The following is a 224,109-nucleotide window of genomic DNA, read 5'->3' on the forward strand; positions in this document are numbered from 1 at the left end:
TGCGCTGGGTGGCCCGGTCAGGAGAGGGCTGTCCGTACTCGGCTCCTGCGACCGCGTCGGCTTCGGCAGACAGGAGCGAATTGATGATCGTCTGCAGCAGCTGCCGCATCAGATCGGGTGACGCGTCGCCGAGCGCTTCACGCAGGACGGTGGCAGAGTCGACAATGTGAGGAGCGGTCATCGTGTGTCTTCCGTTCGAGAGGCTGTAGGAGGTTTCCTCGAAGGATCACACGGTGACCGCGTCTACGTCAGAGACGAGGCAGGCCACCGCGCGTTACACCACTATGCGGGACTCCACTGGAACGAATAGGTGACAACTGATCGTTAGCGCTGAGAGGCGCTGGCGGGGAGGATGTCATCATGCCCGGTCCTTATCCCAGAGAGTTCCGCGAGGACGTTGTCGCGGTCGCACGGCGCCGTGAGAGCGGCGTCACCATCAAACAGATCGCCACCGACTTCGGGATCAGCGAAGCGACGTTGCAGAACTGGCTCCGCCAGGCCGACGTCGAAGACGGCAACCGTCCCGGTCAGACCGCTGCGGACGCGGCTGATGCCCGCGAGTTGAAGAAGCGGATCCGGCTACTCGAGCAGGAGAACGAGGTTCTCCGGCGGGCTGCGGCGTATCTGTCGCAGGCGAACCTGAAACTCGGTGGCTCCCCAAAATGACGTACCCGCTCGTATCTGAGCTCGCCGCGGACGGCATCCCCGTCTCGGTGTCGTGCCGGGTTCTGAAGCTCGCTCGCCAGCCCTACTATCGGTGGCGCAATGACCCGATCCGCGACGCGGACGTCCTCCGCGCGTATCGGATCAACGCCCTCCACGACGCGCATGAGGACGACCCGACGTTCGGTTACCGATACCTCGCTGACGAAGCGCGGCGGGCTGGGTGGCGGATGAGCCGCCGGACGGCGTGGAAGTTGTGTTCTCAGGCTGGGATCCTCTCGTCCGCGCAGCGCCGCCGGCGCGGGAAGGCAAGAAGGCTGGCCCTCCGGTGTTCGATGACCACGTGAAGCGCGTCTTCCGCGCCGACGCACCGAACCGGGTGTGGCTGACCGACATCACCGAGCACCGCACGACGACCGAAGGCAAGCTTTACTGCTGCGCGATCAAAGACATGTTCTCCAACCGCATCGTCGGTTACTCGATCTCGGATCGGATGACCGCGAAGCTGGCCGTCGACGCCGTCCGCAACGCCGTCACTCGCCGCGGTGAGGTTGCCGGCTGCATCCTGCACGCCGATAGGGGCAGCCAGTTTCGAAGCAGGGCGATGGCTCGCGAGTTGCGACTTCACGACATGGTCGGCTCGATGGGCCGCGTCGGCGCGGCCGGCGACAACGCGGCCATGGAGAGCTTCTGGTCCCTGCTTCAAACGAACGTGCTCAATCAGCAACGGTGGACGACGCGGCAGGAGCTGCGGCTGGCGATCGTCGTGTGGATCGAGAGGAAGTATCACCGCCAGCGAGCCCAGGACGCCCTCGGCGGCTTGACGCCCATCGAGTTCGAAGCGAAACTAACCGAGCCGCTCACGCTCGCGGCCTAAACCGAACCTGTCACCAGTTCGTTCCTCACGCCCAAGTTGTTTTCGCTGTCCATGAAGGGCACATGCACGGCGACAAAGTTATTTTCGTCGTTGACCGCGAACGAGTGCGAAATTGAGGCCAGTTCTGGCTGCTCTGACGACATAAATCGCCCCAATATCGCCCCATTTACCGCGGACTCACCACTGCCAACGTTGTCCTCAGACATAGCAAAAGCCCCGCATTCCCTTGGTAGTCAAGGAATCGCGGGGCTTCTTGCAGAGCCACCTGTCGGAATCGAACCGACGACCTATTCATTACGAGTGAATCGCTCTACCGACTGAGCTAAGGTGGCGTTTCCGTGCCGACCGTGCGGCACGAGAAGCTATATTACCTGGTCGATCCGGCGCGCGCGAATCGGGCTGACGCCCCGGGCGCGCCGAGAATCACCCCGGCTGACACGTGAGCCCGGCCTCCGGCATCTCGCCGTCGATCAGGTAGCTCTCGACCGCCTCGTCGACGCAGGAGCTGCCCGCGCCGTAGGCTGTATGGCCCTCCCCCTCGTACGTGATGAGCGTCGCATCGTCGAGCTGTTCGGCGAGCGATTCGGCCCATGCGAAGGGCGTTGCCGGATCTCCCGTCGTTCCCACGACGACGATCGGCGCCGCGCCCGTCGCCGAGATCTTCTCGCGCTCGCCCGAGGGCGGGTACGGCCAGAACTCGCACACGTCGGCACCCATCATGTACTTCCAGGTGACGGGCGCCTTCTCCTCGAGCTCTGCCTCGTCTTCGCCCGAGAGCTCCTCGGACTCCGACGGATAGTCCATGCAGTTGTACGCGTTGAAGGCCTCGGTCGAGTTCGACAGGTATTGCCCGCCCTGACGCTCGTTGTAGAAATCGGCGAGGAAGAGGGCCGAGGTCGGATCGCCTGCGAGCGCACCCGCGAACGCCTCCGTGAGGTACGGCCAGTTCTCCTCGCTGTACAGCGCGAAGATGACGGCCGTCATCATCGCGTCGCCGCCGAGCTCTCGCCCGTCCTGGCCCACGAGGGGCCGGCGATCGAGCGAGGCGAGCAGCTGCGATACCTCGCCGAGCGCCTGGTCGACCGAGCCGCGGAACGGGCACCCGGATCCGTCGAGGCACGCGTCGATGTAGGTGTGGAGCGACTGTTCGAACGCGATGACCTGCCTCATGCCGACCTCGGTTCCACTGACGGAAGGGTCGAGTGCTCCGTCGAGCACGAGGCGTCCGGTGTTCTCCGGGAACTGATCGGCGTAGGTCGCGCCGAGGAAGGTGCCGTACGAGAAGCCCAGGTAGTTGAGCTTCTCGTCGCCCAGCACCGCGCGGATGAGATCCATGTCGCGCGCCGCCTGGTCCGTCGTGATGAACTCGAGCAGCTCGCCCGAGTTCTCGGCGCACGCATCGGCGAACGTCTCGGCCTGCTCATCGAGCGCCTGCTCGCGCTCGTCCGAGCCTCTCTCCCCGTCGGGCACGCTGTACAGGTAGTCGTCCATGCCCGCCGTATCGAGGCACGTCACCGGTGTCGATCGCGCAACCCCGCGCGGGTCGAACCCGACGACGTCGAAGGCGTCGAGCAGGTCTTCGCCGATTCCGCCGTACTCGAGCGACTGCTGAAGGTAGTCGATGCCCGAGGCGCCCGGGCCGCCCGGGTTCACGAGCAGCGAGCCCTGCGGATCGGTCGGCCGATCCGCGGGCCGCGAGATCTCGAGCTCGATGTCGCCGGCCTGCGGCTCGTTCCAATCGAGCGGTGCCGTGATCGTCGCGCACTCGACCTCGACCTCGGTCATCGGATCGTCGCAGGCCCCCCACTCGGGCGGCTGATCGTAGAACTCGAGCAGCTCGTCGGCAATGCCGTCGGTGACCGGCGGCTTGTCGGTCGCTGTGTCGATGCGGAAGGGGTTCGCGCAGGCGACCGCGGATCCTCCGAGGACGGCGATGGCGCCGAGCGCGATCGCACGGCGGATGCGGGTTCTGACGGTCACGGCTTCCTTCCGGTGATGACGGTGATGAGCAGGCTCTCGAGCGCGAGCGCCGGCTGCACGTTGCGGTCGAGCGCGTCGCGCGTCTCGGACAGGTGCTCGAGCACGGTGAGGGTGTGCGCAGCAGATTTCGCCTCGGCGACGCGGCGCATGTCGTCGATGTACTCGACGTTGATGATGCCGGTCTCGCGCCCCAGCTGCAGCATGACGATGTCGCGGTAGAGCGACTGCAGGTCGGTGAGCACGCGGTCGAGGCCGTCGCGCACGCTGCGCTTCGCGCGCTGCTCCTGCTCCTTCTTCAGCGCGGTCAACTGCGAGCGCACGACGGGCGGCAGTTTCGCCCCGTCGGCCAACCCCACCGAACGCATGAACGCCGCTTGTTCGGCCTCGTCGCGCTCGGCCGTGAGCGCCTTCGCGTCGTCGTTCGCGACCTGCACGATGCGGCTGGCCACATCGACGACCCCGCCCACGCCGCGCAATCTCAACACGTCGCGCATCGTCTCGTCGCGCCTCTCGCGCGCGGCATCGTTCGTCACGAGCCGCTGCGCCATGCCGATGTGGCGCTGTGCATGCCGGGCCGACTGCTCCGCGATCGCCGGATCTGCCCCCGTGCGCTCGACCAGCAACCGCGCGACGTCGCCGGTCTCGAGCTCGCGCAGCCGCAGCGTGCGCACGCGGGATCGGATCGTCGGCAGCAGGTCGGCCTCGCTCGGCGCACACAGCACCCACACGGTGCGCTCGGGCGGCTCCTCGAGCGCCTTCAGCAGCACGTTCGACGTGCGCTCGGGCATGCGATCGGCGTCCTCGACGATGATCACGCGGTAGCGCCCGAGGCTCGGCGCGTAGTACGACCGGGCGGCGAGCTCGCGCGCGGCCTTGATCGCGATGACGGTGCCCTCGGTCTTCAGAATCGTGAGATCAGGGTGCGTGCCCGCGAGCACCTGCTTCATCGTCGCGACGTCGTGCTCGCCCTCGGCGATGAGCGCCGCCGCGAACGCCGTCGCGAGCGTCGAGCGCCCCGATCCGGGTGGGCCCGTGATGAGCCAGCCGTGCGTCAGCTTCGACGGGTCGGACGCCGCCTGGCGCAGCGCGTCGACGGCCGCCTCCTGCCCGAGCGCGTCTCCCCAGGGAACAGCGGGTGCGATGCTCGTGCCGGTCATGGATCCAGCCTACGGGGAACCACTGACACTCTTCCCCAGGCGGTACTGCGGCGAGCGGCGCGCTGGATCTCGAGTCGTCGACCACGGTTCTCGCGGCGCACGTCGAACCGCTCGAGGAGTTCAGGCTGTGACGACCTGCGCCGTGCCGGTGCGTGCGTCGGGGCCCATCTCGTCCGCGATGCGGTTCGCCTCGTCGATGAGCGTCTGCACGATCTCGTCTTCAGGGACCGTCTTGATGACCTCGCCCTTGACGAAGATCTGCCCCTTGCCGTTGCCGCTGGCCACGCCGAGGTCGGCATCGCGCGCCTCGCCCGGTCCGTTGACCACGCATCCCATGACGGCGACGCGCAGCGGAACCGTCATGTCCTTGAGCCCCTCCGTGACGTTCTCGGCGAGCGAGTAGACGTCGACCTGTGCGCGGCCGCACGACGGGCAGGAGACGATCTCGAGCGTGCGCTCGCGCAGGTTCAGCGACTGCAGGATCTGGTGGCCGACCTTGACCTCTTCGGCCGGCGGCGCCGACAGCGACACCCGAATGGTGTCTCCGATGCCCTCGCCGAGCAGGATGCCGAACGCGGTGGCCGATTTGATCGTGCCCTGGAACGAGGGGCCCGCCTCGGTCACGCCGAGGTGCAGCGGCCAGTCGCCGCGCTCGGCGAGCAGCCGGTACGCCTGAACCATCACGACGGGGTCATTGTGCTTCACCGAGATCTTGAAGTCGTGGAAGTCGTGCTCTTCGAACAGCGATGCTTCCCACACGGCCGACTCGGCGAGCGCCTCGGGCGTCGCCTTGCCGTACTTCTCGAGCAGCCGCCGGTCGAGGGATCCGGCGTTCACGCCGATACGCAGCGAGGTGCCGGCATCCTTCGCGGCCTTCGCGATCGCGCCGACCTGGTCGTCGAACTTGCGGATGTTGCCCGGGTTCACGCGCACCGCACCGCACCCGGCATCGATCGCCGCGAAAACGTACTTCGGCTGGAAGTGGATGTCGGCGATGACCGGGATCTGGCTCTTCATCGCGATGATCTTGAGCGCCTCGGCGTCCTTATCCGTCGGGCACGCGACGCGGACGATCTCGCAGCCGGACGCCGTCAGCTCGGCGATCTGCTGCAGCGTCGCATTGATGTCGTATGTCTTCGTCGTGGTCATCGACTGCACGCTGACGGGCGCGTCGCCACCGACCTTCACCTTGCCGACGTTGATCTGACGCGACTTGCGACGCGGGGCGAGAGTCTTGGCGCTGGGCATACCGAGGTTCACTGCTGGCACACCGATAGCCTACGCCGCGGCGGCGGGGATGCGCCGTAGTTGCAGGGATCCTCAGGGAGTGTGTAGCGTCTGTGGTGTGTTCGCGATGATCTCCTGGTGGCGCGCCTCATAGGCGGCCGACCTTTCGTGAACCCGATTTCCGACGACCGCCCCTCCCGAGGCGGTCGTTTCGCGTATGCGGGGCCTTCGCCCGATCTTCAAGAAGTGAGAACTCATGGCCGCCAGCCCCGCTGACCTCATCACCTCGCTCGCCGCGGACCCGACGCGATCCTTCGCACTGATCGCGCGCGACGGCGCGGAGACCGTCGAGGTGCTCACGGGTCCGATCGTCGACGTCGACCTGCTCGCCGACATCCCGCTGACCGCCGCCGACGGATCCCCGCAGGAGGTCCTCGCGATGGTGCCGTACCGGCAGGTTGTCGAGCGCGGGTTCGTCGCGCACGACGACGGCGCCCCCCTGCGCTGCCTGATCGTCGACGAGCGCGTGCGGATCCCCTCGGGCGATGTCCTCGCGACCCTCCCCTCCGAGGATGTGCCGCTCGCGGATGCCGGCTTCGACATCGACGACGCGCGCTACGCGGAGATCGTGCGCACCGTGATCCGCGATGAGATCGGCCGCGGCGAGGGCGCGAACTTCGTCATCCGCCGCGACTACCGCGCGACGGTCGACGCGGATCCGCGCATCGCCGCCCTGACCTGGTTCCGCGCGCTGCTCGAGCACGAGCGCGGCGCGTACTGGACGTTCGCGATCGTCACGCCCGACCACGTCGCGGTCGGCGCGAGCCCCGAGGCGCACGTCACAGCCACCAGCGACGGATCCGAATCGCGCGTCGTCGAGATGAATCCGATCTCGGGGACCTTCCGGCACCCGGCGGGGGGCGCGACCGCGGAGACGCTCGCGGCGTTCCTGCGCGACACGAAGGAGACGGAGGAGCTCTTCATGGTCGTCGATGAGGAGCTCAAGATGATGAGCGCGGTGTGCAGCGACGGCGGGCGCATCACCGGCCCGCACCTCAAGGAGATGTCGCGCCTGACGCACACCGAGTACGTGCTCCGCGGGCGTTCGCAGATGGATCCGCGCGACATCCTGCGCGAGACGATGTTCGCGCCCACGGTCACCGGATCCCCCATGCAGAACGCGTGCAGCGTGATCCGTCGCCATGAGACGGCGCCGCGCGGCTATTACTCCGGGGTGGCGGCACTGTTCACGCCGACCGGGCGCGGCCACGACCTCGACGCGCCGATCCTCATCCGCACCGCGTACATCGAAGAGGGCCGGCTGCGCGTGCCGGCGGGCGCGACGCTCGTGCGCCACAGCGACCCGTACAGCGAGGTCGCCGAGACGCACGGCAAGGCCGCGGGCGTGCTCAGCGCGATCGGCGCGATCCCGCGGGCGATGACCTCCGTCGCCGGCGTCGACGAGGACGACCCCGGATCCGCGCCGCGGCGGCTGTCCGAGGATCCGGCGATCGCGGAGCTGCTCGCCTCGCGCAACTCGCGGCTCGCGCCGTTCTGGATGGAGGAGCAGTCCGGGCCCTCATCCGCGCCCTTCACCGGGCGCCGCGCGCTCGTGGTCGACGCTGAGGACCGCTTCACGACGATGCTCGCGCACCAGCTGCGACACCTCGGCCTCGAGGTCGACATCGTCAATTGGTCGGACGCGGATGCCTCGGCCATCGACGCCGCGGACCTCGTGGTCGCGGGCCCCGGCCCCGGCGATCCGCGGTCGGAGTACAACGAGCGCGTGGCGCGGCTGAAGCACATCGTCGCGAGCCGGCTCTCGTCGCACCGGCCGCTGCTCGCCGTGTGCCTCAGCCACCAGGTGCTCGCGCACCACCTCGGCCTGACGCTCGCGCCGCTGTCGGCGCCCCACCAGGGGCTCCAGCTGACGGTCGACGTGTTCGGAGAGGACGCGGCGATCGGGTTCTACAACACCTTCACCGCCCGCGTGATGCCGGGCGTGACGGCGCTGACACCCAGCGCGACGCGGACCGAGGCGGGCGAGGTCGAGGTCGCGGCCTCCGAGACCGGCGACGTGTACGCGCTTCGCGGATCCGGTTTCGCGAGCGTGCAGGGCCACCTCGAATCGATCCTGTCGCGCGATGGCCTCCACACCCTCGAGCGCCTGATCAACCATGCGCTGGCATAGCAACCGTGTCCCACTTGGTGCGGCTCGGCCCGCCCCAAGCCCGCACCAGCTGGGACATGGTGGGCGACGCTAGGCTGAGCATATGAGCTCCTACGACGTCGACGCCGTCATCGTGGGGTCCGGCCCGAACGGGCTCGTCGCCGCCGTCACCCTCGCCGAGGCGGGCTGGCGCGTCGTCGTCTACGAGGCGCAGGACACCCCCGGCGGCGGCCTGCGCACCGAGGAGACCACCCTCCCCGGGTTCCTGCACGACATCTGCGCGTCGAACCACCCGATGGCGATGGCGAGCCCGGCATTCCGCGAGCTCGGCCTCGAACGTGAGGGTCTCGCCTTCGCGCAGAACGACGTGCCGCTCGCGCACCCGATCCGTCCCGGCGAGTCGGCGATCCTCCGCCGTAGCGCCGCTGAGACGGCCGCCGGCTTCGGCGCGGACGAGAAGCTCTGGCGCACCGTGATGGGCACCTTCGGATCGCGCTGGCGGCAGCTCGGCCGCGCGATCGGCAACCCCCTGCGCCCGACGCCCGATCTCATCGCCCTGGGCGCCGCGAGCGTGTGGCCGACGCCCTGGATCCTCTCCCTCCTGCGCGACGAGCGCTCGCGCGCCGTGCTCTCGGGCCTCGCCGCGCACGCCATCATCGACCTCCGGCAGCCGGCGAGCGCCCTCGTCGGCGTCGCGCTCGGCGCGTTCGCCCACGGCGTGGGATGGCCCGTCGCCGTCGGGGGCACGAGGTCGATCGCCGACGCGCTGATCGCGCGCCTCGGCTCGCTCGGCGGCGAAATCATCACGGGCACGCGCGTCTCACGCATCGAAGAGCTGCCCCGCGCACGCGCAGTCCTGCTCGATACCTCGCCGAAGGACGCCCTGCGGATCGCGGGGCACCGCTTCGCATCGCCCTACGCGAATGCGCTGCACAAGGTGCGATACGGATCGGCCGCGTACAAGGTCGACTGGGCACTCGAGGGCGCCGTACCGTGGCAGGATCCGTCGCTCGAGGAAGCCGGTTACCTGCACCTGGGCGGCACCGCGGAGCAGGTCATCGCCGCCGAGCGCGACGTCGCCCAGGGCCGCATGCCCGACGAGCCGTTCCTGCTGCTGTCGCAGGCGTCGCTGCTCGATCCGTCGCGCTCGCCCCAAGGCAAGACCGCGTTCGGCGGATACGCGCACGTGCCCTTCGGTTTCGACGGCGACATCACCGACGCGATCGAGGCGCGGATCGAGAAGTTCGCCCCCGGGTTCCGTGAGCGGATCCTCGCGCGGCACGTCATGGATCCGCGGGCGATGGAGGCGCACAACGCGAATCTCATCGGCGGCGCGATCGACGGCGGCATGCCCGACTTCCGCCAGCTGATCGCGCGCCCGCGGCTGAGCCTCAACCCGGCAGAGACCTCGGATCCGGGCATCTTCCTGTGCTCCGCGTCGACGGTCCCGGGCCCCGGCGTGACCGGCATGCCCGGGCGTCTCGCCGCGCAGCTCGCCCTCAAGCGCCTCGGCTGACGCGGCGCCGTCGCGATCGAGCGGGAATACTCCGCGCCTCTGCGCGCTGTACTGGATCATGCGCGCATTGATTCATCGGCAGTTCGGCAGTCCGGCACACGAGCTGCACGTCGAAGAGGTGCCGGATCCCGTCGCCGGACCCGGTGAGGTCGTCGTGCGGATGACCGCCTCAGCGATCCACAACCACGACCTGCTCACGGTTTCGGGAGACTACGGCTTCACACCATCGCTGCCGGCACGCGCGGGCACCGAGGCCACGGGCGTCGTCGAGTCGCTCGGTGAGGGCGTCACGAACCTCGCCGTCGGGCAGCGGGTGGCCGGAGGGGCCTTCGGGGCCTGGTCAGAGAAGTTCGTCGCTCGCGCCGCTGGCCTTGTTCCGGTACCCGATGTCCTCGACGACGACACGGCGGCGCAGCTCGTGTCGATGCCCGCCAGCGCACTTGCGCTGCTCAATGCGATCGGCGCATCCGAGGGCGAGTGGATCGCACAGAACGCCGCCGGAGGAACCGTCGGGCGCCTTGTGGCTCAGTTCGCGCAGAGCCGCGGCGTGAACGTCGTCGGACTCGTGCGTCGGCGCGACGGCATCGCCGAGCTGGCCGACGCCGGAATCGGGCGCATCGCCGCAACGAACGAAGACGGCTGGCGCGAGCGCGTCGCCGAGATCACGGGTGGTGCGGCGATCGTCCACGGCGTCGATTCGGTCGGCGGACCGGCGACCGGCGACATGCTGAGCATCCTCGCGGACGGTGCGCACCTCACGCTTTTCGGCGGAATGGGGTCCTGGCAGTTCGAGGGCTCGATGAACGACATCATCTTCCGCGGCATCACGATCGACGGGTTCTGGGGCAGCAAGGTTCTTCCGGCTCTCACACCCGACGAGCGCACGGCCTTGTTCGGCGAGGTCATCGCGAAGGCGGTCTCCGGCGACATCACGCTCGCGGTCGAGCAACGGTTCGCGCTCGCCGGCATCGCCGCAGCGGTCGAATCGCACGACCGACGGGGACGAACCGGCAAGGTGCTCCTGACGCCCTGACCCGGTCGGAAGCCCCGCGTGCCGAGCGTCACTGTCCGAAGAGATCCACGGGGTTGAAGATGTCGGCCGCGAACAGCAGCGCGCCCATGCCGATCATCAGCACCACGACCACGAGCGTCACGGGCACGAGCCGCGTCGCGTCCGCCGGCTTCGGATCCGCCCGTCCCGTCAGCTTCGCGAACAGGCGCTTGATGCCGTCCCACAGCGCAACCGCGACGTGCCCGCCGTCGAGCGGCAGCAGCGGGATGAGGTTGAACATCATGAGCGCGATGTTCACGGCGCCGAGGATGTTCAGCAGGAACGCCGCCCGATCGATGACCGGCGCCTCGGTCGCCGCGACCTCGCCCGCGATGCGGCCGACGCCGATCACGCTGATCGGGCCGTCGGGGTCGCGCTCCTGGCCGGTGACCAGGTCGACCGCGATGTCGTAGAGCTTCACGGGCAGCTGCACGATGACCTCGCCGACCGCGACGATGTTGTCGCCCGCCTGCTGCGCGCCGGCCCACAGCGGCTGCTTCACGCGCTCGGACGTCGGGCTGAACCCGACGAAGCCGACCTCGCCCGTGACGAGCTCGCCGTCGGCGTTCGTGTACTCGTTCTCCGCGAGGATCGGCGTGATCTCGAGCGTCTTGGCGGATCCGTCGCGCACGATATCGACGCGGATCGTCTCATCCGCGTGGTCGCGAATGATCGCCGAGGCCTCGTCGAATGTCGACACCGCGGTGCCGTCGACCGCCGTGATCGTGTCGCCCGGCTTCAGCCCGGCGTCCGCGGCGGGCGTCGGCTCATCCCCCGGCTCGCACGCCGTGCGCTCGGTTCCGGCCGGCACGACGCACTCCGACACCGTCGCGACGGTCGTCGTCGACGACATCACGCCGATCCCGCTCAGCAGGCCGGAGAAGATCGCGACGGCGAGCAGCAGGTTCATGAACGGGCCGCCGAGCATCACCACCACGCGCCTCCACGTCGCGCGCCGATACAGCGTGCGGTCGCCCGCCTCGGAGATCGTCTCGTCGTTCTGCTCGCGCGCGTCCTGCACGAGCGTCGACCAGACGCGCTTCTTCCGGCCGTCGACCTCGGGGCTCGGAGGGTACATGCCCGCGATCGAGATGAATCCGCCGAGCGGCAGCGCCTTGAATCCGTACTCGGTCTCGCCGATCTTCTTCGACCAGAGCGTGGGTCCGAACCCGATCATGTACTGCCCCACGCGCACGCCGAACGCCTTCGCGGGGATGATGTGGCCGAGCTCGTGCAGCGCGATCGACACGCCGAGGCCGACGAGCATGAACAGCACGCCGGCGATGAACAGCAGAACGGTCATCAGTCGCCGTACGGGTTCGGCCAGACCCGATCGGGGGCGTCCCAACCGGCGTCGATGAGTGCCCGGCGCGCGAGCTCGCGCGCGGAGTAGCCCCACTGCGTGCCCTCGATGTCGCGGTAGTTCTGGTGGCCGGGCCCGCACCACACGATCGCGTCGCCCTCGCCGACGAGCGAGACGGCCGTGACGATCGCGGCCTCGGGCGGCGAGACCTCGTGCAGCTCGTGATCCGGATCCACATCGCGCGCGGCCTCGACGAGCGTGCGGCGGATCGACGCGGCGTCCTCGAAGCGCGGGTGGTGATCGGTGATGACCGTGATGTCGCTGCCCTCGAGCGCCGTGCGCGACATGTCGTACCGCTTGGTCGTGTCGCGGTCGCCGTCGGCGCCGAACAGCATCACTACGCGCCCCGGCGTCACGCGGCGGACGGCCGCGAGCGTCTTCACGAACGCGTCGGGCGTGTGTCCGAAGTCGACGTACACGGCCGGCCCAACGGATCCGGAGACCAGCTGGGTGCGCCCGGGCACCCACGCACGGATCCCGTCAGCGAGCGCCGCGCGGATGCGGTCCCAGTCGTATCCCGCCTCGCACATCATCACGATACCGAGGCCCGCATTGGCGGCCATGTGCGCGCCGATCACGGGAACGGTCGTCGACAGCACACGGCCGTCGGGCCCTGTCAGCCGGAACCCGGTGCCGCTCTGTGCCTCGCTCGTGACCTCGACCTTCCAGTCGGCGCGCGCGTAGGCATCCAGGGTGGCGATGCCGAGGGTCGCGATCGTCGTCACGGGGATATCGGCCTCCGCCGCGATGCGCTCCCCGGGCGTCGAATCGAGCGAGATCACCGCGCGCTTGCTGCGATCGGACCGGAACAGCGGGGCCTTCGCCTGGTAGTAGGTCTCCATGTCGCCGTAGTCGTCGAAGTGCTCGTGCGTGAGGTTCGTGAACCCCATGACGTCCCAGATCACGCCCTCGACGCGGCGGCGCGTGACCGCCTGCGCGCTCACCTCGACCGCGAAGGCCTCGACCTCGCGCTCGCGCATGCGGGCGATGAGCGCGTGCAGCTCGCTCGGCTCGGGGCTCGTGAGCCCCGCCACGACCCGCTCGCCCGCGACGACGCGCTCCGCGGACGTCGATGCCCCCGCGACGACGCCGATCTGAGTGAGCATGCCCTCGAGGAGGTGCGTGACGCTCGTCTTGCCGTTCGTGCCGGTCGTGGCGAGCAGCAGTGGGATGTCGTCGTCCGGCCCCGTGCGGTAGACGGCCATCGCGGCGTCGCTCAGCACGCCGCGCGGGTCGTCGACGACGAGCGTCGGCAGCCCGGATCCCCTCGCGATCTCGGCGCCCTCGGCATCCGTGAGGATCGCGGACGCGCCGTTCTCGGCGGCCGTCTCGGCGAACTCGGCGCCGTGGCGGTTCAGCCCCCGGATCGCCACGAAGACGTCTCCGGGTGCGAGGTCGTTCGACGAGACGGTGATGCCGGTCACCTCCGCGTCGGAGGAGCAGGTGCCGCCGATGCGTGCGGCGAGGTCGATCAGGCGGCTGGGGGTGGGCCGCTCGGGGCGCGGCATCACGGGTGGTGTGCGGCGGATGCGAGGGGTATCGATCACGCTGACCATGCTCTCACGCGCGCGTGCGGGAACCGCTGAAAGAATCGGCCGCCCGCGATGCCGAATATCAGCCCGCGATGAGCTGATCGGCCGTCGCCCTCGCCCATGCTTCGGCGTCGGCCAGGCTCTCGAGGGTGAGGTCGGTCGGGGCGTCGTGGCGGTCCACGACGGCCTCGATCGTCTCGACGATTCCGAGGAACGACAGCCGGCCCTCGTGGAACGCGTCCACGGCCTGCTCGTTGGCCGCGTTGAACACGGCCGGGTACGTGGCGCCGGCGGCCCCCACGCACTTCGCCAGCTGCACGGCGGGGAAGGCCGCGTCGTCGAGGGGCTCGAACGTCCAGGCCGCGGCGGTGGTCCAGTCGATCGGCGCGCCGACGCCGGCGACCCGTCGCGGCCACGCCATGCCGAGCGCGATCGGCAGCCGCATGTCGGGCGGCGACGCCTGCGCGATCGTGGATCCGTCGATGAACTCCACCATCGAGTGCACGATCGACTGCGGGTGCACGGCGACGTCGATGCGGTCGAGCGGCACGTCGAACAGCAGGTGCGCCTCGATGACCTCGAGGCCCTTGTTCACGAGCGTGGCCGAGTTGGTCGTCACGACGCGGCCCATGTCCCACGTCGGGTGGTTGAGCGCCTGTGCGGGGGTCACGTCGACGAGCTCCTGGCGGCTGCGGCCGCGGAATGGACCGCCGGAGGCCGTGACGACGAGGCGCCGCACCTCGTCGACGGATCCGGAGCGGAGCGCCTGCGCGATCGCGGAGTGCTCCGAATCGACCGGGACGATCTGGCCGGGAGAAGCGAGCTTCTTCACGAGCGGGCCGCCGACGATGAGCGATTCCTTGTTCGCGAGCGCCAGCGTGCGCCGCGCCTCGAGCGCCGCGATCGTCGGGCCGAGCCCGACGGATCCGGTGATGCCGTTGAGCACCACGTCGGCGTCGACGTCGCGCACGAGCTGCGCGGCCTCGTCGGAGCCGAGGGCGGTGTGTTCGGTGCCGAACTCGGCGGCCTGCTCGGCGAGCAGCGCCGTCTGCGACCCGGCGGTGAGGCCCGCGACCTCGAACAGATCAGGGTTGTTCCGGATGACGTCGAGCGCCTGGGTGCCGATGGATCCGGTCGAGCCGAGGACGATCACGCGGCGCACGGCGCTACTCCGCGGTGTGCATGGCGCCGAGGATGTCGACGACGAAGATCAGGTCTTCTTCCTGCAGCTCGTGCCCCTCCGTCGGGCCGTAGCCCTCGGCCCTCGGGATGACGGCGATCACCTGCGAGCCGACCTTCTGGCCGATCATCGCCTTCGCGAAGCCCTCGACCACGCCGCCCGGGCCGGCGGTCGCGGGGAGCGCCGTCGGGGTGCCGCGCGACCAGCTGGAGTCGAACTCCTCGCCGTTGGACGCCTTCACGCCCTTGTACTGCAGGAAGACGCTGTCGCCGTCTTCGACCGTTGCGCCGTCGCCCGCGATGAGGGTCGTGACCTCGGTCTCCTCCGGCACCTCGAGGTCATCGGGAATCGTGATGGTCGGCTCGCCGTCCTCGGCGCGCTCGACGGCCGGGAGGCCCGCGGGCTCGTCCTCGGCCTCGCCCCAGGCCTTCGTCTCGGCGCGCGCGAGGAAGTCGAGCACGTAGACCTGCGACGACATCGTCGTGCCGTCCTGCGCGGTCTGCCCCGGGAAGGTGAAGGCGACGCGGGTGCCGGGCGTCGCGCAGCCGAGCGCCATGCCGAAGATGTTGTTCGCCTGCACGCCGGCGGGGAGCGCCGTCTGGTCGTCGTACCCCTCCGAGCCCACGTACTCGCCGGTCTCGGCGTCGTACACGGTCGCGGCGTAGGTGATGTACTCGCCCACCTCGAGCTTGTCGCCCGATCCCTCGGTGAGGACTTTGCGCTCGATCTCGGTGAGCTCCAGAGGGGCGTCGAAGGAGACCTCCGCCTCCTCGCCGAACTCGCCGGAGACCTTCACCGCGTCGATGTCGTCGCCGCCGGGCGCGGCCGAGTCGCACAGGTCGGCAGGCGCCTCGGTCGCATCGGCGCTGGGATCCGCGTCGGCCGTCGGCTCGGCGTCGCCGGCACACCCCGCGAGCACGAGCATGGACAGGGCGGCGGCGGAAAGGGCCGCGATGGAGCGATGACGCACGGTGATGACCTCGTTTTCGTGGGCGTACGCGCCCATCCTGCCGCATGTCGACTATGGATGGGCTGATCCCACACCCGGTGGACGGATTCCCGAGTCGGCATGTACGAGTCGTATCCTGAAAGGATGTCCGAACCTGACGAGGCTCGCCCCCACACCCCCAGTTGGGTTTACACGATCGGCCGCAGAGCCCTCGCGCCGCTCGCCCGCACCCTGTATCGGCCGCGCGTCGAGGGCAAGGACCTGATCCCGAAGTCCGGTCCGGTCATCTTCGCGAGCAATCACCTGTCGGTGATCGACTCGTTCGCGATCCCGATCGCGGCGGCCCCGCGGGCCGTGCACTTCCTTGCGAAGTCCGAGTACTTCACGGGCACCGGCGTCAAGGGGTGGCTGTCGCGCACGTTCTTCACGGCCGTCGGCGCCACGCCCGTCGATCGCGTCGTCGGGCAGGCCGCGATGGAGGCGCTCGATCAGCAGAAGGCGATCCTCGAATCCGGCGCCGCGATCGCGCTGCACCCCGAGGGCACCCGCTCGCGCGACGGCCGCCTCTACAAGGGCCGCACAGGCGTCGCGTTCCTCGCGCTCGAGACCGGCGCGCCCGTCGTCCCGATCGGTCTGACCGGCACGGATCGCGTGATGCCGGTCGGCGCGAAGATGCCGTCGTTCCGGGAGCGGGTCGTCGTGAAGTTCGGAGAGCCGCTCGACCTCTCGCACCACGGCGCGAACTCGGGGCGCGCGCGCCGCACCGCGACCGACGAGATCATGGCCGCGATCCACGAGCTCTCGGGCCAGGAGCTGGCGGGCGTCTACAACGAGCTGCCCGCGCAGGGCGCCGTCGAGAAGATCAGGCGGGCGTTCCCCCACGAGCGGAAGTGACGACCGGGTCGACCTCGACCGGAAAGCTGACGCTGTTCGCGATGAAGCACCACTCGTGTGCGTCCTCGTGGGCGCGCACGGCCGCCTCGATCATCGACGGATCCGCGACCGACACGCGCGGACGCAGCGTCGCCGATTCGAATCTCCCGGCGTTCCCGTCGACTCTCAGGGTGCCCTCGGCGTCGTCGACGTAGTCGGTCACGATCACCCCGCGCGCCGTGCAGGCGTGCAGGTAGCTCAGCAGGTGGCACTCGCTGAGCGCCGCGAGCAGCATGTCCTCGGGATTCCAGCGCGATCGGTCGCCGTGGAAGGCGCGGTCCGCGGAGGCCAGCAGGTCGTGCTTGCCCGAGACCGACACGGTGACGTCGCGCCGGTAGTCGCGATACCCCGTCGTGCCGGATCCGGTGTTGCCGGTCCACGTCGATCTCACGGCGTAGCGGTGTGTGCTCATGGCGCCGAGTTTAGGGTTGTCTGGTGACCTCCGCAGAAACGTTCCCCGCGTCCAGCGCCGCCGAGCTCGCCGTCGTCGAGCGCGGCGGCTTCGTCGAATCGCGCCACGTCGGATCCGCCATCGTGCTCGACGCCGACGGCGAGACCGTCGTCTCGCAGGGCAACCCCGACGCGCTCATCCTGCCGCGGTCGTCGCTGAAGCCGCTGCAGGCGATCGCCAGCGTGACGGCGGGCGCGGCGCTCGAGGGCGAGCGGCTTGCGATCGCGACGGCGAGCCACGACGGCACGGAGCGGCACGCCGCGATCGTGCGCGACATGCTCACCGAGATCGGCCTCAGCGAGGACGACCTCCAGTGCCCGCCCGCGTGGCCGGGCAGCGCCGAGGCGCGCCGCGAGATGGTGCGCGACCGCGAAGACAAGTCGCGGATCCGCCACAACTGCTCGGGCAAGCACGCCGCGATGCTGACGGCGTGCCGCGTGGCCGGTTGGGATACCGCCACGTACCTCGATCCCGCGCACCCGCTCCAGGTGCACATCCGCGAAGTGGTCGAGCGCCTCACCGGCACACGGATCGCGGGCACCGTGATCGACGGATGCGGCGCACCCGTCTATGCGATGTCGCTCGGATCCCTCGCGCGCGGGATGAATCGCGTCGGCACCTCGAGCGAGCGGTCGCCGTTCGCGCTGCACCGCGTGGGCGCCGCCCTGCTGCGCGCCGGCCGGGAGCACCCCTCGGTCGTCGAGGGACCGGGCGGTGATGACACGCTCACGATGGAGCGCTTCGGGGTCTTCTCGAAGAAGGGCGCCGAGGGCGTGCAGGTGCTCGTCGCCCCGGACGGCACGACCGTCGCGGTCAAGATGCTCGACGGATCGAACCGCGCCGCCTCCCTCGTCTCGCTCGCCCTGCTCGCCCGCGCGGGCTCGATCGCGGTCGAGGACGTCGCCCGCGCCGCCGCGGAGCGCCCGGGGCTGCGGATCACTGGCGGCGGGCAGACCGTCGGCGTGATCCGTTCGGTGGTCTAGGGCTCTGAGTCAGGGCAGCACGACCCGCGCGGGGGCCTCGCCGGCGACCAGCAGCCAGGCCCGCGCCGCGCGCGGCCGGGCGTAGGGCGGAAGTTCGCGCTCGCCGGCGAGCGTGCGCAGCTCGCTCGCGCAGTCGGCCCCGATGACCATGTCGCCCACCGCGCGCACCTTCTGCAGCAGTCCGAACTGGCGCTGCCATCCGTCGGCGTCGCCGCACAGAACAACCCGTCCCTCGGCCGCGAGGCGGTCGAACCCCTCGCCCGGCGGCACGTCATCGACGAGGATCACGGTGACGCCCGGCCCCCACGCGGCCGTCAGCGCGCCGATCCTCCGCGCCGCCGCTCGGACCACGAGCCCCGTGACCTGAGCGGTCGGCCGCCACCGGTCGACGGGATCGTCCGGTCGCGGATCGGGTTCGGCGGGCGGCAGGGCCAGCTGCGTGTCGTATCCGTCGAGCACCGCGCGCCCCGCGGGGCGGTCCGGATCGAACAGGCCGCGGTCGGCGCCCGCGGCGATGTGATCGTGCACGGTGGCGAGCGACAGCACCGCCCGGCGCGGCATCACGTCGGCGATCTTCGCGATCGCGCCCGACAGCCGCGCGGCCGTGAGCACGATCGTCGTTCCGGTCGCGCCCGCGTCCCGCACGATCGCCTCGAGCCTCTCCCCCGCAACCTGCGCGTACTCGGCCGGAAACCGCGTCAGAAGCGCGTCGGCGTCGTCGACGACGAACAGGTCGGGCGGGTCCTGCTCCGCCGAGGCCAGCGCATCCCATGCGCCCTCGTTGTCGCGCGGCACGGAGATCACGCGCCGGCCGTGCTCGCGCGCGACGCCCGCGACCCACCGCGCGAGCGAGGTCTTGCCAGATCCGGCGCCGCCGATCGCGAGAAGCCCGCGGTCGGTTCCGGGCCGCAGCACGAGCTCGACCTGCCGCTGTTCGGCGGGATCGTCGGCGAGCCCGAGGACGATGTGTGCCTCGGGCGTGAGCGGATCCACCGGGCGCCACTCGCGCGGAAGCGGCGGGAGGAGCGGGCCCGCCGCGGCGACCGAGCCCGGATGCATGCGCTCGATGCGCGCGACGTCGTCGGGCCGGGTCAGGGCGAAGCGCGCGATCACGGCAGTGACGTCCCCCGCGCGGCGCACGTAGCCGACCCCGCGGTGGGCCGCGTCTCCCGGGATCTTCGCGGCGAGATCGGTGCCGACGAGCTGCGAGCTCTCCCGGTCCTCCGCGACGCGCAGCGCCACGCGCAGGGGACTGTTCGCGAGCAGCGCGTCGCGGAGGATGCCGGAGGCGCGCTGGGTGCCGAGCACGAGGTGCATGCCGAGCGCCCGCCCCCGCGCGGCGACGTCGGTGAACACGGCGTGCAGGTCGGGATGCTCCTGCAGAAGCGCCGCGAACTCGTCGACGACGATCACGAGGCGCGCGAGTCCGGTGCGCGGATCCCCGATGTCGCGCGCCCCCGCGCCCGCGATCGCGCGCTCGCGCCGCCGGATCTCGGCCTTGAGGCCCTCGACCGCGCGCCGCGCCCCTCCGCCGTCGAGATCGGTGAGCACGCCCGTGACGTGCGGCAGGCTCTGCAGGTGGTCGAACGCCGTACCGCCCTTGAAATCGCCGAGGAGGAACACGACCTCCTCCGGCGCGTGGTTCGCCGCGATCGCCGCGATCCAGCTCGTGAGGAACTCGCTCTTGCCGGCCCCCGTCATGCCGACGACGACGGCGTGCGGGCCATCGACGACGAGGTCGAGCGCCACGAGGGCCGGGGCCTCGTCCGGCACGTGCGCCGCGAGACCCACGACGGCGTGGAGCCCGGCCGGCGCCCGCTCGACGTCGTGCTCGTCGATGCCGCGCGAGAGGACGTGCGCGAGGGGAATCGGGCCCTCGGGCAGGATCTGCGCCATCTGCCGCTCGCGCGACGCCATGCTGTTCGCGATCGCACGCGCCTGCTCGAGGGCCAGCGCCTCGAGCCGCAGCGGAACGTCGCCGCTGTCCGAGACGAGGCGGCCCTTCAGGCCCGCGCCCGCCTCGATGAGCGTCGCGCACTCGTGCGGGATGGGCTCGCCCCGACGCGCCAGCGCGATCACCGCGTCGGCGCTGGCCGGCACGGGATCGCCCGCGCCCAGGACAGCGACGAGCGTCGCGTCCGGGGCGACATCCGCCGCAAGGTGCGGCGCGGCCTCGGCCCACATCTCGCCGAGCGGACGCCCGACGAGCCGCACGGCCGACGGCGGGTGCCGCAGGATCAGCTGAGCGACGAGTGCCCGCACCACGGCCCGGGCCGCGACGTCATCGCCGCGCACGCACACGCCCCCAGCCCATTCGACCGTGACCGGGGCGCGGTCGAGGCCCTCCGCGTCACCACGGAGCCGCTCGGCCTCGTCGCCCTCCCCGCCCGTCACGCGCACGATGCTCTCAGCGCGCCCCGTACCGACGACGAGCGTGCCCTGGCGCCGCCACAGCCACCCGTCGTGCGAGACCGCGCGCGCGACGTCGGGCGACGCGGCCTGCCGCAGCGCCCGCTCCTCGCGGTGCCGATCGTCCACTTCTTTCCGCACGCGCTCGCACGCGACGGCGAGCTCGTGCTCCGCCTTGCGCCGTTCCCGCTTCGCCCCGCGCGCGCCGTCGACGAGGGAGGCGATCGCCATGAACGGGCCAAGGGCGGCGAACCACAGCATGAACACGGATCCCGTCACCTGCCACATCACCACGGCGCCCACGACGGGCACGATCGAGGCGACGAGCGGAAACGGCCGCCTCGCGGGCGCGGGCGGCAGATCGGGCAGCTCGAGCGGCTCGGCGAGCCGGCGCGTCACCGCCGCTGCGGAGGTCTCCACGGGTGCGAACGACATGCTCGCCATCCAACCGGATCCGCCGCTCGCACGTGCGGCGACGGCGCGCGAATGTGGACGGATCCGACGGATCCGCCCGTTGTGAGCGCGCTGGCCTACGCGGCTGCGTCGAAGGCGATGACGTCGACGATGACGATCGACACGTTGTCGCGTCCGCCGTTCTCGAGCGCGGCGGCCATCATTCCGGTTGCCGCATCGCCCGGATCCGCTCGCTCGTGCAGGAAGTGCAAGATGCCGTAGTCGGTCAGCTCTTTCGTGAGCCCGTCAGAGCAGATCACGTAGCGATCGCCCGGCTGGATGTCGATGCGCACATAGTCGGGCGACACCTGCTCGGTCGGTCCGACCGCGCGCGTGATGACGTTGCTGTACGGGTGCGTCTCAGCTTCCTCTTCGCTGAGGCGGCCCGCCGCCACGAGCTCCTGAACGAGCGAGTGGTCGGTGGTCACCTGCATGAGCTGGTCGCCGCGCTGCAGATACACGCGGGAGTCTCCGACGTTCAGCGCGACGATCGACGGCACGTCCTCGTCGGTGTCGAGGTAGATCCCGGTCAGCGTGGTGCCCGTGCCCTCGTCGGTCGTCTCGGGGTGGTCGGCGATATCGGCGACCGCGAGCGCGAGCGCCTCGTCGATGCCGTGCGGCTGAACCTCGCCCGACTCCGCGAGCGCGGTCAGGCGGTTCACGACGCTCTGGCTGGCGATCTCGCCGCCGATGTGGCCGCCCATGCCGTCGGCCACGATGAACATCGGATACGACGTCAGGAATGCGTCCTGGTTGTTCTCGCGCTTCCGGCCCGGATCGGTCATGCCTGCCCAGCGCAACGACAGCGTGGCGCCGCTCGGCAGCGAGACGTCACGGCTGTGGGTCTCGGGCCGCTGCGGCGCTGCGGAGATGGATTCGTCGGACACTCGTGGCCTTTCCGGCTGTCGATGTGAATCGCGGCGGGCACGATTCAGGTGCCGCCCAGTCTACGGGGAGATGCGTTCGGCCCCGACCGACACATGCCGGGCGGGGCCGAACGATGACTGCGACGTCAGACCTGCGGCGGGCGCGGCTCCTCGGGAGGACGCGGCGCCTCAGGCGGCTGCGGCGGGTTGTACGGCTCCTGCGCGGCCGGCGGCTGCGGCGGGGCGTACGGGTTCGCGGCCGGCGGCTGCTGACCGTACGGCGCCTGCTGCTGCGGGTATCCGGGCTGGGCGTAGCCCTGCTGCGGGTAGCCCGGCTGCTGCGGTGCGTTCGTGTTCGGAACGCCGGACCACTGGCCCTTGTCGCCGATCCAGTTGCCCGCCCAGCCGGCGCGCGCGATGTTCGGGTTGTACGGATCCTTCGTGAAGGCCATGATGCCGAGCCAGATGATCGAGCCGACACCGGTGAACACGGTGAGCGCAGCCCAGGCCGGCTCGCCCTTGGCCTTCTGACTGATGCGGATCGCCGCCATCGTCCAGAGCACGAGGCCCGCGGCGAGGCCCAGGGATCCGATCCAGATGAACGTGAGCAGCGCGCCGGCGACCACGAAGATCAGATAGGCCCACGGGTTCACATCGCCGAGCTTCAGGAAGATCATCTCGCGATAGATCGGCACCCACGAGCGCCACTTGCCCTGGACGCCGGCCTTTTCGAAGAGCTTCATGTAGAAGATCGAGAACAGGACGTAGACGATGAGCAGCGGAATGATCGCGATCGCGATCATGCCCGCGATCATTGCGCCGAATGCCGCACCGACTCCGGTGAGCGGGTCACCGTACCCCGGGTCATACATGGTGCCGAGCAGTTCGATCATGGTTTCTCTCCCCCGTATTGCTTCTCCCCCGGTGTGAGGGAGGTCGTCGTGACAAGACTAGCGGGGGCCGACCGCGTTGGCGAGAATTTCCCCGGCATGGCCGCTACTCAGCGAACAGCAGCAGTTCGTCCCCGGCGCGCTCGAGCACGAATCCCGAGGCCTCGCCCCAGGCCTCGAGATCGGCGACCGACTCGAGCGCGGGCCGCGATTCGGCGAGGGCGCGCACGAAGAGGCCCTTCGCCTTCTTGTTGAAGTGGTTGAGGGCGCGCACGGCGCCGCCTTCCGCCTCCGCCACGACGCGCACGTACGTCGCGCCGGGCACCGGGCCGAGCGCGCGATACGCCTCGGACCGCAGGTCCAGGACGAGGCCCGCGCGACCTGCGAGCGCCCGCTCGGTCTCCTCCGCCCAGTGCCGCTTCGCCGGCGGCAGGCCGGGAAGGCGGTGCCCCGCCGACAGACGGAACGCCGGGATCGGATCGAGCGCGGAGACGGGCCCGAGCAGCGCCGTCTGGATCACGGCATGCGCGCCGAGCCACGAGCGCGCGCCGTCGTCGAGGGACGCCGCGCCGAGGGCGTCGTAGAGCACGCCCGTGAACCGATCGACGGCCGCCATCGTCGGCGCGGTGCGCACCGTGCGATTCTGATCGACATCGCCTGCCTGGCGAGCGCTCAGCTTCAGCGCACGGACCATCTCATCGGGATCCGCGGACAGCGCGACGAGCGCGTCTAGGGCGCGTTCGCGCAGCGGCGCGAGCTCGCCGAACGCGAGCGCCGGAACCTCGAGCGATGCACCGGATCCGCCCGGACGCTTTGATTCGGACGGCGGCAGGAGCAGCAACATGGACAGATCACACCTCTTCGCGCGCGAAAGGGGCGGGGATCCTGTGATCCCCGCCCCTTTCGCGCTCAGCAATCAGGAAACGAGTTCGGCCTGGCCCGCGACGATGTTGATCGTGTTGCCGACCTCCATCGAGACGAAGCCGTCATTCGCGTTCGCGATGACCTTCGTGCCGTCGGCCTGCGTGATGCGAACCTGGCCGTCCGCGAGCACCGCGAGCGTGGGCTCGTGACCGGCCATGAAGCCGATCTCGCCCTCGACGGTCTTCGCCACGACAAGGTCTGCCTCGCCCGACCAGATCTCGGACTCCGCCGACACCAGGTTGACCTGCAGTGCCATGATCAGCCGTTCTCCTTCTGAATCCGATCCCAGTTCGCCTGGACGTCGCCGATGCCGCCGACGTTGAAGAACGCCTGCTCGGCGACGTGGTCGAATTCGCCCTTGACGATCGCGTCGAACGACTCGATCGTCTCCTTGAGCGGAACGGTCGATCCCTCAACACCGGTGAACTTCTTCGCCATGTAGGTGTTCTGCGAGAGGAACTGCTCGACACGGCGCGCACGCGAGACGACGATCTTGTCCTCTTCCGAGAGCTCGTCGACGCCGAGGATCGCGATGATCTCCTGGAGCTCCTTGTTCTTCTGGAGCACCTGCTTCACGCTCGTCGCGACGCGGTAGTGGTCCTCGCCGAGGTAGCGGGGGTCCATGATGCGGCTCGTCGAGGTGAGCGGGTCGATCGCGGGGTACAGACCGCGCGACGCGATGTCACGCGACAGCTCGGTCGTCGCATCGAGGTGCGCGAACGTCGTCGCCGGAGCCGGGTCGGTGTAGTCATCGGCCGGCACGTAGATCGCCTGCATCGAGGTGATCGAGTGACCGCGCGTCGAGGTGATGCGCTCCTGAAGAACACCCATCTCGTCGGCGAGGTTCGGCTGATAGCCCACGGCCGAAGGCATGCGTCCGAGCAGCGTCGACACCTCGGAGCCCGCCTGCGTGAAGCGGAAGATGTTGTCGATGAACAGCAGCACGTCCTGCTTCTTGACGTCGCGGAAGTACTCCGCCATCGTCAGCGCCGACAGCGCCACGCGAAGACGCGTTCCCGGGGGCTCGTCCATCTGGCCGAAGACCAGGGCCGTCTTGTCGAAGACGCCCGCCTCTTCCATCTCGACGATGAGGTCGTTGCCCTCACGCGTGCGCTCGCCGACACCGGCGAACACCGACACACCACCGTGGTCCTGCGCGACGCGCTGGATCATCTCCTGAATGAGGACGGTCTTGCCGACGCCCGCGCCGCCGAACAGGCCGATCTTTCCACCCTGCACGTACGGCGTGAGGAGGTCGATCGACTTGATGCCGGTCTCGAACATCGTGGTCTTCGACTCGAGCTGGTCGAAGTTCGGCGCCTTGCGGTGGATGGGCCAGCGCTCGGTGACCTCGATCGTCTCACCCTCGCCGAGGTTGAGCACGTTGCCGGTGACGTCGAACACCTTGCCCTTGGTCACGTCGCCGACGGGAACCGAGATGGCCTCGCCGGTGTCGCGCACCTCCTGGCCGCGGACCATGCCGTCGGTGGGCTTCAGCGAGATGGCGCGAACCATGTCGTCGCCCAGGTGCTGCGCGACCTCGAGCGTGATCTCGGTCGACGTGGCGCCGATCGTGATCGTGGTCTTGAGTGCGTTGTAGATGCCCGGGAGCGCGTCGTGCGGGAACTCGACGTCGACAACCGGACCCGTGACGCGGGCTACTCGCCCGACGACCGCGGTGGTCTGATCAACCGTGGTGGTCATGAATTTCGTCTCTTTCCTGAGGGTTCCTAGGACGCCAGAGCGTCCGCGCCGCCGACGATCTCGGCGATCTGCTGCGTGATCTCGGCCTGGCGCGCGTTGTTGCGCAGGCGCGTGTAGTCGGTGATGAGGTTGTCGGCGTTATCGCTCGCCGCCTTCATCGCCTTCTGCGTGGCGGCCTGCTTCGCAGCGGCCGACTGCAGGAGTGCATTGAAGATGCGGCTCTGGATGTACACCGGCAGAAGCGCATCGAGCACGTCCGAAGCCTCGGGCTCGAACTCGTACAGCGGGTATGTCTCGCCGGGCGAGGTCTCACCTGCCGTCTCGTCAGCCTCGACGACTTCCAGCGGCAGGAGCCTGATCGACTCCGCCTCCTGAACCATCATGCTGACGAAGCGGTTGTAGACGACGTGGATCTCGTCCACGCCCTCTTCCGAGGCATCGAGCTCGTACGCCTGAAGCAGCGCGTCCGAGATCTGCTTCGCCGTTTCGAAGGAGGGCGTGTCCGCCTCTCCGGTCCATTCCTCGGCCGCAACCATCTGACGGAACTGGAAGTATCCGACAGCCTTGCGCCCGAAGAGGTAGAAGACGACCTCCTTGCCCTCACTGCGAAGCAGCTCGGCCAGCTCGAGTGTCTCCTTGATGACCTGTGAGTTGAACGCGCCGGCGAGGCCGCGGTCGCTCGTGAGCAACAGGACGGCCGACCGGGTGACCTTCTCAGGCTCCCGCGTCAGCGGGTGATCGATCGTCGTGTACGTCGCCACAGCGGATACGGCTCGCGTGACTGCGCGGGAGAAGGGCGACGACGCGCGCACGCGCGCCATCGCCTTCTGGATCCGCGAAGCCGCGATGAGCTCCATCGCCTTCGTGATTTTCTTGGTCGTCTGAGCAGAAGAGATCTTCTGCTTGTACTCCCTGAGTTGTGCGCCCATGATGCGTTCTCCTCGCGGGGTTACGCCTTGCGGCCCTTGACGATTCGCTCCTGGCCGATTTCTTCATCGTGAGCGGCGTCAACCTGCTCGTTGCCCGGCGCGCCGATGCCCTTGCCATCGCCCTGCTGGAACTCGAGCACGAACGTGTCGACGGCCTTCTCCATGGCCGCGAGAGTCTCGTCCTCGAGCTTGCCCGACGCCTTCAGCTTGTCGAGCACGTCGGTGTTGCGCCGCACGTAGTCGAGCAGCTCGCGCTCGAAGCGCAGCACGTCGCTGACCTCGATCGTGTCGAGCTTGCCGTTCGTGCCGGCCCAGATCGACACGACCTGCTCCTCGGCCGAGTACGGGGAGTACTGCGGCTGCTTGAGCAGCTCAGTCAGGCGCGCACCGCGATCGAGCTGACGGCGCGAGGTCGGGTCGAGGTCGGACGCGAACATCGCGAACGCCTGCAGCGACCGGTACTGTGCGAGCTCGAGCTTGAGCGTGCCGGAGACCTTCTTGACGTGCTTCTCCTGCGCGTCTCCACCGACTCGCGACACCGAGATTCCCACGTCGACCGCGGGACGCTGATTCGCGTTGAAGAGATCGGACTGCAGGAAGATCTGACCGTCGGTGATCGAGATCACGTTGGTCGGAACATAGGCCGACACGTCGTTAGCCTTCGTCTCGATGATCGGCAGGCCGGTCATCGAGCCCGCACCGAGCTCGTCGGACAGCTTCGCGCAACGCTCGAGAAGACGCGAGTGCAGGTAGAAGACGTCACCCGGGTATGCCTCGCGTCCCGGCGGACGACGCAGGAGGAGCGATACGGCGCGGTAGGCCTCGGCCTGCTTGGTCAGGTCGTCGAAGACGATCAGGACGTGCTTGCCCTGATACATCCAGTGCTGACCGATGGCCGAGCCGGTGTACGGGGCAAGATACTTGAAGCCCGCGGGGTCGGAGGCCGGAGCCGCGACGATCGTCGTGTACTCCATCGCACCGGCGTCTTCGAGCGCGCCCTTGACCGAAGCGATCGTCGAGCCCTTCTGTCCGACCGCGACGTAGATGCAGCGCACCTGCTTCGAAGGGTCGCCCGTGGCCCAGTTGTCCTTCTGGTTGATGATCGTGTCGATCGCGATCGCCGTCTTACCGGTCTGGCGGTCGCCGATGATCAGCTGACGCTGGCCGCGGCCAACGGGGATCATCGAGTCGATCGCCTTGATGCCGGTCTGCATCGGCTCGTGGACGCTCTTGCGATCCATCACGCCGGCTGCCTGGAGCTCGAGCTCGCGCTCGCCCTCGACGCCGGTGATCTCGCCGAGGCCGTCGACGGGAACGCCGAGCGGGTCGACGACGCGGCCGAGGTACCCCTCGCCCACGGGGACCGAGAGGACCTTGCCGGTGCGGGTGACCTGCTGGCCCTCCTCGACGCCCGAGAACTCGCCGAGCACGACCGCGCCGATCGAGTGCTCATCGAGGTTCTGCGCGAGGCCGAGCGTGCCGTCTTCGAAACGGATGAGCTCATTCGCCATCACGCCGGGGAGACCCTCGACGTGAGCGATGCCGTCGGCGGCGTCCGAGACGGTGCCGACCTCGCTCGCGCCAGAACCGGTGGGCTCGTAGGCGGAGACGAAGTCCTTCAGCGCGTCACGGATGACGTCGGGGCTGATGGTGATGTCTGCCATTGTCTTCCTTCGTTGTGCGGGCATTGCGCCCGGATGCTTCCTTCCGGAAGCGTTCAGCCTGCGAGCCTCGACCGGAGGTCGGCGAGGCGGGTCGAGATGCTGCCGTCGATCACATCGTCGGCGATCTGCACGCGGATGCCGCCGACGACCTCGGGGTCGACGACCACGTTGATCGCGACGGGCATGCCGTACGTACGGGACAGGGAGTCGGCGAGTCGCTGACGGTGCGCCTCCGTGAGCGGAACGGCCGAGCGGACCGTGGCGATCGTGCGACCGCGTTGTGTCGCCACCACTCCGATCGCGCGCTGGAGTGCGGCGCGGACGCGGCGCTCTCGCGGGTGCTCGACGATCGAGGTCACGATCAGCAGGGTGCCCTCGCTCACGGAGGATCCGAGGATCCGCGTGATGAGGTCCACCTTCTTCGACGCGTCGCCGAGGCGCGCGCCGAGGGCCAGCTCGAGATCGGGGTTCTCGGCGATGACGCGGATGACCTGGAACAGCTCACCCTCGACGTCTGCCTGTTCCGAGGTCGCGACCGCGCGCACGGCGAGATCCTCGATACCTGCGACCAGGTCGGCTGCGTTCGACCAGCGCTCTCCGGCGACCGTGCGAAGCACGCTCTGCGCGGCGGGCGACAGCGATGCGAACACCGCGGCGACCAGGGATGCTCGCGCGGCGGGCTCCGCTGCATGATCGGCGAGCGCACCGCTCAGCGCCGACGAGTCGCCCGTCGCGCGCACGGCTGCGAACAGCTCGCGCGCGGTCTCGAGGTCGACCTGCGCCGAAGCCAGAGCCGCTGCGCTCGCGCTCAGCGCGTGAGTCGTCGCGCTGCCCATTACTGGGCCGCCTTCTCGGAAGCTTCGAGGTCAGCGAGGAAGCGGTCGACGACGGCCTGGGCCTTCGCGTCTTCGCTCATCGCTTCGCCGATGACGTTGCCCGCGAGGTCGAGGGCGATCGATCCGACATCCTGACGCAACGAAACCATCGCCGCCTGTCGCTCCGCCTCGATCTGCGTGTGCGCCGACACGGTGATCCGGTCAGCCTCGACGACCGCATTGGCGCGCGCCTCGTCGACGATCTTCTTGCCGTCGACGCGTGCACCTTCGCGGATCTCGCCCGCCTCGCGACGTGCATCCGCGAGCTGCTGGGTGTACTCGACCAGCGCTGCTTCTGCCTGTCGCTGGGCCTCGTCGGCCTTCTCGATGTTGCCTTCGATCGCCGCCGAACGGGCGTCGAGCACCTTGTTCAGCCGCGGCAGTGCCACAACGCAGATCACAATCGCGATGATGACGAAGCAGACCGCCGACCAGATGATGTCGTACCCAGCCGGGAAGAGCGGGTTCTGGGTGCTCTCCTCCGCCGCGACTGTGACAAGAGCGTTCAGCATCCTGTCTCCTTATCTGTTGAGCGGGGTGTGATCAGGAGCCGGTCGTCTGGAAGATGAACGGTGTTGCGATGCCGATGAAGGCAAGAATCTCAATGAATGCGACACCGATGAACATCAGCGTCTGCAGGCGGCCGGCGAGCTCAGGCTGGCGGGCCGTCGATTCGATGGTCTTACCGACCACGATGCCCAGACCGATCGCGGGTCCGATCGCTGCGAGACCGTAGCCGATCGTCGCGATGTTGCCGGTGATTTCCGCGAGAACCGTCGTAGCGTCCACTAGGAGTTTCCTTTCATAGGGCAGATAGCCGGTCGGCTATCCGTCAATCGTCAGTGCTCGTCTGCGACCGCGAGCTGGATGTAGACCGCGGTGAGGATTGTGAAGACGTACGCCTGCAGGAAGGCGACGAAGATTTCAAAGAGTGTGAAGGCGAAGCCGAGCGCGAGCGATCCGGGCGACAGGACCGTGAGCCAGTTGAAGCTGAGCAGGAAGAAGTGCGTCGCTGCGAAGAACAGCACCAGCATCAGGTGGCCGACCATCATGTTCAGCAGCAGTCGCAGCGTGAGCGAGACCGGGCGGAAGATGAACGTCGAGATGAACTCGATGACCGAGATCACGGGGATCAGGTAGCCGGGAACACCGCCAGGCACGAGCGAGTTCTTCATGAACCGACCGAAGCCGTGCTTGCGGATGCCCGCGTAGATGAACGCGATGTACGCCACGACCGCAAGCAGCAGCGGAACGCCGATGACGCTCGTCCCCTGGATGTTCAACCCGGGAATGACTCCCATGATGTTGAAGAACAGGATGCCGAAGAAGAGCACCGACAGCAGCGGAACGAACCTCTTGCCCTCGCGCTCGCCGATGACCTGGTAGGCGACCTGCTCGCGGACGAAGCTGAAGCCGAGCTCGGCGATCTGCTGGAAGCGTCCGGGGATCACCTTCATGTTGCGCGTGCCGAGCAGCATGAACACCACAAGCAGCACGGTCGCGATGACCTGAACAAGGTTGATCCGCGTGAACTCGAACGGCGTGCCCTCGAAGAGGAGAGCTTCCGGGAAGAAGTCGCCGATCGACGGCGGATGGAACTCGACCTCATCGGCCATCGGTGCGATTTTGCTCGCCTGAGTCAACGCGTGGCTCCTGCTTCTCGCGCAGGAACAAGCCTGCGAGTCGTGCGGTGGGAGTGGGCGGACTGCGTCGGACCAGCGCATCGCCGTGCCGGCAACCGGTGCAGAACCTCGTTCAGCCTATCAAAGTCTGAGGCTCTGTTTGACGCGCTGTAGAAGTCTCGGGCCATCATTTCGAATTCTCGGGCGCGTCATCGCCCGGCAGCGTGATGTCGCTCACGGCCGGAATACGCATCTTCGCGATCACCGCGACGTCGACGACGATCGAGCCGAGCGCCGCGGCCATGAGCGCGCCGTACAGCACTCCCCGCACGACCCAGTCCAGCCCGAAGACGATGTTCAGCGCGATGATGAACGCGAGAATCTTCACGAGGAACACACCCATGAACGTCGCGAAGAAGATCACCAGATAGTTCGGCGTACCGAACCAACGATTGGCGAACAGGATCGTCGCGGCCGTGAGCGCGGGGAACAAGAACCCGATCACCGACCCGAGCACGCCGCTCCAGAGCCCATCGGACCCACCGACGAGCTGGCCGATGACCGCCGTGACGACGAGCACGGCGCCGCACACGATCGCGCTCCATAGGAGCACGGTGCGCATGATCGGGTTGCTCGAAACGGGTGAGGGGGCCACGTGGTCTCCTGATTCGCGGATGGGCGCGCGCTTCGCGCCCCCGACGAGGCTACCTGCCGCGCGCTATGAACTCTCTCCGTACCCGGAATCGTCCCCCGGCACGCGAATGCCGTTGACGATGATCAGGTCGACGATCAGTGACGCGACAGCGGTTGCCGCGAGTGCACCGTAGAGTGCCCCCGGCACGACGGATTCGATGCCGAGGAGCAGCATCAGCGAAACGATGAACAGCACGATCTTGACGAGGAAGCCGCCGAGGAACGAGAAGAACGCGATCGCCGCGTAGCGCCTCGTGCCATATCTCCTGTCCGGCACCAGAAGGATCACCGACGTGAGAATCGAGAACACCAATCCGGCCCCCGCGCCCGTGGCCGCACTGCCGAGACCCGGGAATCCGTTCGTGAGGTAGCCAACGGCACAGGCGAAGAGACCGACGACCGCCCACACGAGTGCGCTGACCGCAAGGCTGCGCACGACGAGCGGGTTCTCAGGCGCCATGAGCGGGTGCCCCGTTCCGACCGCTCCGATGGGACGGATGCGAAGGCACGAACGCGAGCACGAGGCAGGCCGCGATCCCCACGATGCCGTAAGCGACCGCGATCCAGTACTCACCGAACCAATGGCCGCCGAACCAGTCCTGTCCCGTGAACAGGTACATCAGCAGCACGGTGAGAGAGGCGATCGCCGTCCATGCATAGAAGATCAGAGTCGCGTCGCGGTCGGAGTGGCCCATGTCGAGCATGCGGTGGTGCAGGTGCTCGCGGTCGGGCGAGAACGGCGACTTGCCGCGACTCATACGGCGGATCACCGCGAGCCCGAAGTCGAGCAGCGGCAGCAGCACGACGATGATCGGCAGGATCACGGGGATCAGGGTGCCGAGAATCTGCGAGCGCCCAGTCACATCGGGGTCGAGCGCCGCCGGCGGCAGCTGCCCCGTGATCGCGATGCCGCTCGTCGCCATCAGCAGGCCGATCACGAGCGCACCGGTGTCGCCCATGAACATCTTCGCCGGGTTCCAGTTGATCGGCAGGAAGCCGGCGCACGCGCCGACGATGACAGCCGCGATGAACGTGCCGAGGTTGGCGTAGCTCGTCGCCCCGGCGTCGCGCACGAGGATGTACGAGTACAGGAAGAAGACGCTGTTCGCGATGAGGCACACGCCGGCGACGAGCCCGTCGAGCCCATCGATGAAGTTCACGGCGTTCATCACGATGACGATCGCGAACATCGTCAGGATGATGCTGACCCAGCCCGACCACACGGCGATGCCGCCGATCGGGAGGGCATAGATCTGCACGCCGCCGCCGATAGCGACGACGCCGGCGGCGATGAACTGCGCGCCGAGCTTGATCATCCAGTCGAGATCCCACAGGTCGTCGGCGATCCCGATCAGCGCAATGAGGACGGTCGCGCCGAGCACGGACCACACGACGCGCGGCTCCACCCAGAAGATGTCGAAGTAATCGAACGTGCGCGAGATCAGAAACGCCGCGACGATCCCGAGGAACATCGCGACGCCGCCGAGCCGGGGCGTCGGTCGCGTGTGCACATCCCGCTCGCGCACCGGCGGGTGCAGCTTGTACTTCAGCGCGATGCGCCAGATCCCCCACGACAGGACGAAGGTGATCGCCGCCGTGATGAGGATCGTCAGGAGGTAGAGCTTCACCGAGACGAGTCCTCGTCGGGGTCGTCCTCCAGCAGGTCGCCGAGGACCTCGCGCATGGCGGCGCGCGAGATCGCTCCCTCGCGCAGCACCCGCACGGCGCGCTCTCCGCGAGCGGTCGTGAGCGAGGTGGCGTCGATGATCGTCGAGGCGACGCCGATCGAGACAGGGCCGTCATCGAGATACGCCGCGACCGTGTCGCCGAGCATCTGCACGGCCGACGACGCATCCACGGCGGCGGCGCGGCCGGTGAGATTGGCGCTCGATACCGCGAGCGGTCCGGTCTCCGCGAGCAGTTCCAGCGCGAGCGGGTGGTCGGGCTGGCGCACCGCGACGGTGCCCTGCGTGTCGCCGAGATCCCACGTGAGCGACGGCTGCGCGGGCAGCACGATCGTGAGCGCGCCCGGCCAGAACCGCTCGACGAGCTGCGTGACCTCCTCGGGGACCGACTCGACGAGCGCGTGCAGGGCGTCGACGGATCCGACGAGAACGGGCGGCGGCTGCGTGCGGCCGCGCCCCTTCGTCTCGAGCAGCTTCTGGACGGCGGCGGGTGTGAACGCGTCAGCCGCGACGCCGTAGACGGTGTCGGTCGGCATCACGATGACGTCACCGCGCGCGATCGCCTGGCGCGCCTGGCGCATGCCTGTGAGCATCTGCTCGCGGTCGCTGCAGTCGAAAACGGAGGGGATCACGCGTCTGATTCTACGGATCCGCGCTGGAAGCTCACGGACGAACCGCGGTCGTCGCACGGTCCCGGGTCGTGAGATCGCGGTGCGTGGCCGATCCGAGCCAGCCGTCGGCCTCGAGAATGCCCCGCACATCGGCGCCCTGCCACTCGCCGTGCTCGAGCACGATCATGCCGCCGGGCCGGGCCAGCCGGAGCCCCACGCGGCTGATGACGCGCACGACGTCGAGGCCGTCCGCTCCCCCGTACAGCGCCGCCGCGGGGTCGTAGAGGCGCACCTCGTCGTCGCGCGGGATCGCGTCGGCCGGCACGTACGGCGGGTTCGAGGCGACGACGGCGACACGCCCGTCGAGGTCATCGAACGCGTCGGCGAGGTCGCCGTGGCGCAGGTCGAGGTCGGGCGCGATCGCCCGGACGTTGCGCCTCGTCCACGCGATCGCGTCGTCCGATCGCTCGACGGCCGCGACGCGCGCACGGGGCACCTCGGTCGCCATCGCGAGGGCGATCGCGCCGGATCCGGTGCCGAGGTCGACGGCGATCGGTTCGGGTTCGGCGGCCACGTGCAGCGCGTCGATCGCGATCTGCGCGATGAGCTCGGTCTCGGGGCGCGGGACGAACACCCCGGGGCCGACGTGCAGCGTGAGGTGGCGGAACGGCGCGGTTCCCGTGATGTGCTGCAGCGGCTCGCGGGTGGCACGGCGCGCGACCGCCTCGCGGAAGGTCGCGTGCCGCTCGGGGGTCAGCGCGTCGCCGCGGATGATGCCCGCGTGGAGCTCGCCGCGCGAGGCGTCGGGATCGATCGTCCAGGCGAGCAGCAGCTCTGCGTCGACGACCGGATCCGGCACCCCCGCGCTCTGCAGCACGTCGGCCGCTCCGCGCAGCGCATCGCGCAGCCCGATCGCCTTCTCGTTCGCCGTCACGGGGTTCGACTCTACGTGACATCGAACGTCATGCACCGCCCGTGCGGGTGCGAATCGCCTTAGGCTGACACTCAGGTTCGGCGATGACCGTCGCCGTGAGTCCCCACCCCGTCGTGAAAGGCATCTCAATGGCTGGAATCCACAATGACATCTCGAGCGCGTTCGGGAAGACCCCGCTCGTGCGGCTGAACCGCGTGACCGAGGGCGTCGGCGCGAACGTGTACGCGAAGCTCGAGTTCTTCAACCCGGGTTCGTCGGTCAAGGACCGCATCGGCGTCGCGATCATCGACGCCGCCGAGGCCTCGGGCGATCTCCCCGCGGGCGGCACGATCGTCGAGGGCACGTCGGGCAACACCGGCATCGCGCTCGCGCTCGTCGGAGCGGCGCGCGGGTACAAGGTGATCCTCACGATGCCGTCGTCGATGTCGAACGAGCGCAAGGTGCTGCTGCGTGCTTTCGGAGCCGAGCTCGTGCTCACGGATCCGGCCGGCGGCATGAACGGGGCCGTCGAAGAGGCCAAGCGCATCGTCTCCGAAACGCCCGGAGCCGTGCTCGCGAGCCAGTTCGCGAACGAGGCGAACGTGAAGGTGCACCGCGAGACGACGGCCGAGGAGATCCTCGCCGACACCGACGGCAACATCGACGTCTTCGTCGCCGGAATCGGCACGGGCGGCACGATCTCGGGCGTCGGCCAGGTGCTCAAGGAGCGCAAGCCCGAGGCCCAGGTCATCGCCGTCGAGCCCGCCGACTCGCCGCTCCTGACCGACGGCAAGGCCGGCCCCCACAAGATCCAGGGGCTCGGCGCCAACTTCGTGCCCGACATCCTCGACCGCTCGGTGATCGACGAGATCATCACGGCGCAGCTCGACGACTCGGTGTCCGTCGCACGCGATCTGGCCTCGAAGGAGGGCATCCTCGCGGGCATCTCGTCGGGCGCCGCCGTCTGGGCCGCTCTCGAGGTCGCGAAGCGCCCGGAGAACGCCGGCAAGAACATCGTCGTCGTCGTTCCCGATACGGGCGAGCGCTACGTCTCCACGTTCCTCTGGGAGCACCTGCGCGACCAGTGATCGACAGAGGGGTCCGGGGTCACGATGGCCCCGGGCCCCTCTGCGTTCGGTAGATTCTTCTCATATGGGAATCGGAATCCGTGAGGACATCGCCGCCGCGCGCAGACGCGACCCCGCAGCCCGCGGATCCATCGAGATCGCGCTGCTGTATCCGGGGCTGCACGCGATCTGGGTGCACCGCGTCTCGCACGCGCTCTGGCACCGCGGGTGGCGCTTCGTCGCGCGCACCGTCTCGCAGGTCGCGCGCTGGCTCACGGGCATCGAGATCCACCCCGGCGCACGGATCGGCCGGCGCTTCTTCATCGATCACGGCATGGGCGTCGTGATCGGCGAGACCGCCGAGGTCGGCGACGACGTCATGCTTTACCACGGGGTCACGCTCGGGGGCACGTCGCTCAGCCACGGCAAGCGTCACCCGACGCTCCACGACGGCGTCGTCGTCGGCTCCGGGGCGAAGGTGCTCGGCCCCGTCACGATCGGCGCGCGCAGCGCCGTGGGCGCGAACGCCGTCGTGACGAAGGACGCGCCCGCCGACAGCATCGTCGTGGGGATCCCGGCGACGTCGCGGCCGCGGGCTCCGAAGGATCGCGTGGACGACATCGTGTCGACGTCGCCCGATTACCTGATCTGAGGTTCGCCGAGGGCCTGAGATTTTGCCGAGCGCCTGACGATTTCTCGGTTTCCGTCAGGTCGTGGCCGAAATCTCAGCTTCTCAGCGAATCGAGCCCGGCCAGGGCAGCGGCCCGCGCGCGGCCTCGAGCTGCGCCGCGACCTGCAGCATGCGCGCCTCCCCGCCCGGGCGGCCGATGATCTGCACGCTCCACGGCCGCTCCCCCGGCGCTGCGGGCGTCGGAACCGTGATCGCCGGGAGCCCCGAGACGTTGACGAAGCTCGTGTGCGGCGCGTACTGGCACTGGCGCGCGAAGTTCTCGAGCGGATCCGTGTCGTGCGAGAACCAGCCGATCGGCTGCGGCTTCTTCGCCAGCGCGGGCGTGATGACCACGTCGAACGGCGCGAACGCCTCGATCGTCTGCCGTTCGAACGCCGCGGCGGCTCCATAGGCACCGAGCGCCTCGCGCGCGCCCATGCGGCGCCCCTCGCGGATCAGCCACGCCGTGTACGGCTCGACGAGATCGAGCTCGTCGTCGCCGATCGGCAGGCCCGCGGCCGACGCGCGCCAGATCGTCGTGAACAGGTCGGCATAGCCGGCCGGCCGCCAATCGGCGTCCTCGGTGCGGTGGCCGATGCCGCCCAGCGTGCGGATCGCCCAGTCGTACGCCCCGCGCGCGCCGGGATCGAGCGTCGTATCGGTCCAGCCGTCCCAGGGTGTGACGAGCGTCGCGCCGACCCGCAGCGCCGCGACCTCCCGTCGCGCGGCCGCGAGGAAGGCGCGAACGGGCATCGGTCCGGGCCCGCCGATGTGACCGATCGGGGCGAACAGCTGCGGGCGCGGCCACGGATCCGGCGCGGTGGTCGCATTGCGGTGCGGGACGGATCCGACGAGCGCGTCGAGCAGGTGCGCCGCGTCCTCGACGGTGCGCGCGATCGGCCCGGCAGTCGAGAGCCCGCCGGGCCTTTCGAGACCGTTCGCGACGGGCAGCCGCCCGCGCGACGGCTTGAGACCGACGACGCCGACCGTCGCGGCGGGGATCCGTATCGACCCGCCGCCGTCCGAGGCGACCGCTGCGGGGAGCATGCCGGTCGCGACGGCGATCGCCGCACCGCCCGACGATCCTCCGGCGCCCGTCGACGGATCCCACGGGTTCCGCGCCGGCGCGCCCGCGGCGGGCTCCGTATAGCCGGTGAGGCCGAACTCGGGCGTTGTCGTCTTGCCGAGATTCACGGATCCGAGCGCGTCGACCGCCGCGGCGAGCGGATCGGACGCGTCGGGCACGAAGTCCTGGAACGCCCGGGATCCGTACCGGGTCGGCACGCCCGCGCGCGCGACGAGATCCTTGTCGGCGAGCGGCACGCCCCACAGCGGCGGCGGTTCGTTCGGGATCGTCCCGAGCTCACCTGCGCGGTCGAGCGCGCGCTCGCGCGTGATCGCCGCAAAGGCGCCGAGGTCGGCGTTCTCCGCGATCCGGTCGAGATAGTGCGTCGCCGCCTGAACGGGAGTCGCCTCGCCCGCCCGCAGCGCCTGCACCAGCCCGATGAGCGTCACATCTGAGAGATCCATCCCCTCATCATCTCGCGTTCAGGCCGTGCGCGGCCCGCCGAGGTGAGGCTTATTGCTCACTCCCCCAGGTGTTCGAGGCGCTCGGCCTCGTCGGCCGCGATGCAGCTGGCGATCACCGGCTCGAGCGCGCCGTCCATCACCTGATCCAGGTTGTACGACTTGTAGCCCGTGCGGTGGTCCGCGATGCGGTTCTCGGGGAAGTTGTACGTGCGGATCCGCTCCGACCGGTCCATTCCGCGGATCTGGCTCTTGCGCGCGTCCGACGCCGCCGCCGCCAGCTCCTCCTGCTGCTTCGCGAGGATCCGCGCGCGCAGCACGCGCATGCCCGCCTCGCGGTTCTGCAGCTGCGACTTCTCGTTCTGCATCGACACCACGATGCCCGTCGGCAAGTGCGTGATCCGCACGGCCGAATCGGTCGTGTTCACCGACTGGCCGCCCGGGCCGCTCGACCGGTACACATCGATCTTCAGGTCGTTCTGATCGATCTGCACCTCTTCGGGGGCGTCGACCTCGGGGAAGACCAGCACGCCCGTCGTGGACGTGTGGATGCGGCCCTGCGACTCGGTCGCCGGCACCCGCTGCACGCGGTGCACGCCGCCCTCGTACTTCAGGTGCGCCCAGACGCCCTGCGCGGGGTCGTTCGAGGATCCCTTGAACGCGACCTGCACGTTCTTGTACCCGCCGAGATCCGAATCATCCGACTCGATGATCTCGGTCTTCCACCCGACGTGCGCCGCATACTGCGAGTACATGCGCAGCAGGTCGGCGGCGAACAGCGCGCTCTCGGCGCCGCCCTCGCCCGCCTTGATCTCCATGATCACGTCGCGCGCGTCGTCCGGATCCCGCGGGATCAGCAGGCGGCGCAGGTGCTCCTGCGCCTCGGCGAGCGTCTCTTCGAGGGCGGGGATCTCGTCGGCGAACGCCGCGTCCTCGCTCGCGAGCTCGCGCGCCGCGGCGAGGTCGTCGCCCGCGCCCGTCCAGTCGTCATACGCCCGCACGATGCGCGAGAGCTCGGCGAAACGCCTGTTCACGCGTTTCGCGCGCGCGGCATCGGCGTGCACGGCCGGGTCGGAGAGCTCCTCCTGAACCCGGGCGTGCTCGTCGATCAGCGACTGGACGGACTCGAACACGACTCAGCGACCGTTTTCGGCGGCGACAGAGCTCTTCTGCATCTGGACGAGGAACTCGACGTTCGAGTTCGTCTCCTTCAGCTTCTCGAGGATGACGCCGAGCGCGTGCTGCTGGTCCATGCCCGCGAGGGCGCGGCGCAGCTTCCACGTGATCTTGACCTCATCGGCGCTCAGCAGCATCTCCTCGCGACGCGTCGACGACGCGTTGACGTCGACCGCCGGGAAGATGCGCTTGTCGGCGAGCTGGCGCGACAGGCGCAGCTCGGAGTTGCCGGTGCCCTTGAACTCTTCGAAGATGACCTCGTCCATCTTGGATCCGGTCTCGACGAGCGCGGTCGCGAGGATCGTCAGGGATCCGCCGTTCTCGATGTTGCGCGCCGCGCCGAAGAACTTCTTCGGCGGGTACAGCGCCGCCGCGTCCACGCCGCCCGAGAGCACGCGGCCCGAGGCCGGCGTCGCGAGGTTGTACGCGCGGCCGAGCCGCGTGATCGAGTCGAGCAGCACGACGACGTCGCGGCCGAGCTCGACGAGGCGCTTCGCGCGCTCGATGGCGAGCTCGGCGACCGTCGTGTGGTCCTCGGCAGGGCGATCGAACGTCGAGGCGATGACCTCACCGTTGACCGTGCGCTGCATGTCGGTGACCTCTTCGGGACGCTCGTCCACGAGCACGACCATCAGGTGCGCCTCGGGGTTGTTCTGCGCGATCGCGTTCGCGATCTGCTGCAGGACGATCGTCTTGCCGGCCTTCGGGGGCGCGACGATGAGGCCGCGCTGGCCCTTGCCGATCGGCGCCACGAGGTCGATGATGCGCTGGGTCAGCTTCGAGGGCTCCGTCTCGAGGCGCAGGCGCTCCTGCGGGTACAGCGGTGTCAGGTCGGAGAACTCGACGCGGGTCGCGGCATCATCGGCCGAGAGGCCGTTGATCGAATCGACCTTGACGAGCGCGTTGTACTTCTGGCGCCCGTTCTGCTCGTTCTCGCGGGCCTGCTTGATGGATCCGACGATCGCGTCGCCCTTGCGCAGGTTGTACTTCTTCACCTGGCCGAGCGAGACGTACACGTCCTGGTGTCCGGGCAGGTAGCCGGTCGTGCGCACGAAGGCGTAGTTGTCGAGCACATCGAGGATGCCCGCGATCGGGATCAGGACGTCGTCGGCGCCGATCTGCGGCTCGAACTCGTCCTCGCCGCGTCCGCGACCACGACCGCGCTTGTTGCGGTTCTGGTCCTGCTGCTGCTCCTGCTGACCGCCGCGGTTGTTCTGCCCGCGACCGCCGCCGTTCTGGCCGTTCTGCTGGCCGTTCTGGCCACCGTTCTGCTGGCCGCCGTCGGAGTTGTCGTCCGAGTCGCCCGGGCCCTTCTTGCGGCGGCCGCGGCCTCGACCGCGGCGTCCGCGGCTCGAGCCCTCCTGCTCGTCGCTGTCGGACCGGTCGGAGCCGTCGGACTGGTCCGAGCCGTCGCGCTTGTCGGCGGACTCGGCGTCATCGGACTTCTCGCCCTTGTCGGTCGAGGTCTTCTCGGTCGAGGTCTTGTCAGTCGAGGCCTGCTCGGCGGAGGCCTTCTCCTCGCCCGGCTGCGAGGCGGACTCGGCCTCGGCGGGTGCGGTCTCGGCGGGCTTGCGGCGCGAGCGCGCGGCGCGCGCGGGCTTCGTCTCGGCCTCGACCTTCTCCTCCGCGGGTGCGGCGACTCCCTCTGCCGGCGCTGCGTCGGAGTCCGCAGCCTTCTCCTCGACCTTCGGCGCAGAGGTCGCGCGGCGACGTGCCGGGCGCTTGGCCGGAGCCGCTTCCTCGGCGGGAGCGTCGTCGGCCTTGATCTCCTCGGCCGGCGCGGCCTCGGCTACGGTCTCGGTCGACGCGGCGGGCGCAGCCTTGGCGCGCGAACGCGTCGTGCGCGTCGCGGGCTTCTTCACGGGCTCTTCGCTCGATGCCTCGGCTGCCGGCTGCTCGCCGTTCGCGGCCGCCTCGGCCGCCGCCTTGTCGGCCTCGATCTGCGCCTTGGTGCGGCGCGGGGCGCGCTTCTTCGCCGGCGCCTTGGCGGGGGCCTCCTCCGAGGCCTCAGCGGGCGCATCCGTCGACGCGGGCGCCTCGGTCGACGGGGCCGTCGTCGCGGCGGCCGCGGTGCCGGTCGAGCTCGCGCGGCGCGGCGCGCGCTTCTTCGCCGGCGCCTTCCTCGTCGAGGTCGCGGCGTCAGCGGCCGCGATGGCCTGGTCGATGTCGGACTGTGCGGATTCGGCGTTGCCGCCGGTGTTCTCATTCGTGGGTGCCACGAGTGCTCCTTAAAGAATCGGGATAACTCAGTGCCAATCCGCACGCGGAAGAACGTGATGACACGCCCTCAGAGAGGGTGTCGATACCCGGTTGCGCCACGCGGACGCGGCACCGTCGGGGATCCGTGCGGGGCTTCGCAGAATTGCGACGGAGGTTCAGAAGTTGTGCGCTGAGGCACCCTCCGCTGATTGCTTCACTGTACCACCCAGGAAGTCGACGGCGAGCATCAGAGCCTGCCAGCTGCCTCCCGTGCGCTCCTCGGCCACGGCCGCCGCCTCGAGGCGCTTGCCCGGCCCGTCGGCCAGAACGAGCACGCTCGGGCCGGCGCCCGACACGACCGCCGCGAAGCCCTCGGCGCGCAGGGCTCGCACGAGCCCATCCGTTTCGGGCATGGCCGCCGCGCGGCGCCCCTGGTGCAACCGATCCTCGGTGGCCGACATCAGCAGGTCGGGGCTCTGCGTGAGAGCCGCGATGAGGAGGGCGGAGCGCGACACGTTGAAGACGGCGTCCTCGCGCGACACCGCCGGATCCAACACGCTGCGCGCCGTCGACGTCGACATCGTGCGATCGGGCACGAACACGACGGGCGCGACGCCGCGGTGCACGAGCAGCTTCTTGTGCATCGGACGGTCGTTCTCGGTCCACGCGATCGTCAGGCCGCCGAACAGCGCCGGGGCGACGTTGTCGGGGTGCCCCTCGAGCTCCGTGGCGAGGCGCAGCAGATCCGTGTCGGTGAACTCGACCCGGCCCTCGAGCAGGCCCTTCGCCGCGAGCAGGCCCGAGACCACGGCGGATCCGCTGGACCCGAGGCCGCGTCCGTGCGGAATCGCGTTGTTCGCCTCGATCTTGAGGCCCGGCGCGATGAGGCCGACGGACTCGTAGGCGAAGCGGATCGTCCGGGCGACGAGGTTCGACTCGTCGGTGGCGATCTCGGCGGCGCCCGTGCCCTCGACGGAGATCTCGAGCTCGTCGCCCTCGAGCGAGGAGACGGTGAGCTCGTCGTAGACGCTCAGCGCGAGGCCGAGCGTGTCGAAGCCGGGGCCGAGGTTCGCGCTCGTCGCCGGCACGCGCACCTCGACGGTGCGCACGATCGGGCTCATTCGCCCTCCACGCGCAGCACCGTGACGACCCGCTCGACGACGCCGCTCTCGGCGAGGCGCTCGGTCGTGGCGCTGAGCGCCTGCTCCCGGGCGCGGTGCGTGCCGATGACGAGGCGCGCACGGGACTCGCCGTCGTTCGTCTCGACCGCCGTCTGCTCGAGGGTCGCGATCGAGACGCCGCCCTCGTTGAGAATCGTCGCGACCGTCGCGAGCACGCCCTGCTCGTCGGTCACGTCGAGCGTGATCTGGTACCGCGTGGTGATGCGGCCGATGTCGGCGATCGGCTGTGTGCCGCGGGCCGACTCTCCGACGCCGACGCCGCCGGCGATGTGGCGGCGCGCGGCCGAGACCACGTCGCCGAGGATCGCCGAGGCCGTCTGCACCCCGCCGGCGCCCGCGCCGTAGAACATGAGGGGCCCGGCGGCGGCGGCCTCGACGTAGACGGCGTTGTTGCCGCCGTGCACGCTCGCGAGCGGGTGGTCGCGCTTGATGAGCGCCGGATAAACGCGCACCGAGATGGCGGCGTCCTCGCCGTTCTCGGCCGGCAGCCGTTCGCACGTCGCGAGCAGCTTGATGACGTACCCGGCCTTCTTGGCGTTCTCGATCGCATCGGCGCCGATCGAGCTGATGCCCTCGCAGTGCACGGCCTCGAGCGGCACATTCGTGTGGAACGCGAGGCTCGCGAGGATCGCGGCCTTCTGCGCGGCGTCGTATCCCTCGACGTCGGCCGTCGGATCCGCCTCGGCGTAGCCGAGCATCTGCGCGTCGGCGAGCACCTCCGCGAAGTCGGCGCCCTCCGTGTCCATGCGGTCGAGGATGTAGTTCGTCGTGCCGTTGACGATGCCGAAGATGCGCGTGACGAAGTCGCCCGCGAGCGAGTCCTTCAGCGGGCGCAGGATCGGGATCGCCGCCGCGACCGCCGCCTCGTACGACACCGAGGCGCCGACCTGATCGGCCGCGTCGAAGATCTCGGCCCCGTGCGTGGCGAGCAGCGCCTTGTTGCCCGTGATGACATCGGCGCCCGACTGCAGCGCGTCGAGGATGTGCGTGCGGGCCGGCTCGATGCCGCCCATCAGCTCGATCACGATGTCGCTGCCGACGATCAGCTCGTGCGCATCCGTCGTGAACAGCTCGTGCGGCAGCTCGACGTCGCGCTGCGCGTCGACGTTGCGCACCGCGATGCCCACGAGTTCGAGGCGAGCGCCCGCGCGCCCCTCGAGCTCATCGGCGTGCTCGAGAAGCAGACGGGCGACCTGCGAGCCGACGGATCCGGCGCCCAGCAGCGCGACGCGCAGAGTACGGTGGTCGATCATTCTTCTCCTTCGGTGTAGCCGAGGCCGGCGTCGCGCGCGAGCAGGTCGTCGACCGTCTCGCCGCGGAGGATCACGCGCGCTCGGCCGTCGCGCACCGCCACGACGGCGGGGCGAGGGACGTGGTTGTAGTTGCTCGCCATGGCGGCGGAGTATGCGCCGGTGGAGGCGACGGCGACGAGGTCTCCCGGGGTGACGTCTCCCGGAAGGTACTCGTGGTCCACGACGACGTCTCCGGATTCGCAGTGCATGCCGACGATCCGAACGAGCGCGGGATCCGCGTCGCTCGTGCGCGAGGCGAGGCGGGCCGAGTACTGCGCCCCGTACAGCGCGGGGCGCACGTTGTCGCTCATGCCGCCGTCGACGGAGACGTAGAGCCGCTCGGCGGATCCGCCGTCGGTGTCGACCGTGACGGCCTTGGTCGTGCCGATCTCGTACAGGGTGATGCCCGCTGGGCCGATGATCGACCGTCCCGGCTCGAACGCGAGCGTCGGCAGCTCGATGCCGCGCGCGGCGCACTCGTCCGCGACCGCGTCGACGATGCCGTCCGCGAGATCCTCGATCTCTGCGGGCGTGTCAGCGCGCGTGTACGCGATGCCGAACCCTCCGCCCAGATTCATCAGCGGCACCGGACCGCCCTCGAGCAGCCTTTCGTGCAGTTCGACGACGCGCGAGGCGGATTCGCGGAACCCGTTGATGCCGAAGATCTGGGATCCGATGTGGCAGTGCAGGCCGAGGAACCTCACCGACCGCAGCTCACGGATCCGCGCGACGACGGCTTCGGCCTCCGCGAGCGAGAAGCCGAACTTCTGATCCTCGTGGGAGGTCGCGAGGAACTCGTGGGTGTCGGCGTGCACGCCGCTGCGCACGCGCACCAGCACGTTCTGCGAGGCGCCGATCCGCTCGGCGATCGCGCCGATGCGCTCGAGCTCGATCGCCGAATCCACGATGATCGTGCCGACGCCGACACCGATCGCGCGCTCGAGCTCTGCGACCGACTTGTTGTTGCCGTGGAAGCCGATGCGGTCGGCGGCGACCCCCGCGGCGAGCGCCGTCTCGAGCTCGCCGCGCGAGCAGACGTCGATGTTCAGCCCGGCATCGAGCATCCAGCGGGCGACGTGGGAGCTGAGGAACGCCTTGCCGGCGTAGTAGACGCGGCAGGATCCGTCGTGCCGAGCGACGGCCGACGCGAACGCGCGCTGGGTGCGCGCGGCGCGGCCCTTCACGTCGTCCTCGTCGAGGAGCATGACGGGGGTGCCGAACTGCTCGGCGAGCTCGCTCGCCCTCATGCCCCCGATCTCGATCTGGCCGGAATCGGCGCGGGTGATCGAGGCCGGCCACACGCCGGGTGCGAAGTCGTTCGCATCGTCTGGCACCGTGAGCCAGCCGGGCGCGAGCGGGTGTGCGGGGCGGGACGCGGTGACCATCGAGGCGATGAATCCTTACGGGTTCGAGAATCGGAATCCGCGCGCTCGGCGCGCCGCGGACAGTGTCCCCATTGTATGGGGATCCACCCTACTGAACGAGGCGGCGCTCACATGCGCTCGGGCGCGCTGACCCCCAGCAGGGCGAGGCCGTTGCGCAGCACCTGGCCTGTGGCGTCGTTCAGCCACAGGCGCGTGCCGTGCACCGGCTCGACCTCGTCGTCGCCCTTCGGCGTGACGCGGCAGTTGTCGTACCAGCGGTGGTACAGCCCCGCGAGCTCCTCGAGGTAGCGGGCGACGCGGTGCGGCTCGCGGATCTCGGCGGCGAACGCCACGATGCGTGGGAACTCCTGCAGGGCGCCGAGCAGCGCCGACTCGGTCTCGTGCTCGAGCAGCTCGGGCTGGAAGTGCTCGCGCGTGACGTCGGAGTCGGCCGCGTTCCGGGCGACGTTGTGGGTGCGCGCGTGGGCGTACTGCACGTAGAAGACGGGGTTGTCGTTCGTGCGCTTCTGCAGCAACTCGGGGTCGAGCGACAGGGGCGAGTCGGCCGGGAAGCGCTCGAGCGAGTAGCGCAGCGCATCGGTGCCGATCCAGTCGCGCAGGTCGTCGAGCTCGATGATGTTGCCGGCGCGCTTGCTGAGCCGCGCGCCGTTGACCGACACCAGCTGCCCGATGAGCACCTCGATGTCCTTCTCGGGGTCGTCTCCCGCGGATCCGGCGAGCGCCTTCAGGCGGTGCACGTAGCCGTGGTGGTCGGCGCCGAGCAGGTAGATCTTGTGCTGGAAGCCGCGGTCGCCCTTGTTCAGGTAGTACGCGGCGTCGGCGGCGAAGTAGGTATAGATGCCGTTGCCGCGGCGGATCACGCGATCCTTGTCGTCGCCGAAGTCGGTGGTCTTCACCCACACCGCGTCGTCGGCGTCGTACACGTGGCCCTCGTCGCGCAGCCGCTCGACGGCCTGATCGATCAGGCTCGGGTCGCCGGCGTGGAGGTCGCGCTCGGAGAACCACACGTCGAAGTGCACGTTGAACTTCCCGAGCGACTCCTTGATCTCGGCGAGCTGCAGCTCGTACGCGGCGTCGCGCACGGCGGCCTGCGGGTCGGCCTCGTCGAGGATTCCCGGGCGGCCCGCGAGCACCTTGCGGCCGAGCTCGTCGATGTAGGCGCCCTTGTAGCCGTCCTCGGGCGCGTCGGAGCCCGTGATCGCGGCGAGCACGCTGGCGCCGAACCGGTCCATCTGCGCGCCGGCGTCGTTGACGTAGTACTCGCGGGCCACGGTCGCGCCCGACGCCTCGAGCAGGCGCCCCATCGAATCGCCGAGCGCGGCCCACCGCGTGTGGCCGATGTGCAGGGGTCCTGTCGGGTTGCCGCTGACGAACTCGAGGTTGATGCTGTTGCCGGCCTGCGAGTCGTTGCGCCCGTACTCGTCGCCGGCCTCGACGATCGCGCGAGCGAGCTGGCCCGCGGCGGCCGCGTCGAGGCGGATGTTGATGAATCCGGGGCCCGCGACCTCGACGGACGCGATGCCGTCGACCGTGCCGAGCTGGTCGGCGATCAGCTGCGCGAGCTCGCGCGGGTTCGTGCCGAGCTTCTTCGCGAACTTCATCGCCGCGTTCGTCGCCCAGTCGCCGTGATCCCGGTTGCGGGGGCGCTCGATCGTCATGTCGGCGAGGGTCGCGCCGAGCGGCTCGCCCGGGCGCTTCTCGTCCGCGATCGCGTCGAGAACGGACAACAGAACGGTGGCGAGGGCGTCGGGGCTCATAGGGGTTCAATTGTAGGAGCTTTATCCTTGATGAATGCCCCGCTTCCTCCGCCGCCTCGCGGCAGCCTCCTGCGCGGTCGGGCTGGCCACCGCAGCGCTCGCCTCGTGCGCCACCGAGTCGCACGGCGTCGACGTGTCCGGCGATTGGGTCGCGCAGCCCGGAGTCTCGGCCGTCGAGCCGGAGGCCTCGCTGCTCGTCTTCGGCGACTCGTGGACGTTCGGGCTCGCGTCGACGACCGTGACGGGCGGCTATGCGTACCGCACGGGCGCGATCCTCGGGTGGGCGACCACCGTCAACGGCGAGAACGGCAGCGGGTACCTGCGCGCCGGCGAATACGGCGGCTACTACGGCACGCGGGTTGCCGAGCTCGACCCGGATCTCGACCCGGACGTCGTGGTGATCCAGGGCTCGATCAACGACCGCGCGCAGCCGCTGTCGGCCCTCCCCCGCGCCGCACGCGCCGTCTGGCGCGCCGTCGAGGCGACCTACCCCGATGCGGAGCTCGTGATCTTGGGCCCCGCACCGTCGATGCTGCCCGTCAACGAGAGCATCGAGAGCATAGACGACGTGCTCGCCGAGCTCGCGGCGGAGGAGGGCCTGTCGTACATCTCGCCCATCGACGATGAGTGGATCACGACGAGCAACTACGACACCGTCATCGACGCGAGCGCGTCGGGCTACAACCACCCGTCGGACGACGGGCACGCGTACCTCGCGGAGAAGCTCGTCTCAGAGCTTCAGGACACCGACACCGCGGCGCAGATCTCGGCGAGCAAGTAGGCCGCTCAGCCGCGGGCGCGCAGCCCGAAAGCCGGCTTCGTCTTGCGCTGGTGCACCGTGAGGTAGCGCAGGCCGTCGGCGCCGGCGGTGAACGCCCGGCGCGACCGCGGCGGCAGCCAGGCGAGCACGCCCGGCGCGAGCGCGATCTCGTCGCCCGAGGTCTCGAGCGTGCCCGAGCCGTCGATGACGTGCACGAGAACGTCGAGGTCGGGGCCGATGTGCGAGGCGATCCCGTCGCCGGCCGGCAGCCAGATCACGTTCGCGTCGAGGGTGCGGTCGTCGGGCGCGAGACTCCACACGGCGCCCGGCGCTCCGTCCGCGGCGCTGTCACCGACGATGCGAGGCGCGGTCTGATCGTCCATGGCCCCATCGTACGGGCGGCGCGATGGTGGAAGCCGCGGCTCTCGTTATGCAGAGAGAACCGAACGCCAAGTGGGAGGTCGGATCGCGAACGGCTACTCGTCGGAGGCAGACGTGAAGCTGAACGCGGCGACAATGCCGAGCATGACGCCGATCGCGATGCCGAAGAACCAGTCGTCCCAGAGGATGCCGAACGTGACCGACATCATGAGCGCGGCGATGGATCCGGCGTACCAGTCGACTCGCGACCCATTGCTGTTCATCGGTCACCGGCACGAGGAACGAGCGGGGTCCGCTTCATCGGGCCGGGAAAGCACACGGACGAACCGATCTCGGAGGACTGATGAGCATGAGCTATCCGGATTTCCTCGCATCGGCTGCAGCGCCGATCACAAGGCCGACGAGAAGCCCGACACCCGCACCGATCGCGAGGTTGTCGAACACCGTGAGTCCCAACGCTGCACCGAGCGAGAGCCCGAGCGCAACCCCGACCCCGACGCCCATGTGCGACTGTCCGCGAGGTTCTTCCTCTGGTTCCGTCATGCCATCGACAGTACGACGATGCACGGACCGAAACCTCCCCCACGCGACGGATATCGCGGTCGAGAGAACGCGTCGTGCGACCGGCAGCAACAACGGTCGAGGTCAGCGCATCCAGAAGCCATGCGCGCTGTATGTGCGCTGGCGCGTCGGCGGTTTCGAACGGAACAGAACTAGGGGCCGAGAGTTCCGCGTGTTTCTGCGGATCTCCCGGCCCCATCTGTGCCCCCGGAGGGAATCGAACCCCCGACCTTCGGTACCGGAAACCGGTGCTCTATCCCCTGAGCTACGGAGGCGGACCACACGAGCTTACCAGCGGGTGCAGCCCGGTCCGTTCACCCGATTCCCGGGCATGGCGCCCGGTTCTGTCGGGGTGCCGGCCGGGTGTCGTGCGGTTCTGTCGGAGATCGATGCGAGGAGCGCCCTCGAAAGGCGTGTCCGGCCAGTTTCTCCGACTGAACCGGGAGCGCCTCGACACGGCCTCCGACAGAACCGGGCGTCAGCTCTTGCGGCGAGAGGCCGAGACCGCGATACCGAGCGCCGCGAGCGAGATCACGACGGCCGCGCCCGTGGCGACGTAGCCCGCGACTTCGAGGCCGGACGGCCCCGACTCCGCAGGCGAGTCCGCATCGACAGCGGGGGCCGCGTCGACGAACTCGAGCACGGGTGCGGGCGCCTCGAGATCGTGCGGGTCCTCTCCCGGGGACGCGACCTCGCTCCACGACGTCGAGCCGTCCTCGCACGTCTGCTCGACGGGGAATGCGAGGGGATCCGCCGCATCATCGGCGAACCCGACGAGCATCTTCACCTCGCCGCGGATGTCGTTCGGCAACGGCGTGGTCGCCGTGTAGGTCACGGTCGAGACCCGCCCGGCATCGCCGTCGCGCTCGGTCTCGATCGTCCAGTTCGCGTCGGCGATCGGGTGCACGCCCGAGAGCCCCTCGGGCATCGATACCGCCACCGAGGTCGTCGGCGAGCCGTCGCAGCCGTGATTGATGCCGAACGTCAGCGTCGTCTCGCTGCCGGGCGAGGCCTCCCCCGACGGATCCACGCTCACGTGAGCGAATGCGGCCGCGGGTGCGAGGACGAGCCCGGCCGCGAGCGCGAGGCCGGAGGCGCCGAGCAGCGCCTTTTTTGTGAAACCAGTCATGTCATATTCCTTCGAAAGCATGCAGAAGACACCGGCCGGACGGCCGGGTCGAATGGATTTCTCAGGAGAAGACGGGTGGTCCGCGAACGCCGGTCGCCGGCAGCCAGACCGCGGACGGCCGGATGCGCGGAGCGACGTACGCGATGACGCGCGGCGCCGTCGGAAGGGGACGAACCGGCGCGAACGAGCGCACCGACCGCCGCTGCCATGCCGCGCCCCGGCGGATGACCGTCTCGCCGTACGCGAGGATCGCGATCGTCACGAGCGCGGCGATCACGTGGGATGCCACCATGCCCGGACCCTCCGCGCCGCCATGCACGAACGGCGCTGATTCGACCAGCGCGCCGTGCGCATGGTGGGCATGCGGGGCGCCGGGCACCATCCCGCCCGGGGCGCCGAGCAGCGAGAACGCCGCGTGGAACGCGAGCTGTGCGAACGCCGTCGCCGCGATGATCCGGGCGAGCCCCGGGAGGCCGGGATGCGATTCGGCATCGCGCCCTGCGCGCCCGCGCAGCAGCCCGATCACGGCCCGCGGCGGGCGGGCCGTCAGCAGTACGGCGGACGGCAGCACCAGCAGCACGATCATGCCGACGACGATCAGCGGCGCGGGCGCCTCGCCCCCACCCACCGTGTGCGAGATCGCGGCGAGCATCGTCGTGATGCCCGAGGTGGCGGCGCCGCGCGCGGCGAACGCGCCCCGGCCGGCCCGCCCCGCCACGACGGCGCGCGATGAGGAGGCGGACATGCCGCCCACTCCATCTCCGCGCGTCGACACGTCGTCTACCGCGCGATGCGGCGGTACGTGAGATCGCGGATGTCGCGCCCCTTGTCGAGCCCCTTGCGCTCGAAGGCGGTCATCGGCCGGCCGGCGAAGCGGTCGTCCCACTCGCCGTCGAACGCGCGCTCGAACTCGGGCTCCTCATCGAGGACCTCGCGCATCTGCAGCGCGTAGTCCTCCCAGTCGGTCGCGAGCCGCAGCAGGCCGCCGTCGCGGATCGCCCGCCCGACGACCGCCCCGAAGCCCGGGCTGATCATGCGGCGCTTGTTGTGGCGCTTCTTGTGCCACGGGTCCGGGAAGAAGATGCGCACCTCGTCGGTCGACGCCTCGGGCAGCAGCGTCTGCAGTACCTCCGGCGCGTTCGCCTCGATGAGGCGCAGGTTCTGCAGCCCGGCCTTGTCGGCATCGAGCATCGTGCGCGCGAGGCCGCCGTGGTAGACCTCGACCGCGAGGAAGTCGGTCTCGGGATGCTCGGTCGCGGCGTGGATGATCGCGTGGCCCTGCCCCGTGCCGATCTCGACGACGAGCGGCGCGACGCGGCCGAACTCCTGCTGCGGCACGAACCGCGCGTCCGGGTGCACCGAGGTCTCCGCGACGTCGCGGGGCACGTCGAAGACGTAGGTCGGCGCGAGCTCGCGCCAGGCGCGCTCCTGCCCGTCGGACATGCGTCCTCCGCGTCGGACGAACGACAAAGGTCCCGTGCGTCGGGTGGCCGGTTCGGTCATGCTTCCAGGGTACGCGGACGCGCTGGTCACTCCCCGACGGTGACGAAGTCGATGAGCTCCTCGACCCGGCCGATGAGCGTCGGCTCGAGGTCGCGGAACGTCGTCACGCGAGACAGGATCCGCTGCCACGCGAGCCCGATGTCCTCCTTCGTCTCGGCCGGCCAGCCGAGCCCGCGGCAGATGCCCGTCTTCCAGTCCTGGCCCCGCGGCACGACGGGCCAGGCCCGGATGCCCATCGCCTCGGGCTTGACGCACTGCCACACGTCGATGAAGGGGTGTCCGACGATCCGCAGGTGCGTCCCGTGCCGGCCCTGCAGGATCCGCCGCGCGATGCGGTCCTCCTTCGACCCGTCGACGAGGTGGTCGACGAGCACGCCGTACCGGCGCTTCTCGGACGGCGGCTCGGCCTCGAGCAGCTCCTCCAGCAGGTCGAGCCCCTGCAGGAACTCCACCGCCACGCCCTCGGCGCGCAGGTCAGCGCCCCAGACCTTCTCCACGAGCTCGGCGTCGTGCTTGCCCTCGACGAGGATCCGGCTCGGCAGCGCGATGCGCGCGCGCTCGTCGGCGGAGACGAAGGATCCGGACGCGGTGCGCGTGCGCCCCTGCGGCTTCTTCAGCGCCTTCTCGAGGATCACCGGCTCGCCGTCGATCAGGAAGCCCGCGCCGATCGGGAACGCGCGCCGGCGCCCCTTCCAGTCCTCGAGCTCGACGTTGCCCGCCTCGACGCGCGTGATCGCGCCGCACCAGCCGTCGCCCACGACCTCCACGACGAGGCCCATCTCGGCCGCGACCGGGCGCGAGACCTTCTTGCCCTGCTCGCGCCACCCGGACGCGAGGACATCAGATCCGTATCTGTCTTCGAACATCCTCGCCAGCGTACGACGAACGCGCATGAATCCCCGATGAATCGCCCTGCCGGAGCCCTCTCGGACAATAGGATCTAGGAAGTGGTTTCCGAAGGGGGAAGAATGCGGAGCACACTCGTACGCATCCTGGCGGTGCTCGGTCTCGGTGCCGCGCTCGCGCTGGCGCCCGGAGCGGCCCTCGCCGCGGATCCGCCCTCTCTCGGCGGCGGGCACGTCCACGACGGCTCCGAGGTGCTCTCCCCCGCGGAGGAAGAGGACGCGAACGCTCGGCTCGGCCAGCTCGCCGCAGACGGCGACCTCGAGCTGTGGGTCGTGTACGTCGACGAGTTCACGAACCCCTCGGACGCGCGCGAATGGGCGGGCGCCACGGCGGACGCCAACGGCCTGGGCTCGGATCAGTACCTGCTCGCCATCGCGACCGAGGCGCGCCAGCTCGCGATCGTCGGCCCCGTCGAGGGATCGCTGAGCGATGCGAAGCTCGGATCCGTCGAGGAGGCCGTCGGCACCGCTCTCGGCGGCGACGACTGGGCGGGCGCGGCGGGCGCCGCCGCCGCCGACGAGCTCGAGTCGCAGGCCGCACCGAACTACACCGGGTGGTGGGTCGCGGGCATCGCGGTCGTCATCGCCATCATCGTCATCGTCTGGCTCGCGGTCTCGCGGGCCGCGAAGAAGCGGCGCCTCGAGCGCGAGGCGCGCGAGAAGCTCGAGGCCGAGGTCGACGACGTCTCCTCGCGCGCCTCCGGGCTGCTCGTCGAGATGGACGACTCGCTGCGCACGGCCGAGCAGGAGATGGGATTCGCGGTGGCGCAGTTCGGCAGCGACGCCGTCTCCGAGTACTCGACCGCCCTCACCCGGGCGCGCGAGGCGCTGAACCGCTCGTTCACCATTCAGCAGCAGCTCGACGACGCCACCCCCGAGACGCTCGAACAGAAGCGCGGCATGTACGGCGAGATCGTGCAGCTGCTCGAGACCGCCGATGCCGAGCTCGACGACAAGGCCGAGGGCTTCGAGGAGCTGCGCGCGATCGAGAAGAACGCGCCCGCCGTGATCGAGCGCCTGACGGCCGAGCGCGCGGCCGCGGCCGACGGCCCCGAGCGGATCACCGCCGAGATCGCGCGGCTCCGCGAGACGTATGCGTCGCCCGCGATCGACACGGTCGAGGACAACGCGGAGGAGACCGCCTCGCGTCTCGAGTTCGCCGACCTGCGCCTTGTCGAGGCCCGCGAGCACCTCGACGCCGGCGACTCCGGCGAGGCCGCCGTCGACCTGCACGAGGCCGAGCAGGCGCTCGGCCAAGCGAACGAGCTCGTCGCGGCCGTGACGGGGCTCCAGAAGACGTTCGCCGAGGCGGAGAAGGACGCGCGCGAGATGATCGCCGATCTCGAGAACGACATCCGTCAGGCCCAGGCGCTCGAGGATCCCGAGGGCCGGCTCGCGCGGGCGATCACGGCGACGCGCTCGCACATCGACACCGCCCGCACCAACCTCTCCGGCGGCGAGCGCACCCCCGTGATCATGTTCGAGGCGCTCGATCAGGCGAACGAGCAGATGGATGCCGCGCTCGCATCAGCGCGCGCCGAGGAGGAGAAGCGGCGCCGCACCCAGGCTCAGCTCCACCAGACGCTGCGCCGCGCGGCGGGCGAGCTGCACTCCGCCGAGACCCTCGTGAACACCCGCCGCGGCGCGGTCGGCCAGTCGGCGCGGTCCTACATCGCGCAGGCCGGTCAGGCCATCGGCGAGGCGAACGCGCTGCAGTCGTCCGACCCGGCCGCCGCCCTCGCCGCCGCCAAGCGCGGGCTGAGCCTCGCCCAGCAGGCCACGCGCTCCGCGCGATCCGACGTGAACATGTACTCCTCGGGCGGATACGGCGGCCGCTCCGGCGGATCCGGCGTCGGCGGCCAGATCCTGGGCGGCATCGTCGGCGGGCTCATCGGCGGCGCGATCTCCGGCGGCTCGCGCCGCGGATCCGGCTGGGGCGGGTCGTCGCGCGGCTCGTTCGGCGGCGGCTTCAGGGGCGGTCGCAGCTTCGGCGGCGGTCGCAGCTTCGGCGGCGGCTCGCGCGGCGGAGGCGGCGGCCGCCGGTTCTGATCCCGCGCTTACCTTCATCCGCAAGACTTCATCCACTCACACATCTCGACCACCACCGAAAGGCACACGCAATGTCCAAGCAGTCCATTTTCGGCCGTATCTCGACCCTCATCCGTGCGAACGTCAACTCGCTCATCGATCAGGCCGAAGACCCCGAGAAGATGATCGACCAGCTCGTGCGCGACTACACGAACAACATCGCGGAGGCCGAGTCGGCGATCGCCGAGACCATCGGCCAGCTGCGCCTCCTCGAGCGCGACACCGCCGAGGACAAGAAGGAGGCCGCGGAGTGGGGCAACAAGGCCCTCGCCGCGAGCCGCAAGGGCGACGAGCTGCGCGCGGCGGGCGACACCGCCGGCGCCGACAAGTTCGACAATCTCGCGAAGGTCGCCATCCAGCGTCAGGTGCAGACCGAGGGCGAGCTGAAGTCGATCGAGCCGCAGATCCAGCAGCAGCAGGTCGTCGTCGACAAGCTCAAGGACGGCCTGAACGGCATGAAGGTCAAGCTCGATCAGCTCAAGAGCAAGCGCAACGAGCTCGTCGCGCGCTCGAAGGTCGCCGACGCTCAGAACAAGGTCTACGACGCCGTGAAGTCGGTCGACGTGATGGATCCGACGAGCGAGCTCGGCCGCTTCGAGGAGAAGGTGCGCCGCCAGGAGGCGCTCTCCACGGGCAAGCAGGAGCTGGCCGCGTCGAGCCTCGACGCGCAGTTCGAGTCGCTCGAGGACATCGGCGAGCTCACCGAGGTCGAGGCGCGCCTCGCCGCGCTGAAGTCGGGTGGAAGCTCCGGCTCGATCGAGGCCTGACGCCGCCCGGGGTCGTGCGGATCCGGCGCCGCGCGTCGACGCGGCATCGGATCCGCACGACCCTCCCGTTTTTCTGACGCGTGATGGAAGATATGAGGATGACTCGGTTCATCGTCGTTCCGCAATGGCAGGGATCCCCGTCCGCGCGCGCCATGTCGCTCATCGACGGCGCCGACGCGATCCAGAGCGACCTTCCGAGCTCGGCCACCACGCGCGTTCCCGTGCCGACCGAGGCGGGCGAGAGCCTCGACACCGGGGTGCACCGGGCCAGCACGCTGCGCCGCGTATCGCAGCACGTGCGCGAGGAGCTCAGCGCGTTCCCCGGCGAGCGCCTGATCGTGATCGGCGGCGACTGCGGCGTGGCCGTGCCCGCCATCGCGCACGCGGCAGGCGACGACCTCGCCGTGGTGTGGTTCGACGCGCACGGCGACCTGCACTCCCCCGAGACCTCGCCCTCCGGCGCATACTCGGGCATGGCACTGCGGGCCGCCCTCGGCACCGCCCCCGAGGGCCTCGGTGCGTCGATCGGCGCGATCGCCCCCGAGCGCGTCGTCCTGGCGGGCGCGCGCGACCTCGACCTCGACGAGGACCTCGTGATCTCCGAGTCGGGCATCCGCGTGGTCAGCGCCGACGACATCGCCGGTTCGCTGGCCGATGCCGTCGTCGCCACCGGTGCGAGCCGCGTCTTCATCCACATCGACCTCGACGTGCTCGACCCGTCTCACATGGCGGGCGTCTCGGTGGCGCAGCCGTTCGGGGCGGATCCGGCCGACGTCGTTTCCGCCATCGCCGCGATCCGCGAGCGGCTCGAGCTCGCGGGCGCCTCGATCGCCGGGTTCGCGCCCCGTTCCGCCGACGCGGCCGTCGACGATATGGGCACGATCCTGCGCCTCATCGGCGCGCTGGCGAAGAAGTAGCCCGGCGCCTCACTCGGGCAGGCGAACGACGACGGCGTCCGGCCGGGCCTCGGTCACCCGCGCGGCGGTTTCCGCGGTCCCGACGACCGCGATCAGGCGGTCCCCGCTCACCCACCCGCGCACCCAGGCGTCGCCCGCGGCGACGCTCGCCGCCTCGTCGGCCGTGAGCATGCGCCGGGACGAGGTGAGCGGCTTGATCGCGCTGAGCCACTCGGCGGCGCCCTCGAGGGTGCGCCGCTGCACGTCCGGGATCCGGCCCGACGCGTCCGGGCCGACGTTGAGCAGCAGCCGCCCCCCGCGCGAGACGACGTCGGCGTACAGCCGCGCGAGCTCGCGCGGCGACAGCGTCAGCGCCTCGTCCTCCACGCGGTTATGCCCGAACGAGAAGCCGAGCCCGCGCGTGTGCTCCCACCCGGATCCGCCCTCGTTGCCCACATCGTGGGCGTACTCGCTCGTGCGGTAGTCCCAGAGATCCGTTCCCCAGCGGTCGTTGACGATGCCGTCCGGCACGGCGTCGCGATAGTGACGGATCAGCTCGTCCAGCGACCCATCGTGCTTTCCGGCATCGGGCCAGTCGATGTCGTTCCAGATGATCGACGGGCGGAATCGGTCGATCAGGTCGCGCACGTGATCCGTGGCGTAGCGCGCGTACGCCGCGTCCGTCGGCCGGATGGTCTCGACGTCGTCCTGCGACTGAATCGGCGGGAGGTCCGTGAACGACCAGTCGAGCCCGCCGGAGTAGTACACGCCGAGCCGCATGCCCGCACGCCGGATCGCGTCGGCGAGCGGCGAGAGCAGGTCGCGCCGCGGACCGCGCGCGACCGTGTTGCGGCCGCCTGATCGCGGCGCCTCCCACAGCGCGATGCCGTCGTGATGCTTCGTCGTGGGGATCACGTAATCGGCCCCCACGGCGCGGAACAGGCTCGCCCAGTCGTCCGGATCGAACTGGTCGGGCGCCCACTCATCGAGGAAGCGGTCGTAGGGCTGGCCGGCGTGCGCCTCGGCCTGGTGCCGCGCCGCGGGCGAGCCCTCGATGCGCATCGTGTTGGCGTACCACTCGGCGTACGCGTTGTGCGCGAACCAGATCTCAGGGTCGATCGCGCCCCACGCGCCGGTCGGCTCGGCCCACGCCGGCACCGAGTACGGCCCCCAGTGGACGAAGATGCCGAGCGTGGCCTGCTGGGCCCATTCGGGCAGCGGGCGAGAAGAGTCGGTCACGGTGAGATCCTGTCGAAGTCAGCGGTGTCGGCGTACGGATTCGCCCGCCGTGAGGTCTGCGGGCACGGTCACGAAGCGCGGATCCCCGCCCGGCCCGCGGCCGATGCGCTCGAGCATGAGGCCCGCGGCCTTCTCGGCGATCACGTCGATCGGCTGCGCGATCGTCGTGGCGCGGGGCCTGCTCACGCGGGCGATGTCGTCGAGGTCGAACCCGACGAACGACAGCTCGTCCGGCACGGACAGGCCGGACTCGTTCAGCGCGATCAGGCCGCCGATCGAGAGGTCGTAGTTGGCGGTGAAGACGGCGCTCGGCCGGTCGTCGCGCGCGATCATCGCGTGCATCGCTCGGCGCCCGGCATCGACCGTCGGCTCGTCGTCCCTCAGCAGCAGGTCGCGGCCGCCGAGGCCCCGGCTCTCGAGCGCCTCGACGAACCCATCGCGGCGCTCGCCGAGCGACCCGATGGCGTCCCCGCCGCCGATGACGCCGATGCGCCGATGCCCGTGATCGAGCAGATGGAACGCCGCCATCGCCCCCGCCGCGCGGTTGTCGAGCTGCACATGGTCGGCCTCGAGGTCGGCGAAGGTGTGATCGATCGTCACGATCGGGAGCCCGGCTCGGCGGGCAGAGCCGAGAGCCGCGACGTCGTGCGGCGACGGAACCGACACGATCCCGTCGACCATCCGCGACCGCAGCGATTCCACCGCCTCGCCCGGGGCGTCGTCGAGCGCCGGGCTCGAGGAGACGAGCACGCCGATGCCATGGCGGCGCAGGTGCCGCTCCACCCCGGCGATGAGCGCGAGGATGAAGCCGTTGTCGAGCGACGGCACGAGCACCCCGACGGTCTCGGAACGGCCGCTGCGGAGGCCGCGGGCGACCCCGTTCACGCGAAAGCCGAGCTCGTCGGCGGCCTGCTTGATCGCGGTGGCGTTCTCGGGGCGCACGGGCGCCCCGTTGAAGTGCTTCGAGATCGTCGACAGCGACAGGCCCGTCGCGCGCTGGATGTCCTTGTAGGTCGCCATCGCCTCCCCCTCGAAGAACCGTTTCGGATATGTCTCGCGATCCCCAGCGTAATCTCGCGCCACCCCCTTGACAAGTCCGATGAATACGCCCTACATTCGGGACGGTTGATCACACGAAACGATTCGTTTCATTCGGTCGAACCCCTCACGACACACCCGCCAGGAAGGCTCCGTGACATGACACCCGACTTCGCAATGACGCGTCGCACGTTCGGACATCTCGCCGGCATCACGGCCGCCGCGCTCGCCGTGACGACCTACGCCTCGCCCGCCTCGGCGACCTCGTCGTCCGCGCGGCCGACGCTGGAGGAGACCGAGGCGGCCGTGATCGTCGACAACGGCCTCGTGCGCGTCGTGATCGACCGCTCCAACGGCCGCATGACGTCGCTCGTCTACGACGGAGTCGAGATGGTCGGCCGCGGCAACTACGACATGAACGCCGCGCGCGAGGGCGCGTCGCTGCCGCTCCCGGGAGCCGACGACGGCATCGTCGTGCGCCGCGAGCAGGACTTCGTCGACGTCGCCTATCACCATGCGCCCTCGAACGGCATGCCGTGCCACCTCGTGCGCCACCACATCATCCGCGCGGGCGAGCCGGGCATCCACCTCGCCTACAGCTACGACCACCCGGCCGAGCTGCACGGGTTCCGCATCGACCAGCATCGCTACGTGTTCTACACGGCGGGCGGCGTCTTCACGCACGCGTCGGTTCCGGACGACGCGAACGCGACCGCGTGGCGCGACGCCGCCGCGCGCATGCCCACGCCCGCGGAGATGTCGAGCGGCCGCACCGTGATGGATGCGACGACGGACCTCGAGGGCACCGGATCCGCATACCCGCGCCGGTACTACACGAAGTACGACTGGGCCGTGTACATGAAGGACCACTCCCTGCACGGCCTCTACGGCAGCGGGTACGGAATGTGGGCGGCCCTGCCGAACCTCGAGGCGTTCTCGGGCGGCCCCGTGCGTCAGGATCTCGTGCTGCATCAGAGGAACGACAGCCCCGTGCTGCTCGTCGAACCGCACGCGACGCACTACGGCTCTCGCCCCGTGCGCGTTTCCTCCGGCGAGGCCTGGCAGAAGACGTACGGCCCGTACTACGTCCACCTCAACAAGGGATCGGATCCTCGCGCGCTCCGGCAGGATGCGCTGACGAAGGCGCGCTTCGACGCGCACGCCGGCTTCTACGACCGCCTCGCGATCGAGGGTTGGACGCCGAAGCGCCAGCGCTCGCGCGTCATCGGCAAGGCGCACATTCCGGGCCTCCCCCTGCGCGACATCGTCGGATCCGTGGCCGTGCTGTCGGACAACCGCACGCCGATGCAGGACAGTGCGCTCGGCTACAACTACTGGTCCGAGGTCGGCCCCGGCGGCCACTTCTCGATCGCCGACGTGCGCCCGGGCACCTACCGCCTGACAATCTACGGCGAGGGGATCTGGGGCGAGCACGTCATCGACGACGTCACGATCGACGCGGGCAGCGTCGTGCGGCTCGGCCGCATGGTGTGGGAGCAGGAGGTGAGCGGCGAGACGATCTTCCAGATCGGATCCCCGACGCGCGATTCGCGGGAGTTCCGCGGCGGGCGCGACTTCCGCCAGTACGGCCTGTTCCACTCGTACCGTGATGAGTTCCCGGACGGGGTGACGTACGTCGTCGGGCAGAGCGACGACAACGACTGGAACTACATCCACTACCAGCGCGCGTACGAGATCTCCGCGCCGGAGGGCACGATCGTGCCGGAGAACGCCGAGGGCGTTCGCCTGTTCGACTTCGGCGGATCCGCCTCCCCTCTCGCCGCCGGGTACGAGCGGGTCGCGAACGACACGCTCTACTCGTCGGGCGGCGGGTTCGGGCTCGATCGCGCGACCGACTTCCGGGATCGCGACGCCGGCGGCGACCTGCAGCGCGACTTCATCGTCGGCGGCGCCACGTTCTTCGTCGACCTCCCCGACGGCGAATACGACGTGACGGTGATCTCGGGTGACGCGATCGCCGGCAACGCGACGACCGTCGCGATCGGATCTTCAGCCCCCGTGGCGCTCGACACGGCCACCGGCGAGTACGCGGTCCACACGCAGCGCGTCGCCGTCTCCGGCGGGCGCCTCGACGTGGTCGCGTCGGGTGACGGGCGGCTGAACGCCGTCGAGATCGTCGCGGTCGACGCCGCGATCCCCGTCCTCGACTCCCTGAGCGTCGACGGCAGCGACGTCACGCCGTCGTTCAGCGCGTTCCGCTCGGACTTCGCGGTCGATCTGCCGCACGATCGCGACACGGTGCGCGTCCGCGCCACGGCGCGCAGCGGATCCGTCGTGGACATCGACGGCGTGCGCGTGCCGGACGACGGGCTCGACGTCGCCGTCTCGGACGAGCACAACGTCATCGAGATCCGCGTGACGTCGCCCGGCGCCGCCGCGCCGTCGACGTACCGCCTGCACGTCACCCAGCAGGAGAAGCCCTGGCGGATCGTCTTCGGCCTCGACCAGCCGACCGCGGGCCGTCGCGCGACACTGACCGTGTGGCTCGCGGCATGGGCGATGGGATCCGCGCTGCCGATACCGGACGAGCAGAGCAACCTGACCATCCGCGTGAACGGCGAGCCGTTCGTGTGGACATTCGAGCCGGACGACGCCCGCGGCGCGACCTATCGGAGCGGCCGCGGAGGGAGGAATTTCCACCGCGAGTTCACGTTCGATGCCGCACTGCTCACGCCGACCGACAACGTGATCACGCTGCAGATCAATGAGGGCGCCGAGCACCTCTGGAACGAGGCAGCCTACGACGCGATCCGGCTCGAGCTCGCCTGAGTCACACGTACTGGCGGAGCGCCTCGGAGACCGTGATGCGGTCGCGGTCGAAGCCGATGGCGCCCGTCAGGTGCTCGACGATGTCGGCCGTGGCGACGTAGCCACCGAGCAGGGTGATGTTCGTCTCGTGCGCCTCGTCGCCGCAGAGCATCTCGTCGGCGTAGGCGATTGCGGAGCGCGTCATCGCGACGCCCGGGCGGCACAGCTCGGCCGTTCCGGGGGCGCCGCGGCGCACGGAGCGGTCGAGCCAGGTCACGGTCATGCGCAGCGGCGCCTGCAGGGCGCAGATCCACGATGCGTCGGGAACCTCGATGAACACGCGGCCCGACGCGCACATCGGCAGCGTCGCGAGGACCAGCTCGAGGTCGGCGAGCGAGCGCTCGTCGGCCACCACGAGGTGCTGCGCACGCGCGTGATGGTGCGAACGGCAGGCTGATTCGTCGTGGGAGGTGGCCGGGCGTGTTGTCATAGTGGTTCCAGTGTACGCCCGGAAATGTAGGATCGCCTAACCTTGCCTGGACGCGACCTCGTACCGCCCGGCGATCGCCTGGCGGTTGAACGCGTTGATGGCGATCGCCAGCCAGCTCACGCCGATGTACTCCTCCTCCGTCAGCACGGAGCCGACGCGGTTGTACACCTCGTCCGAGATCCCGTCCTGGTGGATCAGCGTGTGCGCCTCGGCGAGCTCGAGCGCCGCGCGCTCGCGCTCGGTGAACACCCCGCTGTCGCGCCACGCGGTGAGCTGCCCGAGCTCGTCCATCGTCACGCCGGCCTTCTCGGCCCGGTCCACGTGCACGCGCATGCAGTACGCGCAGCCGTTGATCTGCGAGCACCGCAGCTGCACGAGCTCCGTCAGCCTGTCGTCGAGGCCGTGCTCGCGCGCGTGAGCGCCGACCGCCTTCGAGAACTCCTGGAGTGCCTGGTAGACGCCCCGCGCCCGCCTCGCCAGATGTACGCGATTCTGAGTCATGAACGCACCCTACCGAGAGGAGGCGAAAATCGCGCGGAAAATCACACTGCACGCTCCTAGAAACTCACATGCGGCATTCTGCGCACTTCTGTCGCAATAGACTGTGCGTTATTCGATCTGATTTCGTCGCGGCCGCTCGCGACCGCCACAATGGCACTGTTCGATACCCGCGAACGTCCCCTGCTCAAGGATCCCCCTCAATGACGACGCACGCCGACCTGAACGAGTTCTCCTTCCTCGCCGATGATGCCCGCGACCAGGGTGCGGAGGCGCCCGCCGCCGCGCGCGTTCAGCTCGAGCTGCCGGACGGCCGCGCCCTCAGCGCGATCCGGTACGGATCCGGCACGCCGAACGCGGTGTTCCTGCACGGCGCGGGCCTCAACGCGCACACCTGGGACCGCACCGTCATCGACCTCGGTGCCCCCGCCCTCTCGCTCGACCTCCCGGGGCACGGCGACTCGTCGTGGCGCACCGACGCCGATTACGCCCCCGAGACGATCGCGCCCGACGTCATCCGCGCGATCGAGGAGTGGGCGTCAGCGCCCATCACGCTCGTCGGCCAGTCGCTCGGCGGCCTCACTGCCGCGCACGTCGCCTCCGCGCGCCCCGATCTCGTCTCGGACCTGATCCTCGTCGACATCGTGCCGGGGATCGGATCCGGCGGGCCGTCGCAGCTCTCCGCGTTCTACGCCCGGCTCGAGTTCGAATCCGTCGATGACGTCTTAGACCACGCCCTGGCGTTCGGCCTCGGCGGATCGCGGGACAAGGCGCTCCGCGGCGTGCTGCTGAACACGCGCACGCGCGAGGACGGCGTCGTCGAGTGGAAGCACCACCTCGCGCACGTGCTGTCCGAGAAGACCGAGGTGCCGCGCCTGCGCGACCACCACGACACCGACTGGGACGCGCTGCGCCGGGTCGCTCAGCCGATCACCCTCATCGCCGGATCCCGCGGCTACCTCGGCGACGACGACCTCGCCGCCTTCGCCGCGGCGCAGCCCGAGGCGCGCATCGTCACCGTCGACGCCACGCACAACGTGCAGGAGACGGCCCACCGCGACATCGCCGACCTCGTCCGTTCGACCCGTCCCGAAAGAACCTGACCCATGGTCTCCTTGCCCTCTCGCCGGATCGCTGCAGGATCCGTCCTCGCCGCCGGAGCGCTCGTTCTCGCCGGCTGCTCCGGATCGACGTCCCCTTCCGAGCCCTCCGGCGGGCCGGATCCGGACGCCACGCTCACCGTCGGCCTCGTGCTCGAGCCGACGAACCTCGACATCCGCCACACCTCCGGCGCCGCCCTCGAGCAGGCGCTGATCGAGAACGTCTACGAGGGCCTCGTCTCCCGCGGCGATGACTCAGGCGTCGAGCCGGCTCTCGCGAGCGACTGGCAGGTCTCCGACGACGGGCTGACGTACACCTTCGAGCTGCAGGACGGCGTCACCTTCCACGACGGATCCGCCCTCACCGCGGACGACGTCGTGGCATCGCTCGACGACGTGCGCTCGGACGAATCGACGATCGGCTACGCCGACCTGCAGGTGATCGACACCCTCACGGCCGTCGACGACGCCACGGTCGAGGTCGCCCTCGCCGAGCCGAACCAGAACTTCCTGTTCACCCTGACCGGCCCCGCCGGCGTGATCCTCGATTCCGAGGACGAAACCGACCTGGCCACCGCGGCCAACGGCACGGGCCCGTTCACGCTCGCGAACTGGAGCCAGGGCGACAGCATCACGTTCGAGCGCAACGACGATTACTGGGGCGAGAAGGCCGGCGTTGCGGAGGTCGTGTTCGCCTACATCCCCGAGGCGACCGCGCTCGTGAACGCGGGCCTCGACGGCTCGGTCGACGTGCTCACGGGCGTCGAATCCGACCTCGCCCCGCAGCTCGAGGACGCCTTCGAGGTGACCGAGGGCGAGACGACCGACAAGTTCATCCTCGCGTTCAACGAGCGGGCCGCTCCCCTCGACGACATCCGGGTGCGCGAGGCGCTGCGCCTCGCGATCGACCACGACGCGATCCTCGAGCGCGTCGGCGCGGGCGAGAAGCTGTTCGGGCCGATTCCTCCGCTCGATCCCGGCTACGAAGACCTCTCCGACACGATCTCGTTCGACCCCGACCGCGCGCGCGAGCTGCTCGCCGAGGCGGGCGCCGAGGACCTCGAGCTGACGATGACCGTCTCGAACACGTACCCCACGTACTTCTCGACGCTGCTCGTGTCGATGTTCGACGACATCGGCGTGACGCTCGACGTCGAGCCCGTCGAGTTCTCGACCTGGCTCAACGACGTATACACGAACCGCGATTACGAGCTGAGCTTCGTCAATCACGTCGAGCCGCGCGACTTCAACTCGTGGGCGAACCCCGACTACTACTACGCACTCGCCGACAACGACGCGTTCACCGAAGTGCAGTCGCTCTACGTCGACGCGATGCGCGAGACGGATCCCGACGCGTCGGCCGCGCTGCTGGCCGAGGCCGCGCGCGTGGTCGCCGCGCAGCACCCCGCCGACTGGCTGTTCACACGCAGCGACATCGTCGCCCTCGCGCCCGGCATCGAGAACTTCCCGGTCGCCTCGACGAGCACGAGGCTGGACGTCGCGGACGTGACCGTCACCCGCTGATCCCATGCTCCGTTACGCCGCCACACGGATCCTGTTCCTCGCGCTGGGCCTGCTCGTCGCGAGCGCGCTCATCTTTGCGACCCTCAGGATCCTGCCCGGCGACGTGGCGCAGATGATCGCGGGCACGGAGGGAACGCCCGCGCAGGTCGAACGGATCCGCTCAGACCTCGGGCTCGACCGGCCGGTCGCCGCGCAGTATTTCGAGTGGATCGGCGGGGTGCTGACCGGCGACCTCGGCACGTCGATGCTCACGCGCGCGAGCGTGGCGGGCGAGATCGCGGCCAAGGCGCAGGTGACGATTCCGCTCGGCGCCCTGTCGCTCGTCATCGCGCTCGCGTTCGCGCTCCCCCTCGGCGTCGTCTCGGCGGTGCGGCACCGCACCCACACGGGAACCGCGATCGGGGTCGTCTCGCAGCTGCTCGCGGCCGTGCCGGTTGTCTGGGCGGGCCTCATGTTCGTGGTGCTGTTCGCGGTGCTGCTCGGCTGGCTCCCGGCGCAGGGCTTCCCGCGGGCGGGCTGGCAGGATCCGGTCGGCGCGATCCGCGCCCTGATCCTCCCGGCGGTCACGATCGGCATCGTCGAGGGCGCGATGCTGATGCGCTTCGTGCGCAGCGCCACGCTGCAGGCCCTAGGCGAGGACTTCGTGCGCACGGGTGCCGCGAAGGGCCTCACGCGCACGCAGTCGCTCGTGCGCCACGGGCTGCCGGCCGTCGGGCTGTCGGTGATCACGGTGCTCGGCATCCAGATCGCCGGCATCATCGTCGGTGCGGTCGTCATCGAGCAGGTCTTCACGCTCCCCGGCATCGGGCGCATGCTGGTCACCGACGTCGGCGCGCGCGACCTCACGATGGTCCAGGGCGAGCTGCTCGTGCTCACGGGCTTCGTGCTGATCGTCGGGTTCGTCGTCGACCTCATCCATCACCTGGTCGATCCGCGGCAGAGGGAGGACCAGCGATGAGCGCGCTCCGACGCCTCTGGCGGATCCCCGTGGGGCGCGCCGCGCTCATCGTCATCGCGGTCGTCGTGCTCACGGCGCTCGTGTCGGTCGTCTGGACGCCGTTCGACCCGCGGCGCGCGGACGCGTACGCCTCCTGGGCCTCCCCGAGCTGGCCGCATCTGCTCGGCACCGATGGCACGGGCCGCGACATCCTCTCGCTCGTCATGGCGGGATCGCGCATCACGGTGCTCGTCGCCGTCGGCGCCGGCATCGTCGCGACCCTCGTCGGCGTCGTGCTCGCCGCGCTCGGCGCGCTCACGGCGCGGCCGGTGCGCGAGTCGGTCGCCGTGCTCGTCGACATCCTCATCGCGTTCCCCGTGCTGCTGATCGCGATGATGATCGCGGCCGTGTGGGGCGGATCCCTGTGGGTCGTGATCTGGTCGGTCGGCATCGGATACGGCGTCAACATCGCCCGCGTGGCCCGCGCGGAGCTGCGCCGGGTGAACCGGTCGGACTTCGTCACCGCCGCGCAGGCCGCCGGGCTCACGCGCTCGCAGATCCTCGTGCGCCACCTGCTGCCGAACGCGGCGCCCGTGTTCATCGTGCAGCTGTCGTGGTCGATGGCCGCCGCCGTGCTCGCCGAGGCGGGCCTGTCGTACCTGGGATTCGGTGCCCCCGTCACCCAGCCGAGCTGGGGTCTGCTGCTCAGCGAGCTGCAGAATTACCTCACGCTGCACCCGCTCGCGGTGCTGTGGCCCGGCATCGCGATCACGCTGACCGTGCTCGCGCTCAACCTGCTGGGTGACGCGCTGCGCGAGGCGACGGATCCCACGCTCGCCCGTGGCGAGAAGCGCACCCAGTCGCACACCCCGGGGGTGATCGCATGAGCCTCATCGTCGAGGACCTCTCGGTCGAGATCGGCGGAACCCGCGTCGTGGACGGCGTCAGCTTCGAGGTGCCGGACGGCGCGCGAACCGGGATCATCGGGGAATCGGGGTCGGGCAAGTCGCTGACCGCGCTCGCGATCATGGGGCTGCTCCCCGACGGCGCGTTAGCGAGCGGGTCGATCCGGTGGGACGGCCGCGAGCTGATCGGCATGCCGGATCGCGAGCGCGCGCGGATCCGCGGCCGCGAGATCGGCATGATCTTCCAGGAGCCCGCCTCGGCGCTCAACCCGATCCGCCGGGTCGGCGTGCAGATGTCGGAGGCGGCGCGGATCCATCGCTCGGTGAACCGGCGCGATGCGGCAGCCCTCGCGGTCGACCTCGCGCGCGACGTGGGGCTCCCCTCCCCCGAGACCGTCGTCGACAGCTATCCCCACCAGCTCTCGGGCGGACAGCGGCAGCGCGTCGGCATCGCCGCCGCGCTCGCGGGCCGCCCGTCGCTCGTCGTCGCCGATGAGCCGACGACCGCGCTCGACGTCACGGTGCAGCAGGGCATCCTCGACCTGCTCGCCGGCCTCGTGACGGGCGGCGGCGTCTCGCTGCTGTTCATCACGCACGACCTCGCGGTGCTCGCGCAGATCGCGACCCACGCGATCGTGCTCGAGCACGGACGCGTGGCGGAGTCGGGCGAGGTCGCACGCCTGCTCTCGGCGCCGGAGCATCCCGTCACCCGCGGCCTCCTGCGCGATGCGAGAGCGACCCTGTGGCGCCCCGGAGGGACATCATGAGCGAGGTCATCCTGCAGGCGCGCGGCGTCACGCGCGAGTTCTTCGCGCCGCGGCGCACGCTGTTCGACAAGCGCACGAGGTCGTTCGCGCTGGGCCCGGTCGATCTCACGGTGCGCACGGACTCATCCGTGGGCATCATCGGCGAGTCCGGATCAGGCAAGTCGACGCTCGCGCGGCTGCTGCTCGGCCTCGATCAGCCGACGTCGGGGGTCGTCGAGGTCGGCGGGATGGCGGTCGATGCGGGGGCGAAGGCCCGCGACCTGCGCTGGCTGCGGCGCGCCATGGGCGTCGTCCTGCAGGATCCGTACGGATCGCTCGACCCCCGGATGAGCGTCGGCCGCATCGTCGGCGAACCGCTCTGGGCGCTCGGCATCGACGGCGACCGGCGAGCGCGCGTCGCGGAGGTGCTCGCTCGCGTCGGCCTCGAGGGCGTCGAGGACCGCTACCCGCACGAGTTCTCCGGTGGGCAGCGTCAGCGCATCGCGCTCGCGCGAGCGATCGTGCACCGCCCGCGTATCCTCGTGGGCGACGAGCCACTCAGCGCGCTCGACGTGACGGTGCGCGCAGAGGTCCTCGATCTGCTCGGCCAGATCCGGCGCGAGGAGGGCATGACCCTCATCCTGATCAGCCACGACATCGGCGTCGTTCAGAACGTGTGCGACGAGGTCGTGGTGATGACGGACGGATCCGTCGTGGAACAGGGCGCAACGAACGAGGTGCTCGTGCACCCGCGCCACGATTACACGAAGCAACTTCTCGCGGCGATCCCGACGATCTAAGGCGCGGTGGTCTCCGCCGGCGCCGACGTCTCGGCTGGGGCGGACGGCGAAGGCTCGGTCGGAGCCGGCTCCGTGGGCGCGGGTTCCGTCGGAGCGGGCTCGGTGGGCGCAGGTTCCGTCGGAGCGGGCTCGGTGGGCTCGGGCGTCGGAGGCGCGGTCGGCTCGGTCGTGGGAGTCGGCGTCGTCGGGGGCGTCGTCGGCTTCGGCGAGGTCGTGGGCGTCGGCTCCGTCGTCGGGGATGGGGACTTCGTCGGGTTCGGCGACGTCGTCGGATCCGGGCTCTTCGACGGCGAGGGGCTCGTCGTCGGCTCGGTGGACGGCGTGGGCGTCTCGGACGGCGTGCCCGCGGGCTGCGGCTCGGTCGTCGCCGGGGGCTCGGGAGGCACGGGCAGACCGGGCACGATTGTGATCGGCGACGCGGATCCGCCTGTCAGCAGCGGGTACGGATCGATCGGCGTGCCGTTCTTGCGCAGCTCGAAGTGCAGGTGGTTGCCGAAGCTGTGCCCGGTGTTGCCGACGCCGCCGAGGTGGTCGCCGGTCTCGACCCAGTCGCCGACCGCGACGGTGCGGCTGCCGTAGGTCATGTGCCCATAGACGCTCTGGTAGCCGTCGACGTGCTGGATGACGACCGCGACGCCGTATCCGAAGTAGGTGTCGCTCGAGGCGATGACGACGCCGGGCGCCGCGGCGCCGATCGGCTCACCGGCACCGGCCGCGAGGTCGATGCCCATGTGGTTGCCGCCGCGGGTGCCGAAGTGATCGCTGATGAAGTAGTTGTCGATCGGCCAGGCGAGCTCCTTGAGCGAGCCGAGGTTGTACGTGCCGTCGGAGAGCCACTTGGGGTCGATGGGCAGACCCTTCGCGCGCGCGTCGGCGACGAGCTTCTTGAAGGCGTCGCTGCGGATCGACTCGAGGTCGTCGGCCGTCGCGGCCGCGTACACGCTGTGCGCCAGTTCCGACGCGCTGGCCTGGGAGTCTTCCTCCGTCACGCCGCCGTGCCCGTGCTCTTCGTCGTCGTGCGCGGCGAGATCGGCGCCGGCTGCGGCCGCGATCGGCTGCGACGGCACGCTCTCATCGCTCAACGGCGTCGACACGAGCGACACGACAACGACCGCACAGGTCGCCGCAAGAACACCTGCGGCAACAGCGACACGCGCAACACGAGGATGCGACACGGCACGCGTCGCCCACTTCAGAAGCATCAAATTTTCCCCCTGTATGTCATCATCGCTGATAAGTAACGGTTGTGACAAGTGGCGATCACGAACTGGTCACATAACGCGCCATTCGACGGGATCCGCTCCCTGCTCCGCGAGCAGCTGATTCGCACGCGAGAACGGCCGGGATCCGAAGAATCCTCGGCGGGCCGACAGCGGCGACGGGTGGGCCGATTCGATGCGCGGCGCGCGTCCGAGGAGCGGCGCGAGGCTCTTCGCCTGGGCGCCCCAGAGGATCCCGACGAGCGGGCGGCCGCGCCCCGCGAGCACCCGGATCGCGTGGTCGGTCACCTCCTCCCACCCCCAGCCCCGGTGCGACGCCGGCGCGCCGGGCGCGACCGTGAGCACGCGGTTGAGCAGCATCACGCCCTGATCGGCCCAGCTCGACAGGTCGCCGTGCGCGGCGGGGGCGAGCCCGAGATCGGTCCGCATCTCCTTGTAGATGTTGCCGAGGCTGCGCGGCAGAGGCCGCACGTCGCGCTCGACCGAGAAGCTGAGCCCGACCGCGTGGCCGGGCGTGGGATATGCGTCCTGCCCGACGATCAGCACCTTCACGTCCGTCAGCGGGCGCTGGAACGCGCGCAGCACGCGATCGCCCTCCGGCAGGTACGGCTGGCCCTCGTCCCGCAGGCGGTCGCCGATCGCGCGGATCGTGCCGGCGACCGGCTCGAGGGCCGCCGCCCAGCCCGCGTCGATCAGTCCCTCGTGGGCGAGGCGCTCCAGCGGCCGCCCCGGCATCAGACGCGCGGCGCGAGGGGCCCGCGGTGCAGGGCGTGCTGCGCCCCCTGCGCGACGGGCCGCATGGTGATCAGATCGAGATTCACGTGGCCCGGAAGACCCAGGCAGTAGGCCACGACGTCGGCGACGTCTTCGGCCACGAGCGGCGAATCGACACCGTCGTACACGGCATCCGCCGCGGCCTGGTCGCCGAGGCGCGTCAGCGAGAACTCGGGCGTGTGCACGAGGCCCGGGGCGATCTCGAACACGCGGATCGGCTCGCCGACGAGCTCCTGACGCAGCACGCGCGGGATCATCGCCTCGGCCGCCTTCGCCGCGTTGTACCCGCCGCCGCCCGGATACGCGCCCTGCGCGGCGGTCGAGGTGAGGAACAGGAGGTCGGCGTGCGTTCCCTGATCCGCAGCCGTGCGCCGCAGCTGCGGCAGGAACGCCTTCACGAGCCGCTGGGCGGACAGCGCGTTCATCTCGAACATGCGCAGCCACTCGTCGCTGTCGCCGTCCTCGACGCGGTCGGATCCGAGCGCGCCCCCGGCGATGTGCACGAGCGCGTGCACGGGATCCGTGCCCGCGAACTCGGCGAGCGCGTCGATGTCCTGCTGGCGCGTCAGATCCGCCGCGAAGACCTCAGCGCCGGTCTCCCGGGCCAGACTCTCCAAGCGGTCCGCGCGGCGGGCGACGCCGATAACGTCCCACCCGCGCTCGCGGAGCAGGACGACGCTCGCCCGCCCGATCCCTGAACTGGCACCCGTGATGATCGCGCGTCTGGTCATACCCCCACCTTATGTCTGATCATTTCGGGGCGGTTGGTCGGGGCCGTCCGGCCTCGTAAGGTCGTCTCAAGCATCCAAAATCCGTACAAGGCAGGGGAACCCATGTCCGAAACCGCCAAGTGGGCGTTCGAGACCCAGCAGATCCACGCGGGCGCGCAGCCCGACCCGACCACCGGCGCGCGCGCGACGCCGCTCTACCAGACCACGGCTTACGTGTTCAAGGACGCGGATCACGCCGCGAACCTGTTCTCGCTCGCCGAGCCGGGCAACATCTACACGCGCATCATGAACCCGACGCAGGACGTCGCCGAGCAGCGCATCGCGGCGCTCGAGGGCGGCACGGGCGCGCTGCTCGTCGCGAGCGGCCAGGCGGCCGGAACGTTCGCCGTGCTCAACATCGCGAAGGCGGGCGATCACATCGTCTCCTCGGGCGCGATCTACGGCGGCACGTTCAACCTGTTCAAGTACACGCTCGCGAAGCTCGGCATCGAGACGACGTTCATCGATAACCAGGACGACCTCGACGAGTGGCGCCGCGCCGTGCGCCCGAACACGAAGCTGTTCTTCGCCGAGACGATCGGCAACCCGCAGGCGAACGTGCTCGACATCCGCGGCATCGCCGACATCGCGCACGAGAACGGCCTCCCGCTGATCGCGGACAACACGATCGCGACGCCGTACCTGATCCGCCCGTTCGAGCACGGCGCCGACATCGTCACGCACTCAGCGACGAAGTTCCTGTCGGGCCACGGCACCGTGGTCGTCGGCGCGATCGTCGACGGCGGCACCTTCAAGTGGTCCGAAAACACCGAGCGGTTCCCGGGCCTCACGGATCCGGACCCGTCGTACCACGGCGTCAGCTTCACGGGCGCGCTGGGCGACGACGTCGCGTACATCACGAAGGCGCGCGTGCAGCTGCTGCGCGACCTCGGATCCGCGGCGTCGCCGAACAACGCCTGGCAGCTGCTGCAGGGCATCGAGACCCTGTCGTTGCGCATCGAGCGCCACGTCGAGAACACGCAGGCGATCGCGGAGTGGCTCGAGCAGCACCCCGACGTCGCGACAGTCAGCTACTCCGGCCTGCCGTCGTCGCCCTGGTACGAGGCCGGCAAGAAGTACGCCCCCAAGGGCGTCGGCGCCGTGCTGTCGTTCGAGCTCAAGGGCGGCGTCGCCGCGGGGCGCGCATTCGTGAACTCGCTGAAACTGTTCAGCCACCTGGCGAACATCGGCGACGTGCGCTCGCTCGTGATCCACCCGGCCTCGACGACGCACTCGCAGCTGAGCCCCGAGGAGCAGCTCGCCGGCGGCGTCACCCCGGGCCTCGTGCGCCTCTCGGTCGGCCTGGAGCACATCGACGACCTGAAGGCCGACCTGGAACAGGCGTTCACCCAGGCCCGCGCATAGCCGCCCCTTCTCCCCTCCCCCGCCCGCTTTTCTTCATTTCTGGCACTTTTCTTGCGCTGTGCGCTGAAGAAAAGTGCCAGAAATGAAGGTTTGGGGGGCGGCGGCCTGGGCGTTCGACTTCGGGCAGAATGGATCCGATGGACTGGCAGATCTCTGAAGACACCGTGCCGTCGGCTCCCGTGACGGAGGCCGACGCGCGCTCGATGGCGGGGCGGCCTCCCGCGTCCGGGGCGTGGCAGGACGGGGATCCGTCCGGGCATCGGCAGTTCGCCTGGCTCGGCGCGTTCACGACCGAGCGCGGCGACACGCTCCCCCACATGCGCCTCGCCTACGAGACGTGGGGCGAGCTCAACGCCGACGCCTCCAACGCCGTGCTCGTGCTGCACGCCTTCACCGGCGACAGCCACGTGCGCGGCGAGGCCGGCCCCGGCCACGCGACGGCGGGCTGGTGGGAGGACATCGTCGGCCCCGGCTGCCCCCTCGACACGAACGAGCTGTTCGTAGTCGTGCCGAATATGCTCGGCGGGTGCCAGGGATCCACCGGCCCCGCGAGCATCCACCCCGACGGCGACCACTGGGCGTCGCGGTTCCCGTACGTCACGGTGCGGGATCAGGTCGACGCGCAGCGCCTGCTCGCCGACCGCCTCGGCGTCGAGCGCTGGCACGCCGTGATCGGCGGATCCATGGGCGGCATGCACGCGCTCGAGTGGGCCGTCACGCACCCGGATCGCGTCGCGCGGCTCGGCGTGATCGCCGCCCCTCCCGCGAACTCCGCGGATCAGATCGCCCAGAACTCGACTCAGCTCGAGGCGATCTCGATCGATCCGGGCTTCTCCGGCGGCGACTATTACGAGGCCGGATCGGGCGAGGGGCCGCACCGCGGCCTCGCCCTCGCACGCCGCATGGCGATGCTCAACTACCGCGGCATCGTCGAGCTGAACAAGCGGTTCCAGCGCTCGTGGCAGTCGGACGTCAGCCCCCTGGGGCACGGCGGGCGGTTCGCCGTCGAGTCCTACCTCGATTTCCACGGCAACAAGTTCACGCGCCGCTTCGACGCGAACAGCTACATCCGCCTCGTCGAGGCCATGGACTCGCACGACATCGGGCGTGACCGCGGCGGGATCGAGGACGCGCTACTGCGCGTCAAGGCGCGCACGCTCGTGGTCGGCATCGACACCGATCGCCTGTTCCCCCTCGAGGGGCAGCGGCGCATCGCGCGCGGGATCCCGACGACGATCCACGGCGACGAGCCGGTCATCATCACGAGCGACTTCGGCCACGATGGGTTCCTCATCGAGACCGACGTGCTCGGCCACCACCTGCGAGCGCTGCTCGCCGAATAGCAGCTAGACGGCGACCGGGGCCCGTCGCTTATCCATCGCGAAGGACGCCAGTGCGATTCCGACGCCCGCGAACGACATCACGATGCCGAGCCACGCGGGCGCGGCGTAGCCGAGACCGGCCGCGATGACGACGCCGCCGAGGGCCGCACCGACGCTGTTGCCGATGTTGAGCGCCGAGTGGTTGAGCGCGGCGCCGATCGCCTGGTACGGGCCGGACACGTCGAGCAGGCGCAGCTGGATGCCCGGGACCGCCGTCTGGCTGAGCGCTCCGAACACGAACAGCGCTGCGGCGAGCGCGACCGGCCACGACGAGGCCACCGCGACGCCGCCGGATGCGATCCCGACGAGCGTCAGCCCGATCACGATCGTCTTCTTCACGCTCAGGTCGGCGAGGCGGCCGCCGATGATGTTGCCGACGACCATGCCGAGGCCGATCGACATGAGGGCGATCGGCACGGCCCACTCGGGCCCGCCCGCGGCCTCGGTCATGAGCGTGGAGATGTAGCTGTAGATCGAGAAGAACGCCCCGAACCCGACGGCGCCAAGCAGCAGCGTCATCCACACCTGTGGGATGCGGAACACGCCGAACTCCGCGAGAAACGACCTTGTCCTGTCGCCGCCGTGGTGCGGGATGAACAGCCAGCACATGACGAGCGCGAGGGCGAACACCATCGCGACGACGACGTACGCCGCGCGCCACCCGAAGTGCTGGCCGAGAAAGGTTCCGCCCGGCACTCCCACGACGTTCGCGACCGTCAGGCCGCTCATCACCATGGCGACGCCCCATCCGCGGCGCTTCGGGCCGAGGATCTCGCTCGCGATCACGGTCGACATGCCGAAGAAGGCGCCGTGCGGCAGCCCGGAGAGCAGGCGCGTGGCGGCCATGGTCTCGAACGTCGGTGCGACGAACGTCAGCGCGTTCGTCACGAGCAGCGCGGCGACGAGGATCACCATCACGCGGCGCCGCGGGAAGCGCGCCACGAAGGCGGCGATGGTCGGCGCGCCGATCACGACGCCGAGCGCGTAGAGGCTGATGAGGATGCCCGCCTGCGCGATCGCGTCCTCCTGGCGCGCCTCGTAGAGGGGCTGCAGGAGGTCGCCCGCGATGCCGGGCAGCAGACCCATCGAGACGAACTCGGTCATGCCGATTCCGAAAGCGCCGATAGCCATAGAGAGGAGCGCCATCGTCGCCGCACCCCTCGACACATTGGTCGAGGTAGTCATCTCTCGAGCGTAGAGGAGCCCCGCCTGGGTACGGGCCGAGTCCGGCGCCTACTGCGCCGACTGGTCGATCGCGGCTTCGAGCCGCTCCACCTTCGCGTCGAGCTCGCCCGAGTATCCCGGGCGGATGTCGGCCTTCAGCACGAGCGACACGCGGGATCCGAACGGCGCGACGGCCTCCGTCGCCCGCTTCACGACGTCCATCACGGTGTCCCAGTCGGGACCCTCGATCTCGGTGAACATCGAGGACGTGCGGTTCGGCAGGCCCGAGTCGCGCACCACCTTGACGGCGGCGGCGACGGCGTCGTGGACGGATCCGTCAGATCCGCTCGTTCCCGACGGGGCGACGGAGAAGGCGACGAGCACGGGGGTTCCCTTCGTGGATCGGCGTGCGCCAGAGGCTCACGACAGCCCAGACGCCGAGAGCGACGACGAGCGCGTTGCGCATGCCGAGAACCGTCACCACCACCGTATCGCTCGCGAGCACGTGGTGGTAAAAGACCGGATACACGAGGTGCGTCAGCCCCGCCGCGACGAGCGCGAGGAACGCGGGGCCGTTCGCACTCGCCCGATCCCACACCAGCCACAGCACGAGCGGGGCGACCAGCCAGGTCTGGAACTGCGGGGATCCGACCTTGTTGCAGACGATGAGCGCGACCACGAGCGCGAGGGCCAGCGGCGGCAGCACCGCGCGCACGGCGGATCCCGCGCGGACGCGCCAGACGCCGATGGCACAGATCCCGGCGACGACGATCGCCATCAGCGGCGACAGCAGCTGCGCCACAAGCTCCACGCCCGAGCCCGTCACCTGATACGTCAGGATCTCGCGGTCGTAGTAGATCTGCGCGCCGCCGGCCCCGAACAGGAACGGTGTCGCCGCGACCGCCTCGATCTGAAGGCCGCGGTCGCCCTGCGTCGTGATGAACCCGAGCAGGTGGGTCGCCCCGCCCGCCAGCACCACGACGCCCGCGATGATCACGGAGACGATCGCGCCGCCGGCGATGACCTGCCACCGTCCGCGCAGCGCGACCACGAGGGCGGCGACGAGGGCGGCCGGCCAGACCTTCATCCAGGTCGCAGCCCCCACCAGCAGGCCGGCGACGCGCGGGTGGCGCAGGGCGAGCAGCAGGCCGACGACCGTGATCGGCACCGTGACGGCGTCGAGCCGGAAGATGCCGATCGGGCCGAGAACGGCGATGAACAGCGCCCAGAATCCGCCCGCGATCACTCGTGACGTCGACCGGCCGCGGCCGACCAGCACCGCGAACGCGACGCAGTCGAGCACCGCCACCATGACGGCCCACGCGAGCGAGTACGACGAGAACCAGACGAGCGCCTGCGCGAGCACCATCGGCGCGAGGGCGAGCGGCGGGTAGACCCATGCGGCGGTCACTCCCATCACGTCAGCGCCCATGATCGCGGCCCGGCTCCACGGCTCGTACACCAGGTAGGTGTCACCCATCGGCTGGTTCGGCCACAGCCATCCGAGCGCGATCGCGATGGCGTGCGCGATGAGAAACCCGGCCCAGAGCGCGGCGAGACGCGCACGCGTCATGCGGTGGCCTCGAGGAACGCCTCGGGAAGGCTCTCTGCGACGTCGAGCGCCGTGATCGGCATACCCGGCCCCGCGGCGATGCGCCCCGCCGTGCCGTGTAGCCAGGCGGCCGTCGCGGCGATCGGGCCCAGCTGTTCCACGTCGATCTCCTCGGCGGATCCGCGCACCGCCCCCGCAAGAATCGACCCCATCGCGCCCGCGAGCACGTCGCCCGTACCGGCGGTCGCGAGCCACGAAGTGCCCGACCGCACGACCGTCCACCATCCACCGGGCGTGGCGACGATCGTCTCGGCGCCCTTCAGGAGCACCACGCCGCCGAGCGCGACGGCCGTCTCGCGCACCACGGCCACCCGCTCGCGGAAGTCGCCGTCGAGCCGCTCGGCGAGGGGATCCACGTCGATGTCGTCGACGCCGAGCCCGAGCGGAATTCGCACCTCGCGCAGCTCGCCCGCGTGGGGCGTGACGATGAACGGGCTGTGGGCGCGCGTGGCGAGGTCCAGGGCTCCCGCATCGATCACGACGGGCGCGGGCGAGGCGAAGATGCCCTGGATCACGTTCGTGACCTTCTCTGTGCGGGTGCGGGCATCGATTCCGCTGCCCACGACGAATGCGTCGGCGCGAGTCATGCCCATGACCGTCTCGGGCCTGCGCTCGAGCACCAGCCGGCCGACCTGTTTGTCGCCGAACCAGGTCACCATGCCGATTCCGGCACGCCATGCGCCCTCGACCGAGAGCACCGCGGCGCCCGGATACCGGCCGCTTCCCGTCAGCAGCGCGACGGCGCCGCGGGAATACTTGTAGTCATCACGCGTTGGCAGGCGAAGGACCCCGCGGGCATCGCTCGCCGTCCATTCGTCCGTGTGCCATTCGTATCCCCCGGGCATGCGCTAACACTATCGATCCGTCTTCGAAAGGCCGCAATGAGCCAGCTATTCGCACCGATCACGATCCGCGACGTCGTCGTGCCGAACCGACTGTGGGTCTCCCCCATGTGCATGTACAGCGCGAACGACGGGATCGTGAACGACTGGCACCACGTGCACCTGTCGCAGTTCGCATCGGGCGGCGCGGGCCTTGTGATCTCCGAGGCGAGTGCCGTCGTCGCCGAGGGGCGCATCTCCCCCGAGGACGCGGGGATCTGGACGAGCGAGCAGGCCGACGCGTGGCGCCCGATCACGCGATCGATCCGGGATCGCGGCGCGGTCGCGGGCATCCAGCTCGCGCACGCCGGCCGCAAGGCGTCGACATACTCGCCGTTCGCCGACGGATCCGGTTCCGTCGCCGAATCTGACGGCGGGTGGCAGACGGAGGCCCCGTCCGCCATCGCATACGACGGCTTCGCCGAGCCCGAGGCGATGACGATCGACCGGATCCGCGAGGTGACGGCCGCGTTCCGCGCCGCCGCCCGCCGCGCCCTCGACGCGGGATTCCAGGTGCTCGAGGTGCACGCCGCCCACGGCTACCTGCTGCACGAGTTCCTCTCGCCGCTCACGAACGTGCGCGAGGACGAGTACGGCGGATCCCTCGAGAACCGCGCGCGCTTCGTCCTCGAGGTCGTGCGCGAGGTGCGCGCCGAGGCCGGCGACGGCGTGCCCGTGTTCGTACGCTTCTCCGCGACTGACTCCGCACCCGGCGGCCTCACCGTCGACGACGTCGCGACGGTCGCGGGCTGGGCGGTCGAGGCGGGAGCCGACCTGTTCGACGTGTCCTCGAGCGGGCTCGTCGCGCACCAGCAGATCGACGCCTACCCCGGCTATCAGGTGCCGTTCGCGTCGACCGTGCGCCGGACGACCGGCGCGCTGACCGGATCCGTGGGCATCATCACGGGCGGCGCCCAGGCCGAGCAGATCCTCGCGGCGGGGGACGCCGACGTCATCCTCGCGGGGCGCGAGTGGCTGCGCGACCCGCACTTCGGCCTGCGCGCGGCGTCCGAGCTCGGCGAGGATCCGACCGGCATCTGGCCTGCGCAGTACATCCGGGCCCACCGCGGCTGACGCGCACGCGAAAGGCGGCCGGTCCCCACGGGGATCCGGCCGCCTTTCGCGTGCGATCAGTGCGCGAGCGCGCGCTTCATCAGGTCGGCCTGCTCGACGGCGTGCACCTTCGACGAGCCGGTCGACGGCGCGGCCGCGGCCGGACGCGCGACGACCGAGAGCGTCTGGCCGACGGCCCCGGAGATCCACTGCTGGATGAACGGCCATGCACCCTGGTTCTCGGGTTCATCCTGCACCCAGACGAACTCGGTCGCGTTCGGGTACTGCGCGAGAATCCGGCCCAGTTCCTCGACCGGGGCCGGGTAGAACTGCTCGAGGCGCACGAGGGCGATCGACGGGTCGGGCTGCTTGTCGAGCTCGGACGCGAGATCCCAGTGCAGCTTGCCCGACTGCAGCAGCACGCGCGTGACCTTGCTGCGGTCGATGCCGCGCTCGTCGTCGAGAACGGGCTCGAACGAACCGCTCGCGAAGTCGGCGACCTCGCTCGTCGCACCGCGCAGGCGCAGCATCGCCTTCGGGGTGAAGACCACGAGCGGGTGGCGCGGGCGCGAATACGCCTGACGGCGCAGCAGGTGGAAGTAGGACGCCGGCGTCGACGGACGCGCGACGGTCATGTTGTCCTGTCCGCACAGCTGCAGGAATCGTTCGATGCGCCCGGACGAGTGGTCGGGGCCCTGGCCCTCGTAGCCGTGCGGGAGCAGCATGACCACGCCCGATTTCTGGCCCCACTTCTGATCGGCCGCCGAGACGAACTCGTCGATGATCGGCTGGGCGCCGTTGACGAAGTCGCCGAACTGCGCCTCCCAGAGCACCAGCGCGTTCTTGTTCTCGACCGAGTAGCCGTACTCGAACCCGAGCGCCGCGTACTCGCTGAGCAGCGAGTCGTACACGCTGAGGCGCGCCTGGTCCTCGGCGAGGTTCGACAGCGGCAGCCATTCCTGGCCGTTCACGCGGTCGTGGAAGACCGCGTGGCGCTGCACGAACGTGCCGCGACGGGCGTCCTGGCCGACGAGGCGCACAGGGGTGCCCTCGAGCAGCAGGGATCCGAACGCCAGCAGCTCGCCGAAGGCCCAGTCGACCTTGCCCTCGCGGCTCATCTGCAGGCGCTTGTCGAGCAGCTGCTTGAGCTTGGCGTGCACCGTGAAGCCATCGGGGATGTTCGCGTGCGCGTCGCCGATCTGCTCGACGACCGCAGTGCCGACGCCCGTCTCGTCGGGCTCGCCCTCGATCTCGGGCTTGAGCTGCTCCGGGGTGATGACCGGGATCGTGCCCGTCTCAGCGGCGTGCGTCTCGGCGAACGCGACCTCGAGGCGATCCTGGAAGTCGGCCTTCGCGGCCTCGTACTCCTCTTCCGTGATGTCTCCGCGACCGACGAGCGACTCGGTGTAGAGGCGGCGCACCGAGCGCTTCGCCTCGATGAGGCCGTACATCAGCGGCTGCGTCATCGACGGGTCGTCGCCCTCGTTGTGGCCGCGACGGCGGTAGCAGATGAGGTCGATCACGACATCGGCCTTGAAGCGCTGGCGGTACGCGAACGCGAGCTCCGCGGCGCGGATGACCGACTCGGGGTCATCGCCGTTGACGTGCAGGATCGGCGCTTCGATGGTCTTGGCGACGTCAGTGGCGTACATCGAGGTGCGAGCGTCCTGCGGCAGGGTCGTGAACCCGACCTGGTTGTTGACGACGACGTGGATCGTGCCGCCCGTGCGGTAGGCGCGCAGCTGCGACATCTGCAGGGTCTCGACGACGACGCCCTGGCCCGCGAAGGCTGCATCGCCGTGCACGAGGATCGGGAGCCAGGGGAAGGAGCCCTTCTCGTACTCGTCCTGCTTCGCGCGCACGATGCCCTCGAGCACGCCGTCGACGGTCTCGAGGTGCGATGGGTTGGCCGCGAGGTGGATGTCGATGTCGTTGCCGTCGGAACCGTGGAAGACGCCCTCGGTGCCGATGTGGTACTTGACGTCGCCGGATCCGCGCTTGTTGCCGGCCAGCGCGCCCTCGAACTCGCTGAACACGTCGCCGTACGTCTTGCCGGCGATGTTCGTCAGAACGTTGAGGCGACCGCGGTGCGCCATGCCGATGGCGGCGCCCTTCATGCCGTCGCTCGCCGCGCCGTCGATCACGCGGTCGAGCAGCGGGATCAGCGATTCGCCGCCCTCGAGCGAGAAGCGCTTCTGGCCGACGTACTTCGTCTGCAGGAACGTCTCGAACGCCTCGGCCTGGTTGAGCTTGCTGAGGATGCGCAGCTGCTCGTTGTGGTGCGGCTTCTCGTAGGGGCGCTCGAGCTGTTGCTGGAACCACTCGCGCTGCGTGTGGTCGCGAATGTGCATGTACTCGATGCCGATCGTGCGGCAGTACGTGTCGCGCAGGAGGCCCAGGGTGTCGCGCAGCTTCGCCTGGCGGCGTCCGCCGAATCCGTTCGTGACGAACTCGCGTTCGAGATCCCAGAAGCTCAGCCCGTGCGACTCGATCTCGAGGTCGTGGTGCTCGCGCTGCACGTACGCCAGGGGGTCGACGTCGGCCATGAGGTGGCCGCGCACGCGGTAGGCGTTGATGAGCTCCTGCACGCGCGCGGTCTTGTCGATCCGCTCCGAGAGGTCGACCGACACATCGGGATTCCAGCGGATCGGCGCGTACGGGATGCGCAGCGCCGCGAAGATGTCCTCGTAGAAGCGCTCCTGGCCGGCGAGCAGCTGGTGGACGACCTTGAGGAACTCGCCCGACCCGGCACCCTGGATCACGCGGTGGTCGTAGGTGCTCGTGAGCGTGATCGTCTTGCCGATCGCCAGCTCGTTGAGCGTCTTCTGGCTGGACCCGGCGAATTCGGCCGGATAATCGAGCGCACCGGCGCCGATGATGCAACCCTGGCCCTGCATCAGGCGCGGCACGGAGTGCACCGTGCCGATGCCGCCCGGGTTCGTGAGCGAGACCGTCGTGCCCGCGAAGTCGGCGGCCGTGAGCTTGTTCGCGCGGGCGCGCTTGATGAGATCCTCGTACGCCACGAGGTACTCGTTGAACGTCAGCGTCTCGGCCTTCTTGATGCTCGGAACCATGAGCGCGCGCGTGCCGTCGGGCTTCGGCAGGTCGATCGCGATGCCGAGGTTGACGTGAGCGGGAGCGACGACGCTCGGCTTGCCATCGATCTCGGCGTAGTACACATTCTGGCTCGGGAACGCCTTGAACGCCTGGATCAGCGCCCAGCCGATGAGGTGCGTGAACGACACCTTTCCGCCGCGGGTGCGCGACATGTGGTTGTTGATGACGATGCGATTGTCGATCATCAGCTTGGCCGGGATCGTGCGCACGCTCGTCGCGGTCGGAACCGAGATCGACTGATCCATGTTCTTCGCGAGCGTCTTCGGAAGGCCTCGGAGAGGTGTGACCTTGTCTTCGACCCCGTCATCGACGGCCTCGGCCTTCTTCGCGACGGGCTGTGCCGGAATCGGCGCCTCGGACGCGGGCCTCGCGGTCGTCTTCGCGACGCGGACCGGCTGGGTCTGCGGCTTCGTCACGCTGGGCGACGGCGGCTGTGCTTCTGCGGGCTGAGCGGCGGCTCCTGCGGACTGGGCAGCATACTGCTCCATCACCGGCCACCACTCCTTGTCGACCGAGTTCTTGTCGACCTTGTACTGCTGAAAGAGTTCATCGACCAGCCATTGGTTGGCCCCGAATTCCCCTTCGTTCGACGTACCGACACCCGTCACCTGACTCGACACGGTCAGATCGCCCACTTTCATCGATGAATGTTGCTCGCAGCTCGCGCCGACAGCTCGACGCGATCGTCCTACAACCCTAACGCTCCGTACTTGTGAAACTCACGGCGACGCGGTGATGGTTTGCCCTATGATCGAGAGACTATGGACGACCCCCCGAGTAGCAGCCCCAGTACCGCCGAACCGCGTCGACATCCGCACCCCGATCGAGGGGATGGTGCGTCGCAGTCGTGATGGACTGGATCATGCTGGGAGTCGGACTCCTGCTCATCATCGGCACCGGTATCTTCGTGGCCAGCGAGTTCTCGCTCGTCAATCTCGACCGTGCTGATCTCGAGGCCCGCCAGGCTCGAGGAGAAACTCGCCTGGCCCTCACGATCTCCGCACTGCGGCACACCTCGACGCACCTGTCGTCGGCGCAGCTCGGCATCACACTGACCACGCTGCTGACGGGTTACACGATGGAGCCCGCGCTGTCGCGGCTGCTGTCGCCGGTGATGTCCGGCTGGATGCCCGAGGGACTCATCGCCCCCGTCGCGACCATCATCGGAATGATCATCGCGACGTTCTTGTCGATGATCCTCGGCGAGCTCGTGCCGAAGAACTTCGCGCTCGCGCTGCCGCTCGCGACGGCAAAGCTCGTCGCACCGGCGCAGATCGCCTTCACGACCGTCTTCCGCCCCGCCATCAAGGCGCTCAACGGCAGCGCCAACGGGATCCTTCGCCTCGTGGGCATCGAGCCCCAAGAGGAGCTGTCCGGCGCGCGGAGCGCCGAGGAGCTGTCGAGCCTCGTGCGCCGCAGCGCCACCGCGGGCATACTCGAGAAGGACACCGCGACGCTCCTCGATCGCTCGTTGCGGTTCGCGCGGCTCTCGGCCGACGACGTCATGACGCCGCGGCCGCGCATGCACGCGATCGCGGTCGGCGAATCGGCCGATGACGTGATCGACCTCGCCCGCGAGACGGGGCACAGCCGCTTCCCCGTCTACGACGAGGATCTCGACGACGTCGTCGGCATCGTTCATCTCAAGGCGGCCGTGAGCGTGCCGCGCGAGAAGCGGTCCGACGTGCCGGTCGGCGCCCTGCGCACCGATGCGCTGCGCGTGCCCGAGACCGTCGGCCTCGACCAGTTGCTGGCTGAGCTTCGCCGCGAGGGCTACCAGATGGCCGTCGTCGTCGACGAGTACGGCGGTACGGCGGGCGTCGTCACGCTCGAGGATCTCGTCGAGGAGATCGTCGGCGAGGTCGCGGACGAGCACGATCGCCGCCGCGCCGGCGTCGTCAAGCACGTCGGGTCGCTCACCTTCCCGGCGCAGCTGCGCCCCGACGAGGCCCGCGAGCGCGCGGCCGTCGAGGTGCCCGAGTCCGACGACTACGACACGGTGGGCGGTTTCGTCATGAGCGCCCTCGAGCGCGTGCCCGCCGTCGGCGACAGCGTCGATATCGAGGGCGGCACCCTCGAGGTCGTGCGCATGGACGGCCGACGGGTCGACCGCGTGAGGTTCACTCCGGATCCCCTGCCCGCCGGTGCCGAGGAGGCAGAGCGATGAGTGACTGGGCTGGACTTGCATGGCTCGTCGTGCTGCTGGTCGGCAACGCGTTCTTCGTCGGCGCCGAGTTCGCCGTCATCTCCGCGCGGCGCTCGCAGATCGAGCCGCGCGCCGAGAACGGATCCCGTGCGGCGAAGACCGCGCTGTACGCGATGGAGCACGCGACCGCCATGCTGGCGACGAGCCAGCTGGGCATCACGATCTGTTCGCTGCTGATCCTGAACGTCTCCGAGCCCGCGCTGCATCACCTGCTGATGACGCCGCTCGGCCTGACGGGCCTCGGCGAGGCCGCGGTCGATACGGTCTCGTTCATCATCACGCTGCTGCTCGTGTCCTACCTGCACGTCGTGTTCGGCGAGATGGTCGCGAAGAACATCGCGTTCAGCGTGCCCGACCGCGCCGTTCTGATCCTGGCCCCGCCGCTCGTGTGGGTCTCGAAGGTGTTCCACCCGATCGTGTGGATGCTGAACACGATCGCGAACGGCGTGCTGCGGTTGTTCCGCGTCGAGCCGAAGAGCGAGGCGAACTCGACCTTCACGCTCGACGAGGTCGCGACGATCGTGAGCCAGTCCCGGCGCGAGGGCGTTCTCGAGGATCCGTCCGGAACGGTGGCGGCCGCGCTCGAGTTCACTGACAAGGAGGCCGGCGATATCGCGGTATCGCTGGAGCACCTGGTGACGCTGCCCGAGACGGCGTCGCCGTCGGACATCGTGCGGGCCGTGGCGATCCACGGGTATTCGCGGTACGTGATCGTCGACGAGTCCGGTGCACCCGTGGGCTACGTGCACCTGAAGGACATCCTGCGCACGCCCGACGAGCGCACGGACGATCCGATTCCGTCGAAGCGGGTCCACCACATGGTGCCCGTGAGCGTGACGACCGACCTCGAGGATGCGCTCGCGCTGATGCGCGAACGCGGGCGGCACCTGGCGAACGTGCGCGCGTCCGACGGCCGGACCGTCGGCGTGCTGTTCCTCGAGGACATCCTCGAGGAGCTCGTCGGCGAGGTCAACGATGCGACGGAGCGCCAGCGCCGCCGCTGACCCGCAGGGTCAGTAGACGATCGAGAGGTGCGGGAAGGCGCGGGCGCGGAGGGCGTCCGACAGGGCGCGGATCTTGTCGGCGGATCCCGTGACCCGCCCCGCCGCCTGCAGGGTCTCGAGGCGCACGGCGCCGAGGTACGCCGCGGACAGCGCCCCGACGTCGAGCGTCACGTCGGCCTCCGCGCCGTCCGCGAGCGGCTCGACGCGCACGCCGTCGGCTCCGAGCTGCGCGACGGTCCAGGACCCGTCGGCGATGCCCAGCGGATCCGTCACCGCGATGCGCACGCCGAACCCGCCCTCGAAGCGCCGCGCTTCAAGAGCCGCCGGCACGTCGAGGATGCGCAGCCAGCCGTGCTCCGACACGCGCTGCTCGACCATGTTCGCGTCGCTGACCTGCCACGGCAGCGGGTCATCGATCGGCTGGTTGTACGCCTCGATCGTCTCGACGAGGTCGTGCTCGATCGCGAACTTCCACAGCGCGGCCCTCGCATCGGGCGTCGCCGCCACGAGGTGCCGCACGCTCAGCGTGTGCCGCCGATAGTCGGCGCCCTCCACGAGGCGGTACGCCATGGATCCGACGGTCTCCCCCGCCGCGTCCACGGCCCGCACCCCGCGGATCTTCTCGGGATTCTCGGCGCCCGCGTCGAGCCCGGCGTGCTGCTGCCACCGGCGGTTCCAGCCCGCGATGTCGCCGATGCGATCGGCGCGCGTGCGCTCGTGCAGCTCGCCGAGGTCTGACGCGAGCTGCTCGCGATCGACGAACAGGATCCGCGCGGCCGGCTCGGGCGCCCGCCACCCCGCGAGCTTCGCACTGATTTTCACGGTCGACACGGGGGCCGCGGATGCGAATCCGTAGCGCCCGTAGATCGTCGCCTCCGTCACTGTCAGCCCGGCCATCGCGAGCCCCTCGGCCTTCGCGGCGCGCAGCTCGCCCTCGAGCATGGCCCGAGCGATCCCGCGACGGCGGTGCGTGGCCGCGACCGTGACGGCGCTGATCGCCCACATCGGCAGCTCGCCTCCCGGGACCGTCAGCGGCGTCACCCACGACTTGACGGTCGCCACGGGAAGCGGCTGCACGGCGGATCCGTCGAACACGCCGATCGACCGGGAGTCCGGCTGACCGTCCGCCTCGGCCAGCGCGGCCGCCGTCGGCTCGCCGTCGAGGAAGCCGCGCATGACGGCCTTCCGGAAGTCGGCGCGCTCGTCGCCGACCATGACCCGATACTCGAGGCCGCGCGATGCGAGCGCCTCGCGCGAGGCCTGGTCAGTCGGGCAGTTTCGAGCGTCGAATGAATTCACCCGACCACCCTATGACGCAGATCAGTGCGGTTCGGCCTGCACATCCCGAAGGCTCGCGATCACGCGCAGCCGCAGATCGTCCGGCGCCGCCTCATCGCTGCAGGCCCGGTGCACGGCGTCGGTCAGCGTGCGCGCGACGGTCGCCTCGTTCTGGCACCCGGGGCAGCTCTCGATGTGCTCCCGGATCTCGGCCTGGGCGGTCTGGCAGAAGCTCTCCTCGCCCCGCACGAACGCCTCGAGATCGGCGCGTGCCTTCTCACACCCGCAATCGCTCACTTCTTCGCTCCCGTCTGAGCCGCGACGATCCCTCGTTCAGCGGCATAATCCTTCAGCTTCTCGCGCAGCTGTCTGCGCCCGCGGTGCAGGCGGCTCATCACGGTGCCGATCGGCGTCTCCATGATGTCGGCGATCTCCTGATAGGCGAAGCCCTCGACGTCAGCGAGGTACACCACCATCCGGAAATCCTCCTTGAGCTCCTGCAGCGCGTCCTTCACGGCCGACGACGGCATGCGGTCGATCGCCTCGGCCTCGGCCGAGCGGTGGCTCGTCGCTGTCGTCGAGGCCGCGCCTCCGAGCTGCCAGTCCTCGAGCTCGTCGATCGCGCTCTGGTACGGCTCGCGTTGCCTCTTGCGGTACCCGTTGATGTACGTGTTCGTCAGGATCCGGTAGAGCCAGGCCTTGAGGTTCGTGCCCTGCTCGAAGCGGTCCCACGCGGCGAACGCCTTCACGAAGGTGTCCTGCACGAGGTCGGCCGCGTCCTGCGGGTTGCGGGCCATGCGCATGGCGGCGCCGTACAGCTGGTCCATGAACGGAAGAGCCTGATCCTCGAACTGGCTTCGGGGATCGTCGCGGGAAGTGGTGTCGATGTCGTCCATCGAGAACCACCCTACGTCTACGGGCTCGTACCGCACCTGCGGATCTACCGCAACACACGTCGCTGAAACCATTCGGCACCGCCTCTCATCCTTCACTAAGGTGGAACGCGATGACCATGCACGGGTATTCCCTCGAGTCCGCCCCGCCGACCGAAGCGCCGCGCGGATCGTTCGCCGCGCCCACTGCCGACGCGCCGCTCGCGGCCACCGTCACGGTGCCGGGATCCAAGTCGTTGACGAACCGCGAGCTGATCCTCGCCGCGCTCGCCGACGCGCCGAGCCGCCTGAGCGCGCCGCTGCACTCGGTCGATTCGTATCGCATGGGCGATGCCCTCCGCGCGCTCGGCGTGCGGGTCGATCGCGTGCCGGGCGAGAGCCCGTTCGGCGAGGACGTCGAGGTGACGCCGCCCCGCGCGCTCACCGGCGGATGCGAGATCGACAGCGGTCAGGCCGGCACGGTCATGCGCTTCGTCGCCCCGCTCCTCGGCCTCGCCGAGGGCGATGTGCACATGACGGCCGATGCCAGCGCCCTGCACCGCCCGATGGGCACCATGATCAAGGCGCTCCGTGACCTCGGCGTCGACATCGACGACGGCGGATCCTGGAGCCTGCCGTTCACGGTGCACGGCCACGGGCACATCCGCGGCGGCGAGCTCGAGATCGACGCGTCGGGGTCGAGCCAGTTCGTGTCTGGCCTGCTGCTCGCGGCGCCCCGGTTCGACGTCGGCCTGCACCTGAAGCACACGGGCGAGCGCCTGCCGAGCGTGCCGCACATCGACATGACGATCGACAGGCTCGCGCACCGCGGCGTGCACGTCGAGCACCCGTCCCCCGGCGAGTGGATCGTCCCGGCGACGACCCCGCGCGGCAAGACGGTCGAGATCGAGCCGGATCTGTCGAACGCCGCCCCGTTCCTGGCCGCGGCGATGGTCGCGGGCGGATCCGTGACGGTTCCGTCGTGGCCCGCGCGCTCGACACAGCCAGGCGGACACCTCACCGAGATCCTCTCGCTGCTCGGCGCGCGCGTGACGCGACGCGGCGGCGCGGTGACGATCACGGGCGGGCGACAGATCCACGGGGTCGATCTCGATCTCTCGGCCGTCAGCGAGCTGACGCCCACGCTCGTCGGGCTCGCGGCGCTCGCCGACCAGCCGTCGACGTTCACCGGAATCGGCCACATCCGCACGCATGAGACGGACCGCATCGCCGCACTGACGTCCAACCTGCGCGCGATCGGATGCGGCGCCGAGGAGCTCGAGGACGGCATCCGGATCATTCCGGCCCCTCTGCACGGCGGCGAGTGGAAGTCGTTCCACGACCACCGCATCGCGACGACGGGCGCGCTCATCGGGCTGCGCACGCCGGGCATCGTCGTCGACGACATCGGCACGACGGGCAAGACCATGCCGCAGTTCGTCTGGCTGTGGCAGCGCATGCTCGCCGGCCTGGAGTGAGCGTCCGCCCGTGAGCTGGTGGGACGACGACGAGACCGACGAGGACGACGACCTCTACGACGAGTCCACCGTGCGCGTGCGCCCCAATCCCAAGGCGAATCGGCCGCGCACGAAGATCCGGCCGAAGCACGATGACGCCGTCATCGGGCGCGTGCTCGGGGTCGATCGCGGGCGCTATCGCGTGCTGATCGACGAGGACGAGCCGACGGAGCATCCCGTCACCGCGTCCCGGGCGCGCGAGCTGCGCCGCACGCCGATCGTCACGGGCGATCGCGCGAGGATCGTCGGCGACACATCCGGCGACGAGGGCACCCTCGGCCGCATCGTCGGGATCGAGGATCGTTCGTCGCTGCTGCGGCGCTCGGCGGACGACACGGACAACGTCGAGCGCGTGATCGTCGCGAACGCCGATCAGATGCTCGTGGTTGTCGCGGCCGCGGATCCCCCGCCGCGCCCCCGACTCGTCGACCGATACCTCGTCGCGGCGCTCGATGCGGGGATCCGCCCGCTGATGGTCGTCACGAAGACCGACCTCGCGGATCCGACGGAGTTCCTGCGCAACTTCGAGGGGATCGACGGCCTGCGCGTGTTCCTATCAGCGGAGGGTGCGATGCCGGTCGACGAGATCGGAACGGCGATCGCCGGGCACTCGACCGTGTTCGTCGGGCACTCGGGCGTGGGCAAGTCGACGCTCGTGAACGCGCTCGTGCCCGAGGCGAAGCGTGCGACGGGGCATGTGAACCTCGTCACGGGGCGCGGGCGCCACACGTCATCGTCGACGGTGTCTCTGCGGTACCGCGGACCCGCGGGATCCGGTTGGGTGATTGACACCCCGGGCGTGCGATCGTTCGGGCTCGGGCACGTGGATCCGGAGAACATCCTGCGCGCGTTCGGCGACCTCGCCGAGATCGCGGAGGAGTGCCCGCGCGGGTGCACGCACCTGCCCGATGCCCCGGACTGCGCGATCAACGAGTCGAGCGAAGCTTCCCCCGCCCGCGTCGCGTCGCTGCAGGGGCTGTTGGAGACTTTCGCGGGGCGCGCGGAGCACTGACGATTCGAATGTAAGTGCTTGTTTTCTTGATTGTTCACTCTATTTTTTCGTAGTTATCTACGATAGAATGAGGGCGTGACCGAGGACGAGTTCGAAGACGAGCTGCGGGGGCTCACGCCCGAGCAGGCCGTCGAGGCTCGCGCCGTGCTCGATGAGCTCGCCGATGCGCGGCGGGCGGCGGCGATGATCGAGGGCCACGTCGTGGACCTCCTCGCCCGCCTCGGCCGGCTCTCCGATGCGCAGGCGGCCGCGTCGCTTTCGGGGTCGCGTGCGCGTGAGGACGCGCGGCGCTCGTTCGCCGCGCAGGCCGGCATCGCGTTGCACACCGGCCCGGCCGAGGCCCGGGCGCGGCTCGCGATGGCCGAACAGATCCACGATGACTGCCCCGTCACCCTCGCCGCCCTCCAAGAGGGCAGGCTTTCCCTGCGGCACGCGGAACAGGTCGTCAAAGCCGGCCTTCCCTTGGATGCGGGCGGACGGGCCTCGCTCGACCACGGGGCCCTCGCCCTGGGTGAGCAGCGCACGGCCCGCCAGCTCGGGAAGGTGCTGGACAAGCAGGCCGCTGACGTGGATTCCCGGTCGTTCCGGGAACGGCACGCCGATGCCCGAGCCCACCGGCACGTCACGATCCGCGACGTGGGTGCCGGCATGAGTGAGCTGCTGGTGTGCGGTCCGACGATAGAGGTGCGATCGGTGTTCGACCGGGTCGATCAGATGGCCCGCGAGATCAAGAAAGACCGCGCCCGTGCCCGCCGCGCCTACGAACGCGCACACGGCGAACTCCCCGAAGAGGGCTGGATGGCGCCGGTATCCGGTGGCCGGGACGGCACGGATCCGGAAGTCGTCGCGGCCAGCGACCAGCGCACGCTCCCGCAGGTGCGCACCGATCTGCTCCTCGACGTGCTGCTGACGTCGGAACCGGGAGGGCATGAGCTGTTCGCCTCCGGCACTGGTGCGGGCCTCGGGCAGATTCGGGCGGGCGTGCAGGTCACGATCCCGGTGACGCACCTGATCGACCCCGAGACCGACCCTGAGGGCGGGATCGGTGCGGCGTGGCTGGATGATGGCACCCTGATCGACGCCGACACGGCGAGGATCCTCGCCGGGAACACGGCAGGGTGGGAACGGATCTTCATCCGCCCAGAATCGGGCACGATCGAGGCGGTCGATCACTACCGGCCCACCACCCCGCAACGGCGGGCGGTGATGGCGCGAGATATGACCTGCCGGATCCCCGGATGCGAGATCCCGGGGCGATCCTGCGACATCGATCACGGGCACGACTATGCCCGCGGCGGGCCCACCCGCCTGGACAACCTCGAAGCGCTGTGTCCGGCGCATCACCAGATGAAACACCAAGCCGGATGGACGGTGACCCAGACCGCCGACGGGGTGGTCGTGTTCACGACGCCTGCCGGGCATGTTGTCACCGATGAGCCGATCAGTCGGGTGTTCTTCCACGAAACCCCACACGCGGCCCGGGCCGAACGTCAACAGATCGCCCGCGACCACGAGGCCAAAGACCGGCGCGTCTATGCCCGGGACCGGTAAGAGATCCACGACGCCGGGTTGTGGGGGCCGGTCTCGAGGTCACTGCCGCATGTGTGCGGTAGGCGCTGCGAGGATCAGGACGCCGGGGTCGACCCGGATGAGTTCCTCGAGATGCTCACCGATGGGCGCATCGCCGACCCGCAGGCCGACATCTGGATGCTGTGCTGAGCGTCAGCTCTGACTGCCCCGCACCCGCGGCCGATAGGCTCGATGAGATGACCACCACGCGCCTCGAATCCGGATCCGCTGCCCCCGACTTCACGCTGCTCGACCAGGACGGTCGGAGCGTCTCCCTCGCCGACTTCCGCGGCAAGAAGGTCGTGCTGTACTTCTACCCGGCCGCGATGACGCCGGGGTGCACGACCCAGGCCTGCGACTTCCGCGACTCGATCGCGTCGCTCAAGGGCGCGGGCTACGAGGTCGTCGGCATCTCGCGCGACGAGCCGGCCAAGCTCAAGAAGTTCGCCGAGCGCGATGGCCTCGCATTCCCGCTCCTGAGCGACCCGGATACAGCCGTTCACCTCGCCTACGGCGTCTGGGGCGACAAGATGAACTACGGCAAGGTGATCCAGGGCGTCATCCGCTCGACGTTCGTGATCGACGAGGCAGGAGCGATTACCCTCGCGAAGTACAACGTGAAGGCAACCGGCCACGTCGCCCGCCTTCGCCGCGAGCTCGGGATCGACTGACCAGCCTTGCACACCGGGTGAACACCTGTTTACCCTAGAGCGCATGAGCACCCCGGACAACGACCCGATCGTCCACGCCGCCGTCATGCGCTTCGCCGTCGAGGGCTTCGACGCGCCGCTGCGCGGGATCGGCGCGGACGCGGGCGTATCGGCCGCGCTCATCATGAAGAGGTTCGGATCCAAGCAGGGGCTGCGCGAGGCGACGGATCGTTACGTTCTCGAGTGGATCCGCGCGGCGCGGACCCAGCACGCCGGCGAGGCCGCGGGCGGGCACCTGCTCGCCGCGCTCGCTCAGCACGACGAGTACGCGCCGCTGATCATCTACGTCGTGCACTCGATCCTCGAGGGCAGCGATCTCGGCCACGATGTCGTCGACCAGATCGTGGCCGACACCGAGGATCACACCTCCGCGAGCGTCGAGCAGGGCGCCATGCGACCGAGTCGCGATGAGCGCGCGCGAGCCCGCTACATGGCGCTGAGCGGGCTCGGCTCGTTCCTGCTCACGATCCTGCTGCGCCCCGACGGCGACGACGCCGACCTCGCGTCCGTGAGCCGTCGGTTCGCCGAGGAGCAGACCCTGCCGGTTCTCGAGCTGTACACCGAGGGCGCGCTCACCTCGAGCGCGCAGCTCGACGAGCACCTGCACCAGCACTCTTGAGAGCGATTCCGACTCTCGATCCCATCAAGAGCGAAACGGATCCCCGCCCGCCGCCTCGCGGCTACGCTCGCCATGAGAGAGAGGGGATGAGATGAGCGCAACGGACACGCGAAAGCGGCTGTGGATCGCGTTCGGCATCACGTTCGTCGTGCTGATCGCGCAGGCCGTCGGCGCTTTCCTCACCGGCAGCCTCGCGCTGCTGACCGACACCGCGCACATGCTCACCGACGTCTCGGGCCTCGCGATGGCCCTCGTCGCGGCGACGCTCATCCTGCGCCCCACGAGTTCGAAGCGCACCTGGGGGTTCCGCCGCGCCGAGGTCATCGCGGCGTTCGCACAGGCCGCACTGCTGCTGGTCGTCGGAATCTACAGCGCGATCGAGGGCGTTCGGCGGCTGTTCGATCCGCCCGACGTCCCCGGAACCGAGCTGCTCGTGTTCGGCGTCATCGGACTCGCCGCGAACGTCGTGGCGATCTCCGTGCTCGCGTCCGGCCGCGGCTCGAGCCTCAACATGCGCGCCGCGTTCCTCGAGGTCATCAACGACGCGCTCGGCTCGGTCGGCGTCATCGTCGCCGGGATCGTCATCGCTACGACGGGCTTCGTCCGCGCCGACCCGATCGCGGGGCTCGTGATCGCCGCTTTGATCCTCCCCCGCGCGGTGACGCTCATCCGCGAGAGCGTCGGCGTGCTGATGGAGTTCACCCCGGCGGGCCTCGACCTCGACGACGTTCGCCGGCACGTGCTCGAGCTCGAGCACGTCATCGACGTGCACGACCTGCACGCCTCGACCGTCGGAACCGGCCTGCCCACGCTGACCGGCCACATCGTCGTGCGCGACGAGTGCTTCGCCGACGGGCACGCCCTCGACGTGCTCGGCGAGGTGAAGGACTGCGTCGCGGAGCACTTCGACATCGCGATCGAGCACGCGACCTTCCAGATCGAGACCGAGCGGATCCGCGCGATGGAATCGGACGACATCACCCACCCGTAGCGAGAATCAGGACCTCGTGCGCACGCTCTGGGTGAGTCTCGTGCGCACGTCGAACAGCTCGTTCCCGCCGATCCTCCGCGCGCCCGGCACGCCGGATCGCAGAACGGTGCGCAGCGCGCTCCGTCGCACCGCGAGGGCGGGCATGCCGCGCACGGCGCCGAGCGAGGTCGCCGCCTCCCCCAGGTCGTCGTCGGGCAGGATCAGGATCGCGCCGCCGAAGCGCACGCCTGCGGCCCGCGCGACCAAGCGGATCCGGCGAGTGAGATCGGCGATCGGCGTGCGCCCGTCGTCGCCGATCGGTTCGCCCCTTCGGAAGCGCACGGGGCCGCCGAGATCCTCCGACGTCAGCCCGTACAGCCCCGACGGCGTGAGGACCACGTGGTCGAGCGCGTCGTCGTCGCCGACCGCGACCGAGTGCCAGACGGTGAAGCCGATGCCGAGATCCTCGATCGCGGCGGCCGTCGCCTCCTCCGCGATCGCGTCGGCGAGGATCACCCTCAGCTCCCACGGCGCCGAGCGCACGAATGCGGCCGAGTACACGTCGGCGTCGCCCGATCGCTCCCGTGCGGCGGCCGCGTAAGCGGCTCGTCTCCAGGCTCCGGCCGTACCGCGGACCGTCGCGCGCAGTCGGGTGCCGCGCGAACCGTTCTGCGCGGGGCGCCACGACGATTCCGCGGCGGATCCGTTGTCGAACGCCGCGCGCGAATCCGGCTCGCCGAGAATCTCCCACGCGCGCTGGACCTGGATGAACTCCGCGGCGTCTCCGCCCGTGTCGGGATGCGTCGCGCGCAGCCGCGCGCGGAACGCCCGCCGCAGCTCATCGTCGGATGCCGCGGGGCCGGTGCCGAGCACCTCGTACGGGGAGGCGGAGAGCGGGCTGTCGAACATCATGCACCTCCCGCGGATGCTGCGACGGCGCGCGCGAAGGAGGTCGCGGGCGCGCCGAGAACCTCGTCGAGGGTGCCGTCGTGGGTGATGAGGCCGTGCTCGATGATCACCAGCCGATCTGCCAGGGCCACGGCGTCTGCTGCGCTGTGCGACACGACGATCGCCGTCGTCTCGCTCAGCTGCTCGCGCACGACCGCGCGCGCGTCGGCGGCGGCCTCGACGTCGAGCGAGGTGAACGGCTCGTCGAGCAGCATGAGGTCGGGCCTCGCGGCGAGCGCCCGGGCGAGCGCCACGCGCTGCCGCTGGCCTCCCGAGAGCTCGTGGGCGCGCCGCGCGCCGAGGCCGGGGAGGCCGATCCGCTCCATCCAGGCCTCGCCGGCCGCCCGCGCGTCGGACCGGGGAAGCCCTGCGGACCGCGCCGCGAACGCGATGTTCGCCGACGCCGACATGTGCGGGAAGAGGTTGCTCTCCTGGCCGAGCAGACCCACGGCGCGGAGCGGCGGGGGCGTGTGGGTGCGGTCGTCGGCGAGTGTTGCCCCGCCCAGGACGATGCGGCCCCGCGCGATCCGCACGAGGCCCGCGATCGCGTGCAGCAGCGTCGTCTTGCCCGCCCCGCTCGGCCCCATGATCGCCAGGGTCTCCCCCGCCGCAACGCTCAGTTCGACGTCGAGCCCGGCGTACTCCACCGCAACCCGGGCCTCGAGCACCGCCGTCATCGCACGGCCCCCGGACGCCAGGCCCGCACGGCGAGCAGAACCAGCGCGGCCGTCGCGAGCAGCAGCAGCGAGAGCGCGACGGCGGTCTCGCGGCCGGATCCCGCGCCGTTGAACGCCGTGTAGATGGCCAGCGGCATCGTCTGCGTCGTGCCCGGCGCGTTGCCCGCGAACAGGGCGGTCGCCCCGAATTCCCCGATCGCCCGCGCGAAGCAGAGGATCACTCCCGTGACGATGCCCGGACCGGCGAGCGGCAGCGTGATGCGCCAGAGCACCCGCCACCGGCGCGCACCGAGCGTGGCGGCCGTGCGCTCGTACGCGCTTCCGGTCGCGCGGATCGCGCCCTCAGCCGACAGCACGAGGAAGGGCAGCGCGACGAACGCCTGCGCGATGACCACGGCGGGGAACGAGAACGGCAGCACCACGCCCCAGAGCTGTTCGATCGCGGCGCCGACCGGGCTCGTGCGCCCGAAGAGGAACAGCAGCGCCACGCCGCCGACCATCGGCGGCAGCACGAGGGGCACCGCGACCACCGCCCGCAGCAGCGCGGAGACGCGCGGGCCCGAGCGTGCGATGAGGAGCGCGAGCGGCAGCCCGAGCACGACGCAGACGGCGGTGGCGAGCAGGCCGCTCGTGAGCGAGAGGCGCAGGGCGTCGAGGGCCGCGGGCGAGGTGATGTCTGTCCACAGCGTCGCCCACGAGGCGCGCGCGATGAGCGCGAGAAGCGGCAGCACGAGCAGCAGCACGCCGAGGATCGCGGGCAGGAACAGGGCGAGCGGCGGCGTCGCCCCCTGATCCGCTCGGCGTGTCACGGTGCGCCGAAGCCGTGATCCGCCAGCACCTGCTGGCCCTCGGCGCCTGTCACGTAGTCGACGAACGCCGACGCGGCATCGGGGCTGTCGGATCCGCTGAGCGCGGCGACCGGGTACCGGTTGACGACCTCGTCGGCGTGCTCGGGAACGATCGCCTCGACGGTGTCGTCGCCCGCCGCGTCGGTCGCGTAGACGAGGCCGGCGTCGGCATCGCCCGTCGAGACCTTCGTGAGCACCGCCGTGACGTTCTGCTCGAGGCTCGCGGGCTCGAGCTCGACGCCCGCCAGATCGAGCAGCCGCACGCTCGCCGACCCGCACGGCACCTCCGCGGCGCACGTCACGACGGTCGCACCGGGGAGGTCGGCGAGGGTCTCGATTCCGGCGGGATTCCCCTGCGGCACCGCGATGACGAGCGTGTTCTCGGCGAAGATCTCCGGCGTCTCGGTGAACTCATCGACCGCGGTCATGTTGGCTTCGTCGGCCGACGCGAACACGTCGGGCGCGGCGCCCTCCGCGATCTGCGTCGCGAGGGTGGAGGATCCGTCGTAGACGATGGGTTCGACGTCGATGTCCGCGTGCCCGCCCTCGAACCCCTCGGCGATGTCATCGAACGACGCCGCCAGCGATGCCGCCGCGAACACCGTGATCGACGTCCGGGCGTCCTCTGCGGAGCACGCGGCGAGCGCGGATCCGGCGAGCGCCAGCCCGCCGATCACCGCTACGGCGCGGCGGTGCGGCATCACGCGATGCCCTTCCAGGCCGCGCTGCCGTCGGATTCGATCTGCCGCTTCCACACGGGCAGGTCGGTCTTGATCTGCTCGATGACCGCGCGGCACACCTCGAAGGCCTCGGCGCGGTGGGCGGATCCGACCGCGATCGCGACGGCGGCGTCGCCGATGTCGAGGCGGCCGACGCGGTGGCTGACGGCGACGATCGCCTGTGTTCCGGCCGACGCCCGTTCCGCGATCCCCCGGAGCGCGGATTCCGCGTCGGGGTGGGCCGAGTACTCGAGCGCGACGACGCCCGACGCGGCGTCGGGGTCGTGGTCGCGCACCTGGCCGAGGAAGGTCGTGACGGCGCCGATCGCCGGATCCGAAACGGCCTGGACGTGAGCGGCGAGGTCGAGCGGTTCGTCGCTGATCCTCGCGATGCGGATGTCGCTCGTCATGGTCCGTCTTTCCGGGGAGTGATCGGATTCCCGCCCCCAGATTATCGGTCTCGTCAGATCAGCCCGCGCTCCCGGGCCACGTGGATCGCGCGCGAGCGCGTGTCGACGCCGAGCTTGGTGAAGATGTGCACGAGGTGCGTCTTCACGGTGGCCTCCGTCACGAACAGCGCGCGGGCGATCTCCCGGTTCGTCGCGCCCGTCGACAGCAGGCGCAGCACCTCGATCTCGCGGTCGGTCAGCTTCGGCAGCGGGCTGCGGATCCCGCGGAGCACGCGCGAGGCGAGGTCGGGCGCGAGCACCACGTCGCCTGCCGCCGCCCGCTGGATGCCGTCGATGATGACCTCCGGGTCGACGTCCTTCAGCAGGTACCCCGCCGCGCCCGCCTCGATCGCGCCGAGGATCTCCGCGTCGCGGTCGAAGGTGGTGAGGATCAGAACGGCGGGCGGCGCGTCGAGCGCGCGGATCGCGGACGTGGCCTGGATCCCGTCGATTCCGTCGCCGAGACGCAGGTCGCACAGGACGACGTCGGGGCGCAGGTGCGACGCGAGGGCGATCGCCTCCTCGCCGGTCGCGGCCTCGCCGATGACGCTCAGCTCGGGCGCCGAGTCGAGCACGGCGCGCAGGCCGCTGCGCACGACCGGGTGGTCGTCGACCAGCAGAACGGTCGTCGTCATGGTTTCTCCTCCGCCGCGCGGTCGGCGGCCTGTGTCGTGGTGGATCCGTGATGGAGCGGGAGGTGCACGGAGACGGCCGTGCCCTCGCCCGGCGCGCTCTCGATGTCGAGTCCCCCGCCGAGCTCGCGCAGACGCGAGCGCATGAACCGCAGCCCGTAGCTCGCCGAGGCGGCGTCCGGTGCCCGTTCCCACTCCGCCATGTCGAACCCGACGCCGTCGTCGGTGATATCGAGCCGCACGGAGTCCTCCGCGTCGATGAGGCTCATCACGACGCGCGTCGCCTGCGCGTGCAGGCGCACGTTCGCGAGCGCCGACTGGGCGGTGCGCAGCAGCGCGACCTCGACCTCGGTCGGCAGCATCGGCAGCGACTGATCGACGTGCAGCTCGGCCGCGAGGCCCGCCTCGTCGCGCACGCGATCGAGCATTCGGCTGAGGGCCGCCGCCAGCGCGTCGTCCTCGAGCTCGGCCGGCGCGAGCGCCGCGATGATCCGCCGGACGTCTGCGAGGCTGTCCCCCGCAAGAGATTCCACCTGTTCGAGCGTGCGCGCGGCGCCTTCGTCCTCGCTGCGCGCGGCGCCCGCGTGGGCGAGCAGGCGGATCGACGACAGCGCCTGCGCCACGGTGTCGTGGATGTCGCGAGAGATGCGCGTGCGCTCGGCCGTGGCGCCGGACTGCCGCTGCGCGAGCGCCAGCTCGTCCTGCAGCTCGGCCATCTCGCGCTGTGCGCGCGAGAGCGAGGCGACGAGGCGCTCCCGCTCGGCCCCATCGCGCAGCAGCTGCAGATAGCCGCGCGAGATCCCGAACGCGAAGATGCCGCCGATGAGCGGGCCGAACACGTTCGCATAGCTCGTCGCGCCGTGATGCAGGATCGGCGCGACGATCACGACGGCGAGAACGACGACCGCGAAAACGAGGCCCCACCGCAGCGGCAGCAGGTGGCCGGCGAGCAGCCACAGCAGGAACGCGAGCCAGATGAACTCGGCCGAGACCGCGACCGCGGCGATCCAGATGACCGCGAAGCCGATGAGCCACCACACCACCGCGCGGCGCGACCGGTTCTTCGACGGCAGGATCGTGCCGGCCGTGTGCCAGGCGAGGATCGCGACGCCCGAGATGATCGCGGCCGGCAGCGCCACGCCGTCGCCGGCGGCACGGATCACCCCGATCGCGATCAGCACGAGCGCAATAGCGTGCTGACCGATCTCCATCGCGCGGACCGTGGCGCCGGCGACGGCCGACCCCGGCGGGTCAGTGCGCTTGAGCGGCAGGTGTACGAGGCTCATGAGTCGATTCTGCCCGGCTCGCGCGGATTTTTCCGGGCCACCAGATGCGATCTCCCATCAGCGTGAAGATCGCGGGCACGATGACGGTGCGCACGACGAGCGTATCCACGAGCACGCCGACCCCGACGATCAGCCCGAGCTGCCCGAGGGTGACGAGCGGCAGCACGCCGAGCGCGGCGAACACGGCGGCCAGCACGATGCCGGCGCTCGTGATCACGCCGCCGGTGTGCGCGACCGCCTCGACGATGCCCGCACGCGTGCCGACGAGGCGCGCCTCGGATTTGGCGCGGTGCACGAGGAAGATCGTGTAGTCGATGCCGAGCGCCACGAGGAACAGGAACGACAGGATCGGCACCTGCAGATCCAGCGCATGCTGATCCAACACGACTCGGCTCAGCCACGCGCCGGCGCCGATCGCGGCGACCGCGCTCGCGACGTTCACGATGAGCAGCAGCAGCGGGGCGACCAGCGAACGCAGCAGGATCAGCAGCACGATGAAGCTCACACCGAGCACGAGCGGGGCGATGAGTGCCAGGTCGAACTCGTTGCCGGATCGCGCGTCGAGCTCGGTGGCGACCGCGCCGCCCACGACGGCGTCCGCTCCCTCGATCGGGTGCACCGCGTCGCGCAGCTCGGTGATCTGGTCGAGGCTCTCCTCGGCGGCCGGCGAGTACTCGCTCGTGACCATGATCTTCGTGAGCTCGCCGTCGTCAGTGACGCCGGCCGGGTGGGCGCGCACGACGCCCTCGACCTCGCCTGAGGCCGTCACGACGTCCTCGGCGGCCGCGCTGTCGGCGATGATGTAGATCGGCTGCGCCTCGCCGGGCGGGAAGTGGTCGGAGAGCGTCTCGAGACCGGTCGCCGATTCGGACTGCACCCGGAACTTCTCGACCTGATCGAGCCCGACCGACGTGCCGAACAGGCCGGTGGCCATCACGACGAGCAGCGCGCCGCCGCCCACGAGGCTGACGACCGGGCGCTTCGACACGTGCGAGGCGATCGAGCGCCACGCGCTGCGGCGCTGGCGGATCTGTCCGGGGCGCGGCACGAACGGCCAGAACACGCGACGACCGCACACCGCGAGGAACGGAGGCAGTACGAACAGCACTGCGAGAAGCGCGATCACAAGACCTATCGCCGCGGGGATCCCGAGGCCGCGCGTCATCGGGATCGTCGCGAAGATCAGCGTGATCAGCGCGAGCACCACCGTGACGTTCGACGCGAGGATGGCCGGCACCGACTTCCGCCACGCGACGCTGAGCGCGCGCCGGTCGTCGTCGGTGTTCTGCAGCTCCTCGCGGTATCGCGAGATCAGCAGCAGCGCGTAGTTCGCGCCCGCGCCGAAGACGAGCACGCTGATGATGCCGGCGTCGAACCCGAATCCCCACGCGGATCCCACCGCGGCGGTGACCCGCCCGGCGAGTCCGTCAGCGAGGGCGATCACGATGAGCGGGATCAGCCACAGCACCGGCGAGCGGTACGTGATGATGAGCAGGATCGCGACGATCAGGATCGTCACGAGCAGCAGGGTGAAGTCGGCCCCGTCGAACGCAGATGCGACGTCGGCGCCGAACGCCGGCCCTCCCGTCACCTGCAGCGTGAGCCCGTCCGGGGCGTTGTCTGCGATGTCGGCGCGCAGCGCCTTGACGACCTCGGCCGTCTCGGTGTTGTCGGCGCCGACCGTGATCGGCGTGATGAGCACCGCGGCCTTGCCGTCGTCGCTGACCGCGGGCCCGGAGACGTCGTCCGACGCCTGTTCGTCGAGCACCGGGATCAGGCCCTCGAGCGCGGTCAGGTCCGCGCTCGTCAGGTCCCCGCCGTCGTCGCGCGCGGCGACCACGAGCACGGGCTGCACGTCCGAATCGGGGAACTGATCCATCAGCTCGGTCACCGCGCTCGCTTCGGATGCCGCCGGGGCCTGCCCGGTGCGCGAAGGCGCCTCGGCGCTGCCGAAGATACCGAACAGCGCGACCATGAGAAGGACCCCGAGGCCGAGCGAAATCCACGCGCCGCGGCGCGAGGTCAATCGGTCGGACAAGCGCGACCGCACACGTGTTTCTGTCATACCTACGACTTCACCAGCCGGCGCGTCGCGGGTCATCGCGTACGAGGCTGATCCTCGTGTCAATCGAATGGTTGATGGGGGTGAACGGATACGTGACGGATGTCATGCCCGGACGTGCGCTGCGACACTTCTGACCGCCATGAGCCCCGCGTAGCGTTGGCCCAGAACACCCCCGCACGATCTACGGAGCTGATCGAATGGCACGCAAGGCCCAGCCCGGTGACGGCCACGAGCTCACGCGCTACCGCTGGTGGCAGCTGTTCTCGCGCTCGCTGTTCCACCTGCGCCTGCGCGGGGTGGGCGGCGGCTCGAGCGTCTGGTCGATCGACGTGCGGCACGGCGGCGACTCCGATGGCGTGGTGTGGGCGATGCTCTACGCCGACGGGCGCAACCAGGCGCGGTCCAAGATGCCCGCGGCGTTCGTCGTTCCGGGCGGCACCATCCAGGTCGCCGCCAGCGGCTACGGGATGAAGCGCTGCCGATTCGTCGGCGACGATGGCGGGATCCGGCGGCTCACGCCCGATCCGGCATCGGCCGAGGGGCGCCGCGCGCAGCTGGAGCGCAGCCGCCCGGGCCTCAGCCGCGCGATCGGCGCACTCTCCGTGGTGATCCTCATCGCGGGGCTCGTGCTCGGCGTGCCCCAGATCGTCGAGGACATCACGCGGATCCCTCCGGTCGCCGACGTGATCGGAACGTTCGTCAGTCCGATCCGCCTGCCGTTCGGTGTGAACATCGCGCTGCTGCTCGCGACGCTCGCGGCGAGCACCGAGCGCGCGCTGCGGCTGCGCTACAACTGGATCCTCGACGGCGGCGCGTTCGATGGCGACTTCTAGCCGACGGCGTCCTCGAGCTCCTCGACGATGACCGCGTCGCCGACGTCCGCGCGCGCGAGGATTCCGTCGGGGTCGACGAAGTACACCTCTCGACCCTCGTCGATCAGACGGCGTGAGCCCTCGAGGATGAGTCGCAGCGCCACGGCGTCGAGCGAGAAGACCAGCGCGACGTCGAAGACGACGCGCGCCTCGTCGATGCCGCTCTCCTCGATGTCGCGCACGATGCGCTCCGCGCCAGCGAAGCGGATCCCGCCCTGCAGCCGGAGCACCCGCGTCGGGCCGCGCTCGCCGTCGTGCACGCGATTCGAGCGCACGACCGAACTCGCCGCCGACGGAATCTCCATCACGTGCAGCCCCATGTCGGACGAGAAGCGCTCGAAGAGCGAGACGCCGCGAACACTGTGCCCGTGCTCGTCCAGGCGCGGCGAGAAGGTAGCGATGCCGACCTGTCCGGGAAGGGCGCCGATGAGTCCGCCGCCCACGCCGCTCTTCGCGGGGATCCCGACCTGCGTCGCCCAGTCGCCCGCCGCGTCGTACATGCCGCAGGTGAACATCACGCTCAGCACGTGGCGCACGATCTCGCCGCTGACGACCTGTTCGTTCGTGAGCGGGTTGACGCCGCGATTCGCGAGCGTCGCCGCCATCATCGCCAGGTCGCGCGTCGTGACGACGACGGCGCACTGGCGGACGTAGCCAGCGACCACCTTCCGCGGATCCTCGGTCAAGACGTCGCGGCTGCGCAGCATGTGCGCGATCGCGAGATTGCGGTGGGCGGTCTCCATCTCGGACGAGTACACGCGCTCGTCGATCGTGAGCTCGCGACCGGCGAACGCCGACAGTCCCTGGCGCACGCGCTCGCCGCGATCCTCGGGCTCCGAGTTCCACGACCCGATCAGCGACTGCACTGTGAGGGCCCCGGCGTTGATCATGGGGTTGAGCGGACGGCCCGTGTCGTGCTCGAGGGAGACCTCGTTGAACGCCTCGCCGGACGGCTCGACCCCGACCTTGTCGAGCACGGCGTCGAACCCTCGATCGGCGAGGGCGAGCGCGTAGACGAACGGTTTCGAGATCGATTGGATCGTGAACTCGACGTCGCTGTCGCCCGAGCCGTACACCTCGCCGTCGATCGTGGCGACGACGGCGGCGAGGCTCTCGGGGTTCGCCCCCGCGAGCTCGGGAATGTACTGCGCGGTCTGTCCGGAGGTGTCCGGCTCCACGCGGAAGAGAGCATCGGCCAGGTAGTCGGTGACGATCGAGCGCATCCGTCCTCCTTGTCGTCGGTCAGGCGAGTGTAGCGTGTGCTCTATGAGCACCGTTGAGAAGGCCAGCGCCCTGAAGGCCCTGCACGAAGCCCCTGAGATCCTCCGCGTCGTCAACGTCTGGGACGCGATCAGCGCCCGCACCGTCGCGGATCTGCCCGGCACGCGCGCGATCGCCACCGCCGGGCACTCGATCGCCGCGAGCCACGGGTTCGCCGACGGCGAGATCCCGCTCGACCTCGCGCTCGCGGCCGTCGCCCGCATCGTCGAGGCGACCGATCTGCCCGTGACCGCGGACCTCGATGCCGGCTTCGGCGACCCGGGCGAGACCGTGCGCCGCGCGATCGGCGTCGGCGTCGTCGGTGCGAACGTCGAGGATCGACTCGTGCCGCTTCCCGAAGCCGTCGCGAATGTCGAGGACATCGTGTGCGTCGCGGAGCAGGAGGGCGTCGCGTTCCAGCTCAACGCCCGCACCGATGCGATCGTCCGCGGCGGTGATCGCCCGCTCGCCGAGAGCCTGGACGACGCGATCGAGCGCGGGCGCGCTTTCCTTGCGGCCGGCGCGAGCACGGTGTTCGTTCCCGGAGTGCTCGATCGGGAGGCCACGGAGCGCCTCGTCTCGGGCCTCGGTGAGCGCACCCTCAGCGTGATCGGTCTGCCCGGTGCGCTGACGGCCGCCGAATACGAAGCGCTCGGCGTCGCCCGCATCTCCTACGGCCCGACCACCCAGCGCGTCGCGCTCCGCGCACTGCGCGACCTCGCTGAGGATCTGTACGACGGCGGCGTGATCCCGACGGACACTCCGGCGCTGAACTGACGGGAATGCACAACTAAAAAAACCCTGGGTGACCAGGGTTTTTTAGTGGAGCTAAGGGGATTCGAACCCCTGACCTTCTCATTGCGAACGAGACGCGCTACCAACTGCGCCATAGCCCCTAACAACTCGGACTACGTTACCAGAGCGTTCGGGAGGGGGAAAATCGCGTCAGCCCGCGGCGCGCCGCGTGAGCAGATCGCGCACGTGCTGCTCGATCTCGGCGTCATCGCTCGCGGCCGGGGCGAGGGGAATCGGCGCCTGTCGCTCGATGATCCGCTCCCTCGCGGCCTCCTCGCGGGCCGCGCGGCGAAGGTCATCGCGCACCCTCGCGGCCGAGACCTCGCTCGAGGCGCGGGATCCGGCCGTCGCCGTGAGCGGCGCCGGAAGCGGACGGGGCGTCCACCCGCGATCCTCCGGATTCAGCAGCACGGACGGGCTGCGCTCGCTGCGCTCCTCGGATCCGGATTCGACGGGAACGATGCGGCGAGCGCGCGCGGCGACCGCCGACATCTGCTTGAGTGCCACGAGGCCCGCGATCGCGACGGCGGCGCCGACGGCGATCCAGATCCACTGCGCGAACGCGAGCAGCTGCCATACGCCGACACCGACGGTCGCGATTCCGACGAGCAGCGTGAGCGTTGCGGTGAGGCGCCCGCGACGACGCGCGGCCGCCTGGCGGGCACGCGGATCCGCCTGCATCGCCGCGACCTTCTGGCGCTGCTCCTCCGCCTCGATCGCGCGCGTGACGCGCGCCGCCTCGGCATCCTGGCGCGACCGTTCGAGCTTCGCCTCGTTCTCGCTGCGGCGCCGCTCGACCTCGGCGCGGTCGTACTCCTCGCGGAGACGGTCGTCCTCGGCCTCGAGCCGCTTCACCAGCCGGTGCTGCTTCGCGATCTCGCGGCGCGACAGCTCGACCCGCACCTCGTCGGGCGCTTCGCTCGATTCGGCGAGCACGCGCAGCGCCTGGTTGAGGCGGACCGCGTTGCGCTCGGCCGCGCTGTACCGCATGCGCGCGTGCCAGGTCGGCAGGAGGTAGACCAGCCACAGCAGGACGACGACCAGTACGATCGCGCCGCCGCCGAGAATCTGCCCACCCATGGCCTAAACGGTAAGCGACGGGCGGCGCGATGCTCGGCGGCGCTCCGCGTGTCCTAGAACAACTGACGCATATTGGTCTTGGCGAGGTCGATGAGCTCGTCGCCCTTCCCCGACAGCACCGTGCGGATCGCGTAGAGCGTGAAGCCCTTCGCCTGCTCGAGCGTGATGTTCGGCGGCATCGACAGCTCCTGCCGCTCGGTCATCACGTCGAGCACGGCCGGTCCGTCGTGCGCGAGGAACTCCTCGACCGCCGCCGGCAGGTCGGCCGACGTCTCCACGCGGATCCCCTTGATGCCGACCGCCTCCGCCACCTTCGAGAAGTCGGGGTTGTCGAGCCCCGTGGCGAAGGTGACGAAACCCGCCGCCTTCATCTCGAGCTCGACGAAGTTCAGCGACGAGTTGTCGAACACGACCGTTTTGACGTTCAGCCCGTTCTGGGTGAGGGTGATGAGCTCGCCGAGCAGCATCGCGAGCCCGCCGTCGCCCGCCATCGCAATGACCTGGCGCGAGCGGTCCTGCGCCTGCGCGCCGACCGCCTGCGAGACGGCGTTCGCCATGGATCCGTGGGTGAAGGATCCGATCATGCGCCGACGGCCGTTCATCGTCAGGTACCGCGCCGCCCACACGGTCGGCGACCCGACGTCGGGGATGAAGATCGCGTCGGGATCCGCGTGATCGTCGATGAGCTTCGCCAGGTACTGCGGGTGGATCGTGCGCTTGGACGGCGTCGCGAGATCATCGAGGTCCTTCCGGGTGCGCTGGTAGTGCTTGACCGCCGCCTTGAGGTGGGACGACTTCTTCGTCGCGCCGAGCCGCGGAAGCAGCTCGCTGATCGTCTCGGCCGCTCCCCCGACGAGCCCCACGTCGACATGCGTGCGCCGGCCGATCTGCTCGCCGCGGATATCGACCTGGATCACCGTCGCGTCGTCCGGGAAGAACTGCTGATAGGGGAAGTCGGTGCCGAGCATCAGAAGCGTGTCGCACTCGCGCATCGCGTGATAGCCCGAGGCGACGCCGATGAGGCCGGTCATGCCGACGTCGTACGGGTTGTCGTACGCGACGAATTCCTTGCCCCGCATGGCGTGCACGATCGGCGCCTGCAGCTTCTCCGCGATCGCGATGAGCTCGTCGTGCGCGCCGGCAACGCCCGCCCCGGCGAGGATCGTGACCTTCTTCGCGGCGTTGAGGGCATCGGCCGCGCGAACGAGCTGAGACTCGGCCGGGATCACGCGCGAGGGGTACGCGCGGATCTCCTCCGCCGCCGCCTTGACGTCGGCGAGCGCGATGTCGCCGGGGATCACGAGCACCGCGACTCCGCGCTTCTCGATCGCCTCGCGCATCGCGATCCGCAGCATGCGCGGCATCTGGTCGGGCGAGGAGACGTGCTCGGCGTACACGCTGCACTCGCGGAACAGCTCCTGCGGGTGCGTCTCCTGGAAGTAGCCGGATCCGATCTCGTCGGTCGGGATGTGCGCCGCGATCGCGAGCACGGGAACGCGCGAACGCTGCGCGTCGAACAGGCCGTTGATCAGATGCAGGTTACCGGGCCCGCAGCTGCCGGCGCAGACCGCCAGCTCGCCCGTGAGGGCCGCCTCGGCGCTCGCCGCGAAGGCCGCGGCCTCCTCGTGCCGAACGTGCACCCACTCGATGTCGTCCGTGACGCGCAGTGCGTCGGTGAATCCGTTCAGCGAATCGCCGGGGAGGCCGTACACGCGCCTCACCCCGCTCGCGTGCAGCGTATCGACGATGTTCTGGGCGAGCGTGGGCATTGGGCGTCCTTTCTTCGGCGCGGGCGTGCGCTGATTCCGAGCCTACGCCGACGGCACGGATCCCACGCCGGTGGGCACGTTTCCTGACGTCCAGCGCCGGAGCACACCCTGCGGCACGTCCTCGCGCGTCAGCGCGAAGGCATGGTGATCGCGCCACGCGCCGTCGATGTGGATGTACTTCGGCCGGTAGCCCTCGTACCGGAACCCGAGCTTCTCCACGACGCGGAGGCTCGGCTTGTTCTCGGGGCGGATGCAGATCTCGACGCGGTGCAGGCGCAATCGCTCGAAGCACATGTCGGTCGCGAGCGCGACCGAGGTGGGCGTGACCCCGTGCCCCGCGAAGCGCTCGGAGACCCAGTAGCCGATCGTTGCCGTCGACAGGGATCCGCGCGCGATGCCCCATACGTTCAGCTGACCGGCGACCTCGCCGCCGAGCTCCATGACGAACGGCACCCCGGATCCGTCGCGATACTGCTGCAGCAGGCGACGCACCGAGATGCGCATGTCGAGCGGCACGGCGCCGTCGGGGTTCGTCGCCTCCCAGGGCGAGAGCCAGCGCCGGTTCGTCGCGAGCTCCTCCTGCAAGTCTCGCGCGTCCTTGGAACGAATGAGCCGGATGGACACGGCTCCGTGAGAACTCTCGAGCGTGTCCATCCGGCGTTCTCCTGTGACGAGAAGGTGAAGCTACAGCGTTGCGGCGAAGTCCTTGATCCACGGGCGCAGGTCGGGCCCGAGGTCATCGCGGTCGCTGGCGAGCTGCACGATCGCCTTGATGTAGTCGAGTTTATCGCCCGTGTCGTACCGGCGGCCGCGGAAGATCACGCCGTACACGTCGACGTCGCTGTCGCTCGTCGCGATCTCCTTGAGCGCGTCGGTGAGCTGGATCTCGTTGCCCTTGCCCGGCTCGGTGTGCTCGAGAACGTCGAAGATCTCGGGCGTGAGGAGGTAGCGGCCGATGATCGCGAGGTTCGACGGCGCATCCTCCTTCGCGGGCTTCTCGACGAGGTCGAGCACCTTCACGACGTCCGGGTCGTCGGTCGCCTCGACCGACGCGCAGCCGTACATGCTGATCTGGTCGGGGTCGACCTCCATGAGGGCGACCACCATGGCCTTGCGCCCCTCGTTGACCTCGATCATCTTCGGCAGCAGCGGGTCGCGCTCGTCGATGAGGTCATCGCCGAGCATGACCACGAACGGGCTGTCGCCCACGTGCTGCTTCGCACGGAAGACGGCGTGGCCGAGGCCCTTCGGCTCGCCCTGGCGCAGCAGGTGCACGTCGGCGAGGTCGCTCGACTGGCGCACGCGACCGAGCTTCGAGTCGTCGCCCTTCGCCGTCAGCTTCTCCTCGAGCTCCGGCACGGAGTCGAAGTGGTTGGCAATCGCGTTCTTGTTGCGACCGATGATCATCAGCACGTCGCGGATGCCCGCCGCGACAGCTTCCTCCACCACGTACTGAATGGCGGGCTTGTCGACGACCGGGAGCATCTCCTTGGGAGTGGCCTTCGTCGCCGGCAGGAAGCGGGTACCGAGACCCGCAACCGGCATCACGGCTTTGATCTTCGCAGGTTCCATCACATCACCATAAGCGACCACCGCGGAATTTCACGGATCCGTTTACCGTGGATCCTATGACAGCGGACGACCGCGCCGACAAGAGCGACCTCCGACGGCAGATCCGACGGCGTCGCGCGGCGCTCTCGGACGCCGAGCGCGCGGCCGCGAACGACGCCATCGCACGCCGCGCGGGCGCACTCGTCGCGCGCGCGGGCGCGCGCACGATCGCGTGCTATCTGTCCGGATCCGCGGAGCCGCCCACGCGCGCCCTGCTCGCCCGGGCGTCAGCCGAGGGGATCCGCGTACTGCTGCCGATCAGCGGCCCCGCGGGGGTGCTCGATTGGGGTCTCGACGGGGCCGGCGAACAGATGAACAGCATGGGCGTTCCCGAGACATTGGCGCAGCCGCTCGGCCCGGACGCCCTCGCTGACGCCGACCTCATCTTCGCGCCCGCGGCTGCCGTCGATACCGCGGGGCACCGGCTCGGCTGGGGAGCCGGGTACTACGACCGCGCGCTCGCGCGCCTTGACTCCCGGCCTCCTGTATACGCGGTGCTCTATGATCTGGATGTGCTCGCTCATGTTCCCCATGAGCATCACGACGTGCCGGTCTCGGGTGCCGTGACCCCGACGCGCACGCTGACGTTCGAACGCTGAGAGGCCCATATGCCCACGTATTCATATGCCTGCAAGACCTGCGGGCACGCCTTCGACGCCGTTCAGTCGTTCTCCGAGGCGTCGCTGACGGCGTGCCCCGAGTGCGGCGGCGCCCTGCGCAAGCAGTACGGGTCGATCGGCGTGACGTTCAACGGCTCGGGCTTCTACCGCACCGACTCGCGCGCGTCTGCTAGCACGTCGACGTCCGACAGTGCATCATCTACTTCAGCGGCACCGTCCGCTGGGGCGACGAGCACCTCGTCGTCCGCCTGACTTATCTGGGGGAAACGGACATGTTCCAAGGTTTCAAAGACTTCGTGATGCGCGGCAACGTCGTCGAACTGGCAGTTGCTGTCGTCATCGGCGGTGCGTTCGGCGCGATCGTCACGGCATTCGTCGACTACATCGTCAACCCGCTGATCGGCGCGTTCGTGCCCACGGGCGACCTCGCCGCCTGGACCATCACGATTCCGGGCATCGTCACCGACGCCGAGCTCGGCATCGGTGGAATCATCTCGGCGGCCATCAACTTCCTCGCCATCGCGCTCGTGGTCTACCTCGCACTCGTGCTGCCGATGAACAAGATGGCCGAGCGCCGCGCCGCGAAGCTGCCCCCCGAGGTCGCCGCCGCGACCCCCGAGGAGCTGCTCGTCGAGATCCGCGACCTGCTGGCCGCGCAGAACAACTCCGCCCGGTAGCAACCGGCCTCGACAAACCCCCGCGCTAGCTGTAGTGCGGGGGTTTTTCGCGCCTCAGACGCGCCACGACCGGATCCGTCGTCTCAGGCTCCGGCTCGTCGTCGCGCAGGGTCGCCTCGGCGTCCGAGTCGTCGAGGGTGCCCTCGACGCGAGTCAGGCGCGCGCGCCGGGCTCCGGGGATCCGCTCGACATGCTGACGCTCGTCGCCCGTCATGGCAGCAGCGGCGCGGTGTCCTCGTCGATGCGGGGCACGTCCGATCCGATGCCAAGCACCGCGGCCACCCGCTCGGCGACGGCCCGGGGGTCGCTGTAGAGGTCGAACGCGTGCACGCGCACGTAGTGCCAACCGAGCCGGCGCAGCACCTGCGGGCGCAGGCGCAGCGACTCGCGCAGCGATTCGCCCCGCGACTCCGGGTCGGATTCGACGACGACGGCCTTGCCGTTGGCCTGTGCCACGAGCGGCAGCAGGCCGCGGTAGTCGACCTCGACGGCGGCGCCCATGCGGCGCAGCTCGCGGGCGAGCGCGCGCGACATCGGATCCGCCTCGTCCTCGCGGCGCGACGACTTCGTGCGCTCCTCGTACGAGCGCAGGATCCCCATGAGAAGGGCCGCACCGTTCGAGAAGCGGCCGTCGTCGATGTCGGGCGGGCGCACGCAGGACACCAGCACCATCGAGCGGCGCGCGCGCGTCATGCCGACCGTCAGCAGGCGATCGCCGTCGTCGCTCGACAGGTCGCCGAGGTCGCTGAGCACGCGGCCGTGGCGGGTCTTGCCGTAGCCGAGCGAGAAGATCACGCGGTCGCGGCTCTCGGCCACCGACTCCTCGAGCGTGAGCACCGCGAGCGGCTCTGCGGTCTCTCGGGCGATGAAGTCGGCCACGTCGCTGCGGCCCGCGAAGGCGCTCGTCACGGCCGTCCGCACGCGGTCGGCGTGCTTGCGGCTCGCGGTGATGACCATGAGCGATTCCTTGGGGCGGTTGATCGCGTGCTCGACGACGAGCGTCACGACGCGCTGCACCTCGGGGTCAGGGCTCTCGACAGCGCCCGTCTCAGGGTCCGGAGCACCGGATCCGCCCTCGACGAAGTCGACTGAGAGGCTGCCGCGGCCGAGGTAGGAACCGGCCCATGGCAGCGACACGATGTCGCCGCCGTAGAAGGCGTCGTTGACGAGGCTCACGAGGTCCTCGCCGCCGGCGCGGTAGCTGCGGGTCAGGGTCTCGACGGGCAGCAGCTCGGCGATGCGCTCGAACGCGCTGCGCGCGTCGTCGCGGTCGTCCGGCTCGACGATCGGGCGGGCCGTCGACACCTCGAAGGCGGTCGGTCGCTGCGTCACGGGGTCGCCGAACGCGACGACCTGCGAGGCGCGGCGGATCGCGGGCGCAACCTCGGCGACATCGAGCGCCGCCGAGTCGACGAGCATCACCGTGTCGAACCGCTCGGTATCGGGCAGCAGCGGCACGTCGTATGGCGAGGCGAGCCAGACCGGCGCGAGCGTGCGCATCAGCGACGGGGCCTCGGCGAACAGCTGAGCGGGGGTCGCCTCGCCGCGCATGAGCACGCGGCGCAGGCGATCGGATTCTTCGGGCTCGTCGACGATGCCGATCTTCCACTGCCCGGCGAGCTGCCAGGCGAGCATGGGGCCGGAGGCCGCAGCGTGCGCCTCGTCGACCATGCGGAAGTCCTTCTCGAGGCGGTCGACGACGCTCGTCGAGGCCCCGAGCAGCGAGGTGTCGGACTGCAGCACGTGTTCGAGGGCCGACTGCCACCAGGTGAACTCGAGCTCCTCCCCGACGCGCGCCTCGTCGACGTGGCGCTTGGAGAGCTCGGTGAGCAGCGGCGAGAGGCCGCGGGCGTCGAGCGACGCGCGCAGTTCGGCGCGCTCCACGATGTTCTCGAACACGTCGGATTCGGCGGCGAGGCCGGCGAGCGTGCGGATCAGGCGATCGATCGACAGCGAGGCGAGGCGCGTGCCGCGCCCCAGGGCGCTGTCGAGCGTCGTGAGGTCGCCCTCGACGCGCTCCCACTCGTCCTGCACCTCGGCGAGGCCGAGCGGAACCTCGGGCACCGCGACGCCGTCGACGAGCTTCTTCCACTGTGCGCGCTGGTGCTGGATCCGCGTGAGCGCGTCGTGCATGTCGCTCACGTGGCCGCCCGGGCGGACGAGCTCGCGCGAGAGGCGTTTGAGGCGGCGGCGCTGCGCGCCCGACATTCCGGCCGAATCGCGTCGGCTGCCGTGTGCCTTGATCATGTCGGAGAGCGGCTTCTCGAACGCGATCGGCTGGAATCTGTCGAGCGAGTCGCGGATACCGTGCAGCAGGCGCAGGTACTCGCCGAGCTCGTCGAGCGTCGCGAAGGCGCGCATGTGGGTCTGCGAGATCAGCGCATATCCGCGCTCGAGCAGCTCGGGAACGCCCGTGGAGTGCAGCCGGCCGGCGAGCGCGTGCGCCTCGCGGGCGTCCTCCGTGGCGTCGAAGGTCACGCCGTACCAGGGCGAGTCGTCCGGTCCGATGCGGAACTCACCGAGGCGCGCGGCCAGGGCCAACGTGCGGGCGGACTCGCTGCGGTCTCCGGCCAGGGTGCGCAGGGCGTCAGCGCCCAGGCGTGCGGTGGACGACGGCGGCACGGGGAGCGACGCGAGGCGCGTCAGCTCGCGGGTCATGTCGAGGACCGAGACCCCGAGATCCGGGCGCGGCTTCGCGAGCGCGTCGCGGTAGTCGCGCAGCACGCCGCGCAGCCGCACGAGCGCGTCGTCGACGTCGGTGACGTTCGGCTGCGCGGCCTTCTCGTTGCGGCCGATCGCGCGGATCAGGTCGCTGCGCAGCGCGGTCGGCGTGACGGCGAGGCCGTCGAGGTGGATCCCCCGCAGCCGGTGCGCGACGCCCTCGAGCGTCGAGCGTCGGGCGCTCACGACGAGCACGCGCTTGCCGGCGCGCACGAGCTCTCCGACGGCGTTGATGACGGTCTGCGTGCCGCCCGTTCCGGGCAGCGTGTGCACCGCGAGCGACTGTCCGGCGGCGATGCGGGCCAGGACGGCCTCCTGCTCGGCGTCGGCGTCGAGCAGCAGCGTGTCCGAGGCCGGCGAGCGGTCGTCGGGATCGGTCGGCATGGCGACCGGCCGCGTCTCCTGCACACGGCGCAGGTCGCTCTCATCGCCCTCGAGCGCCCCGAGGAGGGGGTGCTCGGCGGTCACGAGGTCGCGCGCCATCGGCCCGCCCACGTCGGCGAACACCGACACGACGAGGCGCGCCTTCACCGAGAAGTGGTCGATGTGCGTCGTCAGCGCGCGCAGGCGGTCGATGACCGGCTGGGGCTGGAACAGCCCGTCCTGGAAGGCGAGCTCGGCGAGAGCATCCCCGTCGATGACGATGCCGAGGTGCTCCCGGGCCGCCGTCAGCAGCTCGGGGTTGATCGTGAAGCCGCCGCTGAGCTTGAGCTCGAAGTCGGCGTGGTGGCGCCTGAGCCCGAGCGGGCGCAGGAGCACGGGTGCGGTGAACTCCTCGGATCCGACCCGCCACGAGGCGAGGCCGACGGCGAGGCGCACGGCGTCGATGCCGCGCGAGGTGCGCAGCTCGACGTTCTTCGCCGCGATCCGCTCGGCGGCGAGGCGAGCGCCGCGCAGCGCGACCTCATCGCGGAACAGGTTCGACAGCAGCGTCGAGCGGCCGGTGATGAACTGTGGCAGGCTCCCGGGGTGGGCCATCGTGATCTCGATGAACGACTCCGGGCCCTCGCGGTACTTCAGGAGGGTGGAATCACCACCGAGCCGACCGGCAGCATCCTGCAGATCGTCGATTGCGCCGAGGACGTCAGGATCCGGGTACTGCAGATCGCTCTGGCTCACGCCTTCCTCCGCTCCGGACAGCGCCGCTGATCCCTTGATACGCCACACACGCGCCAGGGTACGCGGGAAACAGTGCTTTTCTCGGCTGGGATCGCCGCGTCTCCACAATTCATCGCAGATATTCCGGCTGCCCGGGCAGCCCGCTCACATTTCGTGATTTCGCGGATCCGTCCACAATGCGCCGCTCGGCCGGAGCGGGGCGCGGTTCACCGCGCCAAGATGGGCGTATGAGCAACGAATTCATCGACACCGGCGTGGTCACCGGCGCCGACGGCCTGACCCGCCCGGCCTGGGCCGAGCAGAGCGACCTTCTGCGGGAGTATTACGACACGGAGTGGGGAATGCCCGTGCGCGACGAGCACGGCGTGTTCGAGAGGCTGAGCCTCGAGGCGTTCCAGTCGGGCCTCAGCTGGGCGACAGTGCTGCGCAAGAGGCCGACCTTCCGCGCGGCGTTCGCCGAGTTCGATCCGGATGCCGTCGCGGCGTTCGGCGACGACGACGTCGCGCGTCTGCTCGACGACGCCGGCATCATCCGCAACCGCGCGAAGATCCTTGCGACGATCGACAACGCGCGGGCGACGGTGGCACTCAGATCAGACGGGACCGACCTCGCCGAGTTCGTGTGGAGCTTCCAGCCCGCCGAGACCCCGGCGCCGGTGACGCCGTCCGACGTTCCGAGCTCGAGCGAGGAGTCGGTCGCGCTGTCGAAGGAGCTGAAGGCGCGCGGGTTCCGGTGGGTCGGCCCGACGACGATGTTCGCGCTGATGGAGGCCATCGGCATCGTCGACACGCATCTCCTGGCCAGCCACCGGCGCGCGACGAGCGGCGTGTGGCGATAACAGCCGCACGCCGCTCGTCGGGCTACTGATCGATCAGTGGTCGACCGCCTTTTCGGCTCCGTGGCCGGTGAGTGCGCGCACCTCCATTTCGGCGGCCTTCCTGGGATCCTCGTTCTTCGGCCCGATGAGCGAGCCGAGGAAGCCGAGCAGGAACCCGAGCGGAATCGACACGATGCCGGGGTTCTCGAGCGGGAACACCGCGATGTCGAGCTGCGGGAACACGCTCGTGTCGCCGCCGGAGAACACCGGCGAGAGCACGATCAGGATCACGGCGGCCGCGAGACCGCCGTACATGCTCATCACCGCTCCGGTGGTCGTGAATCGGCGCCAGAACAGCGAGTAGATGATCGTCGGCAGGTTGGCCGAGGCGGCCACGGCGAACGCCAGCGCCACGAGGAACGCGACATTCTGACCCTGGACCCCGATGCCGCCGATGATGGCGAGCGCACCGACGACGAGCGTCGTGATGCGCGCGACCCTCACCTCGCCCGGCCCCGAGACCTTCCCCTTCTTGATCACGTTCGCGTAGATATCGTGCGCGAACGATGCCGACGCCGTGATCGTGAGGCCCGCGACCACCGCGAGGATCGTCGCGAAGGCGACTGCCGAGATGAAGCCCATCAGGATGGGTCCGCCGAGCGCGTTCGCGAGCAGCGGCGCCGCCGAGTTCACACCACCGGGCGCCTCGAGGATCTGGTTCGGTCCGACGAGCGCACCCGCGCCGTACCCGAGCACGAGGCTCAGCAGGTAGAACAGGCCGATCAGCCAGATCGCCCAGGTGACCGAGCGCCTCGCTTCCTTGGCCGTGGGCACCGTGTAGAAGCGCATCAGGACGTGCGGCAGGCCCGCCGTTCCCAGCACGAGCGCAAGCCCGAGCGAGAGGAAGTCGACCGGGTTGGCGTACTTGAGCCCCGGGCCGAGGATCTTGTCGCCCTGGTCGGACGCCGCGACGGCCGCCTCGAGCAGCTGGTTGATGCTGAACCCGTGCATCGCGAGCACCCAGATCGTCATGACGAGGGCCCCGCCGATCAGCAGGAACGCCTTGACGATCTGCACCCAGGTCGTGCCCTTCATACCGCCGATGAGCACGTACAGCACCATGATCACGCCGACGACGACGATGACGATCGACTGGCCGATCTCGCCGTCGATGCCCATCAGCAGCGACACGAGCCCGCCTGCCCCGGCCATCTGCGCCAGGAGGTAGAAGAAGCAGACCACGAGCGTCGTGATGGCCGCGGCCATCCGCACGGGCGTCTGCTTGAGGCGGAACGACAGCACATCGGCCATCGTGAACTTTCCGGTGTTGCGCATCAGCTCGGCGACGAGCAGCAGCGCCACAAGCCACGCGACGAGGAATCCGATCGAGTAGAGGAACCCGTCGTATCCGTTGACCGCGATCGCCCCGACGATGCCGAGGAACGACGCCGCCGAGAGATAGTCGCCCGAGATCGCGAAGCCGTTCTGGGGGCCGGTGAACGAGCGTCCACCGGCGTAGTAGTCGGCCGCCGACTTATTGTTGCGGCTCGCGCGGATCACGATGAACATCGTGACGGCGACGAAGGCCGCGAAGATCGACATGTTGAGGACGGGGTTCGTCTCGACCGTGGTGACGGCCGCAACGATCGTGGACCCCGCCGATGTGAGCCATTCGCTCATGCGCCCGCCTCCTGCTTCTCAAGATCAGAGCGGATGTCCGCCGCGATCGGGTCCAGCTTCCGGTTCGCGAACGAGACGTAGACCATCGTGATGACGAAGGTCGTCACGAACTGTCCGAGCCCGAGCAGCAGGCCCACCGTCACGTCTCCCCAGACGCGGATCGCCATGAATTCGGGCGCCCAGCCTGCGAGCAGAACGTAGACGAAATACCAAACGAGGAAGAACACCGCCATCGGGAAGACGAACGAGCGGTGCGACTTCTTCAGCGTGCGGAACTGTTGCGAATTCTCGACCGCGACGAAGTCGATTCGCCGCGTCGATTCGGCATCGATATCGTTTTCTTTCATGTGGCCTCCTTGCCGCATGTCATGTACCCCATGACGCTACGAAGACGTAGCGTGTACCCGACACCCCCGAAAGTCAGTACTGCACGAGAAGCTGCAACGGAGCACACCCCTGGATACCTCGCGTCTCTTGACCCGCGCCGTCACGGAGTTCGCCCGACGGACCCACTTTCCTGTGGCATTCGGCGGCCTGCTCGACGACTCGGGCGTCGCGCGCGTGACGAACATCGTCGGCAATCGCACGACCGCGCTCCGCGGTCTGGCGGTCGCGCCCGATCGCGGGCTCGGCGGCCGCGCCCTCGCGGAGCTGCGCCCGCGCATGACCGGGGATTACGGCACGGCACGGCAGATCACGCACGACTATGACTCGTACGTCCTCGGCGAGGGAATCGGCACGCTCATCGCCGTGCCCGTGCTCGTCGACGGGCGGCCCCGCGGGATCCTCTACGGCGGCACGTGGGGCGTGTGGAACGTCGGCGGCGTGACCGCGGCACCCGCGGTGCAGGTCGCGGAGGATCTCGGGCGCGAGCTGAGCCGGAACGCGTCCGCGCTGCTGGAGACGCCGCCGGCCGCTCCGTCGCCCGCACTCTCGGCCCGCGCGACGGAGGAGCTGCGCGAGAGCTACGCCGAACTGCGCACGATCGCGGCCTCGATCGACGACGACGCGCTGCGTGAGCGCCTCGCGCGCGTCGAGCAGCGGCTCGCGGCGCTCACGGTCGCCGAGGAGCCCGTGGCGGACACGGCAGGGATCCGCTTGTCGCGCCGCGAGACCGACGTGCTCGCGTGCGCCGCGCTCGGATCGACGAACGGGCAGATCGCCGACCAGCTGGGACTGCGCGAGGGAACCGTCAAGGCGTACCTCGGAACGGCGATGTCGAAGCTCGACGCCTCCACGCGCCACGCGGCCGTCGCCGCTGCCCGTCGCCGTGGCCTGCTGCCGTAGGCGGATACGCCGTTCGGCCTCGGGGCGACGTATCCGCCTGGACGGCAGATGCGAAGCACGCCGACACACGCATATTCTGCGTGTGTCGTGCCCCCGACTGGATTCGAACCAGTGACACCCGCTTTAGGAGAGCGGTGCTCTATCCCCTGAGCTACGGGGGCGCACGCGCGAAGACGCGCCCACCCATCTTACGGGGAGGCGCGTCTTCTCAGGACTCAGCTCAGTTCGCGGCGTCGTACGCGTCGAGCACCGTCGCCGGCACCCGACCGCGGTCGCTCACGGTGTAGCCGTTCTCGCGGGCCCACTCGCGCACATGGGCGAGGTCACGGCTCGACGATGCGGTCGGGCGGGCGCGCTTCGCGGAAAGGCTGCCGACCGAACGACGACCCGCCGAGATGAACGGTGCGAGTGCTTCGCGAAGCTTTCGCGCATTCTCTTCCGTGAGATCGACTTCATATCCCTTGCCGTCGATGGAGAAATGAACGCTTTCACCCTCGCCCGGGTCGAGAAGAGTTCCGTCGATATCGTCGATGATCTGGTGAACGATTTTGCGTGCCATAACCGCCACCATATCCGATTATTCCTTTGAATTCACCCTCGATAGGCAATATCGATCGAGAGAACTCTTATGCGGCCATTTCGAGGTAAGGACCCCACGTAGGCTCCGCGCGCTCCGTTCCGCGCACGGTCCATGCGGTTCCGCGCGGCGTGCTGGGGCGGAACCTCAGCCGCCACCCCATTTCCTGCGGCGTGCGGTCGCTCTTGACGTTATTGCATTTCATGCACGCCGCGACGAGATTCTCCCAGCTCTGCGCGCCCCCGCGTGATCGCGGGTGCACGTGATCGATCGTGTTGGCCGGATGTCCGCAGTATGCGCAGCGATGCGCGTCGCGCCGCAGAACGCCGCGACGCGTGACCGGCACCTCTCGCGACATCGACACTCGAACATATCGAGTCAGGACGATGACGGCGGGTCTGTCGAACACGTCGGACGCGCTCCACACGGGCGCGTTCTCGTCACATTCGAGGATATTCGCCTTGTCATTCATCACAAGGACGATGGCGCGTTTGTATGAAACAATCGCGAGCGGCTCGAAGCCGGCATTCAATACCAGGGTGCGCACGTGAGGCGGCCTTTCTTCAGTTCCCGGATGGCTTCCGGGCTTTGTCGATGAGTGCCGCCCCAGAAAGTGTGGCGAGAGGACGAGAAAGGGCGCTGTCGAATAGACAGCGCCCCAGGACGGACCGCGAGATTCTCGCAGCCGTATTGCTCCGAATGCCGTAGGACATAACGACCGAGCGCATCCGTGGTTCGGATGCGTGGGCGTATCTCCATGGGCCTAGTCCTCTCGCGTGTCTTCCGAAGGCGACGCGATCAGGTTAGCGCATCCGACACGCCCGGGGAACTTCTTCCGGGTGAACATCGTGCATCGCACGAAAACGGCCCGCGACGCGTTAGCGCTACGGGCCGTTGTTCGACGTCGATCAGATCGGCAGGTTGCCGACCGGGTCGACGATCGCGCCGTTGATGCGCAGCTCGATGTGAAGGTGGTGGGCGGTCGAACGGCCGGTCGAACCGACGTATCCGATCATCTGTCCCTGTGTGACGGTCGCGCCGACCTCTACCTGGCGCGAGCCGGGGCTCATGTGGCCGTACAGCGTGGTCGTGCCGTCGCCGTGGTCGATCGCGATCGTGTTGCCCCAACCGCCGACGACCTCGCCGGAGGTGATGACCGTACCGGCCTTGGCCGCGTAGATCGGCACCGTGTAGTCGGCCTGGCTCGTGGTCACCATGTCGGAACCTTCGTGGCCACTGCCGACGGAGCGGCTGATGTAATAGCCGGCACCTCCGAGCGGATTGATCCACGATCCGTCCGTCGCGGCCGGAGCCGCCGGGGCGGGTTCGGCCGGTGCGGCTGCCGCCGCGGGCGCTTCCTGCGGCGCCGCAGCGGGGGATCCCTGAGCCGGAGCGGCCTGCTGCTGCGCCTGCTGCGCGGCAGCGGCCTCCTCCTGCTGAGCCTGCTGCTCCTTCGCACGCACGAGCGCCTTGCGCTCGGCGTCGATCTGCGAGATCTCGTCGGCCGTGCGGGCGGAGTAGCTCGTCGAGGTCAGGTCGGCCGACGCGAGGTCGCCGCTCGAGGAGAACGCCTGCGACTCGCTGGATGCCTCATCCCAGGTGCTCGCCTCCGCGTTCGCGGCGGGGGTCTGCGTTGCGGCGTAGGCCGGGATCGCGACGCCGGCGACGAGCGCACACACGGCGACCATCGTGCCGAGCCCGCGGGCGGGCGTCATGCGCCGCTTCGACGATGACCGGCGCGACGAACGCTGCGCCAGACGAACGTCCTTGCGCGCGGCGGCGAGGGCCTGCCGACTGCTGAGAACTGGGGTGGAGGGGTCAGAAGCGTCGCTCCGAGTGACCTCGTGCGAAGCCGACTGAGTGTTATCCAAGATCCAAATCCTCCATTGCCGTATCTCTATACGGTAACGAAAGATAACGAATCTGTCACGTCGAGACAGGATCTTTCCCGAATGCGGATGTCCTACTCAGCTACGAGGAACACGTGGGCGGCCATCTCGATCGGCAGCTCGAGGGCGCCGTCGACCTCGTCGATCTGCACGAGGACGTAGCCCTCGTTGAACTCGAACGAGCCGTGCGCGCCCGGAACGACGCCGGCATCTCGCAGCTGCTGCAGCACCTCGGGATCGACCTGTACCGGCTCGGCGAGACGGCGGACGGTCCCCGTGATCGGGCCGCCCTCGGCCTCGAGCTTCTTGACGACGCACACGACTCCATCGTTGAACGACGTCGTGGCATCGATCTCGCCGATCTGGCTGAGTCCGGGGATGGGGTTGCCATAAGGCGACTCGTCGGGGTGACCGAGCAGCTCGACGAGGCGGCGCTCGACGAGCTCGCTCATCACGTGCTCCCAGCGGCAGGCCTCTTCGTGCACGTACGCCCAGTCGAGGCCGATCACGTCGCTGAGCAGGCGCTCCGCGAGGCGGTGCTTGCGCATCACGCCGATCGCCTTGCGGCGGCCCGACTCGGTGAGCACCAGTCGACGGTCGTCGCCCACGCGGATCAGCCCATCGCGATCCATGCGCCCGACGGTCTGCGAGACGGTGGGGCCGGAGTGTCCGAGCCGCTCGGAGATGCGCGCGCGCAACGGAACGATCCCCTCCTCCTCCAATTCGAGAACCGTGCGGAGGTACATCTCGGTGGTGTCGATGAGGTCGGCCATCACTGCTCCTTGTGCGCGAGAACGAACTCGACGCTCTTGACGAGCTGGCGCACGTCGTCGGGCTCGATCGATACGAACGTCGCCACGCGAAGCTGGTTGCGCCCGAGCTTGCGATAGGGCTCAGTATCGACGATGCCGTTGGCGCGCAGGGTCTTCGCGATCGCCGCCGCGTCGACGTCGTCCGCGAAGTCGATCGTCGCCACGACGGGCGAGCGGTGCGACGGATCCGTCACGAACGGCGTCGCGACGTCCGACGCCTCGGCCCAGTCGTACAGCACGCCCGACGATTCGCGCGTGCGGGCGTCGGCCCAGCTCAGCCCGCCGTTATCGAGGATCCACCCGAGCTGGCTGTCGAGCAGGTGCAGCGTCGTGACGGCCGGGGTGTTGTAGGTCTGGTTCTTCCGCGAGTTGTCGAGGGCGGTCGCGAGGTTGAGCGACTCGGGGATGTAGCGGCCCGATGCCGCGATCTTCTCGATGCGCGCGATCGCGGCCGGAGAGACGGCCGCGAGCCAGAGCCCGCCGTCGGAACCGAGGTTCTTCTGCGGGGCGAAGTAGTAGACGTCGGCCTGGGCCGCGTCGAAGTCGATGCCGCCCGCGGCGCTGGTCGCGTCGATGACCGTGAGGGCGCCGTCGTCGGCGACAACGCGCTCGACCGGCGCGTACGCACCCGTCGAGGTCTCGTTGTGCGGCCACGCGTAGAGGTCGATCCCGGCGACGGCCTCAGCGCGGGCGATCGTGCCCGGCTCGGCCTTTCGCACGTCGGGGGCCTCGAGCCAGGGGGCCTTCGCCGCCGTCGCGAACTTGCCGCCGAACTCGCCGAACGTGAGGTTCTGGCTGCGCTTCTCGATCAGTCCGAACGCGGCCGCGTCCCAGAACGCGGTGGATCCGCCGTTGCCGAGGATGATCTCGTACCCGTCGGGCAGGCGGAACAGCTCAGCGAGGCGCTCGCGCACGCTGCCGACGAGGTTCTTGACCGGCGCCTGGCGGTGCGATGTGCCGAGGAGAGCCCCCGCGGCGTCGGACAGCGCGGCCACCTGTGCACCGCGCACCTTCGACGGCCCGCAGCCGAATCGTCCGTCAGAGGGAAGAAGGTCGGCGGGGATCTGCAACGTCATGACCCCATTCTACGGGGCCGCGGGGGTACGGCTCACTCGTCGTCGTCGCGGTCCTCGTCGTGATCGTCATCGTGCGCGCTGTCGTCGAGTTCGTCGATGTCGACGCCGTCGACGTCGCCGGCGTGGAGGTAGTCCGACTCGTCGTCGTAGTCATCATCGTCATCGTCGTCGTCGCCCGCGTCGCCGTTCGACTCCTCGGCCGCCTTGATCTCGGCCTGATGCGCCTTGTACTCCTCGAGGCGCTGCGACCACGGCACCCACTCGGGCGCGAGCAGCGCGCCCTCGCCGGGCAGCAGCTCGGCCTCGAGCACCGTCGGCTCTTCGCCCTCGACGCGCGTCAGCGACACGGTCCAGAACCACCCGGGGTAGCCGAGCAGCTTCGACCGGAAGCGCAGGCTGACCACACCATCGTCCTCGACGGCGTAGTCGGCCGGGTCGCCGATGGTCTCCTCCGGCGTGATCTCTTTGAGCGCCGACAGCGCCAGCTCTTTCGCCTCGACGAGGCTCGGATCGAAGTCAGATGTCGATGTCATCAGCAACCTTTCGCAGCACCTTCGCGATCTTGCGGGCCTGGGCATCCGAGGGGTAGCGGCCGCGCCGGAGGTCGCCGCCCATGCCGTCGAGGACCCCGACGAGATCCTCGATGATGACGGCCATGTCGTCGGCGTTCTTGCGCTTCGCCTTCACGGCGCTCGGCGGCGCGTCGAGCAGGCGCACCGACAGCGCCGACGGGCCGCGGCTGCCGTCCGCGACGCCGAAGTCGACCCGCGATCCCTTGCGGACCGTGGTGCCCTCGGGGAGCGCGGTGCTGTGGAGGAACACGTCCTGTCCGTCATCTGACGCGATGAAGCCGAAGCCCTTCTCGTCGTCGTAGAACCTGACCTTGCCGGTGGGCATCGCAACCTCGCTGTGAACTGCCGTGAATGAAGAAGAGGGATCGAGCGATCCCCTGCCACCAGATTACCGTGCCCGGCCGCGTGGCGTATCGTTGTGACGATGACCAAAGATGACGGCGGCGCCCCTCCCGTGCGCCGCATCGACCGGATCCTGGCGTTCTCCTCGCTCGGGATCCTCGTGCTGTCGATCGTGTGCTTCTTCACGACGATCATCGCGACGGCGGTCGGCGTCACGGACTTCACCTCGCCGCTGTGGTACACGGTGTCGCTGCTTCAGATCGTCGGGCCGATCGTCGCGTTCCTCCTGCTGCTCGCCCTGCTGATCATGAGCTTCATCAGGCGGGGCCGGACCGGCCGAGCGTGACGCCCGCGTCCAGCACCGCACAGCGGATGATCGCGGAGCGCCTCGCCGCCGCCGCCGATCACGAGCTCTCGATGCTGTTCGCCGTGCACCGCATCTCGCCCGGCGCGAACCCCGCGACGTCGTGGCACGACCTGTTCGACGTCACCGAGACCTTCCTGCACGCGGATCACGTCGCGATGGCGCTCTCGCGCGCCGACCGCGACCTGCTCGCGGATCTGGCGTCCGGCACGCCGCGCCGCACCCTGACGCTGACGGACGACGCGGGCCTGGCGCTCCCGTCCGTCGCCGCGCGCCTCGCACAGGAGAACATCTCCCGCGCGGAGAGCTCCTCCCCCGTTTCCGCGGATCCCACAGCGGCCGCGCACGCGGCTGAACGGGCGTTCACGACGCTCACCGCGCTCGCGGACATCGTCATCGCGACGCTCACGAAGCCCCTTGTGCGCGTGGGATCCGGATCGCTCAGCGCGCTCGAGCGCCGTCGCCTCGCCGACGAGCGCGTGGCGGGATCGCCCGAAGAGGCCGACCTGCTCGTTCGGCTCGCGTCGGCGACGGGCCTGCTGCGCGCCCAGGACCGGCGGATCGGCGCGACCGACGACGGATCCGCGTGGGTGCGGCTCTCGACCGCCGAGCGCTGGGCGATGCTCGCGACGCGGCTGCGCGACGCCCTTCCGCGCGGACTGCGCGACGGCCGCGGCTGGATCGACACGAAGAGCTGGCCGGGCGCGTATCCGCTCGATCCGGCCTGGCCCGCCGAGGCGGAGACCTGGCTCGCGTTCGCCCGGCTCGTCGGGCTCATCGCCGATGCGCACGCGGAGCCGGCGTGGGCCGCCCCGATCCGGCGCGGCGAGGACCCGGATCCGGCGCCCCTCACCGCCCTGATGCCCGGCGAGGTCGACCGAGTTTTCCTGCAGAACGACCTCACGGCGATCAGCCCGGGGCTGCTCGAGCCCGCGCTCGATGTGCGACTGCGGGGGATGACGACGCGCGAGTCGCACGCTCAGGCGTCGGCGTACCGCTTCACCGAGGGATCCATCACTCGCGCGCTCAGCACGGGCGAAACGAGCGACGGCATGCGCGAGTTCCTCGCGGAGCTGTCGCTGACAGGGATCCCGCAGCCGCTCGAGTACCTGATCGGGCGCTCGGCCGACCGCCACGGGCTCGTGCGCGTGGCGGAGGATCCCGCGACGGGCCGCACCGTCGTGTCCAGCCCCGAGCGCGACCTGCTGCGCACGCTCGAGGTCGATCGCGCGATCGGCGGCCTCGGCCTCTCCGCCAGCGGCGATGCGCTGGTCTCCCGCGCGTCGCGCGACGTGGTGTTCTGGGCGCTCACCGATGCACGGTACCCCGCGATCGCGCTGAACGACGACGGATCCGTCGCCCACGCCGAGCGCCACGGCGTGGTCGCATCCGGCGACGACGATGACGCGTACGCGGGCCTGATCGCCCGGTTGCGCGACGCGCACGGCGAGGGATCCGACCGCGCCTGGCTCGAGCGCGAGCTCGACGCCGCGATCCGCGAGAAGACCGCACTCGTGGTCGCGATCCGGATGCCCGACGGATCCGAGCGCGAACTGACGCTCGAGCCGACCGGGCTCGGCGGCGGGCGCCTGCGCGGCCGCGACGCCGCGGCCGAGGTCGAGCGCACGCTGCCCGTCGGGCTGATCGCCTCGGTTCGGCCGCTCTGACCCCCGCGGGGCGCGTAGAATTGACAGCTATGTCTGACGGGCCTCTGATTGTGCAAAGCGACCGCACGGTGCTGCTCGAGGTCGCCCATCCCGATGCCGAGACCGCGCGCCACGAGCTCGCGGTCTTCGCGGAGTTGGAGCGCGCCCCCGAGCACATCCACACGTACCGCATCACGCGCCTCGGTCTGTGGAACGCGCGCGCCGCCGGCCACACGGCCGATGACATGCTTCAGACGCTCGACCGCTTCACGCGCTTTCCCGTGCCGCCGTCGGTGTCGACCGACCTGCGCGAGACCGTCGGACGATACGGACGCCTCACGATCGAGCGGAGCGACGAGGGCGAGCTGCTCCTGCGCTCGACGGATCGCGCGGTGATCGCGGAGGTGTCTCGCAACAAGCGGATCCAGAACCTGCTCGTCGGGCATCCGGATCCCGATAGTTTCGTCATCGACGCGTGGGCGCGCGGGCAGATCAAGCAGGAGCTGCTGAAGATCGGCTGGCCCGCCGAGGACCTCGCGGGCTACACACCGGGAACGCCGCACGAGATCGGGCTCGACGACGCCGATTGGCACCTGCGCCCCTACCAGCAGGAGGCCGTCGACACGTTCGCACGGGACGGATCCGGGGTCGTCGTGCTGCCCTGCGGCGCGGGCAAGACGCTCGTCGGCGCGGGCGCGATGGCGCAGACGAAGACGACGACGCTCGTGCTCGTGACGAACACCGTCTCCGCCCGGCAGTGGCGTGACGAACTGCTGAAGCGTACGACGCTGACGCCCGAAGAGATCGGCGAGTACTCAGGTCAGGTCAAGGAGATCAAGCCCGTCACGATCGCGACCTACCAGATCCTGACGGCGAAGCGGAAGGGCGAGTACGCGCACCTCGACGTGCTCAACGCCCTCGACTGGGGCCTCATCGTCTACGACGAGGTGCACCTGCTGCCGGCGCCGGTGTTCAAGCTGACGGCCGACCTGCAGGCGCGCCGCCGCCTCGGCCTGACCGCCACGCTCGTGCGCGAGGACGGCCGCGAGGGCGACGTGTTCAGCCTCATCGGCCCGAAGCGCTACGACGCGCCGTGGAAGCAGATCGAGCAGCAGGGATACATCTCCCCCGCCGCCTGTTACGAGGTGCGCGTGGATCTCCCCGCCGACGAGCGGCTCGAGTACGCCGCCGCGGCCGACGACCAGCGCTACCGGCTCGCCGCGACCGCACCGGCGAAGATCGACGCAGTGCGCGACATCGTCGCCCGCCATGACGGCGAGCAGGTCCTCGTGATCGGGCAGTACCTCGACCAGCTGCAGGAGCTCAGCGACGCGCTCGACGCGCCGCAGATCAACGGATCCACGCCCGTCGACGAGCGCGAGCAGCTCTTCCACGCGTTCCGCGACGGATCCGTGAAGCTGCTCGTCGTGTCGAAGGTCGCGAACTTCTCGATCGACCTCCCGGAGGCGTCCGTCGCGATCCAGGTCTCGGGTTCCTTCGGCTCGCGCCAGGAGGAGGCACAGAGGCTCGGGCGGCTGCTGCGCCCGAAGACGAACGGCCACACCGCGAGCTTCTACACGCTCATCGCGCGCGACACGGTCGACCAGGAGTTCGCGCAGAACCGCCAGCGGTTCCTCGCGGAGCAGGGGTACAGCTACACGATCCTGGATGCGGTGGAACAGGCGGCTTAGAGGCCTCCGCACCCATCGATTCCGCCCTTTGCGGCCGAAATCAACCACACCGGGTGCATTCATCGACATAATGGGGACATGACCGCACCGCGCATTCTCGTAGTCGACGACGAGCCCAATATCCGCGATCTCCTGTCCCAGAGCCTGCGATTCGCAGGATTCCAGGTCAGGACCGTCATCAACGGCGCCCAGACGATCTCCGCCGTGCTCGAGGAGGAGCCCGACCTGATCGTCCTCGACGTCATGCTTCCCGACATGAACGGGTTCAGCGTCACCAAGCGTCTCCGCGACGCGGGCTACACGGCCCCGATCATCTTCCTCACCGCCAAGGACGAGACGGAAGACAAGATCAAGGGCCTGAACGTCGGCGGCGACGACTACGTCACCAAGCCGTTCAGCCTCGACGAGATCGTCGCCCGGATCCAGGCCGTGCTGCGTCGCACGATGCAGTCGGAGGACGAGGAGTCCGTGATCCGCACGGGCGAGCTGACGATGGATCAGGACACGCACGACGTCTACGTCGGCGACACCGCGATCGATCTCAGCCCCACCGAGTTCAAGCTGCTGCGCTACCTCATGCTGAACCCGAACCGCGTGCTGAGTAAGGCGCAGATCCTCGACCACGTGTGGGAGTACGACTTCAACGGCGACGCCGGCATCGTCGAGAGCTACATCTCGTACCTGCGTCGCAAGATCGACCCGCACGCCACGGAGTCGCTGATCCAGACCAAGCGCGGCTTCGGCTACATGCTCAAGGTCGACAAGCTCTGAGCTGAGGACGTACCCTGGCCGCCCGAACTGACGCATTCACCCGGTGGTGGCGGCGCACCAGCCTGCGCGCGAAGATCACCGGGGTGACGGTCGGCGTGCTCGCGGTCGGGCTGCTCGCCGCGGGCATCGGATCCATGCAGGTGCTGCGCACCATGCTGCACAGCAACGTCGACACGAGCGTGCTGCAGCTGACGGGCACCGACGTCTTCGAGACGCTCTACGACGTCGTCGAGGACGAGGACACGGGGGCGGTCTCCCTCGCGCCGAAGAACCCCGAGCCGCGCACCGATTACATCGTCGCGATCTACAACACCGAGGGCACGCTGCAGTCGGTCGCGGGCGGCGACCAGGGCGGCGCGAGCGAGCCCATCCTCCCCACGACGCTGACGGTCGAGGACGCGTTCCTCAGCCAGGGGCACCCGTTCACGATCACGGCCCCCGGCGGATCCAGCTACCGCGCCGCCGTCTCGACGATCCAGATCGACGGATCCTCGTCGAGCACCCTGTACGCGCAGCTCGTCGCGCTGCCGCTGACCGACGCCGATTCGTTCATGACGACGTACATCGGCGTGTTCACGACGATGGCGATCCTGACGATCAGCGTCGGCGCGCTCGGCACGCGGTGGCTGATCACGCTCGCGTTCCGGCGGCTCACGCAGGTCGAGGACGTGGCCACGGCGATCGCGGACGGCGATTTTTCGCAGCGCATGACCGACATCGAGCCGCGCACCGAGGTCGGGCGGCTCAAGATCGCGATCAACACCATGCTCGATCGCGTGGACGAGTCGTTCTCCGAGCGCGACGAGACCGTCGAGAAGATGCGCCGATTCATCGGCGACGCCAGCCACGAGCTGCGCACGCCGCTCGTGAGCGTGCGCGGCTATGCCGAGCTGTACCGCATGGGCGCGATGCAGACGCCCGAGGACACGGCGCGCGCCATGGAGCGGATCGAGAAGGAAGCCAAGCGCATGAGCTCGCTCGTCGAGGATCTGCTGTCGCTGGCGCGTCTCGACGAGCGCCGGAAGATCGAGATCACCGACGTCGATCTTCGGAACGTCGCGCGCGATGCGGCGCTCGACCTGCGCGCCGCGAACCCCTCGCGACAGGTCGCGGTCAACGACACGACGTTCGAAGCGCTCACGGGCCCGATCACGATCGGCCTCGATCCCTCGCGCGCCTCGGCCGGCGTTCCCGTCGACGCCGAGGAGGAGGAACGGCCGGCAGCGCCCACGACCGGCCTCCTCGGGGTGCTGGGCGTCGGGGCGCGCGGCGGCCGCCGCCGCAAGCCCGCGACGCCGAAGATCGACTTCTCGCGCGCCGAGACGGGAAAGCCGGTCGACGTGCCGCCGATCGTCCGCGGGGCGGAGGAGTCGATCCAGCAGGTCATCGCGAACCTCCTCGGCAACGCCAGGCGGTACAGCGAGCCCGACGCACCGATCGAGCTCGAGGTCGGCATCGACGTGGCCAGGCAGATGGGTTGGATCGCGGTGGTCGATCACGGCGAAGGGATCCCCGCGGAGATCCGCGAGAAGATCTTCGAGCGCTTCTGGCGCGCGGATACGTCGCGCACCCGCGAGACGGGCGGATCCGGCCTCGGCCTTGCGATCGTCGCCTCGATCGTCGACCGGCTCGACGGCGCCGTCTCGGTCTTCGAGACGCCGGGCGGCGGTTCGACCTTCCAGGTCGCGTTCCCGCTCGCGCACCGTTCCTGAGGCGGAGTCAACGCGTTCACAATCGCGTTTCTCGCGAAGTTATCTGAGGATCGCTCCTTTCGGCGTGCGCGCCGTGCGCCCCCGCTCCTAACGTGGTGACACCAACCAGAAAGGGGCCGATCATGGCACAATTCACCGTCGACAGCGAATCCCTCATCGCCACGAAGTCGGAGGTCGCGGCAGGATCAGAACGCCTGCGAGGCGAGGTCGCGCTGATCATGGGGCGCGTACAGCAACTCGAGGGCGCCTGGCAGGGCGCGGCCTCGCAGGCGTTCCAGGGTCTCGCGGCCGAGTGGCAGGCGCTGCACCTGCAGGTCGAGGAGGCGCTGAACAACCTCGCGCACCGCCTCGAGCTCGCGGGCACCGGGTATCAGCAGGTCGAGCACGACGTCGCGAACATGTTCCGTTAGGACACAGGCCTCCCCCGAGAAAGAGAAGCGGCCCCTCCTCCCGCGAGGGGAGGAGGGGCCGCGACTGGTTACGACGGGATCAGAAGTCCATGCCGCCGCCGTCGGGGACGCCCGCACCCGCGGCCGGCTCCGGCTTGTCGGCAACGACGACCTCGGTCGTCAGGAACAGACCCGCGATCGACGCGGCGTTCTGCAGAGCCGAACGCGTGACCTTGGCGGGGTCGATGATGCCCGCCTCGAGCATGTCGACGTACTCGCCCGTGGCGGCGTTGAGGCCCTGGCCCGAGGGCAGCTCGGCAACACGCGCCGACACAACACCCGGCTCGAGGCCGGCGTTGAGGGCGATCTGCTTGAGCGGCGCCTCGATGGCGATGCGCACGATGCGCGCGCCCGTGGCCTCGTCACCGGAGAGCTCGAGACCATCGAACACCTTGGTCGCGGCCTGGATGAGCGCCACGCCACCACCGGGGACGATGCCCTCTTCGACGGCTGCCTTCGCGTTGCGAACGGCGTCCTCGATGCGGTGCTTGCGCTCCTTGAGCTCGACCTCGGTCGCCGCGCCCGCCTTGATGACGGCCACGCCGCCCGCGAGCTTCGCGAGGCGCTCCTGGAGCTTCTCGCGGTCGTAGTCGCTGTCGGTCGCGTCGATCTCGCGACGGATCTGGGTCACGCGACCCTCGATCTGCGCGGCCTCGCCGGCACCCTCGACGATCGTCGTCTCGTCCTTCGTGACGATGACCTTGCGGGCACGGCCGAGAAGCTCGAGGTCGGTGTTCTCGAGCTTGAGGCCCACCTCTTCGGTGATGACCTGTCCGCCCGTGAGGATCGCGATGTCCTGCAGCTGCGCCTTGCGGCGGTCGCCGAAGCCCGGCGCCTTGACGGCGACGGCCTTGAAGATGCCGCGGATCTTGTTGAGCACGAGAGTCGCAAGCGCCTCGCCCTCGACGTCCTCGGCGATGATGACGAGCTCCTTGCCCGCCTGCATGACCTTCTCGACGACGGGGAGAAGATCCTTGATGTTCGAGATCTTCTGGTTCGCGAGCAGGATGTAGGGGTCTTCGAAGACGGCTTCCTGGCGGTCGGCGTCGGTGACGAAGTACGGGTTCAGGTAGCCCTTGTCGAAGCGCATACCCTCGGTGAGCTCGAGCTCGGTGCCGAAGGCCTGAGCCTCCTCGACCGTGACGACGCCCTCCTTGCCGACCTTGTCGATGGCCTCCGCGATCAGCGCACCGATCTCGGGGTCAGCGGCCGAGATCGATGCCGTGGCAGCGATCTGGTCCTTGGTCTCGATCTCCTTGGAGCTCGCCTGCAGCTCAGCCGTGACGGCCGCGACGGCCTTCTCGATGCCGCGCTTCAGGCTGACGGGGTCTGCACCGGCCGCGACGTTGCGCAGGCCCTCGCGGACCAGCGCCTGTGCGAGAACGGTAGCCGTGGTCGTGCCATCGCCGGCGACGTCGTCAGTCTTCTTGGCGACCTCCTTGACGAGCTCGGCACCGATCTTCTCGAAGGGGTCGTCGAGCTCGATCTCCTTGGCGATGGACACACCGTCGTTGGTGATCGTGGGAGCGCCCCACTTCTTCTCCAGCACGACGTTGCGGCCGCGCGGGCCGAGCGTCACCTTGACGGCATCGGCCAGCTGGTTGAGGCCGCGCTCGAGGCCACGACGGGCCTCCTCGTCGAAAGCGATCATCTTTGCCATGTGTTTCGTCCCTCCCGGACGTAAGCGTGTGAGCGTTAGCACTCAACGTTGTCGAGTGCTAATGCCATTCTGGCACTCGACCCCTACGAGTGCAAACGCCTGAGGCTCAGAACTCGTCGCCGACTCGATCGAGACCGACGATGACGGTCAGCCCGTTCTCGCTCATCTCGGCGTAGGAGTCGTCCTGCGTGACCTCGCTGATGCCGAGCGCGCCCGCGAGACCCCTCGCCGCCTGCTCGTCCTCGTCGCCGACGTACAGGACCCTCGTCGCGGCGACGTCGGACGCGTCGGAGTCGAGCGGGGCGACCGTGTCTTCGCTCCAGCCCGCGTCGACGATCTCCTGGCGCACGGCATCCGCCGCGGCCTGGTCGTCGGTTCCATTGAGGACGAGCACCGGGTAGCTGGTGTCGACCTCCGGCGCGGGGGACTCTGTGACCTCTTCGGAGGCGGTCGGCGGCGCCGGGAGCTCGAAGTCGCCAGTGTTCGACAGGGCGAGGAACGCGAGGATTCCGCCGCCGGTCAGAATGCCGACCGCGAGCAGCCACCACAGCAGCACGACGAGCCACCGGTGCCGCCCGCGCGGCGCGCGGTGGGCGCCGACGCGCTCCGGATCGCGAGGAACGTCGTCGAAGCGATCGCGCGGGTAGCTGGTCTGCGGCATCCTCGTCATCTTACTGGCACGGCTGGGTGCGCGATTAGCGCAGCATGCGAGCACGCCGAGCCGCCCGCGCCTCGCGCAGCCGCTCGAGGCGCCCGATCAGCATGGGCGAATGCGCACGCGCAGCCGGGTCGTCGACGAGACGCCCGAGCAGCTGGTAGAAGCGCGCCGGTTCGAGTCCGAGGCGCTCGCGGATGGCCTCTTCCTTGTCCGAGGTGTGCGACGGCCACTCGGATTCGAACGCGAGAATCGCGCGCGATTCATCCTCGAGCCCCGCGCGCTCGCGGGCGCGCCCCGCATCCGTCGTCGCCATGTCCTGAGCGTACATCCGAGCGCGCGGGTCCCCTCGATCACACGCCGTGGATCCAGGAGCCGAGCGGGTCCGCGGCGGCGATCGGACGCCCGTCGAGCGCGAGCACGAACCCCTCCCAGGCGTCCGCGTCGACGGCGGGATCCCAGGAGTCGTGCAGACTCGGCGCGTCGAGCGTGACCCACCGCGCGGGCAGCTCGCGGATCGTCTCGATGAGGCGCTCGCGCGCGTCGCGACGGAGGTGCGGCAGAACGCCCATCGTCGCGATCACCACCGTCGTGTCGTCCGGGACCTGCGCGACGAGATCGGCGAGCACGCCGGGCTCCGAGGCGTCACCGCGCACGATGAGCGGCGGATCGGCCGCGACCGCGTCGAGGGCCGCGTCCACACGGAGCGCGCGGTCGGTCTCGCCCGGCCAGACGAGGCCCGAGATCCACGCCCGGTCGCTCGGATCCTGCGCGTCGCGGGGCTCGACGTCGACGCCGGCCCGCCAGACGATGTCGGGCATGCGGCGCGGCACCCGCGCGCCGGTCAGCTCGGTGTCGAGCACCACGGATCCCTCGCCGAGCTCGGCGACCTGATCCTCCGTGCGGAACCGGTACGCGTACCGGTCCGGGAACAGGCACAGCCCCGCGGCCGCGCCCACCTCGATCAGCGCGATCGGACCGCGGATCCGGTCGAGCGCGACGAGGAGCGGCGCCGCGCGGAGAGGTTCGTTCGTCTGGGTCGTGCGGGCGGCGCACTCGGCGACGACGCGATCCGCGTTCTCCACGACGAACGACGCCCACGCGGCGTAGTCGCCCTCGGCGCCGAGCATGCGGGTGACGGCGAACACCACCGGGGGCTGCCGGTGCGGCGAGGAGAGGCCGGCGAGGATCTCGAGGATCCGCTCGTCGCCCGCAACGCCCGCCGCCCATTCGGCGTACAGCGCGCTGCGGCCCGGCGCTTCCTCACGGGCGAATCGGTCGTAACGGTCACGGACGTCGGCGATCGGATCCATCGCTCCAGTCTCGCGCACTCGGCACGCTGCCCGCTCCCCCGCGCGGGCGTATTCTGGAGGCATGGCATACGACGTCAAGAAAACCGAAGATGAGTGGCGCGAAGAGCTCACCCCCGAGCAGTTCGAGGTGCTGCGCGGCAAGGCGACCGAGCGCGCGTGGACGGGCGAACTGCTCGACGAGGAGCGCGCGGGCATCTACGCGTGTGCGGCCTGCGGCGCCGAGCTGTTCAAGAGCGGCACGAAGTTCGACTCTCACTGCGGGTGGCCGAGCTTCTACGAGTCGGTGCGACCCGACGCGGTCGAGCTGATCGAGGACAAGAGCCACGGCATGGATCGCACCGAGGTGCGCTGCGCGGCGTGCGGCGGCCACCTGGGCCACGTCTTCCCCGACGGCTTCGGCACGCCCACGGGCGACCGTTACTGCATGAACTCGCTATCGCTGAACTTCGCCCCCGACGAGGGCTGAGTCGCGAGCGTACGACAACGAGAACCGGCCACCCGCGCGAATGCGGGTGGCCGGTTCTCGTTGTGTCAGACGCGCTCGGCCGCAGCCGGCTCGCGCTCGTCCTCGTCTTCGTCCTCGTCCTCATCCTCGCTGGACGGGTCGTTGAGCATCGTTCCGGTGCGGAAGCCCCACGCGAGAGTCGCGATGACCGACAGAAGGAACCAGCTGTAGGTTCCGCTGATGCCCGCGGCAAAAGTCGTGAACACGACGGCCGCGCCGATGACGTATCCGGAGATCGAGCGACCGTCGCCGACGGTGAGGCGCAGGTGCTGGATCAGCATGGCTTCGGGCGCGACGGACTTCGCAGCGACGAGGGGGCACCAGAGCAGAGCGGCCACGGCGGCCAGGCGGATCGCGATCGCGAGGCGGGCGTGCATGCTCGACGCATCGGTGAACATCGTCAGGAAGTCGCCCACGAGCGAGAACACGCCGACGATGCCCGTGAAGGCGAACGTCACGATGACACCGATGACCGCGACGAAGCGGACCTGTTCCGGTCGTCGGCCCATCAACGAGATGTGCGCCGTCCGCGCAATGGCATCCGTGATCGCGTGCCCGAGTTGTTTCATCTCTGCCCCTCAGCAGGCGCGGGTGAGCGAGGTGCCCGGGTCCCACGCGTCGTGCTCTTCACCCTCGACGATATGACCCGTCACGATGCAGGAGACGGAGCCGGAAGATAACGATTTGACGTGTGTCGCGGCGGTCGGCAGATCCTTGCTCGCGGGTACGCGGGCAGTTCCCGGATATTGACGTTCGAGAGCGCCGCAGGAATCGTGGTGGATTTGCATTGCACATCACTCGGGAGGTCATTATGAAGCTCAAGCACAAGCTCGCCAGTGCTGCGGTTGCCATTGCACTCCTCGTCGGCGGCGGCGCCGCGACAGGCACTGCCGCGTTCGCTGCTCCCGACCGAGCAGCGGGAACCGGACCGCTGGCCTCACACGCGGCCTGTGTGGGTGGGACGGCAGTGCTGGCCGCGCAGGCCATCATGAGTGGCGGGACGAACATCGACAGGTCATGCGGCCGCGGTGGCGGCGACGATGACGGTCACCTCTGGTATGGCCTCGTCACCTGGGACGCATACTGAACCGATGAGAACGGGCGTGGCCTCGCATGAGGCCGCGCCCGCGGCGCCGAGAACCGTACGGTACGAAGTTCGTTAGTGTCGGGTCAATGGCAAGGGACCCGAGAAATTCGCTCTCCGCGGAGCGGATCGTGAGCGCGGCGCAACAGCTCGGCGAGATCTCGCTCCCCAGCCCCGAGAGGCTCCCGTCGTGATCGACGAGACCGGCAAGCACGCGGCGGCAGGGCCGGCGCTGGCCGTTTGCCTCGTTGCACCTGCGCTGTTCGTCTTCGACATCTCCTGGTTGGGCTGGCTGCTCGCGGCCGTGGCGCTCGTGCTGGCCTGGATCGTCGATCGGCGAACAGGGGTCGCGTCGTTCCGTCGAGGCGGCTCTCCCAGCCTGTTGCGCGACGTGTCGCTCATCGCCGTCGGGCTGCTGGTCGTCAGTTCGGTGCCCCTCGCCGCAGAACTCGACAACGCCGCCATGCTGCGATTCACGCTGGCGCTCGGCGGCGCCGTCGTCCTGCCGTATCTCGTATCCCGATTCCTGTACCGCGACCGCGCCATCCGGTTTCCTTGGCGGGCAGGCGGCCGTTGGCGGGCAGTGCAGTGGGTGTGGCTCGCGGCAGTCCTCGTGCTCGGCTGGCTGATCCTGCCGTTCTACTTCATCACCAGCGGCGCCTATCAGAACTGGCCCGTTGTCGACTCGGCCGACCTCATCACGCGGCTCTTCGTCGGCGTCGGTGCCGTCGGCATCTGGGACGAACTGTTCTTTATCTGCATCACGTTCGTGCTGTTGCGCCGGCACCTGCCGGATTGGGCGGCCAACGTGTTGCAGGCGATCGTGTTCGTGTCGTTCCTGTGGGAGCTCGGATACCGCGAATGGGCACCGGCGTTCACCATCCCGTTCGCGCTGCTGCAGGGCGTCATTTTCCTGCGCACCCGCTCACTCGGATACATCGTCACAGTGCATCTGCTGTTCGATGCCGTCGTGTTCGCCGCCCTCGTTCACGCCCACAACCCCGGCATGCTCGACGCAGTGTTCCTCGTGCCCTGACGCCGCCCCGAGCCTTCAAGGGAGCGCGGGGCTTCTGATGTGGTGCCGGCTGAGGGGTTCGAACCCACGACCCCCGCTTTACAAGAGCGGTGCTCTACCAACTGAGCTAAGCCGGCGTGACCCATGAATGGGCCGTAGACGATCCTACTGGGATTCCTCGTCGGTCGTGCCGCCGAAGTACTCCTCGCTCTGCAGCGTCAGGAGGAACTGTGTGAACTCCCCCGCGTCGGCGAGGGATCCGTCGTAGAGTTCGCCGTCGACGACGACGAGCGCGTCGCCGAGCTGCACGTCCTGCGTGCCGATGAGCGGTCCGTCGGACGCGCGATCCGTCGCCTCGCTCACCCAGGTCGCGTACTTGCGATCGATGATGCAGTTATTCACGCCTTCGGCGCCTGCGTCGAGCGCAATCTGACCCAGCTCTTCGTCCGTATAGCCCTCGGTCGAGAGCTCGGGCTGATCGGTGAGCAGCGCCTGGTTGACATCGCGGAACGACTCGGGAGCGCCGGAGACGACGCACATCACGGCGCCCGCCGCCCGCGTGGAATACTGACTGCCGTTCGACTGCCCGGCGAGCAACGACACCGGGTGGATGTCGAGCGTGACGACGCCCTCATCGAGGAGGTCGTAGATCTGCGGGAGGAGCTCGGTGCCGATGTCGCCTGATTCGGGCGACATGTAGTCGACGTACACATCGAGCTCGATCGGGTCGTCGACCGTCTCGGACCGCTCCCCCTCGGGCATGAGGCTGAGGACATCGATTCCGTCCTCGGAGGTGACGTTCTGCGGGGTGACCACGTCGCGCTCGAGTTCGGGCGCGACCGTGCGCCATACCCACCAGGCGGCGGCCGCGACGGCTGCGATGATCACGACGGTGATCACGATCCGCTTCGCGATCTTGCGTCCGTGAATGCGCGCGCTGACCTTCTTGGCCGTCGCGCGCACCTCGTCACGGCTCACGCTCGCGTCGTCGGTGTTCGAATCTTCGGTGCTCATCTGGCTGCCCCTCCTCAGTCCGCAGGGTATGGACGGCAACCCGCCGATCATAGTGAGACGCGCTGGGAATCGGCCCAGCACCTCCCCTGTGCAATACTGTGTGTGCGCCCAATGTCGGGCGTGCGGAGCGCGCGAGCGCATCGCTCATTCACAACGGATCGTCCGGCACGTACCTGCCGGTGAAGGAGAAACAGTCATGGCAACTGTGACGTTCGACAACGCCACCCGTGTTTACCCGGGCGGCACCCGCCCCGCGGTCGACAAGCTCAACCTCGAGATCGCTGACGGCGAGTTCCTCGTCCTCGTCGGCCCCTCCGGTTGCGGAAAGTCCACCTCGCTGCGCATGCTCGCGGGCCTCGAAGAGGTCAACGACGGCGCGATCCTCATCGGTGACCGCGACGTCACCGACGTTCCGCCGAAGGATCGCGACATCGCGATGGTCTTCCAGAACTACGCGCTGTACCCCCACATGACTGTTGCCGACAACATGGGCTTCGCGCTCAAGATCGCCGGCATCAACAAGGAGGAGCGCCGCAAGCGCGTCGAGGAGGCCGCCAAGCTTCTCGACCTCGTGCCCTACCTCGACCGCAAGCCGAAGGCGCTCTCCGGCGGACAGCGCCAGCGCGTCGCGATGGGTCGCGCGATCGTCCGCGAGCCGCAGGTGTTCCTCATGGACGAGCCGCTGTCGAACCTCGATGCCAAGCTGCGCGTGCAGACGCGTACGCAGATCGCGTCGCTGCAGCGTCGCCTCGGCACCACGACCGTCTACGTCACGCACGACCAGACCGAGGCGCTCACGATGGGCGACCGCATCGCTGTCCTCAAGGACGGCGTGCTGCAGCAGGTCGGCTCGCCCCGCGACCTGTACGAGACGCCGCAGAACGACTTCGTCGCGGGCTTCATCGGCTCGCCGGCGATGAACCTCTTCGCCGCCGACACCGTCGAAGGCGGCGTCAAGGTCGGCACGAAGGATGTGCCGGTGGAGCGCCAGGCTCTCGACCGCGCGACCGGCTCGCGGGTCACGATCGGCATCCGCCCCGAGGACTTCGTCGTCGTTCCGGACGCTGAGGGCGGCCTCCAGGTCACGGTGAAGCTCGTCGAGGAGCTCGGCTCGGACGGCTACCTCTACGGCGAGGCGACCATCGATGGCGAGCCCACCGAGATCGTCGTGCGCGTCGACGGCCGCTCGCACCCGATGGCGGGCGACGTCGTCACGATCTCGCCGATCGCCGGACGTCTGCACGTCTTCGACGCCGAGACCGGCCTGCGCCTCATCGACAAGGCGATCGCGTAGTCGTCAGACGCACGGAAAAGGGCGCCGCATCCTCAAGGGGATGCGGCGCCCTTCTGCGTTTCGTCAGGCCGCGCGCAGCGTCGAGATCTGATAGAGCGCGACCGACGCGGCGATGCCGGCGTTGAGCGACTCGGCCGCGTCCGAGATCGGAATCGACACGATCTGGTCGCACGTCTCGGTCACGAGGCGCGACAGGCCCTCGCCCTCGCTGCCGATCACGACGACGAGCGGGCGGTCCGACAGCTCGATGTTCGGCATCTCGACCTCGCCGCCGCCGTCGAGACCGAGCACGAACACGCCCTGCTTCTTGAGGTCCTTCAGCACCTGCGTGAGGTTCGGGGCCATCGCCACCGGGATCCGCGCCGCGGCGCCCGCGCTCGTCTTCCACGCGGCGGAGTTCAGGCCGGCCGAGCGACGCTGCGGGACGATGACGCCCTGCCCGCCGAACGCGGCCGTCGAGCGGATGATCGCGCCGAGGTTGCGCGGATCCGTCACGCCGTCGAGCGCGACGAGCAGCGGCGTCTGGCCGCGATCGATGATCTGCTCGAGCAGATCCTGCGGGTGCGCGTACTCGTACGGCGGAACCTTGAGCGCGACGCCCTGGTGCACGCCGTCGAAGCCCGCCATGCGGTCGAGCTCGGGGCGCGTGACCTCGAGCATCGGCAGGTTGTTCTTGTGCGCGAGCGTCAGCATCTCCTTGACGCGGTCGTCCATCTCGATCCGCTGCGCGATGTAGAGCGCCGTGGCGGGGATGTTCGTGCGCAGCGCCTCGAGCACGCTGTTGCGCCCCGTGACGTACTCGTTGTCGTCGTTCGGGCGGCGGCGCGGACCCTGCTGCTGACGCTTCGGGTGCTTCGCGGCGCTGCGCTCAGCGAGCTCCTTGCGCTTGTGCGCCTTGTGATAGGTGCGATCCTCGGCCTTCGGCGTCGGTCCGCGGCCCGTCAGGCTGCGCTTGTTCTTACCGCCCGACCCCTTGGTCGCGCTCTTCTTGCCCTTTGCCGCGCCGGGCCGTCCTGGCTTAGCCATCGATGCTCCAAATTGTTCCGTCGGGGGTGTCCTCGAGTGCGACGCCCGCGTCCGCGAACAGATCGCGGATCCTGTCTGCTGCCGCCCAGTCCTTCGCCGCACGTGCCTCGGCCCGCTGCGAGATGAGGGAACCGATGATCGTCGCGAGGGCCTGTGCGTCTGCGCCCCGCGCGGATCCGTTCGCCGCGAGCGGGAAGCCGAGCACGCCCATCATGCCCGATACGGCTGAGAACGCGCCGCGGATATCGGCGGATTCGCCGCGCTCCAGTGCGACGTTGCCCGCGCGCACCGTCTCGTGAACGACCGCGAGCGCCTGCGGAACGCCGAGGTCGTCGTCCATCGCATCGCGGAAGGCATCGGGAATGTTCGGTGGGGCGGATCCGACGGCGCGCTGGGCGCGCTGGGCGAAACCGTCGATTCGCTCGAGCGCTGCGGCCGCCTCGGCGATCGCCTGATCCGAGACATCGAGATTCGAGCGGTAGTGCGCCGCGGCGAGCGCGTAGCGAACGACGCGCGCCGGGTGGGCCTCGAGCAGGTCGCGAGCGAGCGTGAAGTTGCCGAGCGACTTCGACATCTTCTGCCCATCGACCGTGACGAGCCCGTTGTGCACCCAATACTGCGCGAACGGATCCCCCGCCGCCGCCGATTGCGCGAGCTCGTTCTCGTGGTGCGGGAAGCGCAGGTCGAGGCCGCCGCCGTGGATGTCGAAGGAGCCGCCGAGGTAGCGGTGCGACATCGCGGAGCACTCGATGTGCCAGCCCGGGCGACCCTCGCCCCACGGCGACGCCCAGCTCGCGTCGGCCGGTTCGCCCTCCTTGGCGGCCTTCCAGAGCGCGAAGTCGTGCGGATCCCTCTTGCCGCGCGGATCCGCGTCGGGGTCGGAATCCATCGCGTCGATGTCCTGATGCGTCAGCGTGCCGTACGCGGCCCAGGAGCGCACGTCGAAGTACACGTCTCCGTTGGATTCGTACGCGTGCCCGCGCTCGATCAGCCGCTCGATGAACTCGTGCATCTGCGGGATAGACGCGGTCGCGCGGGGCTCGTATGTGGGAGCGAGGATCCCGATCGCGTCGTTGACCGCGGTGAACTCGCGCTCCATGCGGTACGCGAGCGCCCACCACGGCTCGTCGGGAGTCGCGTTCTGCAGCACCTTGTCGTCGATGTCGGTGACGTTGCGCACGAAAGTGACGCGCCCGAATCGGTGCTCGAGCCAGCGGCGCAGCACGTCGAAGGCGAGCGCGGCGCGGAGGTGCCCGATGTGGGGGCCCGACTGCACCGTCGGCCCGCAGACGTACATCGTGACGTTCGTCTCGTCGATCGGGGTGAAGTCGCGCAGCGCCCGGGCGCGCGAGTCGTACAGCCGCATGCTCACCCTCCCAGCTTATCGGCGATGCCTCGCCGCGCTGTCGGGACGACGAGGGCCACGGCGAAGACCTGCACACCCTCTGCGCGGCCGGTGAAGCCGAGGCCGTCGGTCGTCGTCGCCGAGACTGAAACGGGGGCGCCGAGCGCCGCGGCGAGGGCCTGCTCGGCCTCCGTCCGGCGCGAGGAGAAGCGCGGGCGCGATGCCTGGATTTGCACTGAAACGTTGCCGACCGCCCAGCCCGCGGCGGCGAGGATCCGCACCGTCTCGCTGAGGAACGCATCGGCGTGCGCGCCCGCGAACTCGGGGCGGTCGGTACCGAAGTGCGTGCCGATGTCGCCGAGTCCGGCGGCGTTCAGCACCGCATCGACCATCGCGTGCGCCACGGCGTCGCCGTCCGAGTGCCCCGACAGCGCCTGCTCGCCCGGCCATTCGAGGCCCGCGAGCCACAGGGATCCGTCGCCGCCGTACGCGTGCACGTCGGTGCCGACGCCGACGCGCGGTTGCCGAGGGCCTGAGAATTCGGCGAGATGCTGACGATTTTCCGGATTCCGACCGGTGGCCGCCGAATTCTCAGGCGCTCGGCGAATCACCTCTCGCGCCCGCGCGAGATCGTCGGGCCTCGTGATCTTGAACCCGAGCTCCGACCCCGCCACACGGATCACGTCGTGCCCTGCATCGGCGACGAGCGCCGCGTCGTCGGTGAACTCCTCTGTCGCCCGCTCGTAGGCGGCGACCAGAACATCGCGCCGAAAACCCTGCGGCGTCTGCGCGGCCGCGAGCTCGGCCCGGTCGACGACGCCCGTGATCCGCGATCCGTCGACCCGCTTGATCGTGTCGATGACATCGAGCGCGGGGATCACGGCATGCCCGGTCTCGCGCACCACGCGCGCGACGCCGTCGATGACGTCGGGCGGGGTCAGCGCGCGTGCGGCATCGTGCACCAGCACGACCTTGACCGTCGGCCACACCCGCGACAGCCCCGCCGCCACCGAGTCCTGACGGTTGGCTCCGCCCGCGACGACCGTGACCCGGTCGCCCCGCTCCCCCGCCTCGGCGTGCGCGACGGCGAGCGCCTCACCCACGCGATCGGCCGGAGCGACGACAATCACCTGCATCGGATCTGCACGGAAGACGCCGCGCAGGCAGTGCGCGAGGATCGAGTACTCGTCGATACCGACGAACGCCTTCGGCGCCCCCGCGCCGAGGCGGATGCCGTTGCCCGCCGCAACGACGATGATCGCAGTGTCGATTCGTGTGGAAGTCACGGTAATAAACGTAGCCGCCCCGCACCATTGACGGTGCGGGGCGGCTACGACAGCGCTTTGGGATCAGCCCTCGGCGAGCTTCTGGTTCAGGAGCTCACCCGCTTCTTCCTCGCTGAAGTCCTTCGCAAGCGCGACCTCGGATTCGAGAACCTGACGAGCCTTCGCCAGCATGCGCTTCTCGCCTGCCGACAGGCCGCGGTCCTGGTCACGGCGCCAGAGGTCGCGGACGACCTCGCTCACCTTGATGACATCGCCCGAGGCGAGCTTCTCCAGGTTGGCCTTGTACCGGCGCGACCAGTTCGTGGGCTCTTCCGTGAACGGCGCCTTCAGCACGTCGTACACTTCCTGCAGCCCGCTCTCATCGATAACGTCGCGAACTCCGACGAGATCAATGTTGTCAGCAGGCACCTCGATGACGAGGCCTCCCTGCGTCACGTTGAGCTTGAGGTACGTTTTCTCCTCGCCCTTAATGACTCGTGTCTTAACTTCGGTGATGGTTGCGGCCCCATGATGGGGGTAAACGACAGTCTCGCCGACCTCAAAAAGCATATGGATTACGTCCTTCCCAGCGTTACCTAGTTTACCACAGCCGCATTTGTACTAGGATTCCGCTCCGTCGCCTCGTCGCGGCGTGCTTCGGGCACTCAGCGACAGCCGATAGGATGGACGCGCCCGCATTACGCGCGGCCCCGCACCATTCTGGAGGATCCGTGAAATCGCGCATCACCGCGTCCCTCGCCGCTGCCGGCCTCGTGCTCATGACCGCGACCGGTTGCAACATGGTCACGACTCAGGCCACGACGTTCGAATACACCGCCTCTGACGGTGTGAACCTTCCGTCGTTCGAGGGCCCCGGCCTCGAGGTGCGCAACGCCCTCGTCATCGCCGACCAGGACGGCGCGGAGGGCAACCTCATTGCGGTCCTCGCCAACACGAGCGACTCGGCGCAGACGCTGTCGGTCGACTGGGGCAACGGAGACGCATCGATCGATGTTCCCGCGGGCGAGACGGTCAGCCTCGGCGGCGCCGACGAGCCCGAGCGCATCTCGAGCCTCGACGCGATGCCCGGCTCGACCATCAGCATGTTCTTCCAGCCGGGCGATGCCGAGGCCGTGGAGATCGAGGTTCCGGTGCTGAACAACTGCCTCACCGAGTACGCCGCGCTCGCGCCGAATGACTCCGCCGACAACGCCGAGGCGTGCGCGCCGGTGGCCGAGGTCGAGCGGCACGGCGAGTAAGCCGGCCACAAAAAAGTGGGGATCCCGACGGGGATCCCCACTTTTTTGCGCTCAACCCTCGAAGCGGTAGCCGAGGCCGCGCACGGTGACGAGCATCTGCGGCGCGGAGGGCGCCTCCTCGATCCGCGAACGGATCCGCTTGATGTGCACGTCGAGCGTCTTGGTGTCGCCGAAGTAGTCAGATCCCCACACCCGGTCGATGAGCTGGCCGCGAGTCAGCACCCGCCCCGTGTTGCGCATCAGCAGCTCGAGGAGCTCGAACTCCTTGAGCGGCATATTGATCTGCTCGCCGTCGACCGCGATCGTGTGGCGATCGATGTCGAGAGTCACGCGCCCGCCCTCGAGCACGTGCTCCTCGAGGTCGCCTTCGCCCGCCGACGATCGCCGCAGCACGGCGCGCATGCGGGCGAGCAGCTCGCGCGACGAATACGGCTTCGTGACGTAGTCGTCGGCGCCGAGCTCCAGCCCGACGACGATATCCACTTCGCTGTCCTTCGCGGTCAGCATCACGATCGGCACCTGGCTCGTGGCGCGCACCTGGCGGCACACCTCGGTCCCGGGGATCCCGGGGAGCATCAGATCGAGCAGGATCACGTCGGCACCCTGCTCGCGGAACATGCGCAGCGCCTTTTCGCCGTCGTCCGCGATCTCGATCTCAAAGCCCTCCCGCTGCAGCAGGTACGCGAGCGGATCCGCGAGGTCGGGTTCATCTTCAACGAGCAGAACGCGCGTCATGCAAAATCTTCCTCTCCTTGCGCGCTCAGCTTCGCGGCGCGCCCGATCTTCGTCTTCTTCATCTTGATCGTCCCGGTCGGCGGCTCCGCGACGGGCAGGCGGATCGTGAAAGTCGATCCGCTCCCCTCTCGTGACCATAGCCGCACCTCGCCGTCGTGGCGATGGATCGCGTGCTTCACGATCGACAGCCCGAGCCCGGTTCCGCCGGTGTGGCGCGAGCGCGCCTGGTCCGCGCGGTAGAACCGCTCGAAGATGCGCCGCTGGTCGTCCTCCGAGATGCCGATCCCCTGGTCGGTGACGGCGATCTCGACGGCGCCGTCGTCTTCTTTCACGCCGATTCCGACGTGGGATCCCTCCGGCGAGTACGCGATCGCGTTGGAGACGAGGTTGCCGAGCGCCTCGATGAGCACGAGCATGTCGCCGCGCACATGGACCCCGCGGGCGCCGCGCGCGACCAGCTCGACGCCCGCGCCGTCGGCCGTCGTCTGGTGGGCCTCGACCGTGCGCGCGATGAGCTCGTCGACGGGAATGTCCGCCACGTTGATCAGGTCGTCCGTCGCCTGCAGCCGCGACAGGTTCATGATCCTGCTCGTCAGCTGCCCCAAGCGGCCGGCCTCGGCCGATACCCGACCGGAGAACCGGCGCACCTGCTCCGGGTCGTCGGCCGCGATCTCGAGCGCCTCAGCGAGCAGCGAGATCGCCCCGACCGGTGTCTTCAGCTCGTGGCTCGTGTTCTGGATGAAGTCCTGCCGCATCTGCTGCACGCGCTCCTGCGCGGAGATGTCGCGCACGAAGATGATGATGAGGCCCTGTCCGAGCTGCGCTCCGCGGGCGATGACAAGGCGCGACTCACGCGTCAGCCGACCCGCGCGGATCCGCATCGTCTGCCGCTCGCTCTTGCCCGTGACGCGCGCCTGCTTCATCAGTTCCCGCAGCTCGTCCTGCCCGATGCGCTGACCGACGCGCGCGCCGACCCACGTCGACGACAGCGACGTGGCGAGCACGTTGCCGGATGGATCCGTGATGATCGCGGCGTCCTCGAGCACATCGAGGATCGAGGTGACCTCATCCGGGATCCGCGGGTTCGCCTCCGCGATCGCCCGGGCCCGGATGCGCAGCGCGACGACGATCACGACCGTGAGGCCTGCGCCGATCACTATCCCCACGAAAAGGGCGAGAAGCAACGGGGACATGTCTCCAGAGTAAAGTCATCTGAGATGCCGCAACGGACGAATCCGCTGAATAGGGCATTCGCGCGGCCCGTTGTTCACGAAGGTTCCACCCGTCGTTAACCTGGGCTCGACAGAATTGACGTGACTGTGCGCGATGCTGATGCGTCACACGAATTCCCACGTCATGACCAGAAGGGCGCCCACAATGCGTGAAGTGTTCCACGACACCCTCGAAGAGATCCAGAGCCGACTCGTTGAGATCTCCGAGCTGGTGGCCGAGGCCATCGAGAAGGCGACCCAGGCGTTCGCCACGGGAGACGTCGCGCTCGCGGAGGAGGTCATCGCGAACGACATCACGATCGACGAGCTCGTGCTCACGACCGACGAGATCGCGATCGCGACGCTCGCGATGCAGCAGCCCGTCGCGCACGACCTGCGCGTGATCGTCAGCGCGCTGCGCGTCAGCGCGTCGCTCGAGCGCATGGGCGACCTCGCCGACCACATCGCTCAGCTCGTGCGCTCGCGCTACCCCGAGCGCGCGATTCCGCAGGGGCTGAAGTCGACGTTCAAGAAGATGGGCGTGCTCGATGTCGAGGTGGCGCGCACCCTGACGAAGCTGCTGCGCACGCAAGATCTGAAGTACGCGAACCACATCCGCGACACCGACGACGACATCGACGAACTGCACGCCTCGGTGTACGAGCGCGTGCTCGGCGAGTCGTTCAAGGGCGAGATCCCCCACGCGGTCGACGCGACGCTCGCGAGCCGCTACCACGAGCGCTTCGCCGACCACGCGGTCTCCGTCGCGAAGAAGGTGCAGTACCTCGCCACGGGCGACTGGTCGGGTGTCGACGACTCGCCCGAGATCGAGATCGTCGAGTAGGCAGACGAAAAGGCGGGTGGGATCAGCTGATCCCACCCGCCTTTCTACGTTGTTACTTCTTGCCCTGCGAGGCGACCGCGGCGGCGCCGGCAGCGGCGGCCTCGGGGTCGAGGTAGCGGCCGGGGCCGGTCGGGCGCATGTCGTCATCGAGCTCGTAGACGAGCGGGATCCCCGTGGGGATGTTCAGGCTCGCGATGTCTTCGTCGCTGATGCCGTCGAGGTGCTTCACGAGGCCGCGCAGCGAGTTGCCGTGCGCGGCGACGAGAACCGTCTTGCCCGCCTTCAGGTCGGGCACGATCTCGCTCTCCCAGTACGGCAGCATGCGATCGATCACGAGCGACAGCGACTCGGTCGCGGGCAGCTCGCCGTCGATGCCGACATAGCGCGGATCGTCCGTCTGGGCGAACTCATCGTCGGCCGCGATCTCGGGCGGCGGCACGTCGAACGAGCGACGCCACTCCATGAACTTCTCCTCGCCGAACTCCTCGAGGGTCTGCGCCTTGTCCTTGCCCTGCAGCGCGCCGTAGTGGCGCTCGTTGAGGCGCCACGAGCGCTTCACCGGAATCCACAGCCGGTCGGCCGAGTCGAGCGCGATGTTCGCGGTCTGGATCGCGCGGCTCAGGACCGAGGAGTGCAGCACGTCGGGCAGAACGCCCTGTTCGGCGAGCAGCTCGCCGCCGCGCTTCGCCTCGGCGCGCCCCTTCTCGGTGAGCCGCACATCGACCCATCCCGTGAAGAGGTTTCGTTCATTCCAGTCGCTCTGCCCGTGGCGGAGCAGGATCAGGGTGTGCGTCATGGGATCAGCTTACCGGGGCCGGTTTCGGCGGGCGGCATCGGATCGCGACGAGGTCGCCGTCGAGGGCCACCGCGCCTGCACCGTAAGGAATCACCGCCGTCGCGCCGCGCGAGATGGGCGCTCCGCCGAGCGTCCCGGATCCGTCGAGCACGACCAGCACGCTGAAGCCCGGGTCCAGCACGGAGCCGCCGCGCATCCGCTCCGCGCGGTAGAACGGATCCGCCGCGCGCGGCAGAAAGGATCCGTCCGCAACGCGGGATAGGAAAGATTCCGGATCCGCGCGCCGCGTATCGACGGCGCGAAGAGCCGTGTCCGGCGTCAGACCGAGCAGCGCCATCGCGCGATCGAGCGCGGGGAACGGGGCGTATTCGAGGATGATCGACAGGTCGACCGGCTCCTGCAGCTCGACGAGCATGATGTCCTCGCCGATCGAGTGCGGCGTGCCCGCCGGCACGTGCACGACGTCGCCGGCGCGCACCTCGACGTGGTTCATCGCCGCGAGCATGCCATCCGTGTCCTGCTGGTCGAACCAGTCGGCGAGCTCGGCCGCTGAGACGTCGCGATTCCAGCCGAGCCAGACATCGGCCGTGGCGCGCTCTCCCGTCGCGGTGATGATCCACGACTCGGTCTTGCCGCGCGCGACGCCGAGGTGCGCGGCGGCGAACGCGGCATCCGGGTGGGCGTGGTTGAACAGGCGCTCGCCCGTGTGCAACAGCTTGACGAGCAGCGCCGTGTCGGTGCCGAAGCGTGCGACGTGCTCCTCCCCCAGCCAGGCTTCGGGAGCCGCCGCGATCGCGTCGCGCAAGAGCTCGCCATCCGGCAGGTGGGAGAGCCCGACGATGTCGGATCCGAACGTGCACGTCGTCGACGCGACGAAGTCCTCGGGGGTGTGCGCATCGGCGGATCCCTCGCCGCGCAGTTCGCGGATGCCGGCCCCGCCGCGATAAGCGCGCGCAGGCGGCTGGTTCGGACCGAGCAGGATCGGTGCGAGCATCTGGTTCGTCATTGGTTCGTCTCCTGCTCGACGGAGGGTTCCCCGCGCTGTGCGAGCGCCCCGATCAGACCTCCGATGAACGTATCACCGAGTCCGATCGTCGTCGGGTGCGCTGCCTCGATCTGGAAGCCCGGCAGACAACGACCGAACTCACCGAGAAGGTGCTCGGCGTCACGCGCGAACGTCGTGCTCCCCGTTTGACGTGGCCCTGCGGTGATCCGCGTGATGTCGGCGGCCGTGACCGCGTCGCCGAATGCGTACCGTCCGGCGGCGGTCGCGTTGCCGGCATCGGCAGCGGCCGTCACAGAGTCGAGATCGGCAAGCCGCGCGGGCGTGGTCAGCACGATCGTCCAGTAGCGGGTATGCACCACGAGCGTCGGATCGGGAACCTGCGCGCGCAGCTCCTTCACAGCAGCAGTCGCTTCGTGTGCATCGAGGAGGTCGAACCTGCGCCCCAGCCGCGCTTGCAGCTCATCCTCATTGAGGCTGAAGACATCGGCGACTGGCCCGATCGCGTCGGAAACGGTGGGCTGGTGCGAACGGTCGTGGAATCCCGCGTCCTCGTAGACGACGAGGCCGTCGACGGGAATGCGCGAGCTGACGGCGCGGATCTCATCGAGCCGCGCGCGCAGCACCGCCGGGTCGTTGATCGTGTTGAACCCCGAGACGAGGAACACCCGAGCCGTCGCGACCCGATCGCCCAGCTCTCTGCTGAGCACGAGGTTCTCGGCGGGCGGGTCGTTCGCGACGATGACGCGGTTCGCCTCCGTAGCGATGAGTTCCGTCGCGCCCACCCGCGCGCCGTCGCCAGGGCGGAACTGGATGATGAGGTGCGGATCCAGCGTGTCGTCGGTCGCGCTCGTGATCGCTTCGCAGTCGGCAGGCAGCAATCGGCGCACGTTCTCGTCGGTGCTCACGAGGTGCAGCAGTGAGGGGATCCCGAGCCGTCTGAGCACGAGCGCCGCACGCACGCACGTGCCGCCGAGCGTGATCTCGCGGGGAAAACGGGCAGCGAACTGCTCGACGATCGCGGACGATTCCACGTGTCGTTCCCCGCCCTCTCCCGTCGCGAGGAACCCCAGCAGGGCGACGAGCAGCGACCGCTCGTCGGTGATCGGCACGCGGGGATCGATCTCGGAATCGTCGATCGAATACTCGACCACGAGCGCATCGATCACCGATCTGTCCCACTCGATCTCGTAATCGACGGTGCCCTGAAGCCCGAGAACGATCTCGCCAGGAGCGACGGTGCGAACGTCGCCCCCGACGGGAACGGTTGAGGTCATCAGTATGTCTCGCCCTTTCCTGTTCCGAACAGGTCGACCTTGTACGCGGCAGGGGTCCGATACAGATCGGCCTTGCCCGCTGCGCCGAACAGGTCGATCTTCTGCGAGGCGACCGCTTGCATCGCCTCGACCGCCGGAGGCATGATCGCGTCGGGCTCCCGCAGGCTGGTGTCCTGAAGCACCTCGCGCACCTTGTCGAAGAACGCGACCTTGATGTCGCTCGAGATGTTGATCTTGTTCACACCGCTGCGGGCCGCCTCGCCGATCTCGTCATCGGGGTTGTTCGATCCACCGTGCAGTACGAGAGGGATGCCGACCGCTGCCTTGATCTCGCGCAGCAGATCGAGCTTCAGTTTCGGGGTGATGTTCGAGGGATAGATGCCGTGACGCGTTCCGATGGCGACGGCGAGCGAGTCCACGCCCGTGCGCTCGACGAACGTGACAGCGTCAGACGGATCCGTGTAGATGATTCCGCCGTCGGCCGATTCCATTTTGCCGATGGTGCCCAGCTCGCCCTCGACCGAGACTCCGACCGCATGAGCGATCTCGACGGCGCGGCCGGTCTGCGCGATGTTCTCATCGAATGCCTCAGCCGAGGCATCGAGCATCACCGAGGTGAACCCGCCCTGGATCGCGGCAACCATCTGATCGGCCGTGGCGCCGTGGTCCCAGTGGATCGAGGCGGGAACCGGCGAACGGTGCAGCCGTTCGCGGATCGCGCGGAGGGTATCGAAGCCGAGGAGGTTGACCTCGTTCGGGTGAATGGCGATGATCACCGGCGAGTTCTTCTTCTCGCTGATCTCGATGAGTCCGTTGAACATGTGGTAATCCGCGACGTTGAACGCCGGGATCGCGAAGCTGTTCTGGTGGGCGACGTCGAGCAGGTCGTGTCCGGAAATGAGCACTGGATTTTCTCCTTTGAAGGGGTGGTTTTTCGTCAGCTTTTGACGGATCCGGTGGTGAGACCGCCGATGAAATAGCGCTGGAAGAAGAGGAACAGCACCAGGACGGGAACGCAGCCGACGACGCTCATCGCCATCATTTCGTTCCACTCGTACGAGTGCTGCCCCATGAGCAGCTGAATGCCGATCGGCACAGTGCGCATCTCAACGGTTCGCGTCAGCGTGAGGGCGAACAGGTATTCATTCCACGCGAGCATGAAGGTGTACATGCCGACAGAGACGATTCCCGGCGTCGCGACGGGCACAAGAATCCGCCAGAGGGCCGTCCAGCTGCCACCGCCGTCGACGCGCACGGCCTCGTCCAGCTCTCGCGGGAGGGAGTTGAAGTAGCCGGTCATCATGATGATCGCGTAGGGCAGCGTGAACACCATGTACGTGAGGATCAGCCCGGGATACGAGTCGTAGAGCCCCAGCAGCACGATCAACCCGAAGTACGGGATCAGAAGCGTAATCGGCGGGACGGCCTGCACGCTGATGATGACGACGTTGAGGATCTGTTTGCCGCGGAAGTCGAACCGGCTGAACGCATACGCGGTGAGGATTGCGACGAACAGCGTGCAGATGACGACCGACAGTGCGACGACGTAACTATTGAAGAAGAATCGCATCTTCTCGGGATCCGTGAAGATCGTCACGTACGCGTCGAGGCTGAAGGTCTCGGTGATCAGCCGCGGTGGGTTCTCGAAGATCTGCGTGTTCGATTTGAACGAACTCGACAGCATCCACAGAACCGGCAGACCCGCGAACAGCGCTCCCAGGAACAGGCCGACGACAGTGAGGATCTTCGCGGTGCGACGTCGGCCGCCCGGCGTGACGGGGCGGCGCTGTACGCGCTTCGTCGTCACGAGCGTCTGCGTCGAGACGGGTGCATCGGTGAGAGACATGCGTTACTCCTTCGCCCGCTGATGCCGCACGTACAGCACGGCGAGGATCATCGAGAGCACCAGCACGACGACGGCTGCCGTCGAAGCGGCACCGAACTCGTACTTCGTGAAGGCAAGTTTGTAGGTGTACGTGCTCACGAGCTCGGTCGCATCGATCGGACCGCCGCCCGTCGTCATCCAGATCAGCGCGAACTGCTGCGATGTCCAGATGAGATCGAGCAGCGACATGCTGATGATGACGGGCTTGAGGTTGGGAAGCGTCACAGCCGTGAATCGCTGCCACGCGTTCGCGCCGTCGACGCGCGCCGCCTCGTACAGATCAGCCGAGATCCCCTGCAGGCCCGCCAACAGGCTGACCATGAAGAAGGGGTAGCCCGCCCAGATATTGATGAAGGTGACGGTGCCGAGGGCGAGGGACGGGTCGCTCAGCCATTCCGTCGCGCCGACGCCGACGAACGAGAGCAGGTAGTTGATCACACCGTTCGGGTTCAGCAGCAACCGCCACAGCACGGCGACGATCGCGACCGTGAACAGCCACGGCAACACGTATATCGTGCGATAGATCGCCGTCGTCGACCGACTGACCAGAGGCGAGTTCAGAAGCAGCGCGAACACGAGCCCGATGACGAGGTGGGCCGCGACGCTCACGGTCGTGAAGATCAGGGTGTTCATGACGGAGGTGTAGAACCCCTTGTCCGTCAACAGATCGGCGTAGTGCGCGAGGCCGACGAACTCCGGGTTCGGGTTCGTGATGACGTTGTCGAACAGCGAATAGCCGATGACCGTCACGACCGGGATGACGAGGAGTACCCCGATGAGGATGACGGTGAGCCCGACGTAGAGGAACGGCTCAGTGCGCCGCACTCCCGGCGCGCCGGTTCTGTGTCGGCGAGAGGCGCCGCCGGGGGCGGGCGATGCCGCTCGCCCCCGGCGTTCAGAAACCATCGACATCGCTCAGAACTCCGCCGACCAGGATTCTTGCGTCGTGTCGAGCATCTCGTCGACCGTGAGGTTCCCCTCGAGCATCGACTGGAACTGCTCGTTCATCTGGCGCATCAGGTCTTCCGCGACGGGGAGTCCGGTGAACTCGTTCGCCGGGTACCCCGCCTGGTAGATGTCGAACGCCTGGGACATGAGCTCGTCGTCGTCGACGAAATCGGGCACCGAATCGAGGTTGCCCGGGAAGGCCTTCGCCATCGACGCGAGCTCGGCGTTCGCGTCTTCACTCATGAGGAACTCGAACAGCTTCCACGCCTCGGCCTTGTGCTCCGAGCTCTCCGAGACTCCGAGGCCCCACGAGGCGTAAGGAATGCCCCGCTTGCCGTCGTACCCGTCCTCTGCGGGAAGCGCGCTGATGCTGAACTCGAGGTCGGGGTTCGACTCCCGGATCATCGTGAGATGCGCGAGCGAGTCGACCATCATGCCGACACGGCCGTTCGTGAACTCCTCAACCATGTCCTGCTCCTTCATGGTGAAGGCGCCCGGCGCGAAGACTCCGTCCTGGTACAAATCGTCGAAGTACTCGATCGTCTCGGTCACGCCATCGTTGGTCAGGTCCGGCTTGCCGTCCTTCAGCATCGATCCGCCGGATGCCCACAGCCAGGACATGACTTGGTTCTGCACGCCGCTCGGAGTTTCGAGCGAGAGCGGCATGGCCGTTCCCGCCGCGTCGCCTGCCTCGGTGATCGCGCGCGCCGCATCGGCGAACTCGGTTCGGTTCGATGGCGGCGCATCGACGCCGGCATCGGCGAGGAGCGCGTCGTTCGTGTACAGGGGGTAGACGAAGTTGACGGCCGGAACCATATACGTGGAGCCGTCTACCTCAACCTGCGACGCGAGCTGGCTGTCGTCGTAATCGTGCTCGGTCATGAGCGCGGACAGATCGGCGATCGCGCCCTGCTTCGCAAAGTCGTTGACCCACGCTCCGTCGAGACCGACGACGTCGGGCATGGTGCCGGACGCAGCGCCCGTGACGAGCTGTTCCCGGGTGGACGCGTAGGGGCCGCTGAGCAGCTCGACCTTGATGCCCGGATTCTGCTCTTCGAATTGATCCATCAGGCCGCGCAGCGCACCGTCGGGCAGCTCGGGCTCCCACCACTGAGCGAGTTCGATCACGACGTTTCCATCGGCGTCGACGTCGCCTCCTCCACCGCCACCGCATCCGGTGAGAACAAGGGAGGCCGCAGCGATCGCCGACATCCCCGCAAAGATCTTCCGTTTGTGAGTCATGTGAGCTCCTTTGCCCATCCAGTGAATTGCAATAGTTTGCTACTAGTTGCTGTTTTTCGCCAGTCCTTGCATGAAACACCCTTGATCTCGGATTGTCAAGTAGGCTGAACGCGAAGACCGTGCATGTTACGGCAAGAAACAGCAATAATTTCATGGAGGGTTGCATGACCTCGCGAGAGACATCAGGAGACAGACGCAAGGACCGGCAACTTCCGGCAGGCCGCAAGGCAGACCTCGCCGCATACGTCGCCGCACACGGGCAGGTGACGGTCGCGGAGCTATCCGAAGAGTTCTCCGTATCGATCGATACCGTGCGGCGAGATCTCGACCGACTCAACGCTGAGGGCCGGCTGATTCGCACACACGGCGGCGCCGTGAGCAACGACCTGGGGACACCTCCCGACCAGGGCCTCGGAGTGCGCCTGCATATCCGCGTGGCGGAGAAGGATCAGATCGGCGCGGAGGCGGCGAAGCTCATCGCGGATGGCTCCGTCGTGTTCGTCAATGGCGGCACGACGGCTCTGGCCTTCGCGCGTCACCTGCGCGATCATCACGACCTCACGATCGCGACGAACAATGTCGTACTGCCAGCCGAGGTCTCACCCTCCGCGATTCGCGAGCTATTCCTGTTCGGCGGGTCCGTCAGGACAGTGACACAGGCGACGACCGGCCCCGTGAGCTTCCGACCGACCGCGGATGGGCCGGCGATGGATGTGCAGGCGGATACCGCCGTGATCGGCATCGGCGCGATCTCCACTGCGGGTTACAGCACGAGCAACCTCGGCGACTCGGCGATGATGGGCGAGATGATGAAGCACGCGAACACGGTGGTCGTGCTCGCCGACAGCTCGAAGTTCAACCATCGCCTCTTCGCCCGGATCGATGGCCTCGAAGCCGCCGACTGCCTCGTCACCGACGCCGCACCGACCGGCGAACTCGCAGAGGCGCTCGCGACGGCGGGCGTCGAAGTCATCGTCGCGGGTGGCAACTGACGCGACCCGCCTACGCTTGCGGCGGGTCGACCTGCTTGCGCCTCGACAGCCGCGTCAGGCGGGGGATGTCTGCGGCGCGGCCCGCGTCGGCCGGCACGATCGTCTCCTGCGCGGCGGGAATCCGCGTGTCGTCCGAGAGCACCGAAAGCGGGGCGTCGGCCGGGGTGCGGCGCGTGACGATCGCGAGCGCGATCGGGCCCAGCTCGTGGTGGCGGGCGGCCGAGGTGATCGTGCCGACCTCGCGGTCCTCGTCGAGCACGGCGTCGCCGCGGGACGGCAGGACCGACTCGGATCCATCGAGGTGCAGCATCACGAGGCGCCGCGGCGGGCGACCGAGGTTGTGCACCTTCGCCACGGTCTCCTGGCCGCGATAGCAGCCCTTGTTCAGGTGCACGGCGGTGCGCAGCCAGTCGAACTCGTGCGGGATCGCCTTCTCGTCGACCTCGGCGGCCCAGCGCGGGCGCCAGGCGGCGATGCGCAGGGCGTCCGCGGCGAGCGCGCCCGCGATCGGCAGGTCGGCGAGCTGATCCGCGTCCTCGACGATCGCCTCGGCCCACGCATACTCGGCACCGGGGTGCTCGGCGGCGTCCGCATACTGCCACCCTCCGGTGGTCACCTGCGCCCACGGATCCAGCCACACGACGGGAACGTCGGCCGGACGGATCGCCGCACCGACGATGCGATCGAACGCGTCGCCCCCGCGCATCGCGCCGACGACGAAAAGGTCATCGCGCACGCGGATCTCGACCTGCGCGCGGAAGCGCATCATCGTGAGCCACTTGGACAGCGGCGCGCTGTCGCCTGCGTCGACGATCAGCCACATGGCGGATCCGTCCTCGACGACGGCGGCCGCGTGCTCGACGTGCCCCTGCGGATCCAGCACGAGCAACTCGGTGCTCTCCCCCGCCTGCAACGACCCGACGGCCTGCGACGTGATCGAGTCGAGCCACGACTTGCGCTCGGGGCCCGCCACCTCGATGACCGCGCGGTCGGCGCGCGGGACGATGGCGGATCCGTCTTCAAGTCGTCGCTGCTCGATCGCGGGGTTGCCCGCGTGCTGGACCACCCCTGCGTCGTCCGCGATGAGATCTTCTCGAGAGAGCATCATGACACCTTCGCTAAGCGCGCGGACGCGTGTGAGGCGAGGCTCTGGCCGAGCGCCGCAATGTCCCAGGCCCACAGCAGGTGCCCGTCGACGAGCCCGTACAACCGGGTCGCCGCCGCATAGGCCTTCGCGCCGGCGGATCGCACGACCGCGTCGGTTCCGAGATCGATGCGCGGTCCCTTGACTTCGCCGACGTACAGTTCCTGCACGCCGTCCGAGTGGCTCAGCGCGACCTCGACGGGGAAACCGCCCTCGGGCGTGCGCAGGTGCTCGATGTCCTCGGCCGTGCGCTCCGGCTCCGCGGCGAGCGCCGGCAGGAGACCGGGTCCCGGGGCCGCGTCGTGCGCGGGCCTCGCGAGCCGCCAGAACCCCGATTCCGAGGTGAGCTGCTGCGCCGGTTTCTCGTCGGTTCCGAGCAGGGTCGCGGTCGCCGAGTAGTTCAGAAACGGGCCGCCGTCATGGCTGAAGCTCACGCGATGCGAGAACTCGCCCTCGTAGTGGGTGCCGGAAGCTCGGTAGTCGATGACGCCGGTGCCTTCCCAGACGCCGACGAGCCAGGACAGCGGCACGAGGTCGGCGGGGATGTCTGTGGGGATCTCGATCATGATGATCCCAGCGTATCCGGCGCACGACAAGCGAAGGCGGGATCATCCCACCTCACGCGGGGGTCGTTACTTCTGGCCGCGAAAAAGGTTGACGAGCACGGAGCCCGAGACGAAGGCGATGGCCAGACTCGCGAGACCGAGCAGGCCCACGAAGAACATCTCGAGCGCGAAGACGTCAACACCAGCGAGGAATTCGAGCATGCGTCTATGTTACCGCGTCGACGAGCGAGTCGATGACGTCGGGCGGGATGACGCGCATCTGCTCCCCGCGGATCCGATGGGCCGCGAGGTACCTCGACTGCACGGTCTTCACGCGCGCGGCGAAGTGCTCCGCCCAGCGGCCGTTCACGCGCTTGTCGGCCGGCAGCGCCGAATAGATCTCGACGACGACCCGCGACATCTGGTCCTCGTCGAACTCCCACGTGCGGCCGAGCCGCGCGATGACGATCGTCGCGACCTCCTCCGGCGTGTAGTCGGGGAACTCGATCCGCAGCGGGAAGCGCGAGGGCAGCCCCTCGTTCGCGTGCGTGAGCAGCTGATCCATGGCGTCGGTGTACCCCGCGAGGATCGTGACGAATCGGTCCTTGTCGTCAGTGAGGCGCGGAACGAGGGTCTCGAGCACGAGGGGCCCGTAGTCACGCGGGTTGTCCGGCCGATAGAGCTGGTAGGCCTCGTCGATGAACAGCACCCCGCCCATCGCCTCGTCGAGCACCTTGGTCACGTTGGCCTCGGTGCTGCCGATGTACTCGCCGATCAGTTTGGCGCGATCGGTGACCTTCACGGTCGCGTTCGGCAACAGCCCGAGCGCGTGGAACAGCCGCGCGACGAGCTTCGCGACCGTCGTCTTGCCCGTGCCCGGCCTCCCGGTGAACACCATGTGATACATCGGCCGCTCGATGTGGGGGTCGAGATCGCGCATGTCGCGGTCGACCTGCGCCTGCGCCATGAGGTCGCGCACCCAATCCTTCACCGGCTGAAGACCCGTGAGCGCATAGAGCTCCGCGAGGATCTGCTCGACCGCATCCGCGTCGTGCGACCCGCTGCTCGTGACCGCGAGGATCTCCTCGTCGGTGATCACGCTCGTGTCGATGTCGGCGGCGCGCTCCGGGCAGCGCTCGAGCTCGTCGACGACGCGATCGGCGAGCGCCGAGATCAGGTTCTCGTTGACGTTGCGCACCCAGCGCGCGTTGCCGCCGTCGTTGGTCTGGCGATAGTGCGAGGCGATCGCGCGCCGGTACAGATCCTCGTCGACGACGTACCCATCGCGCTCGATGTCGCGGAACCCGATCTCGGCGACCTCGTCGGGCGTGTAGTCCTCGAAGTGGAACCGGTTCGGCACGCGCGACGGCAGCCCCGGGTTCATGCGCAGCAGATCCTGCATGCGGTCGCCGTAGCCCGCGAACACGACCATGATCTCGTCGCGGTTCTCGTCCATGAAGTCGAGGATCGCCGTCACGGCCTCCTCGGCGAACTCGTTGTTGTTCCGCTGATAGAGGTCGTACGCCTCGTCGATGAGCAGCACGCCGCCGCGGGCGCGCTCGAGGACGCCGCCCGTGAGCTTCGCGGATCCGCCGAGGTTGTCCGAGACGAGGTCGCGCCGACCGACCCGCAGCACGTCGGGCTTCTGGATCGCCCCCGCCTGGAAAAGCGCCTCGCCGAGCAGCTTGGCGACCGTCGTCTTCCCCGTGCCGGGATTGCCGAGGAACATGCTGTGCATGGCCGCGTCGTTGACCGGCCGCCCCTGCTGTTTGAGCAGCTGGTTGAACTTCGCCTTGCGCACGAACGAACGGATCTGCGCCTTCACCGACGACAGCCCCGTGAGCCGATCGATCTCGGCGAGCGGATCCTCCGCCCCGGCCGTCGGGAGCGGCTCCGGAATCCCTGCTCCCGGTTCGCCCTCGTCAGTGCGGCCGGGAACCTGCACCTGCGTCTGTTCCCACCCGCCGAACACAACGTCCGACTCATCGTCGGCCTCGATCCGCACGTCCGCGTCGTCGCCGGCGACGACCTCGGCCACGCGAATCGTCCCCGAAGACGCGATGACGCCGACAGGGTCGACATCGTCGACCGCGAGCGTGGCCACACGGATCGCCCCGCCGCTCTCCGCGCACACGGCTTGCATCGGGTGCGGCGCGTTCTTCAGCACGACCGCATCGTCGGAGACGATCTCGCCGCCGCTGAGCGCGACCAAGCGGCCTGCGCCGCTGCCCGTGAGCGTCGCCCGCGCGCCGCTCTCGACGTGGACGTCGTTCACGTACGACTGGGTCGCCTCGAGGCGAGCGCCGTTCGTCACGCACACGCCGGTGGCCACCGACTCGCCGCGCACCTGACAGTCGGTCATCGTCACGACCCCGGCGCTGAGGAACACGCTGGGGTACGCGTTCGTCTCCTCGGCGTCGATCTCGACGCCCGTGAGCGTGATCGTGACGTCCTGTCCGATGTTGAACGCGTTCTGTCCGTCCGGCGCTTGGAGCGCGAGGTCGGACAGCGTCATGTTCATCCCCTCCGCGGCGGAGAAGCTCGCCCGAACGCGGGTCGCGTGCGCGCCCGCCCCGCGGAAGTGCGTCTCGAGCGGGAGCGTGCCCAGGTCGTACTCTCCGGCCTCGAGGACGACCGTGTCGCCCGTCATCAGCAGCGGACGCAGGTCATCGAACGGCTCTCCTGCGTGCCAGACCAGCTCCTTCGCCGGTCGCGCCACCGCGTTGCCGTCGGCATCGCGCTCGGTCGTGCGGGCCCCGCGCTCCGGCACGGTCACCTTCGCGAAGCCGCTGTGGATCACCTCGATCGCGCCGGACGGCTCGCCCGTGACCGCACCGAGCGTCAGCACGCTGTCCTCGAACAGGGCCTCGTGCACGCTCGCGATCGACACGAGGTGCTCGATCGTCACCACCGACTCCGCGGTCGCGACGATCGACCGCTTGCCGTCGGGCAGTCGCACCGTGAGCGTGCCGTCGGCGTCGACGCGCGCGGCGGATCCGGCGAAGATCGTCTGCGTCTCGACGTCGTGCAGCGACGCGCGGCCGCCCTCGACGCGCAGGCACGGCAGCGTCGACGTCCACGCGTGGAGCTCGGCGGCCTTCTCGATCACAACGCCCCGGGCGTCGTACTCCGAGACGACCGAGGTCTGGCTCATGAGCACGGCGCCGTCGCTCGCCCACACGCCCGGATACTTCCCCGAGGGCTCGGCGCGCACCGTCACGGTGTGCAGCTCGGCGCGCCCCGACGGCGTCGTCACCTGCAGGGCGTTGCTGTAGTTCGGAGCCTCCAGGGTCAGGTTGGACATGCGCGTCGTCTCGCGCGCCTCGATGCACGCGCGCAGGACGACCTTCGCGGGATCGCCCTCGCCGACCAGGTCGATGCCGATGAGCGCCGTGTGGGCGAGCTCGTGCACGCCCTCGGGCATGACGACGACATCGCCGCTCCGTGACGCGCCGAGCACATCGGCAAGATCTGATCCGGACGACGTCAGACGGACTCGACGTACTGGCACTCGCGCAACCCCCCGGTGGCTCGGACTCGACCGACCCACTCTATGGGACGCCCGGTCAGCCCGTGAACTCGGAGGGGAACACCGACAGCCCCGCGCCCACGACCGCGAACAGCCCGCCGACGACCGACACGATGCCGATCAGCAGGATGGCGCCGAGCGCGGCCGTCGAGAGACGGATGATGAACCCATCCGCGCGGCCGATGATGATCTGCACGACGAACGACACGATCACCGCGACGCCCGCGGCGGCCGGGAACCACTGCCACCATCCGCCGGGCGGGGCGAACGCCACCACGGCGAGCGCGAGCAGAAGAGCGACGCTCCACGGCAGGAGCAGCCCCTGGCTGCGCCGGATGCGCGCGATGGCACCGGAACGCGGCGTGTGCGACTGCGTCATGCGGATCCCTTCCATCGAGCGGACGAACTCATCTTGCCATTGTGCCCTGCGTGCTGGCCCGTGTGCTCAGCGCGCCGCCGGGTGTGCAATAAGATAACGACATCCCGAGAGGAATCACCGTGGCGCATCTGCTCGTCCTGAGCCCGTCCCCCGAGACGGACCCGCCTCTCGCCGCGCTCGGCCTCCTGAGCCATCGCGTCACACTGGTGCCCGCATCGGCCTCGCAGCTCATTGGCGCGCCGGACGCCGACGTGACCATCGTCGATGCGCGCGGCGACCTCGCCGCGGCGCGCTCGCTCTGCCGGATCCTCGACTCGACCGGCCACGGGTCCCCCGTTCTGCTCGTGACGACCGAGGGCGGCCTCGCGGCCGTCTCGCCGGAATGGAGCGTCGACGACGTCGTGCTCGCGGGCGCGGGGCCCGCCGAAGTGGACGCGCGCATCCGCCTGACCATGGGGCGAGCCGATTCCGCCTCCCCGTCGTCCTCGACGACCGTTGATACGTCCGGCATCACGATCGACGAGACGTCGTACTCGGCGAAGGTGCGCGGCAAGCCGCTCGATCTCACGTTCAAGGAGTTCCAGCTGCTCCACTTCCTCGCCTCGAACCCGTCGCGCGTCTTCAGCCGCGAGCAGCTGCTCAGCGAGGTGTGGGGATACGACTACTTCGGCGGCACGCGCACCGTCGACGTGCACGTGCGGCGGCTGCGGGCGAAGCTCGGCGATCACGACCACCTGATCGGCACGGTGCGCAACGTCGGATACCGCTTCAACGCCGCGGAAGAGCCGGGCGCCGCACCCGCGCGCTGACATTCGTTCACCCGCACGTTTCCTGCCGGTGCAAAGATAGAGCGCATGACCGACACTTCCATCGTCGATACCGGACTGGGCGACGCCGAGGACGACGACTTCGACGAGCTCATCGAAGCGGATGAGCCCGACCTGCCCGAGCACCGCTACATGGATCGTGAGCTGAGCTGGCTCGCCTTCAACCAACGCGTGCTCGAGCTCGCCGAGGATCCGAAGGTGCCGCTGCTCGAGCGCACGAACTTCCTCGCGATCTTCGCGAGCAACCTCGACGAGTTCTTCATGGTGCGCGTCGCCGGTCTCAAGCGCCGCATCGTCACTGGCCTCGCGGTGCCGTCGAACATCGGCACCGCCCCGCAGCGCGTGCTCGACGGGATCAGCCGCGATGCCCACGACCTGCAGGAGCGCCACGCCCGCGTGTGGAACGAGCAGGTGCGGCCGGCGCTCGCCGAGGAGAACATCGAGTTCTCGGAGCTGGACGATCTCTCCGACGACGAGCGCGCGGGCCTCTACGAGTACTTCCAGCAGCACATGTTCCCCGTGCTCATGCCGCTCGCCGTCGACCCCGCGCACCCGTTCCCGTACATCTCGGGGCTCTCGCTCAACCTCGCCGTGCGGATCCGCCACTCGCGCACCGGACGCGAGGAGTTCGCGCGCATCAAGGTGCCGCCGATGCTGCCGCGCGCCGTGCGCGTGCCGAACGCGGATCCCGACAGCAACCGCGTGCGCTTCGTGCACCTCGAGTCGCTCATCGCCGAGCACCTCGGCGACCTGTTCCCCGGCATGGAGATCCTCGAGCACCACGCGTTCCGCCTCACGCGCAACGAAGACATGGTGATCGAGGAGGACGAATCCGAGAACCTGATCCAGGCGCTCGAGGACGAGCTCCTGCGCCGCCGATTCGGCCCGCCGATCCGCCTCGAGGTCACCGAGGACATGGACGACGTGACGCTCGGGCTGCTGCTCGACGAGCTCGACATCTCGAAGCAGGAGGTCTACCGCCTGCCGGCGCCGCTCGACCTGCGCGCGCTCTACCAGCTCAGCAAGATCGACCGCCCGGATCTGAAGTACACCACGCACGTTCCGATCACGCCGCTCGCGTTCCGACCGACCGAGTCGGATTCGAAGCACTCCCGCGCGGACGTGTTCGGCGCGATCCGCCAGGGCGACGTCCTGGTGCACCACCCGTACGAATCGTTCGCGACGAGCGTGCAGGCGTTCCTCGAGCAGGCGGCACGGGATCCGCAGGTGCTCGCCATCAAGCAGACGCTGTACCGCACGTCGGGCGACAGCCCCATCGTGAAGGCGCTCATCGACGCGGCCGAGAACGGCAAGCAGGTGCTCGCGCTCGTCGAAGTGAAGGCGCGCTTCGACGAGGCGAACAACATCGAGTGGGCGCGGATCCTCGAGAAGTCGGGCGTGCACGTCGTGTATGGCCTTGTGGGGCTGAAGACGCACTGCAAGATCGCGTCGGTGATCCGCGAGGAGGGCGACCAGCTGCGCCACTACACGCACCTCGGCACGGGCAACTACAACCCCAAGACGAGCCGCATCTACGAGGACTTCGGGCTGTTCACGTGCGACCCGATCGTGGGCCGCGACGTGACGCGACTGTTCAACGAGCTCAGCGGCTACGCGATCGAGAAGAAGTTCAAGCGCCTCCTCACCGCTCCCCTGCACCTGCGCAAGGGCCTGATGAAGCTCATCGATCGGGAGAGCAGCTTCGCGGCCGCCGGCAAGCCGGCGCACGTGCGGATCAAGGTGAACTCGATGGTCGACGAGGAGATCATCGACGCGCTGTACCGCGCCTCGATCGCCGGGGTGAAGGTCGACGTGTGGGTGCGCGGCATCTGCAGCATGCGCGTGGATCTGCCGGGCGTCAGCGACAACATTCGGGTGCGCAGCGTGCTCGGCCGCTACCTCGAGCACTCGCGCATCTTCACGTTCGAGAACGGCGGATCGCCCGAGGTCTACATCGGCAGCGCCGACATGATGCACCGCAACCTCGATCGCCGGATCGAGGCCCTCGTGCAGGTCACGCGAGATCAGCACATCCGCGAGCTGACGGGCTACTTCGACCTCGCGATGGACGACGGCTCGTCCGCGTGGCAGCTCGGCGAGAACGGCGCGTGGACGCGGCACCACGTCGATGCCGACGGAAAACCGCTCATCGACGTGCAGGACAAGACGATGTCCCTCATCCATCGACGCCGGCAGAGCCGGCAGAAGAGGCGGTGACGATGGCGAACGGAACACGCGTCCTCGCGGCGGGCGGCGTCGTCTGGCGCCGCGAGGCGGACGAGCTGCAGCTCCTGCTCGTTCATCGCAAGAAGTTCCGTGACGTGTCGTTCCCGAAGGGCAAGCTCGACCCCGGCGAGACGTTCGCTGAGGCGGCCGTGCGCGAGATCGAGGAGGAGACCGGGATCCGCAGTGCGCTCGGCCCATCGCTCGGCGTCGTGACCTACCACCTCCCCTCCGGGCGCGAGAAGGTCGTCGAGTACTGGTCGGTGGGCGCGACGCCCGAGCAGATCGCCGCATCGACGTTCACGCCGAACAAGGAGATCGAGGCGCTCGAGTGGGTCGCGCTCGACGACGCGCGCGACCGGCTCAGCTACCCGGTCGATCGCGAGGTGCTCGCGGCGTTCGAGGAGCTGATCGATGCCGACGGCCTACACACGTTCCCGATCGTTCTCATGCGGCACGGCAAGGCCGGATCCGCGTCCGTCGATCACGAGCGCGAGCTCACGGAGCGCGGTCAGGAACAGGCCGATGCGGCCGTCGGCGCGCTCCGCGCGTTCGGCGTGCGCCGGATCCTCTCGTCGACCGCGCGTCGCTGCCAGCAGACCGTCGCGCCGCTCGCCGCGACCCTCGGGCGGCGCGTGCACGTGTCCGACGACATCAGCCAGGACGCGTTCGAGCGCGGCGAGGACGATCCGTCGACGATCATCGAGCGCCGGGTCGAGAAAGGCAAGCCGGCCCTCGTCTGCTCGCACGGACCCGTGCTGATCGGGCTCATGGAGTCGCTCGCGAAGGCCGCCGGAACGAAGGTGACGTCGGAGCTGCGCGCGGCGGCGTCGCTGTCGACCGGATCCTTCACCGTGGTGCACGTGAGCCGGTCCGGCGGAATCGTCGCGATCGAGACCCACGCACCGTTCGAGGAGCGCCGGCCCGCGTAAGGTAGTGGGGTGACTTCGAAGCCCCGTCTCTTCTCAGGAATGCAGCCGTCCGCCGATTCTCTCCAGATCGGCAACTACATCGGTGCGCTGATGCAGTGGCGCGGCATGCAGGACGACTTCGACTCGTTCTTCACGGTGGTCGACCTGCACGCGATCACCGTGCCACAGGATCCGCAGCAGCTGCGCGAGAAGACCCGCCGCACGGCCGCGCAGTACATCGCGGCCGGCATCGAGCCCGAGAAGTCGACGCTGTACGTGCAGTCGCAGGTTCCGGCGCATGCCGAGCTCGCGTGGATCCTCTCGACGATCACCGGCTTCGGCGAGGCCGGCCGCATGACGCAGTTCAAGGACAAGTCGCGCCGGTACGGCGACGACGCCACGAGCGTCGCCCTGTTCACGTATCCCGTGCTGATGGCGGCCGACATCCTGCTGTTCCAGGCCGAGTCGGTTCCCGTGGGCGACGACCAGAAGCAGCACGTTGAGCTGACGCGCACACTTGCGGCGCGCTTCAACTCGCGCTTCGGCGAGACGTTCACGGTGCCCGAGCCCGTAATCCAGGGCGAGACGGCGCGCATCTACGACCTGCAGGATCCGACCTCGAAGATGTCGAAGTCCGCCGAATCGCAGGCGGGCGTGCTGTACCTGCTCGACGACATCAACGTGACGGCGAAGAAGATTATGCGGGCGGTCACCGATTCGGAGGGCGTCGTGCGGTTCGACCGCGAGGCCAAGCCGGGCGTTTCGAACCTGCTGTCGATCTGCTCGGCGCTGACGGGGATCTCGATCGCGGCCCTCGAGGACGAGTACGCGGGCCGCGGCTATGGCGACTTCAAGAAGGGCGTGCGCGACGCGATCGTCGCCGAGTTCGAGCCCGTGCGCGCGCGTGCGCTCGAGCTGCTCGAGGATCCGGCAGAGCTCGATCGCGTGCTGACGGCGAACGCCGACCGCGCCTCCGAGGTCGCCGAGGTCACCCTCTCGGCCGTGTACGAGCGCGTCGGTCTGCTGCGCCGTGGGTGACCCGGTTCCGCTGACCACGCCCCGACTCGTTCTCACCGTCCCCGATGAGGGCGATGTCGACGCGATCTACGAGGCGTGCCAGGACCCGGATATCCAGCGCTACACGACGGTGCCGTCGCCGTATACGCGGGGGAACGCGGTCGACTTCGTCGGCCTCGTCGCCGATTGGTGGGACTCGGGCATCGAGCACGTGTGGGCGGTGCGCGCCTACGGCGAGCTTGCCGGAGTCGTGGGGTTGCACGGCATCAAGGACGGGGCGGCGGAGCTGGGATTCTGGACCGCGCCTTCGGCCCGCGGCAACGGATACATGACCGAAGCATCGGCGGCCGTGATCGACTTCGCGTTCGGCCCGATGCGACTCGAGCGCGTCGAATGGCGCGCGGTCGTCGGAAACGTCGCCTCGGCCCGCGTCGCGCAGAAGCTGGGGTTCCAGCTCGAGGGCACCCAGCGCAAGGCCCTCCCCGGCCACGGCATCGGCGGCGCCCACGGCCGGGCCGACGGCTGGGTCGCGGGCCTGCTGTCCACAGACCCCCGGGTGGAGCGGGTGTGGGCGGCACGTGCCGATGACCCCGTGTGACGGCGTGTGGGAATAGCGGGTCCCGAGTCAGGTTATGGTTTGTAGTGAACGTGCTCCGGGGTCGGTGAGAATCCGAACCGGCGGTGATAGTCCGCGACCCCCTCATCGAGGGGTTGATCCGGTGGGATTCCGGAACCGACGGTGATGCAGGGCGACCTGCGAGTCCGGATGGAAGGCGCACGGCAAGCCCCTGGTGGGCCTGTCTCGTGAACCCCGGCAGAACCGCAAAGGGGAATCGCGAATGGCCACCGACGTCGAGATCGCCGCGATGAGTCGCGCGCTGGAGCTCGCCGCGAAGGGCCCGCAGTCCCGCAACCCGCAGGTGGGCGCCGTCATCCTCTCCCCCGACGGATCCGTCCTCGCCGAGGGCTGGCATCGCGGTGCCGGCACCGCGCACGCGGAGGTCGACGCACTGACGAAGCTCGGCGGATCCGCCGTCGGCGCGACCGCCGTCGTCACGCTCGAGCCGTGCAATCACACGGGCCGCACGGGCCCCTGCGCCGAGGCGCTGCTCGATGCCGGCATCTCCCGCGTCGTGTTCGCCGTCGCGGATCCGGGCGAGCACTCCGGAGGCGGCGCCGCCGCGCTCCGCGCCGCCGGCGTCGATGTCGAGGACGGTGTGCTCGGCGACGAGGGACGCGCCCTGCTCGATGCCTGGCTCACCTCGCGTGCACTCGGCCGCCCGCACGTCACCGTCAAGTGGGCGCAGAGCCTCGACGGCCGCGCCGCCGCATCCGACGGGACGAGCAAGTGGATCACGGGCCCCGCCGCCCGATTCGACGTGCACCGTCGCCGCGCGGAGGCCGACGCGATCATCGTCGGCACCGGCACCGCGATCGCCGATGACCCCGCCCTGACCGCGCGCAACGACGACGGGCTCTTCCCGCACCAGCCCGTTCCGGTCGTGATCGGCGCCCGCGAGGTTCCCGCCGATGCGCTCCTCCGGCAGCATCCGCACGCCCCGCTCTTCTACACCAGCCACGACCTCACCGCGACCCTCGTCGACCTGCTCGACAAGGGCCTGCATCGCGTCTTCGTCGAGGGCGGGCCGACCCTCGCGAGCGCGTTCATCGCCGCGGGCTATGCGGATCGCCTGCTGACCTACGTCGCCCCCACTCTGCTCGGCGGTCCGCGCGCCGCCCTCACCGAGATGGGCGTCCGCACGATCACCGATCAGCGGCGCCTCGACATCGAGTCGATCGACCGTCTCGGCGACGACCTGCTGATCGTTTCCCACCCCAGACCCGAAAGCGAGTCGCACTGATGTTCACCGGAATCATCGAGGAGATCGGGCGGATCACCGCCGTCGAGCCATCGGGTGACGGCGTGCGCCTGACCATCCACGCGCCCACCGTCATCGAGGGGGTGCGCCACGGCGATTCGATCGCCGTCAGCGGCGTGTGCCTCACGGTCGTCGATTGGACCGACGAGGCGTTCACCGCCGATGTGATGAAGCAGACCCTGGACATGTCGACGCTCGACGGCGCGACGCCCGGGCGACACGTCAACGTCGAGCGCGCTCTCGCATCCGGCGGTCGCCTCGGCGGCCACATCGTGCAGGGACACATCGACGGCACAGGAGAGATCCTCGAGGTGCGCCCGGGCGACAAGTGGCAGGTCGTCCGCGTCGGCATCGCCGCCGACATCGCGCCGCTCGTCGTCGACAAGGGGTCCATCACCCTCGACGGCACGTCGCTCACGATCAGCGCCGTGAGCGCGCCCGGCGAAGCCTCGCCCTGGCTCGAGGTCTCCCTGATCCCCGAGACCCTGCGCGCCACCACCTTCGGCGAGCGACGCGCGAACGACCGCTTGAACCTCGAAACCGATATCCTCGCCCGCCACATCGAGCGCCTCGCCGCGTTCGCGAAGACCGAAGGACCCACCCGATGACTACGGATTCCCTTCCCCCGCTGTCCACCATCGATGACGCGCTCGACGCGCTCCGCGCGGGGCTCCCGGTGATCGTCGCCGACGATGCGGACCGCGAGAACGAGGGCGACCTGATCCTCTCGGCCGAGCTCGCCACACCGGAGCAGGTCGCGTGGATGGTGCGGTACACGTCGGGCTACCTGTGCGCGCCGATGCCGACGGAGTGGGCCGATCGCCTCGATCTGCCGCCGATGGTCGCGCGCAACGAAGATATGCGCGGAACGGCATACACCGTGTCGGTCGATGCCGCCGTCGGCGTGACGACCGGAATCAGCGCGAGCGACCGCGCCCGCACGCTGAACGTCCTGGCGGATCCCGCCTCGACCGCGCGCAGCGTGATCCGCCCCGGTCACATCCTGCCGCTGCGGGCGAAGGCCGGCGGCGTGCGCGAGCGCGCCGGGCACACGGAAGCGGCCGTCGACCTGATGCGCCTCGCCGGGCTCGCCCCGGTCGGCGTCATCGGCGAGATCGTGCAGGACGACGGCGAGATGATGCGCCTTCCGGGCCTGCTCGAGATGGGGCTCCGCGACGGCGTGCCCGTCATCACGATCGAAGACCTCGCGGCGCACCTGGAGGGCACGGATCCCGTCGCGCCGTCGCCCTCGGCGCTTCGCACCGTGAGCCTGCGCGCCGACACCCTCGTCCCCACCCGCCACGGTGACATGCGCTTCATGGCATACCGGGATCGCACGACCGGCGTCGATCACGTCGCGATCGTCTCCGGCGACATCACGGGCGCCGCGCCGCTCGTGCGCGTGCACTCCGAGTGCCTGACCGGCGAGGCGTTCGGATCCCTCAAGTGCGAGTGCGGCCCGCAGCTCGACGCGGCGCTCGAGCGCATCGCGAGGGACGGCGGGGTCGTCGTCTACATGCGCGGCCACGAGGGGCGCGGCATCGGCCTGATCAACAAGCTGCGCGCGTACGCGCTGCAGGAGCGCGGCTTCGACACCCTGGACGCGAACATCGAGCTCGGCCTGCCGGCCGATGCCCGCGACTACGCCGCAGCCGCGTCGATCCTCGCCGACCTCGGCGTCAGCGACCTGCGCCTGCTCACGAACAACACCGACAAGGTCGCCCAGCTGCGCGCGCTCGGAATCGATGTCGTCGAGCAGGTGCCGCTGATCGTCGGCGTCGGGCCCAACAACCACCAGTACCTGGAGACCAAGCGCGACCGCATGGGCCACATCATCGGCGAGGCCGAGCTGCAGGCCGCGGTCGCGAAGATGAACGAGGAGGCACAGGCGTGAGCGGTAGCGGACAGCCCCGGCAGGGCGGCGTCGATGCGACCGGCATCCGCGTGGTCGTCGTCGCCGGCACGTGGCACGCGAAGATCTCGGACGCGCTGCTCGCGGGTGCAGAGCGCATGCTTGAGCAGTCCGGCGCCGATTACCGCGTGGTGCGCGTCGCCGGTGCGTTCGAGCTGCCGGTCGTGTCGAAGGTCGCACTCGAGAAGGGCGCAGACGCGGTCGTGGCGCTCGGCATCATCATTCGCGGTGGCACCCCGCACTTCGAGTACATCTCCGCAGCGGCAACGGACGGCCTGACGCGCGTGGCGCTCGATACCGGCAAGCCCGTCGGGTTCGGCGTGCTCACGACCGACGACGAGGAGCAGGCGTTCGTGCGATCGGGACTCCCGGGGTCACGCGAGGACAAGGGATTCGAGGCCGCGGACGCCGCGGTGCGCGCCGTGCTCGCGCTCCGCACGCTGTAGACCGCCGCATTTTTCTACGTAGGGTAGAAGGCATGGAGATCCTGCACAGCATCGTCGTCATCATCCATCTCATCGGCTTCGCCACACTCTTCGGCGGATGGCTCGTCGAGGCGGTCGGCAAGCGCCGAATCACCAAAGTCATGCAGTGGGGTCTTGTGATCGCGCTGGTGGCGGGCCTCGCGCTCTCCGCGCCATGGGGCCTCGGCGATCCGAACTACGCCAAGATCGGCACCAAGCTCGTCGTCGTGATCATCGTCGGCGCGCTGCTCGGCATCGGCGGCGCCCGCCAGAAGCGGGGCGAGTCCGTCCCCGCTCCCCTGTTCTGGGGCATCGGGATCCTCACCCTGGTCAACGCCTGCATCGCGATTCTGTGGTGATGCCCAACACACGCATCGCGCATTGAGCATTATGCGCAGTTGAGCAGGTGCGCGGCGCCCGCGGATCCCGGTTTCTCTCGGGATCCGCGGGCGCCGCGCTCATTCTGTGCGAAATCGTCGTGTAATGTGTATGCGTTCGCCGGGAGAGCCCCGGCGTTTTTCGTGGTCTCGCACCACCGCGCGATACAAGGTCGTCCATGTCTTCTTCCTCTGCCACCACATCGAAGCCGCTGAACTCTCGCGGCCGCGTCATCACCGCCAGCCTCGTCGGCACGACGGTCGAGTTCTACGACTTCTATGCGTACGCGACCGCCGCGTCGCTCGTGTTCCCGCACCTGTTCTTCCCGTCGTTCAGTCAGACGGCCGGCCTGCTCTCGTCGTTCGCCGTGTTCGGCGCCGCGATGGTCGCCCGCCCCGTCGGCGCGATGGTGTTCGGGCACTTCGGCGACAAGTTCGGCCGCAAGTCGACGCTCGTCGCGTCGCTGCTCACGATGGGCATCGCGACGTTCCTCATCGGATTCCTGCCGACGTACGAGTCGATCGGACTCTGGGCCGCCCTGCTCCTGCTGATCCTTCGCCTCGCGCAGGGCTTCGCTCTCGGCGGCGAGTGGTCGGGCGCCGCGCTCGTCGCGACGGAGAACGCGCCGGCCGGCAAACGCGCTCTCTACGGAACCTTCCCGCAGCTGGGTGCGCCCATCGGCTTCATCATCGCGAACCTGCTGTTCCTCGTCATCAACTTCGCGCTTCCCGGCGAGGACGGCACGAGCAGCGACGCCTTCATGGCGTGGGGGTGGCGGATCCCGTTCTTCTTCTCCGCTTTCATGGTCGTCGTCGGCCTGTGGGTGCGCCTGAAGCTCGTCGAGTCCGACTCGTTCCAGAAGGCCGAGAAGAAGGGCGAGATCAAGAAGGCGCCGATCGGTTATGTGTTCCAGAAGTACTGGCGCCAGCTGATCCTCGGCACCTTCTTCATGCTCGCGACGTACGTGCTGTTCTACCTGATGACGAACTTCACGCTGTCGTACGGCACGACCGCGACCGACGCCGACGTGCCCGGCCTCGGGTTCGGCCACACCGACTTCGTGCTGATGCAGATCTTCGGCGTCGTCTTCTTCGGTGCGTTCACTCTCGTGTCGGGTCCGTTGGCCGACGCGATCGGCCGCCGCAAGCTGCTGATCTGGGTCACGGTCGCGATCATCGTGCTCGGCTTCGTCTATTCGGTGTTCCTGCTGCCGCAGGACAGCGCCGCGTTCACGGGTGCCCTCGTGCAGACGTTCCTGATCTTCGGGTTCACGCTCATGGGCATGACGTTCGGCCCCATGGGCGCGCTTCTGCCGGAGCTGTTCCCGACGTCGGTGCGCTACACGGGATCCGCGATCGCGTACAACGTGTCGTCGATCCTCGGTGCGTCTGTGGCTCCGCTCATCGCGGTCGAGCTGTGGCGCATCGGAGGCGGCAACCCGTGGCTCGTCGGCATCTACATGTCGGGCGCGGGCGTGCTGACCCTCATCGCGCTGCTGATGGGCAAGGAGACGAAGGACGTCGACTTCGACGCCGAATGACCGCGGTGGCCGCACAGCGCCCTCACCACCGCGCGGGCGAGAATAGCAGACGATGACCGAACAACGCCGCCTCTCCCCCTTCGCTCGTCCGCGCAAGGACGATGGCCCGCGCGCCACGTTCCGACAGCTGCTGCCCTACATCCTGGAGCATCGCGGGATGATGATCGCCGTGGCGCTGCTGTCGGTCGTGGCCGCGCTGTTCACGCTCGTACAGCCGCTCATGATCGGTCAGGTGATCGAGCGGGTCGAGGGGCAGGATCCGCTCGGCTGGCTCATCGCGATGCTCGTCGTGTTCGTCCTGCTGCAGTCGGGCACGAGCGCCTACCAGCACTACCTGCTGCAGAAGACGGGCACGGCGGTCGTCTTCTCGAGCCGCCGCCAGCTCATCCGGCGCATCCTCCACCTGCCGATCAGCGAGTTCGACGCGCGCCGGACGGGCGACCTCGTCAGCCGCGTGGGCACCGACACGACGCTGCTGTACGCGGTGCTGACGCAGGGGCTCGCCGACTCGGTCGGCAACGTGCTCATCTTCGTCGGCGCGCTGATCGCGATGCTCGTGATCGACCCGATCCTGCTCCTGACGATCGCGGCGGTTCTGATCGTCGCGGTGGTGGCGGTCGTGGCGCTGTCGGGGCGGATCCGCTCTGCCACGTCCCGGCAGCAGGAGCGCGTGGGCGCGCTGGCGAGCGGCGTCGAGCGCGTGATCGGATCCATCCGCACCGTCCGCGCCGCGGGCGCGACCGCGCGCGAGCAGAAGGCCGTGACAGCGACCGCGCACAGCGCGTACCTCGCCGGCCTCGACGTGGCGCGCGCCTCGGCCTTCGTCGTGCCCGTCGCGGGGCTCGCGATGAACGTATCGCTGCTCGTGGTGCTCGGCGTCGGCGGCCTGCGCGTGGCGACCGGTGCCGTGTCGGTCGCGTCGCTGGTGACCTTCGCGATGTTCCTCTTCCTCATGATCATGCCGCTCGGCTCGGCGTTCGGCGCGCTCTCGAGCGTCGGCCAGGCGCTCGGCGCACTCGGCCGCATCCAGGAGGTGCTGGACCTCCCCGAGGAAGATGCCCACGACGCCCCCGACACAACGCAGTCCGTACCCTCGGAAGAGCACGACGTGACAACCCCGGCAGCCATCTCGTTCGACGAGGTCCGCTTCCGGTACCCGCAGAACGTCGTCGAGGCCCGGCAGAAGGCGGCGGCCGAACTGCAGAGCACCGCGGCCGACGCCCACCTCGCGCAGGACGTCGACCTGGCCGCCGATGACGACGTGCTGCGCGGCGTGAGCTTCGACGTCGAGGCCGGATCCCGCATCGCCCTCGTCGGGCCGTCCGGCGCCGGAAAATCCACCGTCCTGTCTCTCGTCGAGCGGTTCTACGACGCGACGGGCGGCACCATTCGCCTGCACGGCAACGACATTCAGAGCCTCCCCCGCGAGGCGCTGCGCGCGCGGTTCGGCTACGTCGAGCAGGACGCCCCGACGCTGGCCGGATCCCTCGCCGACAACCTGCGGCTCGCGTCGGCCGAGGCGAGCGACGACGAGTGCGACCGCGCGCTGCGCTCCGTGAACCTGGGCCACATCATCGACCGGGATCCGCGCGGCATCGACACCCCGGTCGGCGAGGACGGCGTGATGCTGTCCGGCGGCGAGCGCCAGCGCCTCGCGATCGCACGGGCACTGCTGTCGGCGCCGCCGATCCTGCTGCTCGACGAGTCGACGTCGTCGCTCGACGGACTGAACGAGCAGCGCATGCGCGAGGCGATCGATGCGGTGGCCGAGGGCCGCACGCTCATCGTCGTCGCCCACCGCCTGTCGACGGTCATCGACAGCGACAAGATCATCGTGCTGGATCGCGGCCGCGTCATCGGCCAGGGCACGCACGCCGAGCTCGTCGAGTCGACGCCGCTGTATCGCGAGCTCGCGCAGCATCAGCTGCTCGTGTGAGTGAAGCGGCCCGCCCCCGGATCGGTTCGGGTGCGGGCCGCTGATGCGAGGGCCGGTGTGCGGTCCGGGATCCTCACGAGCGAAGGTCGGCTGAGTGCGGTCAGCCCCTCTTCGCGGTCTGGAGACGGTCGCGCTGGGCGGCGAGCTGATCCGTCAGCTCGGCCGGCACGCGGCCGTCGAATGTCTTGAAGAATTCTTCCGTCAGGTCGGTCTCGGCGAGCCAGCTGTCGGGGTCGATGGCGAACAGCTCCGCGAGATCGGCGTCCGTGGTGTCGATGCCGTCGAGATTGAGCTCGGCGGGAACGCGGCCGATCGGCGTCTCCACGGCGTCCGCGGACCCCTCGAGGCGGCGCACGATCCACTCGATGACGCGCGAGTTCTCGGCGAAACCGGGCCACAGGAAGCGGCCGTCGTCGCCCTTGCGGAACCAGTTGACCTGGTAGATCGCGGGCAGTGCGGGCGCGCTCTGGCCCATCTCGATCCAGTGCCCGAAGTAGTCGGCCATGTTGTAGCCGCAGAACGGCATCATCGCGAAGGGATCGCGGCGCAGCTCGCCGACCGTGCCCTCGGCCGCGGCGGTGCGCTCGGAGGAGATCGTCGCGCCCATGAACGCGCCGTGGTTCCAGTCGAACGACTCGACGACGAGCGGAACGTTCGTCGCGCGGCGTCCGCCGAAGAGGATCACGTCGAGCGGCACGGCCTCCTCCCAGTCGTCTGAGATGGACGGGGCCTGCGCGGCCGAGACCGTGAAGCGGGAGTTGGGGTGCGCGGCGGGCCGGTCGGAGTCGGGCGTCCAGTCGTTGCCCTGCCAGTCGATGAGGTGGTCGGGAACCGTGTCGGTGAGGCCCTCCCACCACACGTCGCCGTCGTCGGTGAGGGCGACGTTCGTGAAGATCACGTTCTCGCGCAGCGACTCGACGGCGGTGATGTTCGTCGACTCGCCCGTTCCCGGCGCGACGCCGAAGAACCCGGCCTCGGGGTTGATGGCGTACAGGCGACCGTCGTTTCCGGGGCGGATCCATGCAATGTCGTCGCCGATCGTTTCGACCGTCCAGCCGCGGATCGACGGGCGCAGCATCGCGAGGTTCGTCTTGCCGCAGGCCGACGGGAACGCCGCCGCCACGTGGTAGGCGCGGCCCTCGGGCGAGACGACGCGGATGAGCAGCATGTGCTCGGCCATCCAGCCCTGGTCGCGGCCGAGTACCGATGCGATGCGCAGCGCGAAGCACTTCTTTGCGAGGATCGCGTTGCCGCCGTAGCCGGACCCGAAGCTGAAGACCTCGAGCGTGTCCGGGAAGTGCACGATGTACTTCTCGTCGTTCGACGGCCACGCCACATCGGCCTCGCCGAGCTCGAGCGGGTGACCGACCGAGTGCACCGTGCGCACCCACGGGGTGCCATCGGCGATCAGCTCGGTGATCTCGTCGCCGACGCGCGTCATGACCTCGACCGAGGCGACCGCGTACGGGCTGTCGGTGAGCTGCACGCCGAGCTGCGAGATCGGGCCGCCGACCTTGCCCATGGAGAACGGCACGACGAACATCGTGCGCCCCCGCATGGATCCGTCGAAGACGCCGTCGAGCGTCGCGCGCATCTCAGCGGGATCCGCCCAGTTGTTCGTGGGGCCCGCGTCGGTCTTGTGCTCAGACGCGATGAACGTGCGCGATTCGAGGCGAGCGACATCGCCGGCGCCGCTGCGGGCGAGGTAGCTGTTCGGGCGCTTGTCCTCGTTGAGCTTGATGAGCGTGCCCTGCGCGACCATGGATCCGAGGAGCGCCTGGCGCTCGGAATCCGACCCGTCGACCCAGTGGATCCGATCCGGCTTCGTGAGCGCGGCGATCTCGTTCACCCAGTCGACCAGCTCGTCGAATGCGGCAGTGCCGTACTCGGGCTGGGTGCCGTACTCCGCGAGGTGCGTGGGGTGTGCGAGGGTTGTCGGTTCAGCGATAGTCATCGTGCGCTCCTTTGAGAGATGGTCGGGACGGATCGAGGGAACTTCCTCTCACACATCAAGAATCCAACACACAACGGGATCCTTAGCACCATTTAGAGGGTTAAGAAATCTGATTCTTTAGATATGATGAAGGAATGACCTCCGCGAACACGTCCGCCGTCACGGATCCGAAGATCGAGCTGAAAACGCTGGGCCACCGGATTCGCCATCACCGCATTGAGCAGGGGTTCACGCTCGACGAACTCGGGGCGACCGTCGGCGTCGCAGGCAGCCAGCTGAGCCTGATCGAGAACGGCAAGCGCGAGCCGAAGCTGACGCTCTTGCAGGCCATCGCCGCCAGCACCGGCACGACCGTGAACGACCTCATCTCCTCGGAGCCGCCGAACCGGCGTGCGGCCCTCGAGATCGAGCTCGAGCGCGCGCAGCAGAGCTATTCGTTCATGCAGCTCGGCATCCCGCCGCTGAAGGTGACCAAGGGCCTCAGCGATGAGGCCCTCGAGACGGTGCTCGGCATGCACCACGAGCTGCAGCGCCGCGACCGCGAGGCGAACGCGACGCCCGAAGAGGCGCGCCGCGCCAACACTGAGCTGCGGATCCGCATGCGCGATCGCAACAATTACCTGCCCGATATCGAGAAGCTCGCGGAGGACCAGCTGCGCGCCTCGGGGCACACGCGCGGCGCACTGACGCACCGCACCGTGAGCCTCATGGCCGAGCGGCTGGGTTTCGAGCTCATCTACGCCGACGATCTCCCGAACTCCACGCGGTCGATCACGGATCTCGCGAACGGACGCATCTACCTGCCGCCGGCATCGATCCCGGGCGGGCACGGACTGCGCTCAATGGCGCTGCAGGCGATGGCGCACCGACTGCTCGGGCACACCCCGCCGACGTCGTATGCCGACTTTCTGCAGCAGCGACTCGAGATCAACTACTACGCGGCGTGCTGCCTGATTCCCGAGACCGCGGGCGTCGAGTTCCTGCAGCAGGCGAAGAAGGACCGCAACCTCGCGGTCGAGGACTTCCGCGATGCATTCGGCGTGACGCACGAGGCCGCGGGCATGCGGATGACGAACCTCCTGACCGAGCACCTCGGCATGCGCATGCACTTCATGCGCGTCGGAGCGGAGGGCCAGATCGAGCGCGTGTACGTCAACGACGGCCTGCCCGTGCCCGAGGACGTCACGGGTGCCGTCGAGGGGCAGATCCTGTGCCGACGCTTCTCGGCCCGCCGGGCGTTCGACCGGAAGAACCGCACGACCGAGTATTACCAGTACACCGACACGCCCGTCGGCACCTACTGGAGCGCGACGCAGACCGGATCCGCCGACCGCGGCGACTTCTCGATCACGGTCGGAGTGCCGTTCGACGACGCCCGATACTGGCGCGGTCGGGAGACCTCCGAGCGTGAGAACTCGACGTGCCCCGACGAGAACTGCTGCCGCCGCCCCGATCCCGAGGTGACGAGTCGCTGGGTGAACGACGCCTGGCCGAGTGCGCGCGTGCACACGCACATCTTCAGCCCGCTCCCCCGCGGCCGCTTTCCTGGCGTCGCGGAGAGCGACGTGTACGGCTTCCTCGAGCGCCACAACGGCTGACTGCCGTTCCCGGGTGCCCCGCAGTCGTTATGGGGCGTGAGAACGACCGTCAGGCGCTCGCGAGCGAGCGCTCCGCAGCCTCGACGACGTTCGTCATGAGCAGGGCGACCGTCATCGGGCCGACGCCGCCGGGGTTCGGAGAGACGTAGCCCGCAACCTCGACGGCCGCGGGATCCACGTCTCCGTAGACCTTGTTCTTGCCCGTCTCGGGGTCGGTCTCGCGCGTGACCCCGACGTCCAGGATCGCAGCGCCCGGCTTGACGTCTTCCGCCTTGATGAGGTGCTTCACGCCCGCCGATGCAACGATCACGTCGGCCTGGCGAAGGTACTGCCCCATGTCGACCGTGCCCGTGTGCACCTGCGTCACGGTCGCGTTGATCTCGCGGCGCGTCAGGAGCAGCCCGATCGATCGGCCGATCGTCACGCCGCGGCCGACGACGACGACGTGCTTGCCGTTCAGGTCGTAGCCGTTGCGCACGAGCAGCTCGATCACGCCGCGCGGCGTGCACGGCAGCGGCGTGTGGATCGGCGAGTTGACGTTGAGCACGAGTCGGCCGAGGTTGGTCGGGTGCAGGCCGTCAGCGTCCTTCGCCGGATCGATGCGCTCGAGCACCGCATCCGTGTCGATGTGCTTCGGCAACGGCAACTGCACGATGTACCCGTGACAGGTCGGATCCGCATTGAGCTCATCGATCAGCTGCTCGACCTCGACCTGAGTCGCGTCGGCGGGCAGCTCGCGCTGGATCGAGTTCATGCCCACCGCCTCGGACTGCCGATGCTTCATGCCGACGTACAGCTGCGACGCCGGATCCGCCCCCACGAGCACCGTGGCGATGCCCGGCGTCACGCCCTGCTCCTTGAGCGTGGCGACGCGCTCGGTCAGCTCGGCCTTGATGGTGGCCGAAGCGGCCTTTCCATCGAGGATCTGCGCGGTCATGCGGTGTAGCCCTGGCCTGCGCCCTCGAGCCCGGGGTACAGCGGGAACTTCTCGGCCAGCGCCGCGACGCGTGCGTTGAGCGCGGCGATGTCAGGGTTCGGCAGCAGCACGCTCGCGATGATGTCGGCGACCTCGGTGAACTCCTCGTCACCGAAGCCGCGCGTCGCGAGCGCGGGCGTGCCGATGCGAAGACCAGACGTGACCATCGGCGGGCGCGGGTCATTCGGCACCGAGTTGCGGTTCACCGTGATGCGGATCTCGTGCAGGAGGTCCTCGGCCTCCTTGCCGTTGATCGCGGCGTCGCGCAGGTCGACGAGCACGAGGTGCACGTCAGTGCCGCCCGAGCGCAGCGTGATGCCAGCGCCCGCGACATCGGCCTGGGTGAGGCGCTCGGCGAGGAGCTGGGCTCCGCGGACCGTGCGACGCTGGCGGTCGGCGAAGGCGTCGGTCGCGGCGAGCTTGAACGCGGTCGCCTTCGCGGCGATCACGTGCATGAGCGGACCGCCCTGTTGGCCAGGGAACACCGCGGAATTGATCTTCTTCGCGATGTCGGCGTCGTTCGAGAGGATGAACCCCGAACGCGGACCGCCGATCGTCTTGTGCACCGTCGACGAGACGACGTGCGCGTGCGGCACAGGGTTCGGGTGCACACCAGCGGCCACGAGGCCCGCGAAATGCGCCATGTCGACCCACAGGTACGCGCCGACCTCATCGGCGATCTTGCGGAACTCCGCGAAGTCGAGCTGGCGGGGGTACGCGGACCAGCCCGCGATGATGACCTTGGGCTTGTGCTCGTGCGCCAGTCGGCGCACCTCGTCCATGTCGACGAGCGAGGTCTCGGCGTCGACGCCGTACGCCACGATGTCGTAGAGGCGGCCCGAGAAGTTGATCTTCATGCCGTGGGTGAGGTGACCGCCGTGGTCGAGCGACAGGCCGAGCACGGTGTCGCCCTGGCGCGCCAGCGCGTGCAGCACGGCGGCGTTCGCCGATGCGCCCGAGTGCGGCTGAACGTTCGCGAACGCGGATCCGAACAGCGCCTTGGCGCGCTCGATCGCGAGGTTCTCCGCGACGTCGACCTCCTCGCAGCCGCCGTAGTAGCGGCGCCCGGGGTAGCCCTCGGCGTACTTGTTCGTCAGAACGGATCCCTGCGACTGCAGAACCGACACGGGAACGAAGTTCTCCGATGCGATCATCTCGAGGAAACCGCGCTGGCGGTCGAGCTCCCGCTGCAGAACCTCCGCGATCTCGGGGTCGACCTCGGCGAGGGGGGCGTTGAACAGCGAATCGGTCATGCGTGCTCCAGAACGGACGTGGCGGTTGTCGGATGATCGCTTCGGCCCAGGCGCGCGACCGAATACCGTTCAGTGTGTCGCTTCCCGGTGGTGACCCACCTCGTGCGCCAGTCGCGACGCCACCGATCATACCGTGCGCGCCTTGGCGAGAGCACCGGGCGGAGAAACGCCGCTGGGGCGGGGCGAGCTTCTCAGCTCACCCCGCCCCAGCGGGTTCGACTCTTAGGAGAGTCAGGCGCTCTTCACGCGACGGATCACGAGAAGCGTGATGCCGGCGAGGAGGATGACCGCGGCGCCACCGGCGAACGGTGCGACGACCGACGCGGTGTCAGCACCGGTCGGTGCGAGGCCACCGGGGCCAGGCGTCTCGGACGGAGCAGCCGTCGGAGCCTCAGTCGGCTCCTCACCGCCGCCGCCGCCAGCCGCTGCGACGACCTCGAAGCTGGCCGAGACCGAGCTGCTCGAGACGCCGTCGATCGACTGCGTGGCCTTCACCGTGTACGCACCCGGAACGAGCGCGTCGGACAGCTCAGCCATCCAGGATCCGCCATCGACCGTGGCCGAACCGCGTGCAACGACGCCATCCGCACCCTCGACGACGACCTTGACGTCGGCGCCGGCGATCGGCGACTCGCCGACGACTGCGGTGAGCTGACCCTCATCGAGGGTTGCGCCGTCCTGCGGCGTCACGAGCGTCGGAGCGCCCGGAACGACCTGGAACGAGACCCAGCGCGCCTCGGACGTGACGCCCGAGACCGACTGCGTCGCCCCGACCGTGTATGCACCGAAGCCGAGCTCGGTCGCGATCGACCAGTTGCCGTTCTCGTTCACCTTCGCGGTGCCCTCGGCGTCGCCCTGGAGCTCGACCGTGGCGCCCGGCATGCCGGTACCCGTGATCTCGGTCACGGCGCTCGTCGAGGAGGACTCGTTGCTCGGGCTGGTGATCGCGGGAGCGTCGACCTGGATCTGCGAGGTCTTGACCGTCTCGTTGACCTTGTCGGAGATGTTGAAGCCCTGCGTGGCCTGCAGCGTGATGTCGAACGAGCCGACCTCATCCGGAGCCGGGAACGAGAAGTTTCCGTTCTCGTCAGCCGGAACCGTTGCCTCGATGTCGCCCGAGATCGCCACGTCGGCGTTCGCGGGCGCGGTGCCCTCGAAGACGCCGCCGCGCTCGGCCGTAGCCGAGGTGATGGCCGGCTCGGCGATGTCGAGCATGACCTGGTAGTCGCCGGCGTTCTCGCGAATCACGTCAAGAGCGTGGGGGAGATCGGCGAACCATGCGGTCTCGTCGCCGGGCTGACCCGGGCCGGGGCTACCGCTGACCGTGCCCACGGCCGCGCCCGAATCGGTGATCACGGAACCACCCGAGTCGCCACCCTGCGAGAAGTCAAGGCTCGTGTCATCCGCGATGACCTGGAAGCCGTACACCGGGTACGCGTTGCCCTCATCGTCGCCGATGAGCTGCACGCCGCGCTCCTGGACGGTGCCCGCGTACGCGCCGCTGGTGCGGCCCGAGCGGAACAGGTGCTCACCGATCTGCGCCTCGGCGACGCTCGTTACCGGAACCGAATCGGCGGCGAGGTCGTCGTTCGCGGCCGCCTCGGCGCCCCACTTCGTCACGGTCGGAAGCAGCGTGAGGTCGGGGTTGATGTTATCGATGACCGCGATGTCGGTCGCAATATCAACGTTCGACGGCGGGTTCGCCGGGTCGATCGGCTGGGTGCCGGGCATGCCGAACTGGCTGAACCCGAATGTGCCGAGGCTCGCCATCAGGCTCGGCTGCGTGCCGCCCGACGCATCGTCACCCGAGGGTGCCGTCGTGAGCACGTTGGTGAAGTCGCCCACGCAGTGACCGGCGGTGAGCACGGCCGGCTTGCCCTCGGGCGACCAGGCGTTGAAGCCCACCGAGCAGACGCCCTGAGCGCTGTTCTCGTCGTAGCCCATCGCGATGCCCGCGCCGCCGACGACCTCGTTGGACGAGGTGGCCTGCATGATGGTGCCCTCGACAACCTTGACGCCAGCGAACTGCGCGGCAAGAGCGTTGGCCTGCGAGGTGACATCGGCACTCTTGGCGTTGGCCTGCATGCCGCCCGACCCGTCAGCGCTGTCGTCGACCTTGATGAAGATGTCGGTGCCGTTGGTGGTCACGCCGACAACGCCAGGAATGGCGAAGGCCTGCGGGGCCAGCTGGTCGACCGTGACGGTCGGGGCCGGCGCGTCATCCGCGGCGGCCGGTGCGACCATCAGGCCGCTCGCGGCCAGCGCCGCAGCGGCGCCGAACGCGCTCAGCGTGGCGCTCTTTTTGAATCGTGAATGCAAGGATCTCCCCCATGCAATCGTGGCGACGTTGTCGCGAGTTCGTAGTGGACTGCCTGTCGTGCCGAAGATTCAGTACATCTCCAGCGCAGACATAGCCTTGCCAGGGTACGTGCATAGGTCACGATTCAGCAACCTCCGGTGTTGTATTCACTCGACGCGAGCGACGTGTGCCGCGTGTTCCTCCAGATTCACTGGAGCGCGGAGCCAGTGTTGATGCCTGCCTTCGCCTCTGCGGGGACGCAATCCGAGAATTGGCTGATCAAGCTAAAGATCCTCTGCGACTTATCCACAAAGGTTGGCGCGATCACCGCGTGAGGTGCAGAATCGTGTGTGGCCTGAAAGCCGAAGGAGTGCCATGCCCCACCCACACGAAAGCGGCGTCGGCGACGTCGCAGACGTGTCGGACGTCGATCTCGTCCTGCGTTCTCGCTCGGGCGATACAGCAGCATTTCGCGCACTATGGGCACGCCACTACGGCGCCGGCATCGTTGCCGCGACAAGCATCACGACCGACATCGACGCCGATGATCTCGTGCAAGAGGCATACGCCAAAATCTTCCAGACCATCCGTCGGGGCGGCGGTCCGACGAGCTCCTTTCGCGCGTATCTGTTCACGACGATCCGTAGCACCGCGGCGGCCTGGGGACGCTCACGTGACAACCAAGCGCGAGACGAACTCGACGACGACGCGGACAGCGTGAATGAAGCCGCTGAGGCCTCTCTTGATCGCGGCATCACCCACACGGCCTTCCGCAGCCTTCCGACGCGATGGCAGGAAGCGCTCTGGTACAGCGAGATCGAACAGTTGACGACCCGCGAGATCGCCCCGCTGCTCGGGATGAAGGCGACCGCCGTCGCTCAGCTCGTCTCGCGCGCCCGCGAGGGCGTGCGCGGGGCGTGGCTCCAGGCGCAGCTCGCGACGGCTGAGGCCGGATCCGAGCACCGGTGGGCGATCGAGCACCTCAGCGCGCGTCGCCGCGGCCACATCGGATCCCGCGACCGCAAGAAGCTCGCGGCGCACATCGACGACTGCGCGCGGTGCAGCGTCGTCGCCGCCGAAGCGGACAGCATCGGCGGCCGCCTCGCGATGATCCTGTTGCCGCTCGCGATCGGCATCCCGGCCGCGAGCGCGTATCTCTTGGCGCTCGATCGCCGAGAGGTCGGGCAGATTGCGCTCATTCCGATGCCCGCGGCAGTCGTCGAAGGCGGTGCGGTGCTCGGCGGCGCCGTGCTCGCCGGGGGCTCCGCAGCGCACACGGGCCGCAGATCCGCTGCCTGGACCGTCGGCGGCCTCGTCACGGCGGGCGTCGCGGCGGCCGTCGTCGCTGCCCTCGTGATCGCCGGCGCCACAGCCACCCACTTGTCGACGCCGACGGCCAGCAGCGAATTCGGGTCAGGCGCACCTGGCTCCGCATCCATCGAAGCATCGGACGACCTCGCCGCGACCGAGGCCCCCGAGGCTCCGGTGACCGACACGAGATCAGACGACCAGGATCCAGAGAGCGCGGCGCTCGATATTGTCGGCGCGAGCGTCGTCAACGCGCGCGCACGAACGATCGCGATCAGTCTCCAGGGTGAGCCGGGCCGCTCGATCGGCGTGCACGCACCGGGGACGACGACGCCTGTCGGCGCGGGCGGCATCGGCATGCACCGTTCGACGGCGAGCGTGCGATCCATTGCGGGCCCCGAGCTGGGCGCCACGACCATCGACCCCAGTGGCGCCGCGACGATCACGATCGCGCTGACGCCGGATCAGGTGCGCGCCGACGTGGCCATCTCCGTGCAGTATCCAGGATCGGCCACTCCCCCCGCCAGCTCCGCGTTGTCGGGTCTGGGCGTGCTCGACGCCCTCCTCGCGGCGCTGGAGGCGGCTGAACCGACGACTCCCCCGGCCCCGTCGACTGCCCCGACGCCGTCGACCACCCCCGAGCCGGAGCCTGCTCCCGAGCCGACCCCTGAACCTGAGCCGACGGCCGCACCGCTTCCGCAGCCCGCGCCGGTGCCCCTCGAGACGCCGACGCCACTCACGACGCCGGAGCCGGAGCCCACGGCCACGCCTGAGCCGACACCCACACCGACGCCTGAGCCCACGGCAACACCTACACCGGCGCCGACCGTCGCGCCCGCCCCAGCGCCCGAGCCGGAGCCAACGGTGACGCCCACTCCGGAGCCGACGGCGACACCGTCAGAGACGCCGCGCCCCGTCGAAACTCCTGCGCCGCTCAAAACTCCGAGCCCGACGGCGAGCACGGCCCCAGCGCAGCCGCAGAAGCCAGCCCCGGAGAAGCCGAGTCCGGCGCCGCCTGCAGCACCTGAGTCAGTCGAGGCCACGCTCGCGGACGATGAAGTCCACGTGACGTGGACCGAGGTCGACGATGCCGAGTCCTACAAGGTGTACATCGGCACCGATGAAACGTTCGATGAGGCCGAAGAAGCCGGCGAACGCGACGTTGAAGAGTTCACGGCTGACATTCCCACCGAGCCTGGCAAGTACTTCTATTTCGTGACGGCTGTCACAGACGACGTGGAGAGCGCACCTGGGATCTGTGAATCGCCCCGGGTCTCGTGGAGGGTCTGATTCCCCGAGAGGATGATGACTATGCCAGCACCGAGGAAGTATCCGCCGGAGCTTCGTGAGCGTGCGATGCGGCTTGTTGCCGAGGCCAGGAAGGAAGATCCGGAGTTGTCGTTGAACGCGGCGGTGATCCGGATCGGGCAGCGTGTGGGCGTGAACGCCGATACGTTGCGTGGCTGGTGCAAGCAGGCCGCGATCGACGCTGGTGAACGCCCCGGGACCACGACGAACGAGACGCAGCGCATCAAAGCGCTCGAGGCCGAGGTGCGCGAGTTGAAGCGTGCCAACGAGATTTTGTTGGCGGCGTCCTCGTTCTTCGCGCGGGAGCTCGACCCGCGACTGCCGTGGTAGTTCAGTTCATCGACGATCATCGTGACCGGTTCGGGGTCGAGCCGATCTGCCGGGTGCTCACCGAGCATGCCGTGCCGATCGCCCCGTCCGGTTACTACGCGTTCAAGAAGCGTCCCCCGTCTGCCAGAGCGATCGCGGATGCGGAGCTGGTGGTCCAGATCGAGCGGGTGTTCTGGGACCGCAAGCTGGGCCGCGGGATCAGCGGCGCCCGGAAGGTCTGGCGGCTGCTCAAACGTGAGGGCATCGTCGTGGCCCGATGCACGGTCGAGCGACTCATGCGGCAGCAGGGGCTGCGTGGGATCCGCCGCGGAAAGCAGTTCATCACCACGAAAGGTGACGGTGCTGCTTTCCGTCCACCGGATCACGTGCAACGCTGCTTCCACGCGGACAGGCCGAACGAGCTCTGGGTGGTCGACTTCACCTATGTTCCGACGTGGTCGGGGATGGCGTTCACCGCGTTCGTGACCGACGTGTTCTCGCGACGAATCGTCGGGTGGCGGACCATGGACCGGATGCCCACCGACCTGCCGTTGGACGCGCTGGAGATGGCGCTCTGGGTTCGGGACCGGGCCGGCGAAGACGTCACCGGCGTCATTCAGCATTCGGACGCCGGAGCTCAATACACCGCTTTGCGCTACTCCGAACGGCTCGCGGACGTCGGGGCGATCGCCTCGATCGGGACCGTCGGCGACAGTTACGATAACGCCCTCGCCGAGACCGTCGTGGGTCTCTACAAGACCGAGTGCGTGAAGATCGACGGCCCGTTCCGGACCGCCGATGAGCTCGAACTCGCCACGCTCTCCTGGGTGCACTGGTTCAACGAGAACCGGCTGCACTCATCGATCGACTATCTCACACCCATCGAGAAGGAGAACGAGTACTACCGTGAGATCAACTCCCAGCGTCAGCCGGCGCTGGGAGAACTCGCCCTCCACTAAACCCGGGGCGATTCACTGTGACGAACCGGTCATCATCACAGAGCCGGTCGTGAGCCCGACCCCCACACCCACGTCCATTCCCTCACCCACGTCCACTCCGGACCCGACCCCGACGGCCACACCGGAGCCCGAACCGAGCGCGACGCCGACGCCGACACCAGAGCCCGCTCCGAGCCCGACACCGGATCCGAGCACGCCACAGGAACCTGCCCCGAGCCCGGGCACGCAGACGCCGGAACCAAGTACGCCCCAGACCCAGCGCCTGAAGAGCTTGAAGAGCCAGAGGCGACTGACGAACCGGCGACGCCCGGCGGCACGCCCGAGGATCCGCCAGCCGGGCAACAGCCCACCCCGATGGCTACGCGCGGCCCCGATACGATCCCCTCGCCGACACCGATGCCGGGCGCCAAGCTCAACTAGCCGCTGTGGTCCATCCCCGGGCGGTGAGCACTCCTCAACATGCCTGCAACCGCTCCGAGTTGCGGTCTTTAGAGCAGTTGGAGGCAGGTTCAGGAACCGACCCCCTCAACCTTCCCCCAACTGCTCCAAGTTGCGGCATATAGAGCAGTTACAGGCAGGTTCAGGAACCGGCCCACTCAACCTTCCCCCAACTGCTCCAATATCCAACTTTTAGAGCAGTTGCAGGCATCTTCAGGCCCCCGGAATGCACGAAGCCCCGCGGATCCGAACGGATCCGCGGGGCTTCGAAAGCAAGCAGCTGGTTACTTGACGGTAACCGAGGCGCCGGCCTCTTCGAGCTTCGCCTTGGCAGCCTCGGCAGCGTCCTTGGCAACGCCCTCGAGGACAGCCTTCGGGGCGCCGTCAACGAGGCCCTTCGCGTCGCCGAGACCGAGCGAGGTGAGCTCGCGGACAGCCTTGATGACCTGGATCTTCTTGTCGCCGGCACCCTCGAGGATGACGTCGAACTCGGTCTGCTCCTCGGCCTCTTCCGCGGCAGCGGCGGGCGCGCCAGCGGCAACAGCGGCAACGGGGGCAGCAGCGGTGACGTCGAACTTCTCCTCGAACGCCTTCACGAACTCGCTGAGCTCGATGAGCGTGAGCTCCTCGAACGCGCTGAGCAGCTCTTCAGTGCTGAGCTTCGCCATGATATTTCTCCTGTGTTTGTGAGGTAGGTAGGTGGTTTATGCGAACGCCGGCTATCAGCCCGCGTTCTCCTGCTTCTCGCGCAGCGCCTCGACGGTGCGAACCGTCTTGGCCGGCAGCGCCTGGAAGACGGCAGCAGCCTTCGACATCGAAGCCTTCATCATGCCCGCGACCTTCGACAGCAGAACCTCACGGCTCTCCAGGTCTGCAAGCTTGTTGACTTCCTCAGCCGAGAGCGGGGCACCATCGAAGTACCCGCCCTTGATCACGAGAAGAGGGTGTGCCTTGGCAAAGGTGCGCAGACCCTTCGCGACGGCGACAGGGTCACCGTGAACGAAAGCAAGTGCCGACGGACCCTGAAGGTTCTCGTCGAGCCCCTCGACCCCTGCCTTACCGGCAGCGATCTTGGTCAGCGTGTTCTTCACCACGGCGTATTCCGCATCCTGACGAATGCTGTCGCGGAGCTCCTTGAGCTCCTCGACCGTCAGGCCGCGGTATTCGGTGAGCAGAACGGCGGTCGAACTCTCGAACTTATTCGCGAGCTCGGCGACCGATGCTTCCTTCAGCGCCATGGCCACTCCTTGATACGTACGAGGTTCTTCACGGTGGTGAGGAACCGGCCGCGCCCACCTGCACACATGAAAAAAGCTCCGGCGCGAGGCGCACGGAGCTCAGAAACTCTCAGTACACCTGCGCGGGCCCCTGCTCAAGCAGTGCTTCGATCGGAAACCAGGGTTTCCAACGACCGGCGGTCTTCGGCTCCGACTAGCTTACGACACGCGCGGCGCTCGCGCCAACTCGCGTCACTGGGGATCCGCCGTCAGTCGATCAGCGCAAGCGCGCGATACGCATCCTGCGTCGCCGCGCGCAGCATCGCCTGCTCGCGCGGGCTCATGCCGTCCTGGTTGATGGATCCACCCGTGGTCATGCGGTACAGCTCGTCGATCAGAGACGTGGCCATGCCGACGAGGTTCGCGATCTCCTTGTCGTCGCGGTCGATCCACACGCACTTCGGCTCGTCGTGAATCGGGCTGAAGTCGCGGTGCTCCTCCCACGCGAACAGCGTGCGCTCGGCGCCGAGCACGTGTTGCTGCCACCAGACCTGGCGCAGGTACTGACGCGGAATCGTGCGCCACGGCTTGTTCGTCGTTTTGATCTCGCTCAGGATCACGTGTCCACTCGCGTCCTCGACCACCCCGTCGGGCGTCGCGAGATGGCGCCTCTCGATCTCCGCACGGAACAGCGCGCTCGAGGGCAGGATCCCGTGCTCCGCCTCCACCCACGCAGCGATCTCCGGCTCGCGTCGGCGCCCGTGATCGGTATAGGCATTGCCCGAGAATCCGCTCGGGCGCAGTTTCTGCTTCGCCGCCCGAAGGATCGACGCGGGCGTCGACAGATGCGCCACGTCGGTCGCCGTAATGCCCTGCGACCGCGCCCGGAGCCACTCCACGCGATCGCGCGAATCGGCCACGACGCGTGACTGGAGCTCCGGAGACATCATCAGATCCGACGATAGTCGACCCCCTCATGGATCCCAGCAAAGACACAGCACGATTGGTTGTCGGAGGTCAACCACAACGATATAGTTGACTGTACGCAACTTTCTCTGATCCTTCCTCGAAAGGAATAGCTTGACCTCGCCCAGCGAAAAGAAGGCCACCCGCCAGAAGCTCGAAGCGCTCTCCGGCCTCCTCTTGGCCATGTTCTGCTCGATGCTGTCGATGACGGTCGTCGGCTCGTCGATGCCGATCATCGTCGACGATCTCGGCGGCACGCAGACGCAGTACACCTGGGTCATCACGATGACCTTGCTCACGACCGCGATCTCCACCCCGATCTGGGGCAAGCTCGCTGATCTCGTGAACCGCAAGGTTCTGATGCTCACGGCGCTCGTGCTCTTCGTGCTGGCGTCGGCCGGAGCCGGGCTGTCGCAGTCGGCCGAGATGCTGATCTTCTTCCGCGCCCTGCAGGGCATCGGCGGCGGCGGGCTCCAAGCGCTCAGCCAGGTGCTGATGGCGGACATCCTGAGCCCGCGTGAGCGCGGCAAGTACATGGGCCTGTTCGCGGGCGTCATGTCGATCGGAACCGTCGGTGGCCCTCTGCTCGGCGGCTTCCTCACCGACACCATCAGTTGGCACTGGAACTTCTACGTCGGCGTTCCGCTCGGCATCGCGGCGTTCATCGTGCTCACCAAGACGCTCAAGATCCACCAGGCCAAGCCCGAGAAGGTACGGATCGACTACTTCGGCATCGTGCTGCTGTCGGTGGCCGCAGGCTTCCTGCTCGTGTGGATCTCGAACGTGCAGACGTACGGCTGGGCCAGCTGGGAGACGCTGTACATGGTCGGCATCGCGGTCGTCGCGACCGTCGGTTTCATCATCGTCGAGATGAAGGTCGCCGAGCCGCTCATTCCGATGACCCTGTTCCGCAACAAGACGTTCACGCTCGCTGTGCTCGCGTCGATCTCGATCGGCGTGTCGATGTTCGGAACGGCCGTTTACCTCGCGCAGTACATGCAGGTGTCCCGCGGATTCGGTCCCACCGAGGCCGGCCTCATGACGATCCCGATGGCGCTCGGAATGATGGGCGCGTCCGTCGTCATCGGACAGCTCGTCTCGCGCACCGGCAAGTGGAAGCGCTACGTCGTCACCGGCGGCGTGCTCATGGTCATCGGCACCTCGCTGCTGTCGACCCTGCAGTACGACACGTCGCTCGTGTTGGCAGGCGTGTTCATGTTCGTGCTCGGAGCCGGCACGGGCATGACGATGCAGAACCTCGTGCTCGTGGTGCAGAACTCGACCAACCCTCGCGAGATCGGCGTCGCGTCGAGCGGTGTGAACTTCTTCCGCTCGGTCGGCGGTACGGTCGGCGTCGCCGTGATGGGATCCGTGCTGGCCGCGAGCATGACGAACCTGTTCGACGATCGCAAGGGTGATATCGAGGCCGCGATCGCTCAGATCGCAACCACCGACCCCGCCGCCGCACAGGACATCGGCCAAACGCTCACGAGCGGCGGGCTGCCGCCGACGCGCGGCATGCCCGAGGCGATCGCCACGATCATCGAACAGGTGTCGGCGACGTCGATCTCGCACGCGTTCCTTGTAGGCGTGCCGCTCGCGCTGCTCAGCCTGATCGCCATCTGTTTCCTGCCGAACACGTCGCTCAACCGCAAGAACACCCAGGAACAGCTGAAGGCCGCGCAGGAGAAGGAAGCGTCGTCCGCCGTCGTCAGCGCCGCACCGGCGGAGCCTTCCGACGAGGCGTGGGACGAGGCCGAGCGCGAGCACCCGGGGTACAGCGAGGCCTGGGATGTGGCGCTCGCCTCAACCGGCGCGGTCAGACTGCCGGTACGCTCGGAGACTGAAGATGACGACGACGCACGCTGACTCCCCCGACGATCGCCTCGAGGCGATCCGATCTGTCGAGGGCGAATTCGTCAACATGGTGGGCCGCTTCCGGCGGCTCATCGTGCGGCGGGCCGATCGGCTCTCGCCCGGGCTGTTGCCGGGCACCTACAAAGTGTTCGTGACGATCTCGCAGTCGGGCCCCATTACAGCGACCGCGGTGGCGGAGCAGATGGTGCTCGACAAGGGTCATCTCAGTCGCGCCGTCTCCTCGCTCGAGGGCCTCGGTCTCGTCATGCGCACCCCGGATCCCGCCGACCGCCGCGCGCAGCTGCTCGAGGTGACGCCGGAGGGACGGGCGAAGTTCGATGAGATCCGCGACGACCCGAGCGAGCGCACGCTGCGCGACAAGCTCGCCGACTGGGATCTCGACGACATCGAGCGGCTCGCGGCGCTGCTGCATGCGTTGAACGACGAGAGCTGAGGGCGTCAGCCGTTCGCTGTACTGCTTAAGCTGCACGTTCCATTTCCGACCAAGGGTGGAATCGTGACGTCAGCGACGAGCCACGGAGAGACCCAATCTCCCGGACCAGTCAGACGAAGTGCAAATCTGGAGGAGCCACCGAGGAGGTTGCTCAGCAACCCGCCAGACACGACAGTCGTGTACCCACTCGGAGTACCAGTCGTGCTGTGAGAACCCAGCAGACCGCTGAGGATCGGATCAAGTACACCATCGATCTCCTGGCCGAATTCAATATTGTCGGCAGTGTATCCAGCCGTCCCTTCAGGGAGCCGCCAACGTATCGTGATCCGACCGCCGACGAGTAGTCTGTTCCGCGCGTCGCATTGGGGCGCAGCACCCCAAGGAATCGGCGTAGGCATAGTCGCCGCCGCGAACTGCGTCGCCCCCACCTCCGCGTCGGTCCAGCCCGCTTCGGTGTTCTCCGCGGACGGCGCGAGAGCAACGCCCGCGAGCATCGCGAAACCCGCGAGGCCGGCGAGCGTGCGCCGCAGGATTCGTGTTCGGCGCGCGCGGGTCATGATGCGCCCCCGTTCTGCCGCGCGGAGCGCACCAGGATCAGCGATGCGGTGCCGACCAGCAGCATGGCCCCGCCGCCGAGGAGCCAGGGTGAGGCCGACCAGCCGCCCGTCGGGGAGAGACCCGGGCCGGTTCCGACGCGCTCCCCCGCACCGATCGCGTAGACGCGCATTTGGGTGGTGTCCCCCGCGGATCCGCCGAGGACGCCGACCTGCAGGCGCAGGTTCGCGACGTCGGCCGCGTCGAACTCCTCGAGGGTGACCAGTTCTCCGTCGCGCGAGATCTCCCACGCCGCACGCAGGTCTTCCGCGCCGCCGGGGCAGGTCTCGCCCTGCCATTCCTCGAAGCACAGCGCCGCATCGACGACGAGCGGCGTCTCGCCGGCCGCGCTCATCGCGATGGTCAGCGTGCCGGGCTCGGGGGCGTCGGCGCTGATCTCGAGGTCCCATCTCATGCTCTCGCCGGGCGCCATCGCCGCTGCGCGATCCCAATCGGCGACGGAGACGAGGCGCACGTACTCGCCCTGGACGACTTCGGTCTCCGAGGCCGCAGACGCGGGCGCGGCGCACAGGACAACGCCGAGCACGCCGACCACAACGCCACCGCCGATCCGTCGCCTCATGATGCGTCTTCCTGCTTCGTCTCCCGCGGCCAGAACGCCCAGACAACCAGCACCGTCGCGGCGATGGTGATGCCGCCGAGCACCAACGGGTTGCTCATCGCCACGATCACCTGAGCCAAACCCGGCACCGAGAACAGCACGGTGCGCACCGTCTTCACGTCGTAGGGCGCCGGATCCTCGACGTCATTCGCATCGCCGCGCATCGTGATCACGCGCTCGTCCGCCGACGCGCCCGCCGCGACCGACGTGACCCGGTGCGTGATGGGAAGCTCCCCCGCGCGATCCACGGTGACGACATCCCCCACGGACACCGCAGCCGCATCGACCTGCTGCACCACCGCGACCGAACCGGCGGGAATCGTCGGTTCCATCGATCCCGTGCGGAACATGATCAGCGTGATGTTCGCCGTGTACGCGAGGATCACGAGCACGATGCAGATCAGTCCCGCTGCGGCTGCGAGCCACAGCAGCACCTCACCGACGACACCTCCGACGCGCGCGCGACGTCGCCCCGGCGCGGCGAGGGCCGCCGCCGGAACGTCGTCGGATGCCGCGCGATCGCGGAGTTCGCGTCGCGTCGTCGGTAGCGTCACCGGATCCGATCGGCCGTTCGCGCTACTCGACCGACTCCGCGTTCCACTGCCAGAGCACGCTTCCGGTCGCGCCCTGCACGAGCGAGTCGGTCGCCGTGACCTGCAGGCAGAGGTTGACGACGGGGGCGTCAGAGGTGATCGTCGTCGGCATAGCCGTGCCGCCGGCAAAGGCGGCCGCATCGCAACCGAACGAACCGGTGGCGACCGATGCGATCGTCAGCTGGCCGTCGGCAACGAGCGTGCCCGCGGCGTCCACCGGTGCGATCGATTCGAGCGTCGCGTCGGAGCTGGACCCCTCGATGCTCAGCGCGTACGCCTCGTACACGACGTCGCCGGGCGCGAGATTGTCGGCCCCCGTCTCGAAGGTGAGCTCTGCCGCGTCACCGGCTGCCGCGTGGTCCGTCCAGGTCGTACCGTCGACGGATCCCTGGAACACGAACGTGCCCGCACCGAAGTCGCCCCCGGCGAACTCGGAATCGTTCCAGTTGGCGAGCGTCACCGCCGCGCCGACACCGAGGACGAGCCCTCCCGCCAGTACCGCTAGGACCTTACGCCGATCAGCTGTTTTCGCCATGAGACGTCATCTCTTTCACTCGAGGGGGTGCGCGATGGACGAAGCGGTAGAGGACACCGCCATACCGGCACCTCACTACATCATCAGCTACTTCCCAGTTTTCTGCAACGACTTCCCGGGCAGTAACGGACAGGAAGGCCGACGCCCGCTCGGGTGCCGGCCTTCCTGGGGCGCGCGTCAGCTCGCGACGCGACGCTTCTCGAGGATCCTGTTCACGATCGACAGCCCGAGCACGACAACAAGTACGCCGTAGAGACCGATCGCGATCGGGCTCTGAACGAGCACCGCGAAGTCTCCGTTCGCGCTCATGGCCGCATCTCGCAGACTCGTCTCGGCCAGCGGGCCCAGCACCATGCCGATGATGAGGGGCGCGAGCGGGAAGTCGAGGGCTCGCATCAGGAATCCGACGATGCCGACGACCAGCAGCACCGCGAGATCGAACACCGACCCCGACGACGCGTAGATGCCCATTGCACAGAACACCGTGATTCCGGCGTACAGATATGGTCTCGGGATCAGCAGGAGCTTCGCCCACAGCATCGCGAACGGCAGGTTCAGGATCAGCAGCACCACCATGGCGATGAAGAAGCTCGCCAGCAACGACCACACCAGGTCGGGCGCCCGGTCGAACAGCAGCGGCCCGGGCTGCAGCCCATACTGCTGGAACGCCGCGAGCATGATCGCCGCGGTCGCCGAAATGGGCAGTCCGAGAGAGAGCAGCGCCCCCATGGCCATGCCCGTGGTCGAGTTGCCGGCAGCCTCCGGCGCGGCGAGGCCTCGGATCGCGCCCTTGCCGAACTGCGGGTCCTTGCGGCGCTTGTCGAGGCGCTTCTCCAGGCCGTACGCGAGGAACGTGGGGATCTCGGATCCGCCGGCCGGCACGACGCCGAAGGGCAGTCCGATCGCTGTGCCCCGGGCCCACGCGGGCGCCGCCTCGCGGAACTCGCGCTTCGACAGCCACGGCCGGCCCTTCGGACGCACGATCGCACCACCTTTCACGTGCCGCTCGAGGCAGGCGACGTAGATCACCTCACCGAGCGCAAGGATCGCGACCGTCACGGTCACCAGTGAGATCCCGTCGAACAGGAACGGGGATCCGGCCGTGAAGCGCTGCGCGCCCGAGACGCTGTCAATGCCGACGACGGCGATGCCGAGCCCGACGAACAACGAGGCGAGGCCCTTGACCGTGTCATCCGTCACGACCGTCGACGTCGCCGCGAACGCGAACACTGCGAGCGCGAAGAATTCTGCCGGCCCGAACTGCGTCGAGAAGTCCGCGAGCACGGGCGCGAGGAACACAACACCGACCGAGGCGACCATGCCGCCGATGAAGGCCCCGATCGCGGCGGTCGCGAGAGCCTTCGCGGCTCTGCCGTCGAGCGCCATCTTGTGCCCCTCGAACGTCGAGGCGATGGCGGACGCCTGGCCCGGCGTGTTCATCAGGATGCCCATGGTGGAGTCGCCGAACAGGCCGCCGAAGTAGACACCGGAGAACATGATGAACGCGGCCGTCGGATCGAGTGCGAAGGTCACGGGCAACAGCAGCGCGACCGCCATCGATGATCCGAGCCCCGGCATGACGCCCACCGCCGTGCCCAGCACACAGCCGATGAGCACCCACATCAGGTTCTGAAGGCTGAGTGCGCCGGCGAACCCCTCGCCGAGCAGTTGCAGAGTTTCCACGGTTCAGAACCCCCATCCGAGAATGCCCGAGGGCAGCGACATGCCGAGCAGCATGTCGAAAGCGATGTATGCCAACGAACTGGTCGTGAGCCCCACGACGAGGCTCATGAGATGCCGGCGCTCGCCGAAACCGCGTGCGATCGCCCAGAACAGCAGTCCCGCGGCGATGATCCAGCCGAGCAGCGGCAGCAGGACGATGAATGCGGCAAATCCCGCCACCACCCAGGCGAGCGAGCGCCAGTCGACGCCCGACCGCCGTGCCGTAGCGTCCTCCTCCTGACTCTTGTCGGTCTGTGCTTCACCGGATCCGCCCCGCTCGGCACGCAGCGCGCGCACGATGAGCAGCGCGGCGAACAGAGCGAGGCCCACCGCGATGATGGCGGGGAAGAACCCCGGCCCGGGAAAGGTCGTGCCGGGAGGGATATCCATCGTCACGATGCCGTACGTCAGATAGCCCGCGAACAGCAGGAGCAACGCCGGCATCACCAGGTCGCGCACGAGCGCGCGCCGCGCGAGGTCTACCCGCCGACCCATCGTCGCCGACAGCGCGGTGGCATTGTCCCGGAAGCTCATAGGCCCATCTCCTCGTACAGCCGCTCGATGCGCTCACGCTCGGAGGCGAGGAACTCGTCGAGTTCGTCGCCTGTGCGCACATTCACGGTCCAGTGATAGCGGTCGACGGCGTCGCGCCATTCGTCGGTCTCGGTCGAGGCGGCGATCAGCTCTTCGAGCTCGGCGATCTCAGCGTCCTCGAGCCCTTTCGGCGCCGACAGGCTGCGCCAGTTCGACAGGGTGACGTCGTAGCCCTGCTCTCGCGCGGTCGGGATGTCGATTCCCTCGACCGGCTCCTCCGCGACGAGCGCGAGCGCGCGGAGTCGACCCGACTCGATCTGGTCGATGTTGTCGGGATATCCGCCAGTCGCCGCGGCCGCGGTTCCATTCAGCAGCGCTTGGATCGCCTCACCACCGCCGTCCGACGAGATGTACGTCGTGTCGACGGGATCGATCCCAGCTGACAGGGCGAGGTCCGTGACGACGAGCTGATCGAAGGATCCGCCGCCCGTCCACGGCAGCCCCGCGGGGTCCGCTCGCCACGCCTCGACGAGATCGTCGAGCGTCTCGTACGGTGAGTCGGCCGGAACGACGATGACGTCATACTCTTCGAAGAGCACAGCGAGGTTCGTAACGTCGTCGAGCGTCTTGTCGGATCCGTACTGCACGGTGGCTGCGAGCAGGCCCGTTCCGCCGACGAGCAGGTTGTTCGCCCGCCCCTCGAGGGCCGTGACGTTGCTGAGCGCGATCGTGCCCCCGGCGCCGGGCATGTTCACGACCTGCACGTTGTTGACGAGTCCGTTCGCCTTCTGCGCCTGTTGCAGCTCGCGCGCGACGGTGTCCCACCCGCCGCCGGCCGCCGCCGGCGCGATGAGCGTCAGCGACGCACTGATGTTCTGGCCCGCTGCAGCCGACGCGATCGACCCGTACGACGCGATTCCGATCGCGACGATCGCGACCGACCCGCCGATCATGCGCCAGATCGACCGCCTTGCGCCTCTCCGGGCGCGCGCGTTCTTCGGCATAGCTTCACTCCTTCGTGCTGACGGCACTGTCGTAGATAACATGCATCAAGCGGCGCGCGCGTTCGAGCGCATGCGGGTTTGTGCTCATTGATGCACACGGATCAGATCCATAGGGAGGGACGGGCGATGGCCTGGTGGCGACGAACGCGCAGCGCGCGAGTGACGCTCTTGCTCCTTCCGACGCTGATCGTTCTCCTCTGCGTCGGCGGTACCGCGGCGATCGCCGTCTCCGTGCAGCGCGACAGCATCCGCGACGCGACCGCGGAGCGCGTCTCAGACGTCGCGTCGGGCCTCGCGGACCTCCAGCAGGTGCACGCGGCGCTCGTGGCCCCTGACGACTCCCCTGCCGCGGCCGCGCTGCAGCCGCTCGCGAGTCTCGTCGAGCGCGCGGCCGGTGTCGACTACGTCGTGGTCATGGACCTGGACGGAGTGCGCCTGACCCATCCGACCGCCGCCGAGCGCGGGCTGGTCGTGTCGACCGACAGCTCCGACGTGCTCGCGGGCGAACACGTTCTGGAGATGGACGACGGCACGATCGGACGCACGCTTCGTGCGAAGGCGCCGGTCATCGACTCGAACGGCGTCGTCATCGGTGCGATCTCGACCGGCATCCTCTCCTCGCGGATGTCGCAGGACTTCGAGGACGTCGTGCGTCAGCTGTTGCCGTGGACCGGCGGTGCACTCATCGCCGGTATGGTCGCGAGCACGGTGCTGACGACCTCGATCCGGCGCCGGCTGCGCCAGCACGACGAGGCGACGCGCGATCTCGAGAGCACGGCGCGGATGTCGCGTGCGCTGCGCGAGCAATCGCACGAGTTCGACACGCGCCTCCATGTGATCCGTGGACTCGTCGCGCATGGGGACAGCGCGGAGGCACTCGCATACATCGACCAGACGACCACCGTGCACGCCGCGCCTCAGGATTCGGAGTTCACGGGCCAGCCTCTGCTGCGCGCAACGATCGAGGCGCTCGGCGCCGAGCTCAGCGCGCTCGATTCCCGGCTGGAATCGGATGTCGACGTCGCGAGCGACGTCGATGATCAGGTGCTGCTCGTCGTCGCGAACCTCTGCCGCAACGCGGGTGAGGCAGGCGCCGCACGCGTGCGTCTGACTCTGCGAGAGTCCGACGGTCGATTCGTGGGGGTCGTCGACGACGATGGCCCGGGCATCGCACCCGAGACTGCGGCTCGGCTGTTCGCGCGGGGGTACACGACCAAGGCCGATCCTTCCGGCACCGGTCGGGGAATCGGCCTCGACATGGTGCGACGCGCGGTCGCTGCCCGCGGCGGATCGGTCGAGGTCTCCTCCCCCGAGTCGGGCGGCACGCGCTTCGCGTTCGACATGAAGGTCGGCCGATGACCCCCGCGCTCCGCGTGCTCATCGTTGACGACGATCCGCACGCACGCGCCCTGCACGCCCGTTTCGTCGCCGAGCTCGACGGCTTCACGGTCGCAGCGAACGTCGGTACGGGGATCGCGGCGATCGCGGTCGGCAGTCGCGAGGACATCGATCTCATCCTGCTCGATCTGCGCCTGCCCGACGTGAGCGGAATCGAGGTGCTGCACCGGATCCGCACTCAGAGCACATCGCCGCCCGACGTGATCGTGATCAGCTCCTCCCGCGATCAGATCACGGTGCGCCAGGCTCTCGCGGGTCGCGTCGCGGGCTACCTCATCAAGCCTTTCTCGCAGGAAGTGTTCGCCCACCGACTCGCTGTCTACCGGGACGAGCGGATCGCGCCCGATCCGTCGGAGCGCGATGAACAGCTCGCACAGAGCGAGGTGGATCGCCTGCTCGCTACGGGACGCGTGCGGGTATCGCCTCAGGCGGCGTATCCGAGCCCGCCGAAGGGCATCTCGGCTGTGACGCTCGAGCGCGTTCGGGCCTCGCTCGACCCCGTCGTTGCCGCCTCGGCGTCCGACATCGCCGAGCGCTGCGACATGTCGCGAGCGAGCGCGAGGCGCTATCTCGACCATCTCGTCGGAGAGGGCACTGTGGCGCGCTCGCACCGGTACGGCAAACGAGGCCGGCCCGAGGTGCTCTACCGCTTTGCGCCCGGTTCGTGAAACGCGAAGAACCCCCGGTGCGATGCGCCGGGGGTTCTTCGTATGACGGGTATCAGACCGCGAGGCCGCTCACGTCGAGCGGGATGCCCGGGCCGAACGTGGTCGACACGACACCCTTCTGGATGTAGCGTCCCTTCGCGCTCGACGGCTTGAGGCGCACGACCTCGTCGAGAGCTGCGGCGATGTTCGCGTCGAGCTTCTCGGCGTCGAACGATGCCTTGCCGACGATGAAGTGGAGGTTCGCGTGCTTGTCGACGCGGAACTCGATCTTGCCGCCCTTGATCTCCTCGACCGCCTTCGCCGGGTTCGGCGTCACGGTTCCGGTCTTCGGGTTCGGCATGAGGCCACGGGGACCGAGCACCTTACCGAGGCGACCGACCTGGCCCATGAGCTCCGGAACGGCAACAGCCGAGTCGAAGTCGGTCCAGCCGTCAGCGACGCGCTGGATGAGCTCGGCGCCGCCGACCTCGTCGGCACCGGCGGCGATGGCGGCCTCAGCCGCGTCGCCGGTCGCGAACACGATGACCTTGGCGGTCTTACCGGTGCCGTGCGGCAGCATGACGGTGCCGCGCACCATCTGGTCAGCCTTGCGCGGGTCGACCGCGAGCTTCAGCGCGACCTCGACGGTCGAGTTGAACTTCTTCGAGCCGAGCTCCTTCGCGAGAGTGACGGCCTCGGTGGGCGTGTAGAACTTGCCCTCTTCCACCTTTGCGGCGGCAGCGTTGTAAACCTTGGACTTAGCCATTATCTTCGATCCCCTCAGCCCTCAACCGTGATGCCCATGGAACGGGCAGTGCCGGCGATGATCTTCGACGCAGCCTCGAGGTCGTTCGCGTTCAGGTCGGCCTTCTTGGTCGTGGCGATCTCCTCGACCTGGGCCTTCGTGAGCTTGCCGACCTTGACGGTGTGGGGCGTGCCCGAACCGCTCTTGACGCCCGCTGCCTTCTTGATGAGCTCAGCGGCCGGCGGGGTCTTCAGGATGAACGTGAAGCTGCGGTCCTCGTAGACGGTGATCTCCACGGGGATGACGTTGCCGCGCTGCTGCTCGGTCGCCGCGTTGTACGCCTTGCAGAACTCCATGATGTTCACGCCGTGCTGACCGAGCGCGGGGCCGATCGGCGGGGCGGGGTTGGCCTGGCCGGCCTGGATCTGGAGCTTGATCAGCCCCGAGACCTTCTTCTTCGGTGCCATTGGGTTTCCTTTCGTCGAACACACGCCGAGTGCGTGTGCTCTCCCACACCCGAAGAGGTGTGGTGTCTATGGGCGCGTCGAAACGCGCAAACTCAAGAAGTATACGCCAAGCGGCGCTGAACAGACCCCGAGGGGGTCAGTTCATCTTGGAGACCTGGTCGAACGACAGCTCGACAGGCGTCTCGCGCTCGAACAGGGAGACGAGCACCGTGAGCTTGCCGCTCGCCGGGTTGATCTCGCTGATCGTGCCGGGAAGACCCGCGAACGAACCGTCCTTGATCGTGATCGTCTCGTTGACCTCGAAGTCGATCTCGGCGGCGATCGTGCGGCTCTGGTTGATGACCTTCGCCTTCTGGTCGCCCGCGGCAGCCTTCTCGGCCTCGCGCAGCTCGGCCAGCGGCTTGAGCATGTTGAACGCCTCTTCGAAGCGCAGCGGCGCGGGGTTGTGGGCGTTGCCCACGAATCCGGTGACGCCCGGCGTGTGGCGAACGACCGACCATGTGTCTTCGTTCAGCTCCATGCGCACGAGCACGTAGCCCGGCACGCGCACGCGCGTGACCATCTTGCGCTGGCCGTTCTTGATCTCGACGACATCTTCCATCGGAACTTCGATCTGGTAGATGTCTTCCTCGACCTCGAGCGTCGACTTGCGCTGCTCGATGTTGGCCTTGACCTTGCGCTCGAAGCCGGCGTACGAGTGGATGACGTACCACTTGCCCTCGAGCGTGCGCAACTCGGCGCGGAACTCGGCGTAGGGGTCTTCGTCCTCTTCGGCCGCGTCCGGTTCAGCCGCAGCGTCGTCTGCCGTGGCCTCGCCGTTCTCGGCGGCGTCGTCGTTCAGGACCTCGGCGGCCGCCTCTGCCTCAGCGGTCTCGTCGATGTTGAGTGCGTCGTTCACGATCGCGTCTGCCTCCGGGTCTGCGATAGAAATTTCTTCGCCGTCTGCGAGGCCTTCGCCGTCGACGTGCATCGCCCGGTTCTCGGCGGCGTCGCTGGCGTGTTCGTTACCTTCGAGGACGTTGCCGGTCTGGGCCTCGTCCTCTTCGCTCGATTGCTCGGCCGCGGGGGCCCAATCGGCGTCGTCGAGATGTTTCTCGGACACGGTTCTGCCTCTTTCGTCTTAGTTCGGGACGCCGAAGACGACGTCCACCACCATCTGGAAGACCGTATCGAGCCCGAGGATGAGCGCGATCATCACCACAACGAACCCGAGCACGACACTCGTAAACTTGACGAGCTCCTTGCGGGTCGGAGTGACGACCTTGCGGAGCTCTCCGATGACCTCACGGAAGAAGATCACGATCCGCGCAAAGAAGTTCGGCTTCTTGGCGGCGCTCGCGCCCCCCGCAGCGGCGGCCATGCCGCCCGCTCCACCCTCGGTCATTCGTCACCTTTCGTGAGTCAGCGTATTGCTGACGCGCAGGGCGGACAGGAATCGAACCTGCAACCTGCGGTTTTGGAGACCGCTGCTCTGCCAATTGAGCTACCGCCCTAGAGCCTGCCGGCCCGTGGTATTCACACCGCGTCCGCCTCCGTTGCACGGCGAAGGATGCAGTGAATAACTGCTCTAGAAAGCATACGGCATGCCGGGAGGGGGCGCGAACTCGCGCCCCCTCCCGCGCGTGCCACGTCTACGCGGTCGGCAGCAGCGTGTATTTCGTCGCGAGGTACTCGTGGATCCCCTCGAGCCCGCCCTCGCGGCCCATGCCCGACTGCTTCACGCCGCCGAACGGCGCCGCGGCGTTCGAGACGACGCCCGCGTTGAGCCCCATCATGCCCGTGTCGAGGCGCTCGATCATGCGGTGCCCTCGGGCCAGATCCTCGGTGAACACATAGGAGACGAGGCCGTACTCGGTGTCGTTCGCGATCTCGATCGCTTCCTCCTCGGTGCGGAACGTGATCACGGCGAACACCGGGCCGAAGATCTCCTCGTCCATGATCGCCGCGTCGCGGCTGAGGCCCGAGACCACGGTGGGCTCGAAGAAACTGCCGGGTCCGTCGATCCGCTTGCCGCCGTGCACGAGGGTGGCGCCCTTTGCGACCGCGTCCTCGACGAGATCCGAGGCCTTGTCGACGGCGTCGGAATCGATGAGCGGGCCGATCTGCACGCCGTCCTCGGTGCCGCGCCCGATCTGCATCGCCGCCACGCGCTCGGCGACCCTCTTCGTGAACTCGTCGGCGATGTCCTCGTGCACGATGATGCGGTTCGCCGCCGTGCAGGCCTGGCCGATGTTGCGGAACTTCGCCGCAAGGGCGCCCTCGACGGCTTTGTCGAGGTCGGCGTCTTCGAACACGACGAACGGGGCGTTGCCGCCGAGCTCCATCGAGACGCGCAGCACGTTCTCGGCGGCCTGCGCGATGAGGCGCTTGCCCACCGGGGTGGATCCGGTGAACGACAGCTTGCGCAGGCGGTCGTCGCCGATGATCGGCGCGGACACGCGGCTCGAGCTCGACGAGGTGACGACGTTGACGACGCCCTTCGGCACGCCCGCCTCCTCGAGGATCTGCACGAACAGCATCGTCGTCAGCGGCGTCAGCTGCGGGGGCTTGATCACGGTGGTGCAGCCCGCGGCGAGCGCCGGGGCGATCTTGCGCGTCGCCATCGCGAACGGGAAGTTCCACGGAGTGATGAAGAAGCACGGGCCGACGGGGCGCTGGGAGACGATCATCTGCCCCGTGCCCTCGGGGGTCGACCCGTACCGGCCCGAGATGCGCACGGCCTCTTCGCTGAACCAGCGCAGGAACTCGCCGCCGTATCCGACCTCGCCGAGCGACTCCGACACAGGCTTCCCCATCTCGAGCGTCATGACGAGCGCGAGGTCGTGCTTCCGCTCCTGCACGAGTTCCCATGCGCGGCGCAGGATCTCGCTGCGCCGGCGCGGGGCGGTCGCCGCCCACTCGGCCTGCGCATCGACGGCGGCGTCCAGAGCGCGCGTGGCGTCGTCGGCCGTCGCATCGGCGACCTGGGCGATCACCTCGTTCGTCGCGGGGTCGCGCACGTCGAGGGTCGCGCCGCCTGTGGCATCCACCCACTCGCCGGCGATGAACAGCTTGCCGGAGATCGTGCTCAGCAGCGCGCGTTCGACATCATTCATGGAGTCGTTCCCTTCGTCGGGGCGGTCGCCGGTCGACAGCGACGGCGAGAATGGATCACGCGGACGTGCTCACGTATCGAGAATACGAACGGTTCGGCCGCGCGGTATCGTTCATGACGTCTAATCTTCGCCGTTGAATTAGACACCTTGGAGGAACGATGCCCGAACCCACGCTCGGTGCGCTGCTCGAGCGGCGCGATCTGCACCTCCGCCTCGTCACCACCGTCCCCCGCGCTCGCCTCGATGCCGAGCTCAGGTGGGTGCACAGTTCGGACCTGCCGGATCCGTCTCCGTTCCTCGACGACCACGTCGCTCTGCTCACCACTGGATCGCAGTTCGACCGCACGAGCGCTGACGAGTACGTCGACCGCCTTGTCTCCCGCGGCGTGCAGGCACTCGGATTCGGAATCGGGGTCGTCACCGCGAGGATCCCTGCCGACCTCGCCATTGCCTGCGAACGCGCCGGGCTGCCGCTGTTCGAGGTGCCGTATCGCACGCCGTTCCTCGCGGTCTCGCGCGCCTGTGCCGACGCCGCGGCGGCTCACGCGTTCGCCCGGCGCAGCTGGGCGCTCTCGGCGCAGCGATCGGTCTCGCTTGCGGCGCTGCGCGACGATCCGCTGCCCGCGGCGATCGGCGAGCTCGCTCGCCAGCTCGGCGCGTGGGTCGGGCTGTTCGACGCCGGCGGCGATGTCGCGGTCGCGCGCCCCGACGACCTCCCCGCCGCGGCGAGCGCCCAGCTCGCTCATGCCGTCAGCGGCATGCTCGACGCCGGCGTGCCCTCGGCCGACACTCTCTCCGCGGGCGGATCCGATTTCCAGGTGCAGACGCTCGGCCGCGGAGGTGCGCTGCGCGGTGCGCTGGCGATCCGCGGAACCGACGTCGACCAGGAGGCGCGCGCGGTCATCACCACTGTCGTGGCGATGGCGGGGTTCGCACTCGAACGCGCCTCCGACCTCGCCTCCGGGCACGCGGCGCTGCGCGCCGGAGTGCTGCGCGCGCTCACGGGTGGCGACGTTGAACTCGCCCGCTCCATAGCCGTTGCGGCATGGGGCTCCTTGCCTGCCGAGCCCGTGCGTGCAGGGGTGGTCTCGGGACGTGAGGTTGATCTTGTCGACTATCTCGAGGCGCGCGCCAGCCACGCGCCGGGCTCGATCTTCTTCGCGCCGGACGGCGACCGCACGGTGATCCTGCTGGGTCCGGGCGAGGATGCGCCGGAGCCCGTCTGGACGCGGTTCGGTGCGCCGGTCGGCCTCTCGCGTCCGACCACCTACGCGCGCCTCGGCGCCGCGATCGACGAGGCGCGCGCGGCCGTGCCGTCAGCGGGCGTCGCGACGTACTCCCCCGGATCTGCAGACCTGTTCCGGTCGGCGGGCCCCGACCAGCTCGCCGCCGCCCGCGCGCTGCTCGAACCCCTGCGGCTCGCCGGCGGATCCCTCGACGAGCACCTGCGCGCCTGGCTCGATCACGATGCGTCGAACGACCGCACGGCGGAGGCGCTCGGCATTCACCGCCATACGGTGCGCGCGCACATCTTGCGGGCGGGGGAACTGCTCGACCTCGACCTGTCGTCGTTCGCAGGACGGGCGAGCGCCTGGACCGCACTGCGCGTGTGCAGCGAGTGACGAGCGGGGTGTCGCCTCTCGACAGCGGGGCCGCGTACCCCTTGTGGGCGGCGACACGCGACGAATCGCCCCGCGATCGTTACGCTGAGACGGTGACTGAACGCGCATCGCTGTCCCAGAAGATCTCCGCCATCGCCGAGTCGGCGACCCTCAAGGTCGACGCCAAGGCGAAGGCCCTGAAGGCCGAGGGCCGCCCCGTCATCTCCTACGCGGCCGGCGAGCCCGATTTCGCGACCCCCGCGCACGTGGTCGACGCCGCGCGCGCCGCGCTCGACGATCCCGCGAACTTCCGCTACTCCCCCGCCGCGGGCCTGCCGGCCCTGAAGAAGGCGATCGTCGACAAGACCCTGCGCGATTCGGGCCTTGCGGTCGAGCCGAACCAGGTCGTCGTCACCAACGGCGGCAAGCAGGCCGTGTACCAGGCGTTCCAGGTCATCCTGAACCCGGGCGACGAGGTGCTGCTGCCCTCGCCGTACTGGACGACGTACCCTGAGGCGATCCAGCTCGCCGACGGCGCCCCCGTCGCGGTGTTCGCCGGCGCCGACCAGGACTACAAGGTCACGGTCGACCAGCTCGAGGCCGCGCGCACCGAGAAGACCAAGGCGCTCGTGTTCGTCTCGCCGTCGAACCCCACCGGATCCGTGTACACGCCCGAGGAGACCGAGCGGATCGCGCGCTGGGCGCTCGAGCACGGCGTGTGGATCCTTACGGACGAGATCTACCAGAACCTCACGTACGACGGCATGCGCGCCGTATCGATCGTCGAGGCGGTTCCCGAGGTCGCCGGCCAGACGATCCTGCTCAACGGCGTCGCGAAGACGTACGCCATGACGGGGTGGCGCGTCGGCTGGATGGTCGGCCCCGCGCCCGCGATGAAGGCCGCCGCGAACCTGCAGTCGCACCTCACGAGCAACGTCAACAACATCGCGCAGCACGCCGCGATCGCCGCGCTCACCGGCCCGCAGGATGCCGCCGAGGAGTTCCGCGAGGCCTTCGACCGCCGCCGCACGCTCATGGTCGACGAGCTGTCGAAGATCGACGGCGTGAACGTGCCGGTGCCGAAGGGCGCGTTCTACGTGTACCCCGACGTGCGCGGGCTGCTCGGCCGCGAGTGGAAGGGCCGCCGGATCGAGACGACGCTCGAGCTCGCCGACCTCATCCTCGACGAGGTCGAGGTCGCGGTCGTGCCGGGCGAGGCCTTCGGCCCGAGCGGCTACCTGCGCCTCAGCTACGCCCTCGGCGACGACCAGCTGCTCGAGGGGATCCGCCGGCTGCAGGCGCTGTTCGCGTAGGGCCCTAGAGCTCGACCCCGACGAAGACCGGTTCGGGATTCAGCTCGATGCCGTACTCGGCGGCGACGCGGGTGCGCACGAACCGGGCCAGCTCCGCGATCTCCTCGGCGCTCGCGCCGCCGCGGTTCGTCAGCGCGAGCGTGTGCTTGGTCGACAGGCTCGCGCGCGAACCCGGCAGCGCGAACCCCTTCGGCAGCCCCGAGTTCTCGATCAGCCACGCCGCGCTGACCTTCACGAGGGCGGGCTGCGGCACGATCGGCGCGACCTGGCCGTCCCACGTCGCGAGGTCGAACACCTGCTCCTGCTCGACCTCGGGCTCGAGGGGGTACGTCGGGCACCCGTCGGGAAGCGCGCGCGCGATGTCGTCGGACACGATGGGATTGTTGAAGAAGCTGCCGGCGCTGCGGGTATCGGCGTCGTCGGGGTCGAGCACCATGCCCTTCGCCCGGCGGATCTGCAGCACGCGCTCGCGCACGTCCGCCAGCGCGACGGCCTCATCGGCGGCGAGGCCGAGCGCGCTGCGGATGCGCGCATCGGCGACGGGCCGCGGCTCCGTGCCGACCACGCGCAGGTCGAGGGTGACCCCCACGATGACCGCGCTGCGCTCCGGCACGGACCCGTAGTGGCGCTTGAGGTCGGACGTGCGCGGCCCGAGCCCGAGATCGCCGGCGGGAACCGTGACGATCTCGGAGGATCCCTCGTCGATCAGGTCGACCGACACGAGCGTCTGCACGATCTCCTGGCCGTACGCGCCGACGTTCTGGATCGGGGCAGCCCCCGCGGTTCCGGGGATGCCGCTCATCGCTTCGACGCCCTGTAGGCCCTGCGAGACGGCCCACGCGACGAAGTCGTCCCAGTTCTGGCCGGCCTCGATCGCGACCCGCTGGTATCCGTCTGCCGCGCCGTCGACCGGCGCGTGACCGCCCGTGAGAATGCGGATCACGGTGCCGTCGAACTCCTCGTCGCCGACGAGCAGATTGGATCCGCCGCCGAGCACGAACCACTCCTCACCCCAGACGTCCTGGAGCGCCGCGAGCAGTTCGTCGCGCGTGCGGACGTCGACCATGCGCGCGGGCTCGGCCCCCACACCGATCGTCGTCAGATCGGCGAGCCTCACGCCACCACCACGACGGCCTGGGCCTTGCCGAAGACCTTGTCTGAGCCGGTTGTGACGGCCAGGTCGATGCGCGCCGTGCCGTCGTCGTTCACGGCGCCGACCTTCGCGACGTACGTCACCTCGGCGCCCTCGTCGGCGTCGACCAGGACCGGCTTCGTGAACCGCACGACGTACGAGCGGATCAGCGCGGTGTCGCCGATCCACTCGCCGAGGATCGAGGATCCGATGCCCATCGTGAGCATGCCGTGGGCGAGAACGCCCGGCAGACCGACGCGCTGGGCGACGTCGTCGCGGTAGTGGATCGGGTTGAAGTCGCCCGACGCGCCCGCGTACCGGACGAGGGATTCGCGGCTGAGGTGCACGGTCTTCTCGGCGACGACGTCGCCCTTGGCGAGAGTGATCACTCGTTCTCCGATCCGATGAGCAGGGTCGACGTCGCGGTGAGCACGAGCCCGCCGTCGGCGTCGGTGACGTCGGTTTCGCTCGTGACCATCGCACCGGATCCCATGGCGCGCACGCGCGTGACGCGCAGTTGGCCGGTGAGCTCGTCGCCGGCGACGATCGGGCGCTGGTACGCGAACTGCTGGTCGGTGTGCAGGGCGCGCTCGAGAACGATGCCCGAGGTGGGATCGTTCAGCAGCTGCTGCAGGGTCTGATCCGCGATGACCATCGCGAAGGTCGGCGGCGCGACGACGTCGGCGTAGCCGGCCGCGCGGGCCGCGTCGACGTCGGTGTGCTGCGGCGCGGTGGCGAAGACCGCACGCGCGAACTCGCGCACCTTCTCGCGCCCGACCAGGTAAACGGGGGTCGGGGGGAACGTGCGCTCTAAGAGGTCCGGGTTCACACTCACCCCTCGATCCTACGAGCTGCGGCGCCCCCGGATCGCTTTGAGGGCCATCTGCACGCCGATGACGACGAGGAACGCGATGAACAGAAGGTTCGCGGTCGACGGATCGAGCAGGGCGGCGACGAGCGCGCCGAGCGGGGTCGTGAGGAGGGTCGCGGCCGCGACGGCACCGGCCGCGACGAAGTCGATGTTGCCGTTCTTCGCGTTGCGCAGCGCGCCGGAGATCGTGGTGGGGATCATCATGAGCAGCGATGTGCCCTTCGCGACGAGGTCGCTCGTGCCGAACAGCACGATGAGCACGGGGACGACGATCACGCCGCCGCCGACACCGATGAGGCCCGACAGGATCCCCGTGACGACGCCGATCCCGACGAGGGCGACGGCGAGCCAGGCGTCGAGCGGCACGCCCGCGCCGCGCTCGGGGACGACGAGGAACAGCGTCACGATCATCACGGCGATGAAGCCGACGAAGATCCAGCGGACGACGGTTTCGCGGATCACGTGCAGCAGGTGCGCGCCGATCTGCGCGCCCGCGATGCCGCCCGCGGCGAGCAGGAGGCCGGCGATCCAGTCGACCTCGTCCTGGGCGGCGTAGGCGATGACGCCGATCGCGGCGGTGACGACGATCGAGGCGCCGGAGGTGCCGGAGGCGATCTTCTGCGAGAACAGCGCGAACGTGACCAGCAGCGGAACGATCACGGTGCCGCCGCCGACGCCGAACAGTCCCGACATGAAGCCGGAGACCAGGCCGATGACGACGAATGTCAGGATCGCGCGCGGGCCACGGGCACGAACGGCGTTCATCACCTGATCACCCTACCGGCCCGCGGCCCGTGCCCCCGACCTCGGCCGGAGACACGGGCGCGGGTCAGCCCGCGGAGAAGGTGACGTTGCCCGCCGCCACCTCGACGTCGATCGTGCGCCGGGCATCGTTCGCCTCTTGGAGATTCGAGTCGACGCTGCCGGCAGACCTGTCGATGGTCATCCGGTACGGCACATCGGGCACCTGCATCTCGACGGATCCCGCCGAGACATCGAGGTCGATCGCCTCGGGGGCATCGCCGCCGCGGAAGTCGCCGTACAGCCCGCCGGCCGACACCTGAAGGGTCACGGTGCGCAGGTCGGCGAGCTCGATGATGCTGCGCCCGGCCGACATGTCGCCTTCGAGGGACGTCGCCGTGCCCTCGAGCTCGATCTCGCCCGCGCTCAGCTCGTAGACGACCTCGCCGAGCGTCCCGTCGACCGCGAGCGAGCCCGCCGACACGTCGAGGTCGGCGTCGATGCCCTCGAGCGATTCCGGCAGCACGAGCGTGGCGCGCTGTTCGCCTCCCCAGTTGAAGAACCCGAACCACTGCTGCTGCGGCGACGAGACGACGAGATCGTCGCCGTCGCGCTCGAAGGTCCACTCGCCCCGGGTCGATTCGTAGTCGAGGCGGGCCTCGGATCCGCTGCCGAAGGCGACGTCCACGTCGCCGGCGCCGACGTCGACCTTCAGCGAGGAGACCCCGTTGACGGGAAGCGTTGCGGATCCGGACCCGCCCGTGGCGGAGAACATCGTGGATCCGATCGCGCCGATCGCGGTGGTCGCGCCACCGAGCAGCAGGATTCCGCCGCCGAGCACGCCTATTGTGATCGCGAGCGCGCGCGTGCCGGAGCGGGTCGTGCTCGATTGCTGGGGCGGGGCCCCTTCCGGGGTGGGAGGAGCGGGCGGTGCGAGCGTGTCGTTCGTCATCGGTTCATTCCGTTCTGGTGCGACGTCGGCCCGACGGGGGCCTGCGGTGCGGTGGCATCGATATGGGCGAGCACGGCGAGCACGCGGCGGTTGCCGGTGGCGTCCTGCTCGAGGCCGAGCTTCGAGAAGATCGACGTGATGTGCTTTTCGACGGCGCCCTCACTGACGAAGAGGATCCGTGAGATCGCACCGTTGGACTTCCCCTCCGCGATGAGGGCGAGCACGGCGCGCTCGCGCTCCGTGAGCCGGGAGATCTGCTCGTCGCGAGAGCGCCTCGTGAGCAGCTGCGCGACGACCTCGGGGTCGAGCACCGTGGCGCCCTCGCGGATCCGCTCGATCGATTCGAGGAACTCGGCGACGTCGGTGACGCGGTCCTTCAGCAGGTAGCCGATCGCTCCGCCCGGCTGGGCGATGAGGTCGGCCGCGTAGCGCTCCTCGACGTACTGCGAGAACACGAGCACGGCGAGCGACGGATCCTGCCCGCGGAGGGCGATCGCCGCGCGGAGGCCCTCGTCGGTGAACGTCGGCGGCAGGCGCACGTCGACGATCGCGAGGTCGGGGTCGAGATCCGCGGCCTCGTTGAGAGCGCGCGAGGCGTCGGGCAGGGCGGCGACCACCTCGTGGCCGGCGTCGGCGAGGAGCCGCACGAGGCCCTCGCGGAGCAGGACGGAATCTTCGACGATCAGGATGCGCATGGCACGCTCACTTCCAGGGAGGTCGGGCCGCCCGTGGGGCTGTCGAGCCGCGCGGTGCCGCCGATGGCGGTGATTCGATTCTGGATGCCGTCGAGGCCGCCGCCGGGGAGCACGCGCGCCCCGCCGATGCCGTTGTCCTCGACGCGGGCCCACAGCTCGCCGCCGTCGGGGCGGCCGCGCACCGTGACGCGTGCCTCGGTGGCGCGGGAGTGCTTGGCGGCGTTCGTGAGCGACTCGGCGATCGCGAAGTACACGGCGGCCTCGGCGTCGCGGCCGGCCCGGGTGGGCATGCGCACGTCGAGCGAGACGGGGATGTGGGACCTGCTCGCGACGGCGCTGAGCGCCGCGTCGAGCCCGCGGTCGTCGAGGACGGACGCGTGGATCCCGCGCGCCAGCTGGCGCAGCTCGGTGATCGCGGCCTTCGTCGACGTGTGCGCCTCGGCGACGAGCGCCTTGGCGGCGTGCGGATCCGTGTCGATCTTCTGCTGCGCGAGGCCGAGCGTCATGCCCACGGAGACCAGGCGGGGCTGGACGCCGTCGTGCAGGTCGCGCTCGATGCGGGTGCGCTCGACGTCGCTCGCGCGGATCGCGTCGGCGCGCTGCGTGGACGCGTCGCGCGCGGCGGCGGCCAGCTGGGCCTCGCGGATCGGGGCGATCAGCACGCGGGCGAGCACGCCGTGCAGCATCGCGAGGCCGACGAGCCCGGCGAGCGAGAGGATCGCGACAACGATGCCGACCGCAGGGGCGACGGCGACGCTGTAGGTGAAGCCGATCATCTCCACGACCCCGCCCGATGCGTACAGCGGCGAGAACGCGATGGCGATCGCCTGGACGATGGCGGTGGCGAGGAAGAACGCGATCCAGCCGAGCACGGTCGCGATCGCGAGGTGGGCGACGGCGCGCCACATGCCGCCGTCGACGAACTGCAGCCAAACGGTGTGGAGGAAGCCGGAGAAGCCGCGCTTCGGCGAGCGCCGGGCGCGCAGCATCGGCATGCCGAAGCCGTACAGCCCCTCGACGCGAGCCGTCTCGAGGTAGGCCGCGCCGAAGAGGACGTAGACGAAGCCGAGGAGGAACAGTGCGCCGATGCCGAGCACGAGAGCGAGGCCGAGGCCCGTCGCGAGCAGGATGGACAGGAGCGTGAACACCGCGGTTCCGTAGAAGCCGAGGAACACGAGGTGGGCGGCGGCGCCGAGCAGCCTCAGCGGCGTGTGCACGCGAGGCGTCGGCGCGGGTATCGAGGTCATGCTTCAAAGCTACGGAACCTCGGCCGCGAGCACAGCCGGGGCGACCACCGGAACGGGAGGGGGATATCCCCCGGGTGCTCTTTAGTCGCTATTCGCTAGTCGTTATTCGCTGCTTGTTACTCGCAGCCGATGCCGTCGCCGTCGCGGTCGAGGTGCTTGGCGTAGCCAGGATCTCCGACACGGATCGGCGCCGCGCCCGCTTCTCGGACGGCGGTGCAGTTCTCGTAGGAGACGTGCTCGGGCTGCTCTACCGGGGCGGGTTCTTCGACCGGAGCCGGGGGTTCCTCGACGGGTGCCGGGGGCTGCTCGACCGGGGCCGGGTGCTGCTCGACCGGCGCTGGGGCTCCCCCGCCGCCGGAGGCGAACGCGGGCTGGTCGGGGCAGGTCTCGAGCACGCGCTGCATGGCGTCGCGCTCGGCCGGCACGACCCAGAGGCCGTAGGCGGCCTTGGTCGAGACCTGGCGCGCGATGTACTCGCAGCGGAAGCCCTTGTTGCTCGGCAGCCACGAGGCCGCGTTGCTGTCGCTCTTCTGTCCGTTGGCGGATCCATCGGACGCCCGCAGGTTGACGGGATCGTTCGCGAGCGCGATCCGCTGCCCCTGCGACAGCTGCTGCGCGCCCGTGCGCCACGCGTCCTTGAGGGCGACCACGTGGTCGATCTGCACGAGGATCGACGTGTTCACGCCGCGCTGGAAGTCGATCTGCGCGCCCGTGTAGGGGTCGTCGAAGTGGCCGGTGAGCACGGTGCAGGATCCGTCGAGCGCGAGGTTCGTGAGGTCGCGCTGGAGGATGTCGTTGCGGGTGTCGCAGCCGTTGCCGTCGACGTCGATCCAGGACTCGCCGAAGTGGCCGACGCGGTCGTAGCCTGTGCCGGGCGCGGATCCCTTGACGGGGAGCGTCGCGAGGAGCGCGAGCGCGGTGCCGGACTCGGCGGTGATCTCCTCCGCGGGCGGCACCTGTGTGGGGGTCGGTGTCGGCGTCGGCGTGACGCTCGGTGTCGGGGTGGGCGTCGCGGTCGGCGCCTCGCTCGCGGTCGGTGTTGGGGCGGGACTGCTCGTCTCGGTGACCACCGGATCCGCCGCGGCAACGGGAGCATCATCCTCGGCATTGCTGCCGAGCAGCGCACCCGCGGGAATCGTGAGGACGATGGACGCGATCAGAGCACCCGTGGCCCAGCGCCGCGACGGGAGGTTGAGCGCGCCGGGACGATTCGTGATCAGCGTGAACAGCGCGCCGAGGAACGCGACGACGGCGACCGCGGAGAGCAGCCCGCCGAATCCCTCGGCGGCGATCATGATGACGAGCACGATCCCGATGGGGATCCACCACCCCCACCGCGGCACGAGGGGCGTGCGCGGCGAGGCGCTGTCGAGGGCGCGGCGAGACAAGGCGACTCCAGGGGAAGGTGCGGCCGCGTCGCGAGATTCGCCCTACGCGGGTACGCGGGCAGTATGCCACGCGACTCTATTCTGCCGGATAGAGGCTCGATCCCCCGCGCTTCGCGCGGTACAGCGCCTCGTCGGCTCGAGCGAACGCGGCCTCCAGCTCCTCACCGCGCTCGCGCTCGACGGTCCCTGCGCTCCAGCTGGTGGCCGCGACGACCGCGATACCAGCTAACCTGCGCATCGCTCTCCCCCGTGCGGCCGCGTCTCAGCTGACGCGCGAACCGGCCAAATGGTTCGTCGGCTGCCCCGTCGAGAGGGAGACCCACTCGAGAAGAACGTCGCGTCGCTCGAGAGATCGAGGGAGATTATGTAGCAGGAGCGGGGCTTGAACCCGCGACCTCACGATTATGAGTCGTGCGCTCTCACCAACTGAGCTACCCTGCCGCAGAACACTTTTCAATGTCCGAGCCCCGAGTCAGGATTGAACTGACGACCCCTTCCTTACCATGGAAGTGCTCTACCACTGAGCTATCGGGGCGTTGGCCCACAAGTGGGCAACCAGAAAATACTAACAAACCGAACGCTGGGGATCGAATCCGCGCCGACCGGGCGCGGCGCGACCCTTACTCTGCGGAGAAATCAGCTCCGAGCAGGTCGAGCTCCTGCTGCTGGACCTGCGCTTCCTCGTCGTCCGAGTAGTGCGTGCCCGCGTGCTCCGACAGCCAGGGCAGCGGATCCACGGCCGTGCCGTTGTACCGAATCTCGAAGTGCAGGTGCGCACCGTAGGAGCGACCGGTGTTGCCGGTGTTGCCGATGACGTCGCCGACCTCGACCTTCTGCCCCTCGACGACCTTCAGCGAACCGTACTGCATGTGCGCGTAGTGGCTCGTGACGGTCTTGCCGTCGATCACGTGATCGATGTACACGTTCACGCCGTATGCGCCACCCGCCTCGGTCGCGGTGCGCACCACGCCGTCGGCGATCGCCTGGATCGGTGCGCCCTCGCCCGGCGTGAAGTCGACGCCCTCGTGCATGCGGCCCCAGCGGAACCCGAACGGCGAGCTCATGCTCGTGCCCACCGCGAACGGGTACTGGATGTCGGCGCTCACGTCGTTCTGGAAGAACGCGCCCGAGGTGCTGATGCCGTCGGCCTGGCCGATCTTCGTGATCGTCGACGCCTCGTAGCCCTCGACGGGCGCCATCTCGGCCGCCTGGACGTCCTCGCCGGCGACGAAGCCCTGAAGCTGCGTCTTCGCGTCTGCACTGGCATCGACAATGGCCTCGTCCGCCGCGGCCGCCTCGGTCGCAACGGGCGACGGGGCGAAGAACGCCGCGGTGGCCATGGGGATCGACGTGCCGAACGCCATCAGCGCGACCGCTCCGACTGCCGTCACGGACGCCGCCGCGGCGACGAAGCGACGCACCGGCTTGTGGAACAGGCCGGGACGGGCCGGCTCGTCCGCGCGGCGACGAGCGGCGCGGCTCGGCTGCGGGGCCTGCACGGACTCGACGCGCTGCTGCTCGCCGGTGAAGTTCAAGGCTTCCGCAGCGGCCGCGAACGCGTCGCGCTGGGCGCGTGCTCCGGATCCTGCGGAAGGGACGTCCTGCGCGGCCTGCTGCTGGGTCCGCGACTGCTGCTCACGTCGTGCGCGACGGGTCGTCGCGCGCGCGGAGTCGTCTGACGCCACGGGCGTGACAGCCTCGGGCGTCTGGCGGTGAGAGGTCAAATTGAGCGCACTTTCGTCCTGCGGTCCGCATGCGGAGCGGGATAAGGGGGAGTGAGCGTTCCATTGCGGGGGAGCAAAGTAACGAACAGGTAACTAGGCTACGACATCTTTGCTGATAACGCCATTCAGGAACCGGCGTTTCAGTTGACGGAACGCACGCGATCCGCGATGCTCGCCGCCAGGTCGGCGTGGGCCGCGATCGTCATGCGCCGCCCAAACGGATCCTCGGGCAGTTCGACGACGGATCCGCCCGCTTCTGCGACGATCAGGCTGCCCGCCGCGAGATCCCACGACTTGAGGCCGCGCTCGAAATACGCATCCAGGCGACCCGCCGCGACGTAGCTGAGGTCGACGGCGGCGGCGCCGATCCGGCGGACGTCGCGCGCGAGCGGCATCACGGCTTGCATGGTGGCGATGTCGCCGGCGTGCGTGGCCGGGTCGTACCCGAGACCCGTGCCGATGAGCGCGCCGGCGGGGTACTCGCTCGCGACGTGCAGCCTGGACGTGCCCGACGCGCTCGCCACGCGGGATCCCTCGCCGCGCGCCGCGTCGAACGTCTCGCCGAGCGCCGGCACGTCGACGGCACCCGCGAGCGCCTCCCACGTCGCGAAGGTGACTCCCCCGCGCACCGCCGCGATACTCACGGCGTAAGACGGCATGCCCGACGCGTAGTTGACGGTGCCGTCGATCGGATCCACAACCCACGTGATCCCCGAACGACTCTCGGATGCCGTCGATTCCTCACCGAGGAATCCGTCATCCGGACGCTCGGCCTCGAGACGCGCGCGGATGAACGCCTCGACCTCGCGGTCGGCCTCCGTGACGATGTCGGCGAGCGTCGACTTGCTCGCGGCGATGCTGACGCCCTCGGCGCGGCGACGGCGGGCGAGATCCCCCGCTTCTCGGGCGATGTCACGGGCCAGGTCACGAAGATCGATTTCCACGTTCATGCGTCCACGCTACCCGCGGCCGCTACGGCGCCGGCGGAGCCGGATGCTGCGGACCGGGGTTCGGGTGGTGCGGGGCCTGGGCCGGCGGCGAGCCGAACGAGCGCGCTCCGGGCGACGGAACCCCCGTGCGCAGCGCGTCGAAGTCGGGTTGGCCGTCGGGCAGCATCGGCAGCGGCGTGACACCGTCGCGATACGTAGGCCACGGGAGCGTGCGGGCGGCTTCGACGTGCGCGGCCAACCGCTTCGGCCCGAACATCGCGGTGATGAGCGGAATCAGAGCCGTTCCCACCGCGCCGAGGATCGCGAGCGACACCATGATGCGGCCGTACATGTCGGGGTAGTCGAAGTACGTCGGCAACGTCAGCGGAACGAGCGCCATGAACAGCAGCGCGACGACGAACACGCTCGTGATCACGGTCAGCGTGCGGGTGAAACCCGTCACGTGACGGCGGTGCGCACGCCACACGATGCGCTGGTGCAGCACCGTGAGCTGCACGAACAGCACGATGAGGATGAAGAACCACACCTTCACGACCACGAACACGTTCTCGGCCGGCACCCAGATCAGCGTAAGCGCGCACAAGAGCACGAGCACCCACGACAGCATGCTGACGAGCACGAGCCACGAGGTGCGCCTGGGAGCGAGCTGCGCATCCATCAGCGACATTCCCGCGAACGCCGCCAGCGCGATGATCGTCAGGAACGCCTTCGGGATCACGTCGCCCTCGGGCGAGAGAAGCACCCAGAACACGCAGAGGATCGCCCCCGCGATGAGCGCCCCGATCGCGACCCACATGACGCCGCGCAGAAGCGGCGGGATCCCTGCTGATTCTTCGGGCGCAGCGGCCCCCGGAGTGTGCTGCGGATACGATGCGGTCATCTCTCCCCCTCGGATGAGTCTGATGTCCATATCCTGTCATCGAACGCATGCCTCGAACGGTACGAACGCACATCTGTGGATAACGAGGCACGCCCGGAGACCGGGATTTTTCTCACATGTTCGGTGTGGGTATGATGGTTAATCGCGCCTCCGGTCGGCTGAATAAGTTGGACGGGTGCGCACCTGGCAAGTTGCCCGAGCGGCCAAAGGGAGCTGACTGTAAATCAGCCGTCATCGACTTCACTGGTTCGAATCCAGTACTTGCCACAGAAGCCCCGGATCTTTGATCCGGGGCTTTCCGCATTCCTGAGCCGTCCTGCGACCGCTCCGTTTCCCGGGGCGGTTCAGGGCCCGGGAGCGCAGAAATGCCCCGCACCTCCCGGAGGAGGGGCGGGGCATTTCTCAGGCGGAACTAGCTGGCGAAGCCCTCGGCCTCGGCAGCTGCCGCGTCGCGGAAGTACACGTCGGCCTTGACCTGCGCGTAGCCGGGTGCGCCGGGCTCGTAGAACTTCTTGGTCGAGCTCTTGCCCTTGACCTCGAAGCCCTCCGGGGCGGATCCGTCTTCGTTCGGCTCGGCGGAACCGGCCGCGTCCGAAGCGGCGGCTTCCGCCGGCGCTGCGTCCTCAGCAGGAGCCTCCTCGACGGAAGCCTCCTCGACCGGGGCCTCCTCGACCGGAGCCTTCTCAGCCTTCGGAGCCGAGTCGGTCCTCTTGGCCTTCGGCGTCACGGGCTCGAGAACGAGCTCGATGACACCCATGGGGGCGTTGTCGCCCTTGCGGAAACCGACCTTGATGACGCGGGTGTAACCGCCCTGACGGTCGGCGACCAGCGGCGCGATCTCGGTGAAGAGAACGTGCACGGCTTCCTTGTTGCGAAGAACCGCCATGGCGCGACGGCGGGACGCGAGGTCGCCGCGCTTCGCGAACGTGACGAGGCGATCGGCAACCGGACGCAGGCGCTTGGCCTTCGACTCGGTCGTCTTGATCGACTTGTTGATGAACAGCGCCGATGCAAGGTTCGCGAGGATCAGGCGCTCGTGGGCGGCACCGCCACCGAGGCGGGCACCCTTCGTGGGCTTAGGCATGTCTCAATACTCCAGTATCGAAAGAGTCGGATGGATCAGAGCGTCTCGTCGTTCTCGTATCCGCCGTAGAAGTTCGACCCGTCGAAACCGGGCACCGAATCCTTCAACGACAGACCGAGCGAGATGAGCTTGTCGCGCACCTCGTCCACCGACTTCTGTCCGAAATTGCGGATGTTCATGAGCTGCGTCTCCGAGAGGGCGACGAGCTCGCTGACCGTGTTGATTCCCTCGCGCTTGAGGCAGTTGTACGAGCGAACCGACAGGTCAAGGTCCTCGATGGGCATCGAGAGCTCGTTCGAGAGCACCTCGGCGACGGGCGCCGGGCCGATCTCAATACCCTCAGCCTCTTCGTTCAGCTCGCGCGCCAGACCGAACAGCTCGACGAGCGTGCGTCCGGCCGACGCGACAGCGTCGCGGGGAAGGATGGAGGGCTTCGACTCGACGTCGAGCACGAGCTTGTCGAAGTCAGTGCGCTCGCCGGCACGCGTCGCCTCGACGCGGTAGGCGACCTTGACCACGGGCGAGTAGATCGAGTCGACCGGGATCTGGCCGGCCTCGGCGTACTCGTTGCGGTTCTGGCCCGCCGAGACGTAGCCGCGACCGCGCTCGATCGTGATCTCGAGCTCGAACTTCGCTTCCTCGTTGAGGGTCGCGATGACGAGCTCGGGGTTGTGGATCTCGACACCGGCCGGAGCCGAGATGTCGGCGGCCGTGACCTCGCCCGCGCCGGTCTTGCGCAGGTAAGCGGTGATCGGCTCGTCGCGCTCGCTCGACACGACGAGCTGCTTGACGTTCAGGATGATCTGGGTGACGTCCTCGACGACACCGGGGATCGTGCTGAACTCGTGCAGGACGCCGTCGATGCGAATGCTCGTGACCGCCGCGCCGGGGATCGACGACAGCAGGCTGCGACGCAGCGAGTTGCCGATCGTGTAGCCGAAGCCGGGCTCGAGCGGCTCGATGACGAAGCGGCTCCGGTACTCGGAGATCTTTTCCTCGGTCAGGGTAGGACGCTGTGCAATGAGCACTATGTGTTCCTTTCGATCAAGTGCCCGCTATATGACACTTGGTGAATGAGGTCTTGAATTGTGACTCCTGCGCGACGCGCAGTGGGAACGGCTTTTCGCCGGGGCGGGGCGACGGATCGCTCCGCCCCGGCGAGAGGCAGATCAGACGCGGCGGCGCTTCGGCGGACGGCAGCCGTTGTGCGCCTGCGGCGTGACGTCCGAGATCGAACCGACCTCGAGGCCTGCCGACTGCAGCGAACGGATCGCCGTCTCGCGACCCGAGCCCGGGCCCTTCACGAAGACGTCGACCTTCTTCACGCCGTGGTCCTGCGCCTGACGCGCGGCGGACTCGGCGGCCATGCCTGCGGCGTAGGGCGTCGACTTGCGCGAGCCCTTGAAGCCCACGCCACCCGACGAGGCCCAGCTGAGCACAGCGCCCGACGGGTCGGTGATCGAAACGATCGTGTTGTTGAACGTCGACTTGATGTGGGCCTGGCCCAGTGCGACGTTCTTCTTCTCTTTGCGGCGCGGCTTGCGCGCTGCGGACTTCGGTGTAGCCATGGTGTTCTCCTAAACCCCTACGCGCCTTAGCGTGCCTTCTTCTTACCTGCGACGGTGCGCTTCGGACCCTTGCGGCCACGAGCGTTGGTCTTCGTGCGCTGACCGCGCACGGGCAGGCCACGGCGGTGGCGGATACCCTGGTACGAACCGATCTCGACCTTGCGGCGGATGTCGGCAGCCACCTCGCGGCGGAGGTCACCCTCGACCTTGTAGTTTCCGTCGATCGCGTCGCGAAGCGCGATGAGCTGCTCGTCGGTCAGATCCTTGACGCGGATCGACTCGTCGATGCCCGTCGAAGAAAGGATCTCGACCGAGCGGGTGCGGCCGACACCGTAGATGTACGTGAGTGCGATCACCACGCGCTTATCGCGCGGGATGTCAACGCCGGCAAGACGTGCCATGCGGTTCTCCTGTGTGTTTGTGGAGGTATGGAGCAAGATCGGTGCCCGGGCCTCCGACCCGAGGTGTCCCCCGCTGATGCGGGTTCTGATCCTGCCGTGTGTGTTGAGTTATAAGCCTTGCGGCCCGTAACGTCAGCCCTGGCGCTGCTTGTGGCGCGGGTCAGCCTTGCAGATGACCATGACCACGCCGTGACGACGGATCGTCTTGCAGCTGCTGCAGATGCGCTTAACGCTGGGGTGAACCTTCATGATGTTCCTTCAGATCGCTGTCTTCGTGCCCGGATGGGCCGTTACTTCTCGGCCGAGCCGATCAGCGGTAGCGGTAGACGATTCGCCCTCGCGTGAGGTCGTACGGGCTGAGCGCCACGACGACACGATCCTCGGGAATGATGCGGATGTAGTTCTGCCGCATCTTGCCGGAGATCGTGGCAAGCACCTTGTGACCGTTCGTGAGCTCAACGCGGAACATCGCGTTGGGCAGCGACTCGGACACCGTGCCTTCGATTTCGATGACACCGTCTTTAGCCATATACTCGCTAACCTTCTGAGCAGACCGGCCGGTCTGCGGTAAATGGGGATCGGATCCGTCGAACGCGGAAACGCGCTCGACAAGACGCCAAAGATCAATACTAGACGACACGCCCAGGTCGATCAACCTGGGCGTGTCGCGCAGGTGGTATCAGTCGAGGTTCGCGACGATGTCGGCCTGGGCGTCGAAGCCGCCCTGCGGCGAGACGAACTCGTCGTTGACGAGCATCGTCGGCGTCGCGCGCCCCTGCATGCCCGGCATGATCGGCATCGCGTCGAGCTGCTCGGCCACGAAGTCGCGGTAGGTGCCGTCGGTGATGCAGCTCGCGGCACCCTCTGCCCCGGCCTGCTCCGCGTACTTCACGAGCTCGTCGTCGTCGAGACCCGTGGTCCCCTCGGCCGGCTGGTTCTTGAACAGCAGGTCCATGAACGGGAAGAACGCGTCACCGTTGTCTTCGGCCACGCAGTACGCCGCATTCGCCGAGCGCGAGGAGTACTCGGTGCCCTGCGACTGGTTGTCGAGCATGCCCATCGGGTGGATCTGGAGGGTGATCGTGCCGTCCGTGATGAGCTCCGACAGCGTGTCGTTGTACGCGTCGTGCGCCGGGTTGCAGATCGGGCACATGAAGTCGATGTACTCGGTGACCGTCTGGTCTCCGTCGCCCACCTCGATCGCGCCGGTCTCCTGATTGACGACGCCCGCCGCGGGGGCCGTCGCAGGCTCGGAGGCCTGCCGGTTCATCAGGTACACGACGATGCCGACGGCGACGACGGCGACGACCACGATGATCGAGACGACGATCGCGAAGACGCTCCGGTTCTTGGCTGCTGCTGCCATGGGGGTTCTCCTGGTTCAGGGGATGGGGGCCGGCGTGATGCCGAACGGCGCGAGGCCCTCTGCTCCCCCATCGGGCGAGGTGAGAACCCAGATACCACCAGCATGCACGGCAACGCTATGTTCCCAGTGTGCGCCGGAGGATCCGTCGACCGTCGTGATCGTCCAGTCGTCGTCCTCGACGCGGACCTCTTCGCTGCCGGCCGTCATCATGGGTTCGACGCAGATGCACAGGCCGGGCTTGATCTCGGCGCCGCGGCCGGGCGTCGCGTAGTGGAACAGCGTCGGCGGCTCGTGCATCGACCTGCCGATGCCGTGCCCGACGTAGTCGCGCAGGATCCCGGCAGGCTGGCCGGTCGAGGGAAGGGGATTCGACTCGATGTGATCCTGGATGACGGCGCCCACCTCGCCGAGGTGCGTGCGGGTCGCGAGCGCCGCGATGCCGGCCCACATGGATCCGCGGGTGACGTCGCTGAGCTCCTGTCGCTGCGCGACGAGCTCGGCATCGGATCCGCCCGGCACGATGAACGTGCGCGCGGAGTCGCCGTTCCAGCCCTCCGTGGTCTCCGCGCCGGCATCGATCGAGACGATGTCGCCGGGCTCGAGCACGCGGCCGCCGGGGATGCCGTGCACGACCTGGTCGTTGACCGACGCGCACACCGTGTGGCTGTACCCGTCGACCATCTGGAAGTTCGAGTGCGCGCCGCGCTCGCGGATCGTCTGCTCGGCGATCGCGTCGAGCTCGAGCGTCGTGATGCCCGGACGGATCGCGTCTGCGACCGCGTCGAGCGCGGCCGAGGTGATCAGGCCGGGCTCGACCATGCCCCGCAGTTGCGCGGGCTTCTTATAGATCGAGCGACGGAACATGCCTAGCGGATGAGGCTGCGTGCGTCGAGCGCGGCGAAGATGCGCTCGGTGACCTGCTCGAGGGTGCCGACGCCGTCGATGCGGTCGAGGACGCCGCGCTGGGCGTAGGTCTCGGCGATCGGCGCCGTCTCCGACTCGTAGATGTCGAGGCGGTGCGCCACGGCATCCTCGGTGTCGTCGCTGCGGCCCTCGATCTCGGCGCGACCGGTGATGCGCGCGACCGATTCGGCGCGCGGCACGTCGAGCAGGATCACGGCGTCGAGCGCCGCGCTGTGCGAGGCCAGGAAGTCATCGAGGTACGCGACCTGCGCGGCGTTGCGGGGGTATCCGTCGAGCAGGAACCCGCGCTCGATCGCGTCGGACTGCGAGAGGCGGTCGCTGACGATCTCGCCGGTCACGTCGTCGGGAACGAGATTGCCGGCGTCGGTGATCGCCTTCACCTTGAGGCCGAGCTCGGTGCCGCCCTTGATGTTCGCGCGGAAGATGTCGCCGGTCGAGACGACGGGAACGCCGTACGCCTCGGCGACGCGCTGTCCCTGCGTTCCTTTGCCCGAGCCCTGCGGGCCAACGATCAGCAGACGTGTCGTCATCGGAGGAGCCCTTCATAGTGGCGCTGCTGCAGCTGCGCGTCGATCTGCTTGACGGTCTCGAGACCCACACCGACCATGATGAGGATCGACGTGCCGCCGAACGGGAAGTTCTGGTTCGCCTGCACCGTAGACAGGGCGATGAGCGGGATGAGCGCGACGAGACCCAAGTAGATCGAGCCCGGGAATGTGATGCGCGAGATGACGAACCGCAGGTACTCAGCCGTCGGACGGCCGGCGCGAACGCCCGGCACGAATCCGCCGTACTTCTTCATGTTGTCGGCGACGTCATCCGGGTTGAACGTGATCTCGACGTAGAAGTACGTGAAGCCGATGATCAGCAGGAAGTACAGCGCCATGTACAGCGGGTGGTCGCCCGTCGTGAGGTAGTCGTTGATCCACACGACCCAGGCCGCGGGCGCGCTGCCGTCAGTGGGGGTGTTGAACTGCGAGATGAGCGCGGGCAGGTACAGCAGCGACGAGGCGAAGATCACGGGGATCACGCCCGCCATGTTGACCTTGATCGGAATGTACGTGCTCGTACCGCCGTAGGTGCGACGGCCGACCATGCGCTTGGCGTACTGGACGGGCACGCGGCGCTGCGACTGCTCGACGAACACGATGAGCGCGATGATCACGATGCCGATGAGGATGACGAGGGCGAAGATCTCGAAGCCGTTCGAGGCCCAGATCGCGCCGAGGGCGCCCGGGAACGACGCCGCGATCGACGTGAAGATGAGCAGCGACATGCCGTTGCCGATGCCGCGCTCGGTGACGAGCTCGGCCATCCACATGATGAGGCCGGTTCCGGCGGTCAGCGCGAGGATCATCATGGCCTGCGAGAGAACGCTGTCGTTCGTCAGCAGGTTGTCACAGGCGGCGACGCCGGTGTTCGCGCCGAAGAGCTGACCGGTGCGCGCGACGGTGATGAGCGTCGTCGACTGCAGCAGCGCGAGCGCGATCGTCAGGTAGCGCGTGTACTGCGTGAGCTTGGCCTGACCCGCCTGGCCTTCCTTCTGCAGCGTCTCGAAGTGCGGGATCACAACGCGCAACAGCTGCGTGATGATCGATGCCGTGATGTACGGCATCACGCCGAGCGCGAAGATGGACAGCTGCAGCAGCGCCCCACCCGAGAACAGGTTCACGAGCGACATGAGCCCGTCTGTTCCGGCCGTCTGCTCGAGGCAGAGCTGCACGTTCGGGTAGCTCACGAACGGCGCGGGAATGTGCGCGCCGAAGCGGTACAGGGCGATGATGCCGATCGTGAAGAGGATCTTCCGACGAAGGTCGGGGGTGCGGAAGATCCGCGCAATAGCGCTGAACAAGAGACTGCCTCCCAGAAACGGATGGAGCGCGAGAACGCACACCGTCCACCAGACTAACGGAAAAAGGGCCGGGAGCTGTTCGCTCCCGACCCTTTTCCGATCAAACGCGTTTCACGAACGCGTTACTTGACAGATCCGCCCGCTGCCTCGATCTTGGCCTTCGCCGAAGCGGAGACCTTGTCGACCGACACGTTCAGCGCCACGGCGATGTCGCCGTCGCCCAGAACCTTGACGAGCGAGTTCTTCCGCACGAGGCCGTTTTCCACGAGGACGTCGGCAGTGATGTCGCCGCCCTTGGGGAAGACCTCCGCGATGCGAGCCAGGTTCACAACCTGGTACTCGGTGCGGAACGGGTTCTTGAAGCCGCGAAGCTTCGGTGTGCGCATGTGCAACGGCATCTGGCCACCCTCGAAGCCGGGACGCACGGTGTTGCGAGCGCGCGTACCCTTCGTTCCGCGGCCGGCGGTCTTGCCCTTGGAGCCCTCACCGCGACCCTTACGGGTCTTCGCGGTGTTGGCGCCGGGGACCGGGCGGAGGTGGTGAGCCTTGAGCACGTCGGGGCGCTCGTTGTTCTCAGCCATCAGTCGATCTCCTCAACCTTGACGAGGTGAGCGACGGCGCGGACGTAGCCACGGGTCTGCAAGTCATCGGGGCGGACAACCGCGTCACCGATGCGCTTGAGACCGAGGCTGCGCAGCGTGTCACGCTGGTTCTGCTTCTCGCTCACCTTGGACTTGATCTGCGTAACCTTCAGACGCGCAGCCATCAGGCACCTGCCTTTGCCGACGCGGCGGAAACCTTCTCGGCCTCCGCGCGAACGATACGCGCAGGAGCGACCTGATCGAACTCGACACCGCGACGCGCGGCGACCGCACGGGGCTCCTCGAGCTGCTTCAGAGCCGCAACCGTCGCGTGGACGATGTTCAGCGTGTTCGACGAGCCGAGCGACTTCGACAGAACGTCGTGGACGCCTGCGCACTCGAGCACGGCGCGGACGGGACCACCGGCGATAACACCGGTACCGGCCGACGCGGGACGCAGCATGACAACGCCAGCTGCTTCCTCGCCCTGTACGGGGTGCGGGATCGACTTGTCGACGCGGGGAACGCGGAAGAAGTTCCGCTTCGCCTCTTCGACGCCCTTCGAGATCGCGAGGGGAACCTCACGAGCCTTGCCGTAGCCGACGCCCACCAGGCCGTCACCGTCGCCGACGACGACGAGAGCGGTGAAGCTGAAGCGACGACCACCCTTGACGACCTTCGACACGCGGTTGATCGTGACGACGCGCTCCAGGAACTGGCTGTCGTTTCCACGGCCGCCGTTGCGGTCGTTTCCACGACGGTCTCCGCGACCGCCGCGTCCGCCGCGGTCGTTGTTGCCGCCGCGACGCTCCTGACGCTGCTCGGTCTGCGCCGCCTCGGCGGGCGCCTGGCCGGCTGCTTCCGTGGTCACTTCGGTCTCCTTGTTGTCACTCACAGGCTCAACCCTCCTTCGCGGGCGCCATCGGCGATGGCCGCAACGCGACCGGCGTAGCGGTTGCCGCCACGGTCGAACACGACCGCCTCGATGCCCGCGGCCTTGGCGCGCTCGGCAACGAGCTCGCCGACGCGGCGAGCCTTTGCGGTCTTATCGGACTCGGCCGAGCGCAGCTCGGTCTCGAGGGTCGATGCGGAGGCCAGCGTGTGACCCTTTGCATCGTCGATCACCTGCACGAAGATGTGGCGCGCCGAACGCGTCACAACGAGACGGGGGCGCGCTGCGGATCCCACGACCTTCTTGCGAAGGCGAGTGTGGCGGCGTGTACGCGCTGCGGTCTTCGACTTCACAGCCATGATTACTTACCAGCCTTTCCGGCCTTGCGGCGCACCTGCTCGCCGGCGTAACGCACACCCTTGCCCTTGTACGGCTCGGGCTTGCGGATCTTGCGAATGTTCGCGGCGCACTCACCGACGGCCTGCTTCGAGATGCCGGTGACCGTGATCTTGTTGTTGCCCTCGACGGCGAGCTCGATGCCCTCCGGCGGGTCGACGACCACGGGATGCGAGAAGCCGAGCGCGAGCTCGAGGCTCTGGCCCTTCTTCTGCACGCGGTAGCCGGTTCCGACGATCTCAAGGCCCTTGGAGTAGCCCTGGCTCACGCCGATGATGTCGTTGTTGATGAGCGTGCGGGTCAGGCCGTGCAGTGCACGAGACTCACGCTCTTCGTTCGGCCGGGTGACGAGAACCTGGTTCTCCTCGACCTTGACCTCGATCGGGGCGGCGACAGCGAGCTTGAGCTCGCCCTTCGCACCCTTGACCGTGACGTCGCGGCCGGAGACGGAAACCGTCACGCCCGCGGGGATGTCAATGGGAAGCTTGCCAATGCGCGACATAGTCGATCACCACACGTAGGCGACAACTTCTCCGCCTACGCCCTTCTGCTCGGCCTGGCGGTCTGTGAGAAGACCGCTGGAGGTGGACAGGATGGCAACGCCGAGGCCACCGAGCACCTTGGGCAGCTCGGTCGACTTCGCGTACACGCGGAGTCCGGGCTTCGAAACGCGCTTGATGCCCGAGATCGAACGCTCGCGGTGCGTGCCGTACTTCAGCGTCAGCGTGAGCGTCTTGCCCACACGAGCGTCGGTCTCCTCGAAGGAGGCGATGTAGCCCTCCTGCTTGAGCATCGCTGCGATGTTCTTCTTGAGCTTGCTCGACGGCATCGACACCTCGTCATGGTGCGCCGAGTTCGCGTTGCGCAGACGGGTCAGCATATCTGCGACCGGGTCTGTCATGGTCATATTCGTATTCCTTTGTTCATGAGGTTTCGGCTGCCGTTACACGACAGACGACCTTCCACGACGTGGATAGCCAGTATCCGATTGTCCACTGTGATGCCGGGCCCGGCCAAACCGAGCCCGGCATCCTCAGCGTTTTCCCTGAGTGGAAGGATCCGCTCAGGCGTCCTTGACGAAGGGGAACCCGAGCTGCGTGAGCAGCGCGCGACCCTCGTCGTCGTTCTTCGCGGTGGTCACGATCGTGATGTCGAAA

At 68.9% G+C, this 224,109-nt stretch carries 222 protein-coding genes, 9 tRNA genes, 1 pseudogene, 2 riboswitches and 1 other annotated feature (1 of these 235 only partly in view); of the genes and pseudogenes, 72 read left to right on the forward strand and 160 right to left on the reverse strand.

Annotated features, from left to right (window positions below):
* Positions 1-181, reverse strand: a 181-nt coding sequence (locus G510_RS0103695) for a transposase (protein ID WP_029152520.1), incomplete at its 3' end; no start/stop codon positions are given.
* 179 nt (positions 182-360) lie between these two features.
* Between G510_RS0103695 and G510_RS15270 the strand changes: the two are divergent.
* Positions 361-1,540: pseudogene (locus tag G510_RS15270) on the forward strand (IS3 family transposase).
* Here G510_RS15270 and G510_RS18175 read toward each other — a convergent pair.
* The 5 genes from G510_RS18175 to ispG form a co-directional block, all read right to left on the reverse strand.
* Positions 1,537-1,746, reverse strand: coding sequence for a hypothetical protein (locus tag G510_RS18175; protein WP_157560397.1), 210 nt, complete (start codon positions 1,744-1,746; stop codon positions 1,537-1,539). The pseudogene G510_RS15270 and the gene G510_RS18175 overlap by 4 nt on opposite strands.
* A 53-nt stretch (positions 1,747-1,799) precedes the next feature.
* Positions 1,800-1,872: transfer RNA gene (locus G510_RS0103710), tRNA-Thr, on the reverse strand.
* Positions 1,873-1,963: 91 nt separating this feature from the next.
* A complete protein-coding gene (locus G510_RS0103715; RefSeq protein WP_029152522.1) occupies positions 1,964-3,520 on the reverse strand; it encodes an alpha/beta hydrolase in 1,557 nt (518 codons plus the stop codon).
* On the reverse strand, positions 3,517-4,677 hold the full coding sequence (locus G510_RS0103720) for a DNA polymerase III subunit delta' (protein WP_029152523.1): 1,161 nt from the start codon (positions 4,675-4,677) through the stop codon (positions 3,517-3,519). Before G510_RS0103720 ends, G510_RS0103715 begins: the two co-directional genes overlap by 4 nt.
* 120 nt (positions 4,678-4,797) lie before the next feature.
* On the reverse strand, positions 4,798-5,946 hold the full coding sequence (gene ispG / locus G510_RS0103725; protein WP_211219152.1) for a flavodoxin-dependent (E)-4-hydroxy-3-methylbut-2-enyl-diphosphate synthase: 1,149 nt from the start codon (positions 5,944-5,946) through the stop codon (positions 4,798-4,800).
* Between the two features lie 214 nt (positions 5,947-6,160).
* Between ispG and G510_RS0103730 the strand changes: the two genes are divergently transcribed.
* The 3 genes from G510_RS0103730 to G510_RS0103740 all read left to right on the forward strand — a co-directional run bounded on the left by G510_RS0103730 (position 6,161) and on the right by G510_RS0103740 (position 10,623).
* Positions 6,161-8,095 carry a chorismate-binding protein gene (locus G510_RS0103730; RefSeq protein WP_029152525.1) on the forward strand — a complete coding sequence of 645 codons (1,935 nt, stop codon included), beginning with the start codon at positions 6,161-6,163 and terminating at the stop codon, positions 8,093-8,095.
* Between the two features lie 82 nt (positions 8,096-8,177).
* Positions 8,178-9,590, forward strand: a complete 1,413-nt coding sequence (locus G510_RS0103735; RefSeq protein ID WP_029152526.1) for a phytoene desaturase family protein — start codon at positions 8,178-8,180, stop codon at positions 9,588-9,590.
* Positions 9,591-9,648: 58 nt separating this feature from the next.
* Positions 9,649-10,623 carry an alcohol dehydrogenase catalytic domain-containing protein gene (locus G510_RS0103740; RefSeq protein ID WP_029152527.1) on the forward strand — a complete coding sequence of 325 codons (975 nt, stop codon included), beginning with the start codon at positions 9,649-9,651 and terminating at the stop codon, positions 10,621-10,623.
* 28 nt (positions 10,624-10,651) lie between these two features.
* Here the strand turns inward: G510_RS0103740 and G510_RS0103745 are convergent, their stop codons facing one another.
* The 4 genes from G510_RS0103745 to G510_RS0103760 all read right to left on the reverse strand — a co-directional run bounded on the left by G510_RS0103745 (position 10,652) and on the right by G510_RS0103760 (position 15,722).
* On the reverse strand, positions 10,652-11,944 hold the full coding sequence (locus tag G510_RS0103745; protein WP_029152528.1) for a M50 family metallopeptidase: 1,293 nt from the start codon (positions 11,942-11,944) through the stop codon (positions 10,652-10,654).
* Positions 11,944-13,512 carry a Mur ligase family protein gene (locus tag G510_RS0103750; protein WP_029152529.1) on the reverse strand — a complete coding sequence of 523 codons (1,569 nt, stop codon included), beginning with the start codon at positions 13,510-13,512 and terminating at the stop codon, positions 11,944-11,946. Before G510_RS0103750 ends, G510_RS0103745 begins: the two co-directional genes overlap by 1 nt.
* A gap of 106 nt (positions 13,513-13,618) precedes the next feature.
* On the reverse strand, positions 13,619-14,698 hold the full coding sequence (gene dxr / locus G510_RS0103755; protein WP_029152530.1) for a 1-deoxy-D-xylulose-5-phosphate reductoisomerase: 1,080 nt from the start codon (positions 14,696-14,698) through the stop codon (positions 13,619-13,621).
* A 4-nt stretch (positions 14,699-14,702) separates the two neighbouring features.
* Complete coding sequence (locus G510_RS0103760) at positions 14,703-15,722, reverse strand: FKBP-type peptidyl-prolyl cis-trans isomerase (protein ID WP_051216299.1); 1,020 nt, start codon at positions 15,720-15,722, stop codon at positions 14,703-14,705.
* A gap of 87 nt (positions 15,723-15,809) precedes the next feature.
* Between G510_RS0103760 and G510_RS0103765 the strand changes: the two genes are divergently transcribed.
* Positions 15,810-16,559 carry a lysophospholipid acyltransferase family protein gene (locus tag G510_RS0103765; protein ID WP_029152532.1) on the forward strand — a complete coding sequence of 250 codons (750 nt, stop codon included), beginning with the start codon at positions 15,810-15,812 and terminating at the stop codon, positions 16,557-16,559.
* On the opposite strand, the gene G510_RS0103770 is transcribed toward G510_RS0103765, so the two are convergent.
* Positions 16,528-17,010: an OsmC family protein gene (locus G510_RS0103770; protein ID WP_029152533.1), complete on the reverse strand. Its 483-nt coding sequence runs from the start codon at positions 17,008-17,010 to the stop codon at positions 16,528-16,530. The genes G510_RS0103765 and G510_RS0103770 overlap by 32 nt on opposite strands.
* 20 nt (positions 17,011-17,030) lie before the next feature.
* On the opposite strand from G510_RS0103770, the gene G510_RS0103775 reads away from it, so the two are divergent.
* Positions 17,031-18,032 carry an asparaginase gene (locus G510_RS0103775; RefSeq protein WP_051216301.1) on the forward strand — a complete coding sequence of 334 codons (1,002 nt, stop codon included), beginning with the start codon at positions 17,031-17,033 and terminating at the stop codon, positions 18,030-18,032.
* A gap of 9 nt (positions 18,033-18,041) precedes the next feature.
* On the opposite strand, the gene G510_RS0103780 is transcribed toward G510_RS0103775, so the two are convergent.
* The 17 genes from G510_RS0103780 to prmC form a co-directional block, all read right to left on the reverse strand.
* Positions 18,042-20,876 (reverse strand): FtsK/SpoIIIE domain-containing protein, encoded by a 2,835-nt coding sequence (locus G510_RS0103780; RefSeq protein ID WP_157560398.1) that lies wholly within the window; start codon positions 20,874-20,876, stop codon positions 18,042-18,044.
* A 95-nt stretch (positions 20,877-20,971) separates the two neighbouring features.
* Positions 20,972-21,781, reverse strand: a complete 810-nt coding sequence (locus G510_RS0103785) for a PP2C family protein-serine/threonine phosphatase (protein ID WP_245563228.1) — start codon at positions 21,779-21,781, stop codon at positions 20,972-20,974.
* A gap of 125 nt (positions 21,782-21,906) precedes the next feature.
* On the reverse strand, positions 21,907-22,653 hold the full coding sequence (locus G510_RS15275) for a hypothetical protein (protein WP_051216304.1): 747 nt from the start codon (positions 22,651-22,653) through the stop codon (positions 21,907-21,909).
* A gap of 103 nt (positions 22,654-22,756) precedes the next feature.
* On the reverse strand, positions 22,757-23,494 hold the full coding sequence (locus G510_RS0103795) for a YaaA family protein (protein ID WP_029152537.1): 738 nt from the start codon (positions 23,492-23,494) through the stop codon (positions 22,757-22,759).
* Positions 23,495-23,566: 72 nt separating this feature from the next.
* On the reverse strand, positions 23,567-23,830 hold the full coding sequence (locus tag G510_RS0103800; RefSeq protein WP_029152538.1) for a F0F1 ATP synthase subunit epsilon: 264 nt from the start codon (positions 23,828-23,830) through the stop codon (positions 23,567-23,569).
* 2 nt (positions 23,831-23,832) lie between these two features.
* Positions 23,833-25,278, reverse strand: a complete 1,446-nt coding sequence (gene atpD / locus G510_RS0103805; RefSeq protein ID WP_029152539.1) for a F0F1 ATP synthase subunit beta — start codon at positions 25,276-25,278, stop codon at positions 23,833-23,835.
* 26 nt (positions 25,279-25,304) lie between these two features.
* Positions 25,305-26,207 (reverse strand): F0F1 ATP synthase subunit gamma, encoded by a 903-nt coding sequence (locus G510_RS0103810; protein ID WP_029152540.1) that lies wholly within the window; start codon positions 26,205-26,207, stop codon positions 25,305-25,307.
* A 20-nt stretch (positions 26,208-26,227) separates the two neighbouring features.
* The gene (gene atpA, locus G510_RS0103815) at positions 26,228-27,871 is read right to left on the reverse strand and encodes a F0F1 ATP synthase subunit alpha (protein WP_029152541.1); all 1,644 of its coding nucleotides are present in this window, start codon (positions 27,869-27,871) and stop codon (positions 26,228-26,230) included.
* A 53-nt stretch (positions 27,872-27,924) separates the two neighbouring features.
* Positions 27,925-28,707: a F0F1 ATP synthase subunit delta gene (locus tag G510_RS0103820; RefSeq protein ID WP_029152542.1), complete on the reverse strand. Its 783-nt coding sequence runs from the start codon at positions 28,705-28,707 to the stop codon at positions 27,925-27,927.
* Positions 28,707-29,258 (reverse strand): F0F1 ATP synthase subunit B, encoded by a 552-nt coding sequence (locus tag G510_RS0103825; protein WP_029152543.1) that lies wholly within the window; start codon positions 29,256-29,258, stop codon positions 28,707-28,709. The genes G510_RS0103820 and G510_RS0103825 overlap by 1 nt, the downstream gene beginning before the upstream one ends.
* 31 nt (positions 29,259-29,289) lie before the next feature.
* Positions 29,290-29,535, reverse strand: coding sequence for a F0F1 ATP synthase subunit C (atpE, locus tag G510_RS0103830; protein WP_029152544.1), 246 nt, complete (start codon positions 29,533-29,535; stop codon positions 29,290-29,292).
* Positions 29,536-29,585: 50 nt separating this feature from the next.
* Positions 29,586-30,362, reverse strand: a complete 777-nt coding sequence (gene atpB, locus G510_RS0103835; RefSeq protein ID WP_051216306.1) for a F0F1 ATP synthase subunit A — start codon at positions 30,360-30,362, stop codon at positions 29,586-29,588.
* A gap of 193 nt (positions 30,363-30,555) precedes the next feature.
* Positions 30,556-31,023 carry a Cg1360 family ATP-synthase-associated protein gene (locus tag G510_RS15280; RefSeq protein WP_036321893.1) on the reverse strand — a complete coding sequence of 156 codons (468 nt, stop codon included), beginning with the start codon at positions 31,021-31,023 and terminating at the stop codon, positions 30,556-30,558.
* Between the two features lie 63 nt (positions 31,024-31,086).
* Positions 31,087-31,521 carry a Cg1360 family ATP-synthase-associated protein gene (locus G510_RS0103845; protein ID WP_029152546.1) on the reverse strand — a complete coding sequence of 145 codons (435 nt, stop codon included), beginning with the start codon at positions 31,519-31,521 and terminating at the stop codon, positions 31,087-31,089.
* On the reverse strand, positions 31,511-32,689 hold the full coding sequence (locus G510_RS0103850; protein ID WP_029152547.1) for an MraY family glycosyltransferase: 1,179 nt from the start codon (positions 32,687-32,689) through the stop codon (positions 31,511-31,513). Before G510_RS0103850 ends, G510_RS0103845 begins: the two co-directional genes overlap by 11 nt.
* Positions 32,686-33,375: an L-threonylcarbamoyladenylate synthase gene (locus tag G510_RS0103855; RefSeq protein ID WP_029152548.1), complete on the reverse strand. Its 690-nt coding sequence runs from the start codon at positions 33,373-33,375 to the stop codon at positions 32,686-32,688. The genes G510_RS0103850 and G510_RS0103855 overlap by 4 nt, the downstream gene beginning before the upstream one ends.
* Positions 33,376-33,409: 34 nt before the next feature.
* Positions 33,410-34,291 carry a peptide chain release factor N(5)-glutamine methyltransferase gene (gene prmC / locus G510_RS0103860; RefSeq protein WP_036321896.1) on the reverse strand — a complete coding sequence of 294 codons (882 nt, stop codon included), beginning with the start codon at positions 34,289-34,291 and terminating at the stop codon, positions 33,410-33,412.
* Between the two features lie 128 nt (positions 34,292-34,419).
* On the opposite strand from prmC, the gene cysK reads away from it, so the two are divergent.
* Positions 34,420-35,358 (forward strand): cysteine synthase A, encoded by a 939-nt coding sequence (gene cysK / locus G510_RS0103865; RefSeq protein WP_029152550.1) that lies wholly within the window; start codon positions 34,420-34,422, stop codon positions 35,356-35,358.
* A gap of 64 nt (positions 35,359-35,422) precedes the next feature.
* Complete coding sequence (gene epsC, locus G510_RS0103870) at positions 35,423-35,989, forward strand: serine O-acetyltransferase EpsC (RefSeq protein WP_029152551.1); 567 nt, start codon at positions 35,423-35,425, stop codon at positions 35,987-35,989.
* Between the two features lie 81 nt (positions 35,990-36,070).
* Here the strand turns inward: epsC and G510_RS0103875 are convergent, their stop codons facing one another.
* From G510_RS0103875 to argS, 7 genes are all read right to left on the reverse strand, one after another.
* Positions 36,071-37,537, reverse strand: coding sequence for an amidase (locus G510_RS0103875; protein WP_029152552.1), 1,467 nt, complete (start codon positions 37,535-37,537; stop codon positions 36,071-36,073).
* Positions 37,538-37,593: 56 nt separating this feature from the next.
* Positions 37,594-38,667, reverse strand: coding sequence for a peptide chain release factor 1 (prfA, locus tag G510_RS0103880; RefSeq protein ID WP_029152553.1), 1,074 nt, complete (start codon positions 38,665-38,667; stop codon positions 37,594-37,596).
* 3 nt (positions 38,668-38,670) lie between these two features.
* Entirely contained in the window at positions 38,671-40,929 is a 2,259-nt protein-coding gene (gene rho / locus G510_RS15285) for a transcription termination factor Rho (RefSeq protein WP_036321899.1), read from the reverse strand.
* A 156-nt stretch (positions 40,930-41,085) separates the two neighbouring features.
* Positions 41,086-42,030: a homoserine kinase gene (thrB, locus tag G510_RS0103890; protein WP_029152554.1), complete on the reverse strand. Its 945-nt coding sequence runs from the start codon at positions 42,028-42,030 to the stop codon at positions 41,086-41,088.
* Entirely contained in the window at positions 42,027-43,343 is a 1,317-nt protein-coding gene (locus G510_RS0103895) for a homoserine dehydrogenase (protein WP_029152555.1), read from the reverse strand. Before G510_RS0103895 ends, thrB begins: the two co-directional genes overlap by 4 nt.
* The gene (lysA, locus tag G510_RS0103900) at positions 43,340-44,767 is read right to left on the reverse strand and encodes a diaminopimelate decarboxylase (RefSeq protein ID WP_029152556.1); all 1,428 of its coding nucleotides are present in this window, start codon (positions 44,765-44,767) and stop codon (positions 43,340-43,342) included. The genes G510_RS0103895 and lysA overlap by 4 nt, the downstream gene beginning before the upstream one ends.
* A 107-nt stretch (positions 44,768-44,874) precedes the next feature.
* Positions 44,875-46,524, reverse strand: coding sequence for an arginine--tRNA ligase (gene argS, locus G510_RS0103905; protein WP_029152557.1), 1,650 nt, complete (start codon positions 46,522-46,524; stop codon positions 44,875-44,877).
* 34 nt (positions 46,525-46,558) lie between these two features.
* Between argS and G510_RS15290 the strand changes: the two genes are divergently transcribed.
* Positions 46,559-47,305 carry an SGNH/GDSL hydrolase family protein gene (locus G510_RS15290; RefSeq protein ID WP_245563229.1) on the forward strand — a complete coding sequence of 249 codons (747 nt, stop codon included), beginning with the start codon at positions 46,559-46,561 and terminating at the stop codon, positions 47,303-47,305.
* 5 nt (positions 47,306-47,310) lie between these two features.
* Here the strand turns inward: G510_RS15290 and G510_RS0103915 are convergent, their stop codons facing one another.
* The 8 genes from G510_RS0103915 to G510_RS0103950 form a co-directional block, all read right to left on the reverse strand.
* Positions 47,311-47,667, reverse strand: a complete 357-nt coding sequence (locus G510_RS0103915) for a cupin domain-containing protein (RefSeq protein WP_029152558.1) — start codon at positions 47,665-47,667, stop codon at positions 47,311-47,313.
* A gap of 93 nt (positions 47,668-47,760) precedes the next feature.
* Positions 47,761-47,928 carry a hypothetical protein gene (locus tag G510_RS18180; protein WP_157560399.1) on the reverse strand — a complete coding sequence of 56 codons (168 nt, stop codon included), beginning with the start codon at positions 47,926-47,928 and terminating at the stop codon, positions 47,761-47,763.
* Between the two features lie 91 nt (positions 47,929-48,019).
* Positions 48,020-48,208: a glycine zipper domain-containing protein gene (locus G510_RS17790; protein ID WP_029152559.1), complete on the reverse strand. Its 189-nt coding sequence runs from the start codon at positions 48,206-48,208 to the stop codon at positions 48,020-48,022.
* Between the two features lie 220 nt (positions 48,209-48,428).
* Positions 48,429-48,501, reverse strand: a tRNA-Arg gene (locus G510_RS0103930).
* Positions 48,502-48,704: 203 nt separating this feature from the next.
* Positions 48,705-49,355: a YcnI family protein gene (locus G510_RS0103935; RefSeq protein WP_029152560.1), complete on the reverse strand. Its 651-nt coding sequence runs from the start codon at positions 49,353-49,355 to the stop codon at positions 48,705-48,707.
* Between the two features lie 61 nt (positions 49,356-49,416).
* Positions 49,417-50,100, reverse strand: coding sequence for a hypothetical protein (locus G510_RS17405; protein ID WP_051216308.1), 684 nt, complete (start codon positions 50,098-50,100; stop codon positions 49,417-49,419).
* Between the two features lie 35 nt (positions 50,101-50,135).
* Complete coding sequence (trmB, locus tag G510_RS0103945) at positions 50,136-50,858, reverse strand: tRNA (guanosine(46)-N7)-methyltransferase TrmB (protein ID WP_029152561.1); 723 nt, start codon at positions 50,856-50,858, stop codon at positions 50,136-50,138.
* Positions 50,859-50,884: 26 nt separating this feature from the next.
* On the reverse strand, positions 50,885-51,724 hold the full coding sequence (locus G510_RS0103950) for a DUF3097 family protein (RefSeq protein ID WP_029152562.1): 840 nt from the start codon (positions 51,722-51,724) through the stop codon (positions 50,885-50,887).
* Between the two features lie 102 nt (positions 51,725-51,826).
* Here G510_RS0103950 and G510_RS18980 point away from each other — a divergent pair, with 102 nt between their 5' ends.
* From G510_RS18980 to G510_RS0103965, 3 genes are all read left to right on the forward strand, one after another.
* Complete coding sequence (locus G510_RS18980) at positions 51,827-53,812, forward strand: TPM domain-containing protein (protein ID WP_029152563.1); 1,986 nt, start codon at positions 51,827-51,829, stop codon at positions 53,810-53,812.
* Between the two features lie 71 nt (positions 53,813-53,883).
* Positions 53,884-54,618: a PspA/IM30 family protein gene (locus G510_RS0103960; protein ID WP_029152564.1), complete on the forward strand. Its 735-nt coding sequence runs from the start codon at positions 53,884-53,886 to the stop codon at positions 54,616-54,618.
* A gap of 98 nt (positions 54,619-54,716) precedes the next feature.
* A complete protein-coding gene (locus G510_RS0103965) occupies positions 54,717-55,535 on the forward strand; it encodes an arginase family protein (RefSeq protein WP_029152565.1) in 819 nt (272 codons plus the stop codon).
* A gap of 9 nt (positions 55,536-55,544) precedes the next feature.
* Here G510_RS0103965 and G510_RS15300 read toward each other — a convergent pair whose 3' ends face one another.
* Both G510_RS15300 and G510_RS0103975 read right to left on the reverse strand, forming a co-directional pair.
* A complete protein-coding gene (locus G510_RS15300; protein ID WP_051216309.1) occupies positions 55,545-56,753 on the reverse strand; it encodes an alpha-L-fucosidase in 1,209 nt (402 codons plus the stop codon).
* 18 nt (positions 56,754-56,771) lie between these two features.
* On the reverse strand, positions 56,772-57,773 hold the full coding sequence (locus tag G510_RS0103975) for a LacI family DNA-binding transcriptional regulator (protein WP_029152566.1): 1,002 nt from the start codon (positions 57,771-57,773) through the stop codon (positions 56,772-56,774).
* A gap of 177 nt (positions 57,774-57,950) precedes the next feature.
* Between G510_RS0103975 and G510_RS0103980 the strand changes: the two genes are divergently transcribed.
* Positions 57,951-60,581: a polysaccharide lyase family protein gene (locus G510_RS0103980; protein ID WP_029152567.1), complete on the forward strand. Its 2,631-nt coding sequence runs from the start codon at positions 57,951-57,953 to the stop codon at positions 60,579-60,581.
* 1 nt (position 60,582) lies between these two features.
* Here the strand turns inward: G510_RS0103980 and G510_RS0103985 are convergent, their stop codons facing one another.
* Positions 60,583-61,050, reverse strand: a complete 468-nt coding sequence (locus G510_RS0103985; protein WP_029152568.1) for an SIP domain-containing protein — start codon at positions 61,048-61,050, stop codon at positions 60,583-60,585.
* Between the two features lie 36 nt (positions 61,051-61,086).
* Positions 61,087-61,551 (reverse strand): carboxymuconolactone decarboxylase family protein, encoded by a 465-nt coding sequence (locus G510_RS0103990; RefSeq protein ID WP_029152569.1) that lies wholly within the window; start codon positions 61,549-61,551, stop codon positions 61,087-61,089.
* Positions 61,552-61,751: 200 nt separating this feature from the next.
* Between G510_RS0103990 and G510_RS0103995 the strand changes: the two genes are divergently transcribed.
* The 6 genes from G510_RS0103995 to G510_RS0104020 are packed head-to-tail and all read left to right on the forward strand — an operon-like array spanning position 61,752 to position 67,560.
* Positions 61,752-62,651, forward strand: a complete 900-nt coding sequence (locus G510_RS0103995) for an alpha/beta fold hydrolase (RefSeq protein ID WP_029152570.1) — start codon at positions 61,752-61,754, stop codon at positions 62,649-62,651.
* 3 nt (positions 62,652-62,654) lie between these two features.
* Positions 62,655-64,172: an ABC transporter substrate-binding protein gene (locus tag G510_RS0104000; RefSeq protein WP_029152571.1), complete on the forward strand. Its 1,518-nt coding sequence runs from the start codon at positions 62,655-62,657 to the stop codon at positions 64,170-64,172.
* Between the two features lie 4 nt (positions 64,173-64,176).
* Positions 64,177-65,130, forward strand: coding sequence for an ABC transporter permease (locus G510_RS0104005; RefSeq protein WP_029152572.1), 954 nt, complete (start codon positions 64,177-64,179; stop codon positions 65,128-65,130).
* Positions 65,127-65,996 (forward strand): ABC transporter permease, encoded by an 870-nt coding sequence (locus tag G510_RS0104010; RefSeq protein ID WP_029152573.1) that lies wholly within the window; start codon positions 65,127-65,129, stop codon positions 65,994-65,996. The genes G510_RS0104005 and G510_RS0104010 overlap by 4 nt, the downstream gene beginning before the upstream one ends.
* A complete protein-coding gene (locus G510_RS0104015) occupies positions 65,993-66,781 on the forward strand; it encodes an ABC transporter ATP-binding protein (protein ID WP_029152574.1) in 789 nt (262 codons plus the stop codon). The genes G510_RS0104010 and G510_RS0104015 overlap by 4 nt, the downstream gene beginning before the upstream one ends.
* On the forward strand, positions 66,778-67,560 hold the full coding sequence (locus tag G510_RS0104020) for an ATP-binding cassette domain-containing protein (protein WP_029152575.1): 783 nt from the start codon (positions 66,778-66,780) through the stop codon (positions 67,558-67,560). The genes G510_RS0104015 and G510_RS0104020 overlap by 4 nt, the downstream gene beginning before the upstream one ends.
* Here G510_RS0104020 and G510_RS17410 read toward each other — a convergent pair.
* The 3 genes from G510_RS17410 to G510_RS0104035 all read right to left on the reverse strand — a co-directional run bounded on the left by G510_RS17410 (position 67,557) and on the right by G510_RS0104035 (position 70,285).
* The gene (locus G510_RS17410; protein ID WP_084644187.1) at positions 67,557-68,762 is read right to left on the reverse strand and encodes a M23 family metallopeptidase; all 1,206 of its coding nucleotides are present in this window, start codon (positions 68,760-68,762) and stop codon (positions 67,557-67,559) included. The genes G510_RS0104020 and G510_RS17410 overlap by 4 nt on opposite strands.
* Positions 68,763-68,831: 69 nt before the next feature.
* Positions 68,832-69,515 (reverse strand): uracil-DNA glycosylase, encoded by a 684-nt coding sequence (locus G510_RS0104030; RefSeq protein ID WP_029152576.1) that lies wholly within the window; start codon positions 69,513-69,515, stop codon positions 68,832-68,834.
* Complete coding sequence (locus G510_RS0104035) at positions 69,515-70,285, reverse strand: SDR family oxidoreductase (RefSeq protein ID WP_211219153.1); 771 nt, start codon at positions 70,283-70,285, stop codon at positions 69,515-69,517. Before G510_RS0104035 ends, G510_RS0104030 begins: the two co-directional genes overlap by 1 nt.
* Before the next feature lie 102 nt (positions 70,286-70,387).
* Between G510_RS0104035 and G510_RS0104040 the strand changes: the two genes are divergently transcribed.
* Entirely contained in the window at positions 70,388-71,689 is a 1,302-nt protein-coding gene (locus G510_RS0104040) for a bifunctional o-acetylhomoserine/o-acetylserine sulfhydrylase (RefSeq protein ID WP_029152578.1), read from the forward strand.
* Between the two features lie 137 nt (positions 71,690-71,826).
* The gene (gene metX, locus G510_RS0104045) at positions 71,827-73,032 is read left to right on the forward strand and encodes a homoserine O-acetyltransferase MetX (protein ID WP_029152579.1); all 1,206 of its coding nucleotides are present in this window, start codon (positions 71,827-71,829) and stop codon (positions 73,030-73,032) included.
* Positions 73,033-73,035: 3 nt separating this feature from the next.
* Here the strand turns inward: metX and G510_RS0104050 are convergent, their stop codons facing one another.
* From G510_RS0104050 to G510_RS0104065, 4 genes are read right to left on the reverse strand one after another with little or no spacing between them, the layout of a single operon-like run.
* A complete protein-coding gene (locus G510_RS0104050) occupies positions 73,036-74,256 on the reverse strand; it encodes an MFS transporter (protein WP_036321902.1) in 1,221 nt (406 codons plus the stop codon).
* A 48-nt stretch (positions 74,257-74,304) separates the two neighbouring features.
* Positions 74,305-74,619, reverse strand: a complete 315-nt coding sequence (locus G510_RS0104055) for a thiamine-binding protein (protein WP_029152581.1) — start codon at positions 74,617-74,619, stop codon at positions 74,305-74,307.
* A complete protein-coding gene (locus G510_RS0104060; protein ID WP_029152582.1) occupies positions 74,573-75,808 on the reverse strand; it encodes a glycosyltransferase 87 family protein in 1,236 nt (411 codons plus the stop codon). The genes G510_RS0104055 and G510_RS0104060 overlap by 47 nt, the downstream gene beginning before the upstream one ends.
* Entirely contained in the window at positions 75,805-76,692 is an 888-nt protein-coding gene (locus G510_RS0104065) for an ADP-dependent NAD(P)H-hydrate dehydratase (protein WP_029152583.1), read from the reverse strand. Before G510_RS0104065 ends, G510_RS0104060 begins: the two co-directional genes overlap by 4 nt.
* Positions 76,693-76,728: 36 nt before the next feature.
* On the opposite strand from G510_RS0104065, the gene G510_RS0104070 reads away from it, so the two are divergent.
* Entirely contained in the window at positions 76,729-77,802 is a 1,074-nt protein-coding gene (locus G510_RS0104070) for an NADH:flavin oxidoreductase/NADH oxidase (RefSeq protein ID WP_029152584.1), read from the forward strand.
* Between the two features lie 56 nt (positions 77,803-77,858).
* Here G510_RS0104070 and G510_RS0104075 read toward each other — a convergent pair whose 3' ends face one another.
* Positions 77,859-81,518, reverse strand: coding sequence for a multifunctional oxoglutarate decarboxylase/oxoglutarate dehydrogenase thiamine pyrophosphate-binding subunit/dihydrolipoyllysine-residue succinyltransferase subunit (locus tag G510_RS0104075; RefSeq protein WP_029152585.1), 3,660 nt, complete (start codon positions 81,516-81,518; stop codon positions 77,859-77,861).
* 230 nt (positions 81,519-81,748) lie between these two features.
* Between G510_RS0104075 and G510_RS0104080 the strand changes: the two genes are divergently transcribed.
* Entirely contained in the window at positions 81,749-83,065 is a 1,317-nt protein-coding gene (locus G510_RS0104080; protein WP_029152586.1) for a hemolysin family protein, read from the forward strand.
* Positions 83,062-84,108: a hemolysin family protein gene (locus tag G510_RS0104085; protein ID WP_029152587.1), complete on the forward strand. Its 1,047-nt coding sequence runs from the start codon at positions 83,062-83,064 to the stop codon at positions 84,106-84,108. Before G510_RS0104080 ends, G510_RS0104085 begins: the two co-directional genes overlap by 4 nt.
* 9 nt (positions 84,109-84,117) lie before the next feature.
* Here the strand turns inward: G510_RS0104085 and G510_RS0104090 are convergent, their stop codons facing one another.
* Genes G510_RS0104090 through G510_RS0104100 form a run of 3 tightly spaced genes read right to left on the reverse strand, consistent with a single transcriptional unit; the run spans position 84,118 to position 86,282 of the window.
* On the reverse strand, positions 84,118-85,407 hold the full coding sequence (locus G510_RS0104090) for a GNAT family N-acetyltransferase (RefSeq protein ID WP_029152588.1): 1,290 nt from the start codon (positions 85,405-85,407) through the stop codon (positions 84,118-84,120).
* A 21-nt stretch (positions 85,408-85,428) separates the two neighbouring features.
* Positions 85,429-85,683: a zf-HC2 domain-containing protein gene (locus G510_RS0104095; RefSeq protein ID WP_029152589.1), complete on the reverse strand. Its 255-nt coding sequence runs from the start codon at positions 85,681-85,683 to the stop codon at positions 85,429-85,431.
* The gene (locus tag G510_RS0104100; protein WP_211219154.1) at positions 85,680-86,282 is read right to left on the reverse strand and encodes a sigma-70 family RNA polymerase sigma factor; all 603 of its coding nucleotides are present in this window, start codon (positions 86,280-86,282) and stop codon (positions 85,680-85,682) included. The genes G510_RS0104095 and G510_RS0104100 overlap by 4 nt, the downstream gene beginning before the upstream one ends.
* A 110-nt stretch (positions 86,283-86,392) precedes the next feature.
* Here G510_RS0104100 and aroA point away from each other — a divergent pair, with 110 nt between their 5' ends.
* The 6 genes from aroA to G510_RS0104135 all read left to right on the forward strand — a co-directional run bounded on the left by aroA (position 86,393) and on the right by G510_RS0104135 (position 92,676).
* The gene (gene aroA / locus G510_RS0104105) at positions 86,393-87,736 is read left to right on the forward strand and encodes a 3-phosphoshikimate 1-carboxyvinyltransferase (RefSeq protein ID WP_029152591.1); all 1,344 of its coding nucleotides are present in this window, start codon (positions 86,393-86,395) and stop codon (positions 87,734-87,736) included.
* A 10-nt stretch (positions 87,737-87,746) separates the two neighbouring features.
* Positions 87,747-88,787 carry a ribosome small subunit-dependent GTPase A gene (gene rsgA, locus G510_RS0104110; RefSeq protein WP_029152592.1) on the forward strand — a complete coding sequence of 347 codons (1,041 nt, stop codon included), beginning with the start codon at positions 87,747-87,749 and terminating at the stop codon, positions 88,785-88,787.
* 75 nt (positions 88,788-88,862) lie between these two features.
* Complete coding sequence (locus tag G510_RS0104115) at positions 88,863-90,338, forward strand: HNH endonuclease signature motif containing protein (RefSeq protein WP_029152593.1); 1,476 nt, start codon at positions 88,863-88,865, stop codon at positions 90,336-90,338.
* Between the two features lie 215 nt (positions 90,339-90,553).
* Complete coding sequence (gene bcp / locus G510_RS0104125; RefSeq protein WP_029152594.1) at positions 90,554-91,027, forward strand: thioredoxin-dependent thiol peroxidase; 474 nt, start codon at positions 90,554-90,556, stop codon at positions 91,025-91,027.
* Positions 91,028-91,070: 43 nt separating this feature from the next.
* A complete protein-coding gene (locus tag G510_RS15310) occupies positions 91,071-91,685 on the forward strand; it encodes a TetR/AcrR family transcriptional regulator (RefSeq protein WP_036321905.1) in 615 nt (204 codons plus the stop codon).
* A 91-nt stretch (positions 91,686-91,776) separates the two neighbouring features.
* Positions 91,777-92,676 carry a cation diffusion facilitator family transporter gene (locus G510_RS0104135; RefSeq protein WP_029152595.1) on the forward strand — a complete coding sequence of 300 codons (900 nt, stop codon included), beginning with the start codon at positions 91,777-91,779 and terminating at the stop codon, positions 92,674-92,676.
* Between the two features lie 6 nt (positions 92,677-92,682).
* On the opposite strand, the gene G510_RS0104140 is transcribed toward G510_RS0104135, so the two are convergent.
* Genes G510_RS0104140 through G510_RS0104175 form a run of 8 tightly spaced genes read right to left on the reverse strand, consistent with a single transcriptional unit; the run spans position 92,683 to position 100,279 of the window.
* Positions 92,683-93,564 carry a DnaJ domain-containing protein gene (locus tag G510_RS0104140; protein ID WP_029152596.1) on the reverse strand — a complete coding sequence of 294 codons (882 nt, stop codon included), beginning with the start codon at positions 93,562-93,564 and terminating at the stop codon, positions 92,683-92,685.
* A complete protein-coding gene (locus G510_RS15315) occupies positions 93,564-94,280 on the reverse strand; it encodes an ATP-binding cassette domain-containing protein (protein WP_084644188.1) in 717 nt (238 codons plus the stop codon). The genes G510_RS0104140 and G510_RS15315 overlap by 1 nt, the downstream gene beginning before the upstream one ends.
* A complete protein-coding gene (gene modB / locus G510_RS0104150) occupies positions 94,277-95,089 on the reverse strand; it encodes a molybdate ABC transporter permease subunit (protein ID WP_029152597.1) in 813 nt (270 codons plus the stop codon). Before modB ends, G510_RS15315 begins: the two co-directional genes overlap by 4 nt.
* Positions 95,086-95,829, reverse strand: coding sequence for a molybdate ABC transporter substrate-binding protein (gene modA, locus G510_RS0104155; RefSeq protein ID WP_029152598.1), 744 nt, complete (start codon positions 95,827-95,829; stop codon positions 95,086-95,088). Before modA ends, modB begins: the two co-directional genes overlap by 4 nt.
* On the reverse strand, positions 95,829-96,257 hold the full coding sequence (locus G510_RS0104160) for a molybdenum cofactor biosynthesis protein MoaE (protein ID WP_029152599.1): 429 nt from the start codon (positions 96,255-96,257) through the stop codon (positions 95,829-95,831). The genes modA and G510_RS0104160 overlap by 1 nt, the downstream gene beginning before the upstream one ends.
* Positions 96,258-96,310: 53 nt before the next feature.
* Positions 96,311-96,931 (reverse strand): response regulator, encoded by a 621-nt coding sequence (locus G510_RS0104165; protein ID WP_029152600.1) that lies wholly within the window; start codon positions 96,929-96,931, stop codon positions 96,311-96,313.
* On the reverse strand, positions 96,928-98,214 hold the full coding sequence (locus G510_RS0104170) for a sensor histidine kinase (protein WP_029152601.1): 1,287 nt from the start codon (positions 98,212-98,214) through the stop codon (positions 96,928-96,930). The genes G510_RS0104165 and G510_RS0104170 overlap by 4 nt, the downstream gene beginning before the upstream one ends.
* Positions 98,180-100,279 carry an MMPL family transporter gene (locus tag G510_RS0104175; RefSeq protein WP_084644189.1) on the reverse strand — a complete coding sequence of 700 codons (2,100 nt, stop codon included), beginning with the start codon at positions 100,277-100,279 and terminating at the stop codon, positions 98,180-98,182. Before G510_RS0104175 ends, G510_RS0104170 begins: the two co-directional genes overlap by 35 nt.
* Before the next feature lie 197 nt (positions 100,280-100,476).
* On the opposite strand from G510_RS0104175, the gene G510_RS0104180 reads away from it, so the two are divergent.
* Entirely contained in the window at positions 100,477-101,112 is a 636-nt protein-coding gene (locus G510_RS0104180; protein WP_036321907.1) for a hypothetical protein, read from the forward strand.
* Here the strand turns inward: G510_RS0104180 and G510_RS0104185 are convergent.
* Positions 101,109-102,374 carry a glutaminase gene (locus G510_RS0104185; RefSeq protein ID WP_029152604.1) on the reverse strand — a complete coding sequence of 422 codons (1,266 nt, stop codon included), beginning with the start codon at positions 102,372-102,374 and terminating at the stop codon, positions 101,109-101,111. The genes G510_RS0104180 and G510_RS0104185 overlap by 4 nt on opposite strands.
* A gap of 43 nt (positions 102,375-102,417) precedes the next feature.
* On the opposite strand from G510_RS0104185, the gene G510_RS0104190 reads away from it, so the two are divergent.
* On the forward strand, positions 102,418-103,188 hold the full coding sequence (locus G510_RS0104190; RefSeq protein ID WP_029152605.1) for an isocitrate lyase/PEP mutase family protein: 771 nt from the start codon (positions 102,418-102,420) through the stop codon (positions 103,186-103,188).
* Positions 103,189-103,234: 46 nt separating this feature from the next.
* Here G510_RS0104190 and G510_RS0104195 read toward each other — a convergent pair.
* The 5 genes from G510_RS0104195 to galU form a co-directional block, all read right to left on the reverse strand.
* Positions 103,235-103,307, reverse strand: a tRNA-Ala gene (locus G510_RS0104195).
* 49 nt (positions 103,308-103,356) lie between these two features.
* A complete protein-coding gene (locus G510_RS0104200) occupies positions 103,357-104,286 on the reverse strand; it encodes a hypothetical protein (protein ID WP_029152606.1) in 930 nt (309 codons plus the stop codon).
* Between the two features lie 53 nt (positions 104,287-104,339).
* Entirely contained in the window at positions 104,340-106,055 is a 1,716-nt protein-coding gene (gene poxB, locus G510_RS0104205) for a ubiquinone-dependent pyruvate dehydrogenase (RefSeq protein WP_029152607.1), read from the reverse strand.
* Positions 106,056-106,097: 42 nt separating this feature from the next.
* Positions 106,098-106,709, reverse strand: a complete 612-nt coding sequence (locus G510_RS0104210) for a GNAT family N-acetyltransferase (protein WP_029152608.1) — start codon at positions 106,707-106,709, stop codon at positions 106,098-106,100.
* Positions 106,710-106,739: 30 nt separating this feature from the next.
* Positions 106,740-107,627 (reverse strand): UTP--glucose-1-phosphate uridylyltransferase GalU, encoded by an 888-nt coding sequence (gene galU / locus G510_RS0104215; protein ID WP_029152609.1) that lies wholly within the window; start codon positions 107,625-107,627, stop codon positions 106,740-106,742.
* A 56-nt stretch (positions 107,628-107,683) separates the two neighbouring features.
* On the opposite strand from galU, the gene G510_RS0104220 reads away from it, so the two are divergent.
* From G510_RS0104220 to mscL, 3 genes are read left to right on the forward strand one after another with little or no spacing between them, the layout of a single operon-like run.
* Positions 107,684-108,265, forward strand: coding sequence for a 5-formyltetrahydrofolate cyclo-ligase (locus G510_RS0104220; protein ID WP_036321910.1), 582 nt, complete (start codon positions 107,684-107,686; stop codon positions 108,263-108,265).
* 9 nt (positions 108,266-108,274) lie between these two features.
* Positions 108,275-108,538, forward strand: coding sequence for an FmdB family zinc ribbon protein (locus G510_RS0104225; protein WP_029152611.1), 264 nt, complete (start codon positions 108,275-108,277; stop codon positions 108,536-108,538).
* Positions 108,539-108,558: 20 nt separating this feature from the next.
* Positions 108,559-108,963 (forward strand): large conductance mechanosensitive channel protein MscL, encoded by a 405-nt coding sequence (gene mscL / locus G510_RS15320; RefSeq protein WP_036321913.1) that lies wholly within the window; start codon positions 108,559-108,561, stop codon positions 108,961-108,963.
* A 25-nt stretch (positions 108,964-108,988) separates the two neighbouring features.
* Here mscL and G510_RS0104235 read toward each other — a convergent pair whose 3' ends face one another.
* Positions 108,989-109,177, reverse strand: coding sequence for a hypothetical protein (locus tag G510_RS0104235; protein ID WP_029152612.1), 189 nt, complete (start codon positions 109,175-109,177; stop codon positions 108,989-108,991).
* Complete coding sequence (locus G510_RS0104240; RefSeq protein WP_029152613.1) at positions 109,174-112,860, reverse strand: ATP-binding protein; 3,687 nt, start codon at positions 112,858-112,860, stop codon at positions 109,174-109,176. The genes G510_RS0104235 and G510_RS0104240 overlap by 4 nt, the downstream gene beginning before the upstream one ends.
* A gap of 170 nt (positions 112,861-113,030) precedes the next feature.
* Here G510_RS0104240 and G510_RS0104245 point away from each other — a divergent pair, with 170 nt between their 5' ends.
* A complete protein-coding gene (locus G510_RS0104245) occupies positions 113,031-113,642 on the forward strand; it encodes a DNA-3-methyladenine glycosylase I (RefSeq protein ID WP_029152614.1) in 612 nt (203 codons plus the stop codon).
* A 33-nt stretch (positions 113,643-113,675) separates the two neighbouring features.
* Here the strand turns inward: G510_RS0104245 and G510_RS0104250 are convergent, their stop codons facing one another.
* Complete coding sequence (locus tag G510_RS0104250; protein WP_029152615.1) at positions 113,676-115,301, reverse strand: solute symporter family protein; 1,626 nt, start codon at positions 115,299-115,301, stop codon at positions 113,676-113,678.
* A complete protein-coding gene (locus G510_RS0104255; RefSeq protein ID WP_051216320.1) occupies positions 115,298-115,648 on the reverse strand; it encodes a DUF485 domain-containing protein in 351 nt (116 codons plus the stop codon). The genes G510_RS0104250 and G510_RS0104255 overlap by 4 nt, the downstream gene beginning before the upstream one ends.
* A gap of 172 nt (positions 115,649-115,820) precedes the next feature.
* Here G510_RS0104255 and G510_RS0104260 point away from each other — a divergent pair, with 172 nt between their 5' ends.
* Positions 115,821-116,588: a helix-turn-helix transcriptional regulator gene (locus G510_RS0104260; protein WP_245563231.1), complete on the forward strand. Its 768-nt coding sequence runs from the start codon at positions 115,821-115,823 to the stop codon at positions 116,586-116,588.
* A gap of 88 nt (positions 116,589-116,676) precedes the next feature.
* Here the strand turns inward: G510_RS0104260 and G510_RS0104265 are convergent.
* From G510_RS0104265 to G510_RS0104300, 8 genes are all read right to left on the reverse strand, one after another.
* Positions 116,677-116,749: transfer RNA gene (locus G510_RS0104265), tRNA-Arg, on the reverse strand.
* A gap of 59 nt (positions 116,750-116,808) precedes the next feature.
* Positions 116,809-117,147, reverse strand: coding sequence for a histone-like nucleoid-structuring protein Lsr2 (locus G510_RS0104270; RefSeq protein WP_029152618.1), 339 nt, complete (start codon positions 117,145-117,147; stop codon positions 116,809-116,811).
* A 67-nt stretch (positions 117,148-117,214) separates the two neighbouring features.
* Positions 117,215-117,712: an HNH endonuclease gene (locus G510_RS0104275; RefSeq protein ID WP_029152619.1), complete on the reverse strand. Its 498-nt coding sequence runs from the start codon at positions 117,710-117,712 to the stop codon at positions 117,215-117,217.
* Between the two features lie 361 nt (positions 117,713-118,073).
* Entirely contained in the window at positions 118,074-118,880 is an 807-nt protein-coding gene (locus tag G510_RS18185) for a M23 family metallopeptidase (RefSeq protein ID WP_051216322.1), read from the reverse strand.
* Between the two features lie 248 nt (positions 118,881-119,128).
* Positions 119,129-119,827: an iron-dependent transcriptional repressor DtxR gene (locus G510_RS0104285; protein ID WP_029152620.1), complete on the reverse strand. Its 699-nt coding sequence runs from the start codon at positions 119,825-119,827 to the stop codon at positions 119,129-119,131.
* Positions 119,827-120,942: a phosphoserine transaminase gene (gene serC / locus G510_RS0104290; protein WP_029152621.1), complete on the reverse strand. Its 1,116-nt coding sequence runs from the start codon at positions 120,940-120,942 to the stop codon at positions 119,827-119,829. Before serC ends, G510_RS0104285 begins: the two co-directional genes overlap by 1 nt.
* Before the next feature lie 32 nt (positions 120,943-120,974).
* Positions 120,975-121,475 carry a DUF3027 domain-containing protein gene (locus tag G510_RS0104295; RefSeq protein ID WP_029152622.1) on the reverse strand — a complete coding sequence of 167 codons (501 nt, stop codon included), beginning with the start codon at positions 121,473-121,475 and terminating at the stop codon, positions 120,975-120,977.
* Entirely contained in the window at positions 121,459-121,839 is a 381-nt protein-coding gene (locus G510_RS0104300; RefSeq protein WP_029152623.1) for a cold-shock protein, read from the reverse strand. Before G510_RS0104300 ends, G510_RS0104295 begins: the two co-directional genes overlap by 17 nt.
* Positions 121,840-121,938: 99 nt before the next feature.
* On the opposite strand from G510_RS0104300, the gene G510_RS15330 reads away from it, so the two are divergent.
* The 6 genes from G510_RS15330 to G510_RS0104330 all read left to right on the forward strand — a co-directional run bounded on the left by G510_RS15330 (position 121,939) and on the right by G510_RS0104330 (position 128,450).
* Positions 121,939-122,202: a hypothetical protein gene (locus G510_RS15330; protein WP_036321918.1), complete on the forward strand. Its 264-nt coding sequence runs from the start codon at positions 121,939-121,941 to the stop codon at positions 122,200-122,202.
* On the forward strand, positions 122,199-123,887 hold the full coding sequence (locus G510_RS0104310; protein WP_029152624.1) for a helicase-associated domain-containing protein: 1,689 nt from the start codon (positions 122,199-122,201) through the stop codon (positions 123,885-123,887). The genes G510_RS15330 and G510_RS0104310 overlap by 4 nt, the downstream gene beginning before the upstream one ends.
* Before the next feature lie 29 nt (positions 123,888-123,916).
* A complete protein-coding gene (locus tag G510_RS0104315; protein ID WP_029152625.1) occupies positions 123,917-125,557 on the forward strand; it encodes a DNA repair helicase XPB in 1,641 nt (546 codons plus the stop codon).
* A gap of 78 nt (positions 125,558-125,635) precedes the next feature.
* The gene (locus G510_RS0104320; RefSeq protein WP_029152626.1) at positions 125,636-126,328 is read left to right on the forward strand and encodes a response regulator transcription factor; all 693 of its coding nucleotides are present in this window, start codon (positions 125,636-125,638) and stop codon (positions 126,326-126,328) included.
* 83 nt (positions 126,329-126,411) lie between these two features.
* A complete protein-coding gene (locus G510_RS0104325) occupies positions 126,412-128,040 on the forward strand; it encodes a sensor histidine kinase (RefSeq protein ID WP_084644192.1) in 1,629 nt (542 codons plus the stop codon).
* Between the two features lie 122 nt (positions 128,041-128,162).
* Entirely contained in the window at positions 128,163-128,450 is a 288-nt protein-coding gene (locus tag G510_RS0104330) for a WXG100 family type VII secretion target (RefSeq protein ID WP_029152628.1), read from the forward strand.
* A 79-nt stretch (positions 128,451-128,529) separates the two neighbouring features.
* Here the strand turns inward: G510_RS0104330 and groL are convergent, their stop codons facing one another.
* From groL to G510_RS0104350, 4 genes are all read right to left on the reverse strand, one after another.
* Complete coding sequence (gene groL, locus G510_RS0104335; RefSeq protein ID WP_029152629.1) at positions 128,530-130,149, reverse strand: chaperonin GroEL; 1,620 nt, start codon at positions 130,147-130,149, stop codon at positions 128,530-128,532.
* 106 nt (positions 130,150-130,255) lie between these two features.
* Positions 130,256-130,810 carry a LytR C-terminal domain-containing protein gene (locus G510_RS0104340; RefSeq protein WP_029152630.1) on the reverse strand — a complete coding sequence of 185 codons (555 nt, stop codon included), beginning with the start codon at positions 130,808-130,810 and terminating at the stop codon, positions 130,256-130,258.
* A gap of 34 nt (positions 130,811-130,844) precedes the next feature.
* The gene (locus G510_RS0104345) at positions 130,845-131,120 is read right to left on the reverse strand and encodes a DUF3263 domain-containing protein (protein ID WP_051216369.1); all 276 of its coding nucleotides are present in this window, start codon (positions 131,118-131,120) and stop codon (positions 130,845-130,847) included.
* 37 nt (positions 131,121-131,157) lie between these two features.
* Positions 131,158-132,117 (reverse strand): DUF2332 domain-containing protein, encoded by a 960-nt coding sequence (locus tag G510_RS0104350; RefSeq protein ID WP_029152632.1) that lies wholly within the window; start codon positions 132,115-132,117, stop codon positions 131,158-131,160.
* Positions 132,118-132,178: 61 nt separating this feature from the next.
* Between G510_RS0104350 and msrB the strand changes: the two genes are divergently transcribed.
* Positions 132,179-132,583, forward strand: a complete 405-nt coding sequence (gene msrB / locus G510_RS0104355) for a peptide-methionine (R)-S-oxide reductase MsrB (RefSeq protein ID WP_029152633.1) — start codon at positions 132,179-132,181, stop codon at positions 132,581-132,583.
* A 65-nt stretch (positions 132,584-132,648) separates the two neighbouring features.
* Here msrB and G510_RS0104360 read toward each other — a convergent pair whose 3' ends face one another.
* The gene (locus tag G510_RS0104360) at positions 132,649-133,191 is read right to left on the reverse strand and encodes a hypothetical protein (RefSeq protein WP_036321920.1); all 543 of its coding nucleotides are present in this window, start codon (positions 133,189-133,191) and stop codon (positions 132,649-132,651) included.
* A 242-nt stretch (positions 133,192-133,433) separates the two neighbouring features.
* On the opposite strand from G510_RS0104360, the gene G510_RS0104365 reads away from it, so the two are divergent.
* Positions 133,434-133,709 (forward strand): hypothetical protein, encoded by a 276-nt coding sequence (locus G510_RS0104365; RefSeq protein ID WP_157560402.1) that lies wholly within the window; start codon positions 133,434-133,436, stop codon positions 133,707-133,709.
* Positions 133,710-133,896: 187 nt separating this feature from the next.
* Positions 133,897-134,742, forward strand: coding sequence for a CPBP family intramembrane glutamic endopeptidase (locus tag G510_RS0104375; RefSeq protein ID WP_051216324.1), 846 nt, complete (start codon positions 133,897-133,899; stop codon positions 134,740-134,742).
* Positions 134,743-134,782: 40 nt separating this feature from the next.
* Here the strand turns inward: G510_RS0104375 and G510_RS0104380 are convergent.
* A tRNA-Thr gene (locus G510_RS0104380) sits at positions 134,783-134,858 on the reverse strand.
* A 28-nt stretch (positions 134,859-134,886) separates the two neighbouring features.
* The gene (locus G510_RS15335) at positions 134,887-135,735 is read right to left on the reverse strand and encodes a thioredoxin domain-containing protein (RefSeq protein ID WP_051216325.1); all 849 of its coding nucleotides are present in this window, start codon (positions 135,733-135,735) and stop codon (positions 134,887-134,889) included.
* A gap of 196 nt (positions 135,736-135,931) precedes the next feature.
* Here G510_RS15335 and G510_RS0104390 point away from each other — a divergent pair, with 196 nt between their 5' ends.
* A complete protein-coding gene (locus tag G510_RS0104390) occupies positions 135,932-137,029 on the forward strand; it encodes an ABC transporter ATP-binding protein (RefSeq protein ID WP_029152637.1) in 1,098 nt (365 codons plus the stop codon).
* Between the two features lie 63 nt (positions 137,030-137,092).
* Here the strand turns inward: G510_RS0104390 and rlmB are convergent, their stop codons facing one another.
* From rlmB to G510_RS0104410, 4 genes are all read right to left on the reverse strand, one after another.
* Positions 137,093-138,055, reverse strand: a complete 963-nt coding sequence (gene rlmB / locus G510_RS0104395) for a 23S rRNA (guanosine(2251)-2'-O)-methyltransferase RlmB (protein ID WP_029152638.1) — start codon at positions 138,053-138,055, stop codon at positions 137,093-137,095.
* Entirely contained in the window at positions 138,048-139,427 is a 1,380-nt protein-coding gene (cysS, locus tag G510_RS0104400) for a cysteine--tRNA ligase (protein WP_029152639.1), read from the reverse strand. The genes rlmB and cysS overlap by 8 nt, the downstream gene beginning before the upstream one ends.
* Positions 139,424-140,686: a 2-C-methyl-D-erythritol 4-phosphate cytidylyltransferase gene (gene ispD / locus G510_RS15340; RefSeq protein WP_425411285.1), complete on the reverse strand. Its 1,263-nt coding sequence runs from the start codon at positions 140,684-140,686 to the stop codon at positions 139,424-139,426. The genes cysS and ispD overlap by 4 nt, the downstream gene beginning before the upstream one ends.
* A 63-nt stretch (positions 140,687-140,749) precedes the next feature.
* Positions 140,750-141,235, reverse strand: a complete 486-nt coding sequence (locus G510_RS0104410) for a CarD family transcriptional regulator (RefSeq protein WP_029152640.1) — start codon at positions 141,233-141,235, stop codon at positions 140,750-140,752.
* 161 nt (positions 141,236-141,396) lie between these two features.
* On the opposite strand from G510_RS0104410, the gene G510_RS15345 reads away from it, so the two are divergent.
* Positions 141,397-141,924 (forward strand): hypothetical protein, encoded by a 528-nt coding sequence (locus tag G510_RS15345; RefSeq protein ID WP_051216329.1) that lies wholly within the window; start codon positions 141,397-141,399, stop codon positions 141,922-141,924.
* 51 nt (positions 141,925-141,975) lie between these two features.
* Here the strand turns inward: G510_RS15345 and G510_RS0104420 are convergent, their stop codons facing one another.
* Complete coding sequence (locus G510_RS0104420; protein ID WP_029152641.1) at positions 141,976-142,659, reverse strand: response regulator transcription factor; 684 nt, start codon at positions 142,657-142,659, stop codon at positions 141,976-141,978.
* Positions 142,656-143,852, reverse strand: coding sequence for a sensor histidine kinase (locus G510_RS0104425; protein WP_029152642.1), 1,197 nt, complete (start codon positions 143,850-143,852; stop codon positions 142,656-142,658). Before G510_RS0104425 ends, G510_RS0104420 begins: the two co-directional genes overlap by 4 nt.
* A 184-nt stretch (positions 143,853-144,036) precedes the next feature.
* Here G510_RS0104425 and phoU point away from each other — a divergent pair, with 184 nt between their 5' ends.
* Positions 144,037-144,714 (forward strand): phosphate signaling complex protein PhoU, encoded by a 678-nt coding sequence (phoU, locus tag G510_RS0104430; RefSeq protein WP_029152643.1) that lies wholly within the window; start codon positions 144,037-144,039, stop codon positions 144,712-144,714.
* Positions 144,715-144,766: 52 nt separating this feature from the next.
* Here phoU and G510_RS0104435 read toward each other — a convergent pair whose 3' ends face one another.
* The 7 genes from G510_RS0104435 to G510_RS0104465 all read right to left on the reverse strand — a co-directional run bounded on the left by G510_RS0104435 (position 144,767) and on the right by G510_RS0104465 (position 151,865).
* Entirely contained in the window at positions 144,767-145,510 is a 744-nt protein-coding gene (locus G510_RS0104435; protein WP_029152644.1) for a phosphoglyceromutase, read from the reverse strand.
* Between the two features lie 4 nt (positions 145,511-145,514).
* The gene (locus tag G510_RS0104440) at positions 145,515-146,516 is read right to left on the reverse strand and encodes a cupin domain-containing protein (protein ID WP_029152645.1); all 1,002 of its coding nucleotides are present in this window, start codon (positions 146,514-146,516) and stop codon (positions 145,515-145,517) included.
* Entirely contained in the window at positions 146,513-147,790 is a 1,278-nt protein-coding gene (locus G510_RS15350) for an ADP-dependent glucokinase/phosphofructokinase (RefSeq protein WP_051216331.1), read from the reverse strand. The genes G510_RS0104440 and G510_RS15350 overlap by 4 nt, the downstream gene beginning before the upstream one ends.
* Entirely contained in the window at positions 147,790-148,695 is a 906-nt protein-coding gene (locus G510_RS15355; protein WP_051216333.1) for a ketose-bisphosphate aldolase, read from the reverse strand. The genes G510_RS15350 and G510_RS15355 overlap by 1 nt, the downstream gene beginning before the upstream one ends.
* 32 nt (positions 148,696-148,727) lie before the next feature.
* Positions 148,728-149,636, reverse strand: coding sequence for a carbohydrate ABC transporter permease (locus tag G510_RS0104455; protein ID WP_084644195.1), 909 nt, complete (start codon positions 149,634-149,636; stop codon positions 148,728-148,730).
* 3 nt (positions 149,637-149,639) lie between these two features.
* Positions 149,640-150,500 carry a carbohydrate ABC transporter permease gene (locus G510_RS0104460; protein ID WP_051216335.1) on the reverse strand — a complete coding sequence of 287 codons (861 nt, stop codon included), beginning with the start codon at positions 150,498-150,500 and terminating at the stop codon, positions 149,640-149,642.
* A gap of 90 nt (positions 150,501-150,590) precedes the next feature.
* Positions 150,591-151,865 (reverse strand): ABC transporter substrate-binding protein, encoded by a 1,275-nt coding sequence (locus tag G510_RS0104465; RefSeq protein ID WP_051216337.1) that lies wholly within the window; start codon positions 151,863-151,865, stop codon positions 150,591-150,593.
* A 164-nt stretch (positions 151,866-152,029) separates the two neighbouring features.
* Between G510_RS0104465 and G510_RS0104470 the strand changes: the two genes are divergently transcribed.
* Entirely contained in the window at positions 152,030-152,857 is an 828-nt protein-coding gene (locus G510_RS0104470) for a DeoR/GlpR family DNA-binding transcription regulator (RefSeq protein WP_029152649.1), read from the forward strand.
* A gap of 10 nt (positions 152,858-152,867) precedes the next feature.
* Here G510_RS0104470 and ygfZ read toward each other — a convergent pair whose 3' ends face one another.
* The 5 genes from ygfZ to G510_RS0104495 form a co-directional block, all read right to left on the reverse strand.
* A complete protein-coding gene (gene ygfZ, locus G510_RS15360; RefSeq protein ID WP_036321986.1) occupies positions 152,868-153,962 on the reverse strand; it encodes a CAF17-like 4Fe-4S cluster assembly/insertion protein YgfZ in 1,095 nt (364 codons plus the stop codon).
* Positions 153,962-154,567, reverse strand: a complete 606-nt coding sequence (locus G510_RS0104480; protein ID WP_029152650.1) for a nitrobindin family protein — start codon at positions 154,565-154,567, stop codon at positions 153,962-153,964. The genes ygfZ and G510_RS0104480 overlap by 1 nt, the downstream gene beginning before the upstream one ends.
* A gap of 66 nt (positions 154,568-154,633) precedes the next feature.
* A complete protein-coding gene (locus G510_RS18985; RefSeq protein ID WP_029152651.1) occupies positions 154,634-154,768 on the reverse strand; it encodes a hypothetical protein in 135 nt (44 codons plus the stop codon).
* A gap of 4 nt (positions 154,769-154,772) precedes the next feature.
* Positions 154,773-158,006 carry an AAA family ATPase gene (locus G510_RS17415; protein WP_051216339.1) on the reverse strand — a complete coding sequence of 1,078 codons (3,234 nt, stop codon included), beginning with the start codon at positions 158,004-158,006 and terminating at the stop codon, positions 154,773-154,775.
* 106 nt (positions 158,007-158,112) lie between these two features.
* Entirely contained in the window at positions 158,113-158,454 is a 342-nt protein-coding gene (locus tag G510_RS0104495) for a hypothetical protein (RefSeq protein ID WP_029152652.1), read from the reverse strand.
* Positions 158,455-158,573: 119 nt separating this feature from the next.
* On the opposite strand from G510_RS0104495, the gene G510_RS0104500 reads away from it, so the two are divergent.
* The 12 genes from G510_RS0104500 to G510_RS0104555 all read left to right on the forward strand — a co-directional run bounded on the left by G510_RS0104500 (position 158,574) and on the right by G510_RS0104555 (position 171,542).
* Complete coding sequence (locus G510_RS0104500) at positions 158,574-159,263, forward strand: winged helix-turn-helix transcriptional regulator (RefSeq protein WP_029152653.1); 690 nt, start codon at positions 158,574-158,576, stop codon at positions 159,261-159,263.
* Between the two features lie 45 nt (positions 159,264-159,308).
* A complete protein-coding gene (locus tag G510_RS0104505) occupies positions 159,309-161,498 on the forward strand; it encodes an RNA degradosome polyphosphate kinase (protein WP_029152654.1) in 2,190 nt (729 codons plus the stop codon).
* Between the two features lie 2 nt (positions 161,499-161,500).
* Positions 161,501-162,436, forward strand: a complete 936-nt coding sequence (locus tag G510_RS0104510) for an NUDIX hydrolase (protein ID WP_036321925.1) — start codon at positions 161,501-161,503, stop codon at positions 162,434-162,436.
* A gap of 9 nt (positions 162,437-162,445) precedes the next feature.
* Positions 162,446-163,453 (forward strand): tryptophan--tRNA ligase, encoded by a 1,008-nt coding sequence (gene trpS, locus G510_RS0104515; protein WP_029152656.1) that lies wholly within the window; start codon positions 162,446-162,448, stop codon positions 163,451-163,453.
* Entirely contained in the window at positions 163,446-164,030 is a 585-nt protein-coding gene (locus tag G510_RS0104520; RefSeq protein WP_029152657.1) for a GNAT family N-acetyltransferase, read from the forward strand. The genes trpS and G510_RS0104520 overlap by 8 nt, the downstream gene beginning before the upstream one ends.
* 47 nt (positions 164,031-164,077) lie before the next feature.
* Positions 164,078-164,214: riboswitch (FMN riboswitch) on the forward strand.
* Positions 164,215-164,271: 57 nt separating this feature from the next.
* Positions 164,272-165,294 carry a bifunctional diaminohydroxyphosphoribosylaminopyrimidine deaminase/5-amino-6-(5-phosphoribosylamino)uracil reductase RibD gene (gene ribD, locus G510_RS0104525; protein ID WP_029152658.1) on the forward strand — a complete coding sequence of 341 codons (1,023 nt, stop codon included), beginning with the start codon at positions 164,272-164,274 and terminating at the stop codon, positions 165,292-165,294.
* Positions 165,294-165,920: a riboflavin synthase gene (locus G510_RS0104530; protein ID WP_029152659.1), complete on the forward strand. Its 627-nt coding sequence runs from the start codon at positions 165,294-165,296 to the stop codon at positions 165,918-165,920. The genes ribD and G510_RS0104530 overlap by 1 nt, the downstream gene beginning before the upstream one ends.
* A complete protein-coding gene (locus G510_RS0104535) occupies positions 165,917-167,206 on the forward strand; it encodes a bifunctional 3,4-dihydroxy-2-butanone-4-phosphate synthase/GTP cyclohydrolase II (protein WP_029152660.1) in 1,290 nt (429 codons plus the stop codon). Before G510_RS0104530 ends, G510_RS0104535 begins: the two co-directional genes overlap by 4 nt.
* Positions 167,203-167,670: a 6,7-dimethyl-8-ribityllumazine synthase gene (gene ribH / locus G510_RS0104540; RefSeq protein ID WP_029152661.1), complete on the forward strand. Its 468-nt coding sequence runs from the start codon at positions 167,203-167,205 to the stop codon at positions 167,668-167,670. Before G510_RS0104535 ends, ribH begins: the two co-directional genes overlap by 4 nt.
* A 32-nt stretch (positions 167,671-167,702) precedes the next feature.
* Positions 167,703-168,047, forward strand: coding sequence for a hypothetical protein (locus G510_RS0104545; protein WP_029152662.1), 345 nt, complete (start codon positions 167,703-167,705; stop codon positions 168,045-168,047).
* A 197-nt stretch (positions 168,048-168,244) separates the two neighbouring features.
* The gene (locus G510_RS0104550) at positions 168,245-169,606 is read left to right on the forward strand and encodes an MFS transporter (RefSeq protein ID WP_029152663.1); all 1,362 of its coding nucleotides are present in this window, start codon (positions 168,245-168,247) and stop codon (positions 169,604-169,606) included.
* A gap of 52 nt (positions 169,607-169,658) precedes the next feature.
* Positions 169,659-171,542 (forward strand): ABC transporter ATP-binding protein, encoded by a 1,884-nt coding sequence (locus tag G510_RS0104555; RefSeq protein ID WP_029152664.1) that lies wholly within the window; start codon positions 169,659-169,661, stop codon positions 171,540-171,542.
* A 100-nt stretch (positions 171,543-171,642) separates the two neighbouring features.
* Here the strand turns inward: G510_RS0104555 and G510_RS15370 are convergent, their stop codons facing one another.
* On the reverse strand, positions 171,643-173,496 hold the full coding sequence (locus G510_RS15370) for a phosphoenolpyruvate carboxykinase (GTP) (RefSeq protein WP_036321931.1): 1,854 nt from the start codon (positions 173,494-173,496) through the stop codon (positions 171,643-171,645).
* A 134-nt stretch (positions 173,497-173,630) separates the two neighbouring features.
* Between G510_RS15370 and G510_RS0104565 the strand changes: the two genes are divergently transcribed.
* Complete coding sequence (locus G510_RS0104565; protein ID WP_051216341.1) at positions 173,631-175,094, forward strand: helix-turn-helix domain-containing protein; 1,464 nt, start codon at positions 173,631-173,633, stop codon at positions 175,092-175,094.
* 49 nt (positions 175,095-175,143) lie between these two features.
* On the opposite strand, the gene G510_RS0104570 is transcribed toward G510_RS0104565, so the two are convergent.
* The 3 genes from G510_RS0104570 to G510_RS0104580 form a co-directional block, all read right to left on the reverse strand.
* Complete coding sequence (locus G510_RS0104570) at positions 175,144-176,031, reverse strand: bifunctional methylenetetrahydrofolate dehydrogenase/methenyltetrahydrofolate cyclohydrolase (RefSeq protein ID WP_029152666.1); 888 nt, start codon at positions 176,029-176,031, stop codon at positions 175,144-175,146.
* The gene (gene glyA / locus G510_RS0104575; protein ID WP_029152667.1) at positions 176,028-177,323 is read right to left on the reverse strand and encodes a serine hydroxymethyltransferase; all 1,296 of its coding nucleotides are present in this window, start codon (positions 177,321-177,323) and stop codon (positions 176,028-176,030) included. Before glyA ends, G510_RS0104570 begins: the two co-directional genes overlap by 4 nt.
* Positions 177,324-177,360: 37 nt before the next feature.
* A riboswitch (ZMP/ZTP riboswitch) is annotated at positions 177,361-177,448 on the reverse strand.
* A gap of 106 nt (positions 177,449-177,554) precedes the next feature.
* On the reverse strand, positions 177,555-179,642 hold the full coding sequence (locus tag G510_RS0104580) for a S1 family peptidase (RefSeq protein ID WP_029152668.1): 2,088 nt from the start codon (positions 179,640-179,642) through the stop codon (positions 177,555-177,557).
* Positions 179,643-179,997: 355 nt separating this feature from the next.
* On the opposite strand from G510_RS0104580, the gene G510_RS18990 reads away from it, so the two are divergent.
* A complete protein-coding gene (locus G510_RS18990) occupies positions 179,998-182,220 on the forward strand; it encodes a sigma-70 family RNA polymerase sigma factor (protein ID WP_051216342.1) in 2,223 nt (740 codons plus the stop codon).
* Positions 182,221-182,241: 21 nt separating this feature from the next.
* A protein-coding gene (locus G510_RS0104605; RefSeq protein ID WP_425411286.1) for an IS3 family transposase occupies positions 182,242-183,506 on the forward strand; the annotation gives its coding sequence in 2 pieces (ribosomal slippage) (positions 182,242-182,533 and positions 182,533-183,506; 1,266 coding nt in all).
* Positions 182,526-182,654 (forward strand) — a sequence feature (AL1L pseudoknot). It overlaps the preceding gene by 129 nt.
* A gap of 12 nt (positions 183,507-183,518) precedes the next feature.
* Here the strand turns inward: G510_RS0104605 and G510_RS18190 are convergent.
* From G510_RS18190 to G510_RS0104625, 4 genes are all read right to left on the reverse strand, one after another.
* Entirely contained in the window at positions 183,519-183,848 is a 330-nt protein-coding gene (locus tag G510_RS18190) for a hypothetical protein (protein WP_157560404.1), read from the reverse strand.
* 380 nt (positions 183,849-184,228) lie between these two features.
* On the reverse strand, positions 184,229-184,612 hold the full coding sequence (rplL, locus tag G510_RS0104615) for a 50S ribosomal protein L7/L12 (RefSeq protein WP_029152672.1): 384 nt from the start codon (positions 184,610-184,612) through the stop codon (positions 184,229-184,231).
* A gap of 54 nt (positions 184,613-184,666) precedes the next feature.
* Positions 184,667-185,182 (reverse strand): 50S ribosomal protein L10, encoded by a 516-nt coding sequence (rplJ, locus tag G510_RS0104620; RefSeq protein WP_029152673.1) that lies wholly within the window; start codon positions 185,180-185,182, stop codon positions 184,667-184,669.
* 248 nt (positions 185,183-185,430) lie between these two features.
* Positions 185,431-186,108: a YqaJ viral recombinase family protein gene (locus tag G510_RS0104625; RefSeq protein ID WP_029152674.1), complete on the reverse strand. Its 678-nt coding sequence runs from the start codon at positions 186,106-186,108 to the stop codon at positions 185,431-185,433.
* A gap of 133 nt (positions 186,109-186,241) precedes the next feature.
* Between G510_RS0104625 and G510_RS15380 the strand changes: the two genes are divergently transcribed.
* Both G510_RS15380 and G510_RS0104635 read left to right on the forward strand, forming a co-directional pair.
* Positions 186,242-187,996, forward strand: a complete 1,755-nt coding sequence (locus G510_RS15380) for an MDR family MFS transporter (protein WP_036321935.1) — start codon at positions 186,242-186,244, stop codon at positions 187,994-187,996.
* The gene (locus G510_RS0104635; protein ID WP_029152675.1) at positions 187,977-188,438 is read left to right on the forward strand and encodes a MarR family winged helix-turn-helix transcriptional regulator; all 462 of its coding nucleotides are present in this window, start codon (positions 187,977-187,979) and stop codon (positions 188,436-188,438) included. Before G510_RS15380 ends, G510_RS0104635 begins: the two co-directional genes overlap by 20 nt.
* Before the next feature lie 553 nt (positions 188,439-188,991).
* Here G510_RS0104635 and G510_RS0104640 read toward each other — a convergent pair.
* The 6 genes from G510_RS0104640 to G510_RS0104665 form a co-directional block, all read right to left on the reverse strand.
* Entirely contained in the window at positions 188,992-189,615 is a 624-nt protein-coding gene (locus G510_RS0104640; protein WP_157560405.1) for a hypothetical protein, read from the reverse strand.
* A complete protein-coding gene (locus G510_RS0104645; protein WP_029152677.1) occupies positions 189,612-190,208 on the reverse strand; it encodes a signal peptidase I in 597 nt (198 codons plus the stop codon). Before G510_RS0104645 ends, G510_RS0104640 begins: the two co-directional genes overlap by 4 nt.
* A 22-nt stretch (positions 190,209-190,230) precedes the next feature.
* A complete protein-coding gene (locus G510_RS0104650) occupies positions 190,231-190,782 on the reverse strand; it encodes a SipW-dependent-type signal peptide-containing protein (protein WP_029152678.1) in 552 nt (183 codons plus the stop codon).
* A 177-nt stretch (positions 190,783-190,959) separates the two neighbouring features.
* Positions 190,960-192,465, reverse strand: coding sequence for a tripartite tricarboxylate transporter permease (locus tag G510_RS0104655; RefSeq protein WP_029152679.1), 1,506 nt, complete (start codon positions 192,463-192,465; stop codon positions 190,960-190,962).
* 3 nt (positions 192,466-192,468) lie between these two features.
* Entirely contained in the window at positions 192,469-193,038 is a 570-nt protein-coding gene (locus tag G510_RS0104660) for a tripartite tricarboxylate transporter TctB family protein (RefSeq protein ID WP_029152680.1), read from the reverse strand.
* Entirely contained in the window at positions 193,035-194,042 is a 1,008-nt protein-coding gene (locus tag G510_RS0104665; RefSeq protein ID WP_029152681.1) for a tripartite tricarboxylate transporter substrate binding protein, read from the reverse strand. The genes G510_RS0104660 and G510_RS0104665 overlap by 4 nt, the downstream gene beginning before the upstream one ends.
* Positions 194,043-194,201: 159 nt before the next feature.
* Between G510_RS0104665 and G510_RS0104670 the strand changes: the two genes are divergently transcribed.
* Positions 194,202-195,401, forward strand: a complete 1,200-nt coding sequence (locus tag G510_RS0104670; protein WP_036321939.1) for a sensor histidine kinase — start codon at positions 194,202-194,204, stop codon at positions 195,399-195,401.
* Positions 195,398-196,108 (forward strand): response regulator, encoded by a 711-nt coding sequence (locus G510_RS0104675; RefSeq protein WP_029152683.1) that lies wholly within the window; start codon positions 195,398-195,400, stop codon positions 196,106-196,108. Before G510_RS0104670 ends, G510_RS0104675 begins: the two co-directional genes overlap by 4 nt.
* A 52-nt stretch (positions 196,109-196,160) precedes the next feature.
* Here G510_RS0104675 and rplA read toward each other — a convergent pair whose 3' ends face one another.
* The 6 genes from rplA to G510_RS0104705 form a co-directional block, all read right to left on the reverse strand.
* Positions 196,161-196,856 carry a 50S ribosomal protein L1 gene (gene rplA, locus G510_RS0104680; protein ID WP_211219155.1) on the reverse strand — a complete coding sequence of 232 codons (696 nt, stop codon included), beginning with the start codon at positions 196,854-196,856 and terminating at the stop codon, positions 196,161-196,163.
* A gap of 11 nt (positions 196,857-196,867) precedes the next feature.
* On the reverse strand, positions 196,868-197,299 hold the full coding sequence (gene rplK, locus G510_RS0104685; protein ID WP_029152685.1) for a 50S ribosomal protein L11: 432 nt from the start codon (positions 197,297-197,299) through the stop codon (positions 196,868-196,870).
* A gap of 136 nt (positions 197,300-197,435) precedes the next feature.
* Positions 197,436-198,401, reverse strand: a complete 966-nt coding sequence (gene nusG / locus G510_RS0104690; protein WP_029152686.1) for a transcription termination/antitermination protein NusG — start codon at positions 198,399-198,401, stop codon at positions 197,436-197,438.
* An 18-nt stretch (positions 198,402-198,419) separates the two neighbouring features.
* Complete coding sequence (secE, locus tag G510_RS0104695; RefSeq protein WP_029152687.1) at positions 198,420-198,683, reverse strand: preprotein translocase subunit SecE; 264 nt, start codon at positions 198,681-198,683, stop codon at positions 198,420-198,422.
* A 36-nt stretch (positions 198,684-198,719) separates the two neighbouring features.
* Positions 198,720-198,792: transfer RNA gene (locus G510_RS0104700), tRNA-Trp, on the reverse strand.
* A gap of 138 nt (positions 198,793-198,930) precedes the next feature.
* Entirely contained in the window at positions 198,931-200,394 is a 1,464-nt protein-coding gene (locus G510_RS0104705) for an NAD-dependent succinate-semialdehyde dehydrogenase (protein WP_029152688.1), read from the reverse strand.
* Positions 200,395-200,552: 158 nt separating this feature from the next.
* Here G510_RS0104705 and G510_RS0104710 point away from each other — a divergent pair, with 158 nt between their 5' ends.
* Both G510_RS0104710 and G510_RS0104715 read left to right on the forward strand, forming a co-directional pair.
* Positions 200,553-202,016, forward strand: a complete 1,464-nt coding sequence (locus G510_RS0104710; protein WP_029152689.1) for a PucR family transcriptional regulator — start codon at positions 200,553-200,555, stop codon at positions 202,014-202,016.
* A 92-nt stretch (positions 202,017-202,108) separates the two neighbouring features.
* A complete protein-coding gene (locus G510_RS0104715) occupies positions 202,109-203,308 on the forward strand; it encodes a pyridoxal phosphate-dependent aminotransferase (RefSeq protein ID WP_029152690.1) in 1,200 nt (399 codons plus the stop codon).
* A gap of 4 nt (positions 203,309-203,312) precedes the next feature.
* On the opposite strand, the gene G510_RS0104720 is transcribed toward G510_RS0104715, so the two are convergent.
* From G510_RS0104720 to G510_RS18200, 14 genes are all read right to left on the reverse strand, one after another.
* Entirely contained in the window at positions 203,313-204,425 is a 1,113-nt protein-coding gene (locus G510_RS0104720; RefSeq protein WP_029152691.1) for a UDP-N-acetylmuramate dehydrogenase, read from the reverse strand.
* A complete protein-coding gene (locus G510_RS0104725) occupies positions 204,422-204,829 on the reverse strand; it encodes a MaoC/PaaZ C-terminal domain-containing protein (protein ID WP_029152692.1) in 408 nt (135 codons plus the stop codon). Before G510_RS0104725 ends, G510_RS0104720 begins: the two co-directional genes overlap by 4 nt.
* Complete coding sequence (locus G510_RS0104730) at positions 204,826-205,275, reverse strand: FAS1-like dehydratase domain-containing protein (protein WP_036321942.1); 450 nt, start codon at positions 205,273-205,275, stop codon at positions 204,826-204,828. The genes G510_RS0104725 and G510_RS0104730 overlap by 4 nt, the downstream gene beginning before the upstream one ends.
* Before the next feature lie 9 nt (positions 205,276-205,284).
* The gene (locus G510_RS0104735; RefSeq protein ID WP_029152694.1) at positions 205,285-206,076 is read right to left on the reverse strand and encodes a sulfite exporter TauE/SafE family protein; all 792 of its coding nucleotides are present in this window, start codon (positions 206,074-206,076) and stop codon (positions 205,285-205,287) included.
* 64 nt (positions 206,077-206,140) lie between these two features.
* Positions 206,141-207,004, reverse strand: a complete 864-nt coding sequence (locus G510_RS0104740) for a hypothetical protein (RefSeq protein ID WP_051216346.1) — start codon at positions 207,002-207,004, stop codon at positions 206,141-206,143.
* On the reverse strand, positions 207,001-207,699 hold the full coding sequence (locus G510_RS0104745) for a response regulator (protein WP_029152696.1): 699 nt from the start codon (positions 207,697-207,699) through the stop codon (positions 207,001-207,003). Before G510_RS0104745 ends, G510_RS0104740 begins: the two co-directional genes overlap by 4 nt.
* Positions 207,687-208,946, reverse strand: coding sequence for a sensor histidine kinase (locus G510_RS0104750; protein WP_029152697.1), 1,260 nt, complete (start codon positions 208,944-208,946; stop codon positions 207,687-207,689). The genes G510_RS0104745 and G510_RS0104750 overlap by 13 nt, the downstream gene beginning before the upstream one ends.
* Before the next feature lie 116 nt (positions 208,947-209,062).
* Positions 209,063-210,334 carry a GmrSD restriction endonuclease domain-containing protein gene (locus G510_RS0104755; protein WP_029152698.1) on the reverse strand — a complete coding sequence of 424 codons (1,272 nt, stop codon included), beginning with the start codon at positions 210,332-210,334 and terminating at the stop codon, positions 209,063-209,065.
* A 76-nt stretch (positions 210,335-210,410) separates the two neighbouring features.
* The gene (locus G510_RS18195) at positions 210,411-210,572 is read right to left on the reverse strand and encodes a hypothetical protein (protein ID WP_157560406.1); all 162 of its coding nucleotides are present in this window, start codon (positions 210,570-210,572) and stop codon (positions 210,411-210,413) included.
* A 129-nt stretch (positions 210,573-210,701) separates the two neighbouring features.
* Positions 210,702-210,775, reverse strand: a tRNA-Met gene (locus tag G510_RS0104765).
* Positions 210,776-210,797: 22 nt separating this feature from the next.
* Positions 210,798-210,869 (reverse strand) — tRNA-Thr (locus G510_RS0104770).
* 85 nt (positions 210,870-210,954) lie between these two features.
* Positions 210,955-212,058: a M23 family metallopeptidase gene (locus G510_RS17425; protein WP_051216348.1), complete on the reverse strand. Its 1,104-nt coding sequence runs from the start codon at positions 212,056-212,058 to the stop codon at positions 210,955-210,957.
* A gap of 140 nt (positions 212,059-212,198) precedes the next feature.
* Positions 212,199-213,008 carry an inositol monophosphatase family protein gene (locus tag G510_RS0104780; RefSeq protein WP_029152699.1) on the reverse strand — a complete coding sequence of 270 codons (810 nt, stop codon included), beginning with the start codon at positions 213,006-213,008 and terminating at the stop codon, positions 212,199-212,201.
* Positions 213,009-213,030: 22 nt separating this feature from the next.
* Complete coding sequence (locus G510_RS18200) at positions 213,031-213,888, reverse strand: hypothetical protein (protein WP_051216350.1); 858 nt, start codon at positions 213,886-213,888, stop codon at positions 213,031-213,033.
* Positions 213,889-214,073: 185 nt separating this feature from the next.
* Here G510_RS18200 and G510_RS0104790 point away from each other — a divergent pair.
* Positions 214,074-214,155, forward strand: a tRNA-Tyr gene (locus G510_RS0104790).
* A 145-nt stretch (positions 214,156-214,300) separates the two neighbouring features.
* Here G510_RS0104790 and rplQ read toward each other — a convergent pair.
* The 17 genes from rplQ to rplE form a co-directional block, all read right to left on the reverse strand.
* The gene (gene rplQ / locus G510_RS0104795; protein WP_029152700.1) at positions 214,301-214,972 is read right to left on the reverse strand and encodes a 50S ribosomal protein L17, sunset domain variant; all 672 of its coding nucleotides are present in this window, start codon (positions 214,970-214,972) and stop codon (positions 214,301-214,303) included.
* Between the two features lie 35 nt (positions 214,973-215,007).
* Complete coding sequence (locus G510_RS0104800; RefSeq protein ID WP_029152701.1) at positions 215,008-216,000, reverse strand: DNA-directed RNA polymerase subunit alpha; 993 nt, start codon at positions 215,998-216,000, stop codon at positions 215,008-215,010.
* Positions 216,001-216,141: 141 nt separating this feature from the next.
* Complete coding sequence (rpsK, locus tag G510_RS0104805) at positions 216,142-216,540, reverse strand: 30S ribosomal protein S11 (RefSeq protein WP_029152702.1); 399 nt, start codon at positions 216,538-216,540, stop codon at positions 216,142-216,144.
* 26 nt (positions 216,541-216,566) lie between these two features.
* Positions 216,567-216,941, reverse strand: coding sequence for a 30S ribosomal protein S13 (gene rpsM, locus G510_RS0104810; RefSeq protein WP_029152703.1), 375 nt, complete (start codon positions 216,939-216,941; stop codon positions 216,567-216,569).
* Positions 216,942-217,073: 132 nt separating this feature from the next.
* Positions 217,074-217,190, reverse strand: coding sequence for a 50S ribosomal protein L36 (gene rpmJ / locus G510_RS0104815; RefSeq protein WP_029152704.1), 117 nt, complete (start codon positions 217,188-217,190; stop codon positions 217,074-217,076).
* 61 nt (positions 217,191-217,251) lie between these two features.
* Entirely contained in the window at positions 217,252-217,470 is a 219-nt protein-coding gene (infA, locus tag G510_RS0104820; protein WP_029152705.1) for a translation initiation factor IF-1, read from the reverse strand.
* 150 nt (positions 217,471-217,620) lie between these two features.
* Positions 217,621-218,307 (reverse strand): DsbA family protein, encoded by a 687-nt coding sequence (locus G510_RS0104825; protein ID WP_029152706.1) that lies wholly within the window; start codon positions 218,305-218,307, stop codon positions 217,621-217,623.
* A 15-nt stretch (positions 218,308-218,322) separates the two neighbouring features.
* Positions 218,323-219,171: a type I methionyl aminopeptidase gene (gene map / locus G510_RS0104830; RefSeq protein ID WP_029152707.1), complete on the reverse strand. Its 849-nt coding sequence runs from the start codon at positions 219,169-219,171 to the stop codon at positions 218,323-218,325.
* 2 nt (positions 219,172-219,173) lie between these two features.
* Positions 219,174-219,761, reverse strand: a complete 588-nt coding sequence (locus G510_RS0104835) for an adenylate kinase (RefSeq protein ID WP_029152708.1) — start codon at positions 219,759-219,761, stop codon at positions 219,174-219,176.
* Complete coding sequence (gene secY, locus G510_RS0104840) at positions 219,758-221,083, reverse strand: preprotein translocase subunit SecY (protein ID WP_029152709.1); 1,326 nt, start codon at positions 221,081-221,083, stop codon at positions 219,758-219,760. The genes G510_RS0104835 and secY overlap by 4 nt, the downstream gene beginning before the upstream one ends.
* 122 nt (positions 221,084-221,205) lie before the next feature.
* On the reverse strand, positions 221,206-221,667 hold the full coding sequence (gene rplO / locus G510_RS0104845) for a 50S ribosomal protein L15 (protein WP_425411287.1): 462 nt from the start codon (positions 221,665-221,667) through the stop codon (positions 221,206-221,208).
* On the reverse strand, positions 221,664-221,849 hold the full coding sequence (gene rpmD / locus G510_RS0104850; protein ID WP_029152711.1) for a 50S ribosomal protein L30: 186 nt from the start codon (positions 221,847-221,849) through the stop codon (positions 221,664-221,666). Before rpmD ends, rplO begins: the two co-directional genes overlap by 4 nt.
* The gene (gene rpsE, locus G510_RS0104855; RefSeq protein ID WP_029152712.1) at positions 221,849-222,559 is read right to left on the reverse strand and encodes a 30S ribosomal protein S5; all 711 of its coding nucleotides are present in this window, start codon (positions 222,557-222,559) and stop codon (positions 221,849-221,851) included. Before rpsE ends, rpmD begins: the two co-directional genes overlap by 1 nt.
* Positions 222,556-222,915 carry a 50S ribosomal protein L18 gene (rplR, locus tag G510_RS0104860; protein WP_029152713.1) on the reverse strand — a complete coding sequence of 120 codons (360 nt, stop codon included), beginning with the start codon at positions 222,913-222,915 and terminating at the stop codon, positions 222,556-222,558. Before rplR ends, rpsE begins: the two co-directional genes overlap by 4 nt.
* A 2-nt stretch (positions 222,916-222,917) precedes the next feature.
* Complete coding sequence (gene rplF / locus G510_RS0104865) at positions 222,918-223,454, reverse strand: 50S ribosomal protein L6 (protein WP_029152714.1); 537 nt, start codon at positions 223,452-223,454, stop codon at positions 222,918-222,920.
* Between the two features lie 6 nt (positions 223,455-223,460).
* Complete coding sequence (gene rpsH / locus G510_RS0104870) at positions 223,461-223,859, reverse strand: 30S ribosomal protein S8 (protein ID WP_029152715.1); 399 nt, start codon at positions 223,857-223,859, stop codon at positions 223,461-223,463.
* A gap of 156 nt (positions 223,860-224,015) precedes the next feature.
* Positions 224,016-224,109: the end of a 50S ribosomal protein L5 gene (gene rplE, locus G510_RS0104875; protein ID WP_051216351.1), read on the reverse strand. It continues 488 nt past the right edge of the window; the window shows 94 of its 582 coding nt (coding positions 489-582); the start codon falls outside the window, past its right edge; its stop codon occupies positions 224,016-224,018.

The organism is Microbacterium gubbeenense DSM 15944, from assembly GCF_000422745.1.
Lineage (GTDB): Bacteria > Actinomycetota > Actinomycetes > Actinomycetales > Microbacteriaceae > Microbacterium > Microbacterium gubbeenense.

Bases quoted from the DNA above. Each gene is read 5' to 3' on its own strand.
- G510_RS18175 (WP_157560397.1), bottom strand. From the start codon at position 1,746: ATGTCTGAGGACAACGTTGGCAGTGGTGAGTCCGCGGTAAATGGGGCG.
- G510_RS0103720 (WP_029152523.1), bottom strand. From the start codon at position 4,677: ATGACCGGCACGAGCATCGCACCCGCTGTTCCCTGGGGAGACGCGCTC.
- G510_RS0103730 (WP_029152525.1), top strand. From the start codon at position 6,161: ATGGCCGCCAGCCCCGCTGACCTCATCACCTCGCTCGCCGCGGACCCG.
- G510_RS0103735 (WP_029152526.1), top strand. From the start codon at position 8,178: ATGAGCTCCTACGACGTCGACGCCGTCATCGTGGGGTCCGGCCCGAAC.
- G510_RS0103740 (WP_029152527.1), top strand. From the start codon at position 9,649: ATGCGCGCATTGATTCATCGGCAGTTCGGCAGTCCGGCACACGAGCTG.
- G510_RS0103745 (WP_029152528.1), bottom strand. From the start codon at position 11,944: ATGACCGTTCTGCTGTTCATCGCCGGCGTGCTGTTCATGCTCGTCGGC.
- G510_RS0103750 (WP_029152529.1), bottom strand. From the start codon at position 13,512: ATGCCGCGCCCCGAGCGGCCCACCCCCAGCCGCCTGATCGACCTCGCC.
- G510_RS0103760 (WP_051216299.1), bottom strand. From the start codon at position 15,722: ATGGGCGCGTACGCCCACGAAAACGAGGTCATCACCGTGCGTCATCGC.
- G510_RS0103765 (WP_029152532.1), top strand. From the start codon at position 15,810: ATGTCCGAACCTGACGAGGCTCGCCCCCACACCCCCAGTTGGGTTTAC.
- G510_RS0103770 (WP_029152533.1), bottom strand. From the start codon at position 17,010: ATGAGCACACACCGCTACGCCGTGAGATCGACGTGGACCGGCAACACC.
- G510_RS0103780 (WP_157560398.1), bottom strand. From the start codon at position 20,876: ATGTCGTTCGCACCCGTGGAGACCTCCGCAGCGGCGGTGACGCGCCGG.
- G510_RS15275 (WP_051216304.1), bottom strand. From the start codon at position 22,653: ATGATCGAACTGCTCGGCACCATGTATGACCCGGGGTACGGTGACCCG.
- G510_RS0103795 (WP_029152537.1), bottom strand. From the start codon at position 23,494: ATGTTGCTGCTCCTGCCGCCGTCCGAATCAAAGCGTCCGGGCGGATCC.
- G510_RS0103800 (WP_029152538.1), bottom strand. From the start codon at position 23,830: ATGGCACTGCAGGTCAACCTGGTGTCGGCGGAGTCCGAGATCTGGTCG.
- atpD (WP_029152539.1), bottom strand. From the start codon at position 25,278: ATGACCACCACGGTTGATCAGACCACCGCGGTCGTCGGGCGAGTAGCC.
- G510_RS0103810 (WP_029152540.1), bottom strand. From the start codon at position 26,207: ATGGGCGCACAACTCAGGGAGTACAAGCAGAAGATCTCTTCTGCTCAG.
- atpA (WP_029152541.1), bottom strand. From the start codon at position 27,871: ATGGCAGACATCACCATCAGCCCCGACGTCATCCGTGACGCGCTGAAG.
- G510_RS0103820 (WP_029152542.1), bottom strand. From the start codon at position 28,707: ATGGGCAGCGCGACGACTCACGCGCTGAGCGCGAGCGCAGCGGCTCTG.
- G510_RS0103825 (WP_029152543.1), bottom strand. From the start codon at position 29,258: ATGCTGAACGCTCTTGTCACAGTCGCGGCGGAGGAGAGCACCCAGAAC.
- atpB (WP_051216306.1), bottom strand. From the start codon at position 30,362: ATGGCCGATGAGGTCGAGTTCCATCCGCCGTCGATCGGCGACTTCTTC.
- G510_RS0103845 (WP_029152546.1), bottom strand. From the start codon at position 31,521: ATGGCGCCTGAGAACCCGCTCGTCGTGCGCAGCCTTGCGGTCAGCGCA.
- cysK (WP_029152550.1), top strand. From the start codon at position 34,420: ATGGCTGGAATCCACAATGACATCTCGAGCGCGTTCGGGAAGACCCCG.
- epsC (WP_029152551.1), top strand. From the start codon at position 35,423: ATGGGAATCGGAATCCGTGAGGACATCGCCGCCGCGCGCAGACGCGAC.
- G510_RS0103875 (WP_029152552.1), bottom strand. From the start codon at position 37,537: ATGGATCTCTCAGATGTGACGCTCATCGGGCTGGTGCAGGCGCTGCGG.
- thrB (WP_029152554.1), bottom strand. From the start codon at position 42,030: ATGAGCCCGATCGTGCGCACCGTCGAGGTGCGCGTGCCGGCGACGAGC.
- G510_RS0103895 (WP_029152555.1), bottom strand. From the start codon at position 43,343: ATGATCGACCACCGTACTCTGCGCGTCGCGCTGCTGGGCGCCGGATCC.
- lysA (WP_029152556.1), bottom strand. From the start codon at position 44,767: ATGGTCACCGCGTCCCGCCCCGCACACCCGCTCGCGCCCGGCTGGCTC.
- argS (WP_029152557.1), bottom strand. From the start codon at position 46,524: ATGAGCCCCGACGCCCTCGCCACCGTTCTGTTGTCCGTTCTCGACGCG.
- G510_RS15290 (WP_245563229.1), top strand. From the start codon at position 46,559: ATGCCCCGCTTCCTCCGCCGCCTCGCGGCAGCCTCCTGCGCGGTCGGG.
- G510_RS0103915 (WP_029152558.1), bottom strand. From the start codon at position 47,667: ATGGACGATCAGACCGCGCCTCGCATCGTCGGTGACAGCGCCGCGGAC.
- G510_RS18180 (WP_157560399.1), bottom strand. From the start codon at position 47,928: ATGAACAGCAATGGGTCGCGAGTCGACTGGTACGCCGGATCCATCGCC.
- G510_RS17790 (WP_029152559.1), bottom strand. From the start codon at position 48,208: ATGACGGAACCAGAGGAAGAACCTCGCGGACAGTCGCACATGGGCGTC.
- G510_RS0103935 (WP_029152560.1), bottom strand. From the start codon at position 49,355: ATGACTGGTTTCACAAAAAAGGCGCTGCTCGGCGCCTCCGGCCTCGCG.
- G510_RS17405 (WP_051216308.1), bottom strand. From the start codon at position 50,100: ATGTCCGCCTCCTCATCGCGCGCCGTCGTGGCGGGGCGGGCCGGCCGG.
- trmB (WP_029152561.1), bottom strand. From the start codon at position 50,858: ATGACCGAACCGGCCACCCGACGCACGGGACCTTTGTCGTTCGTCCGA.
- G510_RS0103950 (WP_029152562.1), bottom strand. From the start codon at position 51,724: ATGTTCGAAGACAGATACGGATCTGATGTCCTCGCGTCCGGGTGGCGC.
- G510_RS18980 (WP_029152563.1), top strand. From the start codon at position 51,827: ATGCGGAGCACACTCGTACGCATCCTGGCGGTGCTCGGTCTCGGTGCC.
- G510_RS0103960 (WP_029152564.1), top strand. From the start codon at position 53,884: ATGTCCAAGCAGTCCATTTTCGGCCGTATCTCGACCCTCATCCGTGCG.
- G510_RS0103965 (WP_029152565.1), top strand. From the start codon at position 54,717: ATGACTCGGTTCATCGTCGTTCCGCAATGGCAGGGATCCCCGTCCGCG.
- G510_RS0103975 (WP_029152566.1), bottom strand. From the start codon at position 57,773: ATGGCGACCTACAAGGACATCCAGCGCGCGACGGGCCTGTCGCTGTCG.
- G510_RS0103980 (WP_029152567.1), top strand. From the start codon at position 57,951: ATGACACCCGACTTCGCAATGACGCGTCGCACGTTCGGACATCTCGCC.
- G510_RS0103985 (WP_029152568.1), bottom strand. From the start codon at position 61,050: ATGACAACACGCCCGGCCACCTCCCACGACGAATCAGCCTGCCGTTCG.
- G510_RS0103990 (WP_029152569.1), bottom strand. From the start codon at position 61,551: ATGACTCAGAATCGCGTACATCTGGCGAGGCGGGCGCGGGGCGTCTAC.
- G510_RS0103995 (WP_029152570.1), top strand. From the start codon at position 61,752: ATGACGACGCACGCCGACCTGAACGAGTTCTCCTTCCTCGCCGATGAT.
- G510_RS0104000 (WP_029152571.1), top strand. From the start codon at position 62,655: ATGGTCTCCTTGCCCTCTCGCCGGATCGCTGCAGGATCCGTCCTCGCC.
- G510_RS0104005 (WP_029152572.1), top strand. From the start codon at position 64,177: ATGCTCCGTTACGCCGCCACACGGATCCTGTTCCTCGCGCTGGGCCTG.
- G510_RS0104010 (WP_029152573.1), top strand. From the start codon at position 65,127: ATGAGCGCGCTCCGACGCCTCTGGCGGATCCCCGTGGGGCGCGCCGCG.
- G510_RS0104015 (WP_029152574.1), top strand. From the start codon at position 65,993: ATGAGCCTCATCGTCGAGGACCTCTCGGTCGAGATCGGCGGAACCCGC.
- G510_RS0104020 (WP_029152575.1), top strand. From the start codon at position 66,778: ATGAGCGAGGTCATCCTGCAGGCGCGCGGCGTCACGCGCGAGTTCTTC.
- G510_RS17410 (WP_084644187.1), bottom strand. From the start codon at position 68,762: ATGCTTCTGAAGTGGGCGACGCGTGCCGTGTCGCATCCTCGTGTTGCG.
- G510_RS0104030 (WP_029152576.1), bottom strand. From the start codon at position 69,515: ATGCCGGGGCGGCCGCTGGAGCGCCTCGCCCACGAGGGACTGATCGAC.
- G510_RS0104035 (WP_211219153.1), bottom strand. From the start codon at position 70,285: ATGACCAGACGCGCGATCATCACGGGTGCCAGTTCAGGGATCGGGCGG.
- G510_RS0104040 (WP_029152578.1), top strand. From the start codon at position 70,388: ATGTCCGAAACCGCCAAGTGGGCGTTCGAGACCCAGCAGATCCACGCG.
- metX (WP_029152579.1), top strand. From the start codon at position 71,827: ATGGACTGGCAGATCTCTGAAGACACCGTGCCGTCGGCTCCCGTGACG.
- G510_RS0104050 (WP_036321902.1), bottom strand. From the start codon at position 74,256: ATGACTACCTCGACCAATGTGTCGAGGGGTGCGGCGACGATGGCGCTC.
- G510_RS0104060 (WP_029152582.1), bottom strand. From the start codon at position 75,808: ATGACGCGTGCGCGTCTCGCCGCGCTCTGGGCCGGGTTTCTCATCGCG.
- G510_RS0104065 (WP_029152583.1), bottom strand. From the start codon at position 76,692: ATGCCCGGGGGATACGAATGGCACACGGACGAATGGACGGCGAGCGAT.
- G510_RS0104070 (WP_029152584.1), top strand. From the start codon at position 76,729: ATGAGCCAGCTATTCGCACCGATCACGATCCGCGACGTCGTCGTGCCG.
- G510_RS0104080 (WP_029152586.1), top strand. From the start codon at position 81,749: ATGGACTGGATCATGCTGGGAGTCGGACTCCTGCTCATCATCGGCACC.
- G510_RS0104085 (WP_029152587.1), top strand. From the start codon at position 83,062: ATGAGTGACTGGGCTGGACTTGCATGGCTCGTCGTGCTGCTGGTCGGC.
- G510_RS0104100 (WP_211219154.1), bottom strand. From the start codon at position 86,282: ATGGACGACATCGACACCACTTCCCGCGACGATCCCCGAAGCCAGTTC.
- aroA (WP_029152591.1), top strand. From the start codon at position 86,393: ATGACCATGCACGGGTATTCCCTCGAGTCCGCCCCGCCGACCGAAGCG.
- bcp (WP_029152594.1), top strand. From the start codon at position 90,554: ATGACCACCACGCGCCTCGAATCCGGATCCGCTGCCCCCGACTTCACG.
- G510_RS15310 (WP_036321905.1), top strand. From the start codon at position 91,071: ATGAGCACCCCGGACAACGACCCGATCGTCCACGCCGCCGTCATGCGC.
- G510_RS0104135 (WP_029152595.1), top strand. From the start codon at position 91,777: ATGAGCGCAACGGACACGCGAAAGCGGCTGTGGATCGCGTTCGGCATC.
- G510_RS0104140 (WP_029152596.1), bottom strand. From the start codon at position 93,564: ATGTTCGACAGCCCGCTCTCCGCCTCCCCGTACGAGGTGCTCGGCACC.
- G510_RS15315 (WP_084644188.1), bottom strand. From the start codon at position 94,280: ATGACGGCGGTGCTCGAGGCCCGGGTTGCGGTGGAGTACGCCGGGCTC.
- modA (WP_029152598.1), bottom strand. From the start codon at position 95,829: ATGCCGCACCGCCGCGCCGTAGCGGTGATCGGCGGGCTGGCGCTCGCC.
- G510_RS0104160 (WP_029152599.1), bottom strand. From the start codon at position 96,257: ATGACGAGCGACATCCGCATCGCGAGGATCAGCGACGAACCGCTCGAC.
- G510_RS0104165 (WP_029152600.1), bottom strand. From the start codon at position 96,931: ATGACGACGACCGTTCTGCTGGTCGACGACCACCCGGTCGTGCGCAGC.
- G510_RS0104170 (WP_029152601.1), bottom strand. From the start codon at position 98,214: ATGAGCCTCGTACACCTGCCGCTCAAGCGCACTGACCCGCCGGGGTCG.
- G510_RS0104175 (WP_084644189.1), bottom strand. From the start codon at position 100,279: ATGACAGAAACACGTGTGCGGTCGCGCTTGTCCGACCGATTGACCTCG.
- G510_RS0104180 (WP_036321907.1), top strand. From the start codon at position 100,477: ATGGCACGCAAGGCCCAGCCCGGTGACGGCCACGAGCTCACGCGCTAC.
- G510_RS0104185 (WP_029152604.1), bottom strand. From the start codon at position 102,374: ATGCGCTCGATCGTCACCGACTACCTGGCCGATGCTCTCTTCCGCGTG.
- G510_RS0104190 (WP_029152605.1), top strand. From the start codon at position 102,418: ATGAGCACCGTTGAGAAGGCCAGCGCCCTGAAGGCCCTGCACGAAGCC.
- G510_RS0104200 (WP_029152606.1), bottom strand. From the start codon at position 104,286: ATGGGTGGGCAGATTCTCGGCGGCGGCGCGATCGTACTGGTCGTCGTC.
- poxB (WP_029152607.1), bottom strand. From the start codon at position 106,055: ATGCCCACGCTCGCCCAGAACATCGTCGATACGCTGCACGCGAGCGGG.
- G510_RS0104210 (WP_029152608.1), bottom strand. From the start codon at position 106,709: ATGGACACGCTCGAGAGTTCTCACGGAGCCGTGTCCATCCGGCTCATT.
- galU (WP_029152609.1), bottom strand. From the start codon at position 107,627: ATGGAACCTGCGAAGATCAAAGCCGTGATGCCGGTTGCGGGTCTCGGT.
- G510_RS0104220 (WP_036321910.1), top strand. From the start codon at position 107,684: ATGACAGCGGACGACCGCGCCGACAAGAGCGACCTCCGACGGCAGATC.
- G510_RS0104225 (WP_029152611.1), top strand. From the start codon at position 108,275: ATGCCCACGTATTCATATGCCTGCAAGACCTGCGGGCACGCCTTCGAC.
- mscL (WP_036321913.1), top strand. From the start codon at position 108,559: ATGTTCCAAGGTTTCAAAGACTTCGTGATGCGCGGCAACGTCGTCGAA.
- G510_RS0104235 (WP_029152612.1), bottom strand. From the start codon at position 109,177: ATGACGGGCGACGAGCGTCAGCATGTCGAGCGGATCCCCGGAGCCCGG.
- G510_RS0104245 (WP_029152614.1), top strand. From the start codon at position 113,031: ATGAGCAACGAATTCATCGACACCGGCGTGGTCACCGGCGCCGACGGC.
- G510_RS0104250 (WP_029152615.1), bottom strand. From the start codon at position 115,301: ATGAGCGAATGGCTCACATCGGCGGGGTCCACGATCGTTGCGGCCGTC.
- G510_RS0104255 (WP_051216320.1), bottom strand. From the start codon at position 115,648: ATGAAAGAAAACGATATCGATGCCGAATCGACGCGGCGAATCGACTTC.
- G510_RS0104270 (WP_029152618.1), bottom strand. From the start codon at position 117,147: ATGGCACGCAAAATCGTTCACCAGATCATCGACGATATCGACGGAACT.
- G510_RS18185 (WP_051216322.1), bottom strand. From the start codon at position 118,880: ATGACGCCCGCCCGCGGGCTCGGCACGATGGTCGCCGTGTGTGCGCTC.
- G510_RS0104285 (WP_029152620.1), bottom strand. From the start codon at position 119,827: ATGGCCGACCTCATCGACACCACCGAGATGTACCTCCGCACGGTTCTC.
- serC (WP_029152621.1), bottom strand. From the start codon at position 120,942: ATGACGTTGCAGATCCCCGCCGACCTTCTTCCCTCTGACGGACGATTC.
- G510_RS0104295 (WP_029152622.1), bottom strand. From the start codon at position 121,475: ATGACATCGACATCTGACTTCGATCCGAGCCTCGTCGAGGCGAAAGAG.
- G510_RS0104300 (WP_029152623.1), bottom strand. From the start codon at position 121,839: ATGCCCACCGGCAAGGTCAGGTTCTACGACGACGAGAAGGGCTTCGGC.
- G510_RS15330 (WP_036321918.1), top strand. From the start codon at position 121,939: ATGACCAAAGATGACGGCGGCGCCCCTCCCGTGCGCCGCATCGACCGG.
- G510_RS0104315 (WP_029152625.1), top strand. From the start codon at position 123,917: ATGTCTGACGGGCCTCTGATTGTGCAAAGCGACCGCACGGTGCTGCTC.
- G510_RS0104320 (WP_029152626.1), top strand. From the start codon at position 125,636: ATGACCGCACCGCGCATTCTCGTAGTCGACGACGAGCCCAATATCCGC.
- G510_RS0104330 (WP_029152628.1), top strand. From the start codon at position 128,163: ATGGCACAATTCACCGTCGACAGCGAATCCCTCATCGCCACGAAGTCG.
- groL (WP_029152629.1), bottom strand. From the start codon at position 130,149: ATGGCAAAGATGATCGCTTTCGACGAGGAGGCCCGTCGTGGCCTCGAG.
- G510_RS0104340 (WP_029152630.1), bottom strand. From the start codon at position 130,810: ATGCCGCAGACCAGCTACCCGCGCGATCGCTTCGACGACGTTCCTCGC.
- G510_RS0104345 (WP_051216369.1), bottom strand. From the start codon at position 131,120: ATGGCGACGACGGATGCGGGGCGCGCCCGCGAGCGCGCGGGGCTCGAG.
- G510_RS0104350 (WP_029152632.1), bottom strand. From the start codon at position 132,117: ATGGATCCGATCGCCGACGTCCGTGACCGTTACGACCGATTCGCCCGT.
- msrB (WP_029152633.1), top strand. From the start codon at position 132,179: ATGGCATACGACGTCAAGAAAACCGAAGATGAGTGGCGCGAAGAGCTC.
- G510_RS0104360 (WP_036321920.1), bottom strand. From the start codon at position 133,191: ATGAAACAACTCGGGCACGCGATCACGGATGCCATTGCGCGGACGGCG.
- G510_RS0104365 (WP_157560402.1), top strand. From the start codon at position 133,434: ATGAAGCTCAAGCACAAGCTCGCCAGTGCTGCGGTTGCCATTGCACTC.
- G510_RS15335 (WP_051216325.1), bottom strand. From the start codon at position 135,735: ATGAGCACCGAAGATTCGAACACCGACGACGCGAGCGTGAGCCGTGAC.
- G510_RS0104390 (WP_029152637.1), top strand. From the start codon at position 135,932: ATGGCAACTGTGACGTTCGACAACGCCACCCGTGTTTACCCGGGCGGC.
- rlmB (WP_029152638.1), bottom strand. From the start codon at position 138,055: ATGGCTAAGCCAGGACGGCCCGGCGCGGCAAAGGGCAAGAAGAGCGCG.
- G510_RS0104410 (WP_029152640.1), bottom strand. From the start codon at position 141,235: ATGCTTTTTGAGGTCGGCGAGACTGTCGTTTACCCCCATCATGGGGCC.
- G510_RS0104420 (WP_029152641.1), bottom strand. From the start codon at position 142,659: ATGACGCGCGTTCTGCTCGTTGAAGATGAACCCGACCTCGCGGATCCG.
- G510_RS0104425 (WP_029152642.1), bottom strand. From the start codon at position 143,852: ATGTCCCCGTTGCTTCTCGCCCTTTTCGTGGGGATAGTGATCGGCGCA.
- phoU (WP_029152643.1), top strand. From the start codon at position 144,037: ATGCGTGAAGTGTTCCACGACACCCTCGAAGAGATCCAGAGCCGACTC.
- G510_RS0104435 (WP_029152644.1), bottom strand. From the start codon at position 145,510: ATGACGCACACCCTGATCCTGCTCCGCCACGGGCAGAGCGACTGGAAT.
- G510_RS0104440 (WP_029152645.1), bottom strand. From the start codon at position 146,516: ATGACGAACCAGATGCTCGCACCGATCCTGCTCGGTCCGAACCAGCCG.
- G510_RS15350 (WP_051216331.1), bottom strand. From the start codon at position 147,790: ATGACCTCAACCGTTCCCGTCGGGGGCGACGTTCGCACCGTCGCTCCT.
- G510_RS0104455 (WP_084644195.1), bottom strand. From the start codon at position 149,636: ATGTCTCTCACCGATGCACCCGTCTCGACGCAGACGCTCGTGACGACG.
- G510_RS0104465 (WP_051216337.1), bottom strand. From the start codon at position 151,865: ATGACTCACAAACGGAAGATCTTTGCGGGGATGTCGGCGATCGCTGCG.
- G510_RS0104470 (WP_029152649.1), top strand. From the start codon at position 152,030: ATGACCTCGCGAGAGACATCAGGAGACAGACGCAAGGACCGGCAACTT.
- ygfZ (WP_036321986.1), bottom strand. From the start codon at position 153,962: ATGCTCTCTCGAGAAGATCTCATCGCGGACGACGCAGGGGTGGTCCAG.
- G510_RS0104480 (WP_029152650.1), bottom strand. From the start codon at position 154,567: ATGATCGAGATCCCCACAGACATCCCCGCCGACCTCGTGCCGCTGTCC.
- G510_RS18985 (WP_029152651.1), bottom strand. From the start codon at position 154,768: ATGCTCGAATTCCTCGCTGGTGTTGACGTCTTCGCGCTCGAGATGTTC.
- G510_RS0104495 (WP_029152652.1), bottom strand. From the start codon at position 158,454: ATGACGCAGTCGCACACGCCGCGTTCCGGTGCCATCGCGCGCATCCGG.
- G510_RS0104505 (WP_029152654.1), top strand. From the start codon at position 159,309: ATGACCGACACTTCCATCGTCGATACCGGACTGGGCGACGCCGAGGAC.
- G510_RS0104510 (WP_036321925.1), top strand. From the start codon at position 161,501: ATGGCGAACGGAACACGCGTCCTCGCGGCGGGCGGCGTCGTCTGGCGC.
- ribD (WP_029152658.1), top strand. From the start codon at position 164,272: ATGGCCACCGACGTCGAGATCGCCGCGATGAGTCGCGCGCTGGAGCTC.
- G510_RS0104530 (WP_029152659.1), top strand. From the start codon at position 165,294: ATGTTCACCGGAATCATCGAGGAGATCGGGCGGATCACCGCCGTCGAG.
- G510_RS0104535 (WP_029152660.1), top strand. From the start codon at position 165,917: ATGACTACGGATTCCCTTCCCCCGCTGTCCACCATCGATGACGCGCTC.
- G510_RS0104545 (WP_029152662.1), top strand. From the start codon at position 167,703: ATGGAGATCCTGCACAGCATCGTCGTCATCATCCATCTCATCGGCTTC.
- G510_RS0104550 (WP_029152663.1), top strand. From the start codon at position 168,245: ATGTCTTCTTCCTCTGCCACCACATCGAAGCCGCTGAACTCTCGCGGC.
- G510_RS0104555 (WP_029152664.1), top strand. From the start codon at position 169,659: ATGACCGAACAACGCCGCCTCTCCCCCTTCGCTCGTCCGCGCAAGGAC.
- G510_RS15370 (WP_036321931.1), bottom strand. From the start codon at position 173,496: ATGACTATCGCTGAACCGACAACCCTCGCACACCCCACGCACCTCGCG.
- G510_RS0104565 (WP_051216341.1), top strand. From the start codon at position 173,631: ATGACCTCCGCGAACACGTCCGCCGTCACGGATCCGAAGATCGAGCTG.
- G510_RS0104570 (WP_029152666.1), bottom strand. From the start codon at position 176,031: ATGACCGCGCAGATCCTCGATGGAAAGGCCGCTTCGGCCACCATCAAG.
- glyA (WP_029152667.1), bottom strand. From the start codon at position 177,323: ATGACCGATTCGCTGTTCAACGCCCCCCTCGCCGAGGTCGACCCCGAG.
- G510_RS18990 (WP_051216342.1), top strand. From the start codon at position 179,998: ATGCCCCACCCACACGAAAGCGGCGTCGGCGACGTCGCAGACGTGTCG.
- rplL (WP_029152672.1), bottom strand. From the start codon at position 184,612: ATGGCGAAGCTCAGCACTGAAGAGCTGCTCAGCGCGTTCGAGGAGCTC.
- rplJ (WP_029152673.1), bottom strand. From the start codon at position 185,182: ATGGCGCTGAAGGAAGCATCGGTCGCCGAGCTCGCGAATAAGTTCGAG.
- G510_RS0104625 (WP_029152674.1), bottom strand. From the start codon at position 186,108: ATGTCTCCGGAGCTCCAGTCACGCGTCGTGGCCGATTCGCGCGATCGC.
- G510_RS0104635 (WP_029152675.1), top strand. From the start codon at position 187,977: ATGACGACGACGCACGCTGACTCCCCCGACGATCGCCTCGAGGCGATC.
- G510_RS0104640 (WP_157560405.1), bottom strand. From the start codon at position 189,615: ATGAGGCGACGGATCGGCGGTGGCGTTGTGGTCGGCGTGCTCGGCGTT.
- G510_RS0104650 (WP_029152678.1), bottom strand. From the start codon at position 190,782: ATGGCGAAAACAGCTGATCGGCGTAAGGTCCTAGCGGTACTGGCGGGA.
- G510_RS0104660 (WP_029152680.1), bottom strand. From the start codon at position 193,038: ATGAGCTTCCGGGACAATGCCACCGCGCTGTCGGCGACGATGGGTCGG.
- G510_RS0104665 (WP_029152681.1), bottom strand. From the start codon at position 194,042: ATGCCGAAGAACGCGCGCGCCCGGAGAGGCGCAAGGCGGTCGATCTGG.
- G510_RS0104675 (WP_029152683.1), top strand. From the start codon at position 195,398: ATGACCCCCGCGCTCCGCGTGCTCATCGTTGACGACGATCCGCACGCA.
- rplK (WP_029152685.1), bottom strand. From the start codon at position 197,299: ATGGCACCGAAGAAGAAGGTCTCGGGGCTGATCAAGCTCCAGATCCAG.
- secE (WP_029152687.1), bottom strand. From the start codon at position 198,683: ATGACCGAGGGTGGAGCGGGCGGCATGGCCGCCGCTGCGGGGGGCGCG.
- G510_RS0104705 (WP_029152688.1), bottom strand. From the start codon at position 200,394: ATGAATGATGTCGAACGCGCGCTGCTGAGCACGATCTCCGGCAAGCTG.
- G510_RS0104710 (WP_029152689.1), top strand. From the start codon at position 200,553: ATGCCCGAACCCACGCTCGGTGCGCTGCTCGAGCGGCGCGATCTGCAC.
- G510_RS0104735 (WP_029152694.1), bottom strand. From the start codon at position 206,076: ATGAACGCCGTTCGTGCCCGTGGCCCGCGCGCGATCCTGACATTCGTC.
- G510_RS0104740 (WP_051216346.1), bottom strand. From the start codon at position 207,004: ATGACGAACGACACGCTCGCACCGCCCGCTCCTCCCACCCCGGAAGGG.
- G510_RS0104745 (WP_029152696.1), bottom strand. From the start codon at position 207,699: ATGCGCATCCTGATCGTCGAAGATTCCGTCCTGCTCCGCGAGGGCCTC.
- G510_RS0104750 (WP_029152697.1), bottom strand. From the start codon at position 208,946: ATGACCTCGATACCCGCGCCGACGCCTCGCGTGCACACGCCGCTGAGG.
- G510_RS18195 (WP_157560406.1), bottom strand. From the start codon at position 210,572: ATGCGCAGGTTAGCTGGTATCGCGGTCGTCGCGGCCACCAGCTGGAGC.
- G510_RS0104780 (WP_029152699.1), bottom strand. From the start codon at position 213,008: ATGAACGTGGAAATCGATCTTCGTGACCTGGCCCGTGACATCGCCCGA.
- G510_RS18200 (WP_051216350.1), bottom strand. From the start codon at position 213,888: ATGACCGCATCGTATCCGCAGCACACTCCGGGGGCCGCTGCGCCCGAA.
- rplQ (WP_029152700.1), bottom strand. From the start codon at position 214,972: ATGCCTAAGCCCACGAAGGGTGCCCGCCTCGGTGGCGGTGCCGCCCAC.
- rpsK (WP_029152702.1), bottom strand. From the start codon at position 216,540: ATGGCTACACCGAAGTCCGCAGCGCGCAAGCCGCGCCGCAAAGAGAAG.
- rpsM (WP_029152703.1), bottom strand. From the start codon at position 216,941: ATGGCACGTCTTGCCGGCGTTGACATCCCGCGCGATAAGCGCGTGGTG.
- rpmJ (WP_029152704.1), bottom strand. From the start codon at position 217,190: ATGAAGGTTCACCCCAGCGTTAAGCGCATCTGCAGCAGCTGCAAGACG.
- infA (WP_029152705.1), bottom strand. From the start codon at position 217,470: ATGGCTAAAGACGGTGTCATCGAAATCGAAGGCACGGTGTCCGAGTCG.
- G510_RS0104825 (WP_029152706.1), bottom strand. From the start codon at position 218,307: ATGGCAGCAGCAGCCAAGAACCGGAGCGTCTTCGCGATCGTCGTCTCG.
- map (WP_029152707.1), bottom strand. From the start codon at position 219,171: ATGTTCCGTCGCTCGATCTATAAGAAGCCCGCGCAACTGCGGGGCATG.
- G510_RS0104835 (WP_029152708.1), bottom strand. From the start codon at position 219,761: ATGACGACACGTCTGCTGATCGTTGGCCCGCAGGGCTCGGGCAAAGGA.
- rpmD (WP_029152711.1), bottom strand. From the start codon at position 221,849: ATGGCTGCGCGTCTGAAGGTTACGCAGATCAAGTCCAAGGTGAGCGAG.
- rplR (WP_029152713.1), bottom strand. From the start codon at position 222,915: ATGGCTGTGAAGTCGAAGACCGCAGCGCGTACACGCCGCCACACTCGC.
- rplF (WP_029152714.1), bottom strand. From the start codon at position 223,454: ATGTCGCGCATTGGCAAGCTTCCCATTGACATCCCCGCGGGCGTGACG.
- rpsH (WP_029152715.1), bottom strand. From the start codon at position 223,859: ATGACCATGACAGACCCGGTCGCAGATATGCTGACCCGTCTGCGCAAC.